Annotated in this window: 214 protein-coding genes (2 of these 214 only partly in view); 126 read left to right on the top strand and 88 right to left on the bottom strand. The window is 66.4% G+C overall.

What is annotated here, in order from left to right; all coding sequences use genetic code 11:
* The 4 genes from ACVJ6E_RS10470 to ACVJ6E_RS10485 form a co-directional block, all read left to right on the top strand.
* Nucleotides 1–495, top strand: the 3' portion of a protein-coding gene (locus ACVJ6E_RS10470; RefSeq protein ID WP_120267354.1) for a glutathione peroxidase. 90 nt of this gene lie to the left of the window's left edge; the window shows 495 of its 585 coding nt (coding positions 91–585); its start codon lies beyond the left edge, outside the window; it ends in the stop codon at nt 493–495.
* A gap of 46 nt (nt 496–541) precedes the next feature.
* Complete coding sequence (locus ACVJ6E_RS10475; RefSeq protein ID WP_208996610.1) at nt 542–2,110, top strand: cryptochrome/photolyase family protein; 1,569 nt, start codon at nt 542–544, stop codon at nt 2,108–2,110.
* A 2-nt stretch (nt 2,111–2,112) separates the two neighbouring features.
* Nucleotides 2,113–2,274 carry a DUF2256 domain-containing protein gene (locus ACVJ6E_RS10480; RefSeq protein WP_120268303.1) on the top strand — a complete coding sequence of 54 codons (162 nt, stop codon included), beginning with the start codon at nt 2,113–2,115 and terminating at the stop codon, nt 2,272–2,274.
* A 115-nt stretch (nt 2,275–2,389) separates the two neighbouring features.
* Complete coding sequence (locus tag ACVJ6E_RS10485; RefSeq protein ID WP_120267352.1) at nt 2,390–4,639, top strand: bifunctional diguanylate cyclase/phosphodiesterase; 2,250 nt, start codon at nt 2,390–2,392, stop codon at nt 4,637–4,639.
* On the opposite strand, the gene ACVJ6E_RS10490 is transcribed toward ACVJ6E_RS10485, so the two are convergent.
* Both ACVJ6E_RS10490 and ppdK read right to left on the bottom strand, forming a co-directional pair.
* Nucleotides 4,640–5,584: a GTPase domain-containing protein gene (locus ACVJ6E_RS10490; protein WP_120267351.1), complete on the bottom strand. Its 945-nt coding sequence runs from the start codon at nt 5,582–5,584 to the stop codon at nt 4,640–4,642.
* 4 nt (nt 5,585–5,588) lie between these two features.
* Nucleotides 5,589–8,261: a pyruvate, phosphate dikinase gene (gene ppdK / locus ACVJ6E_RS10495; protein ID WP_120267350.1), complete on the bottom strand. Its 2,673-nt coding sequence runs from the start codon at nt 8,259–8,261 to the stop codon at nt 5,589–5,591.
* Between the two features lie 463 nt (nt 8,262–8,724).
* On the opposite strand from ppdK, the gene ACVJ6E_RS10500 reads away from it, so the two are divergent.
* The 3 genes from ACVJ6E_RS10500 (at nt 8,725) to purU (ending at nt 12,556) form a co-directional block, all read left to right on the top strand.
* Entirely contained in the window at nt 8,725–10,527 is a 1,803-nt protein-coding gene (locus ACVJ6E_RS10500) for a tetratricopeptide repeat protein (RefSeq protein WP_120267349.1), read from the top strand.
* 49 nt (nt 10,528–10,576) lie between these two features.
* Complete coding sequence (locus tag ACVJ6E_RS10505) at nt 10,577–11,521, top strand: 4-(cytidine 5'-diphospho)-2-C-methyl-D-erythritol kinase (protein WP_120267348.1); 945 nt, start codon at nt 10,577–10,579, stop codon at nt 11,519–11,521.
* 150 nt (nt 11,522–11,671) lie between these two features.
* The gene (gene purU / locus ACVJ6E_RS10510; RefSeq protein WP_067216792.1) at nt 11,672–12,556 is read left to right on the top strand and encodes a formyltetrahydrofolate deformylase; all 885 of its coding nucleotides are present in this window, start codon (nt 11,672–11,674) and stop codon (nt 12,554–12,556) included.
* Nucleotides 12,557–12,700: 144 nt separating this feature from the next.
* Here the strand turns inward: purU and ACVJ6E_RS10515 are convergent, their stop codons facing one another.
* Complete coding sequence (locus ACVJ6E_RS10515) at nt 12,701–13,717, bottom strand: polyprenyl synthetase family protein (RefSeq protein WP_185926550.1); 1,017 nt, start codon at nt 13,715–13,717, stop codon at nt 12,701–12,703.
* Between the two features lie 193 nt (nt 13,718–13,910).
* On the opposite strand from ACVJ6E_RS10515, the gene ACVJ6E_RS10520 reads away from it, so the two are divergent.
* Entirely contained in the window at nt 13,911–14,177 is a 267-nt protein-coding gene (locus ACVJ6E_RS10520; protein WP_120268301.1) for a putative signal transducing protein, read from the top strand.
* Nucleotides 14,174–15,034, top strand: a complete 861-nt coding sequence (locus tag ACVJ6E_RS10525; RefSeq protein WP_208996609.1) for a tRNA1(Val) (adenine(37)-N6)-methyltransferase — start codon at nt 14,174–14,176, stop codon at nt 15,032–15,034. The genes ACVJ6E_RS10520 and ACVJ6E_RS10525 overlap by 4 nt, the downstream gene beginning before the upstream one ends.
* A 581-nt stretch (nt 15,035–15,615) precedes the next feature.
* Here ACVJ6E_RS10525 and ACVJ6E_RS10530 read toward each other — a convergent pair.
* Nucleotides 15,616–15,885: an usg protein gene (locus tag ACVJ6E_RS10530; protein ID WP_120267346.1), complete on the bottom strand. Its 270-nt coding sequence runs from the start codon at nt 15,883–15,885 to the stop codon at nt 15,616–15,618.
* Between the two features lie 195 nt (nt 15,886–16,080).
* Between ACVJ6E_RS10530 and ACVJ6E_RS10535 the strand changes: the two genes are divergently transcribed.
* On the top strand, nt 16,081–17,016 hold the full coding sequence (locus ACVJ6E_RS10535) for an AAA family ATPase (protein WP_120267345.1): 936 nt from the start codon (nt 16,081–16,083) through the stop codon (nt 17,014–17,016).
* 4 nt (nt 17,017–17,020) lie between these two features.
* Nucleotides 17,021–18,295: a vWA domain-containing protein gene (locus ACVJ6E_RS10540; RefSeq protein ID WP_120267344.1), complete on the top strand. Its 1,275-nt coding sequence runs from the start codon at nt 17,021–17,023 to the stop codon at nt 18,293–18,295.
* Nucleotides 18,296–18,313: 18 nt separating this feature from the next.
* Here ACVJ6E_RS10540 and ACVJ6E_RS10545 read toward each other — a convergent pair whose 3' ends face one another.
* Both ACVJ6E_RS10545 and ACVJ6E_RS10550 read right to left on the bottom strand, forming a co-directional pair.
* Nucleotides 18,314–19,036 (bottom strand): LrgB family protein, encoded by a 723-nt coding sequence (locus ACVJ6E_RS10545; protein WP_120267343.1) that lies wholly within the window; start codon nt 19,034–19,036, stop codon nt 18,314–18,316.
* Nucleotides 19,033–19,407, bottom strand: coding sequence for a CidA/LrgA family protein (locus ACVJ6E_RS10550; RefSeq protein ID WP_120267342.1), 375 nt, complete (start codon nt 19,405–19,407; stop codon nt 19,033–19,035). The genes ACVJ6E_RS10545 and ACVJ6E_RS10550 overlap by 4 nt, the downstream gene beginning before the upstream one ends.
* A gap of 270 nt (nt 19,408–19,677) precedes the next feature.
* Between ACVJ6E_RS10550 and ACVJ6E_RS10555 the strand changes: the two genes are divergently transcribed.
* Complete coding sequence (locus tag ACVJ6E_RS10555) at nt 19,678–19,869, top strand: hypothetical protein (RefSeq protein WP_120267341.1); 192 nt, start codon at nt 19,678–19,680, stop codon at nt 19,867–19,869.
* Nucleotides 19,870–19,879: 10 nt separating this feature from the next.
* Here the strand turns inward: ACVJ6E_RS10555 and ACVJ6E_RS10560 are convergent, their stop codons facing one another.
* The 7 genes from ACVJ6E_RS10560 to ACVJ6E_RS10590 form a co-directional block, all read right to left on the bottom strand.
* On the bottom strand, nt 19,880–20,398 hold the full coding sequence (locus ACVJ6E_RS10560) for a L,D-transpeptidase (protein WP_120267340.1): 519 nt from the start codon (nt 20,396–20,398) through the stop codon (nt 19,880–19,882).
* Nucleotides 20,399–20,587: 189 nt separating this feature from the next.
* The gene (locus ACVJ6E_RS10565) at nt 20,588–21,691 is read right to left on the bottom strand and encodes a branched-chain amino acid ABC transporter substrate-binding protein (RefSeq protein ID WP_120267339.1); all 1,104 of its coding nucleotides are present in this window, start codon (nt 21,689–21,691) and stop codon (nt 20,588–20,590) included.
* Between the two features lie 201 nt (nt 21,692–21,892).
* Nucleotides 21,893–22,255, bottom strand: coding sequence for a DUF6867 family protein (locus ACVJ6E_RS10570; protein WP_083206030.1), 363 nt, complete (start codon nt 22,253–22,255; stop codon nt 21,893–21,895).
* Nucleotides 22,256–22,361: 106 nt separating this feature from the next.
* Nucleotides 22,362–23,093, bottom strand: coding sequence for an ABC transporter ATP-binding protein (locus tag ACVJ6E_RS10575; protein ID WP_120267338.1), 732 nt, complete (start codon nt 23,091–23,093; stop codon nt 22,362–22,364).
* Complete coding sequence (locus ACVJ6E_RS10580) at nt 23,090–23,935, bottom strand: ABC transporter ATP-binding protein (protein ID WP_120267337.1); 846 nt, start codon at nt 23,933–23,935, stop codon at nt 23,090–23,092. Before ACVJ6E_RS10580 ends, ACVJ6E_RS10575 begins: the two co-directional genes overlap by 4 nt.
* Nucleotides 23,932–25,257 carry a high-affinity branched-chain amino acid ABC transporter permease LivM gene (livM, locus tag ACVJ6E_RS10585; protein ID WP_120267336.1) on the bottom strand — a complete coding sequence of 442 codons (1,326 nt, stop codon included), beginning with the start codon at nt 25,255–25,257 and terminating at the stop codon, nt 23,932–23,934. Before livM ends, ACVJ6E_RS10580 begins: the two co-directional genes overlap by 4 nt.
* A 4-nt stretch (nt 25,258–25,261) precedes the next feature.
* A complete protein-coding gene (locus tag ACVJ6E_RS10590) occupies nt 25,262–26,197 on the bottom strand; it encodes an ABC transporter permease subunit (RefSeq protein ID WP_120267335.1) in 936 nt (311 codons plus the stop codon).
* A gap of 405 nt (nt 26,198–26,602) precedes the next feature.
* On the opposite strand from ACVJ6E_RS10590, the gene ACVJ6E_RS10595 reads away from it, so the two are divergent.
* The 3 genes from ACVJ6E_RS10595 (at nt 26,603) to ACVJ6E_RS10605 (ending at nt 29,254) form a co-directional block, all read left to right on the top strand.
* Entirely contained in the window at nt 26,603–27,541 is a 939-nt protein-coding gene (locus ACVJ6E_RS10595) for a LysR substrate-binding domain-containing protein (RefSeq protein WP_120267334.1), read from the top strand.
* Nucleotides 27,542–27,677: 136 nt separating this feature from the next.
* Complete coding sequence (locus ACVJ6E_RS10600) at nt 27,678–28,211, top strand: flavin reductase (protein ID WP_208996608.1); 534 nt, start codon at nt 27,678–27,680, stop codon at nt 28,209–28,211.
* A 47-nt stretch (nt 28,212–28,258) separates the two neighbouring features.
* Nucleotides 28,259–29,254, top strand: a complete 996-nt coding sequence (locus ACVJ6E_RS10605; RefSeq protein WP_120267333.1) for a P1 family peptidase — start codon at nt 28,259–28,261, stop codon at nt 29,252–29,254.
* Nucleotides 29,255–29,280: 26 nt separating this feature from the next.
* Here ACVJ6E_RS10605 and ACVJ6E_RS10610 read toward each other — a convergent pair whose 3' ends face one another.
* On the bottom strand, nt 29,281–32,775 hold the full coding sequence (locus ACVJ6E_RS10610; RefSeq protein WP_120267332.1) for an indolepyruvate ferredoxin oxidoreductase family protein: 3,495 nt from the start codon (nt 32,773–32,775) through the stop codon (nt 29,281–29,283).
* Nucleotides 32,776–32,943: 168 nt separating this feature from the next.
* On the opposite strand from ACVJ6E_RS10610, the gene ACVJ6E_RS10615 reads away from it, so the two are divergent.
* Together ACVJ6E_RS10615 and ACVJ6E_RS10620 are read left to right on the top strand one after the other, a co-directional pair.
* Nucleotides 32,944–33,423, top strand: coding sequence for an Lrp/AsnC family transcriptional regulator (locus tag ACVJ6E_RS10615; protein WP_067216841.1), 480 nt, complete (start codon nt 32,944–32,946; stop codon nt 33,421–33,423).
* Nucleotides 33,424–34,409: 986 nt separating this feature from the next.
* Nucleotides 34,410–34,865 carry a GFA family protein gene (locus ACVJ6E_RS10620; RefSeq protein ID WP_120267331.1) on the top strand — a complete coding sequence of 152 codons (456 nt, stop codon included), beginning with the start codon at nt 34,410–34,412 and terminating at the stop codon, nt 34,863–34,865.
* A gap of 215 nt (nt 34,866–35,080) precedes the next feature.
* Here the strand turns inward: ACVJ6E_RS10620 and ACVJ6E_RS10625 are convergent, their stop codons facing one another.
* The gene (locus tag ACVJ6E_RS10625) at nt 35,081–36,346 is read right to left on the bottom strand and encodes an NAD(P)/FAD-dependent oxidoreductase (RefSeq protein ID WP_120267330.1); all 1,266 of its coding nucleotides are present in this window, start codon (nt 36,344–36,346) and stop codon (nt 35,081–35,083) included.
* A 130-nt stretch (nt 36,347–36,476) separates the two neighbouring features.
* Here ACVJ6E_RS10625 and ACVJ6E_RS10630 point away from each other — a divergent pair, with 130 nt between their 5' ends.
* The 7 genes from ACVJ6E_RS10630 to ACVJ6E_RS10660 all read left to right on the top strand — a co-directional run bounded on the left by ACVJ6E_RS10630 (nt 36,477) and on the right by ACVJ6E_RS10660 (nt 42,461).
* Nucleotides 36,477–37,475, top strand: coding sequence for a sodium:proton symporter (locus tag ACVJ6E_RS10630; protein ID WP_120267329.1), 999 nt, complete (start codon nt 36,477–36,479; stop codon nt 37,473–37,475).
* Between the two features lie 38 nt (nt 37,476–37,513).
* Complete coding sequence (locus ACVJ6E_RS10635; protein ID WP_120267328.1) at nt 37,514–38,317, top strand: DUF2259 domain-containing protein; 804 nt, start codon at nt 37,514–37,516, stop codon at nt 38,315–38,317.
* A 116-nt stretch (nt 38,318–38,433) separates the two neighbouring features.
* Nucleotides 38,434–39,111: a ribulose-phosphate 3-epimerase gene (rpe, locus tag ACVJ6E_RS10640; protein WP_120267327.1), complete on the top strand. Its 678-nt coding sequence runs from the start codon at nt 38,434–38,436 to the stop codon at nt 39,109–39,111.
* A gap of 148 nt (nt 39,112–39,259) precedes the next feature.
* A complete protein-coding gene (locus tag ACVJ6E_RS10645; protein ID WP_120267326.1) occupies nt 39,260–39,733 on the top strand; it encodes a hypothetical protein in 474 nt (157 codons plus the stop codon).
* A gap of 44 nt (nt 39,734–39,777) precedes the next feature.
* A complete protein-coding gene (gene purB, locus ACVJ6E_RS10650) occupies nt 39,778–41,106 on the top strand; it encodes an adenylosuccinate lyase (RefSeq protein ID WP_120267325.1) in 1,329 nt (442 codons plus the stop codon).
* Nucleotides 41,107–41,111: 5 nt separating this feature from the next.
* Nucleotides 41,112–41,864 (top strand): metallophosphoesterase family protein, encoded by a 753-nt coding sequence (locus ACVJ6E_RS10655; protein ID WP_120267324.1) that lies wholly within the window; start codon nt 41,112–41,114, stop codon nt 41,862–41,864.
* Between the two features lie 36 nt (nt 41,865–41,900).
* Complete coding sequence (locus ACVJ6E_RS10660) at nt 41,901–42,461, top strand: alpha/beta hydrolase (RefSeq protein ID WP_120267323.1); 561 nt, start codon at nt 41,901–41,903, stop codon at nt 42,459–42,461.
* 6 nt (nt 42,462–42,467) lie between these two features.
* Here the strand turns inward: ACVJ6E_RS10660 and ACVJ6E_RS10665 are convergent, their stop codons facing one another.
* Nucleotides 42,468–42,788 (bottom strand): hypothetical protein, encoded by a 321-nt coding sequence (locus ACVJ6E_RS10665; protein ID WP_147421808.1) that lies wholly within the window; start codon nt 42,786–42,788, stop codon nt 42,468–42,470.
* Between the two features lie 376 nt (nt 42,789–43,164).
* Between ACVJ6E_RS10665 and ACVJ6E_RS10670 the strand changes: the two genes are divergently transcribed.
* Nucleotides 43,165–43,842, top strand: a complete 678-nt coding sequence (locus ACVJ6E_RS10670; protein WP_120267321.1) for a hypothetical protein — start codon at nt 43,165–43,167, stop codon at nt 43,840–43,842.
* A gap of 30 nt (nt 43,843–43,872) precedes the next feature.
* Here ACVJ6E_RS10670 and ACVJ6E_RS10675 read toward each other — a convergent pair whose 3' ends face one another.
* From ACVJ6E_RS10675 to ACVJ6E_RS10685, 3 genes are all read right to left on the bottom strand, one after another.
* Complete coding sequence (locus ACVJ6E_RS10675) at nt 43,873–44,088, bottom strand: hypothetical protein (protein WP_067216874.1); 216 nt, start codon at nt 44,086–44,088, stop codon at nt 43,873–43,875.
* Nucleotides 44,089–44,311: 223 nt separating this feature from the next.
* The gene (locus ACVJ6E_RS10680; protein ID WP_120267320.1) at nt 44,312–45,082 is read right to left on the bottom strand and encodes an aldolase/citrate lyase family protein; all 771 of its coding nucleotides are present in this window, start codon (nt 45,080–45,082) and stop codon (nt 44,312–44,314) included.
* Between the two features lie 147 nt (nt 45,083–45,229).
* On the bottom strand, nt 45,230–45,553 hold the full coding sequence (locus ACVJ6E_RS10685; RefSeq protein WP_120267319.1) for a DUF1476 domain-containing protein: 324 nt from the start codon (nt 45,551–45,553) through the stop codon (nt 45,230–45,232).
* Nucleotides 45,554–45,949: 396 nt separating this feature from the next.
* Here ACVJ6E_RS10685 and purC point away from each other — a divergent pair, with 396 nt between their 5' ends.
* Nucleotides 45,950–46,747, top strand: coding sequence for a phosphoribosylaminoimidazolesuccinocarboxamide synthase (purC, locus tag ACVJ6E_RS10690; RefSeq protein WP_067216881.1), 798 nt, complete (start codon nt 45,950–45,952; stop codon nt 46,745–46,747).
* Nucleotides 46,748–46,856: 109 nt separating this feature from the next.
* On the opposite strand, the gene ACVJ6E_RS10695 is transcribed toward purC, so the two are convergent.
* Nucleotides 46,857–47,621 (bottom strand): SDR family oxidoreductase, encoded by a 765-nt coding sequence (locus tag ACVJ6E_RS10695; protein ID WP_120268298.1) that lies wholly within the window; start codon nt 47,619–47,621, stop codon nt 46,857–46,859.
* A 174-nt stretch (nt 47,622–47,795) separates the two neighbouring features.
* Between ACVJ6E_RS10695 and ACVJ6E_RS10700 the strand changes: the two genes are divergently transcribed.
* The 5 genes from ACVJ6E_RS10700 (at nt 47,796) to ACVJ6E_RS10720 (ending at nt 49,897) form a co-directional block, all read left to right on the top strand.
* On the top strand, nt 47,796–48,344 hold the full coding sequence (locus ACVJ6E_RS10700; RefSeq protein WP_120267318.1) for a hypothetical protein: 549 nt from the start codon (nt 47,796–47,798) through the stop codon (nt 48,342–48,344).
* Between the two features lie 157 nt (nt 48,345–48,501).
* On the top strand, nt 48,502–48,741 hold the full coding sequence (gene purS, locus ACVJ6E_RS10705; protein WP_120267317.1) for a phosphoribosylformylglycinamidine synthase subunit PurS: 240 nt from the start codon (nt 48,502–48,504) through the stop codon (nt 48,739–48,741).
* Nucleotides 48,742–48,784: 43 nt separating this feature from the next.
* Nucleotides 48,785–48,892 carry a phosphoribosylformylglycinamidine synthase-associated small membrane protein gene (locus tag ACVJ6E_RS10710; protein ID WP_199680979.1) on the top strand — a complete coding sequence of 36 codons (108 nt, stop codon included), beginning with the start codon at nt 48,785–48,787 and terminating at the stop codon, nt 48,890–48,892.
* Nucleotides 48,893–48,930: 38 nt separating this feature from the next.
* Nucleotides 48,931–49,605, top strand: a complete 675-nt coding sequence (purQ, locus tag ACVJ6E_RS10715; protein ID WP_120267316.1) for a phosphoribosylformylglycinamidine synthase subunit PurQ — start codon at nt 48,931–48,933, stop codon at nt 49,603–49,605.
* 31 nt (nt 49,606–49,636) lie between these two features.
* A complete protein-coding gene (locus ACVJ6E_RS10720) occupies nt 49,637–49,897 on the top strand; it encodes a DUF2164 domain-containing protein (RefSeq protein ID WP_120267315.1) in 261 nt (86 codons plus the stop codon).
* Here ACVJ6E_RS10720 and ACVJ6E_RS10725 read toward each other — a convergent pair.
* Entirely contained in the window at nt 49,867–50,673 is an 807-nt protein-coding gene (locus tag ACVJ6E_RS10725) for a helix-turn-helix transcriptional regulator (RefSeq protein ID WP_120267314.1), read from the bottom strand. The two genes, ACVJ6E_RS10720 and ACVJ6E_RS10725, sit on opposite strands and share 31 nt — an antisense overlap.
* A 116-nt stretch (nt 50,674–50,789) precedes the next feature.
* Between ACVJ6E_RS10725 and ACVJ6E_RS10730 the strand changes: the two genes are divergently transcribed.
* On the top strand, nt 50,790–51,329 hold the full coding sequence (locus tag ACVJ6E_RS10730) for a peroxiredoxin-like family protein (RefSeq protein ID WP_120267313.1): 540 nt from the start codon (nt 50,790–50,792) through the stop codon (nt 51,327–51,329).
* 9 nt (nt 51,330–51,338) lie between these two features.
* Here ACVJ6E_RS10730 and yegS read toward each other — a convergent pair whose 3' ends face one another.
* Entirely contained in the window at nt 51,339–52,238 is a 900-nt protein-coding gene (gene yegS / locus ACVJ6E_RS10735; protein WP_208996607.1) for a lipid kinase YegS, read from the bottom strand.
* Nucleotides 52,239–52,426: 188 nt separating this feature from the next.
* Between yegS and purL the strand changes: the two genes are divergently transcribed.
* The 4 genes from purL to ACVJ6E_RS10755 all read left to right on the top strand — a co-directional run bounded on the left by purL (nt 52,427) and on the right by ACVJ6E_RS10755 (nt 55,821).
* Nucleotides 52,427–54,625 (top strand): phosphoribosylformylglycinamidine synthase subunit PurL, encoded by a 2,199-nt coding sequence (gene purL / locus ACVJ6E_RS10740; protein WP_120267312.1) that lies wholly within the window; start codon nt 52,427–52,429, stop codon nt 54,623–54,625.
* A gap of 77 nt (nt 54,626–54,702) precedes the next feature.
* Nucleotides 54,703–54,936, top strand: coding sequence for a BolA family protein (locus ACVJ6E_RS10745; RefSeq protein ID WP_067216905.1), 234 nt, complete (start codon nt 54,703–54,705; stop codon nt 54,934–54,936).
* Between the two features lie 68 nt (nt 54,937–55,004).
* Nucleotides 55,005–55,337: a Grx4 family monothiol glutaredoxin gene (gene grxD / locus ACVJ6E_RS10750; RefSeq protein ID WP_120267311.1), complete on the top strand. Its 333-nt coding sequence runs from the start codon at nt 55,005–55,007 to the stop codon at nt 55,335–55,337.
* 199 nt (nt 55,338–55,536) lie between these two features.
* Nucleotides 55,537–55,821: an antitermination protein gene (locus ACVJ6E_RS10755; RefSeq protein WP_120267310.1), complete on the top strand. Its 285-nt coding sequence runs from the start codon at nt 55,537–55,539 to the stop codon at nt 55,819–55,821.
* 15 nt (nt 55,822–55,836) lie between these two features.
* Here the strand turns inward: ACVJ6E_RS10755 and ACVJ6E_RS10760 are convergent, their stop codons facing one another.
* From ACVJ6E_RS10760 to ACVJ6E_RS10790, 7 genes are all read right to left on the bottom strand, one after another.
* Nucleotides 55,837–57,105, bottom strand: a complete 1,269-nt coding sequence (locus ACVJ6E_RS10760; RefSeq protein ID WP_120267309.1) for an Hsp70 family protein — start codon at nt 57,103–57,105, stop codon at nt 55,837–55,839.
* A gap of 102 nt (nt 57,106–57,207) precedes the next feature.
* Nucleotides 57,208–58,140, bottom strand: a complete 933-nt coding sequence (gene ttcA, locus ACVJ6E_RS10765; protein ID WP_120267308.1) for a tRNA 2-thiocytidine(32) synthetase TtcA — start codon at nt 58,138–58,140, stop codon at nt 57,208–57,210.
* 113 nt (nt 58,141–58,253) lie between these two features.
* Nucleotides 58,254–60,050 carry a diguanylate cyclase gene (locus ACVJ6E_RS10770; protein ID WP_120267307.1) on the bottom strand — a complete coding sequence of 599 codons (1,797 nt, stop codon included), beginning with the start codon at nt 60,048–60,050 and terminating at the stop codon, nt 58,254–58,256.
* A gap of 182 nt (nt 60,051–60,232) precedes the next feature.
* Nucleotides 60,233–61,204 carry an MBL fold metallo-hydrolase gene (locus ACVJ6E_RS10775; protein ID WP_158592613.1) on the bottom strand — a complete coding sequence of 324 codons (972 nt, stop codon included), beginning with the start codon at nt 61,202–61,204 and terminating at the stop codon, nt 60,233–60,235.
* Between the two features lie 181 nt (nt 61,205–61,385).
* Entirely contained in the window at nt 61,386–62,003 is a 618-nt protein-coding gene (rpsD, locus tag ACVJ6E_RS10780) for a 30S ribosomal protein S4 (protein ID WP_067216920.1), read from the bottom strand.
* A 195-nt stretch (nt 62,004–62,198) separates the two neighbouring features.
* On the bottom strand, nt 62,199–63,020 hold the full coding sequence (gene murI / locus ACVJ6E_RS10785) for a glutamate racemase (RefSeq protein WP_120267305.1): 822 nt from the start codon (nt 63,018–63,020) through the stop codon (nt 62,199–62,201).
* A gap of 45 nt (nt 63,021–63,065) precedes the next feature.
* Complete coding sequence (locus tag ACVJ6E_RS10790; RefSeq protein ID WP_120267304.1) at nt 63,066–63,851, bottom strand: RNA methyltransferase; 786 nt, start codon at nt 63,849–63,851, stop codon at nt 63,066–63,068.
* Nucleotides 63,852–64,088: 237 nt separating this feature from the next.
* On the opposite strand from ACVJ6E_RS10790, the gene ACVJ6E_RS10795 reads away from it, so the two are divergent.
* Nucleotides 64,089–64,658, top strand: coding sequence for an HdeD family acid-resistance protein (locus ACVJ6E_RS10795; RefSeq protein WP_120267303.1), 570 nt, complete (start codon nt 64,089–64,091; stop codon nt 64,656–64,658).
* A 75-nt stretch (nt 64,659–64,733) separates the two neighbouring features.
* Here the strand turns inward: ACVJ6E_RS10795 and ACVJ6E_RS10800 are convergent, their stop codons facing one another.
* Together ACVJ6E_RS10800 and ACVJ6E_RS10805 are read right to left on the bottom strand one after the other, a co-directional pair.
* A complete protein-coding gene (locus tag ACVJ6E_RS10800) occupies nt 64,734–66,113 on the bottom strand; it encodes a sensor histidine kinase (RefSeq protein ID WP_491676469.1) in 1,380 nt (459 codons plus the stop codon).
* Between the two features lie 148 nt (nt 66,114–66,261).
* Complete coding sequence (locus ACVJ6E_RS10805) at nt 66,262–66,831, bottom strand: molybdopterin-dependent oxidoreductase (RefSeq protein ID WP_158592611.1); 570 nt, start codon at nt 66,829–66,831, stop codon at nt 66,262–66,264.
* Nucleotides 66,832–67,092: 261 nt separating this feature from the next.
* On the opposite strand from ACVJ6E_RS10805, the gene ACVJ6E_RS10810 reads away from it, so the two are divergent.
* From ACVJ6E_RS10810 to ACVJ6E_RS10825, 4 genes are all read left to right on the top strand, one after another.
* Complete coding sequence (locus tag ACVJ6E_RS10810) at nt 67,093–68,307, top strand: NADP-dependent isocitrate dehydrogenase (protein ID WP_120267300.1); 1,215 nt, start codon at nt 67,093–67,095, stop codon at nt 68,305–68,307.
* 182 nt (nt 68,308–68,489) lie between these two features.
* Nucleotides 68,490–68,936: a hypothetical protein gene (locus ACVJ6E_RS10815; RefSeq protein WP_120267299.1), complete on the top strand. Its 447-nt coding sequence runs from the start codon at nt 68,490–68,492 to the stop codon at nt 68,934–68,936.
* Nucleotides 68,937–69,063: 127 nt separating this feature from the next.
* Nucleotides 69,064–69,933, top strand: a complete 870-nt coding sequence (locus ACVJ6E_RS10820; protein WP_120267298.1) for a cupin-like domain-containing protein — start codon at nt 69,064–69,066, stop codon at nt 69,931–69,933.
* A gap of 4 nt (nt 69,934–69,937) precedes the next feature.
* Entirely contained in the window at nt 69,938–71,155 is a 1,218-nt protein-coding gene (locus ACVJ6E_RS10825; RefSeq protein ID WP_158592610.1) for a GNAT family N-acetyltransferase, read from the top strand.
* A gap of 37 nt (nt 71,156–71,192) precedes the next feature.
* Here ACVJ6E_RS10825 and ACVJ6E_RS10830 read toward each other — a convergent pair whose 3' ends face one another.
* The 4 genes from ACVJ6E_RS10830 to ACVJ6E_RS10845 form a co-directional block, all read right to left on the bottom strand.
* The gene (locus tag ACVJ6E_RS10830) at nt 71,193–72,590 is read right to left on the bottom strand and encodes an ion transporter (protein ID WP_208996606.1); all 1,398 of its coding nucleotides are present in this window, start codon (nt 72,588–72,590) and stop codon (nt 71,193–71,195) included.
* Between the two features lie 109 nt (nt 72,591–72,699).
* On the bottom strand, nt 72,700–75,381 hold the full coding sequence (gene alaS / locus ACVJ6E_RS10835; protein WP_120267296.1) for an alanine--tRNA ligase: 2,682 nt from the start codon (nt 75,379–75,381) through the stop codon (nt 72,700–72,702).
* A gap of 302 nt (nt 75,382–75,683) precedes the next feature.
* The gene (gene recA / locus ACVJ6E_RS10840) at nt 75,684–76,763 is read right to left on the bottom strand and encodes a recombinase RecA (RefSeq protein ID WP_120267295.1); all 1,080 of its coding nucleotides are present in this window, start codon (nt 76,761–76,763) and stop codon (nt 75,684–75,686) included.
* A 292-nt stretch (nt 76,764–77,055) separates the two neighbouring features.
* A complete protein-coding gene (locus ACVJ6E_RS10845) occupies nt 77,056–77,610 on the bottom strand; it encodes a histidine phosphatase family protein (RefSeq protein WP_147421807.1) in 555 nt (184 codons plus the stop codon).
* A 225-nt stretch (nt 77,611–77,835) separates the two neighbouring features.
* Here ACVJ6E_RS10845 and ACVJ6E_RS10850 point away from each other — a divergent pair, with 225 nt between their 5' ends.
* From ACVJ6E_RS10850 to ACVJ6E_RS10895, 10 genes are all read left to right on the top strand, one after another.
* Nucleotides 77,836–78,795 (top strand): PfkB family carbohydrate kinase, encoded by a 960-nt coding sequence (locus tag ACVJ6E_RS10850; protein WP_120267293.1) that lies wholly within the window; start codon nt 77,836–77,838, stop codon nt 78,793–78,795.
* 131 nt (nt 78,796–78,926) lie between these two features.
* On the top strand, nt 78,927–79,901 hold the full coding sequence (locus tag ACVJ6E_RS10855) for a pseudouridine-5'-phosphate glycosidase (protein ID WP_245165089.1): 975 nt from the start codon (nt 78,927–78,929) through the stop codon (nt 79,899–79,901).
* A gap of 156 nt (nt 79,902–80,057) precedes the next feature.
* Nucleotides 80,058–81,239, top strand: coding sequence for a cell surface protein (locus ACVJ6E_RS10860; RefSeq protein ID WP_120267292.1), 1,182 nt, complete (start codon nt 80,058–80,060; stop codon nt 81,237–81,239).
* Nucleotides 81,240–81,327: 88 nt separating this feature from the next.
* Entirely contained in the window at nt 81,328–82,266 is a 939-nt protein-coding gene (locus ACVJ6E_RS10865; RefSeq protein WP_120267291.1) for a DUF6384 family protein, read from the top strand.
* Between the two features lie 94 nt (nt 82,267–82,360).
* Entirely contained in the window at nt 82,361–83,800 is a 1,440-nt protein-coding gene (locus tag ACVJ6E_RS10870) for a coiled-coil domain-containing protein (RefSeq protein WP_120267290.1), read from the top strand.
* A gap of 196 nt (nt 83,801–83,996) precedes the next feature.
* A complete protein-coding gene (locus tag ACVJ6E_RS10875) occupies nt 83,997–84,488 on the top strand; it encodes a hypothetical protein (protein ID WP_208996605.1) in 492 nt (163 codons plus the stop codon).
* A gap of 130 nt (nt 84,489–84,618) precedes the next feature.
* Complete coding sequence (locus ACVJ6E_RS10880; RefSeq protein ID WP_120267289.1) at nt 84,619–85,236, top strand: CDP-alcohol phosphatidyltransferase family protein; 618 nt, start codon at nt 84,619–84,621, stop codon at nt 85,234–85,236.
* Complete coding sequence (locus tag ACVJ6E_RS10885) at nt 85,233–86,177, top strand: phosphatidate cytidylyltransferase (RefSeq protein ID WP_208996604.1); 945 nt, start codon at nt 85,233–85,235, stop codon at nt 86,175–86,177. The genes ACVJ6E_RS10880 and ACVJ6E_RS10885 overlap by 4 nt, the downstream gene beginning before the upstream one ends.
* Before the next feature lie 7 nt (nt 86,178–86,184).
* Entirely contained in the window at nt 86,185–86,838 is a 654-nt protein-coding gene (locus ACVJ6E_RS10890; protein ID WP_120267288.1) for a lysophospholipid acyltransferase family protein, read from the top strand.
* Nucleotides 86,822–87,376, top strand: a complete 555-nt coding sequence (locus ACVJ6E_RS10895; protein WP_120267287.1) for a hypothetical protein — start codon at nt 86,822–86,824, stop codon at nt 87,374–87,376. Before ACVJ6E_RS10890 ends, ACVJ6E_RS10895 begins: the two co-directional genes overlap by 17 nt.
* Before the next feature lie 55 nt (nt 87,377–87,431).
* Here ACVJ6E_RS10895 and cckA read toward each other — a convergent pair whose 3' ends face one another.
* From cckA to flgB, 7 genes are all read right to left on the bottom strand, one after another.
* A complete protein-coding gene (gene cckA / locus ACVJ6E_RS10900; protein ID WP_120267286.1) occupies nt 87,432–89,975 on the bottom strand; it encodes a cell cycle histidine kinase CckA in 2,544 nt (847 codons plus the stop codon).
* Between the two features lie 83 nt (nt 89,976–90,058).
* Nucleotides 90,059–91,135: a flagellar biosynthesis protein FlhB gene (gene flhB, locus ACVJ6E_RS10905; RefSeq protein ID WP_120267285.1), complete on the bottom strand. Its 1,077-nt coding sequence runs from the start codon at nt 91,133–91,135 to the stop codon at nt 90,059–90,061.
* 4 nt (nt 91,136–91,139) lie between these two features.
* Nucleotides 91,140–91,913 (bottom strand): flagellar biosynthetic protein FliR, encoded by a 774-nt coding sequence (fliR, locus tag ACVJ6E_RS10910; RefSeq protein ID WP_120267284.1) that lies wholly within the window; start codon nt 91,911–91,913, stop codon nt 91,140–91,142.
* Between the two features lie 7 nt (nt 91,914–91,920).
* Nucleotides 91,921–92,190, bottom strand: a complete 270-nt coding sequence (fliQ, locus tag ACVJ6E_RS10915; RefSeq protein ID WP_120267283.1) for a flagellar biosynthesis protein FliQ — start codon at nt 92,188–92,190, stop codon at nt 91,921–91,923.
* 55 nt (nt 92,191–92,245) lie between these two features.
* Complete coding sequence (gene fliE / locus ACVJ6E_RS10920) at nt 92,246–92,560, bottom strand: flagellar hook-basal body complex protein FliE (RefSeq protein ID WP_120267282.1); 315 nt, start codon at nt 92,558–92,560, stop codon at nt 92,246–92,248.
* Between the two features lie 36 nt (nt 92,561–92,596).
* A complete protein-coding gene (gene flgC / locus ACVJ6E_RS10925; protein ID WP_120267281.1) occupies nt 92,597–93,007 on the bottom strand; it encodes a flagellar basal body rod protein FlgC in 411 nt (136 codons plus the stop codon).
* Between the two features lie 45 nt (nt 93,008–93,052).
* The gene (gene flgB, locus ACVJ6E_RS10930) at nt 93,053–93,460 is read right to left on the bottom strand and encodes a flagellar basal body rod protein FlgB (RefSeq protein WP_120267280.1); all 408 of its coding nucleotides are present in this window, start codon (nt 93,458–93,460) and stop codon (nt 93,053–93,055) included.
* A gap of 409 nt (nt 93,461–93,869) precedes the next feature.
* Between flgB and ACVJ6E_RS10935 the strand changes: the two genes are divergently transcribed.
* Complete coding sequence (locus ACVJ6E_RS10935) at nt 93,870–95,507, top strand: flagellar biosynthetic protein FliO (protein WP_120267279.1); 1,638 nt, start codon at nt 93,870–93,872, stop codon at nt 95,505–95,507.
* A gap of 13 nt (nt 95,508–95,520) precedes the next feature.
* Nucleotides 95,521–96,288, top strand: coding sequence for a flagellar type III secretion system pore protein FliP (gene fliP / locus ACVJ6E_RS10940; RefSeq protein WP_120267278.1), 768 nt, complete (start codon nt 95,521–95,523; stop codon nt 96,286–96,288).
* Nucleotides 96,289–96,362: 74 nt separating this feature from the next.
* Here fliP and ACVJ6E_RS10945 read toward each other — a convergent pair whose 3' ends face one another.
* From ACVJ6E_RS10945 to ACVJ6E_RS10965, 5 genes are all read right to left on the bottom strand, one after another.
* A complete protein-coding gene (locus tag ACVJ6E_RS10945; protein WP_199680975.1) occupies nt 96,363–100,271 on the bottom strand; it encodes a hypothetical protein in 3,909 nt (1,302 codons plus the stop codon).
* Between the two features lie 178 nt (nt 100,272–100,449).
* Complete coding sequence (locus tag ACVJ6E_RS10950; RefSeq protein WP_120267277.1) at nt 100,450–101,205, bottom strand: MotE family protein; 756 nt, start codon at nt 101,203–101,205, stop codon at nt 100,450–100,452.
* Complete coding sequence (locus ACVJ6E_RS10955; protein WP_120267276.1) at nt 101,202–101,696, bottom strand: DUF6468 domain-containing protein; 495 nt, start codon at nt 101,694–101,696, stop codon at nt 101,202–101,204. The genes ACVJ6E_RS10950 and ACVJ6E_RS10955 overlap by 4 nt, the downstream gene beginning before the upstream one ends.
* Nucleotides 101,693–102,916 (bottom strand): flagellar motor switch protein FliM, encoded by a 1,224-nt coding sequence (gene fliM / locus ACVJ6E_RS10960; RefSeq protein WP_120267275.1) that lies wholly within the window; start codon nt 102,914–102,916, stop codon nt 101,693–101,695. The genes ACVJ6E_RS10955 and fliM overlap by 4 nt, the downstream gene beginning before the upstream one ends.
* Nucleotides 102,917–102,924: 8 nt before the next feature.
* Complete coding sequence (locus tag ACVJ6E_RS10965; protein WP_120267274.1) at nt 102,925–103,431, bottom strand: flagellar basal body-associated FliL family protein; 507 nt, start codon at nt 103,429–103,431, stop codon at nt 102,925–102,927.
* 285 nt (nt 103,432–103,716) lie between these two features.
* Between ACVJ6E_RS10965 and flgF the strand changes: the two genes are divergently transcribed.
* The 4 genes from flgF to flgH are packed head-to-tail and all read left to right on the top strand — an operon-like array spanning nt 103,717 to nt 107,007.
* Nucleotides 103,717–104,454 (top strand): flagellar basal-body rod protein FlgF, encoded by a 738-nt coding sequence (gene flgF / locus ACVJ6E_RS10970; protein WP_120267273.1) that lies wholly within the window; start codon nt 103,717–103,719, stop codon nt 104,452–104,454.
* 26 nt (nt 104,455–104,480) lie between these two features.
* On the top strand, nt 104,481–105,263 hold the full coding sequence (gene flgG / locus ACVJ6E_RS10975) for a flagellar basal-body rod protein FlgG (protein WP_120267272.1): 783 nt from the start codon (nt 104,481–104,483) through the stop codon (nt 105,261–105,263).
* A 29-nt stretch (nt 105,264–105,292) separates the two neighbouring features.
* A complete protein-coding gene (gene flgA / locus ACVJ6E_RS10980) occupies nt 105,293–106,255 on the top strand; it encodes a flagellar basal body P-ring formation chaperone FlgA (RefSeq protein WP_120267271.1) in 963 nt (320 codons plus the stop codon).
* A complete protein-coding gene (gene flgH / locus ACVJ6E_RS10985) occupies nt 106,255–107,007 on the top strand; it encodes a flagellar basal body L-ring protein FlgH (protein ID WP_120267270.1) in 753 nt (250 codons plus the stop codon). The genes flgA and flgH overlap by 1 nt, the downstream gene beginning before the upstream one ends.
* A 213-nt stretch (nt 107,008–107,220) precedes the next feature.
* Here flgH and ACVJ6E_RS10990 read toward each other — a convergent pair whose 3' ends face one another.
* The 3 genes from ACVJ6E_RS10990 to ACVJ6E_RS11000 all read right to left on the bottom strand — a co-directional run bounded on the left by ACVJ6E_RS10990 (nt 107,221) and on the right by ACVJ6E_RS11000 (nt 109,626).
* Complete coding sequence (locus ACVJ6E_RS10990) at nt 107,221–108,390, bottom strand: HD domain-containing phosphohydrolase (RefSeq protein WP_120267269.1); 1,170 nt, start codon at nt 108,388–108,390, stop codon at nt 107,221–107,223.
* Between the two features lie 226 nt (nt 108,391–108,616).
* Entirely contained in the window at nt 108,617–109,033 is a 417-nt protein-coding gene (gene dksA / locus ACVJ6E_RS10995) for an RNA polymerase-binding protein DksA (protein WP_120267268.1), read from the bottom strand.
* A gap of 173 nt (nt 109,034–109,206) precedes the next feature.
* Entirely contained in the window at nt 109,207–109,626 is a 420-nt protein-coding gene (locus tag ACVJ6E_RS11000) for a flagellar assembly protein FliX (protein WP_120267267.1), read from the bottom strand.
* A 273-nt stretch (nt 109,627–109,899) separates the two neighbouring features.
* Between ACVJ6E_RS11000 and ACVJ6E_RS11005 the strand changes: the two genes are divergently transcribed.
* From ACVJ6E_RS11005 to ACVJ6E_RS11025, 5 genes are all read left to right on the top strand, one after another.
* Nucleotides 109,900–111,045, top strand: a complete 1,146-nt coding sequence (locus ACVJ6E_RS11005; RefSeq protein WP_120267266.1) for a flagellar basal body P-ring protein FlgI — start codon at nt 109,900–109,902, stop codon at nt 111,043–111,045.
* The gene (locus ACVJ6E_RS11010) at nt 111,045–111,377 is read left to right on the top strand and encodes a rod-binding protein (protein WP_208996603.1); all 333 of its coding nucleotides are present in this window, start codon (nt 111,045–111,047) and stop codon (nt 111,375–111,377) included. The genes ACVJ6E_RS11005 and ACVJ6E_RS11010 overlap by 1 nt, the downstream gene beginning before the upstream one ends.
* Entirely contained in the window at nt 111,374–111,871 is a 498-nt protein-coding gene (locus tag ACVJ6E_RS11015) for a hypothetical protein (protein WP_208996602.1), read from the top strand. Before ACVJ6E_RS11010 ends, ACVJ6E_RS11015 begins: the two co-directional genes overlap by 4 nt.
* Nucleotides 111,872–112,339: 468 nt before the next feature.
* A complete protein-coding gene (locus ACVJ6E_RS11020; protein WP_120267265.1) occupies nt 112,340–112,591 on the top strand; it encodes a flagellar protein FlaG in 252 nt (83 codons plus the stop codon).
* Between the two features lie 95 nt (nt 112,592–112,686).
* Entirely contained in the window at nt 112,687–114,519 is a 1,833-nt protein-coding gene (locus ACVJ6E_RS11025; RefSeq protein WP_120267264.1) for a tetratricopeptide repeat protein, read from the top strand.
* Between the two features lie 19 nt (nt 114,520–114,538).
* Here the strand turns inward: ACVJ6E_RS11025 and ACVJ6E_RS11030 are convergent, their stop codons facing one another.
* From ACVJ6E_RS11030 to ACVJ6E_RS11045, 4 genes are read right to left on the bottom strand one after another with little or no spacing between them, the layout of a single operon-like run.
* On the bottom strand, nt 114,539–115,246 hold the full coding sequence (locus ACVJ6E_RS11030) for an acylneuraminate cytidylyltransferase family protein (RefSeq protein ID WP_208996601.1): 708 nt from the start codon (nt 115,244–115,246) through the stop codon (nt 114,539–114,541).
* Complete coding sequence (locus tag ACVJ6E_RS11035) at nt 115,246–115,995, bottom strand: class I SAM-dependent methyltransferase (protein ID WP_120267262.1); 750 nt, start codon at nt 115,993–115,995, stop codon at nt 115,246–115,248. The genes ACVJ6E_RS11030 and ACVJ6E_RS11035 overlap by 1 nt, the downstream gene beginning before the upstream one ends.
* Nucleotides 115,992–117,176: a polysaccharide pyruvyl transferase family protein gene (locus ACVJ6E_RS11040; protein ID WP_120267261.1), complete on the bottom strand. Its 1,185-nt coding sequence runs from the start codon at nt 117,174–117,176 to the stop codon at nt 115,992–115,994. Before ACVJ6E_RS11040 ends, ACVJ6E_RS11035 begins: the two co-directional genes overlap by 4 nt.
* A gap of 10 nt (nt 117,177–117,186) precedes the next feature.
* Entirely contained in the window at nt 117,187–118,056 is an 870-nt protein-coding gene (locus ACVJ6E_RS11045; RefSeq protein ID WP_120267260.1) for an N-acetylneuraminate synthase family protein, read from the bottom strand.
* Between the two features lie 364 nt (nt 118,057–118,420).
* Between ACVJ6E_RS11045 and ACVJ6E_RS11050 the strand changes: the two genes are divergently transcribed.
* The 5 genes from ACVJ6E_RS11050 (at nt 118,421) to flaF (ending at nt 123,859) form a co-directional block, all read left to right on the top strand.
* The gene (locus ACVJ6E_RS11050) at nt 118,421–119,806 is read left to right on the top strand and encodes a flagellin N-terminal helical domain-containing protein (protein WP_120267259.1); all 1,386 of its coding nucleotides are present in this window, start codon (nt 118,421–118,423) and stop codon (nt 119,804–119,806) included.
* Between the two features lie 223 nt (nt 119,807–120,029).
* Nucleotides 120,030–121,418 (top strand): flagellin N-terminal helical domain-containing protein, encoded by a 1,389-nt coding sequence (locus tag ACVJ6E_RS11055; RefSeq protein WP_185925630.1) that lies wholly within the window; start codon nt 120,030–120,032, stop codon nt 121,416–121,418.
* A gap of 195 nt (nt 121,419–121,613) precedes the next feature.
* Nucleotides 121,614–123,002 (top strand): flagellin N-terminal helical domain-containing protein, encoded by a 1,389-nt coding sequence (locus ACVJ6E_RS11060; RefSeq protein WP_491676447.1) that lies wholly within the window; start codon nt 121,614–121,616, stop codon nt 123,000–123,002.
* 109 nt (nt 123,003–123,111) lie between these two features.
* Nucleotides 123,112–123,585 (top strand): flagellar biosynthesis repressor FlbT, encoded by a 474-nt coding sequence (gene flbT / locus ACVJ6E_RS11065; protein ID WP_120267257.1) that lies wholly within the window; start codon nt 123,112–123,114, stop codon nt 123,583–123,585.
* Nucleotides 123,536–123,859, top strand: a complete 324-nt coding sequence (gene flaF, locus ACVJ6E_RS11070; RefSeq protein ID WP_371811400.1) for a flagellar biosynthesis regulator FlaF — start codon at nt 123,536–123,538, stop codon at nt 123,857–123,859. Before flbT ends, flaF begins: the two co-directional genes overlap by 50 nt.
* A gap of 206 nt (nt 123,860–124,065) precedes the next feature.
* On the opposite strand, the gene ACVJ6E_RS11075 is transcribed toward flaF, so the two are convergent.
* The 3 genes from ACVJ6E_RS11075 to ACVJ6E_RS11085 form a co-directional block, all read right to left on the bottom strand.
* Nucleotides 124,066–125,595, bottom strand: a complete 1,530-nt coding sequence (locus ACVJ6E_RS11075; protein WP_120267255.1) for a flagellar protein — start codon at nt 125,593–125,595, stop codon at nt 124,066–124,068.
* Between the two features lie 8 nt (nt 125,596–125,603).
* On the bottom strand, nt 125,604–127,487 hold the full coding sequence (flgK, locus tag ACVJ6E_RS11080) for a flagellar hook-associated protein FlgK (RefSeq protein WP_120267254.1): 1,884 nt from the start codon (nt 127,485–127,487) through the stop codon (nt 125,604–125,606).
* 79 nt (nt 127,488–127,566) lie between these two features.
* A complete protein-coding gene (locus tag ACVJ6E_RS11085) occupies nt 127,567–128,970 on the bottom strand; it encodes a flagellar hook protein FlgE (RefSeq protein ID WP_120267253.1) in 1,404 nt (467 codons plus the stop codon).
* A gap of 286 nt (nt 128,971–129,256) precedes the next feature.
* On the opposite strand from ACVJ6E_RS11085, the gene ACVJ6E_RS11090 reads away from it, so the two are divergent.
* From ACVJ6E_RS11090 to ACVJ6E_RS11120, 7 genes are all read left to right on the top strand, one after another.
* Nucleotides 129,257–130,102 carry an AAA family ATPase gene (locus ACVJ6E_RS11090; RefSeq protein ID WP_120267252.1) on the top strand — a complete coding sequence of 282 codons (846 nt, stop codon included), beginning with the start codon at nt 129,257–129,259 and terminating at the stop codon, nt 130,100–130,102.
* Between the two features lie 4 nt (nt 130,103–130,106).
* Nucleotides 130,107–130,646: a hypothetical protein gene (locus ACVJ6E_RS11095; RefSeq protein WP_208996600.1), complete on the top strand. Its 540-nt coding sequence runs from the start codon at nt 130,107–130,109 to the stop codon at nt 130,644–130,646.
* Nucleotides 130,647–130,773: 127 nt separating this feature from the next.
* Nucleotides 130,774–131,352 (top strand): SixA phosphatase family protein, encoded by a 579-nt coding sequence (locus ACVJ6E_RS11100; RefSeq protein WP_120267251.1) that lies wholly within the window; start codon nt 130,774–130,776, stop codon nt 131,350–131,352.
* 60 nt (nt 131,353–131,412) lie between these two features.
* Nucleotides 131,413–132,879: a YcjX family GTP-binding protein gene (locus tag ACVJ6E_RS11105; protein ID WP_491676448.1), complete on the top strand. Its 1,467-nt coding sequence runs from the start codon at nt 131,413–131,415 to the stop codon at nt 132,877–132,879.
* Complete coding sequence (locus ACVJ6E_RS11110) at nt 132,876–133,952, top strand: YcjF family protein (RefSeq protein ID WP_120267249.1); 1,077 nt, start codon at nt 132,876–132,878, stop codon at nt 133,950–133,952. Before ACVJ6E_RS11105 ends, ACVJ6E_RS11110 begins: the two co-directional genes overlap by 4 nt.
* A 59-nt stretch (nt 133,953–134,011) precedes the next feature.
* Nucleotides 134,012–135,190: a vWA domain-containing protein gene (locus ACVJ6E_RS11115; protein WP_120267248.1), complete on the top strand. Its 1,179-nt coding sequence runs from the start codon at nt 134,012–134,014 to the stop codon at nt 135,188–135,190.
* A 135-nt stretch (nt 135,191–135,325) separates the two neighbouring features.
* The gene (locus ACVJ6E_RS11120) at nt 135,326–137,485 is read left to right on the top strand and encodes a methyl-accepting chemotaxis protein (protein ID WP_120267247.1); all 2,160 of its coding nucleotides are present in this window, start codon (nt 135,326–135,328) and stop codon (nt 137,483–137,485) included.
* A 17-nt stretch (nt 137,486–137,502) separates the two neighbouring features.
* On the opposite strand, the gene ACVJ6E_RS11125 is transcribed toward ACVJ6E_RS11120, so the two are convergent.
* Both ACVJ6E_RS11125 and ACVJ6E_RS11130 read right to left on the bottom strand, forming a co-directional pair.
* Nucleotides 137,503–138,279 (bottom strand): AraC family transcriptional regulator, encoded by a 777-nt coding sequence (locus ACVJ6E_RS11125; protein ID WP_120267246.1) that lies wholly within the window; start codon nt 138,277–138,279, stop codon nt 137,503–137,505.
* A complete protein-coding gene (locus ACVJ6E_RS11130) occupies nt 138,276–138,689 on the bottom strand; it encodes a hypothetical protein (protein WP_147421806.1) in 414 nt (137 codons plus the stop codon). The genes ACVJ6E_RS11125 and ACVJ6E_RS11130 overlap by 4 nt, the downstream gene beginning before the upstream one ends.
* Between ACVJ6E_RS11130 and ACVJ6E_RS11135 the strand changes: the two genes are divergently transcribed.
* The 7 genes from ACVJ6E_RS11135 to ACVJ6E_RS11165 are packed head-to-tail and all read left to right on the top strand — an operon-like array spanning nt 138,664 to nt 141,084.
* Nucleotides 138,664–138,924 (top strand): hypothetical protein, encoded by a 261-nt coding sequence (locus ACVJ6E_RS11135; RefSeq protein ID WP_120267245.1) that lies wholly within the window; start codon nt 138,664–138,666, stop codon nt 138,922–138,924. The two genes, ACVJ6E_RS11130 and ACVJ6E_RS11135, sit on opposite strands and share 26 nt — an antisense overlap.
* Entirely contained in the window at nt 138,921–139,238 is a 318-nt protein-coding gene (locus ACVJ6E_RS11140) for a hypothetical protein (protein WP_120267244.1), read from the top strand. The genes ACVJ6E_RS11135 and ACVJ6E_RS11140 overlap by 4 nt, the downstream gene beginning before the upstream one ends.
* A complete protein-coding gene (locus tag ACVJ6E_RS11145) occupies nt 139,216–139,359 on the top strand; it encodes a hypothetical protein (RefSeq protein ID WP_185925639.1) in 144 nt (47 codons plus the stop codon). The genes ACVJ6E_RS11140 and ACVJ6E_RS11145 overlap by 23 nt, the downstream gene beginning before the upstream one ends.
* A gap of 32 nt (nt 139,360–139,391) precedes the next feature.
* On the top strand, nt 139,392–139,649 hold the full coding sequence (locus tag ACVJ6E_RS11150) for a hypothetical protein (protein WP_120267243.1): 258 nt from the start codon (nt 139,392–139,394) through the stop codon (nt 139,647–139,649).
* Nucleotides 139,630–139,986, top strand: a complete 357-nt coding sequence (locus tag ACVJ6E_RS11155) for a hypothetical protein (RefSeq protein WP_120267242.1) — start codon at nt 139,630–139,632, stop codon at nt 139,984–139,986. The genes ACVJ6E_RS11150 and ACVJ6E_RS11155 overlap by 20 nt, the downstream gene beginning before the upstream one ends.
* Nucleotides 139,977–140,252: a DUF1488 family protein gene (locus ACVJ6E_RS11160; protein WP_120267241.1), complete on the top strand. Its 276-nt coding sequence runs from the start codon at nt 139,977–139,979 to the stop codon at nt 140,250–140,252. Before ACVJ6E_RS11155 ends, ACVJ6E_RS11160 begins: the two co-directional genes overlap by 10 nt.
* A gap of 19 nt (nt 140,253–140,271) precedes the next feature.
* The gene (locus tag ACVJ6E_RS11165) at nt 140,272–141,084 is read left to right on the top strand and encodes a transglutaminase-like domain-containing protein (RefSeq protein ID WP_120267240.1); all 813 of its coding nucleotides are present in this window, start codon (nt 140,272–140,274) and stop codon (nt 141,082–141,084) included.
* A 4-nt stretch (nt 141,085–141,088) separates the two neighbouring features.
* Here the strand turns inward: ACVJ6E_RS11165 and ACVJ6E_RS11170 are convergent, their stop codons facing one another.
* On the bottom strand, nt 141,089–141,508 hold the full coding sequence (locus tag ACVJ6E_RS11170) for a DUF2267 domain-containing protein (protein ID WP_120267239.1): 420 nt from the start codon (nt 141,506–141,508) through the stop codon (nt 141,089–141,091).
* Between the two features lie 9 nt (nt 141,509–141,517).
* Entirely contained in the window at nt 141,518–142,495 is a 978-nt protein-coding gene (locus ACVJ6E_RS11175) for an AraC family transcriptional regulator (protein WP_199680973.1), read from the bottom strand.
* Between the two features lie 65 nt (nt 142,496–142,560).
* Between ACVJ6E_RS11175 and ACVJ6E_RS11180 the strand changes: the two genes are divergently transcribed.
* The 3 genes from ACVJ6E_RS11180 (at nt 142,561) to ACVJ6E_RS11190 (ending at nt 146,335) form a co-directional block, all read left to right on the top strand.
* The gene (locus tag ACVJ6E_RS11180; protein ID WP_120267238.1) at nt 142,561–143,763 is read left to right on the top strand and encodes an MFS transporter; all 1,203 of its coding nucleotides are present in this window, start codon (nt 142,561–142,563) and stop codon (nt 143,761–143,763) included.
* A gap of 209 nt (nt 143,764–143,972) precedes the next feature.
* Nucleotides 143,973–145,271, top strand: a complete 1,299-nt coding sequence (locus ACVJ6E_RS11185) for an MFS transporter (RefSeq protein ID WP_208996599.1) — start codon at nt 143,973–143,975, stop codon at nt 145,269–145,271.
* A 194-nt stretch (nt 145,272–145,465) separates the two neighbouring features.
* Nucleotides 145,466–146,335, top strand: a complete 870-nt coding sequence (locus ACVJ6E_RS11190; RefSeq protein WP_120267237.1) for an AraC family transcriptional regulator — start codon at nt 145,466–145,468, stop codon at nt 146,333–146,335.
* Between the two features lie 70 nt (nt 146,336–146,405).
* Here the strand turns inward: ACVJ6E_RS11190 and ACVJ6E_RS11195 are convergent, their stop codons facing one another.
* Both ACVJ6E_RS11195 and ACVJ6E_RS11200 read right to left on the bottom strand, forming a co-directional pair.
* Nucleotides 146,406–146,726, bottom strand: coding sequence for a 2Fe-2S iron-sulfur cluster-binding protein (locus ACVJ6E_RS11195; RefSeq protein WP_120267236.1), 321 nt, complete (start codon nt 146,724–146,726; stop codon nt 146,406–146,408).
* A 106-nt stretch (nt 146,727–146,832) separates the two neighbouring features.
* Nucleotides 146,833–147,213, bottom strand: a complete 381-nt coding sequence (locus tag ACVJ6E_RS11200; protein WP_120267235.1) for an Hpt domain-containing protein — start codon at nt 147,211–147,213, stop codon at nt 146,833–146,835.
* A gap of 835 nt (nt 147,214–148,048) precedes the next feature.
* Between ACVJ6E_RS11200 and ACVJ6E_RS11205 the strand changes: the two genes are divergently transcribed.
* Nucleotides 148,049–153,616: an apolipoprotein A-IV repeat region-like domain-containing protein gene (locus ACVJ6E_RS11205; RefSeq protein WP_120267233.1), complete on the top strand. Its 5,568-nt coding sequence runs from the start codon at nt 148,049–148,051 to the stop codon at nt 153,614–153,616.
* Nucleotides 153,617–154,186: 570 nt separating this feature from the next.
* Here the strand turns inward: ACVJ6E_RS11205 and ACVJ6E_RS11210 are convergent.
* The 4 genes from ACVJ6E_RS11210 to ACVJ6E_RS11225 are packed head-to-tail and all read right to left on the bottom strand — an operon-like array spanning nt 154,187 to nt 158,442.
* Nucleotides 154,187–154,798, bottom strand: a complete 612-nt coding sequence (locus tag ACVJ6E_RS11210; protein WP_199680971.1) for an ABC-type transport auxiliary lipoprotein family protein — start codon at nt 154,796–154,798, stop codon at nt 154,187–154,189.
* Nucleotides 154,799–154,818: 20 nt separating this feature from the next.
* A complete protein-coding gene (locus tag ACVJ6E_RS11215) occupies nt 154,819–156,468 on the bottom strand; it encodes an MlaD family protein (RefSeq protein ID WP_120267232.1) in 1,650 nt (549 codons plus the stop codon).
* A gap of 18 nt (nt 156,469–156,486) precedes the next feature.
* On the bottom strand, nt 156,487–157,296 hold the full coding sequence (locus ACVJ6E_RS11220) for an ABC transporter ATP-binding protein (protein ID WP_120267231.1): 810 nt from the start codon (nt 157,294–157,296) through the stop codon (nt 156,487–156,489).
* A complete protein-coding gene (locus ACVJ6E_RS11225) occupies nt 157,297–158,442 on the bottom strand; it encodes an ABC transporter permease (RefSeq protein WP_120267230.1) in 1,146 nt (381 codons plus the stop codon).
* 253 nt (nt 158,443–158,695) lie between these two features.
* On the opposite strand from ACVJ6E_RS11225, the gene dgcN reads away from it, so the two are divergent.
* A complete protein-coding gene (gene dgcN, locus ACVJ6E_RS11230; protein ID WP_120267229.1) occupies nt 158,696–159,709 on the top strand; it encodes an N-acetyltransferase DgcN in 1,014 nt (337 codons plus the stop codon).
* Nucleotides 159,706–160,689 carry an N-acetyl-D-Glu racemase DgcA gene (gene dgcA / locus ACVJ6E_RS11235; RefSeq protein WP_120267228.1) on the top strand — a complete coding sequence of 328 codons (984 nt, stop codon included), beginning with the start codon at nt 159,706–159,708 and terminating at the stop codon, nt 160,687–160,689. Before dgcN ends, dgcA begins: the two co-directional genes overlap by 4 nt.
* 36 nt (nt 160,690–160,725) lie before the next feature.
* On the opposite strand, the gene ACVJ6E_RS11240 is transcribed toward dgcA, so the two are convergent.
* Entirely contained in the window at nt 160,726–161,970 is a 1,245-nt protein-coding gene (locus ACVJ6E_RS11240) for an MFS transporter (RefSeq protein ID WP_120267227.1), read from the bottom strand.
* Nucleotides 161,971–162,097: 127 nt separating this feature from the next.
* On the opposite strand from ACVJ6E_RS11240, the gene ACVJ6E_RS11245 reads away from it, so the two are divergent.
* Entirely contained in the window at nt 162,098–163,267 is a 1,170-nt protein-coding gene (locus tag ACVJ6E_RS11245; protein WP_120267226.1) for a protein phosphatase CheZ, read from the top strand.
* A gap of 190 nt (nt 163,268–163,457) precedes the next feature.
* A complete protein-coding gene (locus ACVJ6E_RS11250; RefSeq protein WP_120267225.1) occupies nt 163,458–164,507 on the top strand; it encodes a DUF2336 domain-containing protein in 1,050 nt (349 codons plus the stop codon).
* Nucleotides 164,508–164,521: 14 nt separating this feature from the next.
* Here ACVJ6E_RS11250 and ACVJ6E_RS11255 read toward each other — a convergent pair whose 3' ends face one another.
* From ACVJ6E_RS11255 to ACVJ6E_RS11265, 3 genes are all read right to left on the bottom strand, one after another.
* Entirely contained in the window at nt 164,522–165,511 is a 990-nt protein-coding gene (locus ACVJ6E_RS11255; protein ID WP_120267224.1) for a threonine ammonia-lyase, read from the bottom strand.
* Nucleotides 165,512–165,585: 74 nt separating this feature from the next.
* On the bottom strand, nt 165,586–166,620 hold the full coding sequence (locus ACVJ6E_RS11260) for a glycosyltransferase family 4 protein (RefSeq protein ID WP_120267223.1): 1,035 nt from the start codon (nt 166,618–166,620) through the stop codon (nt 165,586–165,588).
* A complete protein-coding gene (locus ACVJ6E_RS11265; RefSeq protein WP_120267222.1) occupies nt 166,617–167,426 on the bottom strand; it encodes a UDP-2,3-diacylglucosamine diphosphatase in 810 nt (269 codons plus the stop codon). The genes ACVJ6E_RS11260 and ACVJ6E_RS11265 overlap by 4 nt, the downstream gene beginning before the upstream one ends.
* A 205-nt stretch (nt 167,427–167,631) precedes the next feature.
* Between ACVJ6E_RS11265 and ACVJ6E_RS11270 the strand changes: the two genes are divergently transcribed.
* Nucleotides 167,632–168,411, top strand: a complete 780-nt coding sequence (locus tag ACVJ6E_RS11270; RefSeq protein ID WP_120267221.1) for an SDR family oxidoreductase — start codon at nt 167,632–167,634, stop codon at nt 168,409–168,411.
* A gap of 75 nt (nt 168,412–168,486) precedes the next feature.
* On the opposite strand, the gene ACVJ6E_RS11275 is transcribed toward ACVJ6E_RS11270, so the two are convergent.
* The 3 genes from ACVJ6E_RS11275 to ACVJ6E_RS11285 form a co-directional block, all read right to left on the bottom strand.
* Nucleotides 168,487–169,755, bottom strand: coding sequence for an OmpP1/FadL family transporter (locus tag ACVJ6E_RS11275; protein WP_491676449.1), 1,269 nt, complete (start codon nt 169,753–169,755; stop codon nt 168,487–168,489).
* Nucleotides 169,756–170,162: 407 nt separating this feature from the next.
* Entirely contained in the window at nt 170,163–173,354 is a 3,192-nt protein-coding gene (locus ACVJ6E_RS11280) for an efflux RND transporter permease subunit (RefSeq protein WP_120267219.1), read from the bottom strand.
* Nucleotides 173,351–174,421, bottom strand: coding sequence for an efflux RND transporter periplasmic adaptor subunit (locus tag ACVJ6E_RS11285; RefSeq protein ID WP_491676450.1), 1,071 nt, complete (start codon nt 174,419–174,421; stop codon nt 173,351–173,353). The genes ACVJ6E_RS11280 and ACVJ6E_RS11285 overlap by 4 nt, the downstream gene beginning before the upstream one ends.
* Nucleotides 174,422–174,922: 501 nt before the next feature.
* On the opposite strand from ACVJ6E_RS11285, the gene ACVJ6E_RS11290 reads away from it, so the two are divergent.
* Entirely contained in the window at nt 174,923–175,621 is a 699-nt protein-coding gene (locus ACVJ6E_RS11290; protein WP_120267217.1) for a TetR/AcrR family transcriptional regulator, read from the top strand.
* A gap of 63 nt (nt 175,622–175,684) precedes the next feature.
* Here ACVJ6E_RS11290 and ACVJ6E_RS11295 read toward each other — a convergent pair whose 3' ends face one another.
* On the bottom strand, nt 175,685–176,812 hold the full coding sequence (locus ACVJ6E_RS11295; RefSeq protein WP_120267216.1) for a TRAP transporter substrate-binding protein: 1,128 nt from the start codon (nt 176,810–176,812) through the stop codon (nt 175,685–175,687).
* A gap of 266 nt (nt 176,813–177,078) precedes the next feature.
* On the opposite strand from ACVJ6E_RS11295, the gene ACVJ6E_RS11300 reads away from it, so the two are divergent.
* Nucleotides 177,079–177,315, top strand: coding sequence for an Lrp/AsnC ligand binding domain-containing protein (locus ACVJ6E_RS11300; protein WP_120267215.1), 237 nt, complete (start codon nt 177,079–177,081; stop codon nt 177,313–177,315).
* A gap of 91 nt (nt 177,316–177,406) precedes the next feature.
* Here ACVJ6E_RS11300 and ACVJ6E_RS11305 read toward each other — a convergent pair whose 3' ends face one another.
* Entirely contained in the window at nt 177,407–177,937 is a 531-nt protein-coding gene (locus ACVJ6E_RS11305; RefSeq protein WP_208996598.1) for a winged helix-turn-helix transcriptional regulator, read from the bottom strand.
* A gap of 51 nt (nt 177,938–177,988) precedes the next feature.
* On the opposite strand from ACVJ6E_RS11305, the gene ACVJ6E_RS11310 reads away from it, so the two are divergent.
* Complete coding sequence (locus tag ACVJ6E_RS11310; protein WP_120267213.1) at nt 177,989–178,369, top strand: VOC family protein; 381 nt, start codon at nt 177,989–177,991, stop codon at nt 178,367–178,369.
* Between the two features lie 53 nt (nt 178,370–178,422).
* On the opposite strand, the gene ACVJ6E_RS11315 is transcribed toward ACVJ6E_RS11310, so the two are convergent.
* The gene (locus ACVJ6E_RS11315; RefSeq protein ID WP_120267212.1) at nt 178,423–179,403 is read right to left on the bottom strand and encodes a DMT family transporter; all 981 of its coding nucleotides are present in this window, start codon (nt 179,401–179,403) and stop codon (nt 178,423–178,425) included.
* Between the two features lie 138 nt (nt 179,404–179,541).
* The gene (locus ACVJ6E_RS11320; RefSeq protein ID WP_120267211.1) at nt 179,542–181,845 is read right to left on the bottom strand and encodes a xanthine dehydrogenase family protein molybdopterin-binding subunit; all 2,304 of its coding nucleotides are present in this window, start codon (nt 181,843–181,845) and stop codon (nt 179,542–179,544) included.
* Nucleotides 181,846–182,143: 298 nt separating this feature from the next.
* Between ACVJ6E_RS11320 and ACVJ6E_RS11325 the strand changes: the two genes are divergently transcribed.
* Nucleotides 182,144–183,142 carry a DMT family transporter gene (locus ACVJ6E_RS11325; RefSeq protein WP_120267210.1) on the top strand — a complete coding sequence of 333 codons (999 nt, stop codon included), beginning with the start codon at nt 182,144–182,146 and terminating at the stop codon, nt 183,140–183,142.
* Between the two features lie 25 nt (nt 183,143–183,167).
* Here the strand turns inward: ACVJ6E_RS11325 and ACVJ6E_RS11330 are convergent, their stop codons facing one another.
* The 3 genes from ACVJ6E_RS11330 to ade form a co-directional block, all read right to left on the bottom strand.
* A complete protein-coding gene (locus tag ACVJ6E_RS11330; RefSeq protein WP_120267209.1) occupies nt 183,168–184,037 on the bottom strand; it encodes a helix-turn-helix transcriptional regulator in 870 nt (289 codons plus the stop codon).
* 111 nt (nt 184,038–184,148) lie between these two features.
* The gene (locus ACVJ6E_RS11335; RefSeq protein ID WP_120268286.1) at nt 184,149–185,768 is read right to left on the bottom strand and encodes a long-chain-fatty-acid--CoA ligase; all 1,620 of its coding nucleotides are present in this window, start codon (nt 185,766–185,768) and stop codon (nt 184,149–184,151) included.
* 257 nt (nt 185,769–186,025) lie between these two features.
* Complete coding sequence (gene ade / locus ACVJ6E_RS11340) at nt 186,026–187,747, bottom strand: adenine deaminase (RefSeq protein WP_120267208.1); 1,722 nt, start codon at nt 187,745–187,747, stop codon at nt 186,026–186,028.
* A gap of 293 nt (nt 187,748–188,040) precedes the next feature.
* On the opposite strand from ade, the gene ACVJ6E_RS11345 reads away from it, so the two are divergent.
* The 14 genes from ACVJ6E_RS11345 to ACVJ6E_RS11410 all read left to right on the top strand — a co-directional run bounded on the left by ACVJ6E_RS11345 (nt 188,041) and on the right by ACVJ6E_RS11410 (nt 202,552).
* Nucleotides 188,041–189,270, top strand: coding sequence for an ROK family protein (locus tag ACVJ6E_RS11345; RefSeq protein WP_491676451.1), 1,230 nt, complete (start codon nt 188,041–188,043; stop codon nt 189,268–189,270).
* 51 nt (nt 189,271–189,321) lie between these two features.
* Nucleotides 189,322–190,338 (top strand): sugar ABC transporter substrate-binding protein, encoded by a 1,017-nt coding sequence (locus tag ACVJ6E_RS11350; protein WP_120267206.1) that lies wholly within the window; start codon nt 189,322–189,324, stop codon nt 190,336–190,338.
* A gap of 134 nt (nt 190,339–190,472) precedes the next feature.
* Complete coding sequence (locus ACVJ6E_RS11355; protein WP_097173596.1) at nt 190,473–191,549, top strand: ABC transporter permease; 1,077 nt, start codon at nt 190,473–190,475, stop codon at nt 191,547–191,549.
* Nucleotides 191,546–192,325 (top strand): ATP-binding cassette domain-containing protein, encoded by a 780-nt coding sequence (locus ACVJ6E_RS11360; protein WP_120267205.1) that lies wholly within the window; start codon nt 191,546–191,548, stop codon nt 192,323–192,325. The genes ACVJ6E_RS11355 and ACVJ6E_RS11360 overlap by 4 nt, the downstream gene beginning before the upstream one ends.
* A gap of 20 nt (nt 192,326–192,345) precedes the next feature.
* A complete protein-coding gene (locus tag ACVJ6E_RS11365) occupies nt 192,346–193,350 on the top strand; it encodes an alpha/beta fold hydrolase (RefSeq protein WP_120267204.1) in 1,005 nt (334 codons plus the stop codon).
* Nucleotides 193,347–194,276, top strand: coding sequence for a carbohydrate kinase family protein (locus ACVJ6E_RS11370; protein WP_120267203.1), 930 nt, complete (start codon nt 193,347–193,349; stop codon nt 194,274–194,276). Before ACVJ6E_RS11365 ends, ACVJ6E_RS11370 begins: the two co-directional genes overlap by 4 nt.
* Before the next feature lie 30 nt (nt 194,277–194,306).
* Entirely contained in the window at nt 194,307–195,779 is a 1,473-nt protein-coding gene (gene zwf, locus ACVJ6E_RS11375) for a glucose-6-phosphate dehydrogenase (RefSeq protein ID WP_120267202.1), read from the top strand.
* 180 nt (nt 195,780–195,959) lie between these two features.
* Nucleotides 195,960–197,795, top strand: coding sequence for a phosphogluconate dehydratase (gene edd / locus ACVJ6E_RS11380; RefSeq protein ID WP_120267201.1), 1,836 nt, complete (start codon nt 195,960–195,962; stop codon nt 197,793–197,795).
* 24 nt (nt 197,796–197,819) lie between these two features.
* Nucleotides 197,820–198,464 carry a bifunctional 4-hydroxy-2-oxoglutarate aldolase/2-dehydro-3-deoxy-phosphogluconate aldolase gene (eda, locus tag ACVJ6E_RS11385; protein WP_120267200.1) on the top strand — a complete coding sequence of 215 codons (645 nt, stop codon included), beginning with the start codon at nt 197,820–197,822 and terminating at the stop codon, nt 198,462–198,464.
* A 147-nt stretch (nt 198,465–198,611) separates the two neighbouring features.
* Entirely contained in the window at nt 198,612–198,935 is a 324-nt protein-coding gene (locus ACVJ6E_RS11390; RefSeq protein WP_120267199.1) for a hypothetical protein, read from the top strand.
* A 144-nt stretch (nt 198,936–199,079) separates the two neighbouring features.
* Entirely contained in the window at nt 199,080–200,006 is a 927-nt protein-coding gene (locus ACVJ6E_RS11395; protein WP_120267198.1) for a calcium/sodium antiporter, read from the top strand.
* Between the two features lie 52 nt (nt 200,007–200,058).
* A complete protein-coding gene (gene pgi / locus ACVJ6E_RS11400) occupies nt 200,059–201,684 on the top strand; it encodes a glucose-6-phosphate isomerase (protein ID WP_120267197.1) in 1,626 nt (541 codons plus the stop codon).
* Nucleotides 201,685–201,886: 202 nt separating this feature from the next.
* Nucleotides 201,887–202,156 carry a YMGG-like glycine zipper-containing protein gene (locus ACVJ6E_RS11405; RefSeq protein WP_120267196.1) on the top strand — a complete coding sequence of 90 codons (270 nt, stop codon included), beginning with the start codon at nt 201,887–201,889 and terminating at the stop codon, nt 202,154–202,156.
* Nucleotides 202,157–202,282: 126 nt separating this feature from the next.
* Nucleotides 202,283–202,552, top strand: a complete 270-nt coding sequence (locus tag ACVJ6E_RS11410; RefSeq protein ID WP_120267195.1) for a YMGG-like glycine zipper-containing protein — start codon at nt 202,283–202,285, stop codon at nt 202,550–202,552.
* An 89-nt stretch (nt 202,553–202,641) separates the two neighbouring features.
* On the opposite strand, the gene ald is transcribed toward ACVJ6E_RS11410, so the two are convergent.
* Nucleotides 202,642–203,778 (bottom strand): alanine dehydrogenase, encoded by a 1,137-nt coding sequence (gene ald, locus ACVJ6E_RS11415; RefSeq protein ID WP_120267194.1) that lies wholly within the window; start codon nt 203,776–203,778, stop codon nt 202,642–202,644.
* A 136-nt stretch (nt 203,779–203,914) separates the two neighbouring features.
* Between ald and ACVJ6E_RS11420 the strand changes: the two genes are divergently transcribed.
* The 3 genes from ACVJ6E_RS11420 (at nt 203,915) to ACVJ6E_RS11430 (ending at nt 206,034) form a co-directional block, all read left to right on the top strand.
* Nucleotides 203,915–204,415, top strand: coding sequence for an Lrp/AsnC family transcriptional regulator (locus ACVJ6E_RS11420; protein WP_120267193.1), 501 nt, complete (start codon nt 203,915–203,917; stop codon nt 204,413–204,415).
* A 196-nt stretch (nt 204,416–204,611) separates the two neighbouring features.
* A complete protein-coding gene (locus ACVJ6E_RS11425; protein WP_491676470.1) occupies nt 204,612–205,046 on the top strand; it encodes a response regulator in 435 nt (144 codons plus the stop codon).
* Between the two features lie 106 nt (nt 205,047–205,152).
* Nucleotides 205,153–206,034, top strand: coding sequence for an SMP-30/gluconolactonase/LRE family protein (locus ACVJ6E_RS11430; RefSeq protein ID WP_120267191.1), 882 nt, complete (start codon nt 205,153–205,155; stop codon nt 206,032–206,034).
* A gap of 13 nt (nt 206,035–206,047) precedes the next feature.
* Here ACVJ6E_RS11430 and trhO read toward each other — a convergent pair whose 3' ends face one another.
* Both trhO and ACVJ6E_RS11440 read right to left on the bottom strand, forming a co-directional pair.
* Nucleotides 206,048–206,839, bottom strand: coding sequence for an oxygen-dependent tRNA uridine(34) hydroxylase TrhO (trhO, locus tag ACVJ6E_RS11435; protein WP_120267190.1), 792 nt, complete (start codon nt 206,837–206,839; stop codon nt 206,048–206,050).
* Between the two features lie 88 nt (nt 206,840–206,927).
* Entirely contained in the window at nt 206,928–207,641 is a 714-nt protein-coding gene (locus ACVJ6E_RS11440; RefSeq protein ID WP_199680969.1) for an SDR family NAD(P)-dependent oxidoreductase, read from the bottom strand.
* Nucleotides 207,642–207,849: 208 nt separating this feature from the next.
* On the opposite strand from ACVJ6E_RS11440, the gene ACVJ6E_RS11445 reads away from it, so the two are divergent.
* Nucleotides 207,850–208,767 (top strand): PhzF family phenazine biosynthesis protein, encoded by a 918-nt coding sequence (locus tag ACVJ6E_RS11445; RefSeq protein ID WP_120267189.1) that lies wholly within the window; start codon nt 207,850–207,852, stop codon nt 208,765–208,767.
* 114 nt (nt 208,768–208,881) lie between these two features.
* Here ACVJ6E_RS11445 and ACVJ6E_RS11450 read toward each other — a convergent pair whose 3' ends face one another.
* Together ACVJ6E_RS11450 and ACVJ6E_RS11455 are read right to left on the bottom strand one after the other, a co-directional pair.
* Nucleotides 208,882–209,505, bottom strand: coding sequence for a PRC-barrel domain-containing protein (locus tag ACVJ6E_RS11450; protein ID WP_120267188.1), 624 nt, complete (start codon nt 209,503–209,505; stop codon nt 208,882–208,884).
* Nucleotides 209,506–209,699: 194 nt separating this feature from the next.
* A complete protein-coding gene (locus ACVJ6E_RS11455) occupies nt 209,700–210,905 on the bottom strand; it encodes a matrixin family metalloprotease (RefSeq protein ID WP_120267187.1) in 1,206 nt (401 codons plus the stop codon).
* 116 nt (nt 210,906–211,021) lie between these two features.
* On the opposite strand from ACVJ6E_RS11455, the gene ACVJ6E_RS11460 reads away from it, so the two are divergent.
* The 12 genes from ACVJ6E_RS11460 (at nt 211,022) to ACVJ6E_RS11515 (ending at nt 221,960) form a co-directional block, all read left to right on the top strand.
* Nucleotides 211,022–211,675, top strand: coding sequence for a TetR/AcrR family transcriptional regulator (locus ACVJ6E_RS11460; RefSeq protein ID WP_120267186.1), 654 nt, complete (start codon nt 211,022–211,024; stop codon nt 211,673–211,675).
* Between the two features lie 55 nt (nt 211,676–211,730).
* Nucleotides 211,731–212,750 carry a ketol-acid reductoisomerase gene (gene ilvC / locus ACVJ6E_RS11465; RefSeq protein ID WP_120267185.1) on the top strand — a complete coding sequence of 340 codons (1,020 nt, stop codon included), beginning with the start codon at nt 211,731–211,733 and terminating at the stop codon, nt 212,748–212,750.
* 118 nt (nt 212,751–212,868) lie between these two features.
* Entirely contained in the window at nt 212,869–213,396 is a 528-nt protein-coding gene (locus ACVJ6E_RS11470) for a dihydrofolate reductase (RefSeq protein WP_120267184.1), read from the top strand.
* 117 nt (nt 213,397–213,513) lie between these two features.
* Nucleotides 213,514–214,623 (top strand): S-(hydroxymethyl)glutathione dehydrogenase/class III alcohol dehydrogenase, encoded by a 1,110-nt coding sequence (locus ACVJ6E_RS11475; RefSeq protein WP_120267183.1) that lies wholly within the window; start codon nt 213,514–213,516, stop codon nt 214,621–214,623.
* Between the two features lie 97 nt (nt 214,624–214,720).
* Entirely contained in the window at nt 214,721–215,131 is a 411-nt protein-coding gene (locus tag ACVJ6E_RS11480) for a helix-turn-helix domain-containing protein (protein WP_120267182.1), read from the top strand.
* A gap of 8 nt (nt 215,132–215,139) precedes the next feature.
* Nucleotides 215,140–215,676, top strand: a complete 537-nt coding sequence (locus ACVJ6E_RS11485) for a GNAT family N-acetyltransferase (protein WP_120267181.1) — start codon at nt 215,140–215,142, stop codon at nt 215,674–215,676.
* 31 nt (nt 215,677–215,707) lie between these two features.
* The gene (fghA, locus tag ACVJ6E_RS11490) at nt 215,708–216,550 is read left to right on the top strand and encodes an S-formylglutathione hydrolase (RefSeq protein ID WP_120267180.1); all 843 of its coding nucleotides are present in this window, start codon (nt 215,708–215,710) and stop codon (nt 216,548–216,550) included.
* Nucleotides 216,551–216,561: 11 nt separating this feature from the next.
* Nucleotides 216,562–217,812, top strand: coding sequence for an NAD(P)/FAD-dependent oxidoreductase (locus tag ACVJ6E_RS11495; protein WP_120267179.1), 1,251 nt, complete (start codon nt 216,562–216,564; stop codon nt 217,810–217,812).
* Nucleotides 217,813–218,036: 224 nt separating this feature from the next.
* The gene (gene hflK / locus ACVJ6E_RS11500) at nt 218,037–219,206 is read left to right on the top strand and encodes an FtsH protease activity modulator HflK (protein ID WP_120267178.1); all 1,170 of its coding nucleotides are present in this window, start codon (nt 218,037–218,039) and stop codon (nt 219,204–219,206) included.
* A complete protein-coding gene (gene hflC / locus ACVJ6E_RS11505) occupies nt 219,206–220,138 on the top strand; it encodes a protease modulator HflC (RefSeq protein WP_120267177.1) in 933 nt (310 codons plus the stop codon). Before hflK ends, hflC begins: the two co-directional genes overlap by 1 nt.
* The gene (locus tag ACVJ6E_RS11510) at nt 220,135–220,320 is read left to right on the top strand and encodes a DUF2065 domain-containing protein (RefSeq protein ID WP_120267176.1); all 186 of its coding nucleotides are present in this window, start codon (nt 220,135–220,137) and stop codon (nt 220,318–220,320) included. The genes hflC and ACVJ6E_RS11510 overlap by 4 nt, the downstream gene beginning before the upstream one ends.
* A gap of 116 nt (nt 220,321–220,436) precedes the next feature.
* Entirely contained in the window at nt 220,437–221,960 is a 1,524-nt protein-coding gene (locus ACVJ6E_RS11515; protein WP_120267175.1) for a DegQ family serine endoprotease, read from the top strand.
* A gap of 87 nt (nt 221,961–222,047) precedes the next feature.
* Here ACVJ6E_RS11515 and serB read toward each other — a convergent pair whose 3' ends face one another.
* On the bottom strand, nt 222,048–222,944 hold the full coding sequence (gene serB / locus ACVJ6E_RS11520; protein WP_120267174.1) for a phosphoserine phosphatase SerB: 897 nt from the start codon (nt 222,942–222,944) through the stop codon (nt 222,048–222,050).
* A gap of 32 nt (nt 222,945–222,976) precedes the next feature.
* On the opposite strand from serB, the gene miaA reads away from it, so the two are divergent.
* Together miaA and ACVJ6E_RS11530 are read left to right on the top strand one after the other, a co-directional pair.
* Nucleotides 222,977–223,891: a tRNA (adenosine(37)-N6)-dimethylallyltransferase MiaA gene (gene miaA, locus ACVJ6E_RS11525; RefSeq protein ID WP_120267173.1), complete on the top strand. Its 915-nt coding sequence runs from the start codon at nt 222,977–222,979 to the stop codon at nt 223,889–223,891.
* A 255-nt stretch (nt 223,892–224,146) separates the two neighbouring features.
* Nucleotides 224,147–224,689 (top strand): GNAT family N-acetyltransferase, encoded by a 543-nt coding sequence (locus ACVJ6E_RS11530; protein ID WP_120267172.1) that lies wholly within the window; start codon nt 224,147–224,149, stop codon nt 224,687–224,689.
* Between the two features lie 115 nt (nt 224,690–224,804).
* Here the strand turns inward: ACVJ6E_RS11530 and ACVJ6E_RS11535 are convergent, their stop codons facing one another.
* On the bottom strand, nt 224,805–225,875 hold the 3' portion of the coding sequence (locus ACVJ6E_RS11535; RefSeq protein WP_120267171.1) for a 2-isopropylmalate synthase. Its footprint extends 477 nt past the window's final position; 1,071 of the gene's 1,548 nt are visible here — the last part of the coding sequence; its start codon lies off the right edge, out of view — the gene reads right to left on this strand; it ends in the stop codon at nt 224,805–224,807.

The following is a 225,875-nucleotide window of genomic DNA, read 5'->3' on the forward strand; positions in this document are numbered from 1 at the left end:
CACGACTTCTCGCTGACGGCAATCGACGGCTCGGCAATGCCGCTCTCCGCCTATCGCGGCAAGACCGTCCTCGTCGTGAACACCGCCTCGCGCTGCAGTTTCACCCAGCAATATGCGCCGCTGCAGGCGCTGTACGAGACCTATCGCGACCGCGGGCTGGTCGTGATCGGCGTCCCCTCCAACGATTTCGGCGGACAGGAGCCGGGCACGGAGGGCGACATCGAGGACTTCACACGCTCCGCCTACCGGGTCGACTTTCCGCTGACCAACAAGACCTCGGTGCGCGGCGAGGCGGCAACGCCCTTCTACAAGTGGGTGACACGCGAAGCCGGGCCGCTCGGCGCCCCGCGCTGGAACTTCCAGAAATATCTGATCGGCCCCGACGGCCGGCTGGTGGACTGGTACTCGCCGATGACCGAGCCGGATTCCCCGCGCCTGCGCGCCGCCATCGAGCGCAGCCTCGCCACCCACCCCTCGCCCGCCGGCGGATCCTGAACGCCGGGCTCGCCGACGCTCGACATTGCCGACGAAGACGATTGCCGTGACCTCCCCTCCCGCCCCTGCCTTGCAGGTCGTCTGGTTCAAGCGCGACCTCAGAACCCATGACCACGAGCCGCTGGCGCGGGCGGCGGAGCGTGGGCCCGTCCTGCCCCTGTTCGTTGTCGAACCGAACCTGTGGCGGCAAGTGGACATGTCCGCCCGTCACTGGGCTTTCGTCGCCGAAGCCCTGACCGCACTCAACGCGGATCTCGCCCGCCTCGGCCAGCCGCTGGTCATTCGTCATGGAGAGGTGGTCGAAGTCCTCGCCCGCGTCCATGCCGCGCGGGGCATCGCCGTCCTGTGGTCGCATCAGGAGACGGGCAACGGCTGGACCTTCGCCCGCGACCGGCAGGTCGGCGCGTGGTGCCGGGCGCATGGGGTCCCCTGGCACGAACTGCGCCAGGACGGCGTGACCCGCCGGCTGCGCAGCCGCGACGGCTGGGCGGCAGGATGGGAGCGCGACATGGCCGCGCCGCAGGTCGCGGCTCCCGTCCTCGCCCCGCTCTCGCTTGCCGATACCGGGCGCATCCCGGCTGCTGCCGACCTCGGACTTGCGACAGACGTCTGCCCCGGCCGACAGCCTGGCGGCCGACCGGCAGGCCTCGCCTGCCTCGACAGCTTCCTCCACCGCCGGGGCGAGCCGTACCGCGCGGCCATGTCCAGCCCCGTGCTTGCCTTCGACGCCTGCTCACGCCTCTCGCCGCATCTGGCCTTGGGCACCCTGTCGCTGCGCGAGACGCTGCAGGCCTGCCGCACCCGCCAGCGTGCCTTGCGCGATGGCCCCGCATCCGCGCGCGGGTGGCGACAGTCGCTCTCCTCGTTCGACGGCCGCCTGCACTGGCGTTCGCATTTCATGCAGAAGCTGGAGGATGCGCCCTCGCTGGAATTCCGCAACCTGCACCGCGCCTATGACGGCCTGCGCCCGCCGGCGGAAAGCGAGCCGGCCCGCCTTGCCGCCTGGATGCGCGGAGAGACCGGCCTGCCCTTCGTCGATGCCTGCATGCGGGCGCTCACCGCCACCGGCTGGATGAACTTCCGCATGCGCGCGATGCTGATGGCGGTGGCGAGCTACCACCTGTGGCTCGACTGGCGCCGGCCGGGCGAGCATCTCGCCCGCCTGTTCACCGATTACGAGCCGGGCATTCACTGGCCGCAGGTGCAGATGCAGTCCGGCACCACCGGCATCAACACGGTGCGCATCTACAATCCGGTGAAGCAGGGCATCGACCAGGACCCGGATGGTACCTTCACGCGGGCCTGGGTGCCGGAACTGGCGCCGGTGCCGGACCGGTTCCTTCACGAGCCGTGGAAGTGGGAGGGCGCGGCAGGCCTGCTCGGCAGCCGCTATCCTGCCCCCATCGTCGACCATCTGGCGGCGGCACGCCATGCTCGCGAGGCTGTCTGGGGACGGCGCGCCGCCACCGGGTTTCGCGATGCCGCCGACCGCATCCAGCAACGTCACGGCAGCCGGCGCAGCGGCCTTTCCGTACCCGCGCGCGGCAAGCGCTCGCCCCCCGACACCGGCCAGCTCTCGCTGGCGCTCGACACCGCCGAAGATCGCAAACCATGAAGATGCGCAAGCCTGGCGACCTGCCGAAGAAAGTCTGTGCGACCTGCGGCCGTCCCTTTGCGTGGCGACGCAAATGGCGCCTCGCATGGGATGAGGTCCGCCACTGCTCCCAACGCTGCCGGGAGAACCGCAACCGACCGTCTAAACATGAGAATACGGGCTAAGTCATTGCGGATGATAAGAAATTCAAAACAGGTGTTTACGCAGATTAACCAAGCATTGATGGTCATTTGTTAACAGCCGCCATGGCACCTTCGCCGCATTATCGAGGGGCTCGCAATGGTAGCGACACGAACCGACACAGGCGCACGTCTGGCAAATGCTATCCTGTTTCCCGTTGTGGGACTGGTGCTGCTCGCCATTGCGTTTTCGGTAGCGCTGATCGCCTATACGTCCCGGTCCGCCGACATCGCCGCCCTCAACAGTGAACGCTCCCTTCTGCGAGGCAGCACCAACCTCCAGCTGGAGCTGCTGGCCAAGGAACAGGAAGGCGTCGCGGTCTGGGACCAGTCGTTTTTCTACGCCCGGCCCGAGACGTTGAGCATCGACTGGCTCGACAGCAATATCGGCCTGTGGCTCTTCGCCAACTACGGCCACGACCAGACCATCATCATCGATATCGACGGCAACCCGATCTACAATTCCGTCCGTGGCAAGCGCATGCCGGTGGAACAGACCGCGGCGCTGCTCGATGACATCAAGCCGCTGGTGGCCCGGGCGCGGGCCCGCTTCATCGCCAGTTTCGACCGGCTGCCGTCCGGCCTGTTCTACATCGAGCGCCCGCCGAGCGGCTTCACCCGGTCGCTGTACGAAACCGGCCTGGCATCCTTCGAAGGCGAGCCGGCCATGGTGGCGGCGACGGCGATCAGCCCGGAGCTGAAGCAATTCCTGTCCAAGCGCCGCGGCCCGGCCGTGGTCGTCAGCCTCAAGAAACTGGATTCCGAGCGGCTGGAAGCCCTGGCCGAACGCTCGGGCATCACCGGCTTGCGTTCGATCACCAATCCGGCCGGCACCCCCGCAAGCATGGAGCTGCGCAACCCGCGCGCCCAGAATATCGGCTATCTCGCCTGGCAGGCGGAGAACCCGGGCTCTTCGATCCTGTCGGGCGTCGGGCCGATCCTGTTCTTCCTTGCCGCGACCATCGCCGGCCTCACCGGCCTGGTGTTGTTCTACACCCGCCAGAACACGCGCCGGCTCGCCGAAAGCGAGGCCCGGGCCCAGCACGCCGCGCTGCATGACAGCCTGACCGGCCTTGCCAACCGCGACTATTTCGCCAGCAGCTTCCGCGAGGAGCTGGCAAGCTGGCATGCCGCGAAGGGCCTGCTTGGCGTGATCTATATCGATCTCGACCACTTCAAGGACATCAACGACACGCTCGGACATGCCGCTGGCGACGAGGTGATCCGCGAGGCGGCCCGCCGGTTGCGCGTGCTGGTGCCGGAAGAGGCGACGCTCGCGCGCATCAGCGGCGACGAGTTCGCCCTGCTGCTGCCCGGCTGCGAATCCCGGGAGCTGATCGAACAGGTACTGAAGCGCATGCAGGATCGCTTTGCCGTGCCGATGTATATCGGCGGCAACCACCTGCATGTCAGCCTGAGCGTCGGTGCCGCGATCGCCCCGGAAGACAGCCTGTCGATGGGCGAGCTGCTGCGCAAGGCGGACATCGCGCTCTATTCCGCCAAGGCGAGCGGCCGCGGCCGCTGGGCCTTCTTCGAGGCCTGCATGGAAGAGCATGTGCGCACCCGCGAGAGCCTTGCGCACGCCTTGCGCGATGCCATCGCCCGCAGCAAGCTCGACGTCGTCTACCAGCCGCAAACCACCATCGACGGCACCAAGGTCCTGTCGGTCGAGGCCCTGCTGCGCTGGACGGATCCGGAAATGGGTGCGATCAGCCCGGCGACCTTCGTGCCGATCGCCGAAGAAACCGGCCTCATCAACGATCTGGGCCTCTATGTGCTGCGCCGTGCCTGCCAGGACGCCGCCGCCTGGCCGCATCTTGGCCTTGCGGTCAATGTCTCGCCGACCCAGTTCCGCCATCCGCGCTTCATCGAGGATCTGCGCGGCACGCTGGAGGCCTGCAATTTCGAGCCGTCGCGGCTGGAGATCGAGGTCACCGAGTCGGTCTTTGCCGACAACGACAACGACATTCTCAAGATCCTCACCCAGGTGCAGGAAATGGGCGTGCGCGTCGCCCTCGACGATTTCGGCGTCGGCTATTCGAGCCTCAGCTACCTGCGCCGCTTCCCCTTCGACACGCTGAAGATCGACCGCTCCTTCATTGCCGACCTGGAAATCGCCCCGCACGCCCATGCGATCCTGTCGACGATCATCGACCTTGGAGAGGCACTGGGCATGAAGGTGGTGGCAGAAGGCATCGAGACCCGACAGCAGGCGATGATCCTGCAGCGGACCAATTGCGACCGCCTGCAGGGCTTCTATCTGTCGCGGCCGATCCCGCCGGCAGCCATCGCCCAGGCGGAGGCCCGCCTGTCGGGCGAGGACCAGCAGAGCGTGCCGCTGAGGGCGTGATCAGGGAGCAATCCGGGTCCGCAGCTGCGCATCCAGCCGTGCAATGGCACGGAACGGCCCGCCGCTCTCGGCCAGCGCAGCATCGATGTCGCAAGCATCGCGCCCCACCGTACCGAAACGCCGGTTGACGGCATCGACCACCCAGTGTCTTTGCTGCCGCTTGCGGCGCCCGGCCAGTTCTCCGGCGGCCTCCAGCTTTGCCGCATGAGCATCGCACGCCGCGACCGCCTCCGCGATCCCCTGCTCCGCCGTCGCCGAGACGGTCAGTACCGCCGGCAGACCGGCACCCGCCGGGCGGGCCAGCGATAGCGCGCCCTGCACGTCCGCGGCTGCACGCCGCGCCAGCGCGCCCATGTCCGCCTTGGTGACCAGCACCAGGTCGGGCAGTTCCATCACTCCGGCTTTCATGAATTGCAGACTGTCGCCCGAGCCCGGCTGGATGCACAGGGCCAGCGTGTCGGCGACATGGGCAACGTCGGCCTCCGACTGGCCGATGCCGACGGATTCGACGATCACCCGGTCCATCACCGCGCGCATCAGGACGACGGCAGCGATGGCATGGTCGGAAAGCCCGCCGAGCCGGTCGCGCGCCGCCATGGAGCGCACGAAGACGCCCGTGTCTTCCGGGTCGGTGGAAAGCCGCGTGCGGTCGCCGAGCAGCGCCCCGCCGGTGATCTGTGAGGAAGGATCGACGGCGATCACGCCGATGCTCTCGCCTCGCGCCCGATAGGCGCGGATCAAGGCGTTGGTCAGCGTCGACTTGCCGACGCCCGGCGGGCCGGTAAGCCCGAGAACGCGGCCGCCCGCCGCCCCTGCCGCCTCATCGAGAAGCTGCAGGAACGTAGGGTCGGCCGCGGCTGTCTCGATGGCCGACAGCGTGCGGGCGAGCGCCGGCTTGCCGCCGGCGGCAAGCTCAGCGATGGTCCCCGGCCGCCGGACCGCCATGGCCTCAGGCCGCTTTCTTCGCCTTCAGCGCCGCCTGCGCCGCCGCCAGTCGGGCGATCGGCACGCGGAACGGCGAACAGGACACATAGTCGAGCCCGACGCTCTCGCAGAAGGTGATCGAGGCCGGGTCGCCGCCATGCTCGCCGCAGATGCCGAGCTTGAGGCCCGGGCGGGCCGCCCGGCCGCGCTCGGCGCCGATGCGGATCAGCTCGCCGACGCCTTCCTGGTCGAGCGAGACGAACGGATCCCGCTCGATCACGCCCATGCGCTGGTAGGGGCCGAGGAACGAGGCCGCATCGTCACGCGAGATGCCGAAGGTCGTCTGGGTCAGGTCGTTGGTGCCGAACGAGAAGAACTCCGCGGTCTCGGCGATCTCGCCGGCGCGCAGGCAGGCCCGCGGCAGCTCGATCATCGTGCCGACCTGATAGTCGATGGTGATGCCCGTTTCCTGCGCCACAGCCTTGGCCATCGCATCGATGCGTGCGCGCACCATGTCCAGCTCCGCCTTGACGCCGACTAGCGGCACCATGATCTCCGGCGTCACCGGCGCTCCGGTCGTCTTGCCGGCCGCAACGGCGCCCTCGAAGATGGCGCGCGCCTGCATCTCGGCGATCTCGGGATAGGTCACCAGCAGCCGGCATCCACGATGGCCCAGCATCGGGTTGAACTCGTTGAGATCATGCGCCCGCTGCCGCAGCACCTCGCTGTCGACGCCCATCACCGCTGCGACCTCAGCGATCTCCTCCTCGCTATGCGGCAGGAACTCGTGCAGCGGCGGGTCGAGCAGACGGATCGTCACGGGTAGGCCCTGCATGATCTCGAACAGCTCGGTGAAGTCGCCGCGCTGCATCGGCAGCAGCTTGTCCAGCGCCGCGCGGCGGCCCTGCTCGGTCTCCGACAGGATCATCTCGCGAACCGCGACGATGCGCTCTCCTTCAAAGAACATGTGCTCGGTACGGCACAGGCCGATGCCTTCGGCGCCGAAGCCGCGCGCCGCGCGCGCATCCGCCGGCGTCTCGGCATTGGTGCGAACCGCCATCCGCCGGTGGACGTCGGCCCACTCCATCAGCCGGGCGAACTCGCCGGACATTTCCGGCTGCAGCATCGCCACCTCGCCGACCAGGACCTGGCCGGTGGTGCCGTCGATGGTGATCACGTCGCCCTTGGACAGCTTGCGGCCCGAGACCGTCAGCGTCGCCGTGCGATAGTCGATCCGCAGCGCACCGGCGCCGGAGACGCAGGGCTTGCCCATGCCGCGCGCCACCACCGCCGCGTGGCTGGTCATGCCGCCGCGCGTCGTCAGGATGCCTTCGGCCGCATGCATCCCGTGAATGTCCTCGGGGCTTGTCTCGACGCGCACCAGGATCACCTTCCGGCCCGCAGCCTTCGCCTCTTCCGCCTCGTCGGAGGAGAAGACGATGGCGCCGGACGCAGCCCCCGGCGAGGCCGGCAGGCCGGTCGCGATCACATCGCGCTCCGCCGCCGGGTCGATCATCGGGTGCAGCAGCTGGTCGAGAGCGGCCGGGTCGACACGCATCACCGCTTCCTCGGTGGAGATCAGACCCTCGTCGGCCATCTCCACGGCGATCTTCAGCGCGGCGCGCGCCGTGCGCTTGCCCGAGCGCGTCTGCAGCATCCACAGGCGTCCGCGCTCGATGGTGAACTCGAGATCCTGCATGTCGCGATAGTGGCCTTCCAGCCGGTCGCAGATCTCGGTGAACTGGGCAAAGGCCTCGGGCATCGCCCGCTCCAGCGACAGCGCGTCGGAGCCGGCGGCAATGCGCGCGGCCTCGGTGATGTCCTGCGGCGTGCGGATGCCGGCGACCACGTCCTCGCCCTGCGCGTTGATCAGGAACTCGCCGTAGAGCGCCTTCTCGCCGGTCGACGGATTGCGGGTGAAGGCAACGCCGGTGGCCGAGTCCTCGCCCATGTTGCCGAACACCATCGCCTGCACGTTGACCGCCGTGCCCCAGTCGTTGGGAATGTCGTGCAGCCGGCGATAGGTGATGGCGCGCGCGCTTTCCCAGGACAGGAAGACAGCGCCGATGGCGCCCCACAGCTGCTCGTGCGGGTCCTGCGGGAACGGCGTGCCGAGTTCGTCCTCGACCAGGGCCTTGTAGCTGGTGATGACCTGCTGCCAGTCTTCGGCCGTCAGATCGGTGTCGAGATCGCGGCCGTGCTCGTTCTTGAACTCCTCGAGGATCTCCTCGAAGGCATGGTGATCGAGGCCCATCACCACGTCGGAATACATCTGGATGAAGCGGCGGTAGCTGTCATAGGCGAAGCGCGGATCGCCTGCGGCCTCGGCCAGCGCCGGCACCGTGGCGTCGTTGAGGCCGAGGTTGAGCACCGTGTCCATCATGCCCGGCATGGAGACCCGCGCGCCGGAGCGCACCGAGACCAGCAGCGGGTTGGTGGTGTCGCCGAAACGGCGGCCGGTGATACGGCCGACCTCCTCGAGCGCTGCGTCCACCTGGGCGCGCAGCTCGTCCGGATAGGTCTTGTCGTGGCTGTCGAACCAGGTGCAGACCTCGGTGGTGATCGTGAAGCCGGGCGGCACCGGCAGTCCCAGATTGCTCATCTCGGCAAGGTTGGCTCCCTTGCCGCCGAGCAGGTTCCTCATTTCGGCAGTGCCTTCGGCCTTGCCGTCACCGAAACCGAACACCCATTTGGTCATGCCGCCTGCATCCTCTCGCTTCGGGGCTTGCGATCGCGCGCCCCGGAGGCGCCGGACCCTGCGCTTGAGGTCGCGTGCGCCTCCCTCCCCGGATGCCCACCCCCATAAATGATGCAGTGCACGAAACAAAGGTTTTTTGCGCAATCGGCCGGCCGGTTATTGATGCAGGCTATGGTTCGGGCCGTTTTCCGCCCCCCGGCAAAGGAGCCCGGGCCCGCACGGCAGGCCGTTCGACGCCTTACGATTCTCGCAGGTGCCGCATTGCCGCCGGCATTGTGGCGCCCCATATCGCCTGACAGCATGCGAAACTGGCGCCTCGCCGACCGCGCAGCGTGAGCCGGCTTTCCGGCTCCGCCGGTCGCACCTGCTTGCAGGAGAGACATATTGCGGCCATCCTCGCAGGCAAAATCAGGCGGATGACTCGCCGCATTCGCGCCAAAGCAGGGGCATTGAGACAATCCGGATGACAACACGCCGCCTCACCCGAACCGCCCGCCGCGGCAGCCTCGCCTGCAGCGTCGCCCTTCTGGCCTCGCTCGCGGCCCTTTCATCCGCCCCTCCGGCTTTCGCCGAAACCCATGCCCAGGCGACCGACATCGACCCGGATTTCAGCTCGGGCACTCCCGAAGGCCTGCCCATCACGCTGAGCGGCAGCTATCTGTCCGGGCGCCTTGCCGGGCAGAGCAACGATCTCGACAATGCCGCCACCTTTTTCGGCGAGGCGCTTCTGGTCGATCCGGGCAACCCCTTCCTGCTCGACCGCACCTTCGTTCTGAAGCTGGCGAACGGCGACCTTGCCGAAGCGCTGGAACTGGCCGAACGCCTCAAGGGCGAGCAGGCCGACCACTTCCTCGCCGGGCTGATGCTGGCGGTCGAGGAGATGCGTGCCGGCAAGAACGCCAAGGCCGGCGAGTATCTTTCCGACGGCGGCCGCGGCCCGCTGGCCGAGCTTGCGGCAGGGCTCCTGTCCGCCTGGGCGCTGGCCGGCGACGGCAAGACCGACGAGGCCCTGGCGCGGATCTCGCGGCTGAACGGGCCGAGCTGGTACACCGTCTTTGTCGCCTACCATACCGGCCTGATCCAGGACTTCGCGGGCCGGAGCAAGGACGCGGAGGCGAACTTCCGCGATGCCTACAGCGCCGACCGGGGCGCTCTGCGCGTCGTCAATGCCTACGCCCTGTCGCTCTATCGCAACGGCGACAAGGAGGCCGCGCTCAAGGTGCTGGCCGAGTTCAACGCGATGCTGCCCGACCACCCGGTGCTGGTGGCCACCCGCAAGCGGATCGAGAGCGGCGAGACCATCGAGCGCATCGCCGCAAGCCCGCAGGTGGGCGCAGCCGAGGTGCTTTACGGGCTCGGCGCGGCCATCGGCCGCGACGGCGGCGAGGAGCTCTCCGCGACCTTCCTGCAGCTCGCCCTGCATCTGGACGAGGAGGCCGATGTCGCGGCAATCGCGCTGGCCGGCCTCTTCGACCGCATGGGCCGCTTCCAGCGCTCCATCGAGGTTCTGTCCGGTGTGCCGGAGTCCTCTCCGCTCAAGCGCGATGCCGAGATCCAGGTGGGCATCAACTACAACGCCCTCGACAATCTGGACGAGGCGCGCGCCCACCTCTCGGCCCTGGTGGAGAAGGATCCGAGCGACCTCGATGCCGTGGTCGCGCTCGGTAACGTCCTGAGATCTCACAAGCTTTTCAAGGAGGCCGATGAGGCCTACACCAAGGGCATCGAGACCATCGCCGAGCCGGAAGCCAAGCACTGGACGATCTTCTACTATCGCGGCATCTGCCGCGAACGGCTGAAGACCTGGGGTCCGGCCGAGGCCGACTTCCGCCTGTCGCTGAAGCTGTCGCCCGAGCAGCCGCTGGTGCTCAACTACCTCGGATATTCTCTTGTAGATCAAGGGCTTAAGCTACCCGAGGCGCTGGACATGATCCGCAAGGCGGTCGAGCTGCGCCCGCGCGACGGCTACATCGTCGACAGCCTCGGCTGGGCCTACTATCGCCTCCACCGCTACGAGGAGGCGGTGACCGAGCTGGAGCGCGCCGTCGAGCTGCGGCCGCAGGATCCGGTGCTCAACGACCATCTGGGCGATGCCTACTGGAAGGTCGGGCGCCGGCTGGAGGCGCGGTTCCAGTGGAACCACGCCCGCGATCTCGGCCCCGAGCCGGAAGAGCTACCGAAGATTCTCGAGAAGATCGAGAAGGGCCTGCAGGAAGACGGCGAGCCGCCCGCGGCCAAGGCCGAGCCGAAGCAGAACGGCGGCTGACGCCGCCGTGAGCCCTGCCGATCCGGCGGACAGCCCGACGCCGGGAGAGATGCCCGGCGCGGGGATATCCGTAGGCGGGCCCCGCCCCGCTCCTCTGCTCGCGCGCGCCAAGATCAACTACGCCCTGCATGTCACCGGCCGACGCGCCGACGGCTATCACCTGTTGCAAAGCCTTGTCGCCTTTGCCGAATTCGGCGACCAACTGTCGGCAGAGCGAGCTGCAGGGACAGACCATGCGCTGACGCTCACAGGGCCCTTCGCCGGCGCACTCGCCGCCGATACGGGCGGGGATAACCCGGCGGGCGACAATCTCGTCCTGCGCGCGCTTGCCGCGCTCGCCCGCGCGTTCGGCACCGCCCTTCCGCCCCTCGCCCTGACCCTCGACAAGCGCCTGCCGGTCGCCTCCGGCATCGGCGGCGGCTCGGCCGATGCGACTGCGGCACTGCGGCTCGGCTTCGCCGCGATGACCGGCCGCGAGCCCAGCGAGAGCGAGATGGCGCGGCTCGCGGAGATCGCCGAAACGCTCGGCGCCGACGTGCCGATGTGCCTGACCTCAAAGCCGGCGCTGGTCTCTGGCACCGGCACCGAGGTCGCGCCTCTTCCCCGCTTTCCGGGCCATGCGATCCTCCTGGCAAATCCGGGCTTACCCGTTGCAACGCCTCACGTTTTCGCGCAGCTGAAGCGCCGCGACAACCCGCCGCTCTCCCCGCTTGCCGACCGCGACCTCGCCTCCTTCGATGCGCTGGTTGCCTGGCTGGAGCAAACGCGGAACGACCTGGAAGCACCGGCGCTCGCGCTGGCACCGCCGATCGCCGATGTGCTTGCCGCGCTGCGCGTCGCACCCGGCACGCGCCTTGCCCGCATGTCCGGATCCGGCGCGACATGCTTCGCGCTGTTCGCGGGGATAGAGGAGGCCGAGCGGGAGGCCCTCCGGCTCGCCGCGCAGCATCCCGGCTGGTGGATCCAGGCCGCGCCCGTCGCGGCGGTCGCCTGAGGCGAAACCGCACGCCTGCCCGTCGCAAATCGGCGCCAACGCGCCGTTTTTCGAAATGTCCCCGGCGCGCGAACGCGACAACACTTGGACAACCCGCGACACTCCGCTATCGCGTGGACCTGTTGTCCTCTCAGCCGGGAATCATCACTGATGAGCGCCTTCGCCCTGACCGTCACCTGCCGCTCGACCCGCGGCATCGTCGCCGCCATCTCCACCTATCTGGCGGAGCATGGTTGCAACATCACCGACAGCGCCCAGTTCGACGACCGCGAGACCGGGAATTTCTTCATGCGCGTCAGCTTCAACAGCGAGACCGGCGCAAGCCTGGACGAGCTGTCGGGCGGCTTCGCGCCCCATGCCGAGACCTTCGGAATGGACTTTTCGTTCCATGACGAGAAGGCGCAAATGAAGGTTTTAATTATGGTTTCCCGGTTCGGGCACTGCCTGAACGACATTTTGTACCGGTGGCGGATCGGCGCGCTGCCCATCGACATCGTCGGCGTGATCTCCAACCACCTCGACTACCAGAAGCTGGTGGTGAACCACGATATCCCCTTCCACTACATAAAGGTGACGAAGGATAACAAGGCGGAGGCCGAGGCGCGCCAGATGGCGATCGTCGAGGAAACCGGCGCGGAACTGGTGGTTCTGGCCCGCTACATGCAGGTGCTGTCGACGCGCATGTGCGAGGAAATGGCCGGGCGGATCATCAACATCCACCACTCTTTCCTCCCCAGCTTCAAGGGCGCCAACCCGTACAAGCAGGCCTTCGCGCGCGGCGTGAAGCTGATCGGCGCGACCTCCCACTACGTCACCAGCGACCTCGACGAGGGGCCGATCATCGAGCAGGACACGGTGCGCGTCACTCATGCCCAGTCGCCCGAGGATTACGTCTCGCTCGGCCGCGACGTGGAGAGCCAGGTGCTCGCCCGCGCCATCCACGCGCATATCCACCGCCGCGTTTTCCTCAACGGAAACAAGACGGTGGTCTTCCCGGCGAGCCCGGGCAGCTACGCGTCGGAGCGGATGGGCTGAGGGGATAACCGGCCCCACGGGGCTGGTGCCGCCACGGGGACAACCCGCCCCGCAAAGGCAAGCGGGGCGGTTGCAAATTTCGAGACGGATTTTGCAAAAACCCGTCTCGAAATCGCTCAAATTCGATAATGGCGTCGCGAAAACTCAGCTGACGCGGGCGATGCAGAATTCGACCGCCTCGGCCAGCGCCTCGCGCTGCTCGCTGGCGGGTAATCCCCGCAGCGCCTCCAGCGCCTCGGCCCCGAACGCACGGGCCCGCTCGATCGTCTCGGCGAGCGCCCCGGTCTCCTGCATGATCGCGATGGCACGGTCAAGATCGCCGTCGCGCACGTCGCGCTCTTCCAGGCAGCGGACCCAGAATTCGCGGTCCTCCGGCTTGCCCCGGCGGATGGCGAGGATAACCGGCAGGGTGATCTTGCCTTCGCGCAGGTCGTCGCCAGTGTCCTTGCCGAGATCGGCGGCCGAGCCACCATAGTCGAGCGCATCGTCGACGAGCTGAAAGGCAAGGCCGAGGGCCATGCCGTAGGAACGGGCGAGCGCGCGGTTGGCGTCGGACGCCTCGGCGATGACCGGACCGACCTCGGCGGCGGCGGCGAACAGGGCCGCCGTCTTCGCCTCGATGACCTGCATGTAGCGCTCTTCGGTAGTCTCCAGGTCCTGCGCCGCACCGAGCTGCATGACCTCGCCCTCGGCGATCACAGCCGAGGCGCTGGCCAGGATCTGCAGCGCCTCGAGCGAGCCGACATCGACCATCATCTTGAAGGCCTGGCCGAGCAGGTAGTCGCCGACCAGCACGCTTGCCTGATTGCCCCACAACTTGCGCGCCGCGAGCTTGCCGCGCCGCATGTCGCTCTCGTCGACGACATCGTCGTGCAGGAGCGTCGCCGTGTGCATGAACTCGACGCTGGCGGCCAGGCCCACATGACCGTCGCCCGCGTAGCCGAACATGTCGGCCATGGCGAGGGTCAGCATCGGCCGCAGCCGCTTGCCGCCCGACGAGATCAGGTGGCGGGCGATCTCCGGGATCAGCTCGACATTCGATCCCGCCTTGGACAGGATGAGCTGGTTGACGGCCTCCATGCCGCCGGCGGTGAGGTCGACCAGGTTCTGGATGCTGGCCGGTTCTGACCGGGTTTCGCGCAAGGGAACCACCACGCCCACGTTGAACAACCTCGTTTCGAGTAAGAGACGGCGGGACAATAGGTCCGGCCCATGCCCACGGCAAGCCGTCTTTCGCGAGACGCACCGTTGACCAAACCGCACAGATGCCGCACAGGCGCATCAGGGAATGTCGCCTCGACCGCCCTGGTCTTGTAAGGTGCCCCACCCGCAAGACCCAATGGACAAGGACTACATGGTTCCTCTGCTCAAGACCAACGATATGGTCCTGATTTCCTATGTCGAGGCGCTTCTGGACGAAGCCGGCATCGGTCATCTCGTGCTGGATGGCAACATGAGCATCCTGGAAGGCTCGCTCGGCATCATCCCTCGCCGGGTGATGGTGATCGAGGAGGACCTCGGCGCGGCCATTCGTCTCATGCGCCGGATGGAGCTCGCACACGAGCTCGATGCCGACACGCTGGCCCGCCACCAAAAGGCCGACGGGAGCCCTCAGCCGTGAGCGGCGACGTGCAGGACGCGGCCGACATCGAAGGCGCTGCAGCAGAACCGGGACCCGTGGCGCAGGCGCTGCAGGAGAGCGCCGCGGTCACCAAGGACGCCTTTCTCGGCGGGCTGGTGCAGGTGCTGCAGCCGGCGCGCGGCGCCCACCGCGCCGGGCTGGACGCGGTTTATCTGGCGGCCGCCGTGCCCGCCGGAACGCGCGGGCGCGTGGTCGATCTCGGCTCGGGCGTCGGCACCGCCGGCTTCTGCCTCGCCGCACGCCTGCCCGAGGTGGAAGTGCTGCTGGTCGACCGCGACCGGGCGGCGCTGGATCTGGCGGAGCGGGCGCTTGCCGTGCCCGAGAATGCCGGTTTCGCCTCGCGCGTCTCCATCGTCGAGGCGGACATCACCGCCCGCGGGCGCGAACGCCATGCCGCCGGCCTGACGCCGGGCCTTGCCGACCACGCCATCGTCAACCCGCCCTACTATGCCGACGGGCGCTTTCGCGCCTCGCCCGCCGCGCCGCGCGCCGGGGCGCATGTGCTGGACACGCGCGGGCTGGAGCCCTGGGTGCGGGTCGCCACCGACATCGTGCGCGAGGGCGGCACGCTGACCATGATCTTCCGCGCCGACGGGCTGGGCGAGATCCTGCAGCTGCTGCCCGGCCGCTTCGGCGCCATCGACGTCATTCCGCTGCGCCCGCGCCCTGAGGCCGCGGCAACGCGCATCCTGGTGCGCAGCGTGCGGGCGAGCCGGGCGCCGATGCGCCTGCTGCCGGGCTTCGTGCTGCACGAGGGCGCCGGCTCCGATTTCACCCCCGAGGCACGCGCGATCATGCGCGACGGTGCCGGCCTGCCGCCGCCCCCGCCGCGCTGAGACGCGGCGCAGGCGGCATTTCGGAATGCAGGAGTGCACGATTTTGGGGAACCAGGACCGCGCGCCCAAAAACATGATTGTTTTACTCATGTTTTATACCTACCCTCCTCGCAACCTATGATGGAGGGGTTTCATGGAATGGCGTCTGTCCCAAACGGCACAGGGCAACATCAAGTCGCTGTTGCTGATTTCGTGCCTCGGCGTGATGTCCTATCTCATTTTTGCTTTGGGAGAATACCCGCCATTTGTAGCCATCAGTATATTTGCATCCTCATATCTGACATGCAGATGGATCGGACTGTGCAGAATTTACATAAAATATGAAAACTACAAATTTTATTCCTCCTTATTTTGGATAATATTTTCAATATACGCCTTTCACAAATTTGATAGTGACGAGTATCCGCTGCTGAATTTTCTGTTTTTTTTCTTTGGCATTGGCCTGCACGGGCCGCTCTCTCTCGAGCTCGCCCTGGGTTTCTATAGGCGCCGCAGGTAGCCGCACGGCATAGGATGCCCGTGCGGCGGGGCATAGCACTCCGCCACGCCCCGCGCAGTGGACCGCAGGCAGGACCGATCCGTCAGTGGATCGGGAACTCCGCGTCGAGAATGCGCCAGTCGCTCGGCCCGATCAGGTCGCGATGGGAGATGCGCACCGAATGCAGCCTGCCCTCGATGTCGCGCTCCCAGAACTGCAGGAAGCGGCTGAGCTCGGGGAAGGTCGGAGCCTTGTCGAGCGTCTGCCACAGGAAGGTCTGCAGCAGCCGCGGATGGTCGGGCATGTGGTAGAGGATATGGGCCGTGAGCAGGCCGTAGCCCTCAAGCTGGCGGGAAAAATCCGATGATCTCATGATCCGAACCTTTCGAAGTCCCTCACCCAGCGTCAAGTGTCCGGACTTCATGGTTAACGACGGGTTAACCCGTCGTTTGCGGCCGCCTTGTCCCTAAGGACACCTGACAAGCCCCGCCTGCCCGCACTATGTTGCAGGGAAAGAGCCCGGCGCCTTTGGACGGCTGCGCGGGCGAGCCGAGCAACAGGAGCCCAGATGACCGCGCAGCCTCTCCCGGACACGATCGACGCGACGAGCGCCCTGCTGGACGGCCAGGGCTATGTGGGGGACCGCTCGCTGGCCACTGTGCTGCTGCTGGCGCTGAAGCTGAAGCGGCCGCTCTTCCTGGAAGGCGAGGCCGGCGTCGGCAAGACCGAGATCGCCAAGGTGCTGTCGCAGGCGCTGGGGCGCGAGCTGATCCGCCTGCAATGCTACGAAGGGCTGGACGTTTCCACCGCCGTCTACGAATGGAACTACGCCGCGCAGATGGTCGAGATCCGCGTGTCGGAAGCGGCCGGCGACACCGACCACAGCGAATTGTCGAAGTCGGTCTTCGCCGAGCGCTTCCTGATCAAGCGCCCCGTGCTGCAGGCGCTGGAGCCCTCGCTCTCCGGTCCGCCGGTGTTCCTGATCGACGAGCTGGACCGGGCCGACGAGGCGTTCGAGGCATTCCTGCTGGAAGTGCTGTCGGACAACCAGGTGACGATCCCCGAACTAGGCACGATCCGCGCCGAGGAGCCGCCCATCGTCATCATCACCACCAACCGCACCCGCGAAATCCACGACGCCCTGAAGCGCCGCTGCCTGTATCACTGGGTCGACTATCCGGACGCGGAGCGCGAACTGGAGATCGTCCGCCGCAAGGTGCCGGGCGCCGGCGACCGGCTGTCGCGCGAACTCGTCGCCTTCGTGCAGGCGCTGCGCACGGACGAGGACCTGTTCAAGCAGCCGGGCGTTGCCGAGACGCTGGACTGGGCGACCGCGCTGACCGAGCTGGACCAGATCGCGCTGGACCCGGACATGGTGTCCGACACGCTGGGCGTGCTGCTGAAATACCAGGACGACATCGAGCGCGTGCGCGGCTCGCGCGCCCGCAAGATCATCGAGGAGATCCAGCGCGACCACGACCGCACGGGAAGCGGAGCGGCCTGAGCCGATGACGGACGAGCTCGCGACGCTGCAGGAGCAGGCCGGCGGACGCATCGCCGACAACATCGTGCATTTCGCGCGGACCCTGCGCCGTGCCGGACTGCCGGTCGGACCGGCCAGCGTGGTCGATGCGGTGCGCGCGGTCGAGGTCGCCGGCATCCGCAACCGAGAGGACCTGTACTGGACGCTGCATGCGGTCTTCGTGCGCAAGCGCGAGCAGCGCGCCGTCTTCGACGAGGCCTTCCGCATCTACTGGCGCTCGCGCGGGCTGATCGAGAAGCTGCTGTCGATCCTTTCGCCGGTGGCGCCCGCGCGCGGCGAGCCGGACAAGCCCAAGGCAGGCCAGACCCGCGTTGCACAGGCCTTCCAGGCGACGCGCGAACGCCAGCAGCACGAGCGCGAGGAAGTGGTGGTGGACGCCCGCTTCACCGTGTCGGGCCGCGAGCTGCTGCAGCGCAAGGACTTCGCCCAGATGAACGCGGAGGAGATCCGCCGGGCCAAGGCGGCGCTCCGGCGAATGGTGCTGCCGATGGAGAAGGTGCGCCTGCGCCGGCTGGTCAGCGCAACGCGCGGGCGCATCGACCCGCGGCGCACCTTGCGCGCCTCGCTGCGCACCGGCGGCGACATGATCGAGCTGCGCCACCGGCGCCACGACCTGAAGCGCCCGCCCGTCGTCGCGCTCTGCGACATTTCCGGCTCGATGAGCCAGTACACCCGCATCCTGCTGCATTTCATGCATGCGCTGACCGAGGAGCGGCGCAACGTCCACACCTTCCTGTTCGGCACGCGGCTGACCAATGTCACAAGGCAGCTGCGGATGAAGGACCCGGACGAGGCGCTCCTCGCCTGTACGCAAGGGGTGGAGGACTGGTCCGGCGGCACGCGCATCGCCACAGCGCTCGCCGCCTTCAACCGGCAATGGTCGCGCCGGGTGCTGTCCGGCGGCCCCATCGTGCTGCTGGTCACCGACGGTCTGGAGCGCGACACCGACGAGGATCTGGAGCGCGAGATCGACCGGCTGCACCGCTCGTGCCGGCGGCTGATCTGGCTGAACCCCCTGCTGCGCTTCGAAGGGTTCGAGGCGCGCGCAAGGGGCGTGCGGGCGATGCTGCCGCATGTCGACGAGTTCCGCGCCGTGCACTCGCTGGAGGCGGTCGCCGACCTTTGCACCGCGCTCAGCGGCGAGCGCGACCGCGGCGGCCAGCTGACCGACCCGCGCGCCTGGCTGCGCCGGGCAGAAGCGCATGCGGCGCAGGACGCGGCCCGCATCGCCGCGAGCTGACGGCTACCCGAAGACCCGCTACCCGAAAATCAGGCGCCAGACGAGCGGCACCAAGAGCGCCGTCGCTATGGCATTGAGCCCCATGGCAAGGCCGGAAAAGGCGCCGGCGGTCTCGTTGACCAGCAGCGCGCGCGAGGTGCCGATGCCGTGGGCGGCAGTGCCGATGGCAAAGCCGCGCGCCCGCCAGTCGCGAATGCGCGCCAGATCCAGCACCAGCGGCCCGAGCGCCGCGCCCAAGATGCCGGTGAGGATGACCAGCACGGCGGTGAGCGAGGGCAGCCCGCCGAGCGGCTCGGCAATGCCCATGGCCACCGGCGCGGTGGCGGATTTCGGCGCGAGCGAGGCCAGCGTCTGGCGCGAGGCGCCGAGCAGCCAGGCGACGGCGAGCGCAGAGAGCGCGGCGGTGAGCGAGCCGGCCAGCAGGCTGACGCCGATGGCCAGCGCGGAGCGGCGCACCTGCGCGAACTGGCGGTAGAGCGGGATGGCGAGCGCCACCGTCGCCGGCCCCAGCAGGAAGTGCACGAACTTCGCCCCGTCGAAATAGACCGGATAGGCGGTGCCGGAGACAAGCAGAACGGCGCCGATCAGCAGCACCGCGACCAGCACCGGATTGACCAGGGGGTGAAAGCCGGCCCGCCGGTAGAGGAAGAAGCCGAGCTGATAGGCGGCAAGGGTGAGCGTCAGGGCGGCGAGCGGGCTCGCCGACAGATAGACCCAGATCTGCGACAGCGGCTCGCTCATTGCGCGCCACCCTCGGGACCGGAGGGGCTTTCCGCCTCCTGCCGCGCCAGCCGGCTCATGACGAGGCCGGTGACCAGCACGGTCAGCAGGGTGGAGACGATCAGCGCGGCGGTGATCGCCAGCCCCTCGCGCCCGATCAGGCCGAGATGCACGACGACGCCCACGCCGGCCGGCACGAAAAGCAGCGCCAGGTTCTTCAAAAGCGCATCGCCCACCCGGCCGAGATCCTCCCCCACCCCGCCGCGAATGAGCAGCAGCAGGAACAGCAGGATCATGCCGAGCACCGGGCCCGGCACCGGCAGGCCGCTGGCGGTGACCACGAGTTCGCCGGCGAGCTGGCAGCACAGTATCAGTGTCAGGGCCCCGATCATTCGCATGCTCCCCCGTCTTGCACCCTTGCCCTGCGGCACTGCACCCACAGTGCAAGGGCGAGCGGCCGCCGGCAAGGGCGCGCACCGCAGGATGGGCGGGCGTGCATTTTCCTCTGTCGCAGCGGAACCGAAAGACTCTGCCGAGAGTTACACGAACGTGAACAGTAGAGAACAAGGCGATCGGCAGGACGACTTGAAATCGCCAAGATCGTCGCCATTTTCTGCTGCAGGACTGCGAAGGAGCCGCGCGTAAACAGCGCCGAGTGACCGATGATGCGACTGACCGAGCCTCACGACCCCGCCACGCCGCGCCGCAGCCGGATGCTGCTGCCCGCGCTGATCGTCTTCGTGCTGGGCACGGCAACGCTGATGGTGCTGGGCGCCGGTCTTGCCGATGTCAGCCGCAAGGATGCGGCGCTGGCCCAGCCGATGGAAACCGCCGCCCCCGCCCGTTTCGGCTGAGGACAACGGCTCAGTTGACCGCGATGACCGGCGTGTTGACGCCGACCCGGCGGAACAGGTCCGCAATGTCGCGATTGTGCATGCGGATGCAGCCATAGGACACCGACCGGCCGATGGAACCGGGCCGGTTGGTGCCGTGAATGGCATATTCGCCCCCGGCGAGCGTCATCGCCGCAACCCCCATCGGATTGTTCGGAGACCCGCCCGCGATCACCTTCGGCAGGTGCGGCAGGTCGCGCTTCACCTCGGCCGGCGGCGACCAGGCCGGGCGCACATGCATGCCGGTGATGTAGGTGCGGCCCGCCCAGGCCTTGCCGCGCTTGCCCACGGCAACCGTGTAGCGCAGGGCCGTGCCGCCGCGCTGCACCAGGTAGAGTCGCTTCTCGCTGTTGCGGATGACGATGGTGCCCGGCGCAATGCGCGTGTCGGAAAAGGCGACAAGCTCGGGTGCGGCGAGTGCCGAATGGCTCCACAGCGCGACCCCGATTGCCACATAGATCGCAACGATACCCCAGACGACCCTGCCCATCGCACGCTCCGGTATTGGTTTACCGAAAGTTTACGCAATAGCTGAGCGTGGGGAAGCGGCAAGCGCAGGCCCGCCCCTTGAATCGATTCGCATGGTTACGGATTAAGGTTTACGCGCCCGCCGCGGGCAAAGAAAAACCCCGCCCGGACGAACCGGGCGGGGCCAGAAAACCGCAGCTCGCCGAAAGGCTTACTGCATGTAGTCGTAGGTGCCGTCCTTCCACTCGTAGAAGACGTAGCCCGGCAGGGTCACGTCGCCCACGTCGTTGAAGGCCAGGTTGCCGAGCACGGTGGAGAACTCCATCTCGTTCAGCTTGCCGACGACCGGATCGAAGTCGGTCGAACCGGCGGCCTTCACGGCCTCGGCCCAGGCCTGGATCGCGGCGTAGGTGTAGAGCGAGTAGCCCTCGGCGGTACGGCCGGCGGCCTCGAGCGCCGCGACGACCGGCTTGGCGACCTCGTTCTTGCGCGGATCCGGAGAGAAGGTCATGAGCGTGCCGGCACCGACATCGCCGGTGATCGACCAGTACTCGTCGGTGACGAGCGCGTCACCCGACACGAGGACGGTGCTCATGCCCTGCTCGGCCATCTGGCGCTTGATGAGGCCGGCTTCCGTGTGGTAGCCGCCGACATACAGCACGTCGATGTTCTCGGACTTCAGCTTGGAGACGAGCGCGGTGTAGTCCTTCTCGCCGGCCGTATAGGCCTCGTAGAGGGCTTCCTGCTTGCCGGCCTCGTTCATGTACTTCTTGGTCTCGTCGGCGAGGCCTTTGCCGTAGGCGGTCTTGTCATGGATGATGGCGATGTTCTTGTCGCCGAACTTCTCGGCAAGGAACGCACCAGCAACCTGGCCCTGCTGGTCGTCACGACCGCAGGTCCGGAAGATGCCCGGGCCCGGACGCTCGTCGGTGAAGGTCGGGTTGGTCGAGGCCGGAGAGATCTGGATGATGCCCTCTTCCGCATAGACCTGGCTGGCCGGGATCGAGGAACCCGAGCAGAAGTGGCCGGCGACGAAGACGACGCCCGAACCGACGAACTGGTTGGCAACCGCCACGGCCTGCTTGGGATCGCAGGCATCGTCACCGATCTGCAGCACCAGCTTCTCGCCGTTGATGCCGCCGGCGGCGTTGATGTCCTCGACGGCCTGCTCGGCACCGGCCTTCATCTGTGCGCCGAACGAGGCGTACTGGCCGGTCATCGGACCCGCGGTCGCGATGATGATGTCGGCCATCGCCGCGGTCGACAGGCCCATGCCGACGACGGTGGCGACGCTCGCCATAAGAAGCTTCTTCATAAGGTAGTCTCCCCTTGCTCCAGATGCTTTCCCGACCCACCTCGGGCCGGGAGCTGAACCACTCTGGTTGTGCGGGCTTTTTGCCCGCGGGCCGTCCCTTCCGGATCGGCCATCTACCGAAACACTATCCCCTTTTCGGGCAAAGTCGAGCGTTTCGGATCAGGTAGCGGGAAGGAGAACCTTCCCGCAATGCGCGTAGTGTCAGGCGATGCTGTCGTCGGCGCCGGGGCGCAGACGCCAGCCGAACGGGCTCGTCTTTTCGTAGAGCCAGCGATACTGGCTGGTCATCTGGTTGGTGCGCGTCACCCGCCAGCCGGCAAGCGCCAGCGCGACCAGATAGGCGAAGGCGATCAGCCAGTGCTGGATCGAAAGCAGCGTGCCGCCATAGAGCGCGAAGCTCAGGAAGCGCACCGCCAGCGACAGCAGGAAGATGAACCACACCAGGACGAAAAGCGGGCGCCAGGTCAGGGCGCAGGCCCGGCCCGTCGACCAGGCTGCAGCCCCGCCGAGGACGAGGGTCAGGATGATGAAGCCCGCGAGGGTCGTGTCATAGAGGAATCCCATCAGGACCTCCCTTTGTGCCGCCGTCCGGCCCTGACGGGCCCGGGTGCCGGCGAGAATGAGAACACGGGTTCCGGCCGCCGCGCCGCAAGGGCCGGCGGCCGCCGGATCAGTGCCTGCCGCCCTCGAGATAGGCCGCCTTCACCTCTTCCCTCGACAGCAGCTCCTTGCCGGTTCCCGACATGGTGATGACGCCGTTGACCATCACGTAGCCGCGATGCGCCAGCTTGAGGGCGTGATAGGCGTTCTGCTCGACGAGGAAGACGGTGAGGCCTTCGGTGCGGTTGAGCTCGGCGATGGCGTCGAAGATCTGCTTGACGATCAGCGGCGCCAGACCGAGGGACGGCTCGTCGAGCAACAGCAGCCGCGGCCGGCCCATCAGGGCGCGGGCGATCGCCAGCATCTGCTGCTCGCCGCCCGACAGCGTGCCGCCGCGCTGCTCCCGCCGCTCCTTGAGGCGGGGGAAGAGCGTGAAGACCTTTTCCAGATCGCCGGAAAAGTGCTTCGGATCGACGACGGCCGCGCCCATCTGCAGGTTTTCCATCACCGACATGCGCGGGAAGATACGGCGACCTTCCGGCGACTGGGCGATGTCCATCCGCATGATCTCGTGCGTCGGCATGTGGGTGATGTCGATCCCCTTGTAGTGGATCGTGCCGTTGCGCGCCTGCGGCGTGCCGCAGATCGTCATCATCAGGGTCGACTTGCCGGCGCCATTGGCACCGATCAGGGTGACGATCTCGCCCTCGTGGACGTCCATGTCGACGCCGCGCAGCGCGACGATCTTGCCGTAATAGGTCTCGACGCCACGAATCTGGAGAAGGGGTTCTCTCTCGCTCACAGGCCCACCTCTTCTTCCACCTGATCGACTTCGTCATCCGCAACGCCGAGATAGGCGGCAATGACCTTCGGGTCGTTCTTCACCTCGTCCGGGGTGCCGTCGGAAATCTTCTCGCCGTAGTCCAGCACCACCACATGGTCGGAAATCTCCATGACCACCGACATGTCGTGCTCAATCAACAGGACCGAGGTCTCGTGCTCGTCGCGAATGTAGTGCAGCAGCGTGTTGAGCTCGGCGCTCTCGCGCGGGTTGAGGCCCGCCGCCGGCTCGTCCAGGCACAGGAGCTCCGGCATGGTGCACATGGCGCGGGCGATCTCGAGCCGCCGCTGGTCGCCATAGGGCAGATCCGCCGCCGGCGCATCGGCCCGGTCGATCAGGTTGGTGCGCTCCAGCCAGTACCGGGCCCGGTCCACCGCGCCGGCCTCCGCCTTGCGGAAGCCGCCGATGCCCAGCAGGCCGCCGACCGTGTAGCCGGAGGCCACCATCAGCGGGTTGTGCTGCGCCACCATCAGGTTTTCCAGCAAGGTCATGCCGCCGAACAGGCGGATGTTCTGGAAGGTGCGCGCGACCCCGGCCTTGGCCGAGATCTTGAAGTCGGGCATGCGCTCCAGCAGGTAATGCTCGCCGGTGCGCCGCTTCATGGTGATGCGGCCCTCGGTCGGCTTGTAGAAGCCGGTGGCGCAGTTGAAGACCGTGGTCTTGCCGGCGCCATTGGGACCGATCAGGGCGGTGATGTCGCCGCGACCGACATTGAACGACAGGTCGTTCACCGCGACCAGGCCGCCGAAGCGCATGGTCACATGCTCGATGCGAAGGACGGGATCGTCGTTCCAGCGTCTCATCCGTGGCCCTCCTGAACCAGATCGGCGGAAATGCCCTTGGCCTTCTTTCGGTCAAGCGCGATGGAGGGCGCACGGGTCGAGATCAGACCGCGCGGCTTCCAGACCATGATGACGACCATCAGGAGGCCGAACACGAGCATCCGGTATTCCTCGAACTGCCGGAAGAACTCGAAGCCGCCGATCATCACCACCGCAGCGATGACGACGCCGACCTGCGAGCCGAGGCCGCCGAGAACGACGATCGCCAGGATCACCGCCGATTCGATGAAGGTGAAGCTCTCCGGCGAGATGAAGCCCTGGCGCGTGGCGAAGAACGAGCCCGCGAAACCGCCGAACATGGCGCCGAGCGCGAAGGCGGTCAGCTTGGTGTTGGTGGTGTTGATGCCGAGCGAGCGGCAGGCGATCTCGTCCTCGCGCAGGGCCTCCCAGGCCCGTCCGACCGGCAGCTTGCGCAGCCGCATGGTGACGAAGTTGGTCGCAAGCGCCATCACCAGGATCAGGTAGTAGAGGAAGATGATCCGGTGGATGGAGTTGAAGTCCAGCCCGAAGAAGTCGGCAAAGCCGCCCTCTCCGCGCTCGAACTCCAGACCGAAGAAGCTCGGCCGGGGAATGCCGGACAACCCGTTCGGTCCGCCGGTGAACTCGTACCAGTTGAGCAGCACCACGCGGATGATCTCGCCGAAGGCCAGCGTCACGATGGCGAGATAATCGCCCCGCAGACGCAGCACCGGGAAGCCGAGGATGACGCCCCAGAAGGCGGCGAGGATGCCCGCGAGCGGCAGGCAGAGCCAGAAGGAAAAGCCGAAATACTGGGCCAGCAGCGCGTAGGAATAGGCGCCCACCGCGTAGAAGGCGACATAGCCGAGATCCAGCAGGCCGGCGAGGCCGACCACGATGTTGAGGCCCCAGCCGAGCATCACGTAGGTCGTCACCAGGATCGCGAGATCGAGATACTGGCGCGAGCCGCGCGAGCCGAGGAAGTACATCAGCAGGAACGGCAGGACCACGGCGAGCACGAAGAGCAGCGGCGTGATCAGGTGTCCGAAGCGGAAGGCCGCCGCCTGGCTGGGCATGAGCCCGCCGAGCATGGCGGTGACCGGCTTCTCGCTCTTCCAGACGAAGAGGTTGAGAGCCAGGCGTCCGAAGAAGACGACGGCGACCGCGATGGCGACCGCGCTCCAGCGGTACTCGATCGACAGACCGCCGATGCTGACTTCGGTCTTCATGCCGATGAGCATGGCGAACAGGCCGAATGCGACCAGCGCGCCCACGGCGGCATCCTTCACGGAGCCGGCGAGCAAATCCTGTTTCTGTGCGGCCATGGTCTCAGACCTTCTCGACTTCGGGTTTGCCCAGGAGACCCTCGGGCATGAAGATCAGCACGATGGCGAGGATCGAGAATGCGGCCACGTCCTTGTATTCAAGGGAGAAGTAGCCGGACCAGAACGTCTCGATGAGGCCGATCAGCAGACCGCCGAGCATGGCGCCGGGCAGCGAGCCGATGCCGCCGAGAACGGCCGCGGTGAACGCTTTAACGCCGGCCAGGAAGCCGATGTAGAAGTCGATGACGCCGTAGTAGAGCAGGAACATCAGGCCCGCGACGGCGGCCAGCGCCGCACCCATGACGAAGGTCAGCGAGATGGTGCGGTCGACATTGATGCCGAGCAGCGCGGCCATCTTGCGATCCTGCTCGCAGGCGCGCTGCGCCCGGCCGAGCGGCGTCTTGGTGATGAGGAAGGTGAAGCCGGCCATCAGCAACAGCGTCGCGACGATGATCAGGATCTGCATGTAGCTGATCTGGACGACGAAGTTGCCCTCGGGTCCGACCGTCTCCCACAGCTGGATGTTGCCGCCCAGCAGCGGCTGCAGCGGCTTGGTGCGCGCGCCCTGCGAGATCTGCACGAAGTTCTGCAGCGCGATCGAGGCGCCGATGGCGGTGATCAGCGGCGCCAGGCGGAACGAGCCGCGCAGCGGCCGGTAGGCGATCCGCTCGACCGTCCAGCCCCAGACCGCGGTCAGCGCCATGGCGATGACCAGCACGAGGCAGAGCGCCAGGATGAGCAGCAGCAAGGGCGTCGCGGCGGTGATGCCCAGCGCGATGATCACGATGAGCGCGATGAAGGCTCCGACCATGAAGATATCTCCATGGGCGAAGTTGATCATGCCGATGATCCCGTAGACCATCGTGTAGCCAATGGCGATCAGGCCGTAGATCGACCCGAGCGTAACGCCATTGATCAACTGTTGGATGAAGTAGTCCATAGGCCCTGTGGTCCCCCTGAAGGACTGGCGGCTTCGCCGTTCTCAGTCCGTAGCACCGCCGACATGGCAGCGGCGCGTGATCTCATGTACTTACCAAGCCCCTGTGGGCCGCACAATTCCCCTCGAAAACCGGTACTTAGAAAAGAACATCTTTCCCCTCCGCCGGCAAACGAAACGCGATTGTTCCTCCACGGCACTCCGATGGCCCTCCCCGCGAACACGGTGTTGCCCGGCGGCCCCACAGAGCGCGCAATGCGCCCGGCGACTTCCGGACAGACCTGTGGCGGGGAATCGAAGCGGCGACGTGGCTCCTCCCGATCGCGCCGTTAACGTTAGGGAAAAAAGTCACAAGGAAACACCAGTTTCAATTGAAACTTACGGACGTCATGGTTAGATTTTCTAACCATGAGTAATGGCAACCTGCCTCCTCTCAACGCGCTCAGGGCCTTGGCCGCCCTCGCCCAGACCGGCCGCGTCGGCAAGGCTGCCGACGAACTCGGCGTCACCCATGCCGCAGTCAGCCATCACCTGCGCAATCTGGAGGACTGGTTCGGCATCGCGCTGGTGCGTCGGGTCGGACGCCGCGTCGAGCTGACGCCGGACGCCGAGCGCATCGCCGACGTGACGCGCGCCTCGCTGCAGCGGATCGGCGACGTGTGCCACGACGTGCTGGAAACGGTGCGCCGGCCGGAGCTGTCCATCGCCTGCGTCCCCTCCTTCGGCACCCGGTACCTAATTCCCCGCCTCGTCGACTTCGCCGAGGTCGCCCCGAACCTGCGGCTCAGCCTGCTCTACGCCCAGCACGGGCTGGCGCAGGACACCGACATTTCCATCGACTGGTTCGACACCCCGCCGCTGGCCGAGCGCTACGCGGTGCGCCTGCGGCTCCTGTCCGGCCACACGCGGCCGGTCTGCAGCCCGGCGCATCTGGCCGCGCACGGCCCCTTCGACACGCCGCAAAAGGTGGCCGGCGCCCGCCTGCTGCACGACGAGACCCGCAAGGACTGGCGCGACTGGATAGCGGAAAACGGCCAGCCGCAGGACCTTGCCGGCAACGGCCCGGTGTTCAGCGACTTCAACCTCTTGGTCAGCGCAGTCGTCGCCGGCCACGGGGTGGCGCTGTGCGTGGAAACGATGATCGAGGCGGAGCTGGAGCGCGGCGACCTGATCCCGCTCACCGACACGCTGGGCAGCCGCGACCGCGGCTACTGGCTGACCACGACGCAGCCGCCCGGCCCGGCCGCCCAGCGCTTCATCGAATGGATCTGCGAGCGCATGCCGGGCAGCGTCCCGGGCTCGCGCGATTCCGGACGGCGGGGCGCAAATCCGCAACCGGCCCCGTGAAACCTATTCGAAACCGCCCTAGGTTAGGATCGATGCTCCAGGGGCACATGCCCCCGCGGACGGACGGCAACGCGAAAGAACCAGGGACGGGCACGGTCGGGCCATCAGCATGGCCGGAAGGACCGGAGGGGACGACATGACGAACAGCTCAGCCTTCAGGACGGGAGGCCTCGGCGGCGAGGGCGCGCAGCCCGTCGACCGCTTCGCCTTCCGCGAGGCCATGAGCCGGCTGGGCACCGCGGTCCACATCGCCACGACCGATGGCGTCGCCGGGCGCGGCGGCACCACCGTCTCGGCTGTCGCCTCCGTCTCCGACGCCCCGCCGACGGTGCTGGTCTGCGTCAACCGCCAGGCCCGCATCAATGCCGCGATCAAGGCCAACGGCCTGTTCGCCATCAACACGCTGCCGGCCGAGGCGCAGGCGCTCTCCGATGCCTTCGCCGGCAAGGGCGACCTCACCTTCGACGACCGCTTCGCGCTGGCCGACTGGCATCGGCTCGCGACCGGCTCGCCGATCCTGCGCGGGGCGCGCGTGGCACTCGACTGCCGGGTGACCGACATTTCCGAGATCGGCACCCATTCGGTGATCTTCGGCGAGATCCTGGGCATCGAGCTCGGCGAGCGCGGCCCGGCGCTGATCTATCTCGACCGCGCCTATCACCGCATCTGACCTGTCCCGGCTGACGCCGCCTCCTGCAACGACCCGATGAGGCCGCCTTGCGCAACCTGATCACCGACGTGCCGGGCCTTTCGGTCGGCAATGCCTCCTGCGAGAAGCTCAAATCCGGCGTCACCGTTCTGACCGCGGACCGGCCGCTGCGTGCCTCCGTGGCGATCCATGGCGGGGCGCCGGGCACCCGCGAGGCGGCGCTGCTCGATCCACGCTTCACAGTGGAAAGCGTCGATGCCTTGGTGCTGTCGGGCGGCTCGGCCTTCGGCCTCGATGCGGCCTCCGGCGTGCAGATGGCGCTGGCCGCGCAAGGCCGCGGCTTTGCCGTCGGCACGGCGCGCGTGCCCATCGTACCGGGGGCGATCCTGTTCGATCTGCTCAACGGCGGCGACAAGCACTGGGGCGACACCAATCCCTATGGCGCGCTCGGCCGCAAGGCGCTGGCCGCAGCCGCCCCGGACTTCCAGATCGGCAGCTTCGGTGCGGGTGCCGGCGCGACGACGGCAACGCTGAAGGGAGGCCTCGGATCGGCCTCGGCGAAGCTGTCGTCGGGTGCAACCGTCGGCGCGCTGGTCGCGGTCAATGCGCTCGGCAGCGCGGTGCTGGGCGAGGGTCCGCATTTCTGGGCCGCGCCCTTCGAGAAGGGGAACGAGTTCGGCGGCCTCGGCTGGCCGGCAAAGATGCCCGCCCTGCCCGACCGACCGCGCACCAAGCTCGACGGCCTCAGCGAGCGCGCCAATACCACCATCGCCATCATCGCGACGGATCTGGCGCTCACCAAGGCCGAGTTGCAGCGGATGGCGGTGGCGAGCCATGACGGCTTCGCCCGCGCCCTGTGGCCGGCGCATACCCCGCTCGACGGCGACCTGATCTTCGCGGCCTCCACGGCTGCGCGCGAGATGCGCGATCCCTTGCCTGAGACGGTGGAGATCGGCGCGGTCGCAGCTGCCGTGATGAGCCGGGCGATCGCCCGCGCCGTCCATGCGGCCAGCCCAGCCCCCGGCGACACGCTGCCGACGTGGACTGAGCGCTTCGGCGGATAGAGCCGGACCGGACCCGCGGCGGCGGATTACTCCGCCGCTTCCATCACAGGCGTGCCCTCGCCCTGCGGCGCAAGCTGGGCCAGCAGCGCCTCGCGCCGGGCCATCGCCTTGGCGAAATTCGCTTCCTTCACCGGACCGAAGCCGCGCACCGTGTCGGCAACGCGGGCGAGTTCGACGAGCAGGCCGTAATTCGCTGTGCCGACAAGACCGGCGATGCGCTCGGCATCGGCAAGGCAGAGGCTCGCAAACTCCCGCTCCATGCGCCGCTCGCCGGTGCGGCCGAACGGATCGAAGGCGCTGCCGCGCAGGCGCTTGGCCTTGGCCAGCAGGCGGAAGGCGGTGAAGATCCACGGGCCGAAGGCGATCTTGCGCGGGCGCCCGGTGCGCGGGTCGAGCGAGCGGGAGATCAGCGGCGGCGCCAGGAGCACCTTGAGCTTGCGCGGGCTGTCGAACTGCGCCTCCAAGCGGGCGCGGAAGTCGGGCTGCGAATACAGCCGCGCGACCTCGTACTCGTCCTTGTAGGCCATCGCCCGGTAGAGGCCGTCGGCGAGCGTGCGCGTCAGCCGCAGGGTGCCGTTGCCGGCGCGCTCGTCGGCGGCACGCACGGATGCGACCGCATCGAGGAACCGCTTTGCATAGGCCTCGTCCTGATAGGCGGCAAGCTCGCCGCCGAGGAACGCGATCCGCGTGTCGAGATCCATATCCGCGGCCGGGTCGACGGCATTGGCCGCCGGCAGGGCGGACAGGATCTTCTCCGGCACGGCAAAGAGCACCCGGCCGGCGTGGAAGGCCGACAGGTTCTTCTCCACCGCCGCGCCGTTGAGGCGGATCGCGGTGTCAAGCGCGGTGGTCGAAAGCGGCAGGCGGCCGGCCTGATGCGCCATGCCGACCAGCATCATGTTGGCGTAGATGGCATCGCCGAACAGCGCCTCGGCGATGCGGGCGATGTCGTGGCCGGCAAAGAGCGGACAGGCTTCGTCCAGCGTCTTCAGCATCCGCGCCTCGTCGAAGGAGAGCGTCTGCTTCATCACGAACTCGGCCGTCGGCGCGACGCGCGAATTGGCAAAGCCCGCCGTGCGCTCCCGGTCGATCAGCGCCAGCTGCTCGGCATTGGTCGCCACCACCATGTCGGAGGCGAGCAGCACGTCGAGGCTGGCGGTCGGGATGCGCGGCCCCTCGATGGCCCGGTCCGCGGTGGAGAAGCGCAGATGCGAGGTGACCGGGCCGCCCTTCTGGGCAAGGCCGGTCATGTCCAGCGTCGAGGCCTGCTTGCCGTCGACATGCGCGGCCATCGCCAGCACCGCCGCCGTGGTGGTGACGCCGGCGCCGCCGATGCCGGCGATCAGCAGATTGAGCGTCGTCTCAAGCCCGGCGACCTCAGCTTCAGGCAGTTCGGCGACGAGCGCGGCAAGGTCGAGCCCGCTCGCCTCGGCCCGGCGCAGCGAGGCACCCTCCACCTCCACGAAGGAGGGGCAGAAGCCCTTGGCGCAGGAAAAATCCTTGTTGCAGGACGACTGGTTGATCCGCCGCTTCTCGCCGAAGGGCGTCGCCAGCGGCTCGATGGAGATGCAGTTGGACTGCACCGAACAGTCGCCGCAGCCCTCGCAGACACGCTCGTTGATGAACAGGCGCATGTCGGGATCGGCAAAGTTGCCGCGCTTGCGGCGGCGGCGCTTTTCGGCGGCGCAGGTCTGGTCGTAGATCAGCACGGTGACGCCGACGATCTGCTGCAGCTCCTCCTGCACGCGCATCAGCTCGTCGCGATGGAAGACATCGGTGCCCGGCGCAAGGTCGCGGCGGCCGACATAGGCGTCGGGCTTCTCGCTGACGACGACGATACGCTCCACCCCTTCGGCCTCGAGCTGGCGGGTGAGCTGCGGCACGGTCAGGATGCCGTCGACCGGCTGGCCGCCGGTCATCGCCACCGCGTCGTTGTAGAGGATCTTGTAGGTGATCGGCACCTTGGAGGCTACGGCCTGACGGATCGCCAGGATGCCCGAGTGGAAATAGGTGCCATCGCCGACATTGGCGAAGACATGCTTGTCGCGGGCGAACTCCGACTGGCCGACCCACAGGACGCCCTCGCCGCCCATGGCGATCTGGCCGTCGGTGGTGCGGCCCGGGATCTCCGTCATGGCATGGCAGCCGATGCCCGGCATGGAGCGGGCGCCCTCGGGCACGAGTGTGGACGAGGAGTGCGGGCAGCCCGAACAGAAATACGGCACGCGCGCGGCGCGCTCCGCATGGCCCTGCGACCACATCACCTGCCGGTTCATCCGCTCGGCAACGGCGCGCATTTCGGCGGTCACGAAGTCGGCCGGCAGGAAGGCGAGCAGCGCCGGAATGATCTCGGCGACAGCCAGTTCCAGAAGGTCGGAGAGGAACGGATTGCCCTGCGGCGTCATCTTGCCCCAGATCGCCGGACGGGCATGGTCCGGCCAACCATAGGCGATTTCCTTGATCTGCGGCTCGAGGAAGGCGCGCTTGTGCTCGACGACGAGCAGCCGCTCCAGCCCGCGGGCGAAATTCGACAGGCCGATGGGCTCCAGCGGCCAGGGCATCGCCACCTTGTAGATGGCAAGGCCGATGTCGCGGGCCCGCTCTTCCGTGAGGCCGATCAGCTCGAACGCCTGGCGCAGGTCGCGATAGGCCTTGCCGGTGGCGACGATGCCGATGCGCGGGCGGCTGGCGCCGAAGGCGACCCGGTCGAGCCCGTTGGCCCGCACATAGGCGCGCGCGGCCGGAATGCGCACGTCGCGCAGCAGCCGCTCGGTCTCCAGGCGATTGCCGAGCAGAAGCACGCGGTTGAGATCGTCGTGCCGGCGCGGATCGCGGTCCTCGGGGAAGACGAAGTCGAGGCGCGCGGGATCGACGGAGACGGTCGCGGAGGCGTCCATCGTGTCGGCAAGGCAGATCAGCCCGCTCCACAGCCCGCTGAAGCGCGACATGGCAAAGCCGTGCTGCCCGTAGTCCAGCACTTCCTGGATATCGGACGGGTTGAGCACCGGCATCTCGACATGCTGGAAGAAGAACTCCGACTGCGCCGGCAGGATCGAGGACTTGGCCAGATGATCGTCGCCCGCCAGCGCCAGCACGCCGCCATTGGCCGCCGTGCCGCTGGCATTGGCCTGCCGCAGCACGTCGCCGGCGCGGTCGACGCCCGGCGCCTTGCCGTACCAGATGCCGAAGACGCCGTCGTAATCGGTGCCCTTGCCGTGATGGGCGACCTTCTGGCTGCCCCAGACAGCGGTGGCGCCGAGCTCCTCGTTGACGCCGGGCTTGAACACGATATCGGCCGGGGCAAGGTGGCGCCTGGCGCGCACGAGCTCGGTGTCGAAGCCGGCAAGCGGCGACCCGCGATAGCCGGAAATGAAGCCGCCGGTCTTCAGTCCGCTTGCCCGGTCGAGCCGGCTGCGGTCGAGGGCGAGGCGCACGAGCGCCTGGATGCCGGTCAGGTAGACACGGCCGTCATTGGAGACGTATTTGTCGTCGAGGGAGACAGAGCGCGTGATGGCGTTCATGGAGACGGCCTCCTCATCCGTCTTCGAGGGTCGCGCGCGAGGGGGCGTGAAGCGCCCGCACCCCGCGCAATCTGCTGGGACCCAATATGCTCCTTCTATGAGTGAAATTCTGTGCTATCGTGCCCGAAACAGACCCAAAAACCGCACGGAATTTCCCCTCGACAGCCCATGAGCGAAAAAAACCTTCTGGACCCGTCCGACATCCGCGTGCTGCAGATCATGCAGCGGGATGCCTCCCTCTCCATCGCCGAAATCGCCCGCGAGGCGGGCATGAGCCAGACCCCGTGCTGGCGCCGCATCAAGAAGCTCAAGGAGACCGGCGTGATCCGCCAGGTCGTCGCCGTGGTCGACCGGGAAGCGGTCGGGCTCGGCTTCGTCGCCTATGCCTTCGTCAAGCTGGCGGTGCCCAGCCGCGAGAACATGGAGACGTTCGACAAGCTGCTGCAGCGCTGGCCGGAAGTGGTGATCTGCGAGCGCATCACCGGCGCGGTCGACTACCTGATCAAGGTCGTCGCCAGCGACATCAAGGCCTATGACGACTTCCTGCGGCTGAAGCTGCTCGACAACACGCTGGTCTCCGACGTGCAATCGCGCATCGTCGTCAGCACGGTGAAGCACACGGTGGCGCTGCCGATTCGCGAGACGTGAGGGGGCGGGGACGGGTGCTGCTCCCGTTTCCTTTTCCCCGCCTCTCCTCGCGTCATCCCGGACGAGGCCGAGGGCCGAAGATCCGGGATCGGCGAGCCATGGCGGTCGTGGCATGTTTCCGAAGCGCACCTCACACGCCCTCGGCTCTCCGGCCCCGGCTCGGCGCTTGCGCGCCGTCCGGGGTGACGAAGAGAGGGGTTAGCGGGCTCTCGCGGCCGCTCTGGCAACCAATAGGCCCCGGATCTCGCGATGCTCGTCCGGGGTGACGGCAGAGGGGATGCGAGGCCGTGCCACTCTCTCAGGCCGTCATCCCGGGCAAGGCGCAGCCGGAGAGCCGGGACCCATTGGTACCCTCGGCAGGCATGAAGCGGAGGACGGGGCGGCGTAGCTCCCGCGCTCCCGCCTCTCCTCGCGTCATCCCGGACGAGGCCGAGGGCCGAAGATCCGGGATCGGCGAGCCACGGCGATCGTGGCATGTTTCCGAAGCGCACCTCACACGCCCTCGGCTCTCCGGCCCCGGCTCGGCGCTTGCGCGCCGTCCGGGGTGACGAAGGGAGGGGTTAGCGGACTCTCTCGGCCGCTCTGGAAACCAATAGGCCCCGGATCTCGCGATGCTCGTCCGGGGTGACGGCAGAGGGGATGCGAGGCCGTGCCACTCTCTTAGGCCGTCATCCCGGCCGCAGGCGAAGCCGGAGAGCCGGGACCCATTGGTACCCTCGGCAGGCATGAAGCAGAGGACGGGGCGGCGTAGCTCCCGCGCTCCCGCCTCTCCTCGCGTCATCCCGGGCAAGGCGCAGCCGCGACCCGGGACGACAGCGGAGGAGCAATGTGGGACCACCGTGTCCTCGCCTTCCCGCAGCCAATGGTCGCACCCGACTTGACCCTGCACGCGGACAGGGCACAGTGGCGGCGCGTGGGCGGTGCCCGTGCCGCCGCGATCGGGTGCGGCGAATTCGGGAAAACCCAGCTTGGGGAAGGACAGGACGATGGGACACAATGCCGGGCCGCTGACGGGCAGCTGCCGCTGCGGGGCAACCACGATCGCGATCACCGCCGATCCGGTGATGACCGCCGCCTGCCACTGCCGGGGCTGCCAGAAGATGAGCTCCAGCGCCTTTTCGCTGACCGCGATGGTGCCGGCCGAGGCGTTTTCCGTCACCGCCGGCGAGCCGGTGAAGGGCGGTATCCAGGGGCCGCAGCTCGACCACTATTTCTGCCCGCACTGCAAGACCTGGATGTTCACCCGCATCACCGGCTTCGAGGCAGTGGTCAACGTGCGCCCGACCATGTTCGACGACGACCGCTGGTCGCGCCCCTTCATGGAAACGATGACGGCGGAAAAGCTCGCCTGGGTCGAGCTGCCGGTCACGCGCAGCTACGAAGGCTTCCCGCCGCCGGAAGAGTTTCCCCAGCTGATCGCGGAGTTCGCCGCGCGCGACTGACGGGCAGCGCGCAGGCAAGGCCCCTGCCTGGCGTCATCCCGGACGAGGCCGGAAGGCCGAAGATCCGGGACCGGGGAGCCACGGCGGTTGCGGGTTCGATCCGGAGCGCGCCTCATACGCCCTCGGCTCTCCGGTCCCGGGTCGCGGCTACGCCTTGCCCGGGATGACGAAGAGAGACGTCGGCGCGTGAGCGGCACGGGAATGCGCGATAACGCCTAGGCGACCAGAAAACGCGAGGGCGAATAGGGCTGCGGGTCGGCCAGCGGCAGCATGTCGGTGACGAGGTCGGCCAACAGCCGCGCCATCGCCGGGGCCAGCGAAAAGCCGTCGCGCATGTGGCCGACCGACAGCCACAGGCCCGGCAGGCCGGGCAGTTCGCCCACGATGGGAAGCTGGTCGGGCACGAAAACGCGCAGGCCCGCGACCGGAACATCCTCCACCGCCGAACCGAGCGGCAGCAGCGCACGGGCCGTCGCGGTGGCCCGGTGAAGGGCATTGGCGCGCATCGGAACGCCGGACAGCGCGCGGGCCGTCGACATCAGCTCCGTGCCGCCGACCAGCCGCAACCCGCGCTCCATCGGCGTGAGGGTGAAGCCGCCCTCCTGATCTGTGACCGGCCGGGTCAGCGACACGCCGGAAACCGCGCGGAAATGGCGATGATAGGTGCGGCAGGCAGCCAGCGGCATGGACAGGCCGAAGCGCGCCAGCACCGGCGAGATGCCCGCCCCCAGCGCCAGCACCACGACCGGCGCTCCGACCTCGCCGCGCACGGTGCGCATCGCATAGCCCTGCCGCGTGTCGATGAGCGTGGCGGCATCGCCGATCTCCGTCTCACCGCCCCGTTCGCGGAACAGCCGCCCATAGGCCTTGGTCACGCCGCCGGGCGAGGACACCGACTGGCTCTCCGGCCAGTAGATCGCCGCTTCTTCCAGCGAGCGCAGATGTGGCTCAAGCCGGACGATCTCGACCGCGTCGAGATCCGCGTAAGACACGCCGAGGATGCGGGCGAAATGCCGGTCGATCTCGGCAAGCTCGCACACGCGCGGCGAGCGCAGCAGCTTGATCCAGCCGGTGCGACGGAAGAAGCGCAGGGCGCTGGCCGCCCGCGCCAGCGCCAGATGCTCGGCCGCCGCAACCGCCTGCAGCGGGGCCAGTGCCCGCGCGGCGCGCGCCACCGCCGCCGGTTGTGCCGCCAGCCGGCATTCGGAGAAGAAACGCGACAGATCGGGCAGCGAGCGCGAATCGATGCCGAAGCCCCGGCGCCGGGTCAACGCGCTGGCAAGGATCGCCGGAAGGGTCAGCGGCACGGGGAGCGGCGAGTAGCCATCGCAGCCGATCAGCCCGTCATTCCCGCGGGTTGCCTCCTCTCCCGGCGCATCGCGGTCGACGACGAGCACGCGCATGCCCCGCCCCTGCAGGTGCAGGGCGGCACTCGTGCCGGTGATGCCGGCGCCAAGGACGATCGCGTCGAAGCTGCGCATATGCTTTTCGACACCGTTCACAATCGCCTTGCAAGTGGAAGACGCTCTCCACGATACTCAAGGTCCTGAAATTGTTCCCGCCCGGCGCCGTTGCGGTGCCACACGCCTCCTTTTCCGGAAAGTGTCCGACATGCCGGCACTCGCCCTGCCGCTCACCCTTCTTGCCTGGCTCGGACGCCAGGGCACCCGGGCTGTTGCCATCAGCGCCCTGCTCGGCCTGGTGCTGCCGCCGCTCTCGGCCCTGTTCCGCCCGCTGGTCGAGGAAGCGATCTTCGTGTTGCTGGTGCTGGCCTTCCTGCGGGTCGATCCGGTCGCCGTCGTCGCCCATGTCCGCCGGCCGAAGCTGGTGGCCCTGTCGCTGGTGTGGATGCTGCTCGCCGTACCGCTCGCGGTGGGAGGGCTGCTGAAGCTCAGCGGCCTGACCGCCCTGCATCCCGACATCGCGCTGGCCGCCTTCATCGTCACCGCCGCCCCGCCGATCATGTCGGCACCGGCCTTCATCGCGCTGATCGGCCTCGACGGGGCGCTGTCGCTGGCGCTGGTCGGCTGCGGCATGCTGCTGACGCCGATCACCGCGCCGCTGATCGGCGGGCTGCTGCTCGGCGAGAGCCTGCCCATCGACGCCTTCGCGCTCGGCCTGCGCCTGACCGGGCTGCTCGCCGCCTCCGCCGGCATGGCGCTGCTGATTCGCCGCTTTGCCGGCAATGCCCGTGTCGTCGGTGCCAAGGAGCATATCGACGGGCTGAACGTCCTGATCCTGTTCATCTTCGCCGTAGCGGTGATGGACGGCGTCGCCGCGCGCTTCATGGCAGCTCCCCTGTTCACCCTGGCGGTGGCGGCGCTGACCTTCGCGGTCGCACTGACCCAGATGGGGGTGACGCTGCTGGTCTTCTCGCGGGTGCGCCGCGACCAGGGCTTCGTCATCGGCCACGCGGTCGGCAACCGCAACATGGGCCTGCTGGTCGCCGCGCTCGGCGGCACGCTGCCGGATCTCGCCTGGCTCTATTTCGGGCTCGGCCAGCTGCCGATCTACCTGCTGCCCTGGCTGCTCAAGCCGCTGGCCAACCGCATCGCCGCCGATCAGGCGGAACGTGACCGGGATCACGGAAGCGCCGCACCCGGCAGCTAGTGTGCACTCAAGGCAATCCTGCCTCGGGAACCTGGCCCATGCGCAATCGACCGACACAAAAAGCCACGCCCCTTGCCGCTGCCGCTCCGCTGGGGGCCGCCGCCGCTCCGCTGGGGGCCGCCGCTCTCGCCTTGCTGGTGACGCTGGGCACCACGCCGGCCTTTGCCGGCGACTACGCGCGGGTCGACGTGATGGGCTTTTCGGCAGATGGCAGCCGCTTCGCCTTCGAGGAATACGGCACGCAGGACGGCTCCGGCTTCCCCTATTCCAACATTTACGTGTTCGACGTCGACCGGGACGCCTGGCTCGGCAGCAGCCCGTTCCGCCGGCTCGACGAGGTGGGCGATGCAACGCCCGCACAGGCGCAGGCCGCACTGGAGCGCACCCGCGAGGCCAATCGCGAAGAGGCATGGGACCTGATCGTTTCGGCCGGGATTGCCGGCCGCGGCGACACGGTGGCGCACAACCCGCCGACCGAGCGCGGCGCCGATCCGCACCTGATGATCGCCTCGATGCGTCCGGAAGTGCCCGCCTTCGGCCCGCAGGTGGAATTGCGGCTGACCGAGCACGCCGTGGAGCGCCCGGCGCGCTGCCCGGACGGCTTCGGCGAGATGAAGGGCTTCCGCCTGACGCTGACGATTGAGGGCGAAACGCGGGTGCTCAACGACGATGCCCGCCTGCCGCAAAGCCGGGGCTGCGCGCTCGGCTACCGGATCGAGCGGCTGGCGCTGCACCACCCCGCGGACGGGGGCCCGACCGCCTTCGCGGTGCTGATCCTGGTGGAGCAGGTCGGCTTCGAGGGACCGGACGGGCGGCACCTGGCGATCACCGGGCGGCTTTAGGGCGCAGGATCGCGCGCGCCTGGGAGCTTGTGGCTCCCGGGAGCCTGTGATAGCGGCTTGCCCCAGATCAGCCCCCGGGTGATCACCCGGAACCCCAGCCATCGGAGCCGCCGCCCATGACCCGCCCCGTCGTCATTGCCCCGTCCATGCTCGCCTCGGACTTCTCCGCCTTCGGAAGGGAAGTGCGCGACGTGGTGGAGGCCGGCGCCGACTGGATCCATCTCGACGTGATGGACGGGCATTTCGTGCCCAATATCAGCTTCGGCCCCGACGTCATCAAGGCGATGCGCCGGCACACCGACAAGGTGTTCGACACGCATCTGATGATCGCCCCGTGCGATGCCTATCTGGAGGCCTTCGCCAAGGCCGGCTCCGACATCATCACCGTGCATGCCGAGGCCGGCCCGCATCTCGACCGCTCGCTGCAGGCAATCCGCGCACTCGGCAAGAAGGCCGGCGTCTCGCTGAACCCGGCAACGCCGGAAAGCGTCATCGAATACGTGCTCGACCGCCTCGACCTGGTGCTGGTGATGAGCGTCAATCCGGGCTTCGGCGGCCAGTCCTTCATCCCGGCGATGGTCGACAAGGTCGCCCGCATCAAGGCGATGATCGGCGACCGGCCGATCGACATCGAGGTCGACGGCGGCGTCACCGCGCAGACCGCGCCGCTGGTCGCCAAGGCCGGCGCCAACGTGCTCGTCGCCGGTTCGGCCGTGTTCAAGGGCGAGGGCGTTGCCGGCTACCGCGCCAATATCGAGGCGATCCGCAAGGCGGCCGACGAGGCCGCAGCCTGAGGCAGCCTGAGTTAGCCACCTCCCCTTCCGCTTGACCGGCCTCGCGGCGCAGCCGACAGTCGGCTTTTGAATCTGAAGTTCGTACAGAGCTTGCTGCCGAATGTGGCGAACTTCAGATTCGGGTGACCAGAACGGATGGACCTGCCACGTGCGACCGCTCGTCTTCGCCATCGCCTGGGCCGTGCTGATCTGCCTGACGGAGACCGCGCTCACCTTCTGGCGCGGTGAAGCCCTGACGGGCCGCTCGGCCGCGGTCGTCGCCGTCTTCACGGTGAGCGCCTTCCTCGGCGCCTTCTGCGCGTGGGGCACGGCGAGCCTGATGACCTTCCGCCGCCGCAAGGCCCGGCTGCCGGCGCGTTTCGCCGCGATGGTGCTGTCGCTGACGCTCGGCACCGCGGGCTTTTGCGCCGTGTTCTTCTTCCTGCAGCTGCGCTCCTATTATTCGGAATGGCACACCAGCACGATCTCCATGGAGATGTTCTGGCAGTTCGCCTTCACCGGCGCCTCGACCAGCTACATCTTCGCCGTGATGGGCGCCCGGCCGCTGCTGCCTTTCGTCTTCCTGCCCATGCTCGCCTTCTCCTGGTACTTCGCGCGCATTGAGCCCTCGCGCCGCGTCTGATAAGGAGCCGGCACACCCAGCCGCTGCCCGAGAAGGACACCCGCATGATCCCGCGCTATTCGCGGCCCGAAATGGTCGCCATCTGGTCTCCCGAGACGAAGTTCCGCATCTGGTTCGAGATCGAGGCCCATGCCTGCGACGCGCTCGCCGAGATCGGCGTGATCCCCAAGGAAGCCGCCCGCACGATCTGGGAGAAGGGCGGCGCCGCCACCTTCGACGTCGCCCGCATCGACGAGATCGAGCGCGAGACCAAGCACGACGTCATCGCCTTCCTGACGCACCTAGCCGAGATCGTCGGACCCGACGCCCGCTTCGTGCACCAGGGCATGACCTCGTCCGACGTGCTGGACACCTGCCTCAACGTGCAGCTGGCCCGCGCCGCCGACCTGCTGCTGGCCGATATCGACGCGCTGCTGGCCGCCCTCAAGCGCCGCGCCTTCGAGCACAAGGACACGGTCTGCATCGGCCGCTCGCACGGCATTCACGCCGAGCCGGTGACCTTCGGCCTGAAGATGGCCGAGGCCTATGCCGAGTTCGACCGCTGCCGCACGCGCCTGATCGCCGCCCGCGCCGAGGTCGCCACCTGCGCCATTTCCGGCGCCGTCGGCACCTTCGCCAATATCGATCCGCGCATCGAGGAACATGTCGCCAAGGCGATGGGCCTTGCCGTCGAGCCGGTCTCCACCCAGGTGATCCCGCGCGACCGCCACGCCATGTTCTTCGCGACGCTGGGCGTCATCGCCTCCTCGATCGAGCGCGTGGCGACCGAGATCCGCCACCTGCAGCGCACCGAGGTGCTGGAGGCGGAAGAGTACTTCTCGCCGGGCCAGAAGGGCTCCAGCGCCATGCCGCACAAGCGCAACCCGGTGCTGACCGAGAACCTGACCGGTCTTGCCCGCATGGTCCGCGCCTACGCGATGCCGGCGATGGAGAACGTCGCCCTGTGGCACGAGCGCGATATCTCGCACTCCTCCGTGGAACGGATGATCGGCCCGGACGCCACCGTGACGCTCGACTTCGCGCTGGCGCGCCTGACCAACGTCATCGACAAGCTGATGGTCTATCCCGAGCGCATGCTGGCCAACATGAACCGCCTCGGCGGCCTGGTGCACTCGCAGCGCATCCTGCTGGCGCTGACCCAGGCCGGCACCTCGCGCGAGGACGCCTACCGCCTGGTCCAGCGCAACGCCATGAAGGTCTGGGACAGCTACCAGAAGGACGGCAGCGCCGATGTCGACTTCCTGGAGGAGCTGCTGAACGACGCCGATGTGCGCGCCGCCCTGTCGGAAGAGGAGATCCGCTCGCGCTTCGACCTCGGCTACCACACCAAGGCCGTCGGCACGATCTTCGACCGGGTGTTCGGCAAGGCCTGACGGCAATGCGCATCGCCGTGCTTGCCGACATCCACGGAAATGCCGAAGCGCTCGAGGCGGTCGTTGCCGACCTCGAGCGCGAGGCTCCGGACGAGGTCGTCAATCTCGGCGATTGCCTGTCCGGTCCGCTCTGGCCGGAGCGGACCGCGACAATCCTGCGCAGCCTCGGCTGGCCGACCGTACGCGGCAATCACGACCGTGTGGTCGCCGCCGGCAACGTACCGCCGGCGAATCGCACAGACCACTTCACCCAGAACGATCTGTCCGCCGAAAGCCTCGCCTGGCTGCGGGCGCTACCCGCAACGCTGGAGCTGGATGGCGGCGCCATCCTGCTGTGCCACGGCACGCCGACACGCGACGACGTCTACCTGACGGAAGAGGTCGCGGGCGAGAGCACACGCCTGGCCGCGGAACAGGACATCGCCGCCCGTCTCGGCGAGACGGCTGCCCGGCTGGTCTGCTGCGGCCACACCCACATCCCCCGGCTTGTGCGCCTCGCCGCCTGCGGCCGCACGGTGCTCAATCCGGGCAGCGTCGGCCTGCCGGGCTATGCGGACGAGGCGCCGACGCCCCACCGGGTCGAGACGGGAAGTCCCCACGCGCGCTATGCGATGGTCGAACGCCGCCCCGAGGGCTGGCACTTCGAGATGAAGAGCATCATCTACGACTGGGAGAGCGCCGCCCGCGAGGCCGAGCGCAACGGCCGCCCCGACTGGGCCCGGCCGCTTCGCACGGGCTTTTACGGGCCGCTGGCGTAGACATCCCCCGCGAGACCGACGAGAGAGCACTGCCCCATGAAGATTTCCGAGACCGACATCCTGCTGCTGCCCGGCTACGGCGACACGCCGGCCGGCCACTGGATGCACCGCTGGTGCGAGAAGATGCCGACGGCGCGCATCGTCGCCCAGCGCAACTGGTTCCAGCCCGTGCTGAAGGAGTGGATCGACGCCTTGAAGGAGGCGGTCGCCGCCGCGGAGCGCCCGGTGGTGCTGGTCGGCCATTCGCTCGGCTCGATCACCGCCGTCCATGCCGCCCATGGCCACGGGCTCGACACGGACAAGATCAAGGCCGCCTTCCTGGTGGCGCCGACGGACCTGAACCGCGCCGAGCCGAAGCCCGCCTTCGACGCCGCCCAGTTCAGCAAGGTGCCGAAAGGTCCCCTGCCCTTCCGCGCCCGGGTGGTGGCCAGCCGCACCGACCCTTACTGCGCCTACGAGGTGGCCGAGCAGATGGCGAAGGATTGGGGCGCGCATTTCCAGGATGCGGGCGATGCCGGCCACATCAACCTGGAAAGCGGCCACGGCCCCTGGCCGGAAGGCCTGATGTCCTTCGCCTATCTGATGAAGGACCTGTGAGGGCGCTCACCGTCTCAACGTGAAACCGTTGATTTCGGACCCGTCGCACAGAATGATGCGATCATCGAAGTGATAGGCCTTGATCGCCTTCATCGTCGGGCCCCACCTCTCGGGCCCGATGGCGGTTACCTCGAATCTCGGCCCCGGGGTGCGCGACGATGCGCCGTACTGGACCTTGACCGCTTCGGAGCCCGGCTTGTCCGGGTAGTCCAGATAGGTCCAGTAGTAACGTCGCCAACTGTCGGATTTTCCCATGACCAGTCCCTGAGGATTGAAAGCGGGATCGGCCAGCCAGCATTCGAGCGAGCGCCGGTAGATATCGCTCAAGGCCAGCATCCGTTCGTCCGTGACCCGACCGCCCCAGACGCCCGAGAGATAGTTTGCTGAACCTATGGCTTCATCGAACTTGTCGAGCGATGTCCTGTTGACGCAAGACGCCAGAAAAACCGAGAGAAACAAAACAAAAAGAGATCTCACAACGCCCCCAAGTGGATTGATCCGCCAACAATTCTTTCGGCAGTAGCCCGCAATCGTTGACACCCAAACGCTACTTTCAATACACGATGATAAAGGATGCACAAGCCGGACGGGTGGCGCTGTCGCGACAATACGGACCCTGCTCGGACATTTTCGGTAGTGCGCTTGCCTGTGCAACGCCGGGCGCCAACCCGACATGCAACAGATCTTTCGACAGGGGTTTTTCATGAATTGCGACAGGTCCATCTTCCAAGCAACACTTCTGGTCGCACTGACGGCACTGACCGCCTGCGACGGTCCCGACCCCGAAGCCAAGGCGAGATACCGGGAAATCCGAACCGCTATCGACGACCGGAAGAGCACCTGCGGCAATACCGAGAACGATTCACCGGCGGCGCGCGCCATCGTGGAAAAGGACCGGCTGCGCGGCGTGACGCGCTACACGGAAGCAGATGCACCGGAGTTGATGGCCGACCGCACCAGCGTCTCCTACATGCCCGGCCACGGCACGCAGATCTCCTACACCTCGGCGGACGGTCGCTCCTGGCTCTGGTATCCCGGCAACCCCCGCATCCTGGAAGGGCGCTGGAAGCTGGACGACAGCAAGGACATGCTGCAGGTCTGCTACGACTACGGTCCCGGCACCTACAACCCGACGATGAAGGACGCGCCCGCCGGCTTCCAGTGCGGCAGCTTCCACAACCAGAAATTCTTCACGCTCGACACCAAGCGCGGCGACGTGTTCGGCCTTGCGACCGCGAAGGTCCTGAAGCCGCTGCCGCGCGATGCGGCCAAGCCCTATTCCCCCGGCTGCGCGCCGGCGAAAAAGCCGTTGCTGAAGAACGGCAAGCCGCCGCTCGACAACCTGCAGAACGACCTCAAGAGCTATATCGGCCGCGCCTGACGCGCTCGCCCGACCCTTTCCCGCGCGCCCTTACAAGGCGCGCGGCCGCGGCCCCATCATCGCGACGAGACGCCGGGCGACCAGCAGGGCCACCGGAACGGCGAGCAGCAGGCCGACACCGGCGAAGACGGCCAGCAGCCACGGCTCGAAGGCGTTGATGCCGTAAAAGGTCATCGGCACCAGCGCGAAGGCGCCGGCCAGGGTCGGACCGATGACGATGAAGAGGACGGCAGCTAGCTTCCACATGACAGACACTCCCGATCAAGGGTCGGGGGCGCGTCTTTCCCTCAAGCTCGCTGCCCCGTCACCATCTGCCATCCTAGTGCCCGGTCCGCCGGGGATAATGCGACACCCGACCTCATGGGGGTTTGCCCATTGGGGAGATTGCCCATCAGGGATTCCACGCATGAAAACGCCGCCCGGCAGGTGACCGGGCGGCGCATCGAGGAAATTCCGGAACGGGAGACCGTCAGTCCAGCTCGGCGAGCCTGGCCTTGGCCATCTCCAGCAGCATCGACATCTCGATGCCGTGGGAGATGAAGCGGAAGCCCATCTGGCGCGCCGACTTCGCATCCGCCGCGTTGTTGCAGAAGATGCCGGCGAACTTGCCGGCAGCACGCGCACGCTTTGCCACGTCGGCGGCGATGGTCTGGACCTTGTCGCTGCTGGGGTTGAGCTCGCGCCCTTCCGACAGGGTCAGCGACATGTCGCCCGGGCCGATGAAGACGCCGTCGAGGCCTTCCACCGCCAGGATCTCGTCGAGGGCATCCAGAGCGGCCGGCGTCTCGATCATGGCGAGGGCCACCGTCTCCTGGTTGGCCGAGGCAAGATACTCGGCCGGCGTCAGGCCCTGCAGCATGGCCGCGCGATGCGGGCCCCAGCTGCGCACGCCGACGGGCGGAAACTTGCTCGCCCCGACCAGCGCCAGCGCATCTTCCACCGTATTGACCATAGGCATGATCACCGCTTCGGCGCCCAGATCGAAGGCGCGGCTGGCGGTGGCGAAATCGTCGACCGGCGGACGCACGACCGCATGGGCACCGCCGAGGCGCGCAGCCGCGATGCCCTCGCGGATCGAGGCGATGTCATGGGCGCCGTGCTGCATGTCGAGCGTCACCGCGCCATACCCCGCGCGGCCCAGCAGCTCCGCCAGAACCGGCACGGCCATGGTCGACCAGGCGGTGATGACGGTCTCGTCGGCGCGAAGCCGGGCGGCAAGGGAGGGCTTGGTAACGGTCATGGCGGGGTTTTCCGAAATGGCGGGGTGGGAAGGGCCTTGAAACCGGGCCCGGCGGGCAGCGGTCCGCACCCTGGCGCGGACCTGCTCGTGTCTTGTGGGGGCTGAACGCGAAAGGGGCAGCGCGCCTGCGCTGCCCCCTCGGGTGTCTCAGCCTTCGTTCTGGATCTGCTCGACCGCCTGATGCAGCAGTTCGTCCATGGTCCGGCGGATCTGATGGTCCGACTGGTCGACGCCCGCGTCGGTGAAATCCTTGCGGATCTTGCGGAACACGTCTTCCTCGCCCGGCTCCTCGAAATCGGCGCGGACCACTTCCTTCGCGTAGTCCTGGGCCTTGTCGGCATCGAGGCCAAGCTTCTCGGCCGCCCACAGGCCCAGCAGCTTGTTGCGACGGGCCACCGCCTTGAAGCGCAGCTCCTCGTCGTGGGCGAACTTGGATTCAAAGGCCTCCTCGCGACGGTCGAAGGTGCTCATGCGTCAGTCTCCTGCCTTCTAGCGGTGGCGCCCTCAGGCGCTGAAATCGATTGCGGTGCCGCCATCATATGGGGATCCGATGAGCCCTTGCATATCCTTCGCGACCCACCAAATCAACGCGTATCGGTCGCACCGCTCCCGCTCGTCCAGACATCGCCCCGCGAGCGGGCCGCAGGACACCCTGCCGGGTCGCCGGGACCGCGTAAAATCTCTTCAGCGGCTTCATTGTACTTTACGGGGCGATCGTGTAGGTTCCGCGCCATCGAGCGGGGGGCCGAAAGCGCATCTGCCGTTCTCGCGCCCTTCCGATGACCGTCCCGACCCCGGCCACGGCCGAACGAGACATTGTCCGACAAAGGGCATGGGACCGCAGTCAACCGGAGCGTCTCCGCCAGTATGGATTTTCTTTCTCAAACACGGTACGTGCCTATGAACCGCCGCCGGCGCATTTACGAGGGCAAGGGCAAGATCCTCTATGAGGGCCCGGAACCCGGTACGCTCATCCAGCACTTCAAGGATGATGCAACTGCCTTCAACGCCAAGAAGCATGAGATTGTCGATGGCAAGGGGGTCCTGAACAACCGGATCTCCGAGTACATCTTCAACCATCTCAACGCGATCGGTATCCCGACCCACTTCATTCGCCGGATGAACATGCGCGAGCAGCTCATCCGCGAGGTCGAGATCATCCCGCTGGAAGTGGTTGTGCGCAACGTCGCCGCCGGCTCGCTGTCCAAGCGCCTCGGCATCGAGGAAGGCACGCAGCTGCCGCGGTCGATCATCGAGTTCTATTACAAGAACGACGCGCTCGACGACCCGATGGTCTCCGAGGAGCACATCACCGCCTTCGGATGGTGCACGCCCCAGGAGATGGACGACATCATGGCGCTGGCCATCCGCGTCAACGACTTCCTGACCGGCCTGTTCCTGGGCGTCGGCATCCGTCTCGTCGACTTCAAGATCGAGTGCGGCCGCCTGTGGGAAGGCGACATGATGCGCATCGTCGTCGCCGACGAGATCTCGCCGGACAGCTGCCGCCTGTGGGACATCCAGTCCAACGAGAAGATGGACAAGGACCGCTTCCGCCGCGACCTCGGCGGTATGCTGGAAGCCTACCAGGAAGTGGCCCGGCGCCTCGGCATCCTCAACGACAACGACCGGCCGAATGGCACAGGTCCGGTGCTCGTCAAGTAAGCTGCTCGTCAAGTAAGATCGCCGCGCGCCTCGCACGCACAAGACAAGGAAAGCCCCGACCGGAAACGGCCGGGGCTTTCGGCTTTTCGGGGAAGCCTTGCGCGCAAGGTCAGGTGCGGTTGATCGAGACGCCGCCGTCGACCAGCATCGCCGTGCCGGTGGTGAAGCTGGAGGCCGGCGAGGCGAGGTAGAGCGCGGTCCCGGCGACCTCCTGCGGCGAAGAAATGCGCTTGAGCGCATGCAGGCTCTCCACGAAGGCCAGCGCCTCCGGCGTCGAAGCGGCCTCGCGCCCCATCGGCGTGTCGATGCCGCCGGGCAGGATCGCGTTGACCCGGATCCCCTTCGCGCCGACCTCGGCCGCCAGCACCTTGGTCAGGCCGACGAGCCCGGCCTTGCTGGCGCCGTAGGCCGCCATGCCCGGCAGGCCGGCCGTATGGCCGACAAACGTGGACGTGAAGATCAGCGAGCCGCCGCCACGCTCCTCCATGGCCGGGATCTGGTATTTCGCCCCGAGGAACCCGCTGGTCAGGTTGGTGGCGAGCACCGTGTTCCAGTCGGCGAGCGACAGGGACGGCGCCGGCGCCATGGGGCCGATCATGCCCGCATTGTTGAAGGCGATGTCGAGCCCGCCGAAGCGGTCCTTCGCCAGATCGACCAGCGCCCTGGCATAGTCCTCCTCCTGCACGTCGCCGGCAAGCACGGCCGCCCGGCCGCCCGCCTGCTCGATCTCCCCGGCAACCTCCTCCAGCTCGCCCCGGCGCCGCGCGCCGAGAACGACGGCGCAGCCTTCCGCGGCGAAGAGCCGTGCTGTCGCAGCTCCCAGCCCGGAGCTCGCCCCGGTGATGATCGCGACCTTGTCTTCCAGTATCGGCATGAAACCCTCCATCGCCGTTGCAATGGCAGGCTTGGTAGGCGGGGAACGAGGGCCGCGACACCCGATTAGAGATTGCGGTCAGGCTTTTCTGCCGGCCAGGCGCACACCCGCGTTGCAACCCTCGGCTGAGGCCCTTAATCTGCCTGCGCATTGAAATGGATTGGGGAAATTGCAATGAAGGTTATGTCGGCCGGGAGCTCCTGGCAGAAGATTGTACTCGTCCTTTTCGCGGGCCTGATGCTCGCCGCATGCCAGACTAGCGGATTGAAATCCGGAGCGCTGAAGACCGACTTCCCGCCGGCGGGCTGGAAGACGCAACGCAGCGGCAACGATACCGCCTATTTCTGCACACGTCCGACCTGTAGCACCCCCCAGCTGGTGGTCATCTCGCCCACCCGCCAGAGGGGCAATGTCGAGGAAGCGATCAAGCGGAACATCATCAGCACTGCCCTTGTGGACGAGCTCTTCGATGTTCTGAAGGTGGCATCCCGCAAGCAGGTCAACGCATCCTCGACACGCAAGATCACCACCCCCACCTATTCGGGTTTCGAAAATCTGGTCACGCTTCGGGACAGGAATGGCAAGAAGCTCTATCTCGCCGTCCGCAATGTGATTCAGCGAGACCGCGGAATTGTGGTGACATCTGCTGCGACCTCGCCGGGCATCGCCAAGCGCAACCTCGCCCGCTTCTTCGCCCAGACGACCATCCAGCGCGTCCAGTAACCCCGCACGCCGCGATACCGGACCTCCTGGCGCGCGGCGGTTGGCCGCGCGTCGCAAAAGGGCTTTCATCGGGGGCGTCGTCGCGCTAGAAGCGGGCCAACTGCCCAGCCGGCGGACGCCAACGCGCGCCGGCGCCGACTTGCGGAGACATTCCCCGATGAAAGCACGCGTGACCGTTACCCTGAAATCCGGCGTCCTCGACCCGCAGGGCAAGGCGATCGAGGGTGGCCTTGCCGCGCTCGGCTTCGCCGGCGTCGACAGCGTGCGCCAGGGCAAGGTCTTCGATCTGGAGATCGGCGGCCGCGACGCGCAAACCGCGCGCGCCGATCTCGCCGCCATGTGCGAGAAGCTGCTCGCCAACACGGTGATCGAGAACTACGACATCGAGATCCTCTGACGGGATCGCCCGCAACGCGGGCAGCGAGACGCGGGAGGCCGGCATGGACGAAGACAGTGCCAGGGTCCTGCGTTTCCTGTTGATCAAGGCAGCGGTCTTCATCGCCCTGCCGGCCGCGCTGGCGCTCGCCGCCGCGCTGTTCCTGGTGTGAACCGATCCTGGTGTGATCCGAAAGGGAGTCCTCCCGCCATGAAGTCCGCCGTCGTCACCTTCCCCGGCTCGAATCGCGAGCGCGACATGATGCATGCGCTGGAGCTGGTCTCCGGCCGCAAGCCCGAAGCCGTGTGGCATGCCGATACCAGCCTGCCGGACGTCGATCTGGTCGTGCTGCCGGGCGGCTTTTCCTACGGCGACTACCTGCGCTCCGGCGCCATCGCGGCCCGCGCGCCGGTGATGGATGCGATCCGCGCCTTCGCCGCCCGCGGCGGCATGGTGCTCGGCGTGTGCAACGGCTTCCAGATGTTGACCGAGGCGGGCCTGCTGCCCGGCGCCCTGATGCGCAATGCGGGCCTGACCTTCGTCTGCCGCGAAGTGCAGCTGGAGACCGCCTCCACGGCCAACCGCTTCACCACCGGCATGCGCAAGGGCGAGACCTGGCGCTGCCCCGTCGCCCATCACGACGGCAACTATTTTGCGGATGCTGAGACCATCGCGCGGCTGGAGGGCGAGGATCGCGTCGCCTTCCGCTATGCGAGCGGCACCAACCCGAACGGCTCGATCAACGACATCGCCGGCATCACCAACGAGGTCGGCAACGTGCTCGGCATGATGCCGCACCCGGAAAACTACGTCGACGCGCAGCAGGCAAGCACCGACGGGCGCGCCTTCTTCGAGAGCATCTGCGGGGCCTTCGCCGCCGCCTGATGCGAAAGCGGCGAGACAGGGGAGACAACCGATGAGCCGTTCCGCCTCCGGGTCTCCCTTCAAGGCTGAGGAAAAGGCGGAACTCGCCCGCCGGCTGCGCGACTATCTGCGCGACGAACTCGGCGCCGAGGCCGGCATGCTGGAGACCGAGGCCTTTCTCGACTTCATCGCCGCCGAAATCGGCAACGCCTTCTACAATCGCGGCCTTTTCGATGCCCAGGTGGCGATTGCCGCCCGCCTGGAAGAGGCGACGGACGCGGTCTACGCGCTGGAAAAGCCCGCCCGGGCGTGATCGCTGGGCGGCTGGCCGAACTGCCGCGAATAGGCCCGGCTGAAGGCCGAGGCGCTGGAAAACCCGACACGGCCGGCAACGCTCTTCAACACCCCTCCCCGCGCAATCTCCTGCCGCGCAAGGCACAGCCGCCAGGCCTGCAGATAGGCGCCCGGCGTCTGGCCGACCGTGCGCCGGAAGCCGGTGGCGAAGGCGGTGCGCGACATGCCGCAGATCCCCGCCAGCTCCTCCAGCCGCCAGCGCCGCTCCGGCGCCTCGTGCATGGCGACCAGCGCCAGCATGATCTGCGGATGGCCGAGCCCGGCGATCAGCCCGTCCCGCGCCTGCCCGGTCTCGATGGCATGGCGCAGGAAGCGGATCACCACGATCTCGCACAGACGGTCGACGATGGCCTTGCCGCCGCAACGCGGGCTGGTCACCTCCTCGTGCAACACGGCGGCAACCGCCGCCAGCGCCGGGGCCTCGGTAAGATCGATGCAGACCTCCTCCGGCAGCGCGGTCGCAAGCGGCGAACCCGGTCCGCCGAGATCGACCCGTGCCGCGACCGCCAGGCGTCCCTGCAGCCGGCAGCCCTCTCGCGTGCCGTCGACACGGAACACCAGCCGCCGCAGCACCAGCGGCTCGTTCTCATCGAGGGTCTCGTCCCCCGTCAGCAACAGATGCGCCGGCTCGCCCGGCGGCAAGGCACTGCCCAGCACGCAGGCGGAAATACGGAACCGGTCGATCAGGGCCGACAGCCGGTCGACGCGCCCTTGCGGCATGCTGGCATCGTTCATTGAACTCTCGATCATGAAAAGCGGACTGAACTTTTCCGTTCATACATTATCTTGCACAGGCCAACAAGGATGGCCGGCGACGACCGCCCGCCAAGCAAAGTTTCGAAAGGACGCCCATGTCCCTGCTTCCCCGTCAGAAGGTTCCCGCTCTCGCGCTGGAGACGCTCGCTCACGGCCGCTTCGACCTTGCCGCCGAGGCCCCGGACTTCGCGACGCTCGTCGTCTTCTATCGCGGCCTGCACTGCCCGATCTGCGCCACCTACCTGAAGGAACTGGAGCGCCTGACGCCGGCCTTTGCCGAGCGCGGCGTGACGACGCTGGCCCTGTCCTCCGACGACAGGGAGCGAGCAGAGGCGATGGCAGAGAAGATCGGGGCGCAGGCCCTGCGCATCGGCTACGGCCTGCCGCTGCAGGTCGCCCGCGACTGGGGGCTCTACACGTCGGCCGGGCGCGGCACGACGTCCATCGGCATCGAGGAGCCGGAGCTCTTCTCCGAGCCGGGCGTGTTCCTGGTGCGGACTGACGGCACGCTCTACTTCGCCTCTGTGCAGACGATGCCCTTCGTGCGCCCTCATTTCCAGGAGATGGTCGGCGCACTCGATTTCGTGCGCAAGAACGACTATCCGGCGCGCGGCGAATACACCGGCGCAGTCTGACGCCGGGCCTTACTGCCCGGTGATGAAGCGCAAGGCTCCCGGCTCGACGGCAACCTCGAGCCGGCTTGCCGACATCGGCTCTCCGTCGAGGTTGATGGCCAGATCCTCCTCGGCCTCGATGGTCAGGCGGGTGAAGCTCGCCTTGCGGGCATAGCCGTCGAACTGGCTGTCGGCCTCGCGCAGCAGGCCGGACAGGAGCGTCACCAGATGCTCCGCCTCGGGCTGGGGAAACAGCGTCAGGTCGAGGCGGCCATCGTCGATACGCGCATCGGCGCAAAGCGGCACGCCGCCGCCGGCCAGCCGGCCGTTGCCGATGGCCATGGCGATGAAGTCGCCCTCCCAGGAAAATCCGTCGGCATTGAAGGTGGCGTGCATCGGCGTCAGCTCGCCGAGCCGGCTGGCACCGGCAATGAGATAGGCGGCGCCGCCGAGCAGGCGCTTGGCGCGCGGATCGGTCTCGCGGGTGATACGCGTGACCGAGCCTCCGCTCGCCACATTGACGAAGACCCGCCCGTTGATGCGCCCGACATCGATGGGCTGCGGCGTTCCGGTGGCGCACAGGTTCAGCGCGGCGACGAGATCGTGGACCGGCAGGCCGAGGCCGGTGGCAAAGTCGTTGGCCGTGCCCAGCGGCAACACGCCGAAGGCGCAGTCGGTGGCGGGATCGGCCTCCAGCGCCGCCGCGACCACCTGGTTCACCGTGCCGTCGCCGCCGCCGGCGACGATCACCTGCGGCCGCTCGCCCGGATCGCGCCGCACGGCTTCCTGCGCGAACTGCGTCGCATCGTCCCCGTCATAGGTCACCTGGACACGGACCTCGTGCCCTTCGGTGCGCAACCGCTCCACGGCCTCGCGCACGTCCTCGCGCTGGGAGGACTTGCCATTCAGGATCAGCAGGAGACGACGCATGCGGATGGTCCGTTCTGGTGTGGCGGAGGCAGGAGCTGCGGCGGAAGGAAGCGGATGGCCGACGATGGGGAGCATAAAGCGCGCCTTGTGGATAGATGGGAACGCGGAAGAGGCATGTCTACAATTCCCTTTGTCCCTCCGGTTTGCTAAACGGGCGGCATCTTCCGCTTTCGAGGTTGCAGGCCCCCATGATCCCCAACGACATCGCCATCACTCCCGAGCTCGTCGAGGCCCACGGCCTCAAGCCGGACGAGTACGATCGCATTCTGGCGCTGATCGGGCGGGAGCCGACATTTACCGAGCTCGGTATCTTCTCGGCCATGTGGAACGAGCACTGTTCCTACAAGTCGTCGAAGAAGTGGCTCAAGACCCTGCCGACCACCGGCCCCCGCGTCATCCAAGGCCCGGGCGAGAATGCCGGCGTGGTCGATATCGGCGACGGCGAGGTCGTGGTCTTTAAGATGGAAAGCCATAACCACCCCTCCTACATCGAGCCCTACCAGGGCGCTGCGACCGGCGTCGGCGGCATCCTGCGCGACGTCTTCACCATGGGCGCGCGGCCCGTGGCGGCGATGAACGCGCTGCGCTTCGGCGCGCCCGAGCATCCGCGCACGAAGCACCTCGTCTCCGGTGTCGTCGCGGGCGTTGGCGGCTACGGCAACTCCTTCGGTGTCCCAACGGTCGGCGGCGAGGTCGAGTTCCACGCGCGCTACAACGGCAACTGCCTGGTCAACGCCTTTGCCGCCGGCATCGCCCGCGCGGACGGCATCTTCCTGTCCAAGGCCGAGGGCGTCGGCCTGCCGGTCGTCTATCTCGGTGCCAAGACGGGCCGCGACGGCGTCGGCGGCGCCACCATGGCCTCTGCCGAGTTCGACGAGACCATCGAGGAGAAGCGCCCGACCGTGCAGGTCGGCGATCCCTTCACCGAAAAGTGCCTGCTGGAAGCCTGCCTGGAGCTGATGACGACCGGCGCGGTCGTCGCGATCCAGGACATGGGCGCCGCCGGCCTGACCTGCTCGGCCGTGGAAATGGGCGCCAAGGGCAATCTCGGCATCACGCTCGACCTCGACGCGGTGCCGGTGCGCGAGGAGCGCATGACCGCCTACGAGATGATGCTGTCGGAGAGCCAGGAGCGCATGCTCATGGTGCTCAAGCCCGAGAAGGAAGACGAGGCCAAGGCCATCTTCCGCAAGTGGGGGCTGGACTTCGCCATCGTCGGCATCACCACCGACACGCTGCGCTTCATCGTCAACCACCAGGGCGAGACCGTCGCCGACCTGCCGATCAAGGAGCTGGGCGACGAGGCGCCGGAATACGACCGTCCGTGGGTCGAAAGCCCCAAGCGCGAGGTGCTGGCCGCCAGCGCCATTGCCGAGCCGGACGACTATGCCGCCGCCCTCCTGACGCTCGTCGGCAATGCCAACGGCGCCTCGCGCCGCTGGGTCTACGAGCAGTACGACACCCTGGTGCAGGGCAACACGCTCGCCTCTCCGGGAGGCGATGCCGGCATCATCCGCGTCGGCACCGAGGGCAAGGCGCTGGCCTTCACCGTCGACGTGACCCCGCGCTATGTGGAAGCGGATCCCTTCGAGGGCGGCAAGCAGGCCATCGCCGAATGCTGGCGCAACCTGACGGCCGTCGGCGCCGAGCCGCTGGCCGCGACCGACAACCTGAACTTCGGCAATCCGGAGCGGCCCGAGATCATGGGTCAGCTGGTCGGGGCCATCAAGGGCATCGGCGAGGCCTGCCGCGAACTCGACTTCCCGATCGTCTCGGGCAACGTCTCGCTCTACAACGAGACCAGCGGCGAGGGAATCCTGCCGACCCCGGCCATCGGCGGCGTCGGCCTTCTGCCGGACCTGTCCCGCCGCGCGGCAGCAGCCTTTGCCAACGAGGGCGACGTGGTCGCGGTGATCGGCGGCCATGGCACGCATCTGGGCCAGAGCGCCTATCTGCGCGACATCCTGGGCCGCGAGGAAGGCGCACCGCCCCCGGTGGACCTTGCCGCCGAGCGCCGCCGCGGCGACTTCGTGCGCGATCTGATCCGCGCCGGGCGCGTCACCGCCGTCCACGACATCTCCTCCGGCGGCCTTGCCGTGGCGCTGGCCGAGATGGCCATGGCGGGCGACAAGGGCGCGCGGGTCAAGGTGCCCGCCCCGGCCCATGCCGCGCTGTTCGGCGAGGACCAGGGCCGCTACGTGCTGACCTTCAACACCGATGAGGCCGCCTCGGTGCTGGAGGATGCGCTCGACGCGGGGCTCGAGATCGTCGAGATCGGCCAGGTCGAGGGCAGCGATTTGACGGTTGAGGACATTCTCACCATATCCGTTGCAAAGCTGCGCGAGACCCACGAGACTTGGTTCCCGCACTACATGACGGGCGCCTGAGCGCCCGTCCTCGAACTTTGAGGGTATCGGGGCGGGCCGCCGGCATAGGCCGCCCCGGAGAGGGAAGGACGGAACGCATGGCAATGCAGGCGCGCGAGATCGAGGCTCTCATCAAGGAAGCCTTGCCCGATGCGCAGGTCGAAATCCGCGATCTCGCCGGTGACGGCGACCATTACGCCGCGGTGGTGATCTCCTCGGCATTCCAGGGCAAGACGCGGGTCCAGCAACACCAGATGGTCTACCAGGCGCTCAAGGGCAACATGGGCGGGGAGCTGCACGCGCTCGCCCTGCAGACCAGCGCTCCCGAGTAATCCGCAACAGGACACCGGGCATTCCACGGTCGCCGGACCTTGACCCGGCAGAACGAAAGGACAGTGACATGAGCATTCAGCAGTGGATCAAGAACGAGGTCGACACCAACGACGTCGTGCTGTTCATGAAGGGCACTCCGACCTTCCCGCAGTGCGGGTTCTCCGGTCAGGTCGTGCAGATCCTCGATTACGTCGGCGTGCCCTACAAGGGCATCAACGTGCTGGAGGACGACGAGCTGCGCCAGGGGATCAAGGAGTTCTCCCAGTGGCCGACCATTCCCCAGCTCTACGTGAAGGGCGAGTTCCTCGGCGGCTGCGACATCGTGCGCGAGATGTTCCAGAACCAGGAACTGCAGTCGCATTTCGCTGAAAAGGGCATCTCGACCCGTCAGTCCGCCTGATCAAACAGGTTAATAAAGAGTTAATAATGGGCGGATCGAAGTCGATCCGCCCTTTCTTTTTGCAAAAATTGTCGGCTAGGCAAATTTTGCCGAATCACTCACGATGAATGCCAGATGAACACGCATTTCAGGCTAGGATCAGTGAGAGGGTGCTAGTCCTCGGTTGAACAGGGGTTCCCGTCACCGAAAGGAACGACAGATGCGCATCGCAAAGCTTGCCGTTGCCGGTATCGCCCTCAGCCTGGGTCTCGGTCTTGCGACCATGGCGCAGGAATCGGATGCAGGCCTGCGCCGTATCTCCTGCGTGAACCTCACCGTCTTCGCCCCGTCAGCCAACGGCCTCAGCGATGCCGACACCTGCCGCGCCCATGGGGGCGTTGCGGCCAAGGGTGCCGCCGAAGCCTCCGCAGCTCTCGTCATCCTGGTGCGCAACCAGCCCGCCGGGTCCGACCACGGCCTGACCACCGCCAGCAACGGATCGTAGCCGCTTCCCCGCAGCTCAGCCCGATCCGTATTTGCGTGCAGCGTCGAGGGCGAGACCCGCCCCGACGCTGCCGAACACGTCGCCCTGCACCACCCTTGCGCCCGGCAGCAAGCCGGTCAGCCGCTCCCGCACAAAGGGCACCGACGCCGAGCCGCCGGTCAGGAACACCGAGGAGATATCCCCGGCCGCAACGCCCGCCTGTGCCAAGCACCCCGACAACGCCCCTTCCACGCCCGCAACCGCCTGGCTGATCGCGTCGATCAGATCGGACCGCGACACGTCCACATCGAGCGCGCCGCCACGCAGCGGGAACGCAAGCCGGTAGAGCTCCTCGTGCGACAGCGCGATCTTGGCGGCCTCCACCGCGCCGGCCAGCGCATGGCCCTGCCGCTCCGACACCACCGACATCAGCCGGTCGACCAGCTCCGGCCGGGCCGCATCCTGCCGCAGGTCCTTCAGCCGCGTGTCGATCTGCGGGGCGTAGAGGAAGTTGATCCGGTGCCAGGTGGCGAGCTCGAAATAGGCCCAGTTCGGCAGGTCGCGGCGCGGGTCGCGCGAGGGCGTGCCGTAGCCGAGTTCCGGCATCACCCGGGCAAGGCTGAGCAGCCGGTCGAAATCCGTGCCGCCGATGTGAATGCCGGTGCTGGCGAGAATGTCCTCGCGCCGGTCCGTCTTCGCCCGCCGCTCCGGCGACACGCGCACCACCGCAAAATCCGAGGTACCGCCGCCAAGGTCGACGATCACCGCCAGCTCCTCGCGCGTCACCGCGCGCTCATAGTCGAGCGCGGCGGCGATCGGCTCGAACTGGAAGGCGACGGAGGTAAACCCGACCTTGCGGGCAATGGCCTCCAGCTCCGCCTCGGCCCGCTTGTCGGCCTCGTCGTTCTCGTCGACGAAGCGCACGGGACGGCCGAGCACCACCTCCTCGAAGGCATGGCCGGCGGCCTGCTCGGCCCGGTGCTTCACCTGCGCCAGGTAAAGACCGATGATCTCGCCGAAGGTCCAGCGCTGCGCCCGGATCGTCGTCTTCTCGGACATGGTGCTGGAGCCGAGCACGCTTTTCAGCGCCCGCATCAGGCGTCCCTCGATGCCTTCCACATAGGTGGAGACCGCATCGCGCCCGAAGCGCACATGCGCATCCTCGAAGGAGAAGAAGATCGTGCTCGGCAGCACGACGCTGTCCCCCTCCAGCGGCAGCAGCCGCGCCGTGCCGTCCCCCTGGAGCAGCGAGGCGGTGGAGTTGGAGGTGCCGAAGTCGATGCCGCAAGGGCGAAGGCTGGTCATGGTCGGTTCCGGGTCGTGTCGTGTCGCGCCGCGACGGACGCAAAAGAAAGCCGCGGCCGGGAGGCGGTCCTCCCGGCGCGGGCAGCGGTCTGGAAGGGTCGGTTATTCGGCGGCGAACAGCGTCCGCGTCATGGCAAGGCCGGCAGCGCAGGGCTCCTCCGCCTCGCCGCCGGACGCTGCCGCATCGGCAGCACCAGGACGTATACCGGCGAAATCGAACAGCTGGATGTCATGCAGATGCGAGGGGCGAACCTGCGTCAGCGCCTTGGCCATGGTGGCAAGGCGGCCGGGGCTCTCCTGCTCCCAGCCCTGCAGCATGCGCTTGACCTCGGCACGCTGCAGCCCGTCCTGGCTGCCGCACAGGTCGCACGGGATGATCGGGAACTCCATCGCACGGGCAAAGCGCGCGATGTCGTCCTCCGCGCAGGCGATCAGCGGCCGCAGGACCATCAGGTCGCCCTCGTCATTGACCAGCTTCGCCGGCATGGACGACAGCCGCCCGCCGTGGAAGAGGTTCATGAACAGGGTCTCCAGCGCATCCTCGCGGTGATGGCCCAGCACCACCGCCTGACACCCCTCCTCACGCGCCGTGCGGTAGAGCAGGCCCCGGCGCAGCCGCGAACAGAGTGAGCAATAGGTGCGCCCTTCCGGGATCTTCGAGGTGACGATGGAATAGGTGTCCTGCCGCACGATCCGGTGCGGGATGCCGTTTTCGCTCAGGAACTGGGGCAGGATGTGCGAGGGGAAGCCCGGCTGGCCCTGGTCGAGATTGCAGGCGAGCAGATCCACCGGCAGCAGCCCGCGCCACTGCAGCTCCAGCAGGACGGCCAGCAGCGTGTAGCTGTCCTTGCCGCCCGACAGGCAGACGAGCCAGCGCGGCCGCTCGCCGCTAGCCTCCACCATGGCATGGCGGGCGATGGTCTCGCGCGTCTCGCGCAGCAGCCGCTTGCGCAGCTTCTTGAAGCCGACCGAGGACGGCGCGTTGCGATAGAGCGCGAGAACGTCGCTCTCCACACTGTCGGCAAGGTCGTTCATGGCTCGCGAGCGCCCCGGCTGGCTGTCACAAAGGTATCGATGATCCCGCTGGAATAGCGCCTTGCGCCCTCCACGCCAAGCGGAAAGCCGCGACGGCTCTCTCCAACCGCGCCTCAGGCTTCGCCGGCGGGCAGAGCCACACTCTCGTCGCCAAGGGTCTGGTTGCGGCCCGAGGCCTTGGCCGCGAACAGCGCGGCATCGGCACGGCTGCGCACCGTGTCCACGCTCTTGCCGCCGCGATTGTCGGCCATGCCGATGGACACGGTAATGGTGCCGAGGATCCGCCCGGCATGGGAGAGCGTCAGCGTTGCCATGCGCGTGCGGATGTGCTCGGCGATCCGGTAAGCCTCCTCCTTCGAGACCTTCGGCAGCAGCACCGCGAACTCCTCGCCGCCGAAGCGATAGCACACGCCCCGGTCGCCGACGATGTCGGTGAGAATGCCGCCCACGGTCTGCAGCACCGTGTCGCCCGCATCGTGACCGAACTCGTCGTTGAACCGCTTGAAGTGGTCGATATCGATCACGAAGCAGGTCAGCTCCGGCTCACCCTCCTCGCGCGCCCAGCACGCCAGCGCCTCGTCGAGGGACCGGCGGTTGAGCAGGCCGGTCAGCGGATCGCGCACAGCCAGCCGGGTCAAGCGCTCGCGCAGCTGCAGGTTGGCCACCGCCAGCGCGACGTTTTCGCCGATCATACCGAGATAGGCCTGATACTCGCGGATCGTCCCCGGATTGCCCGACACGTCGGCAAAGGACAGCAGGCCGAGCGTGTCGCCATGGGCGCTCAGGGGAATGCACAGGATCGAGTCAGATGCCTTCGCCAGATGCCGGCACTCCACGTCGTCATGCTTGCTGGTGCTGTGATGCGGCTGGCCGCGGCGCAGGCCCCAGCACTCTTCCGGGCTGAAGTTCGCCGCCATCTCGTCCGGCAACTGCCAGGCCCCCAGCCGGGACAATTCGGTGTTGGCTTCATTGCGCACGAACAGGGCACCGCCGAGCTCGGGGAAAATCTGCGGCGAGAAGCGCCCCACCACCTCGGCGATCTCCGGCACTCTCTGGCAGGCCTGCATCCGGTGCATCATCTGCAGGATCAGGTCCTTCATCTTCAGGTCGCGGCGACGCTCGGCGTCGAGCCGCTCGCGCTCCAACCCGTTTTCCCGGAAGACACGGATCGCCGAGGTCAGCTCGCCGATCTCGTCGCTGCGCCCGTCATGCGGCACTTCGACGGCGAAGTCCTGGGTCGCCAGCCGCTTGACGATGCCGGTCATCTGGGTGAGCGGCACGGAGACCCTCCGCCGCAGCACAAAATAGAGCACGGCGAGGAAAACCACCGCCGTAAGCGCGAGGAGAACGCGGGCGATCATACCCAGCCAGTCGGCCCAGATCTGCGCCCGCTGAAGCTCGAGGCCGGTGCGCTGGTCCACCATGGTGCGGAAGCGCTCGACATCGCCGACCAGGCGCACATGCTGGCTGTAATGTTCGTCGCCGAACAAGGCATCGCGCGCAGCCTGCACGTTGCCCGAGCGGTAGGTCTCGACGGCGGTTGTCTCGATCTCCTCCAGCCGATCGACGGTCGCCGCGATCCGCTCCAGCAGCTCCAGTTCCTCGCCGCTCGCCCCGAGGCTCCCGGCCTGGCGCGCCAGCGCCTCCAACCGGTGCTCCTCTTCGTTCACCCGCTCGAAGACCGCCAGATGCGCCGGATCGTCCCGCATCACGTAAAGCCGCGCCTCGTCGGTGCGCAACTCGGCGTCGACCTCCAGCTGCGCGCCGAGATCGTTCAGCGCCATGTGCACTTCCACCGAGCGCCGCTCGGCCGCGGCCATACGGTCGGACACGATGAAGGCAATGCCGGACAGGGCAGTGAGCAGGAGCGTCACCGCATAGGCCAGATTGGTGATGGTGCTGATCTTCATGGGACGTACCCGGAGGCTGGCGACACGGGATCTCGCCATAGCACCAGCAGTCTAACCGAAAAACCGCCAATCGCCCCCCAAGGGCTGCTCCCGGCGATTTCGGCAGCAATCGGAAGCTTTTTTCGCCGCGAGCGGCAGAACGATCACAGGCCGGAGCGGCGCGGCGCTCCGGCCCGTCGATCTCAAGAGGCGGGAACGTAGCGCCAGGCGCCGTCCTTGGCCTCCGCCCGGCCGACGCCCGGCCACGGCAGGTGGTAGCCGATGAGCAACAGCTCGTCGGTCGCAGCGCGGTCGAGCAGCTGCTTGCGCGTTGCCGCCGCAACCTCCGGCAACTGGTCGGTGCTCGGTTGCCAGTCGGGCCGCGCGAAGGACACTGCCGGATGCGTCAGCGCATCGCCCAGCACCAGCAGCTGCTGTCCGCCATCCTCCACCAGAACGGACATGTGGCCCGGCGTGTGGCCCGGCGTCGCGATCATCGTCACACCCGATACGACGACGTGGTCCGCACCGACGCGCTCGGTCTTCTCCGCCACCGCACCGAGATTGCGCTGCGCGCCGAGCGCGAAGGAATGCAGCTCTTCCGGATTGCCGGAGATGAAATCCGGATCCATCCAGAAATCCCATTCCGCCGCGCCGATCAGATAGCCGGCATTGGGGAAGCGCTCGGTCTCGTCGAAATCGTCGATGATTCCCCACACGTGATCGGGATGCCCATGGGTCAACACCACATGCGTCACCGCCTCGCGGTCGATCCCGGCCTCGTCGAAGCTGTCGGCGAGTTGGCCGGCGCTCTCGAAGAAGTTCATCCCCGCGCCCGTATCGACCAGAACCAGGGCATCGCCCCGGCGGATCAAGGTGATGTTGAGCGCGCTGGCCCGTGTGTTCGGATCATCGCCATTCGCCTGCAGGAAGGCGGAGCGCTCGGCCTCCGGAACGTTTGAGGCAACCGTCGAGGCCGGCAGCGACAGCCCGCCGTCGCTGAGCACGATGATCTCGCTGTCGCCGAGCTGGAAGGAATGCGCCTTCGGCTCCGCACGGGCGCGTGTGGCGGCCATTGGAACGGCCAGCCCTGCCCCGGTCAGAATCAGTCCGGTGCGAAGCGTTGCCGGCGCGGCCAGTCCGCCGCCCAGAAATGCACGTCTTGAAAAGCTCACGGCGCATCCTCCCATTTTTCGACATCATATTCGAACCAAGGAATATGAAAAGCCGAAAGCGGATGCGGATGCCGGGAGCGATGGAGAAGGGAATCACCGCGCCCGGAAAACAAGGGGCGTAAAAACAAAGGGGCGCGCCGATGGCGCGCCCCTCAAAGGCCTGGCGGTCCTTGTCAAAAAATCAACGCGAGTAGAACTCGACGATGAGGTTCGGCTCCATCTGAACCGGGTACGGCACGTCGCTCAGCGTCGGGACGCGCGAGAAGGTCGCGGTCATCTTGCTGTGGTCGGCGGTGACGTAGTCCGGCACATCGCGCTCCGCCAGCTGGACTGACTCGAGCACGGTGACGAGCTGACGCGACTTCTCGCGAACCTCGATCAGGTCGCCCGGGTTGCAACGGTAGCTCGCGATGTTGACGCGGCGGCCGTTGACCTTGACGTGACCGTGGTTGATGAACTGGCGGGCGGCGAAGACGGTCGGAACGAACTTCGCGCGGTAGATCACCGCGTCGAGACGGCGCTCGAGCAGGCCGATCAGGTTCTCCGAGGTGTCACCCTTCATCCGCGAGGCTTCCACGTAGATCTTGTGGAACTGCTTCTCGGAGATGTTGCCGTAGTAGCCCTTGAGCTTCTGCTTGGCGCGCAGCTGCACGCCGAAGTCGGAGAGCTTGCCCTTGCGGCGCTGGCCGTGCTGGCCCGGGCCGTACTCGCGGCGGTTGGCCGGAGACTTCGGACGACCCCAGATGTTTTCGCCCATCCGGCGGTCAATCTTGTACTTTACACCATGGCGCTTCGACATGCGCGGTTCCCTCGTTGTGTTTGCATTCTTGCAAGGAAACGCGACCTCCTCTCCTCATTTCCCGTAATTGGAAAATCAGGCGACAGGATCCCCGGCCAACAGCGCCGGCGCGGGGCTCCACGGTAGCGTGAAATGCAAAGCGGGCCGACTGGGCCCGCAAAGCGAGAGGATGCCTACTCCAAAGCCGTCTTCGAGTCAAACGCTCGATGCCGCCTCCTGGCCGGAAATCGCCAGCGTTTCCGCCGAAAGCAGCTCCAGCACCGCAGACAGGTCGCGGCCCGAGGTGGCAAGCGCCCGCGCCGGCGCGCCAGCGCCCTCCTCGCCGGTCGCCGCCCCGCTGGCGAGCAGAACGTCGCGCAGGCGCCGGGCGATGGCGGGCGCCGGATCGAGCCAGTCCACCGGCCAGGGCGCGATCTGCGCCATGCGCGGCGCCAGCAGCGGGAAATGCGTGCAGGCAAGCACCACCACATCGGTGCGCCGGCCGTTCTTTTCCACGAAACAGGGAGCGATCTCGGCCGCCAGCACCGCCGGATCGAGATGCCCGCGCAGCAAGGCCTCCTCGGCAAGGCCGGCAAGCTGCCGCGCCCCCACCAAAGTGATCGCAACATCCGGCGCGAAGCGGTGGATCAGGTCGAACGTGTAGTCGCGCGTGACCGTGCCGGGCGTTGCCAGCACGCTGACGAGGCCCGAGCGCGTGCGCTCCGCCGCCGGCTTGATCGCCGGCACGGTGCCGACGACGGGAATGTCGAGAGCAGCCCGCAGGGGCGGGAGGACCAGGGTCGAGGCCGTATTGCAGGCAATGACCACCGCCGCCGGGTGCAGCTCGCCGGCAAGTCGTGTCACCACATCGGTGCAGTGGCGTGTGAGCGCCTCGGCCTGCCAGGCGCCATAGGGAAAGCCGGCATCGTCCGCCGCATAGACCAGCGGCAGGCCCGGCATCAGCCGCCGGATCTCGCGGGCGACCGTGATGCCGCCGATACCGCTGTCGAAAACGAGGACCGGAGCCGGTTCCGCCATGCCTTCCCCCGGATCAGGACACGGGCGGGCCAATTTGCCCGCGCATCAGCCCCGCGGGCGGGTCGCGCGGCCTTCGAGCGCCGCCACCACCCCGCGCAGGGTCTTCACTTCCTGATCGGTGAGTGAGGCTTTTTGAAGGATGTTGCGCAGGTTGCGGACGATCGACGGGCGCTTCTCCACCGGGCGGAAGAAGTTCACCGTGTCGAGCGCGCCTTCCAGATGCTCGAACAGGCGCACGAGGTCTTCCTTGCTGGCCGGCGGGTTCTGCTCCTCGTCGAGACGGAAGGGCAGCGCCCCGTCATTCGCCTTCAGCCGCCATTCGTAGGCGCAGACCAGGACGGCCTGGGCGATGTTGAGCGAGGCGAAGTCCGGGTCGACCGGCAGGGTGACGATCTCGTCGGCAAGCGCCACCTCGTCGTTGTTGAGGCCCCAGCGCTCGCGGCCGAAGAGATAGCCGGTGCGGGTGCCGCTGGCGCCGAGCCGGGTCGTCGTCACCGCCGCCTCGTCCGGGCCCCGCACGGGCTTGGCGATCTCGCGCGAGCGCGCCGTGGTGGCGAAGACGAAGCCGAGATCGGCAATCGCCGCCTCGACGCTGTCGAACACCTGCACGGCCTCGATCACGTGGTCGGCGCGGCTGGCCGCCGCCCGTGCCTTCTCGCTCGGCCAGCCGTCGCGCGGATTGACCAGGCGCAGGTCGCGCAGGCCGAAATTGGCCATGGCGCGGGCAGCCGTGCCGATGTTCTCGCCGAGCTGCGGCTCGCACAGGATGATGCAGGGCGGGGGCAGGTCGAGGACCCTGGCCGCCGGGTCGATGGTGGCGTTGCGTGTCATGGCGCGCGAGATATCCCAGATTGTCCGGCTTTTCCAGCGCTTGCCGACCCTCCTCCGCCGGCAAGGGCAAAAATTCCGTCGAAGCCTCCCCCCGCTTGCGATAACGTCACACTTTCGGAGCGAAAATGCCCGCTGGCAGGGCTCTCGCGCGCGCCCCGCCCCCGCATCTTCCCGCGCTCCGCCGACGGCAGGGCCACGCCCCGCCTCTTTTTGCGCATCCCACGACAGGATCCCGCCATGACCGACGCCCCCTCCCTGCCCATCACCGAAGCCGTCCGCCAGAAGTGGGGCTGGTTCCTCGCCCTCGGGATCGTGCTTCTCATCGGCGGCATGCTGATGATCGCGCTGCCGCTCGCCAGCTCCATCGCCGTGACGCTGGTCATCGCCATCGTCTTCGCCATCGCCGGCGCGGTGCAGATCTGGCACGCCTTCTCCGTTCCCGGCTGGGGCGGCTTCATCTGGAACATCGCGACCGGCGCCATCGCGCTGGCCGGCGGCATCGCCGTCTATGTCAATCCGATGGTGGGCGCGGCCGCGCTGACGCTGGTCGTCGCCGCGATCCTGCTGGCGCAGGGCATCGCCCAGGTACTGCTGGCGCTGAAGGTCCGTCCGCATGACGGCTGGGGCTGGGTGATGTTCGCCGGCATCATCTCGGTGCTCGCCGGCCTGTGCATCTGGTTCGAGTTCCCCTCCTCCGCCGTCTGGGTGCTCGGACTGCTCGCCGGCGTCTCCGTGCTGATCAACGGCTGGAGCTTCATCGCGATTGCGCTCGCCGCACGCACCATCGGCAAGCGCCTCTCGTCCTGAGACGGCAGAGGCCGGTACGATAACGAACGAAGTGAGATGAGGATCGGGAGGTCGCCGACAAGCCGCCAATAGCGGTTATTCGGCGGCCTCCACCATGTTCGGCAGGCGCGCCACGCCGGGCATGAAGTCGATGCGGAACTCCGAGCCGCGGCCCGGCTCGCTCACCGCATCGATGTCCCAGCCGTGGCGGCGGGCAATCGCCTGGCAGATGGCAAGGCCCATGCCCGTGCCGGCATAGCGGTCGCGCGAATGCAGCCGGCGGAAGGGTTCGAACACCTGCGCCTTGTGCTGCATGTCGAAGCCGATGCCATTGTCGCGGATGACGATGCCGGCGGTCGCCCCGTTGCCGAGCCGTTCTGCCAGCACCTCGACGACCGGCGGCCGGTCGGGATGACTGAACTTGATGGCATTGCCGATCAGGTTCTGGAACAGCTGCTCCAGGAATACCGCATCGCCCGAGAGCACCGCATCGGGGTGATGCAGCACGACCTGAGCCCCGTTCTCGCGGATCAGCTCGGACAGGCTGTCGCGGACGCGCTCGACCAGCTGCTCCAGAGGCACCGCTTCATGCGACAGTTCGCGATCGGAGGCCGCCGAATAGTTCAGCAGGTTGGAGATCAGCGTCTTCGCCCGCCCGGCCGAGGCCTTCATCACATTGGCCGCGTAATCGATGGTCTCGCGGTCCTTGTTGGCGACGCCCTCCAGCAGGAGGTCGCTGAACACGGTGATCTTGCGCACCGGCTCCTTGAGGTCGTGCGAGGCGAGATTGTTGAACTGGGTCAGCCGCTCGTTGGCGGCAAGAAGGTCGGCATTGGCCTGCGCCAGCTCGCTGGTGCGCTCGGCCACGCGCTTCTCCAGCTGCGTCTGCAGCCGCATCAGCCGGCTGCGGTCGCGCAGCAGCAGCAACCCCATGGACACACCGGCAACCAGCAGGCCGACGATCAGCGCCAGCACAAGGTCCACCGTGCGCTTCAGCGCCGCCCGCTGGCGCGAGGCGGCATCGAGCTGCAGTCGGTAAACGGCGGAGCGGAACGAATCGATGGTCGCCTGCAGACCGAGGAAGTCGCTGCGCAGCTTGCGCGCGGCCAGAACGTCGCCCGCGGCGATGGACGGCATCAGGGGATCGGCGGCGCGCAGCACCGCCTCCAGCTCGCCCATCAACGGCACCGAGCCGTTGACCCGCACCAGCTCATGACCCGCCTCGCCCTCATCGAGCCGCATGGCACGGCTCCACAGGATGTCGAACCGCGAGGTCACTTCCTGGCTGTTGAGCGCGCCTCCATCATGGACGATCATCTTGTTGAGCGCATGCATCAGGTCCTGATACTCGACCCCCAGCTGGGCCGTGTACCAGATCAGGCTCTGACGGTATTCGGAGCGGTCCTCGCTGTTCTGGCGATTGAGCGTCGAGACCACGAAGAAAAGCGACGCGCTGATGATGGTGACCCCGATCATCAGAAACACGTAAAGCGTCCGCACCCATCTTGCGCTGAGATCCATGGCCGCCGTCTCGCTCCCGTCTCGCTCGCCCGCGCATGACGCAGGGCCAGTCGTGAAGCTTACAGCCGGGAAACAGGCGAGGAAAGGCTGATTTCAACCAGAACTATCGAGATCGTGAATCCACTACTATGATTTCGCGGATCTGCCAGATCGCACGGGAGTAGTAGAGCTCCTGTCGCAGCTCGTCGTGACCCGACCAGGGATAGATCAGCCAAAGCGGCCCGCGGTCGCGGATGCTCATGTCCTTGCCGTCCACCCGCATGGCCAGAATCACGTCGTAGCTGGCCGCGTCGGAAATCGGGATCTCGACCCGGTAGTTGTTGAGCGCCACCGCCTCGATCCGGTCGCCCTGCGCGCCCACCCGCTCCAGCAGATCGCGAAGCAGCGGTCCCTCGAACAGGGTTTCCTCGGCCATCCAGGGCGTTTCGGTGGTGATCGACTTCATGCCGAGCGCCATCAGCTCACCGCGGGTGAAGCTGACCGGTCCCCCGCCCTCGATCGCCCCGCTCACGACAAGCAGCGTCTGGTCGTGAGCGCGCGCTGCGCCAAGGCCAGGCAGCAGCACGAGGCCGGCCAGGAGCCCGAGCGCCGCGACGAGACGGCTCAGACCCTTGCGGCCGGCAGCGATCCAGCCGTTCCTCGGTCCCTGTATCCGGTCCACCTGCACCGTCACCCTCCGAATCTTTGACAAGGAGATATGCGACGAATAGGCACTTCTCGCAAGCCGTAGAAGGTTGCATCGCTTGATATGGTTTCCAGCCGCACGGCGCACGATTGACGAATGGCTGGCTTTCCGTTTTGCCGGCCCTTTGCTATAGGGGCCGCGCGGTCCCTGCGTCCGGCGGCGCCAACCGGCAACGGCAGGCGCCCGGCAGGGCCGGACGTATCGGCGCATCACACGCGCAAGCCACCCAAGACGCGAGGTCATCTGCACATGGCGAAGATTAAGGTAGTCAATCCGGTCGTCGAACTCGACGGCGACGAGATGACCAGGATCATCTGGCAGTTCATCAAGGACAAGCTGATCCATCCCTATCTCGACATCGACCTGAAGTACTACGACCTTTCGATCGAGAAGCGCGACGAGACGGACGACCAGATCACCGTCGACGCGGCCAATGCCATCAAGAAGTACGGCGTCGGCGTGAAGTGCGCCACGATCACCCCGGACGAGGCCCGCGTCGAGGAATTCAACCTCAAGAAGATGTGGCGTTCGCCGAACGGCACGATCCGCAACATCCTCGGCGGCGTGATCTTCCGCGAGCCGATCATCATGCAGAACGTCCCGCGCCTGGTGCCGGGCTGGACCCAGCCGATCATCGTCGGCCGTCACGCCTTCGGCGACCAGTACCGCGCCACCGACTTCAAGTTCCCGGGCAAGGGCAAGCTGACGGTCAAGTTCGTCGGCGAGGACGGCACCACCATCGAGCACGAAGTGTTCGACGCGCCCTCCTCCGGCGTCGCCATGGCGATGTACAACCTCGACGATTCGATCCGCGATTTTGCCCGCGCTTCGATGAACTACGCCCTGCAGCGCAGCGTGCCGTGCTACCTGTCGACCAAGAACACCATCCTCAAGGCCTATGACGGGCGCTTCAAGGATATCTTCCAGGAAGTGTACGACGCCGAGTTCAAGTCGGCCTTCGAAGCCAAGAAGATCTGGTACGAGCACCGCCTGATCGACGACATGGTCGCCGCCGCGCTGAAGTGGTCGGGCGGCTACGTCTGGGCCTGCAAGAACTACGACGGCGACGTCCAGTCCGACATCGTTGCCCAGGGCTTCGGCTCGCTCGGCCTGATGACCTCGGTCCTGATGACCCCGGACGGCCAGACGGTGGAAGCGGAAGCCGCCCACGGCACCGTGACCCGTCACTATCGCCAGCACCAGCGCGGCGAGGAGACCTCGACCAACCCGATCGCGTCGATCTTCGCCTGGACCCGTGGCCTTGCACACCGTGCCAAGCTCGACGACAACAAGGAGCTGGCGAACTTCGCCGCGACCCTGGAGAAGGTCTGCATCGACACCGTCGAGTCCGGTCACATGACCAAGGACCTGGCGCTGCTCGTCGGCCCGGACCAGAAGTGGCTGACCACCAACGGTTTCCTCGACAAGATCGACGAGAACCTGAAGAAGGCGATGGCTGCCTGAGCAGCCGCCTGACCGGCAGCCCGAACGACGGGCTGCCGGCGACTTCGCGAAAGGCGTCCCTTGCGGGCGCCTTTTTGCATTTTCAGAGGTGTTTTGCCGGGTTGCCCGGCATGCGGACCGCGACGTGAGGCGCCCAACCCGCTAGCATGGCTTCATCATTCCCGTCAGGAGTCCTTGTCCCGATGATTGCTCGCACTCCCGCGCTTACCCGGCTGGCCGCTGCCATCCTCACCCTCGTCGCCCTTGCCCTTCCCCTCCCCGCCGCCGCGCAAGGCGCCTACGAACCGGCCCGCGGCACGCCCGAGCGCGCGGCGCTGATGGATGCGGTCCGGCCGCTGGTCGAGGTGCGCGTCGGCGGTCCGGTGCAGTTCGTGGTGGATCGCCTGCAGGTCTCCGGCGACTGGGCCTTCGCCATTCTCGACCCGCAGCACCCCGGCGGCGCGCAGATCGACCCGGCCAAGACGATCTATGGCGAGGACGCGGAGTACATGGACGGCCTGCGCACCTTCGCTCTTCTCGTGCGTGCCAATGGCCGCTGGAACATCGTCGATTATGCCGTCGGCCCGACCGACGCCTTTTGGGACGGCAACCCGCTCTATCGCAACATCCCGCAAGGTCTGCTGCCGTAAGCGCGACAAGTCCTTGTTTACCAACACGATAAATTGACGTGATATCCGTGGCCCAATCTGCCGGATTGAACCCATCTTCACCTGTGCGCGGCATCTTGTACGAAAGTCGTAGCTGGAGAGGGGAGCAATGACGAAACTCGGATTGCCGGAAAACATCACGGAGATCTGGGACAGGGAGATCGTCCGCGTCACGCACGACCTCCCTGACAACCCGCTGTTCTCGGACGAGGCCCTGACCGAGCTCGTCGCCAACAACCCGGACGCCGTGCGCGAAATCGCCACGATGGACACCAGCGTCGAGGACAAGAGCCGCTGGCGGGCGAGCGACATCTCCCCCGATGACCCGCAGGGCCTGTTCGATGCGGTGCGCAGCGGCGCGCTGTGGGTGAATATCGGCCATGTCGGCGGGCGCGATGCGCGCTACCAGGCGCTGATCGACGACATCATGGACCAGATCGACGCGGCCGTACCGGGCCCGGCCAGCTACAGCCGCCAGATCGGCATCCTGATTTCCTCGCCCCGCGCCCGCGTCTACTACCATGCCGACGTGCCGGGCCAGGGGCTGATCCACATCCGCGGCGAAAAGCGCATCTGGCTCTATCCCGGCCACGAACCCTATCTGAAGCCGGAGGAACTGGAGCGCGTGGTGACAGCAGTCACCGCCGAGGAGATCAGCTACGACCCCGCCTACGACGAGGCTGCAACGGTCATCGACCTGACTCCGGGCACCGCCCTGTTCTGGCCGCTGAACTGGCCGCACCGGGTCGTCAATGCCGACAGCCTCAACGTGTCGGCGACGGTGGAGTACCACACGCCGAAGACACGCCGGCATTTCGCGGTCAACTATGCCAATGGCGTGCTGCGCCACGGTCTTGGCCTGCGGCCGCGTTCGCGCGCCACCAGCGGCGCCGGCTTCTGGGGCAAGGCGGCCTTCGGCTATGCCTGCCGCAAGTCCGGCCTTGCCAAGCGCCTGCTCCAGTCCGCCAAGGGAGGCTGACCCCATGGCGCATGCCGGCCGGCCGGTCGCCCGTCGCTTCGATACCATCCACGATCCCGGCCTCGTCGAGCGATGGACGAAGCTGGAGGAAAGCGGTTGCACGACCGGTTTCCTCAGCCTCGATTTCGCCCGCTCCATGGAGGACGGGCTGACGCCCGAGCGGCCGGGCGCGCCGCTCTATATCGCGATCGACGACGGGCAGACGGGCGCCCCCTTGATGATCGTGCCGCTGCTCGCCGACACGGTTTTCGGCGTGCGCCGCCTCGAGTTTCTCGACTACGGCATCGTCGACTATCACTTTCCGCTGGTCGATCCGAAGGCCTGCACCGATCCGCAGAGTTTTGCCGCCATGCGCCAGGCCTTCGCCGCCGCGCTGCCGCCGCACGATATCCTGCTGTTTTCCAAGGTGATCCGCGAATATCGCGGCGTGCCGAATCCGCTGTGGACCGACGGCCGGCTCATCGAGATCGGGGAAGGTGCCTCGCGCATCGAGCTCGACCCGGACAGCCTGGAGCGGGCGCAGAGGAACCACTCCGTCTATCCGAAGATGGCAAAGCAGCGCACGCGGCTGGAAAAGCTGCCGGGCTTCGAGATCGTCGAAGCCACGACCGCTTGCGAGATCGACCAGATCCTCGGCGTCATGGCCCGCCAGCGCCGGAAGCGCATGTCGGCCCAGGGCATTCCTGACCTCTTCCAGGATCCGGCGGTCTTCGCCCATTACCGCCGCCTGGCGATGAGCGGATGCAAGGACGGGCGGGTCCTGCTGCTCGGCTTGCGGGTCGGCGACACGTGGCTGGCGACCAGCTACTGCCTGTGTCATCAGGGCGTCGTCACGGGCGTCCTGTGCTCGCTCGACGAAGGCCCCTATCGCAAGCACTCGCCCGGCCTGATCGCCACGATCCTCGAGATCGAATGGGGCAAACGCCACGGCTTTGCGCTCTACGACTTCGGCGCCGGCAGCTATGGCTACAAGGACCGCTTCGGCGGCCGCCATCGCGTGATCAAGACGCTCGGCGTTCCCGCGACCCTGCGCGGCACGGCCTGTCTTGCGGCCTGCCGCACGCGGATCGCCCTTCGCCTCTGGCTCCGGCACCGGCCCGCCCTGGCCCGGACCGTGCGCCGGGCCAAGAGCCTGATCGCCGCCGCCATCGGCCGCGGCCGGGACCTGCAAAACGGGGTCGGCAGACGCGCCTGGATCCTGCTGCTCGGCTGTCCCCTGTAGCCTTCGGAGAGAACACGCCTTCGCGCCGGACTGCGGCTCAGCGTTTGTCGGGCCCTGCGCCGGAGGCGCCATCGTCCGGCCTGGCATCCTCCGCCTCGCCACCGCCATTCTCGGCGTCTTGCGCGTCCGGCAGTCCGGCAAAGAGGTCCGGCAGCGTCTCCGTGTCGGCCATCGCATCCGGCGGGGTTTCGCCCGTCTCCGCAAAAGCCTCGTCTCCGACGTCCGCGCTTTCTTCGAGAGGCTCCATCTCGGCGGCTTCGGCGATCTCCTCCTCGACGATATCGCCGCGAGGTATATCGTGCCGGCGGCGAACCTCGTCGAGGATGCGGTGGGCCAGGTCCGGCTTGCGGGCCATCAGCGCCCGCAGGTCCTGCGCTTCCAGCACCATCAGCTGCGCATCGCTCATCGCCGTCACCGTGGCCGAGCGCCGCCGCTCGCCCAGAACCGCCATTTCGCCGAAAAAGCCCCCCTCCTCCAGATGGGCGCGGGTCTGGCCCATCGTCACCTCGATGAGGCCCGAGGCGACGAAGAACATGCTGCTGGCGAGATCCCCGCGCCGACTGATCACCTGGCCGGCCGCCACGGACTGGCCGCGCAGCAGGCGGGCGATCTCCGCGATATCCGCCGCCCGCAGGTCCTGGAACAGCGGTACCCGGGCGACCATGCCCCAGCTCACGGCGAAATCGCGCGAATGGATCTCCCGCGCGAAGGCGGTCGCGACGATGCCGACCGGCAAGGCCAGCAGCCCGTAGCCGAGCAGCATCACCACCCCGCCCAGCATCTTGCCGGCCGGGGTCACCGGAACCACGTCGCCATATCCGACCGTCGTGACCGTGGTCATCGCCCACCAGACCGCGTCGGGAATCGTGCCGAAAGCCTGAGGCTGCACCTCGCGCTCGACCATGTACATGGCGGTCGCCGCCAGCATCACCACGCCGAAGATGATCAGCAGGCTGGCGCCGATGGCGTGGCGCTCCGACAGCAGAGCATTGGCCAGCGAGCGCAGCGCCGGCGAGTAGCGCGCCAGCTTGAAGAAACGGGCGAGCCGCAGGATCACCATCACCTTGAAATCGGCGGGAACGAGAAGGATGCCCATGAGAAAGGGCAGGACCGCCAGCAGGTCGACGATGGCCGCCGGCTGCAACGCATAGCGCAGCCGCGCCACGGCGGGCGTGTCGTTCCGATAAGGCGGATGCAGGTCCGCCACCCACAATCGGGCGAGATATTCGGCAAGGAAGGCCGCGCCGATCACGAACTCGGCCAGCGCGAAACTGTCGCCCCATTCCGACGACAGCGAGGGAACCGTCTCCAGCGCCACCAAGGCGACGGCCGCCAGAACCAGAAGGATCAGCAGCCGGTCGAACCAGCGCCCCTGGCGGTCGCCGGCCGCCCCCAGCTCCAGCCAGCGGTAAAGGCGCCGGTGAAGCCGGGCCACCAGCCCCTTTTGTGCGAGAGCCGCATCGGCGGAACGCCGGCGGTCGGCCGCGACATGCGACGGGTCGCCAGCCTCTTTGGAAAGAGGGTCGCGACCCGCTGTCATCACGTCAGGCCTGGGCCGGCGCTGCATTCTCCAGCGCCTGAGCAATTGCCGTGACTGCCGCCTCGGCCTGGGAGGCATCGGAGCCGCCGGCCTGCGCCATGTCCGGACGGCCGCCGCCGCCACGCCCGCCCAGGACCTCGGAGCCGACCTTCACCAGATCGACCGCGTTGAACCGGTCGGTCAGGTCGCCCGTGACACCGACGACGATCGCCGCCTTGTTGTCTTCCGAGGCGTTGACCAGCACGACGATGCCCGAGCCGATCTGGCCCTTGGCCTCGTCGGCAAGGCCCTTGAGATCCTTGGGGTTCAGCCCCTCGACGATGCGCGCCATCAGCTTGATGCCGCCGATCTCGCGCAGGCCCTTGTCCGCGTCGCCCGCGCCGCCGCCGCCCATGGCGAGCTTCTTGCGCGTGTCGGCAAGTTCACGCTCCAGCCGACGCTTTTCCTCAACCAGCGCGGCAACGCGCTCGGTGACATCCGCCTGGCCCGACTTCAGCACCGAAGCGATCTCGCGCACCCGCGCATCCTGCCCGGCCAGATGACGGCGGGCAGCCGCGCCGGTCAGCGCCTCGATACGGCGCACACCGGAGGCAACGGCGCCCTCGGTCACCAGCGTGACGAGACCGATATCGCCGGTGCGCGACACATGAGTGCCGCCGCACAGTTCCGCCGAGTAGGTCTTGCCGGCCTTGTCGCCGCGCAGCGCCCGGCCCATCGAGACCACGCGAACCTCATCGCCGTATTTCTCGCCGAAGAGCGCCATCGCGCCCTCCTCGATCGCCTCGTCGACGCCCATCAGGCGGGTTTCGACGGGAGCGTTCTGCAGCACGATCTGGTTGGCGATCTCCTCGACCTCGGCCAGTTCCTCCGCCGACATCGGCTTGGGGTGGGAGAAGTCGAAGCGCAGCCGCTCCGGGCTCACCAGCGAGCCCTTCTGCGCCACATGGGTGCCGAGCACCTCGCGCAGCGCCTCGTGCACCAGATGGGTCGCCGAGTGGTTGGCGCGGATCGAGCCGCGGCGCGCCGCGTCGACCAGGAGTTCCAGCGGCAGGCCGATGGTCACCTTGCCGGAGAGCACGCGCACCTCGTGGACGAAGAGGCCATCCGCCTTCTTCTGGGTGTCGGTGACTTCCAGCTCGACACCGCCCTCGCCGCGCATGCGGCCCGTGTCGCCGACCTGGCCGCCGGACTCGCCGTAGAACGGCGTCTGGTTGAGCACGACGAAACCGGTCTCGCCTTCCTTCAGCTCCATCGCCTCGCCGCCGTCGCGCACCATGGCGGTGACGACGCCCTCGGCGGTCTCGGTGTCGTAGCCGAGGAAATCGGTCGCGCCGCAACGCTCCTTCAGCGTGAACCACACCGTGTCGGTGGCCGCCTCGCCGGAGCCGGACCAGGCGGCACGCGCCTCGGCACGCTGGCGCTCCATCGCGGTGTTGAAGGCCTCGAGATCGACGCTGACGCCGCGTGCGCGCAGCGCGTCCTGCGTCAGATCGAGCGGGAAGCCGTAGGTGTCATAGAGCTTGAAAGCCGTCTCGCCGTCGAACTCGGCGCCCTCGCCAAGGCCGGCGCTGGCATCGTCGAGGAGAGTGAGGCCGCGGGCCAGCGTCTTGCGGAAGCGCCGCTCCTCGAGCTTCAGCGTCTCGGTGATCAGGGCCTCGGCGCGGGTCAGCTCCGGATAGGCCCGGCCCATCTCGCGCACCAGGGTCGGCACCAGGCGCCACATCAGCGGCTCCTCGGCGCCCAGCAGATGCGCATGGCGCATGGCGCGGCGCATGATCCGGCGCAGGACGTAGCCGCGGCCCTCGTTCGAGGGCAGAACACCGTCGGCGATCAGGAAGCTGGCGGAGCGCAGGTGATCGGCGATCACCCGGTGGCTGGCACGCTGCGCGCCCTCAGCCTCGACGCCGACCGCGTTTTCCGAGGCCGAGATCAGCGCGCGGAACAGGTCGATGTCGTAGTTGTCATGCACGCCCTGCAGTACGGCGGCAACGCGCTCCAGCCCCATGCCGGTGTCGATGGACGGCCGGGGCAGGTTGATGCGCTCGCCCGGCAGCTGCTCGTACTGCATGAAGACGAGGTTCCAGATCTCGATGAACCGGTCGCCATCCTCTTCCGGCGAGCCCGGAGGGCCGCCCCAGATGTGGTCGCCGTGATCGTAGAAGATCTCCGAGCACGGGCCGCAGGGGCCAGTGTCGCCCATCGCCCAGAAATTGTCCGAGGTCGGGATGCGAATGATCTTGTCCTCGGACAGGCCGGCGATCTTCTTCCACAAGGAGAAGGCCTCGTCGTCCTCGGCATAGACCGTCACCAACAGCCGGTCCTTCGGCAGCGCGAATTCCTTGGTGATCAGGTTCCAGGCGAGCTCGATGGCCCGGTCCTTGAAATAATCGCCGAAGGAGAAATTCCCCAGCATTTCGAAGAAGGTGTGATGGCGGGCGGTGTAGCCGACATTGTCGAGGTCGTTGTGCTTGCCGCCGGCGCGCACGCATTTCTGCGCGGTCGTCGCGCGCTGGTAGTCGCGCTTCTCCAGACCGGTGAAGACGTTCTTGAACGGCACCATGCCCGCATTGGTGAACATCAGGGTCGGGTCATTGCGCGGCACAAGCGGGCCGGATGCCACGATCTCATGACCGTTGCGCCCGAAATACTCGAGAAAGGCAGACCGGATTTCGTTTACGCCGCTCATCAGGATCCCATCCGTTGCGCCGCGCCTGCCCGCCTGTCCCGCGGTCTTCGAATGGTCCGGAAGGGGGAGCGCGCCTGTCTTCGTTCTTGTGCCCGCTTTTAGCTTTGTGGCGACAGCAAGTCCAGCGCGCGCCTTGCCTGCAACAGCCTCTTGCACCCGCAAAACCGGGCAAATCAAAAGCCGGCCCCGCAAGCCGCCGCCGCTCGACGTTCACGGCGGACGCTGCCCGGTTGCCGCAAGCCCCCTCGCACACACCTGCCCAAAAGCAAACAGCCGCCCGATGGGGCGGCTGCAGCTGGGTCTTACTCGTCGGCGGAGCCGTCGTCCTCGGTTTCCGAGAAGGGATCGGTGATCCGCTCCGCGATCAGGCCGGCATTCTGCCGGATCGCCAGCTCGATCTCTTCGGCCGCCTCCGGATTGTCGCGCAGGAACTGCTTGGCGTTCTCCCGGCCCTGGCCCAGCCGCTGGCTGTTGTAGGAGAACCAGGCGCCCGACTTCTCGACGATGCCGCCCTTGACGCCGAGATCGATGAGCTCGCCCATCTTCGACACGCCCTCGCCATAGATGATGTCGAACTCGACCTGACGGAAAGGAGGAGCCAGCTTGTTCTTCACCACCTTGACGCGGGTCTGGTTGCCGACCACCTCGTCGCGGTCCTTGATCGCGCCGATGCGGCGGATGTCGAGGCGCACGGAGGCGTAGAACTTCAGGGCGTTGCCGCCGGTCGTCGTCTCGGGCGAACCGAACATCACGCCGATCTTCATGCGGATCTGGTTGATGAAGATGACCATGCACTTGGAGCGCGAGATCGAGGCCGTCAGCTTGCGCAGCGCCTGGCTCATCAACCGCGCCTGCATGCCCGGCAGGCTGTCGCCCATCTCGCCGTCGAGCTCGGCCTTCGGCGTCAGCGCGGCGACCGAGTCCACCACCAGCACGTCGATGGCGCCGGAGCGCACCAGCGTGTCGGCAATTTCCAGCGCCTGCTCGCCGGCATCCGGCTGGGAGATCAGCAGGTCGTCGATATTGACGCCGAGCTTGCGCGCATAGATCGGATCGAGCGCGTGCTCCGCGTCGATGAAGGCGCAGATGCCGCCCTTCTTCTGGGCCTCGGCAACGGTGTGCAGGGCCAGCGTGGTCTTGCCCGACGATTCCGGCCCGTAGATCTCGACGATACGGCCGCGCGGCAGGCCGCCAATGCCCAGCGCAATGTCGAGGCCGAGCGAGCCGGTCGACACGGTCTGGACCTCGACCACCTGGCCCTGACCCATCTTCATGATGGAGCCCTTGCCGAAGGCGCGTTCGATCTGTGAAAGGGCGGCGTCGAGCGCCTTGTTCTTGTCCATCTGCATGCCTTCGACCAAGCGGAGTGAATTCTGTGCCATGAGGCTGCCATCCTTATTTCACGCCGCGCCCGGCGATTCAAACTGCGCTTTTGTACCATCTTTGTTCTCATTGCGCAATCGAGCATAAGATACTGAATTAAAAGATATATTCAAAAAATGTTCCGCTATTGTTCATGAAGCAGCTGCCCTGAACGGTAACTGCAGATCACCGAGAATCGGTTGCGCTCACCGGCGACGGGAGTGCGCACGGCCCAGCAGAGCGGCGCGAGCGGGACATATGCCGTACCCGGCAGGCGAACCGGCGAGCCCGCCGCGGAGCAGTCGGACGGCTTCAAACCCAGGTCTGTTCCACGCCGTTCTCGATGACGTGTACGACACCCTGCGGCTCTTTCAGACGCAGGATCTGCGCATCGTCGAGCCCGAGGCAGATGCCGCGGATGACCTTGCCGATCTGGCCGTGTGCCACCGCCATCGTCGGACGCGAGAGCGTGCCGAGCCAGCGGCTGGCCCGCTCGCGAAGGTCGGCGAGGGTTTCCCCGCCCGGCGCGCCGAAATACCAGTCGTGGTCCGGCTTGCCGGCCATATGCACGGGAAACCGCTCGATCATCTCGGGCTTGGTGAGGCCGCTGAGACGCCCCAGGTCGATTTCCTTGAGCAGGTCCGTTGCGACCGGCCGAAAGTCGAAATGCTGCCGGATATTGGCGATCGTCTCCTGCACCCGGCCGATGGGGCTCGCCACCTGGTCGTAGCCGTCTGGCGAACCCAGCTCCCGCGCCAGGATCTCGCCAAGCCGCTGCGCCTGTCGCTGGCCTGTCTGCGTCAGCGGAGAGTTCAGGTGCCCCTGGGCACGACCGGCCAAGTTCCACTCGGTTTCGCCATGACGCATGAAGACAAGTCGCGGGTGCTGCAAGGGATCGGTCCGCCATGGCTACGGGGCATGCGCTCGAAATGCGCCGAAGAGCCATCCGGCTACCCTTGCTGGTCGGAAAAATCAACGCACGCCGGAGACACACGCTCGGTCGCCGGTGGCGGCACGCCGGCAAAGCCCCTCCCCTCGCATTGCGCGAGCCGGTATAAGCGGCGAAAGGACAAAGGCCGGAGACCCGCCCGCATGCCGATTGCCGCCTTCGGCGCCATTCATCTCGACACGATCGCCCATGCGGACCGCCGGATCCTGCGCGAAACCTCGACGCCGGCAGCACTTGCCGTACGGCCCGGCGGCGTCGCGACCAATGTGGCGCGTGCGTTGGCGCGGCTCGACTGCCGCATCGCGCTGGCCGGCCGGCTGGGGCGCGAGGCGGAGGCCGACGGGCTGCTGGTGCAGCTGACGACAGAAGGCGTGGACACCGCAGCCATCCGCCGCAGCGACCTGCCGAGCGGGCGCTATCTCGCCCTGCACGATCCCGATGGCACGCTGGCGGCGGCGGTGGTCGATGCCCGCATCACCGAGACGCTGGAGCCGGGCGCGCTGCTGCCGCTGACCGAGGCGCAGGAGGGAGCCGGCTGCTGGTTTCTCGATGCCAACCTGCCGCAGCCGCTTCTGGTGGAACTGGCGGAAGCGGCGGGAGAGCGGAGGCTGACGGCCGACGCGGTCTCGCGGGCCAAGGCCGCACGGCTTGCTCCGATCCTGCCGCGGCTCGACCTGCTGTTCTGCAATCGGGCGGAGGCCACCGCCCTGCTCGGGCGCGACACCGAACAGGACGAGAAGCAGCGAGAGCCGGACGACAGCGGCGTGGAGGCGGCAAGCGCACTCGTTAAGGCCGGCGTGCGGGCCGTGGTGATGACCCGTGGCGCTGCACCCGTGCTTCTCGCGACCCACGCCGGCATCGAGGAGATTTCGCTGACGACACGCGATGGCGCTGCTGCTCCTTCGCCGAGCATCGTGGACGTGACCGGAGCGGGCGATGCGCTGATCGCCGGCACCCTGGCGGGCCTGGAGCACGGCTTGCCGCTTGCGCAGGCGGTCGCGGCCGGCATGCGGGCGGCGGCGCTGACGCTGGAATGCGCCGGCGCGGTGGCCGAGGCGCTGGACTGGCCGGCAATCGCACCGACCCACTGGAAAGCGGGATAAGGAAGGATGCGCGGCAGCCGCCACCCGGCCATGCGCAAACGGGGTGACCGCGCGCCTCGACAGCGACGGGCCGGCGGTCCTATAAGGCGGTCCGCACCCAGCAGGGTACGGCAGGACGGAGCGAATTCGACATGCTGGACAAGGATATGAACGGGCTGGCTCCGGTTCTGCAGCTGGGCGAGGATGTCGCGGCGGCACTGGCCGAGGGGCGCCCCGTGGTGGCCCTGGAATCGACCATCATCACCCACGGCATGCCCTGGCCGAAGAATGTCGAGACCGCCCGGCTGGTCGAGGCGGACATCCGCGCCGGAGGCGCCGTACCGGCGACGATCGCGGCTCTCGACGGCAAGCTGCATGTCGGCCTTTCCGACGGCACGCTGGAGCGGCTGGCCAAGGCCGAGGGCGTGATGAAATGCTCGCGCGCCGATCTCGCCATTGCGCTGGCGACCGGCCGACCGGGCTCCACCACCGTCGCCGCGACGATGATGGCCGCCCATGCGGCCGGCATTGCGGTCTTTGCTACCGGCGGCATCGGCGGCGTGCATCGCGGCGCAGAGACGAGCTTCGACATCTCCGCCGATCTCGACGAACTTGCCCGCACCCCGGTCTGCGTGGTGGCAGCCGGCGCCAAGGCGCTGCTCGACCTGCCCAAGACGCTGGAGGTGCTGGAAACGCGCGGCGTGCCGGTGATCGCCCACGGGCAGGACGCCTTCCCAGCCTTCTGGTCGCGCGACAGCGGCCTTGCCGCGCCCTACCGCATGGACAGTGCGCAGGAGATAGCCGACCTGCTGGAACTGCGCACCCGCTTCGGCGACCACGGCGGCGTCCTGGTCGCCAATCCGGTGCCGGAAGCAGACGAAATCCTCCCCTCGCAGATCTCCTCGGCCATCGAGCAGGCGCTGGCGGAAGCCGCAGCCCGCGGCGTCAGCGGCAAGGCGGTGACGCCCTTCATCCTGGCGATGATCTACGAGCTCACCAAGGGGCGCAGCCTCGTGACGAATATCGCCCTGGTCCGCAACAATGCGAGGCTGGCAGCGGGAATCGCGGTTGCGCTGGCCGCGCGGCGAGGCAGGAACGGAGCAGGCCGTCTCTCCTCTGACGTGTAACTGCCGCATTTTATATGCTTAACTCGCTGCGACCGGCAGCCAATGGGGGGCGCCGAACGATCCTCCCGCCCGCACCGGTCGCCGGAGTCCAATACGGCCCTGCCCAGCCTGCCCTTCAGGCGGCAACAAGGGCGAGACAGGAAGACAGAGGCTAAGATGGCGGAAGCAGCAGCTCAGACCGGACTTTCTCCGATGCAGTATCTCGACAAGGCGGTGGCGGCCCTGCGCGACATGGGCCTGATGCCCAACGGCACCGCCGAGGCGCCGATCAACGCACTGCTGGAAAAGATCTCCGACCTGTCTCCGGACAAGATCGCGGTGATCACCCGCACGCTGGGTCAGGCCCAGACCTTCAACGAGGTGGTGCGCAACGAGATCCAGGCCATGTCGATCGGCGAGCGCTACGAGGCGATCACCGAGGCGTTCAACTCGATCCGCGACGACGCCAAGGGCATGGTCGACCAGCTGGCCGACGGCAAGATCTCCTTCATGGAGAACCTGTCCAACAAGTGGCGCGACATGACCCGCGGCACGATCTCCGACCGCTTCGGCAAGATCAGGGAAACCTATCTCGACGTCGCCCGCGACACCAAGGACCAGATCGAGCGCGAACAGCGCATCCTGGAGGCCTATCGCGACTTCCGCGGTGCGCTGAAGCAGGCCGAGGTGCTGGCGCTCGAGGTGCTCAACACCGCAACGGCCCGCCTGGAAGCCGCCAAGGCCGCGCTGGAGGCCTCCAACAAGGAAGTCGAGGCGCATGACGGCGGCGATGCCGCGGCCAAGGCCCGCCTGGAATTCGCCCGCGACGAAAAGATGCGCGCGATGCAGGACGAAGAGAAGCGCTACCAGATCTCCAAGGACCTCTCAGACAACCTGACCATCGGCTACAACACGTCGGAAGTGATCATGGCGCGGCTGATGCAGACCACCAATGCCAAGGAGCGAGTCTACGCCCAGTCGGTCAGCTTCTTCTCCACCAACGATTCCGTGCTGACCGCGCTGAACGCCTCCTTCACCGGCCTGCATGGCCTGCATGAGTCGACCGAGGCGCTCAACGCCATGAAGGACGGCGTGTCGAAGTCGCTGGAGACCCTGGCCGAAATCGGCGACGCGGTGCAGGAAGCCGCGCTGAAGGCCGGCTACGGCCCGACCGTGCAGGCGGCAGCCGTCAAGAAGCTGGTGGACTCGGTCATCAACTTCCAGGTCAACTCGCGCGAGATCATCAACGAGATGCGCACCATGTCGACGAAGAACTCCGAGGAGATCCGCGACGCGGTGGAGGACGGCAAGCGCCGTCTTGCAAAGCTCGCCGCGCAGGGCAACATGATCGGCGCCTGAGCCACCCGCAAGGGAACGGCATCCATCACGGCCGGCCGCGGAAATCCGGGGCCGGTCCCGCCGCACAGGGCCGCAGGGGAACGAGTGCATGGCCTCCGACACCGCCTCGACCAGGGCACCGCTCGATGAGCTGATGATGGCGATGGACGTGGTCGACACGCTGCGCCACGACGAACGCATCGCGCTGAAGGAACTGGGCTCGGACGAGCGCGACGCTGCGATGATCCAGCGCCTGCGCGAGATCTACACGAGCCAGGGCATCGAGGTTTCCGACCGCCTTCTTCGCGAAGGCGTTGAAAACCTGAAGCAGAACCGCTTCGTCTACAATCCGCCCGCCGCAGGCTTCCAGCGCACGCTGGCGCTGATCTATGTCACGCGGATGCGCTGGGCGAAAGCGCTCCTGATTCTCTTGCTGCTGGCCGTTGCCGCTGCGCTTGCCTGGCATTTCCTGGTGTCCGTTCCGCGCGAACGCGCCGCCGAGGCGCTGCGGATCGAGCTGACGCAGACCCTGCCGACGGATATCGCCGCAACGGTGCGCCGGATCGGCGAGGTGAGCGAGGAAACCGCCGCCCGCGAGCAGGCGGCGACGCTGGCCACCAGCGGCCAGGCGGCCCTTGCCGCGAACGATGCAGCCGCCGCCCGCAAGGCGCTGGCCGACCTGAAGGCGCTGGAGGCGCGCCTGCTGCAGGTCTACGACATCCGCATCGTGTCGCGTCCGGGCACGCCGACCGGCGTGACCCGCATTCCGGAGGCCAACACCTCGGCGCGCAACTACTACCTTCTCGTCGAAGCGGTGGCGCCGGACGGAACGGTCGTGCCGCAGGAAGTGACCTCGGAAGAAGACGGTGCCCGCAAGAGGGTCACCATCTGGGGCCAGCGGGTGCCGCAATCGACCTTCGACGCGGTGCGCCGCGACAAGGAGGAGGACGGCATCGTCAGCAACCCGGTGCTTGGCAGCAAGGCACGCGGCAAGCTGCAGCCCGAGTGGCAGGCCCGGGTGGAGACGGGGGCGATCACTCAATGGTAGCTCTCACCGGCACGGCTTCGCGCCGGACGACATCTGAGGGAGGGACCGGCGGGAGGCCGGCACGCACGCACAAGACGGCAAGGGGCACGCGGGCATGGTGAGCGGACGTCAGACCCTCGGCTCGATCGAAAGGGCGCTCGGCGAAGTCCGGCAGGAGGAAGACCTTCTGCGGCGGCGCGTCGATGATGCGATGCGCGAGATCAACGATCTGCGCGCGGCCGAGCTGGAGGCGTTCCGGGACCTGGCCCGGTTCCGCCTGCGCGAAGGCGGCGACAAGATCTTCGGTCAACGCATCGACAAGGACGAGGCAGAAGCCCGCCGCCAGCTTGAGCAGCGCGAACTGGCGCTGTCGGCCCTGCGCGCCCAGCACGACGCCCTCAAGAGGGACATCGCCGCCCTCACCGAGCAGCGCCGCCGGCTGACGCGCGAGCGCGACGCGGCGAGCGACCGGCTCGACGGCATCCTCGAGGCCGTCGACGAGAAGCTCGTCGGCGATCCGACCTATACCGCCCAGCGCGAGGCGGCGGAGGCCGCGCAGCGCACGGCCGAGGCAGCCCGTTCGAAGGCCAGGCAGGCGCAGGACGACCGCGCGGCCAAGAGCAAGGCCTATGAGGACGACACGCTCTTCATCTATCTGTGGAAGCGCGGGTTCGGCACCTCCGCCTATCGTTCAACCGGCCTCATCCGCATGCTCGATCGCTGGGTTGCGCGGCTCGTGCGTTACGACGATGCGCGCCCCAACTACGCGATGCTGGTGGAGATCCCGCAACGGCTCGGCGACTATGCCAGCGACCGGGAAGCCGAAGCGCAGGCCGAGCTCGCAAAGCTCGGTGTCCTGTCGCGCCAGGCGGCCGCGGAAGTCGCCGGCGAGGACCTTGCCGCAATCATCGAGACCGCCGAACGCGAGATCGAGGACACGACGGCAACCCTGGAAAAGCTGGAAGCCGAGCTGGAGGAGTTGAGCAAGCGCGAGCAACCGTACCTCTCCGGCGAGGATTCCGAATTCCGCACCGCCGAGGAGGCCTTGCTGCGCTCTCTGCGCTCAGAGGAACTGACGACCCTGTGGCAGGAGGCGCTTGCCACGTCCTCGACCGAGGACGAACGGATCGTCCGCCGCCTGCAGGACCTCGACGCCCGTATCGAAATACTGAACCGTGCGACAGAGGAAGACCAGCGCACGCTGCGCGATCTCGGCCGCCGGCGCGACGAACTGGCCAAGGTGACGCGCCAGTTCCGCCAGAAGCGCTACGACACTTGGGATTCCACCTTCGACAATGACAGCCTGACCGGCGTGCTGCTCGGCGAGCTGGCCAAGGGCGCCCTGTCGGGCGCCGATTACTGGGCCAAGGCCGAAAGGTCGCGCAAGCGGCGCAAGCGCCATGGCGGCAGTGTCGGCTTTCCCGGCGGCATCGGCCTGCCCGGCTCCATGGGAGGATCGGGCGGCGGCTCGGACGGGGGCTCCTTCGGGGGCGGCGGGTTCGGCAGCGGCGGCTCCTTCGGGGGCGGCGGCTTCAAGACCGGCGACACGTTCTGAGCCACGACCAGACCCTTTCAGGCGCGCGGATCTCGCCTTGGCACATTCGCCGGGATGCCGTAATCCGCAGTCTTTGTTAACTTCGCTGTCGCAAGCTTGCGCTTGCGCGAAAGATCCGCGCAGCATCGCCTTCCAGGTGCCGCCCGGATGTCCTGCCCATGTCCGGGCCCATACAGTCTTCTTGGGGATTGCCGCAATGCTGCTCCGCCTGACCCTCGTCCTCGTTGCCGCCACGGCCCTGACCGCCTGTCAGTCCGGCCGCCGCGGGCCCGCCCCGGTCGAACCGCAGCAGGCAGTGTTGACCGTGCCGGCCGGAGCGCAGTCGATCACCGTGCGGGCCAACACCGAGACGGTTCGCCAGACCATCGTTGCCAATGCCACTGAGCGCGGCACCCCGATTGCCCAGAACCAGCCCAACATGGTGATTCTGGAGCGCACGGTGACGGGAGAAAACCCGGCTCTCGACAGCGAGTTCGGCCCCTCGGACAACGGCCCGCGCAAGTTCCGCATCCGCGTGCGCTTCCAGGGCACCGGCTGCGACACACTGGTCGTGCAGGATGTCGCCGTTGTGAACAATGCCGGCACGGCGCTGGAGCAGGTCTTTACCCTGACCCAGCCGCAATACAACCCGCGCGACAGCCTGGTCGGCCTGAAGTCGAAGGCCGAAGCCGGCGCCCGCTGCATCTGACGGCAAATCTGGCAAATGAAGGGGAAGCGACCCGGTCGCTTCCCTCCAGCGTTGCAAGCGAGGCGAAAACGCGCTTGTCTCGCGGTCGGGTTGAATCGCCCTTCCCGTCCCGCTTGCAAACGGCAGCGCCATGGCCACCGTCTACGATCTGAAATCCCGCTTTCAGGACCTGTTGCGCCCGCTGCTCCGACGTATGGCGGCCGCCGGCATCACCGCCAATCAGGTGACCCTTGCGGCCCTTGCCCTGTCCGTGATGGCCGGGCTTGCCATTGTCGTGTGGCCGGAAGCCGGCCTGCCCCTTGCCCTGCTGCCCCTCGTTCTCTTTGCCCGCATGGCGCTCAATGCCATGGACGGCATGCTGGCCCGCGAGCATCACCAGCAATCGGCGCTAGGCGCTGTGCTGAACGAGCTCGGCGACGTGGTTTCCGACCTTGCGCTCTACCTGCCCTTCGCACTCATGCCCGGCATCTCGGTGATGGCCGTCGTCGGCCTGTGCCTGCTGGCCGTGATCAGCGAGATGACCGGCGTCGTCGGCATCCAGATCGGCGCCTCGCGGCGCTATGACGGGCCGCTCGGCAAGAGCGACCGCGCCGTCCTGTTCGGCACGCTCGGACTTTTGCTCGGCATCGGCCTCATCGGTCCGGCCTTCGCCAACTGGGTACTGGCAATCGCGCTGCTTCCTGCCGCTCTCACCATCTTCAACCGCGCCCGCAAGGCGCTGGCCGAGGTCCGGGAGGGCCGCCCGTGAACCTGATCACCGACATGACGCCGCTGCATCTTGCCATCGCCGGCATCTGGGGGATCCTGATCCTTGCCAGCATCGTCGTCTTCGCGCTGAAGCGCTTGCAGCCCGCCCGCGACCACTCCGAACTGGTGAGCCGCACGGTGAGCTGGTGGGGCATGATCGCCCTGTTCACCGCCGCCTTCCTGCTGAGCCCGACACTCTCCATCGTGCTGTTCGCGCTAGTGAGCTTCCTCGCCTTCAAGGAATACCTGTCGATGATCCCGACGCGCCGGGCCGACAGGCGGGTGCTGTTCTGGGCCTACCTGTCGATCCCGGTCCAGTATTACTGGGTGGCCGACGGCTGGTACGGCATGTTCGCTGTGTTCATCCCGGTCTACATGTTCCTCTTCCTGCCCTTCTCCATGCTGATGACACAGCAGACCGAGGGGTTCCTGAAGGCCATCGGCACGCTCAACTGGGGCCTCATGCTTTGCGTCTTCTCGCTGAGCCATGCCGCCTTCCTGCTGGTGCTGCCGGTGATCGGCAACACGGATCCGCAGGCTGGCGCCGGCCTGTTGCTCTATCTGGTCTTCCTGACCCAGTTCAACGACGTCGCCCAGTACACCTGGGGCCGCCTGTTCGGCAGCAAGCCCATCGTCCCCGTCGTCAGCCCGAAGAAGACCTGGGAGGGCTTCCTCGGCGGTCTGCTCACGACGACGGTGGCGGCGGTTCTCGTCGCACCGCTGGTCACGCCTTTCGACTGGCAGCAGGCCGCGGCCAGCGGGCTGATGATCGCAGCCGCCGGCTTTGTCGGCGACGTCACCGTCTCGGCCGTGAAGCGCGATCTCGGCGTCAAGGACACCGGCTCGCTGATCCCCGGGCATGGCGGCATCATGGACCGGATCGACAGCCTGACCTTTACCGCGCCCCTGTTCTTCCACTTCGTGCGCTACTTCCACGCGTGAGGACGCCATGACGCGAGGGCTGCAGATCCTCTTCTTCCTGGCCGCGCGGGTGGTCGTGCTGTTCGTGCTCGGACTGAACGTGCGCCGGCGCGAATGGCTGCCTGAACGCGGGCCGGCGGTGATCGTTGCCAACCACAACAGCCATCTCGACACATTGGTGCTGATGTGCCTGATGCCGCTGTCGAAACTGCATCTGCTGCGCCCGGTCGCCGCCGCCGACTACTTCCTCGCCAACAAGGCGATGGCCTGGTTCTCGCTCAATATCCTGCGCATCATTCCGATCGTTCGCAAATCGGGCGAACGCAAGGGCGGCGCGCCCGTCGCCGACCCGCTGGCCGAGTGCCATGCGGCGCTGGCCGCCGGCGAGATCCTGATCCTGTTTCCCGAAGGCAGCCGGGGCGAACCGGAGAAGATGGTCGCCCTCAAGAAGGGCATTGCCCATCTTGCCGAGAAGAACCCACACGCCCCCGTCGTGCCGGTGTTCACCCACGGGCTCGGCAAGGCACTGCCGAAGGGATCGTTCCTGCTGGTGCCGTTCTTCTGCGACATCTTCGTCGGCGAGCCGATCCGTTGGCCCGGCGACCGCACAGCCTTCATGGAGACGCTGGCCCAGCGCTTTGCCGGCCTCTCCTCGGAGAAGACCTTTGCGTCCTGGGAGTAGGCTCGCCACGCCGGGCGCGGCCCTGTGGGGCCTTGCCGAGGCGACGATCTTCTTCATCGTGCCGGATGTGCTGCTGAGCTTTATCGCGCAGGTCTCGTTGAAACGGGCGCTCCTTGCCGCCCTTGCCGCGGTCGCAGGCGCGCTGGCCGGCGGGGCACTGCTCCATGCTTTCGCCAGCGCCGATCCGCAGGCCGCGCAGGCGCTCCTGCTGCACGTTCCGGGCATTTCTCCCGAGTTGGTCGGGCGCGTCGCGGGGCTGATCGGGCAAGGCCTGCTTCCGGGCATGATCGCCGGCTCCCTGAGCGGCGCGCCCTACAAGATCTTCGCCGTGGAAGCGGCAACGACCGGCGTACCCTTCTGGGCCTTGCTGCTGGCAAGCCTGCCGGCCCGGCTGTTGCGGTTCGCACTCGCCGCCCTTGCGAGCTGGCTCGTCTTCGCCAGGCTCCTCGGCGGTCTTGCGCTGCCCACGCGCCGCTGGATGCTCGCCGGCGCGTGGCTGGTGTTTTACGCAGGCTATTTCGCCGCGATGGGCTGGTAGCGCAGCGGGCGGCACCGAAGCATCGCCGGCCCCCGCCCCGCCCCGCCGTGCCGGCTCAGCTCGCCAGAACGTCCTTTACCATCGTCGCAAGCTGTTTCAGCGTGAAGGGCTTGGGCAGGAACGAGAACTTCTCGTTTTCCGGCAGGTTCTTCTCGAAGGCGTCTTCCGCATAGCCCGAGACGAAGATGATCTTCAGATCCGGCTGGGTCTTGCGCAATTCGCGCAAGAGGGTCGGCCCGTCCATCTCCGGCATGACCACGTCGGAGACGACCAGATCCACCTCGCCGTCCGTCTCTTCCATGATCTCCAGCGCCTCTGCGCCGCTGGAGGCCTCGTGCACGGTGTAGCCGCGCGAGGTCAGCGCCCGGGCCGCGAAGGCACGCACCGCCTCCTCGTCCTCGACCAGCAGGATGGTGGCGGACCCGGTCAGATCCGTGAGCTGCGGCGCCTCGACCGGCTTCACCTCCACCTGCTCCGCCTCGTTGCGCACATGGCGCGGCAGGAAGATACGGAAGCTGGTGCCCTTGCCGAGCTCGCTGGTGCAGAAGATGAAACCGCCGGTCTGCTTGACGATGCCATAGACGGTCGAAAGCCCGAGGCCCGTGCCCTTGCCGACCTCCTTGGTGGAGAAGAACGGCTCGAAGATCTTCTCCATCACCTCCGGCGTCATGCCGGTGCCGGTGTCGGTGACCTCGGTCAGCACGTACTCGGCGACCGGCATGCCGCGCGTGCCCTCGTAGGATTGCGACTGATCCTCCGGCACATTGAGCGTGCGGATGGTCAGGCGCCCACCCTCAGGCATCGCGTCGCGCGCGTTGACCGCAAGATTGACGATCACCTGCTCGAGCTGGTTGAGGTCGGCCATCACCGGCCACAGGTCGCGGCCATGGACGACGCTGAGCTCCACCTTCTCGCCCAGAAGCCGGTCCAGCAGGATCGACAGGTCCGCAAGAACGTCGTTGAGCGCCAGTTCCTTCGGGCGCAGCGTCTGGCGCCGCGAGAAGGCGAGCAGCTGGCGCACGAGCCCGGCTGCCCGGTTGGCGTTCTGCTTGATGTTCATGATGTCCTGGAAGGACGGATCGCTCGGCCGGTGGCTGGCCAGCAACAGGTCGGAAAAGCCGATGATCGCGGTCAGCACGTTGTTGAAGTCGTGCGCCACGCCGCCGGCCAGCTGGCCGATCGCCTGCATCTTCTGGCCTTGCGCGAATTGCGCTTCCAGCACGCGCTGGGCGGTCGTTTCCAGCACGTAGACGATGGCGGCATCCGCATCGTCCTCGCCGTCGCGCACCGCCGAGACATAGACGGTGGCGGACCGCCCGTCCTCGCGCTCGTCGAGACGCACATCCACCGGCGGGATCTCGCTGCGCCCCTCCGCCGCAGCGGCAAGCGCCTCCATCAGGGCCGGGCGCGACGGCGCGGTCACATGGTCGACCAGCTTCGGCGCGCCCTGGGTGGTGTCGGCCGTGCCGAACAGGCGCACGAAGGGGGCATTGGTCTTGCTGATGCCGCCGTCATGGTCGATCGAGGCGATGGCGATCGGCGTGTTGTTGAAGAAGCGGGCAAAGCGCACCTCGGACGAGCGCAGCGCCTCGGCCGCGTCCTCGCCCCGGGAGCGGTTGAGCACCAGGGTACGGCTCTCGCCCGGCAGACCGCCGGCCCCGAAGGGCACGCGGTGCAGAATGCGCACCGGCATTGACCGGCCGCCGCGTGTGGTCAGGTCGAGATCGAAAGTCTCGGTCTTGACCTCGCCTGCCTTGCCCTGGACGGAGAGCAGGAGCTCCGCCCCGTCGCCGCGCATGAATTCGCTGACGCCGAGCGAGCCGGCCTCGAAGCTGACGAGGTCGTAGCCGAGCCAGTCGGCCAGCGTGGCGTTGAGATAGACGACGCGCCCGGCAGCGTCGCAGGAGAAGAAGCCGGCCGGCGCGTGATCGAGAAAATTGATGACCCGCTGGAGCTCCTGGAAGGACGTCTCCTGCTCGGTGCGGTCGCCGCTGATGTCGGAAAGCTGCCACACGGTGCAGCCGCGCTCGCCGCCCCGCCCCGTGACCAGCGGCAGCGGCCGCACGCGCACCCGATACCAGCACGGCTCGCCGTCATTGCGCCCGAGCGGATGCGGCAGGCGGATTTCCTCCTCCGCCGTGCGTTCGGCCTCGGCTGCCCGCGTCAGATGGAAGATCGCGTCGGTCGCAGCCGGGTCGGCGGAAAAAACACGCTCGACACCGCGCATCTCGGTCGGGCCCTCGGCACCGATCAGCCGGGCATAGGCATCGTTCGCATAGACGATGCGCCCATCCCGCTCGACCACCAGCACGCCGTCTTCCAGCGTGTTGAGAAAGGCCGCGGGTACGGGGCTTGCCGGTGCGCGCGAAGAAAAGCGCAGCAGGCCGATGGCACCCGCGAACAGCGAGAACACGCCGATGACGGCAAGCACGCCGAGCAGCGCCAGAACGAAAGGCTCCGCGTGGTCGCGCTCCATCAGCGACAGGGCTGCGGCGGCGCCGACCAGGCCGACCGCAAGCAGGATCAGCAACAGGATGCTGCCTGAGCGCTCCTGCCGCTCGACCGCGGGAGACGACGGACCCCGTTCACTTCTGCTCATTCACATACCCCGTGGCGCCAAACGCGCCAGCCTCCCCTTCGGCACCCACCGCGCACTCATGCGCCCGGCGACAGGAACCGCTCCTAGCTCCGCCAGGCGCGGCGTTCCCGCATTCGATAAACGAAACCGATCACTTCTGCCACAGCGCGATACTGCTCTTCCGGTACCTGCTGGTCGATGTCGATCACAGCAAAGAGTGCGCGGGCCAGCGGCGGGTTCTCGACAATCGGGACCTCGTTGTCCCGCGCGATCTCACGGATCTTCAAAGCGACCGCGTCCGTTCCCTTCGCCACGCAGATCGGCGCCTGCATGCCCTGCTCGTATTTCAGCGCCACCGCATAGTGAGTCGGGTTGGTGACCACCACCGTTGCCTCGGGCACTGCCGCCATCATGCGCCGGCGGGACCGCTCCATGCGCAACTGGCGGATCTTGCCCTTGACCAGCGGATCGCCCTCGGTCTGCTTGTATTCCTCCTTGATCTCCCGCTGGCTCATCTTCTGCTTGTCGAACCACTTCTTGCGCTGCCAGATATAGTCGAGGCCCGCAACCACGGTCATGACCGCGAGGATCGCCGCGATCAACTGCAGAACGAGAATCTGCACCTCCTCCAGCATCACGACCGTTTCCCGGAAGATCATCGTGTCGATCGTGTCGCGCTGCGGCCACAGGACGGCGACCATCAGGCCGCTGACCACGACGATCTTGATCAGGCCCTTCGCGAAGTTGACGAGGCTTTCGGAGGAGAACAGCCGCTTGAACCCCGCCAGCGGCGAGATCTTCGACAATTTCGGCTTCATCCGCTCGGCGGACCAGATGAGCTGGTGCTGGATGATGTTGCCGATGACCGCCGCCGCCAGCAGCAGAAGAAGCGGCAAGGCCAGGATGGCGCCGATCCGCAGCCCAGTGTCGCGCCACAACTGGCCCAGACCTCCAGCATCGACGGGGATCTGGTGCGAATGGGCAAGATAACCGCGCAGCGCCGACTGCAGGCTGTCCGCCGCGCCCGGCGCGAGCAGCGCCACCACCAACCCGGTGCCGAGCATGGTGAACCAGGTCGAGACCTCCTGGCTCTTGGCGACGTCGCCCTTCTCGAGCGCGTCATCCAGCTTCTTTTGCGTGGGGTCTTCTGTTTTCTCGGCGTCGTCGTCTTGTTCGGCCATCGCCCTACCCCGCGATGAACCGGCCGAGCGCCGTCTCGAAATGCGACAGATACCACATCATCATCGTCACCAGCAGGGCGAAGAGCATCAGCCCGCCGATGGCGATGTTGAGCGGCATCGCGATGAAGAAGATCTGCATCTGCGGCATCAGCTTGTTGAGCAGACCCAACCCGAAATAGAAGACGAGCCCGACGACGATGAAGGGCGCGGCAATGCGGATCGCAATCGAGAACAGCTCCGCCGTCAGCATCGTGGCGAGTTCCGCCATGTCGCCGACCGGAATGCCGCCGCCGGGCGGGAACATGCGGAAGCTGTCGTTCATGGCCGCGATCACCAGATAGTGCAGGTCGAAGGCGAAGATCAGCGTGATCCCGAGCAGGCTCAGGAAGGAGCCGATCACTGCGCCCTGCTGGCCATCCATCGTTGGATCCGTGGCCATGGCGAAGGCAAGGCCCGACTGGTTCGCGATGATCATGCCGGCGATGGACAGGACATAGGTGATCAGCCGCGAGCCCAGCCCGATGAAGAAGCCGATGGCGAACTCGGAGGCCAGCAGCACGCCGATCCGCGGCAGCGGCATCGTCGCATCGACCGAATAGAGCGGCGCGGCGACCGGATAGAAGACCAGCGTCAGCAACAGCGCCACCGCCAGGCGGATATTCGGCGGGATCGACCCCTCCCCCAGAGCCGGCATCAGCATCAACATGGTGCCGAGCCTAGCGAAGAGCAGCATGAACAGCAGCGCCACCTGGGGAAGAAGGGAAATGTCGAAGCTCATGGCCGGACTACCCGGAGCCGGTGACGATGAGATCGGCGATAACGGCTGTATAGGATTCCAGCGCCTGCCCCATGAAAGGCAACGCGATCAGCAATGTCACGAAGATAGCCAGGATCTTCGGCACGAAGACGAGGGTCATTTCCTGGATCTGGGTCAGCGCCTGGAACAGGGCGATGACCACGCCGATCAGCAAGCCGACAATCATCGGCGGAGCGGACACGATGATCAGGGTCCAGATGCCCTGGCGGGCGATGTCGAGGACCTCCGGCCCGGTCATGCTGTTCCTTCCGCTCAGGCACGCCGCCGGAGGCAGCCGGCGGCACCGCTCATGCTCAGATCGGCATGCGCATGATTTCCTGATAGGCGGAGATCACGCGGTCGCGCACCGAAACGAGCGTTTCCAAAGCCACCTCGGTCTCGGCGACCGCGGTGACGACATCGACGACATTCGCCTTGCCCTCGGTCAGCGCCAGCGTCTGCTTGTCGGCATCGCGGCCCTGATCGACCACCTGTTCGACGGCCGACTTGACCATATTGGCGAAATCCGGCGTCGCCGTCGAAGAAGTCTTAACCTTTGTATCCTGATTCGCCCCGGCAAGCGCGGACGTCATGCGGTAGGCGCTGGCGGCGATCGAAGGCGTGGACATCTCGTTCTACTCCGGAAGGAAGGCGGGCGCGCCCGGTCAGGCGCGCAGGATCTCGATGGTCTTCTGCAGCATGCGACGTGTCGCGCTGATCAGATTGAGGTTGGCCTCGTAGGAGCGCTGCGCCTCGCGCATGTCGACCATCTCGACCAGGGTGTCGACATTGGGCGTGCGCACATAGCCGCTCTCGTTGGCCGCCGGATGACCAGGCTCATAGCGGGTCTTGAAGTCGGAGCGGTCGTATTCGACCGGTCCCAGTTCCACCACCTCGGCCTTGAGCTTGCGATCAAGCTCGGCGCTGAAGGTCGGGATCTTGCGCCGATAGGGATCTTCCTGGGCAGTGCGCCCGGTCGAGTCCGCGTTGGCGATGTTTTCTGCGATGATCCGCATGCGGCCGTTCTGGGCCTTCAGGCCCGTTGCAGCGATGAAGATCGACTTGACGAAATCCACGGTCAAACTCCCCGACCCTTGCGGGTCTGATCAAGGCGCGCGATCTCAGCCGTTGCGCGACAGAGCGGTACGGATGAGGCCGAGCCCCTTCTGGTAGAGCGAGGCAACCGTCTGGTAGTCCATCTGGTTGGCCGTCACCTTCATCATCTGCTCCTCGAGCACCACCGTGTTGCCGTCCGGCGTGATCTCGAAACCGCTGGCATCGTCGCGCTCCACGCCGCCGCTATCGCGCATCATCGAGCCGACGATATGGGCGCTGCTGGTGCGAGCCGTCGCAAGGCCGACGGTGCGCGTTGACAGCGCCTTTTCGAAGGAGAAGTCCTCAAGGTCCTTGCCGCGAAAACCCGGCGTATCGGAGTTGGCGACGTTCTCGGCGAGCACGCCCTGCCGGCTCTGATGCCACTGCATCTTCGACTTGAGCGCCTGAAACAGCGGCAGGTCCGAGACCGACATGGAACGATCTTCCCGTTGCGACGAGGGTTAACGACTAGGCAGATCCTGCCGGGTAGATGGTTAACGAGGAGTTAACGATTAACGTTTCCGAAAGGAGAAGCCCCCGGTTTCCCGCACATGAGAGGCGCAAGTTCCGGTGGCAGCTTGCATATTGGCGGCAGATATCGGCATTTTTTGCCGGGATGCGTTAACCTTCCCTCTTTGAGAGAATCGCACAAAACAGCTAAACAGGATGCAGTAAGGCAGGATTCGCGCGCGTTCGCCGGGCAAGACCGGTTGCGCGATGCCATGGATCGGGGTTAAGGCGCGGGGAACTCCAACGCCGGACGGACGGGTAGACCGGACCGCAAGGCTCGCGTGACAGGCGGGCAGCGGGCGCACCCTCGAATAGGAAGAGGCCGAGAAAGGCATGACAAGTTGGCTGGTTGACACCTTTCAGATGGAACCGGGTTGGGCCCGTGGCATCGGTTTCTTTCTCGCGGTGGCGATTGTCCTGGCGCTGATATCCGTCTTCATCTGGATCCTGCGCCGCATCGCCGGAAGCCGAAGCCTCGGAAGCCGTTCGCGCCAGCCGCGCATCGCGGTGATGGACGCCGCCTCGCTGGACACCCGGCGGAGGCTCGTGCTGATCCGGCGCGACAATGTCGAGCATCTGCTGCTGGTCGGCGGGCCAAGCGATATCGTCGTCGAGCAGAACATCGTGCGCGGTGTTCCCGTATCTCAGGCCTATCCGCGGCAACCGGCGATGGGCAACGAGCTTTCCGCCTCTTTCAAGCCGGCTGAGGCCGAGCCTCAACCGGCTCCGGCTCCCGCCTCGATGTCCGCACCGGCAAGCGCCCCTGCTGCGCCTGCGGCGCAGACCGCGCCTCAGCCGATGGCACCGCGTCGCCAGCCGCAGGCCCCGGCACCGCGCCGCGCCGGCGAGAGCAATGGCAACGACGCCTCTCCGCTGAAGCGCGCCGGCGCCTCCGTGGCAGCAGCAGGCGCCGCGGTCGCAGGCCTTGCACGTGCCGCAGCTCCCAGCCGCGCCGAGCCGCGCAGCGAAGCCCAGGGCTCGGCACCGTCCGGCACGGCCCCCTTCTCCTCGCGCCCGGAAGCGCCGGCTGCTCCGGCTCCGCGTCCGCCGCTGCGTCCGCTCGGCATGCAGCCTGCGGCCCCGTCAGCCCCGCAGGCACCGGCTGCTCAGGCTCCGCTTGCAGCTCCGAAGGCGCCCGAGATGCCCCCGGTCGCCGCTCAGCCGGCGCCGCAGCCGCCGATTGCCCCGCAGCCGCCAGTCGCTCCTCAGCCCCGCCGCGAGCCGCTCCCGCCGATCCGCCGCAACGTGACGCCGCCGTCTTCCGGCCCGGCGGCCAACGCCCGGACGGCCTTTCCGCAGTTCACCGAGACGGCGGACAAGCCCGCACCTGCCGGCGACAAGCCGGCGGCTCGCGGCGACCTGTCGGGCGTGACCGCAGGCGCGGCCGCTGCTGCAACCGCCACCACGGCCTCGACGGCCCCGAGCGTGAGCACCCCGGCTGCTCCCGCAGCTCCCAAGCCCGAGGTGAAGCCTGAGGCCAAGGTCGAGGTGAAAGCGGAGCCGAAAGCCGAGGCAAAGCCGGAAACCCCTGCAAACACTCCGGCGCCGGCGGCTGCATCGGCACCGACCCGCGTCGAGCCCGACCTGGCTTCGCTGGAAGATGCCTTGCTCGCCGAGCTGGACCAGTCGCGCGGCAGCGCCCCTGCGGCACGCACCGAGCCGCGCGCCGACTTCAGCCCCGCCCCGGCCACGCCGCAGGCTCCGGCCGCTCCGAAAGTCGAGGCACCGTCGGCAGCACCCGCCGCTCCCGCGACGGCAGAGCCGGACGCTGCGAGTACGGCCAAGCAGGAGAGCAAACCGGAGGCGCCCAAGGCCGAGGATACGGCAGAGGACAAGGCCACGGACACCGACGCTGCCGCGGAGGCCGACAAGGGCGAGACCGCAAAGAAGGACAGCGGTCCGGTGACCATGGACGCGATCGAGGAAGAAATGGCGCGCCTGCTGAGCGAGATCGGCGGCCCGCGCAAATGACGGTGCAGCGTCCATGACAGGGGCCCGGCACGCCGTCCTGCCCTACCGCAAGACGGCGGTTGCCGCCCTTGGCTGTCTCTCACTGTTTCTCCTTGTCACCGGGGCACATGCCCAGGGTGTGTCGATCGATTTCGGCGAAGGCTCGGGCCTGACCGAACGGGCGGTGCAGCTCGTCGCGCTGCTGACGGTGCTGAGCCTTGCGCCCTCCATCCTGGTGATGGTGACAAGCTTCACCCGTATCGTGGTGGTGCTCTCGCTGCTGCGCTCGGCCATCGGCCTGCAGACGGCACCACCCAACGCGGTGATGACCTCGCTCGCGCTTTTCCTGACGCTCTTCATCATGGCTCCGACCTTCGAGGCCGCCTACAACGAGGGCGTCCAGCCGCTGGTCGAAGGCAATATCGAGCTGCCCGAAGCCTTTGAGCGCGGTTCGCGCCCCTTCCACGCCTTCATGCGGGCGAATGTGCGCGAGAAGGACCTGGCGCTGTTCACCGAGCTTTCGGGGCAGGAAGCACCGGAGACGCCGGAGGAGATCAGCATGCGCGTGCTGGTGCCGGCCTTCATGATCAGCGAGCTGCGCCGGGCCTTCGAGATCGGCTTCCTGCTCTATCTGCCCTTCCTGATCATCGACCTGGTCATCGCCTCGGTGCTGATGTCGATGGGCATGATGATGCTGCCGCCAGTGGTGATCTCACTGCCGTTCAAGCTGATCTTCTTCGTGCTGGTCGACGGGTGGAACCTGATCGCGGGAAGCCTCGTCCAGAGCTTCTCCAGCGGTTAAGGCCCTGGCGGTAGCCCGTTTTTCGAAACGTCCGTTCTGGAAACGCCGGTTTCCGGGTTGCGCGCGGAGTGCCGCTAGCCGGCCCCGCCTGCGGCGGCCGGATCGGCAACCGGCGGCACCGGAGCCTCTTCCTCGGTGCGGGCGACGGTCTGCGGGCTATCGCCCTCGTCCGGGCCTTGCGACATCGGCAGCTCAGGCAGCGTATCCGGCACAGTGTCCGGCGAGGGCTGCAGATACTTGCGGCGATACTCGGCCAGGAAGATGTCCAGCGAGTCGACGCTCTGCAGGTTGTCGAGCACGGACATGAACTCCACCCCGCGGTCGGCGACGGGCCGGGTGACGATGGCGAAGGCCGCAGCATCCGGGCTGTCGCTCATCTTGTCCGTGAACTTCGCCTTCAGGCGCGACAGGCTGAAATCGTCGTTCGCGAGCGAATAGCCGATGGCCGCTCGCAACAGGTCTGTGCGCTCCTGGTCGGCAAGCGCAACCGGGTCCGACCACCGGCCGCCGACAAGCCCTTCCAGCAGCTCGCCCGCCTCGCGCCAGCTCTGCGCCGCCCACAATGTATCGGCCTTCAACCGGTCGACATCCTCGCCGCGCATGTTGCGGACGATCTCCAGCGCCAGATCCGGCCGGCCGCTTTCCGTCAGGGCGCGCGCCTCCACCATGTTGCGCTGCCGCTCCAGCTCGCGCGGCAGCTTGGCCTGCCGGGTCCGGTTGAGAACGCGCAGCGCCTCGTCGGGCTTGCGGTCCATCAGGTAGACGACGCCGAGGTCGGCGGCGATCTGTGCGCGTGCAGCGCCTTTCAGACGATGGTCGACCTGGTGACGCAGCAGCTCGGCTGATTGCGTCAGAAGATCCATGTCGATGAGTCGACCGGCAAGACGGCGCACCATCTCGTCGCCGCGGCGGCCCACCGGCGTCATTTCGCGGAAATCATAAAAGAGCGCCAACGCCTTGACCGGGTCCATCCGGTCGGCCTCGCCGTTGAGGAACAGGTTGGCGAAGACCGCCCCCATCTCGTCCTGCAAAAGGCGTGTCGTCTCCGCATCCGCATTCGCCTGGAGCGCCGACTGCATCGCCTCGAACGCATTGCGGTAGTTCCCCGACTGAACCTCGAGCTGGGCCAGGAAGCGCAGGGTCTTCAACTCGGTCTCGTCGCCGCGCCAGGACGCGGCAAGGCCGGCCAGCTGATCGACAGCCTCGGCGGTGGAGAGCTCGCCATCCCGGTGGCGGACGCGCAGCGCCCGGTAGGCAGCTTCTGCGGCCAGCGCCCTGTCCGGCGAGCGCTGCACCAGGTCAAAGGCCGTCAGCGCCTCGCGCGAGCGGCCGGACGCATCCGCGATCTGTCCGCGGATGATGTCGTAGCGCGCCGCCTGATGCGCGGAGGCAAGGCTCGGATCGATCTCGGAAAGAATGGCCGCCGCATTGCCGTAGTCACTCACCTCGACCATCGCCTCGGCAGCGGCAAGGTGGAAATCGATCTGCACGCTCACCGGGTAATTGCCGACCACCGCCTGACCGCGCGAGAGATTTTCCCGCGTCGCGGTCCAGTCCCTCTGGTCGGCCGCCGCGATCGTGCGCCAGACCGAGGCGTCGGCGTTGTTGAGCAATTCCGGCCGACCGAGATAGTCGAGCGCCTCGCGCGGACGCGCGGCCAGCGTTTGCGCCGCGCCCATCAGCAGATTGTATCCCGGATCGCGGGTCAGAGCGGGGTCGTCATACGCCGCCAACTGCATCAGCCCGAGCGCTTCGTGGGCAAAGCCATGCGCCAGATAGAAACGCGACATTTCCATGCGCGGCACCCGCCGTTCTTCCTCCGGCGTGTTCGCGATCGCGTATTCCATCTTCTTGATCTTATCGAGGAAATCCTTGGTGTTGCTGCTCATCAGGTTGCCGAGATCGACATGTCCGGGCGTCGCCGGATCGACCACGGGCGGCAGCACCTTGGACCCCTTGGTCAGGTTGCCATTGGAGACAGCAAGCCCGCGCGGCCGCTCAAGGATCACCGCATCGCCGTTCGGCTTGACCTCCAGATCGTCCGCCTTGCTGAGGACAGCGATACCATGGGCCGACATCAGGACATCGAACTCGGCAAAGCTCTGCGGCTTGAGCACGCCGCGGGAGGGCGCGTAGCCGGTGACCACCGTCACCCTGTCGCCGGCGAAGGGATCGATCACCTCACGCACAGCGGCCGGCGCCTGGAAGGGAATGGTGATGATCGCGCCTCCGTCGCCCCGCACCGTGCGCTCCAGCGAGAGCGGGCGCGACGGCTCCAGGATCATATCGCCGATGGTCATCACCCAGGCGCTGCCATCGATGCCGACCGAGGCAAGCGCATCGCGCATCAGGTCGACGCGGATCACCTGCCAGTCCGCATTGGCGGTGACCTCCACCGCCTCCACCCGGTCGGCAAGCACCGACCGCATGCCGCGAATGTCGACCGAATCGGCGGTGTCGAAAACGAGATACAGGCTGCGATACCGCCGGAATACCGCCGAGGCCACCGGTTCGGAGAAAGGAAACACCACCCGCACCGTATCGCCGATGCGCCGTGCTTCGGCCACCACGAAGCGGCGGGCCTCATCGTCGTAGCCGGCCGGCGGCATCTCGGGCGACGAGGAGACTTCGGCGGAGCCCGAAATCTCCTTTCCGGCGACGCCGCTGAGGTCGATCTCCGACGGCAGGACATCTTCGCTCGCAGGAGCGGTAGGCTCAGAGGCCGGCGCGGTGCTCTCGGGCGGAGCAGCGGCGATTTCCTCCGGGCGGACTTCGGCGGCGGGCGCCGGCTGCGCAACCTCGGCGGCCTTCACCGTCTCGACGGCGGGTGCGGGCTCTGCGGGCTGCTCGCTTGCGGCGGCAGTTTCAGTAGTTCCGGCCTGCTCGGCCCCCGGCTTCGTGCGCGGAAGCGGCAATGCCGAGGCAGTCTCTTGCGCAGACGCAGGTGTCGGCGCGGCGGTTTCGGGCGACGCAACGGTCTCGGCTGGCTTTTGCGACGGCGCAACGCCTTCCGGGGTGCCCGCAGGCGCATGACCATCGACCACGCCCTGGTGGCCGGCGGCCTGCTGCGGCGCCTCGGCCGTTCCGGCGGCGAAGACGACGCCCGTGGCACCGGCTGGAACGTTTTCGCCAGCCTTCATGGCTTCGTCGATCGCCGCGTTGACGGGATCCTGCGCCATGCTGCGCGGGGTCACGTCGAGAATGTAGAAATTGTCCTCGCGAAAGGCGCGGATATCGACATCCGGCTGAACGCGCAGAAGGAACTTGAGCCGCCCCTCGTCGATGAACGAGGTGGCATCGATCACTCCAGGGGGAAGATGGGCGCGCAGATCCGACAGGTCGACCGGAACGTCGTAGTTGAACGTGACCTTGATCATGTCGCCTTCGCGCACGAAGGCCGAGTCGAAGTTCAGGTTCCACTCGAAGGCCAGGCGGGTGAAAGTCGGGTGAGTGCCGATGGAAAGCTCGACCTTCGGCTCCTCCTGCCCCTTCAGCCGCGCCTGCTCCAGCGCACGGGCACGGCGGATCGCCTCTTCGGCGCGCCGGGCCAGCTCCTGCACCACATCGTCGGGCAGGCCCGGCGGCATGCCCTGCCATGTCGGCGGCAGCAGGTCGATGAACAGCTTCTCGCCCGCTTCCATGGTGTTGACCCGGAAGTCGCCCATCAGGGCAAACCGCAGGGCCGAGCCGTCGGGATCACGACGGGCGATGGAGATGAAATTCGGCATGTCGACGGGAACATTGTCGACATTGGTGATCACCTGATCGCGGAAGCGGATGCGCAGCACGCCATTGGACGCCAGCGCGTCGTATTCCGGCAGCAGGGTCAGGTCACGGAAGGTCAGCACCATCCGGCCGTAGCCGTCCTGCTGGGACGCGCGAAGATCCACCTGAAGGGTGTCCGCATGGGCGACCGGAACAAGCGCGCAGGCGAGCGCAAGCAGGGCTGCAAGCTGCAGCGCAAATGCACGAAACGCCGCCACGATATCCGCGACGACGGTGCCTAGCTTGTCTCTTTTAGAGCCGTCCTGCCTCACAGGGCTCCCCTGAACCTTTCGACCGAACAGCCAGTCTAGCGGATGCGGCTTAACGCTGCGTTTAACGGGTGCTCCGGATTCCCGGGCATTCCCGTCAGAGAGCAGCCCCCCGCCGGAGCTTTCATCAATTGCCCATGATCTTCGGCAGGTCCGGAGCAACCACCTGAGCGGCCTCTTCCTGCGGCTTGCGTCCGGTAACGAGAGCCACCGTCAACCGCTCGCTCGCCTCCGGCGTCATCCGCCCCATGATGTCGGCCATCTTGCGCGGTTTCATCTGCTTGGCGACACGCACGAGAATGTCGAGATCGAGACGGTCGAAGATCCGGGCCGCGTCCTTCGCCTTCATCGATTCGTACATGAGCACGAGATCCTTGAGCTCGTCCTCGCGCTTCTTCTCCTGCTCCTGGTTGAGGGTCCGGATGCGCTCCTCGATGGCTGCGATCTCATCGGCCTTCTGCTTCAGGCGCTCTTCGGTGTCCTTCATCAACTGCTGGCGCAGTTCGAACTGCTTCTCGCGATTGTCCAGCTCACGCCGCCGCTCGCTGAGCGACTCGAGCACCTTCCGCTCGGCAATCGAGCCTCCGAGCTCCAGCCCGCCCGCCGCAGGAGGCGCATCGCCGCCGGTTCCGCCCGATAGCGGAGGCACGACGGCGGAATCGGCTGCTGCCGTATCGGTGGAGGCAGGGTCCGTCGCCTGGGCCTGGTCCACGGACGCGGTCTCGGCCGGGGCAGCTGCCGTATCGGCCGCCTGCTGCGCCATCGCCACGCTCACGCCGGCAGTGACGGAGGTTCCGCCATCGACAGCGAGCCCAAGCAGCTTCAGCACCAGAAGAGCGCTGGCTGCAAAGACAAGAACGGGGATCAGGCGCAGGTTTGTCACGCGGCCTGCTCCGCTGCACGCTTGCGGAACAGCTCCAGACGGGCGGTCGCCTCCATCGCTGCCGACCGGATATCGCTGGCGCGCATGGTCGTCGGGCGGGCCGGGGCCGGCTCTTCGACCGGGGCCGGCGCGGCAGGCGCGGACGCGTGCTGCTGCACGGTGCGGGCCGCCTCGGTGATCTGGGTGATGCGCTCCAGCACGGTGTTGCCGCGCGAGACGTGGGCCGCCAGTTCCTGCGACAGGCGCTCGGCATCGACGAGGCGCTGACCGAGGGTGCGGTCAGCCTCACCGGCGGTCGCCTTGAGGCCGAGAATGGCACGCTCGGCGATTTCCGAAGCGGTGATCAGCTCGGAGATCGTGGCACGCAGCGCCTCCTCGTCGGCACGCAGACGCTTCAGCCGCTTGTTGAGCACGACGCAATATCCGATCGTCACCACCAGCAGCAGCGCGACGAGGCTCTCGATCATCAGTCCGACAGGGAGCGTGCTCATGTTGGGTCCATTTCCTTCTGCATGGCGCGCTCGAACGCGGCCAAGGTCATCTTGGGCTTCTGCAGCCCGCGCTCGACGCGGATCGCGATGGAATCCTCGTCCTTGCCCATTGTCCCTTGCGTCAGCGGGATGCCGCCGCACTTGATCGACACCGGATCGCTGGGGGAAATATCGAACAGCAGGGTCTCGCCCACCTTCAGGTCGAGCACCCGCCCGAGCGGAATGTGCGTCTCGTAGAGAACGGCATCGACATCCACTTCCGCCGCATAGATCTCGGTGGCCAGGTGGCCTTCCCAGATCGGATCGCGGCCGAACTTCTCGCCCATGAACATCTGCAGGAGCAGATCGCGGATCGGCTCCAGGGTCGCATAGGGCATCATGATTTCGATCTTGCCGCCCCGGTCCTCCATGTCGATACGCAGTTCGACGAGGATGGCCGCATTGGCCGGGCGCGAGATCGCGGCGAAGCGCGGATTGGTCTCCAGACGCTCCAGATTGAAATGAACGGGCGAGAGCGGCGAGAAAGCCTGCTCCATGTCGTGCATGATGATCTCGATCATCCGCCGCACGAGGTTGCTCTCGATGGTCGTATAGGGACGTCCCTCGACGCGCACGGCCGACATGCCGCGTCCGCCGCCCAGCAGCACGTCGATGATCGAGTAGATCAGGCTCGATTCGACCGTGCACAGGCCAAAGCCGTCCCATTCCTCGGCCTTGAATACGCCCAGGATGGCCGGCAGCGGAATCGAATTCAGATAGTCGCCGAAACGGACCGAGGAAATGCTGTCGAGCGACACCTCGACGTTGTCGGAGGTGAAGTTGCGCAAGGAGGTCGTCGTCAGCCGGACCAGACGATCGAAGACGATCTCGAGCATCGGCAGACGCTCGTAGGAGACCATCGCCGAGTTGATGAGCGCGCGGATGCCGCTCTGGTCGGCAGCGATCGTATCCTCGATGTTGAAGCCGAGGAGGTTGTCGATCTCTTCCTGGTTGAGGATACGGTCGGCACCCCGGGTGGCGCTTTCCAGCTCCGGCTCGCTGTCGTCGATCATCGCCGCCCATTGGGCGGCCATGTCGTCGCCGCCGGCGACGCCCTGTTCCTCGAGCGCAGCACCCCAGGCAGCGGCAAGATCCTCATCCTCGCCTTCGCCGTCCATCTGCTCGGCTAGGGCTTCGCCCCATGCCTCGTCGAGATTGCCGAGATCGTCGTCGTCAGCCATTGGTGACCTTACTGGACCAGGATTTCCTTGAAGAGCACACCCTCAATGCGAGCCGGATAGACCGCCGTATTGATGCGTCGCAGCAACTCTTCCTTGAGTCGGAACAAACCGGAAGACCCTTCGAGATCCGCCGGACGAAGCTCGCGCAGATAGACCTGGAAGGCATCGAGAATGCGCGGCAGGTAGGGCTCGATCTTCTGCACCATCTCGCGGTCCGAAACCTCGAGCGAAATACGAACGCGCAGATAGGTGGCGCGCCCCTCGCTCGACAGATTCACCGTCATCTCCGGCAGATCGAAGAACACCGCAGGACGCTGCTCGACCGAGGCCTCTGGCGCTCCGACACCATCCGGCGCTGCCGCTTCGCCGCCGCCCATCAGAAAATAATAGGCGCCGCCCCCGATGGCTGCGAGCAGGACAAGACCTGCGCCCCCGAAGATCAACAGCTTCTTTTTCGACCGGCCGGCTCCCTCTTCCGGGGCGCCGGCTTCGGCTGCATCCGCATCCGCCGTCATGGTGGGTTAACCTCTCTGCGCTGCCCCTCCCGCGCGTATGATTAATTTCTAAAGCCACAATGGTTAACGAGTGGTTACCGAACCGTTAACGCCTCGCAAAATGCGGCAAATTTTGCCGAGCGGTAACCAATGACGGGGACAAACCTGCCGCCCCGTCGCCCGCACCTCCAGGAAACATCAATAAAATCAATATGCCAGCAACTGGCACGCTCCCTGCAACAGGGTTAACGAGCATCCGCTCTGGGGAGGGTGGATGTTCGCTGGGGAGCATAGGAACGGTACGTTATGGAGAATTCACTTCTCATCGGGCTGTCGCGCCAGACAGCCCTGCGCAATCAACTGAGCGTGGTGGCCAACAACCTGGCCAACATGAACACGACGGGCTTCAAATCCCAGCGCCTGCTCTTCGAGGAATACCTGATGCCGGTCGCCGAGGCCTCGTCCTTCGAGCGCCCCGACCAGAAGTATTCCTATGTCCTCGACTACAGCGCCTCGTCGGACTTCGAGGTCGGCGCGATCTCGCTGACGGAGAACACCTTCGATGTCGCCATCGAGGGTGAGGGCTTCTTCGTCGTCGGCGACCCTGCCGGGGAGCGATACACCCGAAACGGCGCCTTTCACCTCGACGCCACCGGCCAGTTGGTCACGGCCGACGGTCGCCCGATCATGGGCGAAGGCGGCCCTCTCGTTTTCACCGCCGATGACGGCGATGTGACCATCGCCGAGGATGGAACCGTCTCCACCGAGCTCGGCGTCAAGGGACGTCTGCGCGTGGTCCGCTTCGAGGATCCGCAGGCGCTGGAGCGGGTCGGCGACAACCTGTTCGCCGGCGAGGCGCCGTTGGCGCTCGAGCGCGTGCGCGTCCAGCAGGGCGCCATCGAGAAGTCGAACGTCTCCGGCGTCGTCGAAATGACCCGGATGATCGAAGTTACCCGCAACTACACGACCGTGTCGAAGATGCTGTCTGACGGCGACGAATTGCTGCGCAAGGCAATCGAACGCCTCGGCTCCGTCCAGGCCTGAGCGAAGCGGAAGAAGGAACACTCGTCATGAAGGCACTTCATATCGCCGCCACCGGCATGCGCGCCCAGGAGCTGAACGTCGAGGTCATCTCGAACAACGTCGCCAACATGCGCACCACCGGCTACAAGCGCCAGCGCGCCGACTTCCAGGATCTGCTCTATCAGAACCTGCGCCGGATGGGCACGAACTCCTCCGCGAACGGCACCATCGTGCCGACCGGCGTGCAGATCGGCTCGGGCGTCAAGACCGCTTCCACCGCGCGCATCATGAGCCAGGGCAACCTCGCCCCGACCAACAAGGAACTGGATGTCGCGATCCGCGGCGAAGGCTTCTTCCAGATCCAGATGCCGGACGGCAGCACCGCCTATACCCGCGACGGCTCCTTCGAGCGCGACCCGAACGGCCAGCTCGTCACCATCGACGGCTATTCCGTGCTGCCGGGCATCGTCATTCCCGAAGACGCCCGCGACATCACCATCTCGAACGACGGCCAGGTCCAGGTTCTGGACGCCAACAACGCCGTTCAGGTGCTCGGCCAGATCCAGATCGCCCGCTTCATCAACAAGTCGGGCCTGGAAGCCATCGGCGACAACCTGTTCCTGGAAACGGAATCCAGCGGCGCTGCCATCGTCGGCAACCCTGGCGAGGCCAGCTTCGGCGATCTGATGCAGAAGCATCTCGAAATGGCGAACGTGGAAGCGGTCAGCGAGATCTCCGACCTCATCGCGGCCCAGCGCGCCTACGAGATGAACTCCCGCATCATCAAGGCGGCAGACGAGATGTCCGCCACCACTTCGAACCTGCGCTGACGCGCCGGCTGACCGGAAGGATATCCGAGATGTTCGCCAGGCTCCTCCTTGCCGCCGCACTGGTCGCTACCGCCGCCCTGCCGGCGCTGGCCGGCACGCTGCGGTCCGAAGTCGCGGTGACCGGCCCGGTCGTCACCATCGGCGATTTTTATCCCGATGCCGGCGCCCATGCCGCAACCCCGCTGTTCCGCGCTCCCGATGCCGGCACCCGCGGCACCGTGCCCGCCCACATGGTCGCCGAGCGTGCCCGCGAAGCCGGCTACGCGGCGGCCAACACCGACGGCCTGCGCCAGGTCGTCGTCGAGCGTCTCGCCCTGACCATCGGCGAGCACGAGGTGACCCAGGCCGTGCGCGATGCACTGCTGGCCCGCGAGAGCAACCTCGAAGCCGAAAGCCTCGACGTCACGCTGACGGGCTTCCGCGGCCCGCTGCTGGCAGATGCCGGCCAGGTCGAGCCGGTCAATGTCTCGGACCTTGCCTGGGACCGCTACTCCGGCCGCCTGTCCACGACCCTGCGCATCCGTACGGTCGAGGGCACCACCACGGTGCGCCTGACCGGCGTCGCCCGGGAGATGGTGGACGTGTACGTGGCAGCGCGTCCCATCGAGCGCGGCACCATCATTGCCGCCTCTGACATTGAACCGCAGCGCGTTCCGGGCAACCGCCTGACCGCCCGCCAGATCACCGACCCGGCGCAGATCATCGGCCAGTCCGCACGCCAGGCCCTCCAGGTCGGCCGGCCGCTACGCGCCGCCGACTTCGAGCCGCCGGTGCTGGTGCGCCGCGGCGCCAAGGTCACCCTGGTCTACCGGGCGGCCGGCATGACGCTGACCACCGTCGGCCAGGCCATGTCCAACGGCGCCGCCGGCGACATGATCGACGTCCTGAACCTCCAGTCCCGCCGTACCGTCACCGGCATTGTCCGCGCACGCGACCAGATCGAGGTCGGTTTCGCACGGCAGCACCTTGCCCAGCTCCAGGAGACGAACTGATGGCTCCTCGCATGTCCCTCATGAAGCCCGCGCTGGCCGTCTCGCTCGCGCTCGCCACCGCTGCCTGCGGCACCGCCGACAAGCTCTCCCAGGTGGGTCAGGCCCCTGCCCTCTCGGCGATCCAGGATCCGACCACGACGGCCGGCTACCGCCCCGTGCAGATGCCGATGCCGACGCCCCAGTCGGACCACTACAACTCGAACTCGCTGTGGCGGTCCGGCGCCCGCGCCTTCTTCAAGGACCAGCGCGCCGCGCGGGTCGGCGACATCCTCACCGTGCTGGTGACGATCTCCGACAAGGCCGAGTTCGACAACAAGACGCAGCGCAGCCGTACCGGCTCCTCGTCCTCCGGCACCGGCGGTGCCGTGGGCGCGGCGATCAACACGTTCCTGCTGCCGGGCGGCACCAGTGCCGACAATCTGGCCTCCGCCGAGGGTGCCTCCACCTTCCAGGGCAGCGGCAAGGTCGACCGCGAGGAGAAGCTGCAGACCCGTGTCGCAGCCGTCGTCACCCAGACCCTGCCGAACGGCAACATGGTGATCGAAGGCCGCCAGGAAGTGCGGGTCAACTTCGAGGTGCGAGAGCTCATCGTCGCCGGCGTGGTGCGTCCTGAGGACATCGCCGCCAACAACACCATCGAAAGCGAGAAGATCGCGGAGGCCCGCATCGGCTACGGCGGCCGCGGTCAGATCACCGACGTCCAGCAGCCGCGCTACGGTGCCCAGGTGCTCGATATCGTCCTGCCGTTCTGACGACACCCCTCAGGTTCGCGGCCCGGCTCCCCGAAAGGCGCCGCGAACCTCTCCCCTCCCCAAGCCGCTCTACGCTCCCCAAGCACGGACGGCAGGCGGGCACGGGATCCCCCCGCTCCCCAGCGGACCCGTGCCCGCCGCATTTACTTCCCCGTCAGAGATTGCCGGAGGGTCCTGCCCGGTCACAGTTCAACTCACCCCAACGATTACTGTTCACGCCGCATCTTCCTGGTTCGGCCGGTCGAGCGGATGCCGCCCGCTCTTCAGGCAAGGCGCTCTTGCACCGCCACCCTCGTCGCGCGAACCGCGACTGGTCGCGAAAACCGGCTCGAGCACCATCGAACGGAACACAGCGAACAGACGGTCGTCGAGCTTGCCCTTCATCTCGCTCATGATGCCGATGGCCTGGCGCGGCGGCATCGCCCCCTTGTAGGGCCGCTCCTCGGTCAGGGCGCTGTAGATGTCGGCAATGGTGACGATACGGGTCAGCGGCCCGATCGCGGAGCAATTGATGCCATTGGGATAGCCGCTGCCGTCGAGAAACTCGTGATGGTCGCGCACGGCCTGGATGACCTCGACCGAGCTGCGCCCGCCGCGTTGAAGCGCGAAGGCCCCGCGTGCGGGATGGGTGTTGATGACCCGTTTTTCCGCTTCGCTGAGCGGTCCGTCCTTTTCCAGGACGGAGATCGGGATGAACAGCTTGCCCACATCGTGCAAGAGGCACGCCTCGGTGATCATCGAAATATCGGCGTTGTGCAACCCGAGGAACTGGCCGAAAGCGCTTCCATTGCCCGCAACGGTCAACATGTGGCGACAGGTGCCGCTGTGATGCAGCTTCACCGCGTCCAGCCAGCCGCTGAGGCCTTCCCGCCGCGTTGCCTCGGTGATCGAGCGAGTGGTCGCATCGAGGATCTCTGGCGGCAACGGCCGGTCGGCGCGCATGGCGGCGCCGAGCTGGCGATAGAGCACATCGCCGTTCGCGATCGCCTTGGCCACATGCGGAGATCGCCCCGCGAGGTGGGCCGACAAGTCACGGTTCAAGATGGCCTGCACTGCAGTGCGGACATCGCCCGACGACCGGAAACTGGGAATGATCCGCTCGATGCCGAGCGCCTCGGCCTGGACCAGGCCTGCCCGGTCGCTGCCCGGCGCGACATAGATCGTGTCGCTCCTGCGGCGGTCCTCATGGAGGATCGAGGCGAGCAGGGAGACCTGGCTCTGACGTCTCAAGGCACTGTAGAGGACCACGACGCGGGCCTTATCGAGGCGCGCGGCATCGGCCTCGGAAAGCGAAATGCGCTCAACCTTGAAAGCCAACGCCAATGCGTTGGCGAATGCCGGTTCGGCGTTGTCCTGGTCTACGAGAATGATGACGTCGATCATGCCAACCGCCAACCTTGAATGACGCTGAAGTTCCTCTGCGTCATCCTTATCCGGCGTAACTTGTCGAACCCTTAATCGGCTCGAGCACGAACTCTTAACGAGACATGAACCGCGGCTGCGGCACGGCCACGCGCCAGAGGAATGCGGGGAAAACGAAAAGGCCCGGACGATGCCGGGCCTTAAAAAGTTGGTTCAGACAAATGCTGCCGGGCGGGCCGGCGTTACATCAGTCGTCGCGATAAACCTTTTCACGGCGCTCATGGGCTTCCTGCGCTTCGAGCGACAGGGTCGCGATCGGACGGGCTTCCAGCCGCTTGATGGAAATCGGCTCGCCCGTTTCGATGCAGTACCCATAAGACCCGTCCGCGATACGCTCCAGCGCCGCATCGATCTTTGCGATCAACTTGCGCTGGCGGTCGCGGGCCCTGAGCTCGATCGAGCGATCCGTCTCGGAAGACGCCCGGTCGGCGATATCGGGGTGATTCTGGCTTTCCTCCTGGAGGTTTGCGAGCGTTTCGCGGCTTTCCTTTAGGAGCTCTTCCTTCCACCGCAAAAGCTTGTTCCGGAAATACTCGCGCTGACGCTCGTTCATGAAAGTCTCGTCCTCGCTGGGACGATACTCGGCATCCAGCTCAACCGTCATGTTCTACTCCGGCTCCCGTTAGGCCGCGCGGAATATAGCGATCCTGCGGGCGATGGACAACGCCGCGGACGTCGAAAATAGCGCCAAATTTCTGTGATGTTTTTCATGTACTTAGGCCGGTTGCATCCGTTTTCGGCATGAGTCCGGCCCGATCAGGCGGCATTAACGGGCGTTCAATTTCCGTACAGTCCCAGCTTTGCCAGCTCCACTTTGGCGCGAAGCTCGATCTCGTCGATCACCTTTTCCAGCGCAGGATTGCCGCTGTCCGTGCGCCGCTCCAGCATCATTGCAAGCCGATTGAGCCGCTCAGGCGAAACCCGTCCGGCAAGCAGATCCGCCTTCATGCCCTCCAGCGTGTCGAGCAGGTCATGGCCCCGCGCCGTCGCCTTGCGCCGGCCGGTCAACGGGTCGTCGACCTCCTGCAGCGCTAGCAATGCATCGATACCGGCAATGCCGCTTGCGCCCCCTGCGGAGGAGGCGCTCTCCGAGCGTCCGGTGCCGCCGAGATCGAAACTCGAGCCCGACCCATCGGTCCGTTTTTTCTGGTTTCGTCCGCCGACCCCGGACAGGGGCGCGTAGCCTGAAATTCTCATGGTCGAAAACCGGACCCCGCTGGAGGAACTCTCAAGGCTACACAATTTTCCGAGTTGGTAAACGAAGCGTTAACAACCCGGCAAATCCTGCCGAGTAAGCCGAGGAAGATCATCGCAGACAGGCTTGAATTAGGAAAGGGAAATAAATTTTATCCATACAAAACAGATAGATAAGAAATTTATCACACCAGCGGACATTCTGGCACGCTGCTCGCATAAGGAAACGCGGGCAAGCCGCCCACGCCATCCGTCGAGCGATCGAGACACGCAAGAATGACCCTGCCCGGCCTCCTCTCACGCCTTTCCGGCCTCCTGCAGATCCTCTGCCTGGCCTGGACGCTCGCCCTCGTCGTGACATTGGCGACCCCCGCCAGCGCCGCGTCGCGGATCAAGGATATTGCCGACTTCGAAGGCATTCGCGACAACCAGCTCATCGGTTACGGCCTCGTGGTCGGCCTGCAGGGTACCGGCGACAGCCTGCGCAACGCACCTTTCACCCGGCAGAGCCTTGAAGCCATGCTGGAGCGCCTCGGCGTCAACACCCGCGGCTTCAACCTCAACACGCAGAACGTGGCCGCCGTCATGGTCACCGCCAACCTCCCGGCATTTTCTACCCAGGGCACCCGGATCGATGTTTCGGTCAGCGCCCTTGGCGATGCCGACAGCCTGCAGGGCGGCACCCTTCTGGTCACACCGCTGCTCGGCGCAGACGGCGAAGTCTACGCCATTGCGCAAGGACCGCTCGCCATCGGCGGCTTCTCGGCACAGGGCGACGCGGCCTCGGTCGTGCGCGGCGTGCCGACCTCCGGCCGGATCGCCAACGGCGCCCTGGTCGAGCGCGAGATCGACTTCAAGCTGGCGTCGATGACCAGCCTGCGCCTTGCCCTGCGCAATCCCGACCTCACGACCGCCCGCCGCATGGCCCTGGCCGTCAACGAGTTGATCGGCCTGCCTACCGCCGAGCCGCTGGATCCGGCGACGGTTCGCATCGACCTGCCGCGCCAGTTCAACGGCAACATCGTCGACCTCTTGACCGATATCGAACAGCTGATCATCGAGCCGGACCTACCCGCCCGCATCGTCATCGACGAGAATTCCGGCATCATCGTCATGGGCCAGAACGTCAAGGTTTCCACCGTTGCAATCGCCCAAGGCAACCTGACCGTCACCGTTGCGGAAAGCCCGACGGTGGTGCAGCCCCTGCCTTTCGCCAACGGACAGACGGCGCTTGAGCCCCGGACGGACATCCTTGTCGACGACGCGAGCGACAACAAGCTGGCGGTCGTGCGGGAGTCGGTGACGCTCCAGCAGCTGGTCGACGGCCTCAACGCCCTCGGCATCGGTCCGCGCGACATGATCTCGATCCTGCAGGCCATCAAGGCCGCCGGTGCACTCCAGGCCGAAATCGAGCTGATGTGATGAGCATGCCCGGCATCGACACCGTCCTCGCCAGCGCCCATGGCCGCTACACGGCCAAAGGCAGCGCTCTCAACACCGGCTCGGCAAATCCTGCCGGCATGACCCGCGAGAACGCCGAACAGTTCGAGGCCGTGTTCTTGAACACCATGTTCCAGACGATGTTCGCCGGTCTGGAAGAAGGCGGCGCCTGGGGCAGCGACACCGGCTCCGAAGCCTGGAGCGGCATGCTGGTCGAAGAATACGCCAACACCATCGCCAAGGCCGGCGGCATCGGCATCGCCGACGCGGTCCAGCGAGAACTTCTTGCCCTTCAGGAGACGGCCGGACAATGAGCCTCGACACCAAACAGCTCGCAGAAATTGCCCCTGAGTTCTTTTCCGGCGCGATAGCCGATCGCAAGGCGGCGGAAGCGACCTGCAACCGCCTCGAAGCCGCGATGGGTGACCTCCTGGCCGTCATCGAGCGCGAGACGGAACTCGTCCGCCTCGGCAAGCTGGACGCGGCCGGCGACCTGCAGCCCGAGAAGGCAAAGCTGGTCAGCATCTACATGCGCGGCATGACCTTCGTGCGCGACCAGACCACCTCGCTCGGCAATCTGGCTCCGGAAGCGGTCGACAGGCTGAAGCGGCGCCATGCGGAGTTCCAGCCGGTGCTGCGCATCAACCTGGCAGTGCTTGCCACGGCCCGCGAGGTCGCCGACAACCTGCTGCGCAAAGTGGCGCAAGGGGCAGCCAGCACGCGCGCGCCCTCGACCTACGGCCCCGGCGGCAGCGCTCCGCGCACCCCGGCCCTGGCCGATGGCATCGCCGTCAACCGGGCACTCTGACGCCGTCCCGTCCCACGCATCAGACCCGACGAATTCAACGCGCCGCCCGCCGTCACACGCGGGCGGCGCTGTCGTTTGGCGCAGGGCACCAGCCGCGCCCGTTAACTCTGACAGAACGAATCGGGATCAGAGCGGATCAACCGAAAACCCTAATGAATTCCTTAAGACGGGATTCACAGTTTTCAGATAAGATGCTTGCCAGGATATGGAAGTTGATCCCCCCTTTTTCGGTTGGTCGACCTACGTATCGAAGGACCTGAACAAGGTTAACGAGTGAAAGGCGAGATGCTCAACGGACGACGTTGATACCGGGCGCGTTGCCTTCGCGGATATGTCCGGTGGAGGGGTAAGCAAATGGAAGCGACACCGATCAGGACTATGTCCTACACGCTTGTGCCGACGGCACCGAGACCTTCGGAAGCCAGCGCATCGCCGGCTGCGCGAACGGACGTACCTGCCGAAAAAGCGGTGCAGCCACCGACCGAGACCGCGGCCAATCGCCCGGCGGCCGAGAACAATTTCGCCAAGGCCGAGGCCAACATCAAACGCGAGGAATTTCGCGACAAGATCACCGATTCCATCGTCTTCAGGGCCGTCGATCTGACCACCGGCGAGGTGGTGCAGCAGATCCCGGAGGAATCCATCCTGCGCCTACGCCGGGCTTTTGCCGAGACCACCCAGAAGAACATGACCGGCCTTGCCTTCAGCCGCAGTCTTTGAAGACGTGCGGGGCGTCCACCCGCCCCGCCGGCAGCCCGCACGGGTTTTCGAATCGGCTATAGTCCACGCTCACTGACCTCGAGCCGGACGCACGGATGCCGCCCTCCTCCCAGACCATCCTGGACCAGATGCGAAAGGCGCTGCTCTTGCAGCGCGACGGGAAACCCGCACGCGCGCGGCCGATCTACGAAAAGGTCCTCAAGCAGGACCCCGGCAATGCCGAGGCCACCAGCCTGCTGGGTCTGTGCTTCCTCGAACAGGGCTATCCGAAGCGCGCGGCCGCGCTGTTCGAGCGGGCCATCTCCCTCGCACCTGGCGAACCCCGCTACCGGATCAATCTCGTGGAGGCGCTCGAAGCCCTCGGCGATACGGACGCGGTACTTTCCGCCAGCGCACAGGCAGGGGCGGACGGCGTTGCGGATGCCGCCCTGCTCCATCGCCAGGCTCGCCTGCTGCGCCAGTCCGGACGACTGGCGGAAGCGCTCTCCACCTACGATGCAGCCCTCCGCGCCGCGGCCGACGATCTGGCCGACAACCTGGATATCCTTGTCGAATTCGGGCAGACGCTGATTCTGGCGAGCAAGCACGAGGAAGCCGTCCGTGTGCTGCACTTCGCCCTTTCGGCCGCCCCGGACCATCGCATCGCCCTGCTCAGCCTCGCCGACGCACTCAACCAGCTGCATCGCGGGGCCGAGGCGCTGGAGCTTCTTTCCGGCAGGGCCGCCGCCTTCGACGCAGAAACCGATGCAACCTATCGGCTGAGCCTTGCCAACGCGCTCTGGGGGACCTGCGACTACCTCGCTGCGCTTGCCGAAACCGACCGCGCGATCGCACTCGGCGCGAGCGGCAGCGATGCCCGCCTGTTGCGCGGCAAGGCGCTGTACCACCTCGGCCGCTTCCCCGAGGCTGTCGAGGAACTAGAGAAGGCGATGGCCGTAGATCCGGGCCGCCACGAGACGGCGATGACCCTTGGCCTTGCCTGCCTTGCCAACGGCGATCTCGCGCGCGGCTGGAAGCTGGCGGAGCGCCGCGTCGAGGCGAATCTCCAGGGATTGATCCAACGCCGTTTTTCGCGCCCGACATGGCGGGGCGAGCCGCTTGCCGGCAAGACCCTGATGATCTGGGACGACCAGGGCATCGGCGACGTCCTGCGATCCGCCTCCATGTTCGCTGAACTGGCCAAGCCGGCCGAGCGGCTGATCGTCGAGTGTCACCCCAAGCTCGTCCCGCTGCTTGCGCGCAATTTTCCGCAGGTGGAGGTGCGACAGCGGAGCCATGAAGGCCTCAACGCCCTTACCCGGGGCGAGGACTTCGACTTCCAATGCGCGTTCGGCGGTCTACCCACCCTTCTGCGACCGGATATTTCCGCCTTTCCGGGGACACCGGCCATACTCGGCGCCGACCCGGCGCGCGTCGCCGCCCTGCAGCAGCGGGCACCGCTCGGCAACACGGCCCGGCCGAAGGTCGGTCTGTCCTGGACCAGCGGCAATCGTGTCGGCCAACGCGGCCGCTCATATCTTGCCCTGGAGGACCTGCTTCCCCTGCTCGCCGTCGACAATGTCGACTTCATCCTGCTGGACTATACCGACCGCAGTGCGGAAATCGCGGCCCTGCAGGAGCGCGCGCCCTTCACCTTGCACCGGTGGGAGGATCTCGATCTCTTCGACGACCTGGAGACCGTTGCCGCTCTGACCTCCTGCATGGATCTGGTCATCTCGGCAAACACCTCTGTCGCCGACATGTCCGGTGCGCTCGGCGTGCCCACCTGGCGCTTCGGCCCGGTCACCGGCACGATCCTGTTGGGGCAGGAAAACCCGCCCTGGGCCCCGGCGACGCGCTATTTGCGGCTCGACCCCGAACGCCCGGCAGCCGACATCGTGCCCCGCCTCGTTGCCGATCTGCGGCACTGGCTGGAGGAGCGCCGGTAGAGCGTTGCTCTTCGCGCCGTTACATCTGGATGGGATGGACGTCCAGATTGCGCTCCAGCCGCTCGAGCATCAGCTCGGCGACCGCGATGTCCTGCGGCTCGTCGATCTCCACGACTTCCTCGTCGCTGGTCTCCCAGAAACCGATCCGGCCCGTCAGGCGGCACCCGGTCTGCTCGAAGCTCTCCGTGCGGAACAGATAGAAGTTGCCGGTCTCGCGATAGTAGCGGTCCTCGGCCGGGATCTGTTGACGCATCAAGCGGTTATGCGGATCGTAGAGCGGCTGCGGTTCCGGCAGGTTGCGCCAGATGTAGTTCCGGATCAGCCTTGCGGAAAAGAGCGAGTCGTAGCCGCCCTCGGAGAAATGCCGGTAAGCATCGGCCAGCGTATCCTTGCGCCGCACCGGCGAGGTCACCTGCGGAAACAGCACCGAATGCGGCTTCTCGTCCCGGCACATATGGGCAATCGCATGATGCAGTGAGGCCTCGGCCGGCGACGTATCGGTCGCAAACTCGTCAGGCCGCAGCACCGGCACCCTGGCGCCGAACGCACGGGCGGTCTCCGCGATTTCCTCGCTGTCGGTCGAGACGATCACATCGCGCACGAAGCCGGCCGCCTGCGCCGCCTCGATGGTCCAGGCGATCAGCGGCTTGCCGAATACCGGCACGAGGTTCTTGCGCGGGATCCCCTTCGAGCCCCCGCGGGCAAGCACGATCGCATCACAGGTCATCATCTCTTTTCCGCAAAAACCGTCACGAAGGAGCCCCAGAAGGCGGGCGACACGCCACTGTCCGGCGCCTGCATCCTTTCCCAGGCCTCAAGAGTCGCGAACCGCGTGCCGAAGAACGGATACTCGACCGAGGCGATCCGGAAGCCACAATCTCGCAGCAGGCGCATCAGCGAGTCATCGGTGAAGAGGCTGACATGCGTCGGATCGTGGAGCAAGCGGAAGCGATCGCCGAAAAGACGCGCGGCAGCACTGGCGAAATTGGGCGTACCGACCACAAAAAGCCCGCCGCGGCGAAGCGCTTCCTCGACAAGCCTGACGAAGGGCACCGGGTCCTCGACATGCTCGATAACGTGATGCGCAACGATGACGTCGCAGGAGGCCGGCTGAAAGCGGCCCGGCTCCAGAACGCCGCGGAGCGTCGTTGCACCGCTGCGCCGCGCCGCCATCTCCACGGCCTTTTCCGACGGATCCAGCCCGATCCGCTCGTGGCGCGGGTCGATCTGCTCCAGCAACTCGCCGAGACCGCAGCCGATATCGACCACCCGGCCCGGAGCACGCGCATTCACCGCCTCGGCGATATAGGCAAGATCCGCCTTGCGCATCTCACGCTCCGAGGCGATGTCGCGCAGCCGCCCATCCGGATCGCGCTTTTCGTCCCAGTACTCCCCGGCTGCGACACGCGCCGGATAAGGCACGAAATAGTCGTCCGATCCATACAGAGCCAGGCAGCGATCGATGATCGAGCTCATGCCAGCCCCTCCACGCGTGGCGACAGCCAGGCGGCGAGATCGTCATGGTGCCGCTTCAACACCTCCCGCTCGCGGGCTCTTGCCGATGCGAGCCGCTCTAAGCTCGCAGCCGGTTGATCAAGATCGCGCGCAACCGCCTGAAACAGCGCGGTCAGATCGCTTTGCCCATCGAAGGCATGGCAACGATCCGCAAGGCCCATCGCGGCGAACTGGCCGGCAATCTTGTGATGGGTGGAAATTCCGAAGACCGGCGCTCCCAAGCCGATGGAGGCCAGCCCCGCATGGTAGCGCATGGCAATGACGGCGGAGGCACGGCGATAGAGGTCGAAGCTTGCAGACCAGCCCCCCTCGCCTTGCGCCAGTCCGGCGACAGTCACGCGCTCTCGCCGCAGCCTGTCGTCGAGCGCATCGAGGACGGAGCCGATGGGGCCGAAATCGCTGTAAATGTGGGGGACGAAAACACAGATGAGGGTCTCGTCCGCCGCCAGAAGCTCCTCGATCCCCGCTGCGACCGCAGCACCGAAGCGCTCCGTCAGATCCTCGCCATCCGCGCTCGCATAACGCTTGTCCGGCATGTCGCCGGCAAGGTTCACGGCAATGAAGCGACGGCCCTCGGGCAAACCGGGGTTCGGCCATGCCTGCGGCTCGGCGAAAAGACCGCCGTCCGGAACGACCTGCATGGCATCGGCATAGGCCGCGCCCACATGCTGGCGAATGAAGTCGCTGGACCCGTCATTGCGCAATGAGAAGCGGCAATGGTCGAAGGCGAGCATCTCGTCGAGAAACGCGCGGGTCCGCGCCACCGCCACCGGACTGACGCCGCGCGTCGCATCGACGCCGAGCCCATGGAACAGGATCGGCCGGCGTATCGCCGCAAAGAGTTCCGGGCCGGCCTCCAGATAGGTGCCGGAGGAGGTGTTCTCGCGCCAGAGCTGGAACAGGCTGAAGCCACCGACCACAACAACGTCGGCCTCGTTCGCTTGTGCCACGAATGTGTCGTCGAAAGCCCGGCGGCGCCAATGGATGAAATCGCGCACCTCGCAGGGGCGATGCTCGAGAGCCCACGGAAGGTCCTCAGCCCTGGTGCGGTACTCCCCGTCATGCATGGCGTTGTCGCCGAGATTGCCGACGAAGGAAGCCAGATGAAGGACGGAGAGCGCTCGCATGCGGTCGAAGGTCACGATCCGGCCTTCACAGCGAAGCCAGCGTATCCTTGCGGCGCAGTTTCTCCATGACCGGACGCTCGCGGGAATAGATGTCGATCACGCCGTCGCCGCGCACCTTTTCGGCAAGGCGGATACCGGCGATCATCTCCTTCACCTGCGCAACGTCGATGGAGGACGACTGGTCGGAACCCCACATCGTGCGGTCCAGCGTGAAATGCCGCTCGACAGAGACGGCGCCGAACGCGATCGACAGGATGCTCGGCAGGATCCCCTCCTCGTGGCCGGAATAGCCGATCTTGAGATGGGGAAAGCGCTCGCGCAGGGTCGAGATGCCGGCGAGATTAATCTCCTCCGGCAGCGCCGGATAGGTCGAGGTGCAATGGTAGAGGCAGGCGATCTCGCCGCCAGCCTCCTCGATGGTTTCCACCACCGCTTCCACCATTTTGAGATTGCACATGCCCGTCGACACGAGCAGCGGCACACCGGTACGCGCCGCATGCACCAGCAGTGCGCGGTCGGTGACCGAAGCCGAGGCGATCTTCAGATAGGGAGCGTCCAGCGCCACGAGGAAGTCGACGGAGGCCTCGTCCCAGGGCGACGCATACCAGGTGATGCCCAGTTCGGCACACAGCGCGGCAATGCGTTCGTACTCCTTGCGGCCGAACTCCAGTCCCCGCTTCAGATCGCCATTGGTCTCGCCGAGCGGCGACTTGCGCGGCTTGGCCAGTTCCTCTGCGGAATAGACGATGTCGACGGTGCGCTTCTGGAACTTGACCGCATCGCAGCCGACACGATGCGCCGCACGGATCATCTCCAGCGCAAGGTCGATGCTGCCATTGTGGTTGATGCCGATCTCGGCGACGACCGTGCACCTGTCGAATGTAAAGAGGCTCATCTCGCGATCTTTTCGGGCTCGCGGCAAACGCTGTACCGCCCTGTGGCAACACGATGCGTTTGCGGGTTTCGCTGTCCGTCCCTCGCCGCACGGCAATCCCTTAACCGCCGGGAGAGGCAGGCCGGCGCCGATCCATCGGCGGCAGCCTTCGAAGCACCCCTGCAGTATCCCCGTTTCAGCGTGATTCGGCGAGCAAATTTAAGGACCTGTCGCAGGATGCGAGACCCTGCGGCAACCAGTAACCGCGCGTTTACCTTAATACCCGTTAACCACCTGTTTTTACGAATGATTCTGAAACGAGAGGCTAGTTTGGGCCAGCAACGAGGATGCGTTGCGTTAGTTGTTACCAGAAAGGTAAATCACAATGAGCGTTACTCTCTCCGCTGGCGTGCGCCAGAACCTCCTGTCGCTGCAGAAGACTGCCGACATGATGTCCCAGACGCAGAACCGGCTCGCCACGGGCAAGAAGGTCAACTCGGCCCTCGACAACCCGACCAACTTCTTTACCTCGCAGAACCTGAACTCGCGTGCCAACGAGCTGTCGAGCCTGCTCGACGGCATCTCCAACGCGACGAAGACCCTGGAAGCTGCCGACAACGGTATCAAGGGCATCACCAAGCTGGTCGAGAGCGCCCAGTCGACTGCTCGTCAGGCGCTTCAGGCCGGCGGCGGCGGTTCCGGCACCGTGGTGGAGAGCTCCTCGTCGATCTCGACCAACGGCCTGACCCCGGCCTCGGGCGAGACGATCCAGGACCAGGCCAAGCGCCAGACCCTGTCCAACCTCGGCTTCACCAACGGCGACACGATCACCGTTCAGACGACCGACACCGACACCGGTGCCGTTTCCGAGATCGAGATCACCGTCGGCACCACCCAGAAGGCTGACGGCACGGGCGCGGTCGCGACGGTTCAGGACGCTGTCGACGTCATCAACGCTTCGGGCGTTGCCACGGCGGAAGTCACCGATGCCGGCAAGCTGAAAATCTCCGGCTCCGACACCGAGACGGTGAACCTTCAGATCGGCGACAACGACGGCGACGGCAACTCGGCAACCACGCAGGCGACCTCGCTGGCCGCTTCGCTCGGCTTCGGCAGCAACACGTCGGTCGACCTGTCGAGCCCGGCGGACGGCGACTATGTCGACGCTGGCGAGACTTCCGTCACCTTCACCAACGGCGCCACCGTCGGTGCAGCCGACACCTTCTCGATCACCACCCAGGCCAACCCGGCCTCGAACTCGTCCTCGCGCCAGAAGCTGGTGTCGCAGTTCAACGAGATCCTGGGCCAGATCGACAAGCTCGCTGCCGACTCGTCCTACAACGGCGTCAACCTGATCAACTCTTCGTCCTCGAAGCTGACCGTCGCCTTCAACGAGAAGCGTGACGCAGCCAACAAGTCGGAGCTGTCGATCAGCGGCAAGGACCTCACCTCCTCGGGCTTGGGCCTGGGCAGCGTGTCGAGCCTCAGCGACGCCGAGGCGAACGCCACCCTCGACAAGCTGAGCGACGCCCTGACGTCCCTGCGCGAGACGTCGTCCACCTTCGGTTCGAACCTGAACACGGTCACGATCCGCAAGGACTTCACCAAGGACCTGATCAACACCCTGCAGACGGGCGCTGACAACCTGGTGCTGGCCGACACCAACGAGGAAGGTGCGAACCTTCTCGCCCTGCAGACCCGCCAGTCGCTGTCCACCACGGCGCTGTCGCTGTCCTCGCAGGCCGACCAGGCGGTGCTGCGTCTCCTCTAAGGAGCCAGCCGCAAGGCACGAAACGAACCAGGGCGGCGAGTCGCGACTCGCCGCCCTTTTTTGCGCCTCTTTCGATATGGTTAACGAACCTGTTGGAAGCACAGGCAAATTGAGAACGAGGACAAGGAGCTGTTAACCCTAATTTAGCGTTTCCACGCCAGTCTGGCTGCGAGCCTCAGGACGAGGCCATGCATAGTTTTGGACAGCCAGAAAGGATTTCCGAATGTCCGACATTACTCTCTCCGCCGGTGTGCGTCAGAACCTGCTGACGCTGCAGAACACCGCCGACATGATGGCCACCACCCAGAACCGCCTTGCCACCGGCAAGAAGGTCAACTCGGCCCTCGACAACCCGACCAACTTCTTCACCTCGCAGTCGCTGTCGGCCCGCGCCAAGGACCTGACCAACCTGCTCGACGGCATCGGCAACGCGATCAAGACGATCGAAGCAGCCGACAACGGCATCACCGCCATCACCAAGCTGGTGGAGAGCGCCCAGTCGACCGCCCGCCAGGCGCTGCAGGACGGCTCGGCCGGTTCCGGCACCGTGGTGGAAAGCTCCTCGTCGATCTCGACCAACGGCCTGTCGCCGATCTCCGGCGAGTCGATCCAGGACCAGGCCAAGCGCCAGACCCTGGCCAACCTGGGCTTCACCAACGGCGACACGATCACCCTGCAGACGACGAACACCGACACCGGCGGCGTCGCCTCGATCCAGATCTCCGTCGGCACCACCCAGAAGGCTGACGGCACGGGCCCGGTCTCGACCGTCCAGGACGTCCTCGACGTGATCAACGCCTCGGGCGTTGCCACGGCCGAGGTCACCGACGCCGGCAAGCTGAAGATCACCGGCTCCGATTCGGAGACCGTCAATCTCAACATCGGCGACAACGACGGCGACGGCTCGACCACGACGTCCCAGGCAACGTCGCTGGCCGCATCGCTCGGCTTCGGCACCAACACCTCGATCGATCTGTCGAGCCCGGCAGACGGCGACTATGTTGACGCCGGCGAGACGGCCGTCACCTTCACCGACGGTGCCACCGCCGGTGCAGCCGACACCTTCTCGATCACCACCCAGGCCAACCCGGCTTCGAACTCGTCCACCCGCCAGAAGCTGGTGTCGCAGTTCAACGACATCCTGGGCCAGATCGACAAGCTCGCTGCCGACGCCTCGTTCAACGGCATCAACCTGATCAATTCCTCGTCCTCCAAGCTGACCGTTGCCTTCAACGAGAAGCGCGATGCGGCGACGAAGTCGGAGCTGAAGCTGCAGGGCGAGGACCTCACCTCGTCGGGCCTCAACATCACCAAGGCGTCGAGCCTGAACGACACCGAGGCGAACAACGCGCTCGATGAGCTCTCCGAGGCGCTGATCACCCTGCGCGAGGCCGGCTCCAAGTTCGGTTCGAACCTGTCGACGGTGCAGATCCGCAAGGACTACACCAAGGCTGCGGTGAACACGCTGCAGACCGGCGCCGACAACCTGGTGCTGGCCGACACCAACGAGGAAGGTGCCAACCTTCTCGCCCTGCAGACCCGCCAGCAGCTGTCCACCACGGCGCTGTCGCTGTCCTCGCAGGCCGACCAGGCGGTGCTGCGTCTGTTCTGATCAAGAGCGATACGAAGCAACAAACGGCGGGCGAAAGCCCGCCGTTTTCGTTTTCAGAAAATCTTTTTGAATCCCTAACATTTTCATCGCGATATGCGACATGGTTAACCACTCGTTAGGAATTTCGCGCCAATTATTAACGCGTTCTCAGGATGAGATGCGCCTGACTGCCAGGCGGTGCGAAAGGATTTCCGAATGTCTGACATCACTCTCTCCGCCGGTGTGCGCCAGAACCTGCTGACGCTGCAGAACACCGCCGACATGATGGCCTCCACCCAGAACCGTCTCGCCACCGGCAAGAAGGTCAACTCGGCCCTCGACAATCCGACCAATTTCTTCACTTCGCAGTCGCTGTCGGCCCGCGCCAAAGACCTCACCAACCTGCTCGACGGCATCGGCAACGCGATCAAGACGATCGAGGCCGCCGACAACGGTATCACCGCCATCACCAAGCTGGTGGAGAGCGCCCAGTCGACCGCCCGCCAGGCGCTGCAGGACGGCTCGGCCGGTTCCGGCACCGTGGTGGAAAGCTCCTCGTCGATCTCGACCAACGGTCTGACCCCGGTTTCCGGCGAGTCGATCCAGGACCAGGCGCGTCGTCAGACCCTGGCCAACCTCGGCTTCACCAACGGCGATACGATCGAGCTGTCGACCGCCAACACCAGCAACGGTTCGATCGCCGGCATCTCCATCACCGTCGGCACCACCCAGAAGACCGACGGCACGGGCCCGGTCTCGACCGTCCAGGACGTCCTCGACGTGATCAACGCCTCGGGCGTTGCCACGGCCGAGGTCACCGACGCCGGCAAGCTGAAGATCACCGCCTCCGACGCGGAAGATCTGTTCCTGAACATTTTCGACAATGACGGCGACGGCAACTCGGCGACCACGCAGCAGACCTCGCTGGCGGCATCGTTGGGCTTCGGCACCAACACTTCCATCGATCTGTCGAGCCCGGCCGACGGCGACTATGACGACCCCGGCGAAACCCAGGTCAGCTTCAGCAACGGCGCCACCGCCGGCGACATGGACTCGCTGATCATCGCCGCCCGAGCCAACCCGGCTGCGAATTCCTCCACCCGCCAGAAGCTGGTCGGGCAGTTCAACAACATCCTGGGCCAGATCGACAAGCTCGCGGCTGACGCTTCGTTCAACGGCATCAACCTGATCAATTCCTCGTCCGCCAAGCTGACCGTTGCCTTCAACGAGAAGCGCGATGCGGCGACGAAGTCGGAGCTGAAGCTGCAGGGCGAGGACCTCACCTCCGCGGGCCTCAACATCACCAACGTGTCCAGCCTGAGCGACACCGAGGCGAACCAGGCGCTCGACGAGCTCTCTGAAGCGCTGATCACCCTGCGCGAGGCGGGATCCAAGTTCGGCTCGAGCCTGTCGACCGTGCAGATCCGCAAGGACTTCACCAAGTCCTCGATCAACACACTGCAGACCGGCGCTGACAACCTGGTGCTTGCCGACACCAACGAGGAAGGTGCCAACCTCCTCGCCCTGCAGACCCGCCAGCAGCTGTCCACCACGGCGCTGTCGCTGTCCTCGCAGGCTGACCAGGCGGTGCTGCGTCTGTTCTAAGGTAAATACTAGGCAAATATTTCCAGGCGGCGGGGGCACCTGCCGCCTTTTTTATTCTGGAAGCGCTTAAATTCTTGCTTGAATCACTGCGCTATGAGAGTATTTGACCATGGCACTGAAGATCGAACTACGCCCCAAGGAAAGGTTTATCGTCGGGTCCACCGTGATCACCAACGGCGACCATCGGACGCATATCTTCATCGAGGGCAACGAACCGATCCTTCGCGAGAAAGACATCTACACTGCCGAAACCGCGAATACACCCGCGAAACGAATCTATCTTGCGGTGCAGCTCATGTATCTCAACCAGGACATCGAGCGGCACAGGAAGGTCTATTTCGATCTGATCAACGACTTCATTCAGGCGGCACCGAGCACCATCGGCCTGATCGATGCCGTCAACAATGAGATCTTAACCGGTTCTCTCTACGCTGCCTTGCGACGGGCTAAGGAACTGGTCGAGTACGAACGGGAACTGATCGCACATGCACAATCTGGCCACCGCAGCTTATCAGCAGACGACGCAATCGACCGTGAGCCCGCGCGAGCTGGAGGCCACGCTGCTGCTCAAGGCGGCAGCTAGGCTTCAGGCCGTCAAGGACGACTGGGGCAACGACAACGGCCTGGTGACGCTGGATGAGGCGCTGTCGTACAATCGTCGCCTCTGGACGATCCTTGCGACGTCGGTCACGAGCAACGACAATCCGATGCCGAAAGAGATCAAGCAAAACCTCGGTTCGCTTGGCGCGTTCATCCTCAAGCATACGCTCGACGTGATGACCAATCCGAGCCCCGACCGGCTGACGACGCTGATCCAGATCAACCGCAACATCGCTCAGGGCCTGCGGGGCACCTGACGACAGCGCGACAAGGGCCCTCCCCTTTCATCGTCTTTCGAACGCCGGCCTCGCGCCGGCGTTTTTGTATCCGCTCCTTGTCCGAGCCAGACAAGACAAAGCCCGGCGAATGGACTTCGCCGGGCTCGACAGTTCTTCAAGAGTGCCTGGCGCTCGCCGGGCCGGACGGCTCGTTGCCCGCTCGTGCTCAGGAGCCCGGCAAGGGCCTAGAGATAGCTGGCCAGGGACAGCTTCAGCGAGATGCTGGTCGCCTGATAGCTCACTTCAAGGTTTGTCCGCAGGGTAAGCAGTTGGGCCGCAACCTCTTCGCGGTTGACGCCTTCGATCTCGCCCACCATCAGCTGCAATGATCCTTCCTCGATCCGGTGGCGTTCCTTGGCATCTGCAAGGGTCCGCTGTACAGCCGCAAACTCCATGTGGTTCTTGCGGATACCGGAGGCCTCCGCGCCGTTCGGCGTGAGCCCGGCGTTCGAGCGGTCGGCCATCGCCTGGTAGAAGCCCTGGTTCTCGGGCTGGGACGAGGAAAAGTCGGACGCGATGAACGCGGCAAGCGCCTGCACGACCTGACGGTAGCCGTCCTCGTTGGCGCGCGCTCCGTAGCCGACCGTGAGGTTCTCATCGATGGTCGAGCGCATGTCGGCGCGCGGATCCCCGGCCGAGTTGTCGCCCACATACCAGGAGACCGTATCCGCCGTGCCGTCGCGCAGCGTGGTCGCGGTGGTAAAGTCGCCGCCATTCGGCACCACCCGGGCCTGCGGCAGATAGCCGGGAGGCGCCGGAGACTTCGGGGCGGTATCAAAGAAGGTCTCGGAAGCGCGCACGCTCGAGGCCGCCTTCAGCTCCGTGTTGGCCACCTTCTGGAGCGCACTGTCCAGAGCCGACTTGAAATTGGCGGCCGTGTCGGCCGGTGTCGCCCCGCGCTGGAACGTGAACTCCGGGTCGTCCTGCCCGCCCTGGACGCCGAGCGTGATCTCCGTACTCGTCCCGTCGGGCAGGTCCATGAAGATGCGGATCGCCTGCCCCGGCTCGGGCTGTCCAGTGAAGTCGACATCCAGCGAGGCCGGCGGCCCGGCAGTCTGGGTCACGGTGACGTTGCTGAGACCCGAGGACACGCTGTCGATCTTGAAGCCGAAGGGATGTGCCCCGTCCTCCGCCAGCGTCGCTGTGGTGCCGGCAACGGCGGTTGTGGTGCGCCCGTTGCCGAGCGCGCCGAGATCCGCCTGATTGTACTCGCTGATCACCGTCTTGAGGCCGGCATAGTTGCCGTCGCCCGCCAGAGTGTAATCGAGACTCTGCACCGGGAGCTTGTCGGCTGTCTTGCCGGAGAAGAGATAACGTCCGCCGACATCTGTGTTCAGATGGGCCATGAACTCGCGCAGCGAGATCTCGGCCGAGGTCTGGGACGAGGTTCGGCCGTTGCTGAACAGCTCGAAATTGTTGCGATCGGTGGAGGCCTTGGACTCGACGCGGATCGCCTCCAGCCGCCCGCTGGTCTTGTCCAGCGTGTCGAGCCGCAAACCGGCAATCTGGACCGTCTGCTTGTAGACGCCGACGGATGTGAGCTGCTGGCGCAGCGACAGATCGAGCACGCGCTCGGAGCCAAGCCCGCCATAGGTTTCCGACTTCATACCGGTGCCGAGCTGACGCTGCAGATCATCCATCTGCGAACGCAGGGTGGTCAGGTAGCTGACCTGTCGCGGCATGTTGAAGCTGCTCGAATAGGGATTGATCGCCATCGCTCTCGCTAGCTCCGCATCAGGATGTCATAGAGTTCCCGCACCACCTGCATCACCCGGGCATTGGCCGCATAGGCATTTTGCAAGGTTACGAGTTGCGCCAGTTCCTGGTCGACATCGACCTTCGAGCTGTCGTCCAGCCGCGTCTTAAGATTCGCGGTCACCACTTCCTGGCCGGCCAATGTTGCCTTGGCCTGGGCCGCACGGCCGCTCTGATGCGACACGCTCGCGGTCACGAAGTCGGAAATCGAGCCCTTGAAGACCGAACTTGGACCGCCAATCCTCGTGCCGGGGGAAAAGGCCGTCGACGGACCCGTCAACTTGTCCAGGATCGCTTGCGGCCGCGTCGTGTCGCCGCTGGCAACCCCTGGCGCATATTCCACGAGCAGCGTCGGATCGTTGAGCAGGTCTTCCGAAATACGGATACGGGACGCGAACCCGGTGACGTTCGGCCGCCCGTCCGCCATTCCCGTGAACGGTTTGCCGGCATCGTCCACGAAGAGCGAGAACGCATCGCCATAGGCCGACGGGCCACTGGCCGTCTCGAAGGCGCTGAGGCCCTCGATGCGCTGGCTTGCAGGAGCCGTGCTTTCCAGCCGAAGCGTGGAGCCCGCCGGATTGGAGGCGGCAAAGACACCCGCACCGATCCGCGGATCCCCATCCAGTGCCGCCTGGATATTGCCGGCAATGGTGTTGTAGTCGCCGCTGGAGAAGTCGACTGCCAGGAAGATGTCGTTGGAATCGTTGGTCGCGGTGAGCGCCGGCGGTACGGGACCATCGCTCCGGTAGATCGTCACCGATTTGGTGCGGCCGGTCGCGAGGTCTTTGAATTCGAAACTGAGATTGTCGCCCGGCTGTAGATTGGCGAGATCGACGTCGTAACCGGTCTGCACGCCGGCATTTACGTAGGGCGTGCCCTGCTGCTCATGGGTGGAGAAGGCCCTGGCGATCGAGCCCGCGAGCTCGTCCAGCTGGTTCTGCGCATGCACCAAGGCTTCGTCGCGCATATTGACGAGGCCGGCGATGGAACCGCTGCGCAGCGTCCGTGTCGACAACAGGTCGATCTGGTTGCCTTCTGAATTCTCCAGAACCAGGGTGCCGACCCCGCGTTCGTTCGAATTGAGCGAGTAGAGTGCGTTGGCATTGACGCTGCCGCGCGCGTCGAACTTCAGCTTCATCACGTCCACATCGTAGAGCAGCGTGCCGCCGCTCATATGGATGCGCACGCCGCCCTGCTCGGTCGGCTTGACGGTGATGTCGATGTAGCCGGAAAGCTCCTCCAGCATCATGTCGCGCTGGTCCATCAGGCCGACGGGAGCGGAGCCGTCCTGGGACGAGGCCACGATCTGGCGATCGAGCTTCTGGATATCGCCGAGCAGCTCGTTGACCCGGTCGACCTGGTCGGAGATCTGATATTCGACCTCCTGACGCATGGACTGGATGTCGGACGACATCGAGTTCAGCTTGCCGGCGAGTTGCTCCGCCATGCGCATGACTTCGAGCCGATTGGAGTAGTTCTCCGGCCCCGACACCAGGTTCGACATCGAGGCAACGAATTCATTGTAGGAATTCGACAGCGAGCCGGCATCGCCAATGGTGCCGAACAGCGTATCCATCCGCCCCAGATACTGCTGCGAAACCGAGGCATACTGGTTTTCGGCAAGCGACGTGCGGTACTGTCCCTGCACCGCAACGTCGAGGTAGCGCCGCATGCTGTCGACGTCGAGACCAGTAATGCGCCCGTTGCCGTCATAGGCAGCGGACGCACTGATGGACTTGCGCGTGTAGCCGATATTACCGGCATTGGCGATGTTGCCCGCAGTTACATCGAGCTGGCGCTGGTTGAACCCAAGCCCGATCAATGCGGTGTTGAGAGCGCTGCTCAGTCCCATGGTCTCACCCGGCGTCTAGTCCTCGCGTCCAAAAGGCCGGCCGGCGCCGCGGCGCCGACCGGCTGGTCCCTGGCCCGCGTCAGCGGATCATGTTGATCGCTTCCTTCAGCATCTGATCGCTGGAGCTGACGATACGGGTGTTTGCCGAATAGGCCTGCTGGGTCACGATCAGCTTGGAGAACTCGTCGGCGATATCCGTGTTGGAGGCCTCGAGGCGCTTGCCCACGATGCTGCCATTGGCACCCGCAATCGGCTCGCCCGACGCCGGCGTCACCTCGAAGGCGCCACCGTTGACGCGCTCCAGCCAGGCTTCGCCCGAGAACGACACGAGGGAGATCTCGTAGAGCTCGCGGGTACGGCCGTTGGAGTAGGAGGCAACCAGGCGCCCGGCCTCCGAGACGGCCACGCCGGTCAGGTCACCGGCCGGATAGCCGTTCTGGCGCAGCTTGGAGATCTTGGCCGCACCGTTGCTGTCGGCAAACTGCGTCAGCGCATTGGTGCCGAAGTCGAGCGTCACGTCGCCGACGGACTGTCCGTCGACGGTGAGGCCGGTCATCGTCATGTTACTCGTCGCCGGGATCGCCATGCGACCGTCGGCGCCGAACTGGGCGTCGGAGACCTTGGTCCACTTCGGATCGGTGCCGGTCGCATCGGAATCGGAGAGGTAGTACAGCGACCAGGTGTCGGACTGCGAGCCGTCGTCCTCGAAGGTCTTGGCCCAGCGCATCTGGACGTTCACCGGCGTGCCGCTCGAGTTGTAGACCGTGATGGCCTCGCCAGCGATGGAGCTGTTCAGGAAGTTGACTTCGTCATCGGCGGAAATCTCGTTCACGCCGACCACCTGAGGGGCAGGAACCGCATCCGGAGCTGCACCGGTCGAGGCCTTGGTCAGAGACGCATCGAGCAGGTCCGAGCCGCCAGCCAGACGGGCACTGGTCTGCGGCGTCGTCGGCAGGTTGCCCTCATAGCTGATCCGGTCGGTCACCACCGCCGGGATCACCGAGCTGTCGATGGTGATGATCGAAGGCACCGAACCGGAGACGTTCTTGGTGACGGGATCGATCGGCTGACCCATCAGGTAGTAGCCGGCGCCGTTGACCAGGCGGCCTTCCTTGTCGATCTCGAAATCGCCGCGGCGGGTATAGAGGTCGTTGCCGGTAAAGATCGAACGTCCGTCGACCTCACCCGCACGGCCCTGCACCACGAAATAGCCGCTGCCGTTGATACCCATGTAGGTATCGACCTGGCTCTGCTGCAGATCGCCCTGGATACCGTTGGTCGCCCGAGAGCTCGCCGAAACCGTACCGGCGATCTGGCCGGGCTGCGCGCCCTTGCCGCCGCCCACCAGGTCGGAAAACGACGTGTCGAGCCGCTTGTAGCCGACGGTTGCCGAGTTGGCGATGTTGCCCGAGATGTTCTCCAGCGCATAGGCCTGCGCGGAAAGGCCGGACACGGCCGCATTCAATGCACCAAAAACACCCATGTGAACCTCCAGAACGGATCGGATGGCGTGACGGGCCCACCAGACGGACCACGATCTTGATGACTGGAGTTGGCAAGTGTCGTGCCAGTTTCGAAAGAGCTCCCAAGCCATTGAAAAACAACAATCGGACTTTCTCGGCCGGCCATCGCAAGGCCTGAAGGCGGCAGCTTTGTCCCTGCTTCCCGGCAACAAATGCCGAGCACCGACGCCGACCGGGCAGGTCTTGCGCAGCCTTTCACCGCCCCATACTGTGCAGCGCAACGAGATCAGTCTGGCGAGGAAATCCATGCGCTTCGAAGGCACGACCGGCTATGTCGCCACCGAAGATCTGCGGATCGCGGTCAACGCGGCGATTGCCCTGCAAAGGCCGTTGCTGGTGAAGGGCGAGCCGGGAACGGGGAAGACCGTCCTGGCGCAGGAGATCGCATCCGCCCTTGGAGCGAACCTCATCGAATGGCACATCAAGTCGACGACGAAGGCGCAACAGGGCCTTTACGAGTACGATGCCGTCTCGCGCCTGCGCGACAGCCAGCTCGGCGACGACCGCGTCCACGACATCGCCAACTACATCCGCAAGGGCCGCCTCTGGGAGGCCTTCACCGCGGATGAGCGCCCGGTGTTGCTGATCGACGAGATCGACAAGGCAGACATCGAGTTCCCGAACGACCTGCTTCGCGAGCTCGACCGGATGGAGTTCCACGTCTACGAGACCGGCGAGACCATCAGCGCCCGCCAGCGGCCGGTGGTAATCATCACCTCCAACAACGAGAAGGAACTGCCGGACGCGTTCCTGCGCCGCTGTTTCTTCCACTACATCACCTTCCCCGATACCGAGACCATGTCCGAAATCGTCGAGGTGCACTTTCCGGGCCTGAAGCAGGAGCTGCTGCGCGAAGCGCTCAAGGTGTTTTACGACATCCGCGATACGCCGGGCCTCAAGAAGAAGCCTTCGACCTCCGAGCTGCTCGACTGGATCAAGCTGCTGCTCAATGAAGACGTGGACACGGCAACGCTGCGAGAGCGTGACGGCCGAAAGCTGATCCCGCCGCTGCACGGCGCGCTTCTGAAGAACGAGCAGGATGTGCAGCTGTTCGAGAAGCTGGCTTTCCTCAACCGGCGGGACGGGCGCTGACACCATGATCGGGCCGACGGTGCGCAGGGCTTCCGTCGCCTTCGCCGCCCTGGCGCTCGCCGGGGCATGGACGCCGCCGGCCGCCGCGCAGGAACGGGGAACCGACGCCGGCTGGACCAATGTCGTCAACGGCATGCGCCATTTCACCGGCCTCGTGTGCCCCGACACGCTGGCCTCGCTCAACCGTACGCGCGTGCTGGTCGGCTCGGCAGACCGGCTGGCCGGGTGCGTCTACCAAAACGCGGAAGGCATTTCGGCCGTCCTGCGCAGCCACCCGTCCGGGGTTGGCGCACAGGCCGCCCGCGCATTTCGCGACCGGTTCCGGGCCGCCGGCTTCAAGCTGATCACCACATCCGGCGCCGCCGCCTCGGGGATTTCCTTCCTGACCGGCAAGCGCGGCACGACCGACCGGTGCGAAACGCTCTGGCGCTTCCGCAATGGCGATGCCGACTACACGCTGTGGATCTCCTATTCCCTGCCGGACGAAGCAAGCGAGATCGGGCCGCTGGTCACCGCCTTTGCCGGACTTCTGGCCTCGCGCTGAGGCAACAGGGGCTACAAGCCTCCTCTGCGGCAGGCATTTTTCCCGGCGCATTGCGGACGGCTTGCCGCTAGACTTGCCAAGGGCCCCAGCGGCTACCAACAACCTTTGTCCGGGAGCGATGCCTGCCATGCTGCGACTGCTGCTGTTGAGACACGCGAAATCCGATTGGGGCCATCCAGGCCTTTCCGATTTTCAGCGCCCCCTCAACGACCGCGGCCGCCAGGCGGCTCCCGAGGTCGGCGCTCATATGGCGCGCCACGGCCTGCAGCCATCGCGCATCCTCTGCTCCACCGCCCAGCGCACGCGCGAAACGCTCGCCGCACTTCTGCCCGCCCTTGCGGGCGAAGCCGATATCCGCCTGACGCGCGCGCTCTATGACGAGTCCGATCTCGACTACCTGAAGATCATCCGCAGCCATGGCGGCACGGCGCGCAGCCTGCTCGTGGTCGGGCACAACCCGGCAACGCAGGACACCGCCCTGTCGCTGATCGGCGCTGGCAATCCGGCGCTGCGTGAGGCGATTGCCGCCAAATATCCCACCGCCGCGCTGTCGGTGATCGACTTCGACGCAACCGAATGGTCGGCGGTCGAGCCCGGCTCCGGGCGTGTCGTCGCCTATTGCCTCCCCCGGCACCTTGCCGCCACCTCATCCATGTCGGCCCTGCCCGAGGCGGCCAACGACGGCACGCCCGCTCAAGACCGCTGAGCCGGCCGGCCGCTTGCAACGCCGGTCGTGCTTCCCCACATGGATCGGCGGAGAACCATCTTGACGCAGCGCAGCTTTCTGACCCGCGTGACCGATGAGGTCCGCTATTCCATCGAGAACATCGCGGAGACCGCAACGACGCTCGGCACGCCGACGCTGCGGCTCGGCGTTACCGGCTTGTCGCGCGCCGGCAAGACGGTGTTCATCACGGCCCTGGTGCACAACCTGATCCACGGCGGACGGCTGCCCCTGTTCGAGGCGGCGGCCGGCGGGCGGATCGCCCGCGCTTATCTGGAGCCGCAACCGGACGACAACGTGCCCCGCTTCGATGTAGAGGCGCATGTCGACACGCTGCTGAAGGAGCGTGTGTGGCCTCAGTCGACCCGACAGGTCTCCGAACTGCGGCTCACGGTCGAGTTCGAGTCCGCCCATTTCCTGTCGCGCGCCCTCGGCCGCGGCAAGCTGCATCTCGACATCGTCGACTATCCTGGCGAGTGGCTTCTCGACCTGCCGCTCCTGGAGAAGGACTTTCGCACCTTCTGCACGGAAGCACTGTCGCGTGCGCGTGAGCCCGGCCGCGAGGCCGTCGCGGCCCCCTATCTGGAGATCCTTGCGGAAATCGATCCGGGCGCGGAAGCCGATGAGCAACAGGCCCGGCGCCTCGCCGCCACCTATACCGACTACCTGCGCGCCTGCCGCGAGGACGAGCAGGCTCTGTCGATGCTGCCTCCCGGGCGGTTCCTGATGCCTGGAGACCTGGAAGGCTCCCCCGCCCTCACCTTCGCACCGCTCGATCTGTCCGGCCACGACGGAACGCTCAAGCCCGGCTCGCTGGCCGCGATGATGGAGCGCCGATTTGAGGCCTACAAGAAGCATGTGGTCCGTCCGTTCTTCCGCGACCACTTCGCCCGTCTCGACCGCCAGATCGTGCTGGTTGACGCTCTGAACGCCCTGAATGCCGGCCCAGCCGCGCTGGCCGATCTGGAGGCCGCGCTGGCAGAGATCCTGTCCGCCTTCCGGCCCGGCAAGGTCGCGCGGATCTTCTCGATCTTCGCACGGCGCATCGACCGCATCCTGTTCGCCGCGACCAAGGCCGATCATCTCAACCGTGCCGATCACGACCGGCTGGAGGCGATCCTCCGCCGCCTCGTCGGGCGGGCGATCGCACGCGCCGAATATGGTGGTGCCGATGTCGACGTACTGGCACTCGCCGCGATCCGCGCCACGCGCGAGGCGAGCCTGACCCATGACGGCGAGACCATGCCGGCGATCCTCGGGACCCCGCTCACCGGTGAGCGCGTCAACGGCGAGACCTATGACGGGCGCACGGAAATCGCGCTCTTTCCCGGCGACCTGCCGGACGATCCGGACGTTCTGTTTGCCGCCGATGCCCCCGCATCTTCGGTCCGCTTCGTGCGCTTTCGCCCGCCCGAGCTGCAGGTGACGGCCGAGGGCGTGAAACTCTCGCTGCCCCATATCCGCCTCGACCGCGCCTTGCAGTTTCTCATCGGAGACCGTCTGGCATGACCTCAAGAAGCGACAGGTCACGGCAGGATCGCAAGCCGGCAGCCTTCCGCCTGGACGATGCTCGCGTGCGCATGAGCGCGGAAGACGACCTGCAGCCGACGCTGGCAGGAGAAACGAAGATCGTGCCGACCCGCGAGGGAGACGCGGCCGGGCTGCCTGCACCCGAGCGCAAGGCCGGCATCCGCTGGGGGCGCTGGTTCTCCGTCGGTCTCGGAGGTCTGGTGTCCCTCGCCATCGGCCTTTCCGTCGACGCGTTGATCCGCGACCTGTTTTCCCGCAACGACTGGCTCGGCTGGCTGGGCCTTGGCCTTGCCGCCATCGCGGCGCTGGGTGCGCTGGGACTGGTGCTTCGCGAGATATTCGGAATTCTGCGCCTGCGGCATATCGAGAGCTTGCGTGCGACCTTCGCCCAGGCAGCAGAGGCCGACGACCAGGACAAGGCGCGCGCCGGCATCCGCGAGCTCGTCGCTCTCTACGGCGAACGCCCGGAGACCGCCCGCGGCCGCACTGCCCTGAGCGGCCACATGCGTGAGATCATCGACGGCCGCGATCTCGTCGTGCTGGCCGAGCGCGATCTGCTCAAGGAGCTGGACGCGCGCGCCGTTCGCATCGTCAAGGAGAGCGTCAAGCGCGTCTCCATCGTGACGGCGGTGTCACCGCGTGCCGCCCTCGATCTCGCCATCGTGTTGATCGAGAACCTGCGCATCATGCGCCGCCTCTCCACCCTTTATGGTGGTCGCCCCGGCCTCATCGGCTTCTTCCGGCTCGCCCGCCATGTCGGCGCCCATCTTGCCATGACCGGCGGCATGGCGGCCGGCGACAGCCTCGTCTCGCAGCTGCTGGGCCATGGCCTTGCCGCGCGGCTCTCCGCCCGCCTCGGCGAAGGCGTGGTCAACGGGCTGCTGACCGCCCGCGTCGGCATCGCCGCCATCGAGGTGTGCCGTCCCATTCCCTTCATCGGCAGGGCAGGCCCGGGCATCTCCGATGTGATGGGCGAATTGTTCCGGGCAGACCCCGAAGCCAAGGCGCTGCTGGAAAAGGCGGAAGGCCGTCCTCAGGGCGAGCGCCCGTAAGCTTTCCCTGCTTCAAACGCCCGCTCGACAAGCGTCCGCGTTGTACCTAACCTTCGCCCATGTTCCTGACCTTCCTCACCAACCTGCGCGCCGCCGGCCTGCCCGTCTCCTTGCGGGAATACCTGACCTTGATGGAGGCGCTGAAGGCCGACCTCGCCGACAAGAGCGTGGAGGATTTCTATTACCTCTCACGGGCCTGCCTGGTGAAGGACGAGGCCAATCTCGACCGGTTCGACCGGGTGTTCGGCCAGACCTTCAACGGCCTGGAGCTGGGCGGGAGCGGCACCGAGGCGCGCGAACTGCCTGAAGAATGGCTGCGCAAGCTCGCCGAGAAGCATCTCACCGAGGAAGAGAAGGCCCAGATCGAGGCTCTCGGCGGTTTCGAGAAGCTGATGGAGACCCTGCGCGAGCGCCTGAAGGAGCAGAAAGACAGGCACCAGGGCGGCAGCAAGTGGATCGGCACGGCCGGCACCTCACCCTTCGGCGCCTATGGCTACAATCCGGAAGGCGTCCGCATCGGCCAGTCGGAGAGCCGCCATCGCCGGGCGGTCAAGGTCTGGGACAAGCGGGCTTTTCGCGACCTTGACGGCACGGTCGAACTCGGCACACGCAACATCAAGGTCGCGCTCAAGCGGCTACGCCGCTTCGCGCGCCAGGGCGCCCACGACGAGCTCGATCTCGACGATACGATCCGCGCGACCGCCCATCGCGGCCTGCTCGACATCCGCATGCGCCCCGAGCGGCGCAACGCGGTGAAGGTGTTGCTGTTCTTCGACATCGGCGGCTCAATGGACGACCACATCCGGGTCTGCGAGGAGCTGTTTTCAGCCGCCAGGTCCGAATTCAAGGTGATGGAGTATTTCTACTTCCACAATTGCCCCTACGAATTCGTCTGGAAAAACAACGCACGCCGCCATTCCGAGCGGATCCCGACCTGGGACGTGCTGCACAAATACGGCCCCGACTACAAGCTGATCTTCGTCGGCGATGCTTCGATGAGCCCCTATGAGATCGCCTATGCCGGCGGCTCGGTGGAGCACTGGAACGAGGAAGCCGGCTCGGTGTGGGTCGACCGGCTCGCCAGCCACTACTCCCGTAGCGTTTGGCTCAATCCGGTGGCCGAGCGCCACTGGAGCTACACCCATTCTATTCAGATGATCAAGGAACTGATGGACGGCCGCCACTATCCGCTCACGCTGAACGGACTCGAGGCGGCCATGAAGGAACTGTCGCGCTAGCAAAACACGACGCACTTCCCGCCCGCCTCGACGGCACTTTACGCGCCTCGCAATTTTTGACGAGCCAGTTAAGTCTTACGCAAGGGAAAACTGTCATTAGTGACAATTACCCAAATCACCGTAGGCAGCGCTCGCATGAAATCCCTCCGCATCTCCCAGAAGATTCCCTTGATGGTGGCCGCTGCCGTTGCGATGGCAACGGTGATCACCGCCGAGGTCGGGTACGAGACATCGCGAGCGGAGCTTTACGCATCCTCTCTCGAATCCATGCGAGCCACAGGTGCCTCGCGGAAATCCGAGCTTTCCAGCTATCTCGAAAGCATCAAAGAGGATCTGGTGCTCCTCGCCGCAAATCCGACGGTAAATGGAGCCATCGACCGCCTACGCGATACCTATCGCGAGGCGCTCCCGGCCCCCGGTGCCAATGAGGCACTTCGGCAGGCCTATATCGACGGCAATCCTCATCCCTTGGGCGAGAAGTACAAGCTCGACGCTGCCAAGGACGGCTCGGCCTACTCGGCGGCACATGCGGCACTGCACCCCTGGTTCCGACAGGTCCAGAAGACCCGGGGCTACTACGACCTGTTCCTGATCGATGCGGACGGCAACGTCGTCTACACGGTATTCAAGGAAGCCGATTTCGGCACCAACCTGCTGAACGGCGAATGGCGCGGGACCGGACTTGGCGAGGTGTTCAGTAAGGTGCGCGGCAATGCGACCCCCGGCGCGGTCGAGTTCGTGGACTTCGCTCCGTATGCTCCATCCGCCGATGCGCCTGCCGGCTTCATCGCTTCCCCGCTCCTCGACGAGGCGGGCGGCTTCAAGGGAGCATTGGTGCTCCAGATGCCGATCGACCGCATCAATGCGGTGATGAACAATGCAACAGGCCTTGGCAAAAGCGGCGAGACCTACATCGTCGGCTCCGACTTCCTGATGCGCTCAGAAAGCCGCTTCCGCAAGCAGGGAGAGCCGTCGGCAATCCTCAACCGCAAGTCCGATACGCCGTCGGTGCGCGCTGCTCTGGCTGGAGAGAGCGACGTCGCGCTCTCGACCGACTACCGGGGCCACGAGGTCATCGCCGCCTTCATGCCGCTGCAGTTCAACGGCACCGGCTGGGCAATTGTCTCCGAGATCGACCTTGCCGAAATCCAGGCACCGATCAATGCCATGGCCCTGCGCTTCATCCTCATCGGCAGCGCGGTCGTTCTGGTCATGGGCGTCGGCGGCTTCCTGTTCGCCCGCACGGTCTCGCGGCCGATCACCCGCATGAACGCCGCCATGCGGGAGATTGCCGGAGGTGATCTGTCCATCGAAGTGCCGGACACCCACCGTACCGACGAAATCGGCGAGATGGCCGTGGCTGTCCAGGTGTTCAAGGACAATGCACTGGAGGTGAAGCGGCTCGAGGCGGAGCAGGCGGAAACCCAGGCGCGGATCGATGCCGAGGCGCGTGCGGCACGCACGAAGCTGGCGAACGACTTCCAGAACGCGGTCGGCGGTATCGTCGAAACTGTGGCCTCCGCGGCAACCGAAATGCTGGCAGCTGCCAGCAGCCTGTCGGAAGGTGCTTCGGATACCTCGCAGCGCTCGCAGGTCGTCGCCTCAGCAGCGGAGGAAGCCAGCAGCAACGTACAGGCTGTCTCCAGCGCCGCCGAAGAGCTGACCAGCTCGATCTACGAGATCGGCCGTCAGGTCGAGGAATCTCAGACGATCGCACAGACGGCGGTGGAGAATATCGACGCAACCAACGTCAAAGTCGGCGAACTGTCTACCGCCGCCAACCGCATCGGCGAGGTGATCGCCCTCATCACCGACATCGCCGAGCAGACCAACCTGCTGGCGCTGAACGCCACGATCGAGGCAGCCCGCGCGGGAGAGGCCGGTAAAGGCTTTGCCGTGGTGGCTGCGGAGGTCAAGTCGCTCGCCAACCAGACCGCTCGGGCCACCGACGAGATCGGCGGCCAGATCAAGGACATCCAGAACTCCACTCGCAGCACCGTTTCGGCGATCACCGACATCGGCAAGACGGTGCGCGACATGAGCCAGGTCTCGGCCGCGATTTCCGGCGCCGTTACCCAGCAGAACGCAGCGACCCAGGAAATCGCCAGCAACATTTCCCAGGTCGCCTCGGGCATGACGGAGGTCAGTTCGACCATTGTCCTGGTCAACAGTTCGGCACAGGAAACCGGCGCGTCCAGCAGTCAGCTTCTTGCTTCGGCGAACGAACTCTCCAGCCAGGCCGAGCTGCTGCGGAAGGAAGTCGACATCTTCCTCGCCAGTGTCAGGGCCGCCTGACGGCGCACAATGCGCCGTCAGCCACCACCGAAGTAGCGGCCGGGCGTCACGCCGAAGGACTTCTTGAACGAGGCGACAAAGGCGCTCGGCCCCTCATATCCAAGCCTGTCCGACACTTCGCCGACGGACAGGCCCTGCGACAGCCACTCGACGGCCTTCATCAGTCTGGCCTGCTGCCGCCAGGCACGAAACGACAGGCCTGTCTGCGCCGGAAAATGCCGCTCGAAGGAGCGCAGCGACAGGTTCGCCCGAGCGGCAAGGTCACTTGCGGAGAGCTCCGCGGCCGGGTCCTCAAGCAAGGGCCGAACCGCCTCGCGCAGGCGCGGCTCCTGCGGGATCGGCAGGTGCAGTGGGGCAACGCGCGAAGCCGCGATCTGGTCCACCAGCACCGCTGCGAGCCGACCGGTCGGGCTGTCCGGGTCATAGTCCGGCGCCGACCCCATGAAGGCGAGGATGAGCTCGCGCAGCAACGGCGTCACATGCACCACGAAGGCTGTCTCGGGCATCGCCGGCAGCCCTTCGGGACGCATGTAGAGGAACCTGACGTCGGTCTCCGTGTGGTAATTGGAGTGGTGCACGATACCGGGCGGGATGAAGATCGCCCGCTCCGGCGGCACCACGAAGCTCCCCCCTTGCGTCACCACCGTCACCGATCCGCGAAGGATGTGAAAGAGCTGCGCCCGCTCGTGCATGTGCGGCTTGGTGACGGCGCCGGGCGGCTCCGTTCCCACGAAGGATATGATGGGATCCGGATGCTCCTCCGGAAACTTGTTGAGACGCAGCGGGTGGATCATGGGATCACCGATATCGGATGGCCTGCACCGCGATCATACAGGCAAGGCAGCGCCTTGGTCACGTCCGGAAACCCGCAGAACCCTCGCACTTTCACTCGAACTCCGTCGAAATACAAAAATAAAAACTCACGACATCCGGCAAAAATATTTTCGAAAAAGAAATAAAAATCTAGAGAAAACACAGGCAATACGATATCGTCATCATTGGAACTTAATTCGGAACTATGATCGATTTCGTTCTTCAAAAGATGCCCGGTAAAAATCGATAGCCATCGGCTCATCGCAGCGGCACCACCAGACAACACCACGACGACCGTTCCCGGATCGCCTGGCCCGACCCGGAAAACGCCGGGCTTCCTTTCCAGGCCCGCGAGGGTCGGCACCATGACCACACGCACCACGCAATCCATCGTTCGTTTCCAGACATCCTTCCTGTTGCCCGACTTCGTCGAGCCACAGCCACCGGGGGACTACCAGGTGGATCGGGATGAGGAATTGATCGAGGGACTTTCCTGGATCGCCTGGAGACGTGTCGGAACGTTCATTCACTTGCCGGCAATCGGCGTGCGGACCGCGATACGGCAATTGGTGCCGATCGACCCGGCGCAAATAGATGCCGTGACCGAAAAGGAAAATCAGAGATGACCGCAACAAGCGTTTCCCGGCGTAGACCCGCCCCGCCCACCGCCGAGCCGAGGCTGCACCTTTTGGCGATCGGCCAGGATGTCCGGCTGAAGAGCACCAGGGGCAGGCAGGCCACCAAGGGCGACATCTATCGGATCACCGGCGTCATGCCCGTGGAGGCAGGCGCCCCCCAATACCGCATCCGCAATGCCGAAGAGAACCACGAGCGGGTGGCGATGCAAGACGAACTGGAGCCGCTCGACGCACCGGGCTCCAACACACAGTCAACCTTGATGGAAAGGACGTTTGGATATGGCCAAAGGACAAAAGCGTAGCAACCGGGAGATCCGCAAGCCCAAGCAGGCGAAGGCGGAGGTGAAGCCGGAGATTCCGTTCGCCAACCGGGTCAAGCTCTCCGCCATAGCCGCCGATCCGCGCCAGAAGGGCAAGAGCTGACGAAAGCGCGGCGTGCCAAGGGAGAGTGGGCCATGAAGGTCGTGATCAAGTTCTTCCGGATCCGCACGCCGGACGGGGCGCATGCCATCATCGGCTGCGAGACGGTCGACGCCGTCGACCAGAACGATGCCATCGCGCGCGCCATGCGCCTGCTCGACACCCTCGACATGCCACAGCGACCCGACGGCGTCACGATTACCGACGCCGCCGGGACTCCCTTCCATTCCGCCCTCTTCACCCGAGGGCGCTACACGATGGACAACGACAACCATGAGCACCGTGACACGTGAGCTCGGTCGTGACGCAGCCGCAACGACCGTCGGCAGCAGGGAGAATGCCAACATAGCCCCGCAAAAGGGCCGGATGGACGAACACTTCGGGCGGCGGATCGAACAGGATCGTACCTGGACGATCTACCACGTCTACACCGGGGTCCCGGCGTCCTCGCACGGCGAGAACATGACCGGCCTGAGTCGTTCGGCCGCCACCGACGGGATGCAGTTCCTCAACAATCGCAACTGCGAACGCAGGGTGCGTCGCAACGGCAGGCACAAGAAGCAACACGGCAGGCTCTCCTCGTTCCTGCGGGCCGCCTGGTGCCGTATGGGAGGTCTGTCTTGGCATTGAACTTTCCCAATCCCAGCCGGACCTTCGATGCGAGCCGCAACGGCGTGCGTTTTGTCGGTCATGACGGCGTTTTCGAGGTGCCCTTCTTCATAGAAGCAGACGCCCTGGTGAAACCCTCGGGAGCAGCCGGCGGGATCGAGACCGCCCAGGCCGAATGTCTTGCGGCCTTCGATCGCCTGCGCTCCGCCATTCACGACGTCGCACGCAAGATCCACAACACCCGTCGCCGTTCATCCTACATCCTGAACGCCTCGGATTTCCGATAGGACAGGAGGCGTTCAGGACATGATCATTCGCTGCGGTTACGAGATCCGGCTGGAATGCGCGCAACCGACCGCACTGGTCTGCCTGATGTCGATCGACAAGGACCGCAAGGCCGACATCCGGGAACCGGAGACGCTGTCCACCTCCCCCGACGTGCCGACGACCACTTACCGCGATCTATTCGGCAACACGTGCCGCCGCCTGATGGCGCCGGCCGGCGAATTCACCATCCGCAGCAACGCGACTGTCGCGGATCACGGCCGTCCGGACACGCTCAGGCCCGACGCCCGCGAGGTGCCGGTCCAGGATCTTCCCGATGCCTGTCTCGTCTACCTCATGGGAAGCCGCTACTGCGAAACAGACCATCTCAGCCAGACCGCCTGGGACCTGTTCGGCTCCCTCCCTCCCGGATGGCAGCGGGTGCAGGCGATCTGCGACTTCGTCCATCAGAACCTGCATTTCGACTACATGCAGGCCAGGGCCACTCGGACGGCTTTCGAAGCCTTCAACGAACGCGTTGGCGTTTGCCGCGACTTCGCGCATCTCGCACTGGCATTCTGCCGATGCCTCAACATTCCCGCCCGATATGTGAACGGATATCTCGGCGATATCGGCGTGCCGGTGGTCGATCCCATGGACTTCAGCGCCTGGATCGAGGTCTTCCTGGACGGCGAATGGCACACGTTCGACCCGCGCAACAACATTCCCCGGATCGGCCGCATTGTCGTTGCCCGGGGGCGGGACGCGGCGGATGTTCCGCTCATCAATTCCTTCGGGCCGCACATCCTGAAAGACTTCCGCGTATGGGCCTACGAGGAGCCGACCCTGGCATAGCCGCTTATCCGGCCCAGAACGCCCTTGCTTGCGGGGAAAGGGTGGACAGAACCCGGTCGAGGTCGGCGCCATCGCAACAGGCACGCACGGCCCGGGCAACATCGCAGATGCAGGTATCGGGCGCAAAGTTGTGGTGCCTGCGAAGGGCCTGCACCTCGCAGGTCAGCGCCTCTCGATCCTCGAACGGCACAAGCGGCGCACCGAGGTCCCAGTCCGCGACGAACAGGGCGCGGGCAACCGCCGGCAGGATCTGTGCGAAACGGATCGCATCGGCAAGCTCAAGCCGGCGACGGAAGACGATAAACACCCCTTGGATCATCGTGTAGGCCTGGTTGCGGGTGGCAAGTCCCGCGCTCTCGCGGGCGATATCCAGCAACCGGTCGAAATCGGCGGCAGCGCGCTGATACTCGAGGGGCATCGGCATGACGGTCCCTCAGCGGGCTTTCCTGGCCTGGCCGGGCGGCGTGCCGGTCACGCGCTTGTAGGCGCGGCTGAACGCTGCCTGCGACTGGTAGCCGAGACGATAGGCCACCTCGTCGACGGCTATGCGGTCACGTCCCAGCCACTGCGCGGCAAGACGCATCCGCAAGGCGGCCACATAGCGCAAGGGAGTTGTACCCGTGGCGGTGGCGAACCGCTCGGCAAAGACCGAGCGCGAGCTGCCCATTTTCGCCGCCATTTCGGCGAGCGTCCAGTTGTGCGCCGGATCTTGGTGCAGCGCCACCAGCACCCGGCCGAGACGCTCGTCGCGCAGCGCCGCCACCCAGCCAGTGGCATCCCCGCACCCGCATTCCACCCAGTTGCGGATCACCGAGACCGCCACCGCCTCGGCAAGACGCGCCAGGATCGTCGCCGATCCGGCGCGGTTCCCCGTCATCTCCCGCTCCATGGCATCGAGCAGCGGACGCAGTTCAGGCTCCTCGCCGGAGGGAGGACTGACCTGCAGGAAGCCGGGCATGAGTTCGATTAAGGGATGAAGCGTGTCGAGCTCGAGCTCCATCCGCGCGGAAAAGAGCAGGACGTCGCGAGACCGGCACTGCTGCTCCTGCGTTTCGGTGACACAGCAGATGCCCGGGCACAGCGGCACCGATTCGTACGTCTCGAACGCCCGCACGGCGCCCCCGGAAGACGAGACGATGGCATGTTCGCCGCCGCGCGGAAGCAGCACCGCATCGCCGCAAGCAAGCGGCAGCATCTCGCCTTGCGCGGTTTTCAGGAATCCCGTGCCGCCTGCAACGAAGTGAAATCGCGCCTCCCGGGTGCCCGGAAAGCCCACACCGAACGGCGGTGACAGCCGAATCTTGCTGTAGCTGGCCCCGCGCAGCCTCATGCCCGTCAGCAGCTCACTGACAGGGTCGGCTGGCAAAGTGGGGCGAACTTCGGACGATCGATCAAGCATGACGGAATTCATGTCATGGATCGTCCGGAAAATCCATCCATCTTGGGATCAACACTTATCAAACGTGGAATGCTCCCATGACAGACAGAAACCCTGCCGCCGGTTCGCCGGCAGCCTCATTGGCGCCCGCCTGGGCCGCCGTCTTCGCCATGAGCCTTGGCGTCTTCAGCCTTGTCGGTGCGGAATTCCTGCCCGCCAGCCTGCTGACGCCGATGGCTGCCGACCTCGACATCACCGAAGGTCTCGCCGGACAGGCGGTCACCGCAACGGCAGCCATGGGCGTCATTGCCAGTCTTGCCGTCGCCGCCCTCACCCACCGGATCGACCGGAGGCGGGTGCTCATCGGCTTCTCGCTGCTGCTGATCCTGTCCAATCTCATCGTCGCGCTTGCCGGCAGTGTCGAGGTGCTGCTGGCCGGCCGACTGCTGCTGGGCGCCGCGCTCGGCGGCTTCTGGTCGCTCTCCACCGCCGTCGTGATGCGCCTGGTGCCGGAAGCCAATGTGCCAAAGGCGTTGTCGATCATGGTCTCCGGCGTCTCGGCAGCCACGATCTTTGCCGCCCCGGTCGGCAGCTATCTCGGCGACCTTTTCGGCTGGCGCTACGTCTTCGCCGGTGCCGCCGGGCTGGCCGCGCTGGTGCTTGCAGTCCAGATGGCGACGCTGCCCTCCCTGCCGCCTCGTGGCCGCTCGAGGTTCTCAACCTTGGTCGAGCTGATGTCCCGCCGGGATATCGCGCTAGCAATGCTCGCGGTTCTGATGGTGTTCTCCGGGCACATGTCGCTGTTCACCTACATCCGGCCGTTCCTCGAGACCGTGACCGGCATCGGGGTGACCGCGATCTCGGCGACCCTCCTGGCGTTCGGCATTGCGAATTTCGTCGGAAACTATCTCGGCAGCGTTCTGGTGGCCCGCTCCCTGCGCCTGACGCTGGCGCTGGCGCCCCTGGCAATCGCCGCGCTCGCCTTCCTGCTGACCAATCTCGGCGCCAGCTTCCCCTCCGCACTGGCCATCGTCACGCTGTGGGGCCTTGCTTTCGGCACTGTGCCGGTTGCCTGGTCGGCCTGGATATCCCGGGCGGTCGCGGATGAAGCGGAAAGCGCCGGTGGCCTGCTGGTGGCGGCGATTAACCTCGCGATTGCAGCCGGGGCCGCCGTCGGCGGCCTGGTGCTGGACCTCAGCGGTGTCACCAGCGTCTTCCTGACCAGCGGCTCGGTGCTGGTCCTGGCAACGCTGACCGTCCTGGCCGGTGTGCAGACCGGGCGGGCCGCCGCACGGGCCTGATCCAAAGAAAAACGCCCGCCGCGCAGACACGCGCGGCGGGCACTTGACGCTTCGCCGACATAAGTTGACAAAATAGCGATAACACGCAAGCCGCATCCCGCGGTAAGGAAGGACAACAGCGTCGGCGACATGCTGGCACCCCTTGCGGGCCCGGCAAGGCAATTACCGCCCCCGCTCCCCGCCTTCCTCATATCTTGCGGATGCCTGTGATGCGAGAACCTACCCCCAACACCACGCCGGAGCCGGTGCCGGCCTTCGCTGCAGCGGAAGCCGGCGCCGCGATTCCCGGCACACGGCCGGCTGGCGGAGCACCGACCGGCACCGGCTGGCGGTCACCGCTGATCCTGCTGATGATCATGGCCGCGGCCATGCAGCTGTCCTTCGCCGCCTGGTGGAACCTCATGAACAATTTTGCGGTTCATGAGCTCGGCTTCACGGGACGCGAGATCGGCATCCAGCAGTCGATCCGCGAGATCCCGGGCCTGCTCGCCTTCACCGCGATCTACCTGCTGCTGTTCATGCGCGAGCAAACGCTGGCCTACCTGTCGCTCGGCCTGCTCGGCATCGGCGTCGCCGTCACCGGGTATTTCCCGACGATCTGGGGTTTCTACCTGACCACGCTCGTGATGTCCGTGGGCTTCCACTACTACGAGACGATGAACCAGTCGCTGTCGCTGCAGTGGCTGCCGAAGGACCGGGCGGCGGCCGGTATGGGCAAGATCCTGTCCGTTGGCGCGGCCGCACAGCTCGTCGCCTACGGCTTGATCTTCGTCGCCTGGAAGACCTTCGAGCTGAGCTTCACCACCGTGTTCCTGTTCGCCGGCCTGCTGACGCTGGTCGTCCTGGCCTTCCTTGTCATCGCCTTCCCGCAGTTCCGCGAGGGTGTGCCGCAGCGCAAGCAGCTGGTGCTGCGCAAGCGCTACTGGCTCTACTATGCGCTCACCTTCATGGGCGGCGCCCGCCGGCAGATCTTCACCGTCTTCGCCGGCTTTCTGATGGTCGAGCGCTTCGGCTACGACGTGCACGAGGTCGCCGGGTTGTTCCTGCTGAACGGCGTAGTGAACATGCTGTTGGCCCCGAAGATCGGCGCCTGGATCGGCAAGGTCGGCGAGAAGACCGCGCTCACGATCGAATATATCGGCCTGATCGGCGTCTTCACGACCTATGCCTTCGTCACCAACGCGCATCTGGCCGGCGCGCTCTACGTGATCGACCACGCCTTCTTTGCGATCGCCATCGCCATGAAGACCTATTTCCAGAAGATCGCCGACCCGGCCGACATCGCCCCGACCGCCGGCGTCGCCTTCACGATCAACCACATTGCCGCGGTGTTCATCCCAGCTCTGTTCGGATTGATCTGGCTGGTTTCGCCTGCCGCCGTCTTCCTGATCGGCGCGGCCATGGCCTGTATCAGCCTGATCCTGTCGCGACTGGTACCGGACGTGCCCGAAGAGGGCAACGAGGTGGTGTTCTTCTGGCGCAAGCCGGCCGCTGCTCCCGCTGAGTAACCCTCATCCGGCTGCATTGCGCCGGCGAGAAACGACAGAGCGGCCGGGCCAGGTGCCCGGCCGTTTCGTTGTGCAAGGGTGTTTGCCTGGTGCTGCCGACTGCGACAGGGTGATCCGGCGGTCGGCAAATGCGCAAGTTCTGTCAGCCGGCATCCTGTAGCACTCGTCCCTGCACCAACCGGGATCGGACAGACATGCAACGCCCCTCGACCGGCCTCGACTACGCCCAGCGCATCGCCCGCGTGGTCGACCACATTGCTCGCCATCTAGATACGCCGCTGGATGTGGCGGGCCTGGCGGAGATCGCCTGCTTCTCTCCCTTCCATTTCCACCGGATCTACCGGACCCAGACGGGCGAGACCATCGCCCAGACGGTCAGGCGCTATCGACTGCACCGGGCAGCGGCGGAACTGGTGGGGGAGGAGCTGCCCGTGCCCCGCATCGCGCGGCGCGCCGGCTACGCAAGCACGGAGGCCTTCACACGGGCGTTCGCCGCCCATTACGGCATTTCGCCGGCAGCCTTCCGCGCCCTGCCCCGCGACCCGGTGCTTTGCTACCAGACGCAACAGGGAGACGAGATCATCATGGAAAATCTTCAGGTCCGGATCGAGGACATGGACACGCTGCGCCTTGCCGGCATCCCCCACAAGGGACCGTATATCGAGATCGGCAGCACCTTCGAGAAGACCTTCGCCTTCGCCAGCGGGGCGGGCCTGCTCGGCCCCTCGATGCGGATGATCGGGCTGTATTACGACGATCCGAATTCGGTGCCCTCGCGGAACCTGAACTCGTTTGCCGCCATCACCCTGCCGGACGGTTTTGCGGGCGACCTGCCCGCGGGCCTGGAGCTGCGAGAGATGCCGGCCGGACGCCATGCCGTCGCGATCCACAAGGGCCCGTATGCGGACCTGCACGTGACCTGGGACAGGCTGTTCTCAGCCTGGCTGCCGCAGAGCGGCGAGGAACCGGACGACAGGCCTACGATGGAGGAATATCTCAACAATCCGCGCGAGATGCCGCAGGCGGAGCTTCTGACCGCGGTCTGCCTGCCTCTGAAAGGCTGAGGCGCGCACCTAGCGCAATAAGCAAAAGAGAAAGATAACCGGCCGGGCGCGCGAGCACCCGGCCGTTTCGTCAGGCCTGGCGCTCGGGAATGCGGACGACGAGGCCGTCCATCGCATCCGTCACCTTGATCTGGCAGGACAGGCGCGAGCTCGGCTGAACGTCATAAGCGAAGTCCAGCATGTCCTCTTCCATCGGCTCCGGCGAGCCGGTAACGCCGGTCCAGGCATCGTCGACATAGACATGGCAGGTCGCGCAGGCGCAGGCGCCACCGCACTCCGCCTCGATCCCCGACACCATGTTCTTGATGGCATTTTCCATCACGGTCGAACCGACGGGAGCATCCACAACAGTTTCGGCACCGTCGGCGGCAATATAAGTGATCTTGGGCATTGGCGGCTGGTCTCGGCACTGGAAGGGCACGGAAATATCCTGCCTTCGACATAACCAATCACGCCGAAACGTCAAGCACGCTACCGCCGCCCCGACCCGAGGCCGGTCAATCGCGCAGCAACTGCTCAATGAAGGTCTCGGCCTCCTCGACAGTTCCAGCCAGCACGGGAAGATCTGCCGCACCGCCCTCATCCAGCGCGGCCTGCTGCCGTTCGGCCGCACCTGCCACACCCCATGCGCCGATCCCCTTGGCGGACCCCAGCAGAGTATGCAGCAGGCGCCGCAGCGCCACCTCGTCCGGCGCCTCGTGCATGCGTGCCACCAGCATCCGCGCCTGCACGGCGAAAAGCCGCAGGACCTCCCGCTCCAGGTCGCGATTGCCGAGGGTATGGCGCGTCAGATGGACCAGATCGACCGGGGCATCGGCTTTCGATGCGTGGTCGGTATGCCCGGAAGCGGCATCGGGATGTCTCGCTGTTGCCTGCATGGCGGCAGCACCTTTCGTCAGTGGCGCGGCTTGCGGAGCCGTCGCGCATGGGTCTGCCATCCAAAATCGTTAAAAGGCGCGAAAACCGGGTTAAGCATGCCGGCGATTTCCACCGGCCCGGCCAACAAAGTGAATCTTTGGTTAACGCGCGTAAACGTTTGCCCTGCGAGCAGACGTCGGGGCTGTGCCTCCAACACCCCGCCGGCGGGCCTGTCGCGCTACGACCGGACAAGGTCGAACGGCTCGTCGTCGAGGCGCCGGCTTCACCTCTCCGACGACGATCTGGCGACCGCACGGCCTGCTTCCGTCAACCGACAGACGAGCCAGTCAGGCTTGATCGGATTGGAAAACCAAGGCTCTGCCCATCCTGCGGCAATGCAGGCGCGGATGGTCTTTTCCGCAACACGGCGTCCGTCCGCATCGAACAGCGGAAGCTTGCCGCCGGCCTGATCGAGCCCTCTGGCGAGCCATGCGGCCTGGACGGCCGACGGCGCCCGCACAGCCTTGGAGTGCGCACCCTGTGCGCCATCAGTCCCTGTGGAGGAACCGCGCCGCCCTCCTCCCGCAGCCCTGCCCATGCCCCTCATCTCCTTGTCATGACTCTGCAAATTGTTGTTCGCCTCGGCAGATTGTGTCATTAGCTTTAGGTGTGCGGCAAGTTTGGGAGAGCCGCGTCCAGCGACCAGAGGCCGGTCGGCGACGCAAGCAGTATGCCTCTCCTCGACACGATTCAGGCGCATCGCCGGATCCATGAAGCTGTGCAAGGTCTTGCGGCGACGTGTTTTGCGCCGCGGCACCCGATGTGTAACGAGTACGGACGCGAGGCGAGTTAGATATGGCAAATCCCCCGAAGGCGAAGGATCCCGCCGAGGCTGCCCTGTCGGCTGTCGAGGAGGCGCTGAAGATCGATTTCGGCGACCTGGACGAGAGCGACAAGGCCAGCGGCAACGGGTCCGAGACCGCGAGCGCGGGACCGGCAAGCTCCGAGCGCAGCACAAGCGAGCGCTCCGGTGATCTCGCCGCGACCTCTACGACCTCCGACAGCCAGCGCACATCCGCCAAGCGCGGTCGCGGCGGCGGACGTCCGACATCGGCGGCCAATGACGACCGCCGGACCATCGGCAACCTGATCTACGCCCTGCAGCGGCGGCCGAGCTCGGCCCCGTTCTGGTTCGCCCTCGCCCTCAGCGTCGTCTGGGTGGCCGTCGGCTGGTGGCTGGCCTCCGCCATCTTCAGCACCGAACTGTCCAGCGTCCAGAGCGCCGGCGACATCGCGTCCTCGCCTTCGCTCATCCTGCTGTCGGTCGCCGTCGTCGTGCCGGTGCTGTTCTTCTGGGCCATGGCCCTGATGATCTTCCGTGCCCAGGAAATGCGCATCGTCGCCCGCGGCATGACCGAGGTCGCCCTGCGCCTCGCAGAACCCGAGGACGTCGCCAAGGAATCCATTCTGAGCGTCGGCCAGGCCATCCGCCGCGAAGTCGCCGCCATGGGCGACGGCATCGAGCGCGCCATCGCCCGCGCCAGCGAGCTGGAAGTTCTCGTACACAACGAGGTCTCCTCGCTTGAGCGCTCCTATAATGACAACGAGTTGAAGATCCGCGCGCTGATCGACGAGTTGGTCACCCAGCGCGAGGCGGTGGTTTCCAACGCCGACCGCGTCCGCGACAGCATCACCGGCGCGCATGAGAGCCTTGCAGCCCAGCTGCAGGCAACGTCTGAAAAGATCGGCGAGATCACCGACACCGCGACGGACCGCCTCACCGGCGCCATTGAGGCCCGCGTGAGCGAGTTCAACGCAACCGTCGACGGCCGCGTGCGCGAGATCACCGATACGTTCAGCACCGCCGGCGGCGAGCTCATCGAGAACCTTGCCTCGCATGGCGAGAGCTACGTTGCCCGCCTCACCGGCACGGGCGAGACGCTGGTCGACAGCATGAGCCGTACGGGCCGCGAGTTCGCGGAGACGCTCGAGTCTCGCGGCGGCGAGATCAACGATCGCTTCGCGGCGACCGCGACCGAGTTCGTCGAGACCCTGTCGCTGCGCGGCGGCGAGATCAACGACCGCCTGGCGGAAACCTCGGCCAACCTCTTCGAGACGCTGGAAAGCCGCGGCACGGAGATCAACGACACGCTGGCCAACACCGGCGCCTCCATCGTCGACACCCTGTCGGTGCGCAGCCACGAGATCACCGAGGCCCTCACCTCCACCGGCCAGAGCGTCGGCGACACCATCACCCAGCGCGGCGAGGAGATCACCGCCAACCTGTCGCTCACCAGCGGCAAGCTGATCGACACGATCACCACCCGCACCGAAGACCTGCTGTCGACCCTCGACAGCCGCGTCACCGGCCTCGATGCCTCGCTCGCCGAGACCGGCGACCGGGTGGTCGAGAGCATCTCGCTGCGCGGCCAGGAGGTCACCGACACCATCTCCGTCAAGGGCGCCGAGATTGTCGAGACCCTGTCCTCTCGTACGAGCGAAGTGGCGGAAATCCTGCGCGGCACCGGCGAGTCCATCGTGGTCGACCTGTCGCTGCGCGGCGGCGAAATCGCGTCCAAGCTGGACGAGACGGCCGGCAGCCTCACCGAGACGATCACCGTGCGCGGCACCGAGCTGGCCGATCGCCTCGGCTCGGTCGGCGACAAGATCCACGAAGCCATCTCCGTCAACGGCGAGGCCCTGGACCAGCGTCTCGAGACCCGCAGCCAGGAGATGGCAAAGCTCATCGACGGGCAGACGCGTGCCTTCCGCGCGGCACTCGACGAGGCCTCGGCCACGCTCGGCACCTCGCTGTCGATGCACACCAGCGACTTCGCCCGCACCCTGTCCGAGACCGGCACGGAGCTGGCCCATCTCATCGGATCGCGCGGCGAGCGCGTTGCCGGCGAGCTGACCTCCATCGGCGATCGTCTCAGCCAGACCCTGGACGAGCGCGGCACCAGCCTGCAGAGCGGCCTCAGCGGCCATCTGGAGCAGATGGAGCACCTGATCGGCGAGCGCGGCACCGAGCTGGTGGCCTCGTTCGAGCGGCGCACCAGCGAGCTGGGCGAAACCCTCGACGGCCGCATCGAGTCGCTGAACTCGACGCTGGACCTGCGAGCCTCGACCATGGCGGAAGCGCTCGACACCCGGATCCAGGGCTTCGACCAGACCCTGTCCGGCGGCATCGAAACGCTGACCTCGACCCTGGACCTGCGTGCCTCGACCATGGCGGAAGCTCTGGACACCCGCATCAGCGGCTTCGACGAGACCCTGTCCGGCGGTATCGAGCGTCTGTCCACCACGCTGGACGCGCGCACCGGCCAGTTCGAGAAGACCCTCAACGAGCGTACCGTTGCCCTGTCCGACCTCCTGGAAGACCGCTCGCAGGCGATCACCCTGCAGCTGTCCGACAAGGTCGACCAGGTCGGCGCGACGCTGGGTAGCCGCGCCGAGGAAATCGGCACCAGCCTGTCGGAGCGCTCGCGCCTGATCGGCGAGGCGATCGAGCAGCATCTCGTCACCTTCGAGGGTTCGATCGGCTCCAAGGTCGAGCAGGCGGCCAACGCCATGTCCGACAAGGCCGAGCACCTTGCCAACACCATGTCGCTCGGTACCGAGCGCATCGACCAGGCGCTGGACGCGCGTGCCCGCCAGATCAGCGAGACGCTGATCGCCCGGACCCGCGAGATCGCCGCCGCCTTCGTCGACGGCCAGACCGAGATGTCGAAGTCGCTGGACCAGCGCCTGACCGACGCCGGCGCCGTCCTGTCGCGCCAGAGCCAGGAGCTCACCGACACGCTGTCCGACCGCATCGCGGAGATCAACGTGTCGCTCGGCTCCAAGGTGTTCGAGGTCGCCGAGACCCTGGACAGCCGCTCTGCGGAACTTGAGCGGATGCTGGCCGAGCGCCTTGCCGCGATCACCGGCACGCTCACCAGCGAGACCGAGCGCGCCCGCGAGACCCTCTCCGAGGTCGTCATCGAGGCCGGCGGCACGGTGGATCGCCTCAGCGGCACGCTTTCGGGTGAAAGCAGCAAGCTGAAGGAGATCATCGAGACCACGCTGGACGAGGCGACCACCAAGCTGGAAGGCGAAGGAGCGCGTCTGCGCCAGATCGTCCTCGGCTCGGTCGGCGAGGCCCGCGGTGCCCTTCAGAGCGAGAGCGAGAAGGCCGCAGAAGCCATCATCGCCTCCCTGTCCGGCGCCACCGGCAACCTGTCGAGCGAGAGCGAACGCCTCCGCGAGCTGCTGCTGTCGGCTGTGGGCGAAGCCGCCCGTTCGCTGGCTGCGGAAAGCGAGAAGGCCCGCACCCTCTTCGTCGGCACGCTCGGCGAGATGAGCGGAGCCCTCGGCAGCGAGAGCGACAAGGTCCGCGAAGACCTGACCCGCACCGTCGCCGATGTCGCGAGCACTCTGTCGGCAGAGAGCGAGCAGGCCCGCATGGTACTTGCCCGCACGGTCGAGGAAATCCGCAACACCGTCTCCGGCGAAGCCGACGGCGTGCGCTCGCAGGTGGCTGGCGCGGTTCGTGCCGCGGCAGACCTGCTGGCCGAGCGCGGCAACGCAGTTGCCGAAGATCTGGTGGCCCGCGCGGATGCGCTCAACCAGGCGCTCGACGAGCGCGCCGGCACGCTGTCGCAACTGCTCGGCACGGACGGCAACGCAATGGTCAACGCCATCGAGGAGCGGGCGCATGCCCTCACCTCGCGCGTGTCGGAAATCCACGACGCAATCCTGGAAGCCATCACAGTCAAGGGCCGCGACGTCACTGACAACTTCGCCCGTACCGGTCTGGATGCCACCCGCAAGCTGGTGGAAGCCGGCGACGCGCTGGTCGCCACGCTGGACGAGCGCAGCACGTCGGCGGCAGAGGTGCTCGGCAGCACCAAGGCGCAGCTGGAGAGCGACATTACCGCCCTGCTGGACCGCCTGACCGAGTCCAACAGCCTGCTCAGCGACGTCGTCGCAAATGCCGGCGACAATCTCGGCAAGGTGGAGACGTCCCTGTCGCGCAGCGCCGGCGAGTTCCGCACGGCGATCGACCGGGCGCTCAGCGAGACCACGGCCTCGGCCGGTTCTCTCGAGAACCAGACCTCGGTCCTCAAGCAGGTCTCGCAGGAGGTCCTCAGCGACATTTCCTCGCTGGCCAGCCGCCTGGAGGACCATGGCCGCATGCTGAGCGAAGCCGCCAAGAACCTCGACGAGACCAACCGCGAGGTCGACGCCCGCGTCGGCGAACGCAAGACCGCGATCGAGGAAGTGGCGGACACGCTGCTCGCCAAGACCGAGGCGGTCGACAGCCTGATGCGCACCTTCTCCAAGCAGCTCGAATCGGCCCTGACCGGGGCCGACCAGAAGAGCCGCGAGGTGACCAGCATGCTGACGGCTGCGGCCGAGGCGGCAACCGCATCGGTGAGCGAGCAGTTCGAGTCGATGCGCCTGTCGGCCGGCCTGGAGGGCCAGAAGGCCCGCGAGGCCGTGCGTGCCGCACAGGACGACATCGTCGCCGAAATGTCGAAGACCCTCTCGGAAGCCTCCGAGCGCTTCACCGAGGCAACGACCCGCATGCGCGACGTCGCCCGCGACGTGCACCGCGAACTGGAGAAGACCCGCGCCGAACTCAAGCGCGGCATTCTCGACCTGCCGGAAGAGGCGGAGCAGTCCGCATCGGCCCTGCGCAAGATCGTCAGCGAGCAGGTTCGCGCGCTGACCGAGCTGTCGGAGATCGTCGCCCGCCAGTCGAACGTGCTGGACACCTCGCGCGCCGGTGAGCGCGCGGCGACCGCCACGCTCGCCAATGTTGCGACGGCTGCAGCGCCTGCCCGCCAGGCTCCTGCACCGGAGCCGGCGGCACCGCGTCAGCAGCAGCAGCCTGCGGCTCCCGCACGCGGCGGAGAGATCCGCGGCGAGCTGCGCCGCAAGACGCTGAGCGACTTCGACGCTCCCAAGCCCGCACCGCAGGCCGAGGCTCCTCGCAGCGGCGGCCAGGGCAAGGGCTGGGTCTCCGACCTGCTGCGCCGTGCGTCGCAGGACGAGGCGCCGGCTGGTGACGAGCCCCAGGGCCGTTCACCGCTGCAGATGGTCGAGTCGCTGAACTCGCTGTCGATCGACATCGCCCGTGCGATCGACCACGAGACGTTCATCGACCTGTGGGACCGCTACAAGCAGGGCGAGAGGCACGTGTTCACGCGCCGCCTCTACACCCTGCAGGGCCAGCAGACCTTTGACGAGATCCGCCAGAAATACGCGCGCGATGCCGAGTTCCGCTCGGCTGTCGACCGCTACCTCGTGGATTTCGAGCAGCTGCTCTCCCAGGTCTCCCGCAACGACCGCGACAACATCATGAGCCAGACCTACCTGACGTCCGATACGGGCAAGGTCTACACCATGCTGGCGCATGCCAGCGGCCGGCTCGACTGATCGCTGCGGGGCGGCATCGCTCCCCTGCCCGATACGGTTTCATCAAAAGCAAACGCGGTCCCTCGGGGCCGCGTTTGTCGTTTGGGGGCAGAGGGGATGAAAGGCCGCTCCCCCTCGGAGGTCATCCCGGTCAAGCGAAGCGCAGAACCGGGAACCAATGGCAATCCCGGCAGGCGTGAGACAGAAGGCGTTCACCCCACTCTCGGCTGTCATGCCTGCGAAGGCAGGCATCCAGTATCCGCCGGAGCGTGTGGGTTTGCGCAAGCAAGCCCCCCCCTGAGCGAGGGGGCTCGCGGCAGTGCCGAGGTCTGAGCCGAAGCGTTTGGGGTTACTGGATCCCGGTCTTCGGCTGTGCCGAAACCGGGACGACAGGCAGAGCGTGGGCACGCGTCGGCGTGTCCTCGCCGCCGCTCTGGCAGCCAATGGGCCCCGGATATCGCGATGCTCGTCCGGGGTGACGGCAGAGGGGATGTGGGCGGGCTATTCTCAGAACGTCGTTCCGGGCAAGGCCGCCGCCCGACCCGTGATGACAGCTGGACGACGGCCGCGAGGACGCCAAGCTCGCGCCGATCAGACGTTGGACAGGACCCAGGTCGACATCTCGCGCAGCACGCTGTCGGTTGCCGCATTCATCGCATCGACCGCATCGCGCACGTTGGTGCTGCGCGCCGGGGCTTCTGCCCGGAAGATGCGGCTCGCTTTGGTGCGGCCGTTGCGGTCGTTGACCAGACGGGCCATCACCTCGACCACCGCCCGGTTCTGGCCGTCGATCTGCAGCTGGAAGGACCTGAGATCCGTCTGAAGCTGGTAGTCAATCAGCAGTCCCTCGCCCGGCAGACCGACGCCGCGCAGGCCGCGGGTGTTCTCCAGCGACTGGACGATCTTCGCCTGCACCACCTTGGGCAGCGTGTCCGTCCAGGCCGCCTTGGGGAAATAGGTGTAGACAGGGCCGGCATCGACGACGGCGATGGACGCCGTATCGAGCGCCTGCAGGGCGCGCGGCGCGGGCACCAGGACCTGGATGCTGCCGCTGCGCCCCGGCACGGTCTTTTCCGTGACGGTCGGTGTGGTCAGCCCGTAATAGGCGTCCGGGGTGCTCGCGGAGCCGCAACCGGCAAGCAGAAGTGCCAGCGACAGCCCTGCGGCCGTCACTGCCCCCCTGACGCGACCCGTCCCACGCATACGAAACTCCACTTTTCGCATCATCGCCGCTGCGCCCCTCCGAAGGTCGGCTTGTCCGGCCCGCCGAAGATCACGCGCTGCGGATCGCGGTTGAGGTCTGCCGCCGTGCGCTGGATCTCCAGCAGCGTGCGGCTGAGCTGTGCCATGGCATTGGAGAAATCGGTCGAGCCGCGTGCGGTGAAACGCTCCAGCCCGCTGGTAATCGGTCCGACCCGCTCGGCGAGCACGTCGGCGACCTTGCGGATCGACACGGCCGCCTGCGTCGCCTCAGCGATCAGGCCCTCGCCGTCACCCTCCACCATCGCGTCGACCTTGTCGACGACGCTCTGGACGCGGGTCCCTGTCGCATTGAGCTTCGAGGCCAGTTCCTGCGCATCGCGGACGATCTGGTCGATCTGCGGGCCGCGTCCCTTAAGGCTCTGGCTGAACTCGTTCACATTGTCGACCGCTTCGCCGGCCTTCTCGATGGCATCGGTCACGATCTTCGTCTTGCCGGCGATCTCCCCTGAGAAGCGCTCGACGGACGCCACCAGGCTCTTGACCTGCTCCGGATCTACGGCGGCGACTACCTGGTCGATCCGGTCGACGGTGGCGACGAGCTGCGTGCCGATGGCACGTGCATCCGCCAGGACCTGGCGAATGTCTTCCTTGCCCTCGGCCAGGGACGTGCTGGCCTGCTCCAGGTTCTCCATCGTCCGGGTCGAGGACGCCACCAGCCGGTCGATATCCGCAGACCGCTCCTGAAGCACGGATGCAAAGGCCGAAGCGCCGTCGACGATCCGCGTGATCGCCTCGGGACGGACGGTCTCGATCACCGCATCGACCTTGGCAAGGCTGGCCGTCAGGCCGGAGGCGAACTGCTGCAGCTCCTGGGCCGCGCCCTCGGCATTGGCGACAAGCCCCGTCAATCCGTCTGCTGCCTCTGCCGCCTTGGACGTGACCTCCGCGGCATTGTTGACGATCTCGGTCACGCGGCCGGGGGGCACCGCATCGACAACAGCGGTCGCACTGTTGACCAGCCCTTCAAGCCGGCCGGACAGGCTCTGCAGCGCCTCGCCGGTGCTGGCGACGCTCGCCATGAAATTATCGACGCCATCGGCATTGCTCGCCAGCGCATCGGAAAACACGCGGGCATTGACGATGATCTTGTTCACTTCCTCACGATTGTCGTTCACCACCCGCTCGATCGAGGCGAGCGTGGTGTCGGCGCGGCTGAGAATGTCCCGCGCACCCTCCACGATATCCTCGAAAGCCGACTTCTCGGCATAGATGACCGGAGGCTCTTCGTCGTTGGGGTCGAGCAACAGCGGCGCGCTGGTCGAGCCGCCGGACAGATCGACATAGGCAATGCCCGAAAGCGTCTGGAACCCGAGTGTTGCCTTGACGTCGCTGCGCAGGGGCGTGGTCGGGCTGACGCGGATCGTCGCAATCACGACGCGTGGGTCCTTCGGATCGAAGCCCAGTTCGCCGACATCGCCGACCTTGATGCCGTTGAAATTGACAGCGCCGCCGACGGACAACCCGGTCACCGCCCCATTGAAGACGACCTTGACCGGCAACGCACGCGGTCCTTCAGCCCGGCTGCCGAGCCAGTAGATAAAAACAAAACCGACAATGAGCGTCGCGAAGACGAATGCACCAATGGCAATATAATTCGCGCGGGTTTCCATGCTTACGCCTGTTCCTGCCTATACCCGCCGCAACGCGCGTTCGCCGTTGAAATAGGACTGCACCCAAGCATTGTCGAATTCCATGAGTTCGGCGACCGTCCCCGTCTTCAACACCTTCTTTTCTCCTAATACCGCGACGCGGTCGCAAATGGAATGCAGGCTGTCGAGATCATGAGTGACCATGTAGACAGTGAGGCCGAGCGTATCGCGCAGTTTGCGCACCAGATCGTCGAATGCCGCCGCGCCGATCGGGTCGAGACCTGACGTCGGCTCGTCGAGAAAGACGAGGTCCGGATCGAGGGCCAGCGAGCGCGCAAGGCTCGCCCGCTTGATCATGCCGCCGGAGAGCTCGGACGGGAACTTCTCCGCCGCATTGCGCGGCAGGCCGACCATTTCCAGCTTCAACAGGGCGAGCTCGTCCATCAGCCGCTGCGACATGCGCATGTGCTCGCGCATCGGCACCTGGATATTCTGCCGCACGGTGAGCGAGGAGAACAGGGCGCCTTGCTGAAACAGCACGCCCCAGCGGCGCTCCACCGCCTGCCGTTCCTCCGGCGAGGCCTTGTCGAGATCGACGCCGAACACCTCGATGGTGCCGGCCCGCTTCGGCGTGAGGCCGAGAATGGCGCGCATCAGCACCGACTTGCCGGTGCCCGATCCGCCGACGAAGCCCAGGATCTCCCGTGTCCGCACGTCGAGATCCAGATCCTTGAGGACCACCGTCGAGCCGAAACCGACCGTCACGCCGCGGGCGCGCAGGATCACCTCCTCGCCGGGCGCGTTCGTCTCGTCCGCGGTCGGCGGCGCAAGGGCAGTATCGGACGGCATTCAGATCCCGATCGAAGAAAAGAAGATGGCGAACAGGCCGTCGACGACGATCACCATGAAGATCGCCTTCACGACGGACATGGTCGTGTGATGGCCGAGCGACTCGGCCGAACCCGAGACTTTCATGCCTTCCACACAGGCTACAAGGCCGATGATCAACGCCATGAACGGCGCCTTGACGATGCCCACCATCAGCGTGTCGACGGTAACCGACTGCTGCATCAGGTTGATGAAGACTCGGGGCGCCATGTCGAGATAGAGCCAGGAGATCAACCCGGCACCGAACAGGGCAGCAAGGTTGGACAGGAAGGTCAGGATCGGCAGGGCGAGAATGAGCGCGAAAAGCCGCGGCAGGATCAGCACTTCCGTGACCCGCAGCCCGATGACATGCAGCGCGTCGATCTCCTCGCGCATTTTCATCGAGCCGATCTCGGCGGTGAACGCGGACCCGGACCGCCCCGCGACCATGATCGCAGTGAGAATCACGCCGATCTCGCGCAGCACCAGCACGCCGGACAGGTCCACCACGTAGACGTCGGCGCCGAACTGCCGGAGGTAGAACCCGCCCTGCTGGGCGATGATCGCACCGATGAGGAAGCTCATCAGCATGACGATGGGCACCGCGCCGATACAGGCCCTGTCGAACTGGGTGGCGATGGAGACAATGCGAAGGCTCCGCGGGCGCAGGAACACGCCCGACAGCACGCTGACCAGGGACCCGACGATGTGGAGAATGGCGAGCGCGTCGCGCCCGATACCGACGACCTCGCGCCCCGTCGTCTCAAGAATGCTGAACAGCGACAACTTGTGACGCGCCGGCGCCCAGGGAGTCGGGTGGTGCTGCTCGACCTCGGAAATCAGCGCATCGAAGGACGGGAGCACCCCCTGCAGGCTGACACGCGAGCCGTGAAACTCCAGGTCGCCGCGCAAGCGGTGGATCAGCCAGGCACCCGCCGTATCCAGTCGCCCGACCTGCGACAGGTCGATATGGATACGACCGCCGGACGGCGCGTCGATGCCCTCGACGGCCTGTTCGAGAATCTCGCCGTGATGGATCGTCCAGGGCCCTGCGAGCACGAGGAGCAGGTCGCCGTCCTTCTCCGTCGCCGTGAGACGCGGTATCTCCTGTGCTGCATCAACCGTCATGCCAGCTGTCGTCCCGTCCCTTTGGATCCTGAGTCCGGCAGCCGGGCTGCCTGCCTCCTCCTCGCATGAGGAGACCGGTCGGGCGGCCCCGCCCCCTTGCCGAGCCTCCCAGGCACCACGTATACCTTGGCGCCAATGCAAGCGTCCACCCGGCCACCGCTTTCGCGGGCGTACGGTCCTGCCAACGTCTGGCTGTCGCCCGGCAAGCGCCTGGCCGACCAGTCCGGAAAATTCCGACTATCAGGAGATCACGATGGAAATCGCCCATCCCTACCTGCTGTTCCTCGGCGACGTGCCGGACGCCCTGGCCGCCAAGACAGGCCTCGGCATCGTTGACTGGCGGCGCGACTGGTGCCTCGGCCAGCATCGGCTGGACGGATGCAAGGCGGACGCGAAACTCCCCGACATGTCACCGCAGGACGCCGCGAAGGCCGGCGCGCGGACCATGGTGATCGGCGCCGTCAATGCCGGCGGCGTGCTCCCCGAACATTGGGTCGCCTCCATCGTTGCTGCCCTGGATGCAGGAATGGATGTGGCCAGCGGGCTGCACATGCGCCTCGGCGCGGTGCCCGCCATCCGCGAGGCAGCCGAGCGCAACGGCCGCAAGCTGTTCGACGTGCGCCATTCCGACATCCGGTTCGACACCGGCAAGGGCACCAAGCGCAGCGGCAAGCGGCTGCTGACCGTTGGAACCGACTGTTCGGTCGGCAAGAAATACTGCGCGCTGGCGCTGGAACAGGCGATGCGCGCCAAGGGCTTCGACGCCGACTTCCGCGCTACCGGCCAGACCGGCGTTTTCATTTCCGGACGCGGCGTCTCGCTGGACGCAGTGATCGCGGACTTCATCTCGGGCGCTGCGGAATGGATCTCGCCGGCCGCCGACGAAAACCACTGGGATCTCGTGGAAGGCCAGGGTTCGCTGTTCCACCCGTCCTTCGCCGGCGTGACCCTCGGCCTGCTGCACGGTTCGCAGCCCGACGCCTTCGTCGTCTGCCACGAGCCGACCCGCACCAACATGCGCGGCGTCAAGACACCGCTGCCGACGATCCAACAGGTCATCGACATGACTGTGGCGCTCGGCAAGCTCACCAATCCGGGCATCCGCTGCGTCGGCATCAGCATCAACACGGTGGCGCTGGACGAGGCGGAGGCGCGCAAGCTGCTCGCCGACACCGAGGCCGAATACGGCCTGCCGGCAACCGACCCCGTCCGCTTCGGCTGCGACAGCATCGTCGAGCGGATCGCCGCCGAGTTCGGCAAGCCATGACCGTCGAGCTGAGCGTTGCCACCGACAGTTGGCCGATCGAGGGCGGCTTCACCATCTCGCGGGGAAGCCGGACCCACGCTAATGTGGTGATGGTCACGCTGAGCGAAGGGCCGCATCGCGGCCGCGGAGAATGCGTTCCCTATGCCCGCTACGGCGAAACCGTCGAGGGCGTGATGGCCGATATCGAGAGCATCGCGCCCGACATCGCCCGCGGGCTCGACCGTGCCGGCCTGCAGCAGGCGATGCCGGCGGGCGCGGCGCGCAACGCCATCGACTGCGCCTTCTGGGACCTTGCCGCCAAGCAGGCCGGCACGAGCGCCGCGAAACTCGCCGGCATCAGTGAGATGGGCCCCGTCACCACCGCCTTCACCATCAGCCTCGGCACGCCGGAAAAGATGGCCGCCGACACGGCGAAGGCGAAGGATCGCCCGCTGCTGAAGATCAAGCTCGGCGGCGAAGGCGACGATTTACGGATCGCCGCGGTACGCGCTGCCGCACCGAATGCCCGGCTGATCGTCGATGCCAACGAGGCCTGGAGCGAGGCGTTGTTCGAGCGCAACATGGAGGCCTGCCGCGCGGCCGGGGTGGAGCTGATTGAGCAGCCCCTGCCTTCCGATGCGGACGGGGGCCTTGCCCACCTGCCGCGCCCCATTCCGGTCTGTGCCGACGAAAGCCTGCACACCTCGGCGGATCTCGAGCGCCTTGCCCCGCTCTACGATGCGGTGAACATCAAGCTCGACAAGACCGGCGGGCTGACCGAAGCGCTTCTTCTTGCCGGCAAGGCCCGCGAGATGCACTTCAAGGTGATGATCGGCTGCATGCTCGGCACGTCGCTGGCGATGGCGCCGGGAGCACTGATCGCGCAAGAAGCCGATTATGTCGATCTCGACGCACCGCTCCTGCTGGCCAAGGACCGGGAGCCGGGGCTCGTCTTCGACGGCAGCCTGATGCACCCGCCACGCCCGGAGCTCTGGGGCTAGTTGGACGAGGCCTCGGACCGGAAATCCGGGCAGCTCTCAGCCTGTCCGCTTCGCCCGGGCCGAGACGACCAGTCCACCGATCAGGCACAGCCCGCCGATGCCGGAAAGCACCGACATCGCCACGAAGGCGGTAACCGGGCTCGACGCATAGAGCATGCCCGCGATCGCCGATGCCAGCGCCGTCACGGCACCGATCACCATCGAGTTGACGCCTTGGGCAGCGCCCGCCCATTGCGGCGGAGCCATGCGGGCGACGAATGCGACCGCACCGAGATGCGTCGCACCGAAGCTGAGCCCGTGCAGCAGCTGCACCAGGACGATGGAGACGGGATCCTCCACGAACGGAAACAGGATCCAGCGCAGGACCGCGCCGGCAATGCCGATGGCCAGAAGGCCGTTGACGCCAAGCACTGCACGCACCCGGCTTGAGGCGGCGAACAGGCCGATCTCGGTGATCACTCCCAGTCCCCAGTAAATGCCCACCGCCGTGCCGGAAACGCCGGTCTGCGACCACAGAAGCGCACTGAAGGCGTAATAGGCCGCATGGCTGGCCTGCGCGCAGGCTGCCGCCAGGATCACCAGCAGGAAGCCCGGCGTCACGAACGCCCCCTCGCGCAGCAGTGCCGCCAGCCCCTTTCGGCGCTCATTGGCGGGCACGGGCCCCGGCGCCTCGTCCTCCATCACCTCGGCAAGCGCGATGTCGGGAGAGGCGATCGAGACCGATTCGTTTTCATCGACCTGGATTCGCGGCAGCTTGACGCTGAGCGCCGCCGCTGCGGCTGCAACCAGGCCGGCGACGATGCCACCGACCACGACGCCGGTCGTCCACTCGCCGATCAGGGATCCGCCGATCACATTGGCAACGATGAACGAGACCGATCCCCAGAGACGCATGCGCCCGTAGTCGCCCTTGCCCTCACGCTCCACGCGCGCCGCCAATGCATCCCCCAAAGGCATCAACGGCGACCATGCAATGGAGATGACCACCAGCAGCAAGGCACTAGCGAGGAAGCTCTTTGCGAGGAAAAAGCCTGAAAACGCAACAGCGGCGAGACTGCTGAGCAGCGCCAGCGCGCGCCCGGGTGTGCCGAAGCGGTCGACGGCGGCCCCGATCAGCGGGTTCGCCGCCAGCCTCACCAGCATCGGGATGGCAAGCAGAGTACCGATCTCCCCCGGGCTCAATCCCGCCTCGGACAGCACCAGCGGGAAGAACGGGAGAAACAGGCCGAGGCCGAAGAAATAGGCTGCGAAGATCGCCGCAACCCTTGCGTGAAGGGGCATGTGAAAGCATCCGCCAACCGTGAGGAACTGCCTTCTATACCGATTTTAAGGATTTGGCGATTAAGCATGACCGACGGCCTTCGGACGACCCGAGACCGAGACGGATCAGGAACGCGGAACGACAGTTATGGCTGAAATGGGCACGCCGAGCGCGATCCGGGAAAGCGACTACGAAGCGCTCCTGAACGCCTTGACGGACACGGATCGCGGTCGCTGGTTCCTGAGCGAATACATGCGCCGGAACCAGAAGCCGGAGACCCAGATGGTGCTCGACGCCATCGCCCGCCTGGAAAAGGCGTTGGTGCGCGAGCGCACCGTCCCCAGCATCGACCGTATTCGCCTCGACATTGCCGACATGCAGGAGGCGATCGAACGCACCAAGCGCGAGATCGCCAACATCAAGCACGAGCAAGAAGAGGGCAATCGCTTCATCGAGGCCTCGAACGAGCTCGACGCCATCGTCACCAAGACCGAAAGCGCGACGCAGGAAATCCTCGCGGCCGCCGAGGCGATCCAGGAGACCGCTTGGACACTGCGCGAAAACGGCGCGGACGAGGAAAGCTGCGACGACATCGATGCGCGTGCGACCGAGATTTTCATGGCCTGCTCGTTCCAGGACCTGACCGGCCAGCGCACCCAGAAGATCGTCCAGGTGCTGCAGTATCTGGAATCGCGCATCAACCTGATGATCTCCATTTGGGGCCTGGAAGGCAGCCGCGCCCAGGACACCACGTTCGTTGAGGACACCCGGCCCGATGCGCATCTGCTCAACGGGCCCCAGCTCGACGGCAAGGGCGTGTCGCAGGACGCGGTCGACGAGATGTTCGATGTCAGCGCGGTCGAGTTCGACACGCCGGATGCAGCGGACAAGGCTGCCGATGAGGCGAGCGCCTTTTCCGGAGAGACAGCCTCTGCCGACGAGATCGACGCTCTCTTTGCAACGGTCGACACCGATAGCGAGAGCGACGCAGATATCTTCGACGCCGGCAAAGAGGCGAGCCAGGAGCAGGCAAACGCCCGCGAGATGGCCGGCCTCGAGTTTGACGACATCGAATTTGCCGATGCGGACGTCTTCGAGAAGCCGTCCCTTGCACCGGCAAGCGCTGCCGCCGAGGACGACTTCGACGACGTGGTGATCGTCGATGACGAGGATACCGCCGCCTGGGAAGCCGAATTCGAGGTCATCGCCAAAGTCGACGCGACGCCTGCGCCCAAGGCGCGGCCCGAAAGCGTCGACGACGGCGAGGACCCGCTCGATCGCCTCTCGCCCGGTGAGAAGCAGTCGCTGTTCAGCTAGGCTGCTCCGCCCGGACGAGGATGAGGACCTGGTCCGGCATAAGGCCGGGAAGCTGCGCTGACCGCGGCCGCCAGTTTCGGGGAGAGACGGCGACGCGGCGGATGCAGCACGCCGCAGTTTTATCTTGGGCCTGCAAGAACTACAGGTAGCTCTGCAAGCTGGAAGCAGACATCGCAATGGATGGAGGGGCATGATCCACGACCGGCTGGAGGAACTGGCAAGGACACATGAGCCGTCGGCCCGGTCCGAACTCGTGCGTCTGCTCAGTGCCCAATATTCCGACAGGCTCGAGCGCGAGCCGACCGAAGCCGAGCGCCATCTGTTTTCGGGGCTGGTGCTGGACGTGTTCGACCAGCTCGATCATTCCGTCCGCCTCGACATCGTCGTGCGTCTGGCCCGCACCTCGCGCATTACCCAGCCGCTTGCCGACCGCCTCACCGAAGAGCCGTTCGACATCAGCGAGCCCGTTCTGGAATATTCCCCGGTCGTCAGCACCGCAAAGCTGCTCGAGGTCTCGCGCAACCGGTCGGATCGTCATCGCCTGGCCATCGCCCGCCGGCTTCATGTCCCCCACAAGATCGTCGATACACTGATCGCTCGCGGCACGTTTCCGGTGGTGAATGCCCTGCTTCAGAACCAGGGGGCCGAATTCGCCGTCCGGGCGATGCTTGCAGTCCTCATCCTGTCGGCGGCGGACCAGCGACTGCTCGGCGCCCTCGCCCGGCGCTGCACGCAGGACGAGGGCTTCCTCGGCGACATGAAAATGATCTCCCAGACGGACTGCCCGTTGATGCCCGCCAACCTCGAGCGCGCGCTCGACAATCAAGACGAGCTGGACCGGCTGGCGCAAACGGCGGTGGATGACGATCGGGACGCAGGGCTGGAAATCGACGGCCAGCAGCTCTCCCGCCACGAGCTCCATATCCAGATCGCGTCCGGAGAACTGGGTTTCGAGAGCATTTTCCTGACGCTGGTCGAGCGCAAGGACATGAACAGCATCATCTGGCTGGTGTCCCGCCATCTATCGCTGCGCGATTCCTCCGTGCGCGACACCTTCGCCTCACAGGCGGGCGGTGCCGTCGCGATGCTGATGAAAGAAACCGGCATTGGGCACAAGACCTACGGCCAGTTCCTGCGCCTGAGATGCGAATGGCTCGGGATCGGCTCGAAGACGGTGGCGCAGGAGGTCTACATGTACCGGACGATGCGACATCCCGGCAGCCAGCGCGCCTTCAACTGAGGCTTGGCCTCCGCCTAGCCGGCCAGCGCCTTCGCCATCATGTCGGCGTCGATATTGCCGCCAGACAGGGTGAGCGCGATCACGCGCCCCTTCATCGGCAGCCGGCCCGACAACACCGCTGCAAGGCACACCGCCCCGCCCGGCTCCACCACCAGCTTCAGCTCGCGAAAGGCGAAGGCGACCGCCGCCAGCGCCTCGGCATCGCTCACGGTCAGCCCCTGCTTCGCCCGGCGACGCGTGATCGCGAAACCGATCTCGCCCGGCTGGCGGGCAAGCAATGCATCGCAAACGGAACCCGCTTCGCTCGGATTGGCGACCACGGCCCCGCCCACAAGCGAGCGTCCATGATCGTCGAAGCCTTCCGGCTCCACCGGCAGCAACTCGCAGTCGGGCAGCAGCGTTTCCAGGGCAAGAGCTATACCGCCGGTCATCCCGCCGCCGCCGGCACAGGTCAGCATGGCATCCGGCGTCAGCCCCATGGCAGCAGCCTGTTCGGCGACCTCGGCCCCGATCGTGCCCTGGCCGGCAATGACGCCGGGATCATTATAGGGGTGAACCATCGTTGCACCGGTCTCGCGCGCGATCTCAAGGGCCAGCGCATCCCGGTCGTCGACACCCCGGCGATAGGTGACGATCCGCGCGCCGGAACGGCGCGTGCGGTCGAGCTTTGCCTGAGGCGCGTCCTGCGGCATCACGATGGTTGCCGGCATGCCCAGCACCCGGGCCGCCTCCGCCACGCCCTGTGCGTGGTTGCCGGACGAACAGGCGACCACCCCGCGTGGGCGATCCCCTTCAGGGATCAGCGAGAGGCGGTTGAAGGCGCCGCGAAACTTGAAGGAGCCGGTGCGCTGCAGGTTCTCCGCCTTCAGCAATACGGTTCCGCCGGTCAGCTCGTCGAGAAACGCCGAGCGCAGCAGGGGCGTCACCGCCGCCTCTCCGGCAATGCGCCGCTGCGCATCGCGAACATCCTGGAAAATCGGGGCAGTGACGGGAATCGCGTCCATGAAGGCCTCCTGCAGAAGCCATCAGTCCTACATGATCGCAGCGCCGGGTTGAAGCGCCTGAAGCGCACAGCGTATCAGGCAGCTCCGCGAGCGTGGGCCCTCTCGGCGGCATCCAGGCAATTGTGCAGGAACTGGCGCGTACTGGCCTCCCAGCTGTAGGACAGGGCCAGCTCGCGGCACCGCTGACGCGAAATCTCGAGCGCTGCGACGGCCGCCTTGCCGAGGTCCTCGTCAAGCACCCCCGCCCCGGTTCCCTGAAGAATGTCGAGAGGCCCCATCACCGGATAGGCGGCAACCGGAACGCCCGCGGCCAGCGCCTCCAGCAACACGTTGCCGAACGTATCGGTGCGGCTTGGAAAGACCACGACATCCGCCGACGCGTAGTGGGCGGCAAGGTCCTCGCCCGTCTTGGTGCCGGTAAAGAGAACGCCTGGGTAGCGCGCACGCAGCTCCGCCAGCTGCGGCCCGTCGCCGACCACCACCTTGGTGCCCGGCAGCTCCAGATCGAGGAAAGCGACGATGTTCTTTTCCACCGCCACCCGGCCGACATACATGAATATCGGACCGGCGAGCGTCCGCGGGAGCACGCTCCCCTCCCGCGGGCGGAACAACTGATGGTCGACGCCGCGCGACCAGCGCATCAGGTTCGTGAAGCCGCGCTCCGCGAGATCCTGCTCCAGCGTCGCGGTGGCCACCATGCAGCCATGCCCGGCATTGTGGAAGCGCCGCAGCCAGGCGTAGGACCAGGAAACAGGCACCGGCATGCGCGCGGACAGGTATTCAGGAAACCGTGTGTGATAGCTCGTCGTGTAGGCCAGCCCCAGCAGCCGGGCAACACGCGCGGCCATCAGGCCCAGCGGCCCCTCTGTGGCGATGTGCAGGTGATCGTATTCCCCCTCAAGGATCCGCCGGCGCAGGACCGAGGGCGTTGTCAGCGACAGGCGGATTTCCGCATAGGTCGGACAGGGAACCGTGAAGAAGTCCGCTGGCGAGAGCACCTCGACCGGCACGCCCATCCGGCGCAGCTCGTCCACGGTGCGCTCGATCGAGCGCACGACACCGTTGATCTGGGGACGCCAGGCATCGGTGACGATGAGCAGCGACTTCATGCCGCCGCCTGCGCCCGGCGCGGTGCGCCGCTTTCCAATGCGGGCGCCTGCTCTGCCCGGTCCGCCCAGCGGATGATCTCGAACGTCCCGTCGTGATGCTCGGCGACGGCCGTGCAGCTTTCCACCCAGTCGCCGGTGTTGATGTAGTGAGTCCCGAACTCGGTATGGTCGGCGGCGTGGTGGATATGGCCGCAGATCACCCCGTCGACGCCCTGGCGCTCGGCTTCGCCCGCCAGCGTTTCCTCGAACTTGCCGATGAAGTTGACCGCGTTCTTGACCTTGAGCTTGGCCCAGGCCGAGAGCGACCAGTAGGTCAGGCCGAGGCGGCGGCGCAGGATATTGAGCCCGGTGTTGAGATTGAGGGCACTCACATAGGCCCAGTCGCCGAGGAACGCGAGCCACCTGGCATGGCGCACCACCACATCGAAACGGTCGCCGTGGATGACCAGATAGCGGCGCCCGTCGGCGGTCTCGTGGATGGTCTCCTCCATCACCTCGATGCCGCCGAAATGCGTGCCGAGAAAATCGCGAAGGAACTCGTCGTGGTTGCCGGGCGTATAGACGATGCGGGCGCCCTTGCGGCCCTTGCGCATCAGCTTCTGGACCACGTCGTTATGGGTCTGCGGCCAGTACCACATGCGGCGCAAGCGCCAGCCGTCGACGATGTCGCCGACCAGATAGATGGTTTCGGCATCATGATACTTGAGGAAATCGAGCAGCATGTCCGCCTGGCAGCCGCGCGTACCAAGATGAATATCGGAGAGGAAGATTGCCCGGAAATGTCTCTGGGTCGGCTCGGAGGACATGGCACGCTCCTGACAAGACTTTGAGCGTCTAGATGCGCGATTCCGGTCTCAGAAATATGACAAACGGCCGAAACGACCCAAAAGGCGGGAAGAAATAGGCCTTGCACGTCTGCAGCTGGACGGAGCGGGGACGGCTCCGCTATCAATTCGGCAACGATGCCCGCGGGGGCCCCTGCCCCGGGCGGGCCAGATCGGGAGATACGACATGGATCTTGGACTTTCCGGCCGCAAGGCCATCGTCTGCGCCTCGAGCCGCGGACTTGGCCGAGGATGCGCCGAAGCGCTGGCCGAAGCGGGATGCGATCTGGTGATCAATGGTCTCGACCGGCTCCGCCTGGAAACGACCGCGAGCGAGATCCGCGCCCGCTATGGCGTCAACGTCGCCTCGGTCGTCGCCAATGTCTCCACCCGCGAGGGACAGGACGCCCTGCTCGCCGCCTGTCCCGAGCCCGACATCCTGGTCAACAACAATGGCGGCCCGCCGCGCCGCGACTACCGCGAGCTCGACCGCGACGCGATGATCGACGGGGTGATCCAGAACATGATCTCGCCGATCGAGATGATCCAGCGGGTGGCGGACGGCATGGCCGAGCGCGGCTTCGGCCGGATCATCAACATCACCTCGATCACCGTGCGCATGCCGCTGGAAGGGCTCGACCTGTCGAGCGGCGCGCGCGCCGGCCTCACCGCCTTCCTCGCCGGCGTCTGCCGGACCTATGCGGGGCGCAACGTCACCATCAACAACCTGCTGCCCGGCAAGATGGACACGGACCGCCTGCGCGGCGGGCTGGAGCGCACGGCCGGCATGACCGGGCAGAGCGTCGATGCGGTCGGCAAGGCCCAGCAGGCGGAAATCCCGGCCGGCCGTTTCGGCACGGCGGAGGAGTTCGGCAAGATCTGCGCCTTCTACTGCTCGAGCGCGGCCGGCTACGTGACGGGACAGAACGTCCTCGTCGACGGCGGCCTCTATCCGGCGGCGTTCTGAGCGCCTGCACAGCCAAAGCAAAAGCCGGCGGGGAGCTCTCCCCGCCGGCTTCTTCATACCAAAGTGACCGACAGCTCAGTAGCCGCGCGCCACGTCATACTCCGGACGCTCCGCAGGACCGCCCCAGCGGTACCGCATCGACGCGGAGATGATGTTCACGCTCGCTTTTGCCTTGCCGACATAGCTGCCGACATTCGGATTGTAATCCTGATGGCCGGGACCGATGTTGATGTCGGCATCGGCCGCGTGGATGTAGGTGTAGCCGAGGTCGAACGACAGGTCGTCGGTGAACTTGTAGCTGGCGCCGGCCGACAGCCACAGACGGTCGGTATCCGGCAGGCGGGTCGAGCGGATCTCGTCCGTGATCGGCGAGATCTCGTAGCCGATGCCGGCGCGCATCGTCAGGTCCTCGTTGACGTCGTATTCGCCGCCGATCGCGAAGAACCAGCTGTCGCGGTAGTTGAAATGCAGCGTCTGCACGGTGGCGCCGGTCGCCTGCGACGTAACGCGCGGCGACTTGAGGCGGCTCCAGTTGGCCCATTCCACGGTGCCGAAGACCCGGAACGCATCGGTCACCCGTTGCTTGGCCGAGAAGTTGATCATCTCCGGCGTGATCAGCGAGGCATTGATGTCCGTGAGGCCGGCCGGCGTCTGGATGTCGCCGTCGAGGGTCTGGCTGACGCCCGAGCGGAAGCCGAGGCCGAGCTCGGTGCCCTCGAACGGCTTGAACGTCACACCGGCGGTGACGCCGAAGCCGATGTCGTCGCCTTCAAGGATCGCGGAAGGATAGCCCGGCACGTTGGGCAGGGCCGACTTGAGCGTCACCTTGAAATACTGGACCTGCACGCCGAACGCGAAAGACAGCATGTCGTTGAGCTTGTAGCCGACAGTCGGCGTCACGTTCACCGACATCACCTTGGACGTTCTGGAATAGAACTGCCCAGCCCAGTTCTGGTGCGGCTTGGTCGCAAGGCCATAGGGCGCGTTGATGGACAGGCCCAGAAAGATCTGATCGGTGAGCTTGTAGGCCGTGTAGGACGCCGGAACATAGCCTTCGCTGCCGATGTCGCCGGACGGCGCCGAACTCGGCGTCAGGCCGAGGACGCCCCCGCCGATGGCCGACGGCGTGAAGGCACCGGTGATCTCGGCGGTGGGAGCGACCAGCGTGTGGTGGCTCTCGAAGGTGAACCCCTCCCCGGCCCCGGTGATGGTCGCCGGGTTCCAGAACATCGACGAGATCGACGGGCCGGTCGTGCCGTTGCCGGCAAACGACATGCCCTGGTAGTAGGCGCTTTGCTCGCGCAGGGCGAAGCCGCCCGCAAGGGCGGCCGACGAAGCAACCATCGCCGAAATTGCGGTAAATGACAGTAGAACGCTTCTGCTCTTGGGTGACATGTCTCGACCACTCCTCCCCGGTCTGCAGGACGAAGCAAAGCCCCAATGCCCGCCCTGTTGAGAAGAGGATGAGAAAGTCACGACTGCTTCGCAATCGCCGTGAGCGACCGGATTTCGGTGGCCCGACATGACAAGAAGTAAGGTTTTGCAGGTTCCGCTAAGGAACCTTTCCGTTGGGGAAACCTGAACAGGATCTCAAAACCCGCAACTGTGTGACGATTTCACGACGGATGCGCACGCCCGATGCGCATTTGCATATTTTTTATGCAAATATCCGCTGCCGGGGCAACACCTTCCCTTTTCGGAAGGATGTTGCCCAACTGCAACGAAAGTGGCGGCGGAGAAACGGGGGGATGTCACTCCGCCGCCTGAGGCAGAGCCGGCGCGGGGGCCGGTGCACGCTCTGCCACATCGGTATTGGCGGCCTCGGACCTGCCATCCTCGCGCCGTGCCGGCCGGGCGGCCATCACCTCGTCCTCGGTCTTGTCGAGGCGCTTGCGGAACCACAGGGCGTAGAGCGCCGGCAAGAACACGAGAGTCAGAACGGTCGCGACCGTCAGGCCGCCGATCATCGCGATCGCCATAGGCCCCCAGAAGATGTTCATCGTCAGGGGAATGAAGGCGAGAACAGCCGCCAGCGCCGTCAGGATCACCGGCCTCGCTCGGCGGACGGTGGATTCGACGATTGCCCGCCGCATGGTGGCACCGGCATGAAGATCGTGATCGATCTGGTCGGCCAGAATGAGCGTGTTGCGCATCACCATGCCGCCCAGTGCGATAACGCCGAGAATGGCGACGAAGCCGAACGCCGCATCGGCAATCAGCAGCGAGGCCACCGCCCCGATCAAGCCGAGCGGGAAGGTCAGGAACACCAGCGACATCTTCGAGAAAGACTGCATCTGCAGCATGATCAGGACAGCCATGGCGAGGAACATCAGCGGGAACACCGCGGCCAGCGCCACATTGGCCTTGGCCGATTCCTCGGCCGCGCCGCCCGTATCGATCCGGTAGCCCGCCGGCAGGCTCGCCTCGATCTCGCGCATCTTCGGCAGCAGGGAGGCGGTCACGTCCGGTGCCTGCAGGCCAGGCGCAACATCCGCCCGCACGGTCAGTACCGTCTCGCGATTGCGCCGCCACAGGATCGGATCCTCGGCCGTGTAGACGATGCGCGCCACCTGGGAGACGGGGATCGCCCGCCCGTCGCGCACCTGCAGCACCATGTCGCCGATATCACCGAGCGCGGCGCGCTCCGTTTCGTCGGCCCGCACCACGACGCCGATCGAATGGCGCCCCTCGCGCAGCGACGTCACCTCGTATCCGGACAAGAGCGTCTGCAGCGACTGGCCGATCTCGGAGGTGGACAGCCCCAGCGCCCGCGCACGGTCCTGATCGACTTCCAGACGCACTGACTTGACCTTCTCACCCCACTGCAGCTCGGTGTTGCGGGTGTCGGGGCTGGCCCGCATCACGTCGCGCACCTTCGCGGCGGCCTGGCGGACCTCTTCCAGATCCGGCCCAACGACGCGGAACTGCACAGGATAGCCGACCGGCGGCCCGAGCTCGAGCTTGTTGGCCCGCCCTCGCACGGCCCCTTCCGACTCGGCAAACCGGGTCTGGAGCTGGCTGACCAGCGCGTCGGCATGCTCGCCGCCCTTGGTCTGAACCAGAATCAGCGCATAGCTCGGATTGGGCAGGGCCGGGTTGTAGGCGAGGAAGAAGCGCGGCGCGCCAGCCCCCACATAGGTGGTGAAATAGTCGACATGCTCATTGGTCTTGAGCCAGTCTTCGATGGCCTTCGCCTCGCGCTCGGTCGCCGCGAAGGACGCGCCTTCCGGTCCCTTGAGCTCGACCAGCACTTCCGGCCGCGAGGAGTTTGGAAAGAACTGCTGCTTGACGAAGCCCATGCCGTAGCCCGCCAGAACCAGCAGGCCGACGGTCGCCAGCACCACCGGCAGGCGGAAGCGCACGGCGGCGGTGACCATTTTGCGCAGGCGGTTGTAGGAGGGCGTGTGATAGATCGCCTCCTCGTCTATCTCGCCGCGCTCCGCCGCATGGCGCTCCAGCGAGCGCGGCAGCAGTTTCAGGCCGAGGTAGGGTGTGAAAACGACCGCCACGAGCCAGGAGATCAGCAGCGCCGTCGTCACGACCCAGAAGATGCCGCCGGCATATTCGCCGGCCGCCGACTTGGCAAAGCCGACGGGCAGGAAGCCTGCCGCCGTCACCAGCGTGCCGGTCAGCATCGGAAAGGCAGTGGATTCCCAGGCGAAGGTCGCTGCGCGGAAGCGGTCCCAGCCCTGTTCGATCTTCACCACCATCATCTCGATGGCGATGATCGCATCGTCGACCAGCAGGCCGAGCGAGAGGATCAGCGCGCCGAGAGAGATGCGCTCCAGATCGATGCCCATCAGCATCATCACCACGAAGGTGGCTCCAAGCGTCAGCGGCACGGAGAGCGCGACGATGATGCCGGTGCGAAAGCCGAGAGACAGGAAGGAGACCAGAAGCACGATCGAGATGGCGACGACGAACTTCAGCAGGAACTCGCCAACGGCCTCCTCAACCACTTCCGGCTGGTTGGAAACCTGGTGCAGTTCCGCGCCGACCGGCAGGCGATCCTTGATCTCGGCCGCCTTCTCATGCAGACGCTCGCCCAGTTCGAGCACATTGCCGCCGGCCGACATGGCAACGCCGAGCAGGATGGTGTCCTCGCCGTTGTAGCGGGCGACATAGCTCTGCGGATCGGCCACGCCGCGGCTGACCGTGGCGATGTCGCCGAGCCTGAACACCCGACCCTCCGCCTCGACGGGAACAGCAGCCACCGCCTCGACGCCGGCAAGGCTGCCGCTGACCCGCACCTGCACGGTCTCGCTCGGGGTATCGACCGAACCGGACGGCACGACGGCATTCTGGGCGGCAAGGGCATCGAAGATCGCGCTGGCAGGAATGCCGAGCGTCGCCAGCTTCGCATAGGAGATGTCGACATGGATCTTCTGGTCCTGCTCGCCGAAGAGCTGGACCTTTTCAACGCCAGGCACGGCCAAGAGCGACTGGCGGGCCATCTCGGCAAGGTCCGACAGCTCGGTCCAGGTCGCCCCTGGCGCGGTGAGCGCGTGAACCTGCACGTAGACGTCGGCATATTCGTCGTTGAAGAATGGACCGCGCACGCCCTGGGGCAATTCGCCTGAAATATCGCCCACCTTCTTGCGCGCCTGATACCACAGCTCCTCGACCTCCGAGGGCGGCGTCGCATCCTGCAGGACGATCTGGGTCGCCATGAAGCCGGGGCGGGTATAGGTCTCCAGCCGCAATAGCCAGGGCAGCGTCTGCAGGCGGGTTTCGACGCGGTCGGCAACCTGCTCCTGCATCTCCTGCGCACTGGCACCCGGCCACACGGCCGTCACCACCATCACCTTCACGGTGAAGGCCGGATCCTCGTTGCGGCCGAGATTGCCATAGGCATAAACGCCGGCAAGAGCCGTCACGATGATGAAGAAGAGAACCAGCGTCTGGTGCCGAATGGCCCAGGCGGACAGGTTGAAGCTGCTCATCGCAGCGCCCCCACCTGTACCGGGCCGCGCGACTCGCGCAGCACCGCCTTCAGCGTCAGACCGGGATCGATCCGGTGCACCCCGAGGCTGACCACATGCGCGCCTGGCTCGAGGCCGGAAATGACGGCGCGCTCGGCCTCAATGCGGTGCACCTTGACCGGCACAGCCTCGACGTGTTCCGCCCCCGGATCCGCCCGCCACACATTGGGCGCATCGCCCGAATACCAGACGGCGGTCAAGGGCACGGCAACCTCGTCCTGTCGTGCCACCTGCTGCAGATGGACCGTCGCAGTCATCCCCAGCCGCGCGTCAATAGTAGGGTCGTCGATGGCAAACCGTGCGGTGAAGGTTCGCGCGGCCGCATCTGCCACCGGTGAGAGCTCGCGAAGCCGGGCCTGATAGAGCCGGTCCGGGCTGGCCCACAACGTCACGCTCGCCCGCGCCGCTTCAAGGTCGGCGACCTGCGCCTCGGGAATCGCAACTTCCACCTCGCGCTCGCTGTCTCCAGCGATCCGGACGATGCCCTGCCCTGCGGTAACGACCTCGCCGGGCTCGGCCGTCACAGCCGTCACCACCCCGTCGCGATCCGCACGCAAGGTGGCATAGGCGAGCTGGTTTTCGGCGAGAATGCGCTGCTCGGACGCCGCCTTCAGCGCGGCAGCCGCCGCATCGTCGGCGGCGACGGCCTGATCGAGCGCGGATTGCGAGACATGCCCCTTGGCCTGCAGCGCGGCGATCCGCGTCCGGTCCTCGGCCGTCCTGCGGGCCTGCGCCTGTGCGGCCCGCTCCTCCGCTTCGCGGGCCCGCAGGCTCGCACGCAAATCTTCCTCATCCAGGCTGGCGAGGCGCTGGCCGGCAGTCACCCTGTCGCCGACATCCACAAGCCGTTCGGAAATCTTGCCGCCGACCCGGAAGGCGGACGGCGCGTCGCTGCGGGCGTGGACGGTGCCGGAGAACGTGAGGTCGTGGCCATCGGCCTTCACGGCCGGTTCGACCCACACGACACGAGGCGATGCGGCGGAGGTGTCCGCTTCCTCGGCCGCCTGCGGCTGGCAGGCGGCGACCAACACGGCCGTCAACAGGACCGCGCCGACCCGCCCCGCAGGGCGACCGAGATTGAACCATGTACCAACCGATGGAGGAAACGCCGGAAATGCGGAGGCGAGAGATGCGGGGAAGCTGCTCATCACTTGAGGCCTTTCGGGCGCATTATCGTCGGCACCGAGCCGACCGGCTGGAAACATGGAACGAGCGCGAACACCTCCGCGCGACCCTCAATATGGATGACAAGTGACGATTGTCAATAAACGTCAGTGAGCATATATTAGTCGTCAGAAGGCGCTGGTGCCCGCAGACAGAGCCCGGCGCATGCCGTTCGGCCAAGCGTTTGCATGACGTCTGAAAGGTCCCGCCGGGCGGGTCGCGAAACAGACCTTCGGTTCCGGGACGAGTTGACGCAGGCGGCCATGGCTCCCATTGTGAGCCTGCGTTGCCGCGCTCGTTTTCGATGGCATTCAGGCAACCAAGGCCGCAGGCTCAAGAACCAGAAATGACCGGATCAGTGCATCATGACTGACTTGCTGGAAATGGAAGAGGCAGCCGCCCGGGACGGGACGAACAGTCCGGCGACCCGCGAGACGCGCAGACGCATCGTCGAGAAGGCAAGCGAACTGTTCCATCTTTACGGCTACCAGAAGACCACCGTGGCCGACATCGCCCGCGAACTGGGCATGTCACCGGCCAACGTCTACCGCTTCTTCGCCTCCAAGGCAGAGTTGACCAAGGCGGTCACGGTGATTGTGACCAGCGGTCTGCGCGCCGCCATGGAGCGGGATATCGAGGCCTGCGGCGGCTCCAGCAGCGACAAGCTGCGCAAGATGGTCCGCCAGCACTTCCATCATGTGCGCGATCACTACACGGACAACAGGAAGATCCACGACCTGCTGGAAGCCGCCATGGACGAGGCGTGGGACGAAATAGAAATCCACAAGGCCGAAATGCGGGAGAGCTTCTCCCATCTGATTCAGGAAGGCATCGAGAGGGGCGAATTTCCTCAACAGGACGTCGAGACCTCGGCCCTGCTGTTCCAGCATTCGCTCGTGATGTTCTTCCATCCGGCGCTGGTGGCGCAGACCTGTCGCTGCCTGCCGGAAGGACATCAGGACATGATGTTCGAGCCGATGGTGGATTTCGCGCTGGCAGCGCTCCGCGATGGCCGGTTTCGTGCCTTGCCTGCCGAGGTCACCGCTCCCGCCGCGTCGTGCTGAGGTCCGGCCCCGCGTCGGGAGAGCCACAGGCAGCCGCCGCAGGCAAATCGCCGACCGAGAGCCTCAGGGCGTGCGGCCGTCGAGCATTTGCCGGTCGCTCACCTCGCTCCAGGGCGTAAGCCGCTCCAGCGCGCGGATGTAGCTTGCATGAATGTCGCGCGCAACGTCGCCAGTACTCGCCAGCGCGGCGACGACATCCTTCGACGTCGTCTGCAGTGCCTGCATGACCGGCTCCGGGAAGCGCCGCAGCTCGACCCCATCGTCTTCCACCAGTTGCCTCAGAGCCTCTGCATTGCTCCAGGCGCTCTCGGCGATGGAATGCAGGGTCTCCATGCGGCAGGCGGCGACGATCACTCCCTTCAGATCGTCCGGCAGCCCCTCATAGGCCACCTGGTTGATCAGGGTCTCGCTCGCCCCGTTCGGCTCGTGGAAGCCGGGCGAGTAGCAGAGCTTGGAGACATTCTGAAACCCCATCGCCCGGTCGGCTTCCGGGCCGAGGAATTCCGCGGCATCGAGAAGCCCGCTCTGCAGCGCCGGCACGATTTCCGAAGGCGGCAAGGAGACCGGCGTCGCCCCCAGGCGCCGCATCACCTCTCCGCCGAGGCCGGTCATCCTGATGCGCAGTCCCTGAATGTCGTCGAGCGTCAGGATCGGCCGCATGAACCAGCCGCCAAGCTGCGGGCCGCTATTGCCGCCCATGAGCGGCTTGATACCGAACGGCGCATAGAGCCGCTGCCAAAGATCCATGCCCCCGCCCTGCTCCAGCCAGGTCACATGCTCGTAAGGCAGAAGTCCGAAGGGCACGGCGGAAAAGAAGACCGCGGCCGGCAGGCGATCCTGCCAGAAGGCGGGCGAGGCATGCCCCATCTGCGCCGTTCCCGCGGATACGGCGTCGAACACCTCGCCACCCGCGACCAGACCGCCGGCAGGAAACAGTCGCACGCGCATGCGCCCGCCGCTCAGGCGCGCGATCGTGTCGCAGATCCGGGAAGCCGACACGCCGGGTCCCGGCTGATCCGCCGGCCAGGTGGTCACCATCTTCCACTCGATCGTGGTCTGGGCGAGCGCGGGCGTTGCCAGCCCACCGGCCAGTCCCAGACCCGATAGCCCCAGCCCCGCCAGTCCGAGCGCACCGCGCCGCGTCACGTCGGCCGAGCCGGAGGAGGATGACGATGTCTTGCGATGTTTCATTCAGCGTCTGGAACCATGTCTGCGGAACGTGTCGAGCCTTCGACCGTGCCGTTTCCGCACTGGTGCGGTGCGAACCGGTGTTTCATGGCAGACTCCGACATGGTGGGCAACTGCGCAAGCCCCGCAAGATCAAAGTTTCACAACCGCACGCAACATCGCGCGACCGATCGTGAGCTTCCGCGGTTGTCCCTTGCCCCACCCTGCGGCATCAGCTTCACTGTCGCCTTGAGTCGCGGCGCCTGCCGCCCAGCCAGCTGGAGACGTCCATGGTTCCGTTTTTCGTGATGATCAAGTGCCATCTCGGCAAGGCCTACCAGGTGGCCAATGCCATTGCCGACGCGGAGATTGCCTCCGAAATCTACTCGACCGCCGGCGACTACGACCTGCTGGTGAAGTTCTACGTCGACGACGAGACGGATATCGGTCACTTCGTGAACGAGAAGGTCCACCCCTTCGACGGCATTCTCGACACCAAGACCATGATCACGTTCAAGGCGTTCTAGCAGGGACATTCCCCCTGTCCAGGCGCGTTCCGGATGCCCTCGGCAGGGGTTTTCCCGCCGCCCGTTATCTTTCAATGGCCGGCCCAGTTCTTCAAACGAAGTCGATATCAGGCGCGGTGACTCGAGTTATCAGTTCGCCGGTGTTCACCGCGCGATAGACAGACCTGGGCGGGCGGGCAACTCCGTCAACGCTGCGGCGTACCCAGTTTCTCGCTTCCATCGATTTCAACGACTGCGACAGGGCGCGGTCGGTTATCGGCTGCAGGTTTCGCCTGATGTCGTTGAAATGGCTGGGTGTCCGCAGCGACGTCAAAACCGGCAGCGTCCAGGACCGGCGCAGCAACTGCCAGTCTTCCTCCGTCGAAACAGAGCGGACCTTGCTGGCGATGGCAGCTGCCACACCCCCCAATTGCGTGAGCCGGAATTCCGGCCGCAACGGATGACCGTAGCCGGGGTTTCTTTCGATCAACCCCATTTCGATCAAGTGATCCATGCTTTGCGCGAAGGCGGTCCTGCTTGCGCCGGTCGCGGCCAGCAGCGGCGCCTGCCGCCCGGCCACACCCGAATGCAAGCCCGCCAAGATGGGCAGGGCCCAAGCCCGGGACGTTATCTTGACAAGCAACCCAATGTCCATAAAATATAGTTAGTATATTTTGATGAAAAAGGAAAGCCCATGGCGCTCGTTTCACTCGACAAGACCATCACCATCGCCATGTCGGTCAAAGATCGCCATGCGAGCGCCAAATGGTACGAGGCCATGCTGGGCTTCGAGGTGCTCTATCATGCGGACGAGGCTGGCTGGTCCGAGCTTCGGACGAACACGCCCGGCGTCGCAATCGGCCTTGGCGAGCATACGAAGCCCGCGCCCGGCAACTGCGTGCCGGTCTTCGGGGTCGCCGATCTGGATGCAGCCCGGCATGAACTGGAACAGGCCAAGGTGAAGTTCGATGGCGAAACGGATGTCGTCGAGGGCATGGTCAAGACTGCAACATTCTACGATCTCGACGGCAACGCGCTGATGCTCGCAGAAGACTTGACCGGAGAAGCCGCATAAGTCCCGGCTTTCGGCGGGGATGTCGAGAGTTCAAGGCCCTGACCCGCGCCGGCTCAGGCCTTGGACGGGGTGACCGTGCTGCGTTCGCGGGACCTGTCGAGGCCGAGCTGGTGCTCGCGGAAGATGACGAAGACGCCCGCGCCGATGACGATGGCCGCGCCGCCGATCACTTCCAGTGTCGGGATCTCGGCGAAGACGATCCAGCCGACCAGCACCGTCCACAGCATCGTGGTGTATTCGAACGGCGCGATGGTGGATGCATCGGCGTAGCGATAGCTCTGGGTCAGCAGGATCTGGCCGATGCCGCCGAACAGGCCGATGGCGACCAGGATGATGGCGTCGTTCAGGTCCGGCATCACCCAGCCGAACGGTGCCGACATCAGCGCGAAGACCGAAGTCACCGCCGCGAACCACACCACGATGGTGGACGTGCGCTCCGTTCCCGTGAGCCGGCGGACCGTGATCATGGCCAGCGCCATGAAGATCGCGCTGGCGAAGGCCAGCATCGCCCCGAGCGAGGCTTCTTCCGTCGGCGCGACACCGGAAAGATGCGGCGACAGGATGATGAGAATGCCGAGAAAGCCGACAACGACGGCGCTCCAGCGATAGGCGCGCACCTTTTCCCGCAGGATCACGGCGGCCAGCGCCACGGTGACGAGCGGCGCGGAAAAGCTGATCGCCGTCGCATCGGGCAGCGGCAGCCGGGCAATGGCGGCGAACCACAAGGACATGGCCGTTCCGCCGACAATGGCGCGGCTGATGTGGCCCCAGGGGCGCTGCGTGGAAAAGGCCTCGGCCAGCTTGCCCTGCCAGGCGATGACCAGAAGCACCGGGATCATACCGAAGAAGGAGCGCGCGAAGATCACCTCGCCGACCGGATAGGCCCCGTCCAGCAGCTTCACCAGCGCGATCATGCCGGTGAAGACGAGAGCTGACACCACCTTCAGCGCAATACCGAGCCTGGGGTTGTAGGCGTTGAAATCTTTGGCGACCGGTGTCTGTCCGGTCGTCGTGTCGGCGCGTTCGGAGGCCATTGCGTGTCAGGATCTGCCGGTGGCACCGGCCTGTCTGACAGCCCGGAAAGGTGGAACATCCTTTATTTATAGGATGAATCGCGCAGGGCTGCCCATGGGAATTGCAGGGCACCCTTGCGCGAAACACATGACCTTGCGTCAGCTATTGGCTGCGCGAATAGCCTCCCAGACCCGGAGCGGCGTCGCGGGCATGTCGATATGGGCGACAGCCGCCCCGCGGCGAAGCGCATCGCCGACCGCATTCATCACTGCGGGACCTGCGCCGATCGTGCCGGCCTCGCCCGCGCCCTTGATGCCGAGCGCATTGGTGGTCGAGGGAATGTTGTTGGTCTCGAAGCGGATACCCGGAATATCGGCCGCGCGCGGCATCTGATAGTCAAGGAAGGAGGCAGTGAGAAGCTGCCCGTCCTCGTCGTAGACCGTGTGCTCCATCAAGGCCTGGCCGATGGCCTGCACGACACCGCCATGCACCTGGCCGGCGAGCAGGATCGGGTTCACGGTGACGCCGAAATCGTCGACGATCACATAGTCCAGCAGCTCGATGTCGCCGGTCTCCGGATCAACTTCCAGCTCGCAGATATGCGTGCCGTTGGGATAGGTCGCCTCGGCCTGCTTGACCTCTTCGCGCGCCGACAGGGTCTCGGGCGCGGCGGCAGCGATCTCGGCCAGCGTCACCGACCTGTCGGTACCCACCACCCGGACCTCGCCGTCGACGAGCTCCAGATCCTCAGGGCCCGCCTCCAACTTGTCGGCGGCAAGGTCCTTGATCTTCTTCACCAGGCTGCGCGAGGCCTCCAGCACGGACGGCAGGCCGATGGGAATCGAGCGCGAGCCGCCCGTGCCGCCGCCCTTGCGCACCCGGTCGGTGTCGCCCTGGATCATGGTGATGCGGTCGAGATCGACGCCGAACTGTTCGGCGATGATCTGGCCGTAGGCGGTGGCATGACCCTGGCCGTTGGTCTGCGTGCCGATCAGCAGGGTCAGCGAGCCGTCGCCGCCCAGCTCCACCGTCGCCTCTTCGGAGCCGGCGAAGGCGCAGGCCTCTATATAGGTCGCCATGCCGATGCCGCGATAGCGCCCGCGCGCAGCGGATTCCTCCACCCGCTCGGCAAACCCGTCCCAGCCGATTGCCGCCATCGCCTTGTCCATATGGGCGGAAAAGTCGCCGGTGTCGTACATGCGCCCCGTGTGGGTGGTGTAGGGAAGCTGCTCGGGACGAATGAAGTTGCGGCGCCGGAACTCGGCCGGCGACATGTCCATCTCCGCCGCCGCCCGGTCGACCAGCCGCTCCAGCAGATAGGCGGCCTCGGGCCGGCCCGCGCCGCGATAGGCATCGGTCGGCGTCGTGTTGGTGTAGACGCCCTTCACCACGCCGTACATCGCCGGCACGTGGTAGAGGCCGGTCGCCATCGACAGGCCGAAATTCGGGATCATCGGGCCATACTGATGCAGGTAGGCGCCCATCGCCGCCACGATCTCGACGCGCAGCGCCAGGATGCGCCCTTCGGCATCGAGCGCCACTTCCGCCATCGACAGGTTGTCGCGGCCGTGCGCGTCGGCAAGGAAATGCTCGGTGCGCTCGCAGACCCACTTCACCGGCCGGCCCAGACGCTCCGCCGCCACCAGGCAGACCGGATACTCCGGATAGACGAAATTCTTGGTTCCGAAACCTCCGCCGACATCCGGTGTGATCACCCGCAGCCGGTCGCGCGGGATGCCGAGAATGTCCCCGGCGATGATCGCCTGCATGCTGTGGCCGCCCTGGGTGCCGGCGGTCAGCGTGTAGCGCCCGCTCTCGGCATCGTATTCGCCGACACAGCCGCGCGGCTCCATGTAGTTGCACACGAGCCGGTTGTTGACGATGTCGATCCGCGTGACGTGGTGAGCACTCTCGAATGCCCGGTTCGTCGCCGCCGCGTCGCCCGCATCATAGGTGAAGGCAAGGTTGGTGCCCGTCTCCGGCCATACCAGCGGCGCGTCGGGCTTCAGCGCATCGCCCGTGTCCACCACCGCGTCGAGCGGCTCGTAGTCGACCTCGATCAACTCGGCCGCCGACTTGGCATTGGCGAGCGTGTCGGCAACGACCAGCGCGATCGGCTCGCCGACATGGCGCACAGTGTCGGTGGCCAGCACCGGGCGCGGGGGAACCGCATGCCGCGTGCCGTCGCTCTGGGTGAGGATCGCCTTGGTCGGCATCAGGCCGAGGTCCGGAATGTCCGCCGCGGTCATCACCATGGCAACGCCCGGGGCGGACCGTGCCGGCTCCAGATCCCCGAGGGTAATGCGCGCGTGCGCCACGCTGGAGCGCACCACGAAGGCGCGCAACATGCCGTCCGACTGGATGTCGTCGGTATAGTGCCCACGGCCCGTGACCAGTGCATCGTCTTCCTTGCGGCGCACCGGCGCGCCGATGCCGAACTTGGCGTGCACCATCTCGTTCATTCGAATGCCTCGTTGCTAACAGCCGGGCGCTGCCCGGAGATCGCTGCGGTGATTGCGGAAAGCGTTGCGTGCGACATGTCGCGCCGTGCCGGGAGGGTCAAGGCCGAACATGGCGGATCAGGTATCGCGACGAAAACCGCCAGTGTGTGGTTGAGGAAAAGCTTAGCGGCAAAAGCGCCCATTCGCCAAGGGGGCGGAAGACCGGCCAGACCCTTTCGCGATAGCTGCCAATGGGACTATGCTTCCCCTCTCACCTTCTTGCGGCCGCCGTCGTCGCCTTCCCGCCACGGACACCCCGATGCCCCCTCCTTCCGAGCAGTCGCCCCCAGACTCTCCCGATCCTGGAGACAGGCGCAGCCTCGCCCAGCGCTATCGCGACACCGGCGACAGGCTCTCGCTGCTGCCGGGCAATGTCCGCGGCATCTTGTGGATGCTGGTCGCCAGCATTTTCTTCACCGCCATGGTCACCCTCATCAAGATCCTCGGCGAGAGATTGCACGTCGCCGAGATCATCATGATCCGCCAGATCATCATGACGATGATCGTCGCTCCGGTGATCATCTCGGGCCTTCCCGGCTCGCTGAAGACGCAACGCCCCGGCCTGCACGTCATCCGCGTCTGCTGCGCCTCGGTGGCCATGCTTGCCGGCTTCACCGCGATCATTCACCTGCCGTTGGCGGACGCCACCGCAATCGCCTTTTCCAAGACCTTCTTCCTGACGATCCTCGCGATCCTGTTCCTCGGCGAGACCGTCGGCCCGCACCGCTGGGCGGCCACGGCGATCGGTTTCCTCGGCGTCATCGTGATCCTGCAGCCGGGCGGCGATACGGGCTTCAGCATCTATGCGGCCATGGCGGTCGCCGGTGCCGCAGCGGCCGGCACCGTGATGATCATCATCCGCAAGCTGTCGCAGGTGGAACGCCCGGTCACCATCCTCACCTATCAGGCATTTTTCGTCGGCCTGATCATGCTGCCCATCGCCGTCTACTACTGGAAGACGCCGACGCTGGAGGAGTGGGGCCTCTTGCTGCTGGTGGGCATGGCCTCCTGGGCAGGCCAGATGTGCAACATCCGGGCCTTTCGCGCCGGCGAGGCTTCCGCCCTCGCCGCCCTCGACTATGCCCGCCTGATCTACGCGACCATCATCGGCTTTCTGGTTTTCGGAGAGCTGCCGGCTCCCGCCACCTATGCCGGCTCCGCGCTCATCGTCGCCGGAGCGCTCTACACGGTCTGGCGGGAAAACCGGCTCGGCCGGCAAATCACGGCGCGCACAGGCGTGCGGGCCGATCCCCCTTGATCCGGGAGGCCTGCGCGGGCCGCGCTCACGCCCCGTTGAAATGCGGTGTCCAGATCCCGTCGACCCGGTAGCCGCCCAGCGTCCTTGCCCTCTCGGCAAAGACCGGGGTTCGGGTAAAGGCGATCAGCGCCTGGAACGGCGCCTCGAACCAGTCCCGCCGCGACACCAGGAGATCGAAGCGCTCCTCGCAGACGGGAACGAAATCCAGCTTGAACTGCCGCGCCGAAGCGGCAAGCCCGAAGGCCGCGTCCGCACGCCCGTCGAGCACGGCAAGCGCCGCCTCGCGCTCGTCCCGTGCCACCGGAGCTTCCTGCGGCACCGCAATGCCGGCTTCGGAAAACAGTCGCTCCATCAGATGCTGGCTGCCCGCTTGCGGCTGGCGCAGCACCATGCGCTTGCCAGAAAGGTCAGCGATCGAGCCTATGCCGAGCGGATTGCCTGGCGAAACGATGATGCCGCGATCGCGCCAGGCCCATTCGGCCAGCACCACGGGGCGGAAACGAAACCGCCGCGAGACGAGTTCGGTGTTCCAGCCCTCGTCCTGGATCATGTGAAGCCCGGCCGCGACACCTTCCAGCTGCTCGAACCGGTCGAGCCCGTCGAGACTGCCGTCAAAGAACGCGGCCAGCCCCGAGCCGCTCTCGCGCAGCGCCCATTCCAGCAGCGGATCGTGGCTGCCCAGGATGACGGCGGGCCGGGTTCCCTCGCCTGTCGGCGCCTCGCTGGCATTCTCGATCCAGGCAAGCACCACTTCGCGGGGGAAGAGCAGCTTGCCGGTGGCGCGGCTATGGGGAATCTCGCCGGCGGCGGCCAGATCGTAGATCTTGCGCTCCTTGACCCGGAGCAGGTCGGCCATTTCCTTGGTAGTGAGATAGGTCGGCAGGTCGGCCGTCATCTTGCCGGGTGTCCTGTTGAAGTTGCGAATAGGATCGCTTTCGACAATGCCAAGTTGACCGGCCTGCATCAAGCGCAGCCGGTACAACATCTTGCGAAGATCGGCGGAACGTCAGTTGTCGGCAGCCGCGGAGGCGCGCTTCGCCTTTTCCTCCTCCACCAGTTCCTTCTTGGACAGCTTGCCGACCATCGTCTTGGGCAGGGCGTCGCGGAACTCGATCTCCTGCGGCAACTCGATCGGAGACAAGTGCCCTTTCAGGAACTGGCGCAGGTCCTCCGCGGACACGGTCTCCTCCGGCTTCAGCTTGACGAAGGCCTTGGGCGCCTGTCCGCGATAGCTGTCGGGTATGGCGATCACGATCGCCTCCTCGACGGCCGGATGCTGGTAGATCGCCTCCTCGATCATGCGCGGATAGACGTTGTAGCCCGAGCACAGGATCAGGTCCTTGATCCGGTCGACCAGATAGACGAACCCGTCCGGGTCGCGATAGCCGACATCGCCCGTATGCAGGGCCCCGTTCTCGATGGCCCGGGCCGTGTCCTCAGGACGATTGTAGTAGCCGGCCATCACCTGCGGCCCGCGCACGACCAGTTCGCCCTTCTCACCTTCCGGGACGCATTCGGACGGGTTGTCGAGGCTGCGGAACTCAAGCGTCGTTCCGGGAATGGCCAGACCGATGGAGCCCGAACGCCGGTTCTCGTTGAGCGGATTCGCCGCCACCACCGGCGAGGCTTCGGTCAGGCCGTAGCCCTCGACCAGGATGCAACCGGTCAGCCCTTCGAACTGCGTCTTCACCTCCACCGGCAGCGGCGCGCCGCCGGAGATGCACAGCCGGATCGTGGTGAGATCGTAGCCCTTGGTCATCTCTGCATTGTTGATGGCCGTGTAGATGGTCGGCACGCCGGGAAACAGCGTGATCTTCTTCCGCCGGATCGTTTCGAGCAGCATCTTCAGCTCGAAGCGCGGCATCAAGACCATCTCGGCCGCCAGCACCACCGACAGATTCTGCGCCACCGTCATCGCGAAGACGTGGAAGAACGGCAGCACGCAGAGCATCTTCTCCTCGCCGACCTTCGCCTCGCAGAAGATCGAGCGCATCTGCTCGATATTCGCGGCAAGGTTGGTGTGGGTCAGCATCGCGCCCTTGGGAACGCCCGTCGTTCCGCCCGTGTACTGAAGCACGGCGATGTCGGTATCGGGGCGGATATCGGCAACGCGCGGCGCGGCCCCGTGGCCCGTGACCTCGGAAAAGCGCGGATGCGCGGCATCCTGCGGCACGCGCGCCCGGTCGCCGCGCTTGAAAAGCTGGAACAGCAGCTTCTTGGGCTGGGGCAGGATATCGGCCATCGGGCAGACGATGATGCGGTCGAGCGTTCCCTCGCGCCGCACCGCCTCCACCTTGTCGTAGATGACCTTGAGGTCCATCGTCACCATGATGCGCGTGCCGCTGTCCCGCGCCTGGAACGACAGTTCCCGCTCCACATAGAGCGGATTGAAGTTCACCACGACGCCGCCGATCTTCAGTATCGCGAAATAGAAGATCGTGTAGTAGGGCGTGTTCGGCAGGCACAGACCCACCTTGTCGCCCTTGACCACGCCCATCGCCTGAAGGCCCGCGGCTGCCCGGTCGGCGAGCGCCGCGATCTCGGCATAGGTCCAGCCCTTCCCCAGGAAGTCCATGGCGGGTCTCCGCCCATGCTCCTTTGCCGCCGTGTCGAGATAGGTATGCATCGGCTGCGGACGAAAAGCGGCAAGCCAGACCTGCGGTTCGCTCACGATGGTTCCTCCCGGACCCGGCACGTGGATCGTGCCCTGTTGTTGCACGGTGCCCGCCCCTCCTGCAGACCCGAGACCGGCTTTGCCGGCACGGTCAACATGGGCAAGGCTTCCCTTTACGTCAACGTAAAATGCGATTTCTCGGCGGCGCTTCGGCCCAGCGCCAGTCTACCACGCGGCGGCCGCGATCCGCATCGCGGCACGCGCCCAACTCAGCCGAGCAGCGCGAAACGATCGACATCGAACATCCCGCGATCCGTGATCTTGAGATGCGGAATGACTGGCAACGGCAGGAAGGCGACCTGCAGGAACGGCTCCGGCAGAGTGCATCCCAGCGCACGCGCGGCGATCCGCAGCGATTCCAGCGCGTGGCGCACCTCCTCGAACGAGGCAAGGCTCATCAGGCCCGCGACCGGAAGAGCCAGTTCCGCCATGATCGTATCGCCGCGCGCCACGACGAACCCGCCCTGCAGCTCGGCAATCCGGTTGACCGCCGTCGCCATCGAGGCGTCGTCGCAGCCCACCACGCAGATATTGTGGCTGTCATGGCCGACGGAGGAGGCAATCGCCCCACCCTGCAATCCGAAGCCGGACACGAAGCCTCGGCCGATATTGCCGTTCTGCCCATGCCGCTCCACCACCGCGACCTTGGCCACATCCGAAGCGGGATCGGCCTGCAGGCCGCCGTCCCCTTCCGGCAGGCTTCGCGACAGATGCTCCGTGATGATCCGGCCCGGCACCACGCCGATGACGGCGCTCTCGTTCGCGCCCGACCCCTCGATGCGAAAGTCCTCAGCAGCAACTGCCCGCTGCAGGCGAACGCTGTCGAGGCCCACCGGCTGGAGAGGCTGACGCGCGGCAAAAGCGTCCTCGTCCACCGGACGCCCTCCGGCGATGACCGAGTGCACGCGGCATTGTTCCAGATCATCGAGCAGCACGATGTCGGCGCGCCAGCCCGGCGCCACCTGCCCCCGGTCGCGCAGGCCGAAGGCGACCGCCGCCGACCAGCTGGCTGCGCGATAGGTGTCGCAAGGCCGGGCGCCGCGAGCGATCAGCCGGCGGATCATGCTGTCGAGATGCCCTTCCTCGGCAATGTCCAGCGGATTGCGGTCGTCGGTGCACAGGCAGACGAAGGACGAGGTGTCCGGCGTCAGGACTTCGGCCAGCGCCTCCAAATCCTTCGAGACAGAGCCTTCGCGGATCAGGATCGTCATGCCCTTGGCGAGCTTTTCGCGCGCTTCCGCCGCCGTGGTCGCCTCATGATCGGTGCGGATGCGCGCGGCGAGATATCCGTTGAGATCCAGCCCCGACAGGAGCGGCGCATGGCCGTCGATATGGCCGTCCTGGAACGCCGCCAGCTTGGCGATCGCGCCGGGATCGCGGGCGAGAACGCCGGGAAAGTTCATGAATTCGGCCAAGCCGATGACCTTGGGATGGTCGCGGAACGGCTCGAGATCCTCGATCTCCAGCCGCGCGCCGGCCGTCTCGAACGCGGTCGCCGGCACACAGGACGACAGGTTGACCCTGAGATCCATCAACGTGCGCTCGGACGCATCGAGGAAATAGCGGATCCCGTCAGCGCCCAGCACATTGGCGATCTCGTGCGGGTCGCAGATTGCCGTCGTCACGCCATGCGGCAGCACGCAGCGGTCGAATTCGAGCGGCGTCACCAGCGAGGATTCGACATGCAGATGGGTGTCGATGAAACCGGGAACGACGATGCGGCCGCCGCCATCCAATTCGCGCTCTCCGCGATATTTTCCATGCGTGCCGACGATCCGGTCGCCGACGATCGCCACGTCCGTTTCGGTCAAGGAGCCGTCGATCACCGAGAACAGGCGCACGTTGCGCAGCACCAGATCCGCAGGCACCTCTCCTCGACCGGCAGCGATCGCGCGCTCCAGAAAAACCCGCGTTTCCATCGTGTTCGGCATGTTCTGCTCCCTGGCGTGCGATCCTTGCACCCTGCCTCGCACCCAAGCATGGCACAAGCACGGCAGCGCACGCCAGCGCCACCGGACGTTGCGGATTCCGCGCTGCAACACCGAAAACGGATTGACAAAAGGATGGCATCGATAATTAATTAATCAGATTAAACAAATAAGCTTGTTTCAACCGCCCTGCAGAGGCGGGGACGGCCGGTGAGGGAGGATTTTCGGTGGCAAGACGCTCGCTCGTCGGACAAGGATCCAATTCCGTTCAACTACGCCGGTACAACGAGCGCATCGTGCTCCAGGTGCTGCGCCGCGTCGGCGAGGCCTCCAAGGCCGATCTTGCACGCCTTGCCCAGCTCACCAACGCGGCCATCGGCGGCATTATCCAGGACCTGACGGCCAGCGGCCTCATCGAAACGCTCGGCAAGCGGCACGACGGCGGTCGCGGCCAACCGGCAACCATGCTGCGCCTGTCCGCGACCGGTGCCTACGGTTTCGGCGTGCGCATCGACCGCACCTCCATCGAGACGGTGCTGGCCGACTTTTCGGGGCGCATCATCGGCCGCCAGTCGCATGACCGGTTCCTGCCCGAGCCCGAGCGCGTCGTCGAGATCGTCGCCCGCGACATTGCCATGCTGCTGCGGCTGATCTCGCCACAGGAGCATTCCCGCATCGCCGGCGTCGGCGTCGCCATGCCGTTCAACCTCGGCTCCTGGCTGCACGAGCTTGGCCTGCCCACGGCGAACTTCCACCTTTGGGACGACATCGACTTCAAGCAGATGCTCGAAGAAGCGGTCGACTTCCCGGTCTTTTCCGAAAACGACGGCACCGCTGCTGCCATTGCCGAGCTCTTCTCCGGCGCCGGCCGTTATGCCGACGACTTTCTCTACCTGTTCCTCGGCCCCGCCATCGGCGGCGGCGTCGTCTATGGCGGCGACTGCGTGAAAGGCGTCCAGGGCAATGCAGGCGACGTCGCGATGATCCCGGTGCCGCGTAGCCGGCTTGCCTCCGCCCCTGCACCGCGCGGGGAGATGGATATCCTGCTGACCCGTGCCTCGCTTTCCGCCCTCAAGCGGCACCTTGCCCATCACGGCATCGTCGCCGAAACGCGGGACGACCTAGAGCGCGCGGCGGAAAGCGGTCATCCTGCGGTCGAGGAATGGCTGGCGGATTGTGTGGCCGCCCTGACCCCGGCGATCTGGTCGGCGATCTCCCTGATCGATGTGCCGCTGGTGGTGATCGACTTCGACATCGACGGCGGCCTGCCGCAGCGCCTGATCGACGATCTGGCCCATGCGCTGACCTTGGCCGCGCCGCAATCGCGCGTGCCGCCGCGCCTGCGCCGCGGCTCGTTCGGCCAGGATGCTGGCGCCGCCGGAGCCGCCAACCTGCCGATCTTCTTCCACTATTCGCCCCGCACCGCGATTCCGAGCGCGAACGAGGGCAAACGAGGTGCTGCCGATGCTGCTGCGCGCCAGGCGCGCATGGACGTCGAGCCCGCACAGGACGGCCGCCCGGCATGAGGAGCCGGACGGCCTGCGATCCGATCGCAAGCCAACTGGGAGGAACTGACAATGCTTAGGAAACTGATGCTCGCCGGCACCGTGCTCGGCATGGCAGCGGCCACGCCGGCGCTGGGCGCCGACATTTCCGCCTGCCTCGTCACCAAGACCGACACCAACCCCTTCTTCGTGAAGATGAAGGAAGGCGCCACCGCCAAGGCGGCCGAGCTCGGCATCGAGCTAAAATCCTATGCCGGCAAGATCGACGGCGATCATGAAAGCCAGGTCGCGGCCATCGAGACCTGCATCGCCGATGGCGCCAAGGGCATTCTCATCACCGCCTCCGACACCAAGGCCATCGTCGACAGCGTCAAGCAGGCCCGCGATGCCGGCATCCTGGTGATCGCGCTCGACACCCCGCTGGAGCCGATCGACGCGGCCGACGCCACTTTCGCCACCGACAATTTCAAGGCCGGTGAGCTGATCGGCCAGTGGGCCCGCGCCACGCTCGGCGATGCGGCGGCCGATGCCAAGATCGCCATGCTCGACCTTGCCGTCAGCCAGCCCTCCGTCGGCGTGCTGCGCGACCAGGGCTTCCTGACCGGCTTCGGCATCGACGTGAAGGATCCTAACCGCTGGGGCGACGAGGACGACCCGCGCATCGTCGGCAACGACGTGACCGCCGGCAACGAGGAAGGCGGCCGCACCGCCATGGAGAACCTGTTGACCAAGGATCCGATGGTCAACGTGGTCTACACGATCAACGAACCCGCCGCCGCCGGCGCCTATGAGGCCCTGAAGGCGGTCGGCCGCGAGAACGACGTGCTGATCGTCTCCGTCGACGGCGGCTGCCCGGGCGTGAAGAACGTCACCGAGGGCGTCATCGGTGCCACCTCCCAGCAGTATCCGCTGCTGATGGCCTCGCTCGGCATCGAGGCGATCAAGGCCTTCGCCGACACCGGCGCCAAGCCGGAGCCGACACCGGGCAAGTCCTTCTTCGACACCGGCGTTGCGCTGGTGACCGACAAGCCGGCGGAGGGCGTTCCCTCCATCGACACCAAGGAAGGCATGGACAAGTGCTGGGGTTAAGCCCCCGATAGCATGGGACGGACGCTCCGCGCGGGAAGGCGATGCCCCTCCCGCGCGGGCCATCCGCCGGCAGCCTCTGCCGGCACGACAGTCCGCAAACCACAGTCCAGGCACCGTTCCGGGGAGGAGACCCAATGAGCGACGCGCAGACATCCGCAAAACACGACTTCGAGAAGGGACTTGCCGGAAGTTCGACAGACGTTGCCGCCTTCGAGCGCCCCGAACGCCCGCTCATCGACCGGATCCAGCACCGGTTGCACGCCCGCCCCGAGTTCGTTCCGCTGATCGTCCTGGTGCTCTCGCTGGCGGTGTTCGGCATCCTGCTCGGTTCGAAGTTCTTCTCGCCCTTCGCCCTGACGCTCATTCTTCAGCAGGTAGCCATCGTCGGTATTGTCGGCTGCGCCCAGTCGCTGGTGATCCTGACCGCCGGCATCGACCTGTCGGTCGGCGCGATCATGGTCCTGTCCTCCGTGGTGATGGGCCAGTTCACCTTCCGCTACGGGCTGCCGCCCGAGATCGCGGTGCTGTGCGGCCTTGCCTGCGGCACCTTCTGCGGCTTCATCAACGGCGCGCTGGTCGCCTGGATGCGCCTGCCGCCCTTCATTGTCACGCTCGGCATGTGGCAGATCGTGCTGGCGGCGAATTTCCTCTACTCGGCCAACGAGACGATCCGCAGCCAGGACATCGAGGCGCAGGCACCGATCCTCCAGTTCTTCGGCGAGAAGTTCAACATCGGCGGCGCCGTCTTCACCTATGGCGTCATCGCCATGTTCCTGCTGGTCTTGGTGCTCAACTACGTGCTGAACCACACCGCCTGGGGACGCCATGTCTATGCCATCGGCGACGATCCGGACGCGGCGGAGCTTGCCGGCGTGCGCGTCGCCCGCATGCGCATCTCGGTCTACACGCTGGCCGGCCTCATCTGCGCCATCGGCGGCTGGGCGATGATCGGCCGTCTCGGCTCCGTCTCGCCGACGACCGGCCAATTCACCAACATCGAATCCATCACCGCCGTGGTGATCGGCGGCATCTCGCTCTTCGGCGGGCGCGGTTCGATCCTCGGCATGCTGTTCGGTGCGCTCATCGTCGGCGTGTTCTCGCTCGGCCTGCGCCTCATCGGCACCGATCCGCAATGGACCTACCTGCTGATCGGCATGCTGATCATCGGCGCCGTCGCCATCGACCAGTGGATCAGAAAGGTTGCAGCATGACCCGCGAACCGATCCTCACCGCCCGCGGCCTCGTCAAGCGCTACGGCCGCGTCGTTGCCCTCGACCGGGCGGACTTCGACCTCTATCCCGGCGAGATCCTCGCCGTGATAGGCGACAACGGTGCCGGCAAGTCGACCCTGATCAAGGCGATCTCCGGCGCCGTCGTACCGGACGAGGGCGAGATCCGTCTGGAGGGCAAGCCGGTCAATTTTTCCTCACCGATGCGGGCACGCGAGGCCGGCATCGAGACCGTCTATCAGAACCTTGCCCTGTCGCCGGCTCTGTCCATCGCCGACAACCTGTTCATGGGCCGCGAGCTGCGCAGCCCCGGATGGATGGGCAAGTACCTGCGCAAGCTCGACCGCAAGGCGATGGAGAAGATCGCCAGAGAGAAACTCTCCGAGCTCGGGCTGATGACCATCCAGAACATCAACCAGGCGGTGGAGACGCTGTCCGGCGGCCAGCGCCAGGGCGTTGCCGTGGCGCGGGCTGCCGCCTTCGGTTCCAAGGTCGTGATCATGGACGAGCCCACGGCCGCCCTCGGCGTCAAGGAAAGCCGCAAGGTCCTCGATCTGATCCGCGACGTGAAGGCGCGCGGCCTGCCCATCGTGCTGATTTCCCACAACATGCCGCATGTGTTCGAGGTTGCCGACCGCATCCATATCCATCGCCTCGGGCGTCGTGCCTGTGTCATAAGGCCGGACGATTTCTCCATGTCCGACGCCGTCGCAATCATGACCGGCGCGATGGAACCGCCGCAGGCAGCGGCGGCCTGAGAGTGCGGAGACGTTTGCCGATGCGACTGCTGCTGATTGCCGCCCTGCTCGCCCTGCCCTTTGCCTTGCCAACTGTGGGAACATGGGCGGCCGAGATCGAGGCCCCCGGACCGGAGGGAGCGCTGCGCGGCACGCTGGCCGGCCCTGTCGGAACGGACGCGCCGGTGGTGCTGATGATCCCCGGCTCCGGCACCAGCGACCGCGACGGCAACCAGCTTCCCCACATCCGGGCCGCAACCCTGCGCCTGCTGGCGGAAGGACTGGGCGCGCGCGGCATCGTCACTGCACGCGTCGACAAGCGCGGCCTCAGCGGCAGCAGCGAGGCCGCAAGCGACCCCGAGGCTGTGACCCTTGCCGACTACGCCGACGATGCCCGCGCGTGGATCAAGGTCCTGCGCGAGAAAACCGGCGTCTCCTGCGTCTGGATCCTCGGCCACAGCGAGGGCGGACTTGTCGCGCTCAAGGCCGCGACCGTCGATGCGGACGGGATCTGCGGGCTGCTGCTCGCGGCAGCGCCCGGCCGCCCGCTTGGCGTGCTGCTGCGCGAGCAATTCCAACAGGGCCTGCCGGAAGACAATCCCCTTCGCCAGCCGACGCTGGATGCGCTCGAGACCATCCTTGTGAAACTGGAGGCAGGGCAGCCGGCTGACGTTTCGGGGGTCAATCCGCAACTGGCAGCGATTTTCCGTCCCTCCGTTCAGCCCTTTCTGATCGATCTGCTGGCCCACGATCCGGCGAAAATGATCGCGCAAGTTACGCTTCCCGTGCTGATCCTCCAGGGCACCCGTGACCTGCAGGTCACGATGAACGACGCCGAAGTGCTCGCGGCCGCCCGCCCCGACGCGCGGCTCGTGCGCCTTGAGGGCGTCAACCACATGTTCAAGCCGGCGCCCGCCGAGCGAGAGGGCAACCTCGCCGCCTATGCGGATCCCGACCTTCCGCTTGCCGACGGCGTCGTCGCGGCCGTCGCCGAGACGGTGCTGGATGGCACCGGCCCGACATCCCCAAGGAGCCCCGTTCAATGATTCTCGTCTGCGGCGAAGCGCTGTTCGACCTCTTTGCCGAGGACGGCAACGGAGGACAGCTGACCCTCGATGCCCGTATCGGCGGCTCGCCCTTCAACGTCGCCGTGGGTCTTGCCCGGCTTGAGGTTCCGGTCGCGTATTTCGGCGGCCTGTCGCGTGATTTCTTCGGCCGTCGCCTCAAGAACGCACTGGAAACGGAAGGCGTCGACACGAGCCTTGTCGTCGACAGCGACGCGCTGACCACCCTCAGCGTCGTCGGCCTCGATGCCTCGGGAAGCCCGGCCTATTCGTTCTACGGGGAAGGCGCGGCCGACCGGCTGGTCTCGCCCGACCAACTCCCTGCCCTCCCCGACAGCGTCGACACGATCCATCTCGGCTCGTTCTCCGCTCTGGTATCCCCGATCGGCGAAAGCCTGCTGCAGCTCGTGCGCCGCGAGCATGGCAAACGCCTCATCGCGTACGATCCGAACATCCGCCCGACGGTCGTTGCAGATCTTGCAGCCTGGCGTGACCGGCTCGACGAGCTCCTGCCCCATGTGGATGTGCTCAAGATCAGCTCCGAGGATGCCGAGACGCTGTTTCCGGGCGCCGAGCCGGCAGAGCTCGCGCGCGGCTGGCTCGCCCGCGGCCCCTCCCTCGTCGTGGTGACGCGCGGCCGCGAGGGGGCAAGCGCGTTCACCGCGACCGCAACCGCAAGCGTCCCCGGCCGCACGGTTGCTGTCGTCGACACGGTGGGCGCCGGCGACACGTTCCAGGCGGCGCTGCTGACCCGCCTCGGAGAGATCGCCGCACGCACCCGCAGCGCGATTTCCGCTCTCGGGGAAGACACGCTCGCCGATCTGCTCGACTATGCGAGCAAAGCCTCTGCCATCACCTGTACCCGACGCGGAGCGGACCTCCCCCGCCGCGCCGAACTTCTCGCCTGACGGCGACACCGCAAGATTGAAAGGACCGCCATGGCCGTGCGCGTCATCGAAGTCGCCCCGTTCGACCTGATCGTCTTCGGAGCTACCGGCGATCTGGCCCACCGGAAGCTCCTGCCCGCCCTTTATCACCGCGATCTCGACGGACAGCTCCCGCTGGATGCCCGCATCCTCGCCTGTTCGCGGCGCGACATGTCGGATGCCGAGTATCGCGAGTTCGCCCGCCAGGCGATCAGCGAGCATGTCTCGGACATCGAGGACGAGGCGCTCTCCCGCTTTCTCGATCGCCTGTCCTATGTCGCGGTCGACGCGGCCGGAGAGCGAGGCTGGCCGGAGCTCGCCGCGGCCCTCTCGGGCCGCGAGGATGTCGTGCGGGCCTTTTATCTCGCCGTCTCGCCGGATTTCTTCGGCCAGATCTGCGAGCGCATCGGCACTCACGGCCTGACCACGGAGCTTGCCCGCGTCGTCATCGAGAAGCCCATCGGCAAGGACGGCGATTCCGCGCGCAAGGTGAACGCTGCCATCGGCGCGGTGTTCCGTGAGGACCAGATCTTCCGCATCGACCACTATCTCGGCAAGGAGACGGTGCAGAACCTGATGGCCCTGCGCTTCGCCAACGCGCTGTTCGAGCCACTCTGGAACGCAGCCCATATCGACCATGTGCAGATTACGGTGGCCGAGGCGCTCGGCGTCGAGGGCCGCGCCGGCTATTACGACACCGCCGGCGCGATGCGCGACATGGTGCAGAACCATATCCTCCAGCTGCTGTGCCTGGTCGCCATGGAGCCGCCCGAGTCGATGGACGCGGATTCGGTGCGCGACGAAAAGCTGAAGGTGCTCAAGGCGCTGAAGCCGATGGACGCCGATCTTGCCTCCCGCGCCACAGTACGCGGCCAGTACCGCGCCGGCGCCTCCGCCGGTGGTGCGGTGCCGGGATATCTGGAAGAGCTCGACAATCCCGCGTCCCAGACCGAGACCTTCGTCGCGGTTAAGGCGGAGATCGCCAACTGGCGCTGGGCCAACGTCCCCTTCTATCTGCGCACCGGCAAGCGTCTTGCCGCCCGCGTTTCGGAAATCGTCGTCCAGTTCCGCCCGATCCCGCACTCGATCTTCGGCGAGGAAGCCGGCTCGATCCCACCGAACCGGCTGGTGATCCGCCTGCAGCCGGACGAAGGCGTGCGCATGCAGGTGATGATCAAGGATCCGGGCCCCGGCGGCATGCGCCTGCGGCAGGTGCCCCTCGACATGTCCTTCGCCAAGGCCTTTGCCGTGCGCAATCCGGACGCCTACGAGCGGCTGATCATGGACGTGATCCGCGGCAACCAGACCCTGTTCATGCGCCGCGACGAGGTGGAAGCGGCCTGGGCCTGGGTCGATCCGATCCTTCAGGCCTGGTCGACCTTGAAGGAGCCGCCGAAGGGCTACACGTCAGGAACATGGGGACCTTCTGCGGCGATCGCCCTGATCGAGCGCGACGGCCGCACCTGGTTCGAGGACCTGATCTAGACCGATCTTGTGTGCCGGGATGCCGCACGTGCATCCCGGTTGAAAGGCAAATTAAATCGATTTAAACGTCGTGCCGGAACAGGCCCTGCCTGCCGGTCCAACAGGATCGCCGGTCATCCGAAGTGAGCCATCAGGATCACTCCCGCCGGACAGACCGCAACCGAAAGGACGGAAACCGCCATGAGCCTTCATCCCACCATCGCCGCCGTGACCGAGCGCATTGTCGAGCGCAGCCGAACCAGTCGCGGCCAGTATCTGGACCGCATCCGCCTTGCTGCCGAAAACGGCCCGCGCCGCTCGACGCTCTCCTGCGGCAACCTTGCCCACGGCTTTGCGGCCTGCGGGGTAACCGACAAGGAGCGGTTGGCCGGCGACGTGGTGCCGAACCTCGGCATCATCACCGCCTATAACGACATGCTGTCGGCGCACCAGCCCTACGAGCGCTTTCCCGGCCTGATCCGCGATGCGGCGCGCGAGGTCGGTGCTGTCGCCCAGGTCGCCGCCGGCGTGCCGGCCATGTGCGATGGCATCACCCAGGGCCAGAGCGGCATGGAGCTGTCGCTGTTTTCCCGCGACGTGATCGCCATGTCGACCGCCATCGGCCTGTCGCACCAGATGTTCGACGCCGCCGTCTTCCTCGGCATCTGCGACAAGATCGTTCCGGGCCTTATGATCGGGGCGCTGTCCTTTGGCCATCTGCCCGCCGTGTTCGTCCCCGCCGGTCCGATGCCCTCGGGCCTACCCAACGATGAGAAGGCCAAGACCCGCCAGCTCTATGCGGAAGGCAAGATCGGCCGCGCCGAACTGCTGGAGGCCGAGAGCAAGTCCTACCACTCGCCGGGCACCTGCACCTTCTACGGCACCGCCAATTCCAACCAGATGCTGATGGAGATCATGGGCCTGCACCTGCCGGGCGCCAGCTTCGTCCATCCCAACACGCCGCTGCGCGATGCGCTGACCCGCGAGGCGGCAAAGCGCGCGCTGGCACTCACCGCCCTCGGCAATGCCTATACGCCGGTCGGCGAGATGATCGACGAGCGCGCCATCGTCAACGGCGTCGTCGGCCTGCATGCCACCGGCGGCTCCACCAACCACACCCTGCATCTGGTCGCCATCGCCGCCACCGCCGGCATCCGCCTCACCTGGGACGACATTTCGGACCTCTCCGACGTGGTGCCGCTGATCGCCCGCATCTATCCGAACGGGCTTGCGGACGTGAACCACTTCCAGGCAGCCGGCGGCATGGGTTACCTGATCGGCGAACTGCTCGAAGCAGGCCTGCTGCATCGCGACGTGCGCACCGTCAACGGTACCGGGCTGGACTCCTATACGAGCGAGGCACGCCTCACCGGGGAAGGCGGCGTCGCCTGGGTGCCGGCAACCCGCGAAAGCGGCGATCCGAAGGTCCTGTCGACGGCGAGCGAGCCGTTCCAGAAGAACGGCGGCCTCACGGTCCTTGAGGGCAATCTCGGCCGCGCCGTGATCAAGGTTTCCGCCGTCGCGCCGGAGCGGCAAATCGTGGAGGCTCCGGCCCGCGTCTTCGCCTCGCAGGAAGCCCTGCAGGCCGCCTTCAAGGCGGGAGAGCTCACCTCGGACTTCATCGCCGTCCTGCCTTTCCAGGGGCCGCGCGCCTGCGGCATGCCGGAACTGCACAAGCTGACGCCGGCGCTCGGCGTGCTGCAGGATCGCGGCATCAAGGTCGCGCTGGTCACCGACGGGCGTATGTCGGGCGCCTCCGGCAAGGTCCCGGCCGCAATCCATGTCACGCCGGAAGCTGTCGACGGCGGCCCCATCTCCCGCATCCGCGACGGAGACCTCCTGCGCGTCGACGCCCCTGCGGGCCGGCTCGAGGTGCTGGTCGATGCGGCGGAGTTCGCTGCGCGCACGCCCTCGACCGCCGACCTTTCGGCCCACCAGCACGGCGTTGGCCGGGACCTTTTCGCCGCCTTCCGCGCCTTCGCCGGTCCCGCCGACCAGGGCGCCCACGTATTCGGCAACAGCGGCTTTGCCGCGTGATGCCCCTTCACGGAGACTGACCTTATGGCCACAAGCCAGAACACCGAACGCCTCGACCGGATCATGCAGGCAGCCCCGGTCATTCCGGTGCTGATCGTGGAAGACCCCGCCAAGGCTGTGCCGATGGCCCGCGCGCTGGTGCGCGGCGGCCTTCCGGCCATCGAGATCACGCTGCGCACGCCGAAGGCGCTTGAGGCGATCCGCGCCGTCGCCGCCGAGGTGGAAGGCGCCTTCGTCGGGGCAGGCACCGTTCTCGATGCCGCGCAGTATCAGGCTGCTGTGGAGGCCGGCGCCACCTTCGTCGTGTCGCCCGGTGCGACCGACCGGCTGCTGGCGGCCGCATCCGACCACGACGTGCCGCTGCTGCCGGGCAGCTCCACCGCCTCGGAAGTGATGAAGCTGCTGGAGGCCGGCTACTCGCGCCTGAAGCTGTTCCCGGCCGAGGCTGTCGGCGGCGCCAATCTGCTCAAGTCGCTTGCCTCGCCGCTGCCGGCCGCGCGCTTCTGCCCGACCGGCGGTATCACCGAGAAGACCGCCCCTACCTATCTCGGTCTGCCGAATGTCGTGTGCGTCGGTGGCTCATGGATCGCCGGGCCGGATGCGGTAGCCGCCGAGGATTGGGACGGCATCGAGGCCCGTGCACGCCAGGCGGCACAGCTGTCGGCCTGACCCGCGGCCCCGCACGAGAAAGGGAGCAGGCCTTGGCAGAAAATAATCTTGCCGCTGGCCTGTCCTCGCCCTTGAAGGGGATTTTTGCCGTTCCCATCTGCTTCTGGCTGCGGACCCACTCGTCCGCACTCCATGAGGCATCCATCCATGTCACAGTCGCAGGATACCGCCACCCCGGCGGTTGCAGCCCGGACGAAAGTCCGTCCGGGCCTGACCTTCTTCATTGTCGTCGTCTCTGCAACGCTGCTCTTTGCCGCCGAAATCTGGGCAATGACCCTCGGCTTCCTTTGGGCCTTCATCGGCATCATGTCGCTCAGCTCGGTCAGCGCCATCGTCCTCTCCGCGCTGGTCCTGCCGCTCGCCGCCTTCGCCACCTGGCGCCTGGCCGTCCTCGCCGTTCGCGGCGAGCTGGACTTGCTCCCTGTCTCTTCCGATCGCCAAGTGCGAGGATCGACAACCCGGACCGGGTAAGCGCGTTCCTCCAAGGAACGCTTGCCGGCGGCGCGCGTGTGCCGGCCGGCGAGCCCGGATGCCCTGCCCCGGTTCTCAAGACCTGGGCCTTGCCATGGCTTCGAGGGACGGATGCGTCCAGCGAATGCCCGGATCGGAATTGTCATGCTCCTCGACATCGCCCTTGTGGGCCTCGGTCTCGTCCTGCTGTTCTTCGGCGGCGATCTTCTCGTGCGCGGCGCCGTGGCGCTGGCGGCCCGCCTCTGCGTTCCCCCGCTGCTGATCGGCTTGACCATCGTCGGCTTCGGCACCTCCATGCCCGAGCTGCTGGTCTCGCTGAACGCCGCCTTCGCCGGCCTGCCGGATATCGCCGTCGGCAACGTCGTCGGCTCGAATACGGCCAACATCCTGCTCATTCTCGGGCTTGCCGTGCTGGTCGCGCCGCTGCCAACGCGCATTCCCGGCCTCTCGCGGGACCTTGCGGTGATGCTGGCCAGCGCCGGCTTGCTGGCGGTCCTTGCCATGGATGGGCGGATCGCCGGCTGGCAGGGCCTGCTGCTCCTGACGCTGCTCGCCGCCTATCTCGTCTACGGCGCCATCCGCGGCCGCTCGCAGGGCGCGGAAGAGCCCGACACCGGTTCCTCGCTGAAGCTCTGGCAGATGCTCGGCTTCCTTGCAGCCGGTCTTGCCGCCCTCGTCTTCGGGGCGGACTTCCTGGTCGATGGAGCGACCAGCCTGGCGCGCGGCGTGGGCGTTTCGGACGCGGTGATCGGCCTGACCATCGTCGCGGTGGGCACCAGCCTGCCGGAGCTCGCCACCTCGGTCGTTGCTGCCATGAAGCGCCAGCCGGAAATCGCCGTCGGCAACGTCGTCGGGTCGAACATTTTCAACATTCTCGGTATCTTGGGCGTGACCGCCGCCATCTCCCCTGTCCCCGTGGCCCCGCAAATGGTGGCCTTCGACATCCCGGTGATGCTTGCGGTCTCCCTTGCCATCGCGGCACTGCTGACAGTCGTGCACCGCGTGCCCCGATGGGCAGGCCTGGCCCTTCTTGCCGTCTATGCCTGGTATTGCGTCGTGCTGTTCGTCTGACGCACTGTCTGGTCCTGGCGGCACCGCCCAACCCATGAGGAGGAGTACAGCCATGACCGGACCTGCGTTCCCGCAAGACCTGAAGCAGAAGGCCGAGGCGTTCCGCGCCGCCGGCCTTCGCCACCTGTTCGCGCAGGACCCGGGCCGGTTCGACAGCCTTTCCTTCCGCTTCGAGGATCTGCTGCTCGATCTGTCGAAGATGCACTGGGACCGCGATACCATCGCGGCCCTGGCCGCCTTCGCCCGCGACCGGGGCATGGAAGCACGCCGCACGGCGATGTTCGCCGGCGAGGCGATCAACGCCACCGAGGCGCGCGCCGTGCTGCATGTCGCCCTGCGCAACCGGGGCGAAACTCCCGTGCTGGTGGGCGGGCGCGACGTCATGCCGAGCGTGCGCGAAACGCTGGCGCGGATGGAGGGCTTTGCCCGTGGGATTCGCTACGGGTCGATCCTCTCCGCCGCCGGACGCCCCTTCACGGACGTGGTCAATATCGGCATAGGCGGCTCGGATCTCGGCCCGGCCATGGTGACGGCCGCCCTGTCGCCCTTCGCCGACGGACCGCGCCTGCACTACGTCTCGAATGTCGACGGCGCCCATATCGCCGACACTCTGCAAGGGCTCGACCCGCGCTCGACGCTGATCATCGTCGCGTCCAAGACCTTCACCACCATCGAGACCATGACCAATGCCCGCACGGCGCGGCAGTGGATCGTCAAGGCCCTGGGGGAAGACGCCGTCGGCGCGCATTTCGCCGCCGTCTCCACCGCGCTGGAAAAGGTCGGTGCCTTCGGCATCGATCCCGCCCGCATCTTCGGTTTCTGGGACTGGGTCGGCGGGCGCTATTCGGTCTGGTCGGCCATCGGCCTGCCGGTGATGATCGCCGTCGGGCCCGAGGATTTCGCCGCCTTTCTGGAGGGCGCCCATGCGCTCGACCGGCATTTCCTGGAAGCCGAGGCGACGCAAAACCTGCCGGTCCTGCTGGGACTTGCCGGGATCTGGCACCGCAACTTCTGCGGCTTTCCCGCCCGCGCCATCCTTCCCTACGACCAGCGCCTTGCGCGTCTGCCCGCCTATCTCCAGCAGCTCGATATGGAATCGAACGGCAAGCGCGTGACGCTAGCCGGCGCACCCGTCGACTGCGCCACCGGGCCGCTCGTCTGGGGCGAGCCGGGCACCAACGGCCAGCACGCTTTCTACCAGCTGCTGCACCAGGGCACGGACGTGATCCCTTGCGAGTTCATCGTCGCGGCAACCGGGCACGAGCCGGAGCTTGCCCATCATCACGCCCTGCTGGTCGCCAACTGCCTCGCGCAGTCGGAAGCCTTGATGAACGGGCGCACGCGCGAGGAAGCCGAGGCACTGCTTGCAAGCGAAGGAAAGTCGGTGGCGGAGGTCGCCCGCCTTGCCCCGCACAAGGTGTTCCCCGGCAACCGGCCCTCGCTAACAATCGTCCACGACCGCTTGACGCCTCGTGCGCTCGGCCGCCTCATCGCCCTTTACGAACATCGCGTGTTCGTGGAAGGCGCGATCTGGAACATCAACTCCTTCGACCAGTGGGGCGTGGAGCTCGGCAAGGTGCTCGCCAACGAGCTGCTGCCCATGCTCGACGGCCGCGAACCGGCCCAGGGCCGCGACAGCTCGACCCTCGGACTGCTTGCCCACCTGCGAAGCCGTTGATATCGGAGCGTTAACCGCCTCTTCGGCAAGAACGTCAAACGATGATCTGCGTCACAGCTTCGCCTTAGCGTGCCGCTAGACTGGGGTCGGTTTTGGTGCTCAGATAGGAGCCAACGCAGGAATGACTCTCCGTCTCCCTGCCGCGGCGCCTGCCGGGAGGCGACATTCGCCGGAACCATGTGGACACGTGAGGAGTTATAGGATGGTCAGGATTGTTCTTGTGGGCGCGGCTGCGCTTCTGCTGGCAGCGTGCCAGTCCGACAGCCAGCGCGACCGTACGCTTGTCGGCGGTGGCCTTGGCGCCGCGACAGGTGCGGTGATCGGTGCGGCGGCGACCGGTGATGTCGGCGGCGCGCTCGTCGGTGGCGTCATCGGCGGTGTGGGCGGTGCCATGGTCGGTTCGGCCACGACACCGAAGAACTGCGTCGCGCGTGATCGCTACGGCCGCCGCTATCGGGTTGCCTGCCCGTAAGGGTCGAAACTCGCCTGCCCGAGAGGGACATGCCTGACCGCCGCAACGGAAGCTCCGGCCACCCGTTGCGGTGGAGCATGCGTTTCGTCGAAGCGCAGATCGGCCAACCAATCGGAGGCGAATTTCATGCATAAACTCGTGATCGTTTCGGCGACCGCCCTGCTTCTTGCCGCTTGTCAGTCCGACAGCCAGTCCGACCGTGCTCTCGTCGGCGGCGGTCTCGGTGCTGCCACCGGCGCAGCCATCGGCGCTGCGACGACCGGCGATGTCGGCGGCGCGCTCGTCGGCGGTGCGATCGGCGCAGCCGGCGGTGCAGTGGTCGGTGCGGCCACCACGCCGAAGAACTGTGTCGAATACGACCGCTACGGCCGCGCCTACCGGGTAGCCTGCCGGTAAGCGAAAGCCATCCTTCACAGGCAAAACAGCCGGCCAGGACACCCTGGCCGGCTGTTTTCGTTTGAGCTCAGGAAACCCTGGAGCCGAGATCAGGCGGCGGCGGCCGCCGCCTTGCCCAGCGCCTTGGCCGGCGCGACATAGTCGTAGCCGAGCGCGGTCGCGACCGCCTCACAGGTCACCTGCCCGGCATGCACGTTGAGGCCGTTCATCAGGTGCGGATTGTCCGCCAGAGCCTTGCGATAGCCGTTGTTGGCCAGCGCCAGGGTGAAGGGCAGCGTCGCGTTGTTGAGCGCATAGGTCGAGGTGCGCGGCACCGCGCCCGGCATGTTGGCAACGCAGTAGTGCACGACATCGTCGACCACATAGGTCGGCTCAGCATGCGTCGTCGCATGCGAGGTCTCGAAACAGCCGCCCTGGTCGATGGCGACATCCACGAGCACCGAGCCGGCCTTCATGCGGCGCACGTGGTCCGCCGTGACCAGCTTGGGCGCCGCCGCACCCGGCACCAGCACCGCGCCGATCACCAGATCCGCCTCCAGCACATACTGCTCCACCGCCGAGCGGGTGGAGTAGACCGTGCGCAGCGCAGCGCCGAACCGGGCCGACAGGTTGCCCAGCACATCGATGGAGCGGTCGAGAACCGTCACATCGGCACCGAGGCCCAGCGCCATGGTGATGGCATGAGCACCGACGACACCGCCGCCGATCACCACCACCTTGGCCGGCGCCACGCCCGGCACGCCGCCGAGCAGAACGCCGGCGCCGCCATGGGCGCGCTCCAGCGCGGTCGCGCCCGCCTGCACCGAAAGCCGTCCCGCCACCTGCGACATCGGCGACAGCAGCGGCAGTCCGCCGCGCGCATCCGTGACCGTCTCGTAGGCAATGCAGGTCGCGCCCGACCTGACGAGATCGGCCGTCTGCGGCGCATCCGGCGCCAGATGCAGATAGGTGAAGAGCAGATGATCCGGCCGCAGCATCGCCCGCTCGGAAGCCTGCGGCTCCTTGACCTTGACGATCATGGTGGAGGCTTCGAACACCTCGGCCGGAGTGGCGGCGATCGAAGCGCCGGCCGCCTCGTAGACGGAATCGTCCGCGCCGATGCCCTGCCCGGCGCCGGTCTCGACCAGCACCTCATGGCCGTTGGCCACCAGTTCCCGGACGCTGTCCGGGGTCAGGCCGACGCGATACTCGTGGTTCTTGATTTCCTTGGGGACACCGACGCGCATTTCGAACCTCCTCCGTACTCGACCGCCATGCGGTCGGGATAATCGAAGACGTTACGGCAAAACGCGTCGAATTTGCTTGCGTTGTCACCCTTCCCTTCACAATCTACGCAATATCCAGGCGCAGAAACGACAAGTTATGAAACAATATTCGAAGGAAACCGCGAGACTGGACCGGATCGACCGTCACATCCTGTCCCTGCTGCAGGTGGACGGGCGCATTGCCAATGCCGATCTTGCCGAAGCGGTCGGCCTGTCGGCCTCGGCCTGCCTGCGCCGGGTCCGCATGCTGGAGGACAGCGGCGTCATCGACCGTTACGTCGCCCTGCTGGACCAAGCCCGCATCGGCAGGCGGATGAACATCTTCGTCGAGATTTCCCTGACCTCGCAGTCGAACGACGTGCTGACCCGCTTCGAGCAGGCGGTCGCCCGTTCGCCGGAGATCATGGAGTGCCATCTGATGGCGGGCGACGCCGATTACCTGCTACGCATCACCGCTGCCGATCCCATCGACTTCGAACGCATCCACCGCGATCACCTCGCCCGCCTGCCGGGCGTCTCGCGGATGCGCTCGTCCTTCGCGATCCGCACCATCGCCCGCAGCACCGCCTATCCCCTGCCGGACGAAGACGACCGCTGAACCGGAACGGTCCCGCACGCGGATTTCCCGAGCGCCCTGTCACTACTGCCTAAAAGGTCGGCAGTCGACTTTATGGAACCCTGTCTAATTTACTGATAGACTGGGTTCGTGTTCCGGAAATTTCGCGAGCTATCGCCTTGGCAGCCCAGCTATGAGAGCAGAAGCGGTTTCTGCAAGCGGATCCGACTTGACGCTGATGATCGTGGACGATGATCCCGACGATCTCTGGATGTTCGGGCACCTGTTCATGCGCGCCTGTCCGGAGCCTGGAGAGCTGTCGCTGATCGCAGCCGCCGACGGCGCCGACGCACTTGCACAGATCGAGCAGGCCCTTGCCACCAGCGCGCCGCTTCCCGATGCCATTCTCCTCGACATGAACATGCCGGGCCTGACCGGCCTCGATGTTCTGGCCGCCCTGCGGCAGAAGTCCTGCCTCGATGCGACCCCGATCATCATCCTGTCCACGGCAGAAGACGCGGCGACGAGCGAACGCGCCCTTGCCGCCGGCGCCGATGCGGTTTTCACCAAGCCGGACTCCATGGACTGCATCGCCCGCCTTGCCGCCGGCATCTTGCGCACCGTGCTTGCGCGGCGCAATCCCCGGCCCCACTGCAACAAGGCGCGGGCCTGAACCCATCACCTCCTCATCCGGTTGCACCTGCCCTGCGCAAGGTGCTTGATCACGTGCGCCTGTCGTCCGACAACGGAGACCCGTTTCCCAGTCTCAGGAGCACCCCGTGGCCCATGCAATTTCCCGCCTCAGCAACACCCGCTGCGAGCTTGCCGAAGGCCCGACCTGGGACGAGCGCCTGCAGCGCCTCTACTGGTGCGACATCCTCGGCAAGCGCATCCATGCGCTCGACTGGCAGAGCCGCGAGGAACAGCACTGGGAGATGCCCGATGTCGTCGGCTCTCTCGGGCTGACGGAGGACGAGGACCGGCTGGTCGTCGCCCTGCGCGACCGGGTGGTGCTCTTCACCCTGTCCACCGGCGCCATGGAGCTTCTGGCAGAGATCGAGACGGACGATGCCCGCACCCGCCTCAACGACGGCAAGGTAGGGCCGGACGGCGCCTTCTATGTCGGCACCATGGACGACCGCCCCGACCGCCAGCCCATCGGCGCGCTCTACCGGGTGGCCCGCACGGGCGGCGCGAAACGCCTTGTCGACGGCGTCACCGTTTCCAACGGCCTTGCCTGGTCGCCCGAGGGAACCGTGCTCTATCATGCGGACAGCCGGCCGGGGCATATCGAGGCTTGGGATTTCGACGCGGCGACCGGCGCGATCTCCGCCCGGCGCCTTTTCGCGCAGCTGACCAACGAGACCGGGCGCCCCGATGGCGGCACGGTGGATGCGGAAGGGCGCTACTGGTCAGCGGGCGTTTCCGCCGGCCTGCTCAACTGCTTTGCGCCCGACGGCACACTTATCGAGGCGATTGCCATGCCGGTGCCGCGCCCGACCATGCCCTGTTTCTGTGGTCCCACGCTGGATGAATTGGTGGTGACGAGCCTGCGCCCGCACAATGCTCCGGACCTGCTCTCCGAGTTCCCGGATTCGGGCCGCCTGTTCGTCCTGAAGACCGGGGCAACCGGCCTGCCGGCCTCGCGCTTCCGCCTCTAGCCGGAGCGCGGCGTCAGCCCTCGGTGCCGCGCGCCAGATCCCGCGGCAGGACCGGTAGCGCCTCGTCCGGCGCGTTCTGCCCCCAGGTCGGGCGCAGCGCATGGTCGACGGCGATCCGCTCGTCGAAGACGAAACAGTCGCCCCGCCACAGGCTTTCTTCCTGCGGCACCTTTTCCAGATAGTTCAGGATGCCGCCTTCCAGGTGGTAGACCTCCTCGAAGCCTTCCGAGAGCAGCAACGCGCTCGCCTTCTCGCAGCGGATGCCGCCGGTGCAGAACATCGCCACCTTGCGCGGAGCGCAGGCCTCCTCGCGTTGCTGGCGCAGCCATTCGGGGAAGGCGCGGAACGAGCGGGTATCGGGCGAGTTCGCCCCCTCGAACGTCCCGAAGGCAACCTCGTAGTCGTTGCGCGTGTCGATGACGAGAACGTCCGGGTCGCTGATGAGATCGTTCCAGTCCTGCGGCGCCACATAGGTGCCGACCTCCCGGGTCGGATCGATCCCCTCGACGCCGAGACTGACGATCTCCCGCTTCAGCCGCACCTTGAGGCGGGCGAAGGGAATGCGATCGGCCCAGGAGGCCTTCTCCTCAAGAGCTGCAAGACGAGGGTCGGCCCTCAGCCAGGCGAGCACCTGCATAATTCCCGCCTCGGGCCCCGCGATGGTTCCGTTGACGCCCTCGCTGGCCAGCAGGATCGACCCGCGCACGCCGGCCGACCCGGCAACATCCAGCAGCGGCTGGCGCAGGGCCTCGTAGTCCGGCAGAGGCGCAAAGTGATAGAAGGCGGAAATGCGGATGTCGGTCATGGCTGCGTCGGGGCTCGTCGGCGAAGGTCTCGGCCTGCCGAGCCTTCTACACTCGCCGCTTCCTCGCTGGCAACATGCTGGCCCAGCGCTAGAACGGCAGCCTTTCGCCGTCATGGGAGAGGAAGGCGCCGCTGTCCTCGCGCCCTGCGGCATCGATCACCGCGAGCAACCGGCCGGCGGCTTCGTCCGGCGTGCGAACGGTGAGCCCGGCGCGGGCGAAGGGGCGCGACAGTCCCGTATCCACCGTGCCTGGATGCAGCGCCAGCAGCAGCAGCTCCGGCTGCCGGCGGGCAAGCTCGATCGACGCGGTGCGAACGATCTGGTTGAGAGCTGCCTTCGACGCGCGGTAGCTGATCCATCCGCCGAGCCGGTTGTCGCCGATGCTGCCGACCTTCGCCGAAAGCGTTGCGAACACGCTCTTGCCCTCGCGCGGAAACAGCGGCGCAAAATGCTTGATCATCAGCGCCGGACCGATGGCGTTGATGCGAAACGCGCGCTCCATGGCCGCCGGGTCGATCTGGCGCAGCGCCTTTTCCGGCTGCATCCGCGCGTCGCTCAAAAGGCCGGTGGCATCGATGAACAGCCGCAGCTCTCCGGCCGCAGAGATCCGAGCAGCCGCAGCGGCAATGCTCTCCTCGTCCTCAAGATCGAAGCCTGGGGCCAGGCTGCGCGCCAGCCCCTCCACCTGGTCGAAGCGGCTGCACGCCTCGATCCGCCGCAGCAGGGCCGAACCGATGCCGCCGGTCGCGCCGGCAACCACCGCAAGCCCGCCCTGGGTGAAACTGGTGAGATCGATTGTCATGCCGAAACATACGCGCAGGCATCGCCGGCGGTTTTGTGGAAACTCGAGCAGTTAACGAAACGTTAGCCTGGCAGGAAGGGCTTGTTCACAGGCAGGTTGGCAAGCGGCGCCCCTCCATGCCACAGTCTGCCCCGTCGCCGGCTGGACCGGCGCAACGCGAAGTCCGGCAAGACGAAACGACGCCACCGTCCAGCAGGGAAACCCCACGATGCCTCGACGTTTCTTCGTCCTCGACGTCTTCACCAACCAGGCGCTTGCCGGCAATCCGCTGGCCGTCGTGCTGGATGCGGAAGGCCTGTCGGACGCGCGCATGCAGGCGATAGCGCGCGAGTTCAATCTGTCGGAGACCGTCTTCGTCCTTCCGCCGGAAAATCCCGCCCATTCGGCGCGCCTGCGCATCTTCACCCCTGCCCGCGAGTTGCCCTTCGCCGGGCACCCGACCGTCGGCACCGCCATCCTGCTGGCCAAGGAACGGTTCGGCGACATGGATTCAGACGCCGACCGCAATGCCATGGTCGTTCTGGAGGAGACAGTCGGCAACGTGCGCTGCGGCGTGGTCCTGAAAAACGGCGCGGCCGGCTTTGCCGAGTTCGACATTCCCCGCCTGCCCCGCCCCTGCGACCCGCTGGGCGACAGGGAGATCATCGCCGCCGCCGTCGGCCTGGAGCCTAACGAGATCGGCTTCGAGAACCACCGCCCCTGCGCCTTCGAGGCCGGCGTGCCCTTCGCCTTCGTGCCGGTGGCCACTCTCGATGCCCTGTCGCGCGTGTCTCCCGTGCATCGTCACTGGGAGGAAGCCTTCGGCCGCCGCGGCGAAATGGGCGCCTATCTCTATTGCCGGCAGACCAATTCCCAGGACAGCACCTTCGCCGCCCGCATGTTCGCCCCGCACATGGGTATCGGCGAGGATCCCGCCACGGGCGCGGCCGCGGCCGCGTTTTCCGGCGTCATCCGGCATTTCGACAAGCTGACCGACGGAACCCATTACCTGCGGATCGAGCAGGGCTTCGACATGGGCCGCCCCTCGCTCATCGATCTGGAAATCGACATCACCGCCGGCGCGCTGAAAGCCGTGCGCATCGGCGGCCAGGCCGTCATCGTCTCGCAGGGCGAGCTGTTTCTCTGACACGCTGTCCCGGCGGCGCGCCCGGCGCTCTCGCTCAAGGTGCCGCCGCGGCGCCCAAATGAGGAACGGGCCGCGGCACGCCGCAGCCCGTTCCCGGTTCACCCGACCGCACGTTTACTGCGCCGTGCCCGGGGGATTGGCCGGATCGACCACGGCCGGCTGGCCTGCTCCCATCTCCTTCTGGGCGCGGATCGCGTCTTCCTCTTGGCGCTTCTGCACCAGGGTGACGAAGTCGGGCGCCGTCTCCAGGTCCTCCGCCGTAGCGGCAAGGATCAGTTGATGCTCGCCGGGCGTCACCGTCACGTGCTGCACTGCCTCATAGGGCACGGCCACCTGCCGCGCGCCCATGCCCAGGAAGCCACCGGCCTCGATCACCACCGAGACGACCTGGCCGTCCGGCCCGATCTCGAGCGCGGCAACCTTGCCGAGGGTCTCGCCTTCCGGATTGGTGACGCCGAGGCCGATCAGGCTGCTGGTCAGCCAGTTGCCGTCCTGCTGTTCGCCGATGAAGCTGGCGGTTGCTGCGGCATCGCCGGGCATGGCGGCCGGGGCCTCGGCCCGCGGCATCTCGGTGTCCGGCGTCTTGGTGTCCGGCGCCTCGTCGGCCGGCATCGCCGCCCCCGGAAGCGTTTCCTCCACCAAAGGCTCGTCGACCTGCGGCTCCGTCGCCGACTGGGCCCAAACCGGCCCCACCGACAGGATTGCAAGCGTTGCGGTCGTCGCAAGAAGCGTCTTCATCATCGACTCCCTTGTCGCGTCTCTCGCCCGCAACGCCGGGATGGCGCCGGGGCTGGACAGTCGGACTAATTTGGGAATCGATCGTGATCTTTTTCCGGCCCTTCGCTTTTCGGGCAAGATCCATGAAAACAATCATTTAATATTTTTGAAAAACAGCCCCATACAACAGGATCCTGGCAAGAGGATGACTGTTTTCACCGAGCAGGAGGACCGTAAAGCCACTGCACACCGGAAATGTCCGCGGCCTGAAGACCTTGGAAAATTTCACTATACTTGAAATGCATGATCGACAGCCCCTTCAGGTGATGATCAAGGCCGATCGCATGGCCGATCTCATGCGCGAAGGTGTAGCGCAGGTCATAGGCGGCAAGGTTTCCGTCGAAACCGATCTTCCAGTCATGCCCCGGGTTGAGGCAGATGGCCGAGCGGGTGATCGGCGCGATCCGCGCAGCGACCGGCGCCGTCCGCACGCCCTTTCCCGTTCCTGCGACAGGCAGGTTCAGCCCTCGCCCGTCGGAGCCGCCGGCCTCCATGAGGCCGGGCGCATCCTCATGGGCAAAATCCACGTTGGTGAAGGCAAAGCCACGGGGCATCGTCTGGGCGCCGAGCAGAATATCCGCGCTGTCTCCGTCCGCGGCCTCCTCGAAGACCAGACCGCTCACTTCGCTCCACATGCGAAACGCGGCGACCGCTTCCGCGCGGACCGCCTCGCTCGTTTCGCCGGAGGCTTCCGCCAGATGATCGAGGCTCTGCATCTCCCGGCAGTTGCGCGCATCGGGACGGCTGACCGGTCCGCTGGCGAAGGCATAGGTCACCCGTGCCGGCGTGCCCACGCGCGGCTCGCCCCACTTGAGGATCGATCCCTCGAGCCGAAGCGGCGTGAACAGGCGTGCCAGCGGCAGACGTGCCTTGGTGCGAGCCGGCGGCTGCAGCGTCCTTGCACCGACGGCTGGGGCCTGGGGGCCGGCGGCCAGGACAACCGGAGCCGGCAATGCCAAAGCGGCTGCAAACACCAGCGCACGAAGGGAGGAGGAGATCGTCGCGCGGGTCAAAGCGAGCCGGGCCCGTAAACCGGAGTTCCACCGAAGATCATGCAGCGGGTCCTCGCTGTCGCTGGCCGGCTGTGCGCCGGGCATCATCCAGTGCCGGATGTCGGGACCCTCACTCTGCAGGCCGCGGGCCTGACGCAAACACCCTTGCGCCGAACCCCGCTTTTTTCCCGAAGCACCCCGTAACACCCTAGTTAGGATTACCAGCCTGCTTCGGATTCCCCTGCGTCGGCAAGGGGTGCAAGCTTCCCGTGAGGGATCGTCCGTCTGGCGTGTCTTTTCTGCAACGCCGGCCGGGCTGTCGGGATCGCCGGGTTCTGCGCCGGATTTCCCCTTGACGCGATCCGGCATCCGCGCGAGTGTGCCCGCCGAACCGTACCGTACGGTACCAGAAATTTCCCACGCGCGGAACCCGCCCCTTCGGCGTCGCTTCGCCCGCCTCTCCAGCTCGCAGAACCTTGCCCCCGATGCCCCCCGTCCCCGACAGCGATTTCACGCCGCGCCAGAACGAGGTCCTCGCCTCGGCCCTGCGTCTTGTCGTCGATGGCGGCGAGAAGGCGCTGACCACCTCGGCGGTGGCGCGTGCGGCGAACTGCTCGAAGGAAAGCCTCTATCGCTGGTTCGGCGACCGCGACGGTTTGCTGGCGGCCATCGTCGCGCACCAGGCCGCCAAGGTCCGCGTGCCGAGCGAGAGCGCGGGCGCCCTCGACCTTGCCGAATTCCGCGGCCGCCTTGCGACCTTCGCCGAGGATCTGCTGACGGTGCTGGCCGGCGACACCTCGCTGGCGCTCAACCGGATCGCCATCGCCCATGCCAGCCGGCACGGCGCCCCGCTCGGCCGCCTGCTGCTGGAGCGCGGCCGCGAGCGCATCGCCACCCGCGCCCGCACCCTGCTGGAGGCGGGCCGCGACCAGGGGCACATCGACTTCCAGGACGCGACGGAGGCCTACCGCACGCTTTACGGCCTCATCGTGCGCGATGCCCATGGCCGCTGGCTGCTCGGCCAGCCTCCGCTCGGCGAGGATGCCGACTTCGCCGGTCAGGCGCTCCGCGCCGTCGACCAGTTCATCACCCTTCATCCGCCGCTTCCGCGCGACAGCGCACGGTCGGGACGGAGCTGACCCCGGCCGGGAAAGTTTCCCGGTCCAACCCAAAACGCCAAACGGGAGATACCAGATGCGCGTTTATTATGATCGCGATGCCGACCTCAACCTCATCAAGTCCAAGAAGGTCGCCGTCATCGGCTATGGCAGCCAGGGCCGCGCCCATGCGCTGAACCTCAAGGATTCCGGCGTCAAGGACATCGTCGTGGCCCTGCGCCCCGGCTCCACCACCGCCAAGAAGGTCGAGGCCGACGGCCTTAAGGTCATGAGCGTCGCCGAGGCGGCCGGCTGGGCCGACCTGATGATGATGGCAACCCCGGACGAGCTCCAGGCCGACATCTACCGCGACCACATCGCCGACAACATCCGTGACGGCGCCGCCATTGCCTTCGCGCACGGCCTGAACGTCCATTTCGGCCTGATCGAGGCCAAGTCGACCGTCGACGTCCTCATGGTCGCTCCGAAGGGCCCGGGCCACACCGTCCGCGGCGAGTACGAGAAGGGCGGCGGCGTGCCGTGCCTCGTCGCCGTTCATCAGGACGCTTCGGGCAACGCCCTGGACCTCGGCCTGGCCTATGCCTGCGGCGTCGGCGGCGGCCGTTCGGGCATCATCGAGACCACCTTCAAGGAAGAGTGCGAGACCGACCTGTTCGGCGAGCAGGCAGTCCTGTGCGGCGGTCTGGTCGAGCTGATCCGCGCTGGCTTCGAGACGCTGGTTGAGGCCGGCTACGCTCCGGAGATGGCCTATTTCGAGTGCCTCCACGAGGTGAAGCTCATCGTCGACCTCATCTACGAGGGCGGCATCGCCAACATGAACTACTCCATCTCGAACACCGCCGAGTGGGGTGAGTACATGTCCGGTCCGCGCGTCGTGACCTCGGAGACCAAGGCCGAGATGAAGCGCATCCTGACCGACATCCAGACCGGCAAGTTCACCTCGGAGTGGATGCAGGAATGCAAGGGCGGCCAGGCCCGCTTCAAGGCGACCCGTCGCCTCAACGATTCCCACCAGATCGAGGAAGTCGGCGAGAAGCTGCGCGGCATGATGCCGTGGATCAAGAAGGGCGCCCTGGTCGACAAGGAGCGCAACTGATCCCATACGCTTCCGGCCCCGCCGGAGCGAAACGGAGACGGCCCGCACCCGCGGGCCGTTTTCATTTGCGGGCGACGGCGCTACTAGAGGCGTTGACAACACCCGCCAGGAGCCAGAGATGACCGCATCCGCAAGACCCGAGATCGTGCTGATCGCCGCCGTCGGCGAGAACGACGTCATCGGCTCGGATGGCGACATGCCCTGGAAACTCTCCACCGACCTGAAGCGCTTCAAGCGCCTCACCCTCGGCCATCCGGTCGTGATGGGCCGCAAGACCTTCGAGTCCATCGGCCGCCCGCTGCCCGGTCGCCGCAACATCGTCGTCACCCGCGATGCGGGCTGGGCGCATGAGGGCGTCGCGCGCGCCGGCTCGCTCGACGAGGCGTTTGCGCTTGCCGGCGAGACCGCTGGCGACGCGGTGATGGTCATCGGTGGCGGCACGATCTACGCGGCTGCCCTGCCCATGGCCGACCGGCTGGAGATCACCCGCGTGCATGCCGCGCCCGCCGGCGACACGCTGTTCCCGAAGATCGACCCGCTGCGCTGGCAGGAAGTGACGCGCGAGACGCCGCCGCGCGGCGAGAAGGACACGGCCGACGTCACCTTCCTGACCTTTCGCCGCTGTACACAGGCGCCGTCGCGCTGAGACGCCTGTTTGTCGCCTCGGGCCTTTCGCCCGCCGGCCCAATTTCCTAGGATCGCTCTCCAAAGCGGAGCGGAAGCGTTTTCCTATCCTACCTCGTCCCATAGCTGGAGGTTTCCCATGGACGTACGTGCTGCAGTCGCCTTCAAGGCCGGCCAGCCGCTGTCGATCGAAACGGTGCAGGTCGAAGGCCCGCGCGCCTTCGAGGTGCTGGTCGAGATCAAGGCGACCGGCGTGTGCCACACCGATGCTTTCACCCTGTCGGGCGACGATCCGGAAGGCCTGTTCCCGGCCATTCTCGGTCATGAGGGCGCCGGCGTCGTCGTCGAGGTCGGCAAGGGCGTCACCTCGCTGAAGCCGGGCGACCACGTCATTCCGCTCTACACGCCCGAGTGCCGCGAGTGCGAGTACTGCCTCAACCCGAAGACCAACCTGTGCCAGAAGATCCGCTCCACGCAGGGCGCGGGCGTGATGCCGGACGGCTCCTCGCGCTTCTCCATCGGCGGCGAGAAGATCTTCCACTATATGGGCACCTCGACCTTCGCCAATTACACGGTGCTGCCTGAGATCGCGCTCGCCAAAGTCCGTCCCGACGCGCCTTTCGACAAGATCTGCTACATCGGCTGCGGCGTCACCACCGGCATCGGTGCGGTCATCAACACCGCCAAGGTCGAGCCGGGCTCCAATGTCGTGGTCTTCGGCCTCGGCGGCATCGGCCTGAACGTCATCCAGGGCGCCCGCCTCGTCGGCGCCAACATGATCGTCGGCGTCGACATCAACCCCGACAAGAAGGCCATGGCCGAGCGCTACGGCATGACCCACTTCGTCAACCCGCTGGAAGTCGAGGGCGACCTCGTTCCCTATCTCGTCGACCTCACCAAGGGCGGCGCGGATTATTCCTTCGAGTGCATCGGCCGCACCGACACCATGCGCCAGGCGCTGGAATGCGCCCACAAGGGTTGGGGCGAGTCGATCATCATCGGCGTCGCCGGTGCCGGACAGGAGATCTCCACCCGTCCGTTCCAACTGGTCACCGGCCGTTCCTGGCGCGGCTCGGCCTTCGGCGGCGCGCGCGGCCGGACCGACGTGCCGAAGATCGTCGACTGGTACATGGACGGCAAGATCGAGATCGACAGCATGATCACGCACACCATGCCGCTCGAGGAGATCAACAAGGCCTTCGACCTGATGCACGACGGCAAGTCGATCCGTTCCGTCGTGACGTTCTGATCAAGGCGGGCCGGAGGCACCGCCCCCGGCCCGCACCGCGCCCCGCTTGCGGGGCAAGCCGCACCTGCGGCGCAAGCAGCACGAACCGGGGGGACCGATGAGCGAGACCGAGAACATGTGGGCGGAGCCGCGCGACGGCGACACCATCGGCGGGCGCATTCGCCGCGCACGCGAGGCGGCGAATTTCTCCTCCGCCCAGCTCGCCCGGCGCCTCGGCGTCAAGACCGCGACCGTCAACGCCTGGGAGACCGGCCGGTCGGAGCCCCGCGCCAACCGGCTGACCATGCTGGCCGGCTTTCTCGGCGTCAGTCCCACCTGGCTGCTCTACGGCCTCGGCGATGCACCGGCCGAAACCCCGCTGGCGAGCGAAATGGCGCTGATCGCTTCGAGCCTCAAGCTGCTTCGCGAGACGCACGAGCGCACCGGCGAGGCACTGGACCGCCTGGAGGCACAGGTCGAGCAGATCGGCCGTCTCGTCGGCAAGGACGCGCCGGGTCCCGGCGCGTGAGCGCAGCCATGACCAGCCCCACGCTCGGCGCCCCCGCCCTTCCGGCAATAGCCGGCAGACCGCCCCTTGCCGCCCTGTGGGCGGAGATGGACGAGCTCTCGCCGCGCCAGCTCCATGCCATGCTGCGCCTGCGCGTCGATGTCTTCGTCGTCGAGCAGGCCTGCCCCTATCCGGAGATCGATGGCCGCGACCCGCAAGCCCGCCATCTGCTGGTGAGCGCGCCCGGCGAAAACGGCCCGGATGATGAGAACCTTGCCGCCTGCCTGCGCCTGCTGAGGCCGCAAGCGGCGGGCGAACCGCTGCGCATCGGCCGCATCGTCGTTGCACCGGCCTGGCGCGGCACCGGCCTTGGCGACTACCTGATGAGCGCGGCCCTTGCCGAGGCACGGCGCATCGCGCCGGGCTGCCCGCAGGTCCTGTCGGCACAGGCGCATCTGACGGCTTTCTACGCCGGCCACGGCTTCATGCCCGTATCCGAAACCTACCTGGAAGACGGGATCCCGCATGTCGACATGCTGCGCGATCCCGCCTCGCACGACACCTGACCCCCTCCCCATCACGCGAGAGCCGATGTCCATGACCCTCGACACCATTTCTTCCGCCCGCGCTTTCGGCGGCGAGCAGCGCGTCTATCGCCATGCCTCCACCGCCACCGGAACGGACATGGAATTCGCCGCCTTCCTGCCGGCCGAGGCCCTGCGCGGCGAGGCCTGCCCCACCCTCTTCTATCTCTCGGGCCTCACCTGCACCTGGGAGAACGCCACCACCAAGGCCGGCTACCAGCGTCTTGCCGCCGAGTACGGGCTGATTCTCATCGCCCCGGACACCAGCCCGCGCGGCGAGGGCGTCGCCAACGATGCCGCCTATGATCTCGGCCAGGGCGCCGGCTTCTACATCGATGCCACCCAGGCACCCTGGGCGCCGAATTTCGCGATGGAGAGCTACGTCGCGCGCGAGCTCTTCGACCTCGTCTCGGCCGAGCTGCCCGTGTGGGAAGGCGCCGTCGGCGTCACCGGCCACTCGATGGGCGGCCATGGTGCCCTGACCCTTGCCATGAAGCATCCCGACCGATTCCGCTCGGTCTCCGCCTTCGCCCCGATCGTCAACCCGCTCGACTGCCCCTGGGGCGAGAAGGCCTTCACCGCCTATCTCGGCGCGGATCGCGGGGCCTGGGCCGCCCATGACGCCTGCCATCTGGTCGAGCACACCGGCTGGTCCGGCGACATCCTGATCGACCAGGGCACCGCCGACGGCTTCCTGGAAGAGCAGCTCAAGCCCTGGAACTTCGAGCGAGCCTGCCGCAAGTCCGGCGTCGACCTCACCTTGCGCATGCAGGGCGGCTACGACCACTCCTACTATTTCATCTCCACCTTCCTCGCCGACCATGTCGCCTGGCATGCGGCGCGCCTGACCGGCTGAGGAGCGGCGCTGTGGGCGAGTACGACGTCATCGTTATCGGGGCCGGCGCAGCCGGGCTTGCCGCCGGCGAGCGTCTCGCCACCAGCGGGCTGAGCTTTGCCGTGCTGGAAGCCAAGGAGCGGGTCGGCGGACGGGCCTGGACCGATCGCCATGTCTTCGGCGGCATCCCCTTCGACCGGGGGTGCCACTGGCTGCACAGCGCCTCGCGCAATCCCTTCCGCGCAGCAGCCGACCGGCTCGGCATGCGCTACATGGTGCGCAGCACACGCCGCTCTGCCGATCTCTTCCTCGGCACGCAGAAGGCCGACGAACAGACCGCCCGCGAGGCCTGGAACGCGGTCGAAGCGGCCTTCGAGGCCGCCGCCGCCGGCCCCGGCGAGCCGGACCGGCCGGCCATTGCCGGCTGCGACACCTCCGGCCCCTGGTGGCGCCTTGCCCGTCACTGGCTGACGTTGCTGTCCGCCCTGCCGCCGGAGCGCATCTCCGCGCTCGATCTCGCCGCCTATTCAGACACTTACGAGAACTGGCCGGTTTCCGACGGCTACGGCGCGCTCGTCGCCCGCACCTCGGCGCATGTGCCCGTGCATCTAGGGGTCGAGGTCCGCAGCATAGACACACGCGACACGCCGATCCGGATCGAGACGAACCGCGGCACCTTGCGCGCCGGACATGTCATCCTCACCGTGTCCACCAATGTGATCGCCAGCGGCGCGATCCGCTTCCTCCCCGATCTGCCGGCGGAAGTGAGCGAGGCCGCCGCCGGCTGCCCGACCGGCCTCGCCGAAAAGGTCGCCTTCCTGCTGGATGCCCCGCTGGCTGAGTTCGGCGAGAACGTTTATGTCGACACGCTCGATCCCGACCGGCCGGACCGCCCGCCGGTCAACTTCGTCGCCAATCATCTCGGCTGGCCGCTGGTCGTCGGCCAGCTCTGCGGCGAAGCGGCGAAGGCGCTGGAGAGCGAGGGCGAGGCGGCGATGACAGGGTTTGCCCTGGAGGCGCTGAAGGACATGCTCGGCAACGATATCGCCCGCCGGGTGCGCGCTGCGACCGCGACCCATTGGGGCTCGGACCCGCATGTGCTCGGTGCCTACTCCTGTGCCCTGCCTGGCCATGCGGGAGCCCGGGCCGTGCTGCGACAACCGGTCGGCGAGCGGCTTTTCATCGCCGGCGAGGCCGTCTCGGAAGCGGCGTTTTCCACCGCCCACGGGGCCCGCGAGACCGGTCTTGCGGCAGCCGCGCAGGTGATTGCGGGACGGTCGTAAACCATCCTTGCGCCAATTCGTCACCGGTCGCGGCGAAACGGCTGTTTTCCGCCGTGCGCGCATTGACATCGCCCGGGCTCGTCGCCACTTCGAAAGGGTGGTGCAGGCACCGGCTTTCGTTGAAAGGCGGGGGCAATCTCCCTATAACCCGACAAGGCCCGCGTGGCGTGTCGACGAACAACCGGAAACGGCACCGTGCCGTTTCCCCAGTGAAGGATGTCTTGATGCCTTGGAGCAACCAGAATGGTGGCGGCGGCTGGAAGGGCGGCGGGGGCGGTGGCCCCTGGGGCGGTTCCGGCGGTGGCGGCCCTTGGGGGGGCGGCCCGCAGCGTGGCGGCGGTGGTGGCGGAAACCCGCCGGACCTGGAAGAGCTGCTGAAACGCAGCCAGAACACGCTGAAAACCGTACTGCCCGGTGGCGGCAATCTCGGCTTCAAGGGAATCCTGCTGGCGCTGATCATCGCAGCCTGTATCTGGCTCGCGACCGGGGCTTACCGGGTCGAGCAGGGCCAGGTCGGTGTCGAACTGGTCTTCGGCAAGGTTACCGGCCAGACCGCGCCTGGTCTGAACTACAACTGGCCCTACCCCGTCGGCACCGTCTTTACGCCGGAAGTCCTGCGCATTCGCGAAATCACCGTGGGTCTGCGCGAGAGTGTCAGCGGCACCCGTGTCACCAGCCAGGACGTGGTTGAGGAAAGCCTGATGCTGACCGGCGACGAAAACATCGTCGACGTCGACTTCAAGGTGCAGTGGCGCATCCGCAACACGCCGGAAGGCGTGTCCAATTTCCTGTTCAACATCCAGGATCCGGACGGCACCGTGAAGGCCGTCGCCGAGAGCGCCATGCGCGAGGTTGTCGGCGAGAGCAACATCGACGCCATTCTGGGTGAGAACCGTACTCCGATCCAGATCGCCGTGCAGGAGCTGATGCAGACCGCGCTGGACGGCTACGGCGCCGGCGTCGAGGTCACCGAGGTGCAGATGCAGAAGGTCGACCCGCCGCAGCAGGTCATCGAGGCCTTCCGCGACGTGCAGGCCGCCCGTGCCGACCAGGAGCGCATCCAGAACGAGGCGCAGGCCTATGCCAACCGCGTCGTGCCGGAAGCTCGCGGCGAGTCTGCCCGCATTCTCGAAGCCGCCAACGCCTATCGCGAGCAGACGGTCGCCGAGGCCAACGGTCAGGCGCAGCGCTTCGTGAAGATCCTGGACGAGTACCAGAAGGCTCCGGACGTGACCCGCGAGCGCCTGTATCTGGAGACGCTCGAACAGGTCCTTGGCCGCAACACCAAGATCATCATCGACGAGAGCGCCAGCGGCTCGGGCGTCGTGCCCTACCTGCCGCTCGACCAGCTCAACCGAAACCAGGGCGCCGCCCGCAGCGGAGGCAACCAGTGATGAAGAACGGTCTTTTCGGGATCGGCGGCATCATCGTCGCCCTCGCCGCAGTCGCACTCTACCTGTCGATCTTCATCGTCAACCCGGCCCAGCAGGCGCTGGTGCTGCAGTTCGGCGAGATCAGGCGCGCGGAACAGGAACCGGGCCTGAAGTTCAAGATCCCCTTCTTCCAGAACGTGGTCTATTTCGACAAGCGCGTGCTCGATCTGAACATGCCGCTCATCGAGCCGATCCTGTCGGACAAGAAGCGCCTGGTCGTCGACGCCTTCGCCCGCTACCGCATCACCGATCCGGTGCTGTTCTACCAGACGGTGAACAATATCGGCGAGGCGAACCAGCGCCTGTCCACCTTCCTGCAGTCGAGCCTTCGTTCGGTGCTCGCGCGCGCCACCTTCGTGCAGATGGTGCGTGACGACCGTTCCGGCCTGATGGACCAGATCCGCCAGGACGTCGCCTCGCGCGCCGCCCCCATCGGCATCGAGGTGGTGGACGTGAAGATCCGCCGGGCCGACCTGCCGCAGACCAACTCCGATGCGGTTTTCCGCCGCATGCAGACGGAGCGTCAGCGCGAGGCGACCGAGATCCGTGCGCAGGGCGCCGAGCAGGCGCAGCGCATCCGCTCGCGTGCCGAGCGCGATTCCACCGTCATCGTCGCCGAGGCCAAGCGCGACGCCGAGGTGATCCGCGGTGACGGCGATGCGGAAAGGAACCGCATCTTCGCGGATGCCTTCACCCGCGATCCGGAGTTCTTCAGCTTCTATCGTTCGATGCAGGCCTATGCGGAAGGCCTGAAGGCCGGCGACACCTCCATGGTCCTGTCGCCGACCTCCGAGTTCTTCCGTTACTTCCGCGATCCCAGCGGCGCTCCCCGGCCCCAGGCGCCCGCCGCCAGCGGCGAGGCGCCGGTCGCTCGGGGTCCGCTCGCCCAGTGAGCGATCTCTGGGTCGCACTGGGCCTTGTCCTGGCTCTCGAGGGAGCGCTTTATGCGCTCGCTCCGGGAGGCATGAAACAGGCGATCCGGCAAATGCTGGAGCTGCCTGAAGGAGTCCTGCGGACAGGTGGACTGATTGCCGCCATAATCGGCGTTTTCATCGTCTGGCTTGTCCGCGGATAACCTTCGCGAGAACACGGAAGCAGACTTATCAGGACCGGCCGGGGCGCCTCGCGTTCCGGCCGGTCGCCAGAGATCGCGGGGTGCGTCCCCCGAACCCAGATGGAGGACAACGGCCTATGGCCCTGTTGAACACCCACCAGCGTCAGGCCAGCCCGTCCGCGACGGCAGGCTCCCGCCGTATTGCGCGCCGGCTTGCCGCCGCCGCCCTCGCCCTGGCCCTGGCCGTGCCCGCAACGCTCGCCGATTACGGCGTGGCCCGGGCCCAGGCTCCGGACTCGATCCCCGATCTTGCAGAATCCCTGCTCGACGCGGTGGTCAATATCTCCACGGCGCAGAACGTCACCGCACAGCGCTCCGTGCCGCTGCCGCAGGTGCCGGAAGGCTCTCCCTTCCAGGAGTTTTTCGACGAGTTCTTCAACCGGCAGAACCGCGACAACAGTCGCCCGCGCCGGGTGCAGTCGCTCGGCTCCGGCTTCGTCATCGACGGCGAGGAAGGCATCATCATCACGAACAACCACGTGATCGAGGGCGCCGACGAGATCACCGCCAATTTCAACGACGGCAGCAAGCTGGCCGCCGAGGTGATCGGCCGCGACAGCAAGACCGACATCGCCGTGCTCAAGGTGAAGCCCGTCTCTCCGCTCAAGGCCGTCTCCTTCGGCGATTCGGAGAGCCTGCGCGTCGGTGAGTGGGTGATGGCCATCGGCAACCCGTTCGGCCTCGGCGGCACGGTCACCACCGGCATCGTCTCCGCCCGGAACCGGAACATCAATTCCGGCCCGTATGACAACTACATCCAGACCGACGCCTCCATCAATCGCGGCAATTCCGGCGGCCCGCTGTTCAACCGCAACGGCGAAGTCATCGGCATCAACACCGCGATCATCTCGCCCTCGGGCGGCTCGATCGGCATCGGCTTCGCGATCCCGTCCGAGACCGCGACCAAAGTCATCGCGCAGCTGCGCGAGTTCGGCGAGACCCGCCGTGGCTGGCTCGGCGTCCGCATCCAGGAAGTGACCGACGAGATCGCCGAGAGCCTGGGCATGGACAAGGCCGAAGGCGCGCTGATCGCCGGCATCACCGAGGGTGGCCCGGCGGAAGACGCGGGCTTCGAGGCCGGCGACGTGGTGCTGGAGTTCAACGGCGCTCGCGTTCCGGCCATGCACGACCTGCCGCGCATGGTCGCCGATACGCCGGTCGGCGAGGAGGTCTCCGTCGTGGTCCTGCGCAAGGGTGAGGAAGTCACCCTGAAGGTCACGCTGGGCCGCCTCGAGGAGGCCGATGCCTCCGCCACCGCCGACAGCACCGCGCCGTCCGACAAGGCTCCGGCCGACGAGACGCCGACCGTGCTCGGCATGACCCTGTCGTCGCTCACCGAGGAGCTGCGCACGCAGTACTCCATCGCTGCCGACGTCAAGGGCGTGGTGGTCACCGCCGTCGAGGATGGCTCGGGCGCCGCTGAAAAGCGCATCGCCGCCGGCGACGTGATCGTCGAAGTCGCGCAGGAGGCTGTCTCCTCGCCCGCCGACATCATCGCCCGGGTCGACGCGCTGAAGGGCGAGAGCCGCCGCCTTGCCCTGTTCCTGATCTCGAACGCGCAGGGCGAAGTCCGCTTCATCCCGCTGACCATCGAGCCGTAGGCGCAGGCGCGGGCCCCTGCCCGAACGCAAAAAAGAAAGGCCGCGGGTTCGCCCGCGGCCTTTTTGTATTCCGTTGAACCGTGCGGCTCAGCCGGCGGCGAAGTGGCTTGCCCGGTAGCCCTGGAAATACAGCAGCGCGGTCAGGTCGCCATGGTCGACCCGTGCATCGGCCGCCGCCGCGACCGCCGGCTTTGCATGATAGGCAACGCCCAGTCCCGCCCGCTCGATCATCGCCAGATCGTTGGCGCCGTCGCCGACGGCAATCGCCGAGGACGCATCGAGCCCCTTCTCCGCCAGCAGTTCCTCCAGCCGCTGGCGCTTGGCCTCACGCCCCAGGATCGGCTCGCCAACCGTTCCGGTCAGGTGCCCGTCGGCGATCCCCAGCGTGTTCGCCTTGTTCTCGTGGAAACCGAGCTGCGCGGCGATCTCCGAGGTGAAAGCCGTAAAGCCCCCCGAAACCAGCGCGCAATAGGCCCCATGCGCCCGCATCGTGCCGACCAGTTCGCGCGCGCCCGGCGTCAGTGTGATCTGGTTCGCCAGCACCTCGCCGATCACGCTCGCCGGCAGGCCGGCCAGCATCGCGGCACGTTCGCGCAGGGCCGGCTCGAACTCCAGCTCGCCGCGCATCGCCCGCTCGGTGATCGCCGCGATCACGTCCTTCTTGCCGACGGCGGCGGCCAGTTCGTCGATGCATTCCTGCCCGATCATGGTGGAATCCATGTCGGCGATCAGCAGGCGCTTGCGTCTGCCCTCGTGCTTCTGCACAAGGACGTCGACGGGTGCGTCGGCGACCACCTCGCGCAAGCGCGCGTCGAACTCGCCGGCCTGTGCCTGCGTGCCGCCGAAGGCGAGGTCGCAGGCGATACCGGCGGCCAGCCAGTCGGCCGCAGCACCCGCCGGCAACACATGGAGCGCCCGCGCGACGAGCGTCTCGTCGAGGACCGGGCGCGAGGGATTGGCGACGAGGGTTGCGACAAGCGACATCGTGAAGCGCCTTGCAAGGGAATGAGGAAGAAGTGGCGAAACCGGTCACGTTGATAGCCGGACCCACGGCGAGCGGCAAGTCGGCGCTGGCCCTGGAGCTGGCGGCGCGCGATGGCGCCTGGATCGCCAATGCGGACAGCATGCAGGTCTATGCCGATCTCCAGGTGCTGACCGCCCGTCCCTCGCCGGCCGATCTCGCGATGGCGCCCCATCGCCTCTACGGCCATGTCGATGCGGCAGAGCCCTGGTCGGTCGCCCGCTGGCTGGAGGATATCGGCAAGGTTCTGGACGAGGCGCGCGCGGCCGGCAGACCGCTCGTCATCGTCGGGGGCACCGGCCTTTATTTCCGCGCCCTTTCGGGCGGCCTCTCCGCCGTCCCGCCGATCCCGGAAGAGATTCGCACCCGCCTGCGGACAGAGGCCGCGGACGCGCCCGCCGGCGCGCTTCACCGTCGGTTGGCCGAAGTCGACCCGCAGATCGCCGCCCGCCTCGAGCCCGGCGACACGCAGCGCATCCTGCGCGCACTGGAAGTGATGGAGGCGACCGGCCGCTCCCTCGCCTACTGGCAGCAGCAGCAGGGTCCCGTCCTGGTCGGCCCTGAGGCCGCGCGCCTGGTGCTTGCCCCGCCCCGTCCCTGGCTGCATGAGCGCATCGCCAACCGATTCCGCACGATGGTGGAGGCCGGCGCGGTGGAAGAGGCCCGCCGCCTGCTCGCCCGCAACCTTGATCCCGAACTGCCTGCGATGAAGGCGATCGGCGTGCGCGAACTCGGCTCCCTTCCCGCCGATCTCGACGGGCTGGAGCATGCCGTCGAGAAGGCGACGACCGAGACCCGCCGCTATGCCAAGCGACAGGAAACCTTCTTCCGCGGCCAGCTCGGCGACTGGCCCCGCCTCGACCCGGCCGATACTGCCGCCTGGCAACGCGTTTTACGAGGAGGCGCGTAAACTACATCTCTTGATTGAATCGCCATCATTTGCGCATAAACTTCTCGTAAACGAAGTCAGGCCTGTGGCGCCCCGGCGCGAATCCCTGCAGGCACTGTCCGGTACATCCCATCATGTGCCCCCCGGCTCGACGCGGCGAAGATCGCGCGACAGCCATTCTTCCGGAGGAAGGGCCGCAAGGTCCCGATCCCGCCAGACCGTCTTTTACGGACACCGCGCCGCCCCCATCGGCAACGGACCCGCAAGGAGAGAGACATGGCGGACAACGCGATTCTCGAGACGCAGCGCCTGCGTCTGTCCACCTTCAGTGACGCCGACACCGGCGATCTCTACGCCCTGCATTGCGATGAGGGCGTCAACCGCTTCCTCGCCTCGCACGAGGCGATCCGCTCGCGCGAAGACGCCGAGCAGCGCCTGCGCGATTATATCGAGGGTCAGGACCACCGCGGCTTCAGCCAGTGGAAAGCGACCCTGCAGGACGGCGGTTTCGCCGGCCGCGCGGGCTTTTCCGTCTATCCCGAAACCTCGGAAGTGGCGCTCAGCATCTGCCTGAAGCCGCAGCTCTGGGGCAAGGGCTACGCCTCGGAACTGGCCAGCGCCCTGGTGACCTGGTTCTTCGAGAACACCTATTTCACCCACCTGATCGCCTTCGTGGCCGCCGGCAACGACCCCGCCCGCCGCATGGTGGAAGGCATCGGCTTCTCGCAGCGCCAGCGTACGGTGATCGACGGAAACGCCTTCGACTGCCTGCAGGTGCTCTCGCCGGCCCTTGCCCGCTACGCCCGCGCCAGCGCCTGAGCGGGAATCGGGACACCGGCTTTCCGGCCTTGTAGTACCCCATACAAAAGCCCCCGGCGGATCGCTCCGCCGGGGGCTTTTTTTCTCATGTCGATCCGTCAGACCTGATGGCGGCTCAGACGGCCTTGAGTTCCTGGTGGTCCGGCTTGCTCTGGCGGGCGATCAGGCGGTTGAGCGCCGAGATATAGGCGCGGGCCGAGGCCACCAGCGTGTCGGTATCCGCGCCCTTGCCGGTCGCCATGCGGCCGTTCGACTCGAGCCGGACGGACACTTCCGCCTGCGCGTCGGTCCCTTCCGTCACCGCATGCACCTGGTAGAGCGACAGGCGCGCATCATGCGGCACGATGGTCTTGATGGCGTTGAACGTTGCGTCGATCGGACCGTCGCCCGTGCACTCGCGCGTCTCGTGGCGGCCGTTGACGTCGAGCGTCAGGATCGCCTTGCCGGCCGAGCCCGTGCCGGCGATGACCGTGAGCGCGATCACCTTGATCTGCTCGCCCTGGGTCGCGATCTCGTTCTCGACCAGGGCCTCGATGTCCTCGTCATAGACGTGCTTCTTGCGGTCGGCGAGGTCCTTGAACCGGCGGAAGGCGTCCTCGAACGCGTTGTCGCCGATCTCGTAGCCCAGCTCTTCCAGCTTCTGGCGGAAGGCATGGCGGCCCGAATGCTTTCCCATCACCAGCGAGGTGGCCTTCACGCCCACATCCTCGGGACGCATGATCTCGTAGGTCTCGGCATTCTTCAGCATGCCGTCCTGGTGAATGCCGCTTTCATGCGCGAAGGCGTTCTTGCCGACGATGGCCTTGTTGAACTGGACCGGGAAGCCGGACACCGCCGAAACCAGCTTGGAGGCGCGGGTCAGATAGCGCGGCTCGACGGAGCAGCTGTAGGGCAGCACGTCGGAGCGGGTGCGGATCGCCATGACGATCTCCTCCAGCGCCGCATTGCCGGCGCGCTCGCCGAGGCCGTTGATCGTGCACTCGATCTGCCGCGCGCCGCCGGCGACACCGGCCAGCGAATTGGCGACGGCGAGGCCCAGGTCATTGTGGCAATGCACGGAGAAGATCGCCTTGTCCGCATCCGGCACGCGGGCGCGGATCTGCTCGAACATCGACTTGTATTCGTCCGGCGTCGCATAGCCGACCGTGTCCGGCAGGTTGATCGTGGTGGCGCCGGCGCGGATCGC

It is taken from the genome of Stappia sp. G46H5W, assembly GCF_058448995.1.

Coding starts and splice junctions, on each gene's coding strand:
- ACVJ6E_RS10860 (WP_120267292.1), top strand. CDS start 80,058: ATGGCGGAAGCAGCAGCTCAGACCGGACTTTCTCCGATGCAGTATCTC.
- ACVJ6E_RS10890 (WP_120267288.1), top strand. CDS start 86,185: ATGACGCGAGGGCTGCAGATCCTCTTCTTCCTGGCCGCGCGGGTGGTC.
- ACVJ6E_RS10935 (WP_120267279.1), top strand. CDS start 93,870: ATGACAAGTTGGCTGGTTGACACCTTTCAGATGGAACCGGGTTGGGCC.
- fliE (WP_120267282.1), bottom strand. CDS start 92,560: ATGTCCACGCCTTCGATCGCCGCCAGCGCCTACCGCATGACGTCCGCG.
- ACVJ6E_RS10790 (WP_120267304.1), bottom strand. CDS start 63,851: ATGACACGCAACGCCACCATCGACCCGGCGGCCAGGGTCCTCGACCTG.
- ACVJ6E_RS11370 (WP_120267203.1), top strand. CDS start 193,347: ATGATTCTCGTCTGCGGCGAAGCGCTGTTCGACCTCTTTGCCGAGGAC.
- ACVJ6E_RS11280 (WP_120267219.1), bottom strand. CDS start 173,354: ATGAGCAGCTTCAACCTGTCCGCCTGGGCCATTCGGCACCAGACGCTG.
- ACVJ6E_RS11440 (WP_199680969.1), bottom strand. CDS start 207,641: ATGACAATCGATCTCACCAGTTTCACCCAGGGCGGGCTTGCGGTGGTT.
- ACVJ6E_RS11265 (WP_120267222.1), bottom strand. CDS start 167,426: ATGTCCTCCGAGCCGACCCAGAGACATTTCCGGGCAATCTTCCTCTCC.
- ACVJ6E_RS11300 (WP_120267215.1), top strand. CDS start 177,079: ATGGTTCCGTTTTTCGTGATGATCAAGTGCCATCTCGGCAAGGCCTAC.
- ACVJ6E_RS11245 (WP_120267226.1), top strand. CDS start 162,098: ATGGCTGAAATGGGCACGCCGAGCGCGATCCGGGAAAGCGACTACGAA.
- ACVJ6E_RS10855 (WP_245165089.1), top strand. CDS start 78,927: ATGCTGGACAAGGATATGAACGGGCTGGCTCCGGTTCTGCAGCTGGGC.
- ACVJ6E_RS11325 (WP_120267210.1), top strand. CDS start 182,144: ATGCCCCCTCCTTCCGAGCAGTCGCCCCCAGACTCTCCCGATCCTGGA.
- ACVJ6E_RS11455 (WP_120267187.1), bottom strand. CDS start 210,905: ATGCCGGATCGCGTCAAGGGGAAATCCGGCGCAGAACCCGGCGATCCC.
- ald (WP_120267194.1), bottom strand. CDS start 203,778: ATGCGCGTCGGTGTCCCCAAGGAAATCAAGAACCACGAGTATCGCGTC.
- ACVJ6E_RS11075 (WP_120267255.1), bottom strand. CDS start 125,595: ATGGCGATCAATCCCTATTCGAGCAGCTTCAACATGCCGCGACAGGTC.
- murI (WP_120267305.1), bottom strand. CDS start 63,020: ATGGCGGAACCGGCTCCGGTCCTCGTTTTCGACAGCGGTATCGGCGGC.
- ACVJ6E_RS11260 (WP_120267223.1), bottom strand. CDS start 166,620: ATGAAGTCGCTGCTCATCGTCACCGATGCCTGGCGTCCCCAGATCAAC.
- ACVJ6E_RS10695 (WP_120268298.1), bottom strand. CDS start 47,621: ATGCCGATACTGGAAGACAAGGTCGCGATCATCACCGGGGCGAGCTCC.
- ACVJ6E_RS10760 (WP_120267309.1), bottom strand. CDS start 57,105: ATGACCAGCCTTCGCCCTTGCGGCATCGACTTCGGCACCTCCAACTCC.
- ACVJ6E_RS11195 (WP_120267236.1), bottom strand. CDS start 146,726: ATGCCCAAGATCACTTATATTGCCGCCGACGGTGCCGAAACTGTTGTG.
- ACVJ6E_RS11390 (WP_120267199.1), top strand. CDS start 198,612: ATGTCACAGTCGCAGGATACCGCCACCCCGGCGGTTGCAGCCCGGACG.
- ACVJ6E_RS11460 (WP_120267186.1), top strand. CDS start 211,022: ATGCCCCCCGTCCCCGACAGCGATTTCACGCCGCGCCAGAACGAGGTC.
- ACVJ6E_RS11130 (WP_147421806.1), bottom strand. CDS start 138,689: ATGGATTGCGTGGTGCGTGTGGTCATGGTGCCGACCCTCGCGGGCCTG.
- dgcA (WP_120267228.1), top strand. CDS start 159,706: ATGACCGTCGAGCTGAGCGTTGCCACCGACAGTTGGCCGATCGAGGGC.
- ACVJ6E_RS11025 (WP_120267264.1), top strand. CDS start 112,687: ATGCCGCCCTCCTCCCAGACCATCCTGGACCAGATGCGAAAGGCGCTG.
- ACVJ6E_RS11220 (WP_120267231.1), bottom strand. CDS start 157,296: ATGCCGTCCGATACTGCCCTTGCGCCGCCGACCGCGGACGAGACGAAC.
- ACVJ6E_RS10725 (WP_120267314.1), bottom strand. CDS start 50,673: ATGAACGATGCCAGCATGCCGCAAGGGCGCGTCGACCGGCTGTCGGCC.
- ACVJ6E_RS11405 (WP_120267196.1), top strand. CDS start 201,887: ATGGTCAGGATTGTTCTTGTGGGCGCGGCTGCGCTTCTGCTGGCAGCG.
- ACVJ6E_RS10685 (WP_120267319.1), bottom strand. CDS start 45,553: ATGAGCACCTTCGACCGTCGCGAGGAGGCCTTTGAATCCAAGTTCGCC.
- ACVJ6E_RS11055 (WP_185925630.1), top strand. CDS start 120,030: ATGTCCGACATTACTCTCTCCGCCGGTGTGCGTCAGAACCTGCTGACG.
- ACVJ6E_RS11355 (WP_097173596.1), top strand. CDS start 190,473: ATGAGCGACGCGCAGACATCCGCAAAACACGACTTCGAGAAGGGACTT.
- ACVJ6E_RS11140 (WP_120267244.1), top strand. CDS start 138,921: ATGACCGCAACAAGCGTTTCCCGGCGTAGACCCGCCCCGCCCACCGCC.
- ACVJ6E_RS10595 (WP_120267334.1), top strand. CDS start 26,603: ATGAGTAATGGCAACCTGCCTCCTCTCAACGCGCTCAGGGCCTTGGCC.
- ACVJ6E_RS10555 (WP_120267341.1), top strand. CDS start 19,678: ATGATGCGACTGACCGAGCCTCACGACCCCGCCACGCCGCGCCGCAGC.
- flgA (WP_120267271.1), top strand. CDS start 105,293: ATGTTCGCCAGGCTCCTCCTTGCCGCCGCACTGGTCGCTACCGCCGCC.
- ACVJ6E_RS11185 (WP_208996599.1), top strand. CDS start 143,973: ATGCGAGAACCTACCCCCAACACCACGCCGGAGCCGGTGCCGGCCTTC.
- ACVJ6E_RS11165 (WP_120267240.1), top strand. CDS start 140,272: ATGATCATTCGCTGCGGTTACGAGATCCGGCTGGAATGCGCGCAACCG.
- ACVJ6E_RS10700 (WP_120267318.1), top strand. CDS start 47,796: ATGAAGGTTATGTCGGCCGGGAGCTCCTGGCAGAAGATTGTACTCGTC.
- ACVJ6E_RS11150 (WP_120267243.1), top strand. CDS start 139,392: ATGAAGGTCGTGATCAAGTTCTTCCGGATCCGCACGCCGGACGGGGCG.
- grxD (WP_120267311.1), top strand. CDS start 55,005: ATGAGCATTCAGCAGTGGATCAAGAACGAGGTCGACACCAACGACGTC.
- livM (WP_120267336.1), bottom strand. CDS start 25,257: ATGGCCGCACAGAAACAGGATTTGCTCGCCGGCTCCGTGAAGGATGCC.
- ACVJ6E_RS11115 (WP_120267248.1), top strand. CDS start 134,012: ATGTTCCTGACCTTCCTCACCAACCTGCGCGCCGCCGGCCTGCCCGTC.
- ACVJ6E_RS10480 (WP_120268303.1), top strand. CDS start 2,113: ATGCGCAAGCCTGGCGACCTGCCGAAGAAAGTCTGTGCGACCTGCGGC.
- purS (WP_120267317.1), top strand. CDS start 48,502: ATGAAAGCACGCGTGACCGTTACCCTGAAATCCGGCGTCCTCGACCCG.
- ACVJ6E_RS10745 (WP_067216905.1), top strand. CDS start 54,703: ATGGCAATGCAGGCGCGCGAGATCGAGGCTCTCATCAAGGAAGCCTTG.
- ade (WP_120267208.1), bottom strand. CDS start 187,747: ATGCCGAACACGATGGAAACGCGGGTTTTTCTGGAGCGCGCGATCGCT.
- ACVJ6E_RS11095 (WP_208996600.1), top strand. CDS start 130,107: ATGATCGGGCCGACGGTGCGCAGGGCTTCCGTCGCCTTCGCCGCCCTG.
- ACVJ6E_RS11450 (WP_120267188.1), bottom strand. CDS start 209,505: ATGAAGACGCTTCTTGCGACGACCGCAACGCTTGCAATCCTGTCGGTG.
- ACVJ6E_RS10880 (WP_120267289.1), top strand. CDS start 84,619: ATGGCCACCGTCTACGATCTGAAATCCCGCTTTCAGGACCTGTTGCGC.
- ACVJ6E_RS11470 (WP_120267184.1), top strand. CDS start 212,869: ATGACCGCATCCGCAAGACCCGAGATCGTGCTGATCGCCGCCGTCGGC.
- purL (WP_120267312.1), top strand. CDS start 52,427: ATGATCCCCAACGACATCGCCATCACTCCCGAGCTCGTCGAGGCCCAC.
- ACVJ6E_RS11225 (WP_120267230.1), bottom strand. CDS start 158,442: ATGACGGTTGATGCAGCACAGGAGATACCGCGTCTCACGGCGACGGAG.
- purC (WP_067216881.1), top strand. CDS start 45,950: ATGGATTTTCTTTCTCAAACACGGTACGTGCCTATGAACCGCCGCCGG.
- ACVJ6E_RS11445 (WP_120267189.1), top strand. CDS start 207,850: ATGCCTCGACGTTTCTTCGTCCTCGACGTCTTCACCAACCAGGCGCTT.
- fliQ (WP_120267283.1), bottom strand. CDS start 92,190: ATGACCGGGCCGGAGGTCCTCGACATCGCCCGCCAGGGCATCTGGACC.
- ACVJ6E_RS10635 (WP_120267328.1), top strand. CDS start 37,514: ATGCGCAATCGACCGACACAAAAAGCCACGCCCCTTGCCGCTGCCGCT.
- ACVJ6E_RS11030 (WP_208996601.1), bottom strand. CDS start 115,246: ATGACCTGTGATGCGATCGTGCTTGCCCGCGGGGGCTCGAAGGGGATC.
- ACVJ6E_RS10680 (WP_120267320.1), bottom strand. CDS start 45,082: ATGACCGTTACCAAGCCCTCCCTTGCCGCCCGGCTTCGCGCCGACGAG.
- ACVJ6E_RS11420 (WP_120267193.1), top strand. CDS start 203,915: ATGAAACAATATTCGAAGGAAACCGCGAGACTGGACCGGATCGACCGT.
- hflK (WP_120267178.1), top strand. CDS start 218,037: ATGCCTTGGAGCAACCAGAATGGTGGCGGCGGCTGGAAGGGCGGCGGG.
- ACVJ6E_RS10825 (WP_158592610.1), top strand. CDS start 69,938: ATGGCGCATGCCGGCCGGCCGGTCGCCCGTCGCTTCGATACCATCCAC.
- ACVJ6E_RS11365 (WP_120267204.1), top strand. CDS start 192,346: ATGCGACTGCTGCTGATTGCCGCCCTGCTCGCCCTGCCCTTTGCCTTG.
- eda (WP_120267200.1), top strand. CDS start 197,820: ATGGCCACAAGCCAGAACACCGAACGCCTCGACCGGATCATGCAGGCA.
- ACVJ6E_RS10875 (WP_208996605.1), top strand. CDS start 83,997: ATGCTGCTCCGCCTGACCCTCGTCCTCGTTGCCGCCACGGCCCTGACC.
- ACVJ6E_RS10730 (WP_120267313.1), top strand. CDS start 50,790: ATGTCCCTGCTTCCCCGTCAGAAGGTTCCCGCTCTCGCGCTGGAGACG.
- ACVJ6E_RS11010 (WP_208996603.1), top strand. CDS start 111,045: ATGAGCATGCCCGGCATCGACACCGTCCTCGCCAGCGCCCATGGCCGC.
- ACVJ6E_RS10530 (WP_120267346.1), bottom strand. CDS start 15,885: ATGAGATCATCGGATTTTTCCCGCCAGCTTGAGGGCTACGGCCTGCTC.
- ACVJ6E_RS11085 (WP_120267253.1), bottom strand. CDS start 128,970: ATGGGTGTTTTTGGTGCATTGAATGCGGCCGTGTCCGGCCTTTCCGCG.
- ACVJ6E_RS11335 (WP_120268286.1), bottom strand. CDS start 185,768: ATGCATACCTATCTCGACACGGCGGCAAAGGAGCATGGGCGGAGACCC.
- ttcA (WP_120267308.1), bottom strand. CDS start 58,140: ATGAACGACCTTGCCGACAGTGTGGAGAGCGACGTTCTCGCGCTCTAT.
- dgcN (WP_120267229.1), top strand. CDS start 158,696: ATGGAAATCGCCCATCCCTACCTGCTGTTCCTCGGCGACGTGCCGGAC.
- ACVJ6E_RS11310 (WP_120267213.1), top strand. CDS start 177,989: ATGGCGCTCGTTTCACTCGACAAGACCATCACCATCGCCATGTCGGTC.
- ACVJ6E_RS10675 (WP_067216874.1), bottom strand. CDS start 44,088: ATGTGGAAGCTAGCTGCCGTCCTCTTCATCGTCATCGGTCCGACCCTG.
- purB (WP_120267325.1), top strand. CDS start 39,778: ATGATCCCGCGCTATTCGCGGCCCGAAATGGTCGCCATCTGGTCTCCC.
- rpsD (WP_067216920.1), bottom strand. CDS start 62,003: ATGTCGAAGCGCCATGGTGTAAAGTACAAGATTGACCGCCGGATGGGC.
- ACVJ6E_RS11090 (WP_120267252.1), top strand. CDS start 129,257: ATGCGCTTCGAAGGCACGACCGGCTATGTCGCCACCGAAGATCTGCGG.
- ACVJ6E_RS10540 (WP_120267344.1), top strand. CDS start 17,021: ATGACGGACGAGCTCGCGACGCTGCAGGAGCAGGCCGGCGGACGCATC.
- ACVJ6E_RS10720 (WP_120267315.1), top strand. CDS start 49,637: ATGAGCCGTTCCGCCTCCGGGTCTCCCTTCAAGGCTGAGGAAAAGGCG.
- ACVJ6E_RS11110 (WP_120267249.1), top strand. CDS start 132,876: ATGACCTCAAGAAGCGACAGGTCACGGCAGGATCGCAAGCCGGCAGCC.
- ACVJ6E_RS11290 (WP_120267217.1), top strand. CDS start 174,923: ATGACTGACTTGCTGGAAATGGAAGAGGCAGCCGCCCGGGACGGGACG.
- ACVJ6E_RS11210 (WP_199680971.1), bottom strand. CDS start 154,798: ATGCGTGGGACGGGTCGCGTCAGGGGGGCAGTGACGGCCGCAGGGCTG.
- ACVJ6E_RS10615 (WP_067216841.1), top strand. CDS start 32,944: ATGAGCGAAAAAAACCTTCTGGACCCGTCCGACATCCGCGTGCTGCAG.
- ACVJ6E_RS11045 (WP_120267260.1), bottom strand. CDS start 118,056: ATGAGCCTCTTTACATTCGACAGGTGCACGGTCGTCGCCGAGATCGGC.
- fliM (WP_120267275.1), bottom strand. CDS start 102,916: ATGGCTGACGACGACGATCTCGGCAATCTCGACGAGGCATGGGGCGAA.
- ACVJ6E_RS11190 (WP_120267237.1), top strand. CDS start 145,466: ATGCAACGCCCCTCGACCGGCCTCGACTACGCCCAGCGCATCGCCCGC.
- ACVJ6E_RS11425 (WP_491676470.1), top strand. CDS start 204,612: ATGATCGTGGACGATGATCCCGACGATCTCTGGATGTTCGGGCACCTG.
- ACVJ6E_RS11175 (WP_199680973.1), bottom strand. CDS start 142,495: ATGAATTCCGTCATGCTTGATCGATCGTCCGAAGTTCGCCCCACTTTG.
- ACVJ6E_RS11050 (WP_120267259.1), top strand. CDS start 118,421: ATGAGCGTTACTCTCTCCGCTGGCGTGCGCCAGAACCTCCTGTCGCTG.
- ACVJ6E_RS11250 (WP_120267225.1), top strand. CDS start 163,458: ATGATCCACGACCGGCTGGAGGAACTGGCAAGGACACATGAGCCGTCG.
- ACVJ6E_RS10490 (WP_120267351.1), bottom strand. CDS start 5,584: ATGGCGGTCCGGCGGCCGGGGACCATCGCTGAGCTTGCCGCCGGCGGC.
- ACVJ6E_RS11395 (WP_120267198.1), top strand. CDS start 199,080: ATGCTCCTCGACATCGCCCTTGTGGGCCTCGGTCTCGTCCTGCTGTTC.
- flgG (WP_120267272.1), top strand. CDS start 104,481: ATGAAGGCACTTCATATCGCCGCCACCGGCATGCGCGCCCAGGAGCTG.
- ACVJ6E_RS11515 (WP_120267175.1), top strand. CDS start 220,437: ATGGCCCTGTTGAACACCCACCAGCGTCAGGCCAGCCCGTCCGCGACG.
- dksA (WP_120267268.1), bottom strand. CDS start 109,033: ATGACGGTTGAGCTGGATGCCGAGTATCGTCCCAGCGAGGACGAGACT.
- ACVJ6E_RS11485 (WP_120267181.1), top strand. CDS start 215,140: ATGACCAGCCCCACGCTCGGCGCCCCCGCCCTTCCGGCAATAGCCGGC.
- ACVJ6E_RS10600 (WP_208996608.1), top strand. CDS start 27,678: ATGACGAACAGCTCAGCCTTCAGGACGGGAGGCCTCGGCGGCGAGGGC.
- ppdK (WP_120267350.1), bottom strand. CDS start 8,261: ATGACCAAATGGGTGTTCGGTTTCGGTGACGGCAAGGCCGAAGGCACT.
- ACVJ6E_RS10800 (WP_491676469.1), bottom strand. CDS start 66,113: ATGATCGGGGTCACCATCATCAGCGCGTCGCTTTTCTTCGTGGTCTCG.
- ilvC (WP_120267185.1), top strand. CDS start 211,731: ATGCGCGTTTATTATGATCGCGATGCCGACCTCAACCTCATCAAGTCC.
- ACVJ6E_RS11475 (WP_120267183.1), top strand. CDS start 213,514: ATGGACGTACGTGCTGCAGTCGCCTTCAAGGCCGGCCAGCCGCTGTCG.
- ACVJ6E_RS11155 (WP_120267242.1), top strand. CDS start 139,630: ATGAGCACCGTGACACGTGAGCTCGGTCGTGACGCAGCCGCAACGACC.
- serB (WP_120267174.1), bottom strand. CDS start 222,944: ATGTCGCTTGTCGCAACCCTCGTCGCCAATCCCTCGCGCCCGGTCCTC.
- ACVJ6E_RS11275 (WP_491676449.1), bottom strand. CDS start 169,755: ATGGTTGCTTCGTCGGCCGCCCTTGCGGGCGGCTTCGCCCTGCGCGAG.
- ACVJ6E_RS10990 (WP_120267269.1), bottom strand. CDS start 108,390: ATGATCGACGTCATCATTCTCGTAGACCAGGACAACGCCGAACCGGCA.
- ACVJ6E_RS10535 (WP_120267345.1), top strand. CDS start 16,081: ATGACCGCGCAGCCTCTCCCGGACACGATCGACGCGACGAGCGCCCTG.
- hflC (WP_120267177.1), top strand. CDS start 219,206: ATGAAGAACGGTCTTTTCGGGATCGGCGGCATCATCGTCGCCCTCGCC.
- ACVJ6E_RS10565 (WP_120267339.1), bottom strand. CDS start 21,691: ATGAAGAAGCTTCTTATGGCGAGCGTCGCCACCGTCGTCGGCATGGGC.
- flgK (WP_120267254.1), bottom strand. CDS start 127,487: ATGGGACTGAGCAGCGCTCTCAACACCGCATTGATCGGGCTTGGGTTC.
- ACVJ6E_RS10570 (WP_083206030.1), bottom strand. CDS start 22,255: ATGGGATTCCTCTATGACACGACCCTCGCGGGCTTCATCATCCTGACC.
- ACVJ6E_RS11215 (WP_120267232.1), bottom strand. CDS start 156,468: ATGGAAACCCGCGCGAATTATATTGCCATTGGTGCATTCGTCTTCGCG.
- ACVJ6E_RS11205 (WP_120267233.1), top strand. CDS start 148,049: ATGGCAAATCCCCCGAAGGCGAAGGATCCCGCCGAGGCTGCCCTGTCG.
- ACVJ6E_RS10485 (WP_120267352.1), top strand. CDS start 2,390: ATGGTAGCGACACGAACCGACACAGGCGCACGTCTGGCAAATGCTATC.
- ACVJ6E_RS11135 (WP_120267245.1), top strand. CDS start 138,664: ATGACCACACGCACCACGCAATCCATCGTTCGTTTCCAGACATCCTTC.
- ACVJ6E_RS11035 (WP_120267262.1), bottom strand. CDS start 115,995: ATGAGCTCGATCATCGATCGCTGCCTGGCTCTGTATGGATCGGACGAC.
- ACVJ6E_RS10955 (WP_120267276.1), bottom strand. CDS start 101,696: ATGAGCACGCTCCCTGTCGGACTGATGATCGAGAGCCTCGTCGCGCTG.
- ACVJ6E_RS10710 (WP_199680979.1), top strand. CDS start 48,785: ATGGACGAAGACAGTGCCAGGGTCCTGCGTTTCCTGTTGATCAAGGCA.
- purQ (WP_120267316.1), top strand. CDS start 48,931: ATGAAGTCCGCCGTCGTCACCTTCCCCGGCTCGAATCGCGAGCGCGAC.
- ACVJ6E_RS11015 (WP_208996602.1), top strand. CDS start 111,374: ATGAGCCTCGACACCAAACAGCTCGCAGAAATTGCCCCTGAGTTCTTT.
- ACVJ6E_RS11170 (WP_120267239.1), bottom strand. CDS start 141,508: ATGCCGATGCCCCTCGAGTATCAGCGCGCTGCCGCCGATTTCGACCGG.
- ACVJ6E_RS10560 (WP_120267340.1), bottom strand. CDS start 20,398: ATGGGCAGGGTCGTCTGGGGTATCGTTGCGATCTATGTGGCAATCGGG.
- ACVJ6E_RS11240 (WP_120267227.1), bottom strand. CDS start 161,970: ATGCCCCTTCACGCAAGGGTTGCGGCGATCTTCGCAGCCTATTTCTTC.
- ACVJ6E_RS11255 (WP_120267224.1), bottom strand. CDS start 165,511: ATGGACGCGATTCCCGTCACTGCCCCGATTTTCCAGGATGTTCGCGAT.
- fghA (WP_120267180.1), top strand. CDS start 215,708: ATGACCCTCGACACCATTTCTTCCGCCCGCGCTTTCGGCGGCGAGCAG.
- flgH (WP_120267270.1), top strand. CDS start 106,255: ATGGCTCCTCGCATGTCCCTCATGAAGCCCGCGCTGGCCGTCTCGCTC.
- ACVJ6E_RS10660 (WP_120267323.1), top strand. CDS start 41,901: ATGAAGATTTCCGAGACCGACATCCTGCTGCTGCCCGGCTACGGCGAC.
- edd (WP_120267201.1), top strand. CDS start 195,960: ATGAGCCTTCATCCCACCATCGCCGCCGTGACCGAGCGCATTGTCGAG.
- ACVJ6E_RS10505 (WP_120267348.1), top strand. CDS start 10,577: ATGCCCGGCGCGGGGATATCCGTAGGCGGGCCCCGCCCCGCTCCTCTG.
- ACVJ6E_RS10590 (WP_120267335.1), bottom strand. CDS start 26,197: ATGGACTACTTCATCCAACAGTTGATCAATGGCGTTACGCTCGGGTCG.
- ACVJ6E_RS11295 (WP_120267216.1), bottom strand. CDS start 176,812: ATGAAACATCGCAAGACATCGTCATCCTCCTCCGGCTCGGCCGACGTG.
- ACVJ6E_RS10770 (WP_120267307.1), bottom strand. CDS start 60,050: ATGAAGATCAGCACCATCACCAATCTGGCCTATGCGGTGACGCTCCTG.
- ACVJ6E_RS10870 (WP_120267290.1), top strand. CDS start 82,361: ATGGTGAGCGGACGTCAGACCCTCGGCTCGATCGAAAGGGCGCTCGGC.
- ACVJ6E_RS11180 (WP_120267238.1), top strand. CDS start 142,561: ATGACAGACAGAAACCCTGCCGCCGGTTCGCCGGCAGCCTCATTGGCG.
- alaS (WP_120267296.1), bottom strand. CDS start 75,381: ATGAGCGGCGTAAACGAAATCCGGTCTGCCTTTCTCGAGTATTTCGGG.
- recA (WP_120267295.1), bottom strand. CDS start 76,763: ATGGCACAGAATTCACTCCGCTTGGTCGAAGGCATGCAGATGGACAAG.
- purU (WP_067216792.1), top strand. CDS start 11,672: ATGAGCGCCTTCGCCCTGACCGTCACCTGCCGCTCGACCCGCGGCATC.
- fliR (WP_120267284.1), bottom strand. CDS start 91,913: ATGAGCTTCGACATTTCCCTTCTTCCCCAGGTGGCGCTGCTGTTCATG.
- ACVJ6E_RS10865 (WP_120267291.1), top strand. CDS start 81,328: ATGGCCTCCGACACCGCCTCGACCAGGGCACCGCTCGATGAGCTGATG.
- ACVJ6E_RS10850 (WP_120267293.1), top strand. CDS start 77,836: ATGCCGATTGCCGCCTTCGGCGCCATTCATCTCGACACGATCGCCCAT.
- ACVJ6E_RS10545 (WP_120267343.1), bottom strand. CDS start 19,036: ATGAGCGAGCCGCTGTCGCAGATCTGGGTCTATCTGTCGGCGAGCCCG.
- ACVJ6E_RS10610 (WP_120267332.1), bottom strand. CDS start 32,775: ATGAACGCCATCACGCGCTCTGTCTCCCTCGACGACAAATACGTCTCC.
- trhO (WP_120267190.1), bottom strand. CDS start 206,839: ATGACCGACATCCGCATTTCCGCCTTCTATCACTTTGCGCCTCTGCCG.
- ACVJ6E_RS10500 (WP_120267349.1), top strand. CDS start 8,725: ATGACAACACGCCGCCTCACCCGAACCGCCCGCCGCGGCAGCCTCGCC.
- ACVJ6E_RS11145 (WP_185925639.1), top strand. CDS start 139,216: ATGGCCAAAGGACAAAAGCGTAGCAACCGGGAGATCCGCAAGCCCAAG.
- fliP (WP_120267278.1), top strand. CDS start 95,521: ATGACAGGGGCCCGGCACGCCGTCCTGCCCTACCGCAAGACGGCGGTT.
- ACVJ6E_RS10620 (WP_120267331.1), top strand. CDS start 34,410: ATGGGACACAATGCCGGGCCGCTGACGGGCAGCTGCCGCTGCGGGGCA.
- ACVJ6E_RS11060 (WP_491676447.1), top strand. CDS start 121,614: ATGTCTGACATCACTCTCTCCGCCGGTGTGCGCCAGAACCTGCTGACG.
- ACVJ6E_RS11100 (WP_120267251.1), top strand. CDS start 130,774: ATGCTGCGACTGCTGCTGTTGAGACACGCGAAATCCGATTGGGGCCAT.
- ACVJ6E_RS10670 (WP_120267321.1), top strand. CDS start 43,165: ATGAATTGCGACAGGTCCATCTTCCAAGCAACACTTCTGGTCGCACTG.
- ACVJ6E_RS10580 (WP_120267337.1), bottom strand. CDS start 23,935: ATGAGACGCTGGAACGACGATCCCGTCCTTCGCATCGAGCATGTGACC.
- ACVJ6E_RS11005 (WP_120267266.1), top strand. CDS start 109,900: ATGACCCTGCCCGGCCTCCTCTCACGCCTTTCCGGCCTCCTGCAGATC.
- rpe (WP_120267327.1), top strand. CDS start 38,434: ATGACCCGCCCCGTCGTCATTGCCCCGTCCATGCTCGCCTCGGACTTC.
- ACVJ6E_RS10520 (WP_120268301.1), top strand. CDS start 13,911: ATGGTTCCTCTGCTCAAGACCAACGATATGGTCCTGATTTCCTATGTC.
- ACVJ6E_RS11120 (WP_120267247.1), top strand. CDS start 135,326: ATGAAATCCCTCCGCATCTCCCAGAAGATTCCCTTGATGGTGGCCGCT.
- ACVJ6E_RS11000 (WP_120267267.1), bottom strand. CDS start 109,626: ATGAGAATTTCAGGCTACGCGCCCCTGTCCGGGGTCGGCGGACGAAAC.
- ACVJ6E_RS11530 (WP_120267172.1), top strand. CDS start 224,147: ATGGCGGACAACGCGATTCTCGAGACGCAGCGCCTGCGTCTGTCCACC.
- flhB (WP_120267285.1), bottom strand. CDS start 91,135: ATGGCCGAACAAGACGACGACGCCGAGAAAACAGAAGACCCCACGCAA.
- ACVJ6E_RS11125 (WP_120267246.1), bottom strand. CDS start 138,279: ATGATCCACCCGCTGCGTCTCAACAAGTTTCCGGAGGAGCATCCGGAT.
- ACVJ6E_RS10845 (WP_147421807.1), bottom strand. CDS start 77,610: ATGCGTCATGGCGAAACCGAGTGGAACTTGGCCGGTCGTGCCCAGGGG.
- zwf (WP_120267202.1), top strand. CDS start 194,307: ATGGCCGTGCGCGTCATCGAAGTCGCCCCGTTCGACCTGATCGTCTTC.
- ACVJ6E_RS11315 (WP_120267212.1), bottom strand. CDS start 179,403: ATGGCCTCCGAACGCGCCGACACGACGACCGGACAGACACCGGTCGCC.
- ACVJ6E_RS10820 (WP_120267298.1), top strand. CDS start 69,064: ATGACGAAACTCGGATTGCCGGAAAACATCACGGAGATCTGGGACAGG.
- flgF (WP_120267273.1), top strand. CDS start 103,717: ATGGAGAATTCACTTCTCATCGGGCTGTCGCGCCAGACAGCCCTGCGC.
- ACVJ6E_RS11350 (WP_120267206.1), top strand. CDS start 189,322: ATGCTTAGGAAACTGATGCTCGCCGGCACCGTGCTCGGCATGGCAGCG.
- flgB (WP_120267280.1), bottom strand. CDS start 93,460: ATGTCGGTCTCGGACCTGCCGCTGTTTCAGGCGCTCAAGTCGAAGATG.
- ACVJ6E_RS10795 (WP_120267303.1), top strand. CDS start 64,089: ATGACCGACGCCCCCTCCCTGCCCATCACCGAAGCCGTCCGCCAGAAG.
- ACVJ6E_RS11320 (WP_120267211.1), bottom strand. CDS start 181,845: ATGAACGAGATGGTGCACGCCAAGTTCGGCATCGGCGCGCCGGTGCGC.
- ACVJ6E_RS10965 (WP_120267274.1), bottom strand. CDS start 103,431: ATGACGGCGGATGCGGATGCAGCCGAAGCCGGCGCCCCGGAAGAGGGA.
- ACVJ6E_RS10810 (WP_120267300.1), top strand. CDS start 67,093: ATGGCGAAGATTAAGGTAGTCAATCCGGTCGTCGAACTCGACGGCGAC.
- cckA (WP_120267286.1), bottom strand. CDS start 89,975: ATGAGCAGAAGTGAACGGGGTCCGTCGTCTCCCGCGGTCGAGCGGCAG.
- pgi (WP_120267197.1), top strand. CDS start 200,059: ATGACCGGACCTGCGTTCCCGCAAGACCTGAAGCAGAAGGCCGAGGCG.
- ACVJ6E_RS10625 (WP_120267330.1), bottom strand. CDS start 36,346: ATGCGCAGCTTCGACGCGATCGTCCTTGGCGCCGGCATCACCGGCACG.
- ACVJ6E_RS11270 (WP_120267221.1), top strand. CDS start 167,632: ATGGATCTTGGACTTTCCGGCCGCAAGGCCATCGTCTGCGCCTCGAGC.
- ACVJ6E_RS10655 (WP_120267324.1), top strand. CDS start 41,112: ATGCGCATCGCCGTGCTTGCCGACATCCACGGAAATGCCGAAGCGCTC.
- ACVJ6E_RS11200 (WP_120267235.1), bottom strand. CDS start 147,213: ATGCAGGCAACAGCGAGACATCCCGATGCCGCTTCCGGGCATACCGAC.
- ACVJ6E_RS11480 (WP_120267182.1), top strand. CDS start 214,721: ATGAGCGAGACCGAGAACATGTGGGCGGAGCCGCGCGACGGCGACACC.
- ACVJ6E_RS10815 (WP_120267299.1), top strand. CDS start 68,490: ATGATTGCTCGCACTCCCGCGCTTACCCGGCTGGCCGCTGCCATCCTC.
- ACVJ6E_RS11360 (WP_120267205.1), top strand. CDS start 191,546: ATGACCCGCGAACCGATCCTCACCGCCCGCGGCCTCGTCAAGCGCTAC.
- yegS (WP_208996607.1), bottom strand. CDS start 52,238: ATGCGTCGTCTCCTGCTGATCCTGAATGGCAAGTCCTCCCAGCGCGAG.
- flbT (WP_120267257.1), top strand. CDS start 123,112: ATGGCACTGAAGATCGAACTACGCCCCAAGGAAAGGTTTATCGTCGGG.
- ACVJ6E_RS10755 (WP_120267310.1), top strand. CDS start 55,537: ATGCGCATCGCAAAGCTTGCCGTTGCCGGTATCGCCCTCAGCCTGGGT.
- ACVJ6E_RS10630 (WP_120267329.1), top strand. CDS start 36,477: ATGCCGGCACTCGCCCTGCCGCTCACCCTTCTTGCCTGGCTCGGACGC.
- ACVJ6E_RS11410 (WP_120267195.1), top strand. CDS start 202,283: ATGCATAAACTCGTGATCGTTTCGGCGACCGCCCTGCTTCTTGCCGCT.
- ACVJ6E_RS11330 (WP_120267209.1), bottom strand. CDS start 184,037: ATGACGGCCGACCTGCCGACCTATCTCACTACCAAGGAAATGGCCGAC.
- ACVJ6E_RS10550 (WP_120267342.1), bottom strand. CDS start 19,407: ATGATCGGGGCCCTGACACTGATACTGTGCTGCCAGCTCGCCGGCGAA.